The 230,686-nt window shown below is 55.4% G+C and carries 211 protein-coding genes, 1 tRNA gene and 1 pseudogene (2 of these 213 only partly in view); 128 read left to right on the top strand and 85 right to left on the bottom strand.

The genetic code is table 11. The features are described from left to right. On the bottom strand, positions 1–765 hold the 5' portion of the coding sequence (gene zupT, locus E5C26_RS21505; RefSeq protein WP_135318113.1) for a zinc transporter ZupT. It extends 3 nt beyond the left edge of the window; only the first 765 of its 768 coding nucleotides appear in the window; its start codon is at positions 763–765; its stop codon lies beyond the left edge, outside the window. Positions 766–972: 207 nt separating this feature from the next. Between zupT and ygiD the strand changes: the two genes are divergently transcribed. Further along, entirely contained in the window at positions 973–1,755 is a 783-nt protein-coding gene (gene ygiD / locus E5C26_RS21500) for a 4,5-DOPA dioxygenase extradiol (RefSeq protein ID WP_135318112.1), read from the top strand. 15 nt (positions 1,756–1,770) lie between these two features. Here ygiD and E5C26_RS21495 read toward each other — a convergent pair whose 3' ends face one another. Next, complete coding sequence (locus E5C26_RS21495) at positions 1,771–2,796, bottom strand: LacI family DNA-binding transcriptional regulator (RefSeq protein ID WP_135318111.1); 1,026 nt, start codon at positions 2,794–2,796, stop codon at positions 1,771–1,773. Positions 2,797–3,010: 214 nt separating this feature from the next. Here E5C26_RS21495 and E5C26_RS21490 point away from each other — a divergent pair, with 214 nt between their 5' ends. Genes E5C26_RS21490 through E5C26_RS21470 form a run of 5 tightly spaced genes read left to right on the top strand, consistent with a single transcriptional unit; the run spans position 3,011 to position 7,362 of the window. Continuing rightward, on the top strand, positions 3,011–4,780 hold the full coding sequence (locus tag E5C26_RS21490; protein WP_135318110.1) for a class I mannose-6-phosphate isomerase: 1,770 nt from the start codon (positions 3,011–3,013) through the stop codon (positions 4,778–4,780). Positions 4,781–4,785: 5 nt separating this feature from the next. Continuing rightward, positions 4,786–5,214, top strand: coding sequence for a PTS sugar transporter subunit IIA (locus tag E5C26_RS21485; RefSeq protein ID WP_135318109.1), 429 nt, complete (start codon positions 4,786–4,788; stop codon positions 5,212–5,214). Positions 5,215–5,223: 9 nt separating this feature from the next. Beyond that, entirely contained in the window at positions 5,224–5,718 is a 495-nt protein-coding gene (locus E5C26_RS21480; RefSeq protein WP_135318108.1) for a PTS system mannose/fructose/N-acetylgalactosamine-transporter subunit IIB, read from the top strand. A 22-nt stretch (positions 5,719–5,740) separates the two neighbouring features. Continuing rightward, positions 5,741–6,541 carry a PTS mannose/fructose/sorbose/N-acetylgalactosamine transporter subunit IIC gene (locus E5C26_RS21475; protein WP_085119282.1) on the top strand — a complete coding sequence of 267 codons (801 nt, stop codon included), beginning with the start codon at positions 5,741–5,743 and terminating at the stop codon, positions 6,539–6,541. Beyond that, positions 6,541–7,362 carry a PTS system mannose/fructose/sorbose family transporter subunit IID gene (locus E5C26_RS21470; RefSeq protein WP_012146977.1) on the top strand — a complete coding sequence of 274 codons (822 nt, stop codon included), beginning with the start codon at positions 6,541–6,543 and terminating at the stop codon, positions 7,360–7,362. The genes E5C26_RS21475 and E5C26_RS21470 overlap by 1 nt, the downstream gene beginning before the upstream one ends. A gap of 50 nt (positions 7,363–7,412) precedes the next feature. Here E5C26_RS21470 and E5C26_RS21465 read toward each other — a convergent pair whose 3' ends face one another. From E5C26_RS21465 to E5C26_RS21450, 4 genes are all read right to left on the bottom strand, one after another. Beyond that, the gene (locus E5C26_RS21465; protein WP_135318107.1) at positions 7,413–8,195 is read right to left on the bottom strand and encodes a glucose-6-phosphate isomerase family protein; all 783 of its coding nucleotides are present in this window, start codon (positions 8,193–8,195) and stop codon (positions 7,413–7,415) included. Beyond that, positions 8,188–8,751 carry a glucose-6-phosphate isomerase gene (locus tag E5C26_RS21460; RefSeq protein ID WP_135318106.1) on the bottom strand — a complete coding sequence of 188 codons (564 nt, stop codon included), beginning with the start codon at positions 8,749–8,751 and terminating at the stop codon, positions 8,188–8,190. Before E5C26_RS21460 ends, E5C26_RS21465 begins: the two co-directional genes overlap by 8 nt. 123 nt (positions 8,752–8,874) lie before the next feature. Continuing rightward, positions 8,875–10,035 (bottom strand): glutathionylspermidine synthase family protein, encoded by a 1,161-nt coding sequence (locus E5C26_RS21455; RefSeq protein WP_135318105.1) that lies wholly within the window; start codon positions 10,033–10,035, stop codon positions 8,875–8,877. Between the two features lie 3 nt (positions 10,036–10,038). Further along, positions 10,039–10,701, bottom strand: a complete 663-nt coding sequence (locus E5C26_RS21450; RefSeq protein WP_135318104.1) for a DUF1190 family protein — start codon at positions 10,699–10,701, stop codon at positions 10,039–10,041. Between the two features lie 352 nt (positions 10,702–11,053). On the opposite strand from E5C26_RS21450, the gene E5C26_RS21445 reads away from it, so the two are divergent. From E5C26_RS21445 to dhaM, 4 genes are read left to right on the top strand one after another with little or no spacing between them, the layout of a single operon-like run. Further along, positions 11,054–12,160, top strand: a complete 1,107-nt coding sequence (locus E5C26_RS21445; RefSeq protein WP_135318103.1) for a glycerol dehydrogenase — start codon at positions 11,054–11,056, stop codon at positions 12,158–12,160. A gap of 56 nt (positions 12,161–12,216) precedes the next feature. Further along, entirely contained in the window at positions 12,217–13,287 is a 1,071-nt protein-coding gene (dhaK, locus tag E5C26_RS21440; protein WP_135318102.1) for a dihydroxyacetone kinase subunit DhaK, read from the top strand. Positions 13,288–13,296: 9 nt separating this feature from the next. After that, positions 13,297–13,929 (top strand): dihydroxyacetone kinase subunit DhaL, encoded by a 633-nt coding sequence (gene dhaL / locus E5C26_RS21435; RefSeq protein ID WP_135318101.1) that lies wholly within the window; start codon positions 13,297–13,299, stop codon positions 13,927–13,929. Between the two features lie 11 nt (positions 13,930–13,940). After that, positions 13,941–15,374 (top strand): dihydroxyacetone kinase phosphoryl donor subunit DhaM, encoded by a 1,434-nt coding sequence (dhaM, locus tag E5C26_RS21430; protein WP_135318100.1) that lies wholly within the window; start codon positions 13,941–13,943, stop codon positions 15,372–15,374. Between the two features lie 10 nt (positions 15,375–15,384). On the opposite strand, the gene dhaR is transcribed toward dhaM, so the two are convergent. Both dhaR and tolC read right to left on the bottom strand, forming a co-directional pair. Further along, positions 15,385–17,331, bottom strand: coding sequence for a dihydroxyacetone kinase operon transcriptional regulator DhaR (gene dhaR, locus E5C26_RS21425; RefSeq protein ID WP_135318099.1), 1,947 nt, complete (start codon positions 17,329–17,331; stop codon positions 15,385–15,387). Between the two features lie 150 nt (positions 17,332–17,481). Beyond that, positions 17,482–18,972 carry an outer membrane channel protein TolC gene (tolC, locus tag E5C26_RS21420; RefSeq protein WP_135318098.1) on the bottom strand — a complete coding sequence of 497 codons (1,491 nt, stop codon included), beginning with the start codon at positions 18,970–18,972 and terminating at the stop codon, positions 17,482–17,484. A 286-nt stretch (positions 18,973–19,258) separates the two neighbouring features. Between tolC and nudF the strand changes: the two genes are divergently transcribed. The 6 genes from nudF (at position 19,259) to E5C26_RS21390 (ending at position 24,814) form a co-directional block, all read left to right on the top strand. Then, positions 19,259–19,891, top strand: coding sequence for an ADP-ribose diphosphatase (gene nudF, locus E5C26_RS21415; RefSeq protein ID WP_135318097.1), 633 nt, complete (start codon positions 19,259–19,261; stop codon positions 19,889–19,891). Beyond that, the gene (locus tag E5C26_RS21410) at positions 19,891–20,316 is read left to right on the top strand and encodes a DUF1249 family protein (RefSeq protein ID WP_012146965.1); all 426 of its coding nucleotides are present in this window, start codon (positions 19,891–19,893) and stop codon (positions 20,314–20,316) included. The genes nudF and E5C26_RS21410 overlap by 1 nt, the downstream gene beginning before the upstream one ends. 27 nt (positions 20,317–20,343) lie before the next feature. Then, positions 20,344–21,171, top strand: coding sequence for a 3',5'-cyclic-AMP phosphodiesterase (gene cpdA / locus E5C26_RS21405; protein WP_012146964.1), 828 nt, complete (start codon positions 20,344–20,346; stop codon positions 21,169–21,171). Next, entirely contained in the window at positions 21,171–21,755 is a 585-nt protein-coding gene (gene yqiA, locus E5C26_RS21400) for an esterase YqiA (RefSeq protein ID WP_135318096.1), read from the top strand. The genes cpdA and yqiA overlap by 1 nt, the downstream gene beginning before the upstream one ends. A gap of 170 nt (positions 21,756–21,925) precedes the next feature. Next, positions 21,926–23,821, top strand: coding sequence for a DNA topoisomerase IV subunit B (parE, locus tag E5C26_RS21395; protein ID WP_135318095.1), 1,896 nt, complete (start codon positions 21,926–21,928; stop codon positions 23,819–23,821). A gap of 96 nt (positions 23,822–23,917) precedes the next feature. After that, positions 23,918–24,814 carry a LysR substrate-binding domain-containing protein gene (locus tag E5C26_RS21390; RefSeq protein WP_135318094.1) on the top strand — a complete coding sequence of 299 codons (897 nt, stop codon included), beginning with the start codon at positions 23,918–23,920 and terminating at the stop codon, positions 24,812–24,814. A gap of 4 nt (positions 24,815–24,818) precedes the next feature. Here the strand turns inward: E5C26_RS21390 and E5C26_RS21385 are convergent, their stop codons facing one another. Continuing rightward, positions 24,819–25,127, bottom strand: coding sequence for a putative quinol monooxygenase (locus E5C26_RS21385; protein ID WP_135318093.1), 309 nt, complete (start codon positions 25,125–25,127; stop codon positions 24,819–24,821). A gap of 33 nt (positions 25,128–25,160) precedes the next feature. After that, the gene (locus E5C26_RS21380; RefSeq protein ID WP_135318092.1) at positions 25,161–25,742 is read right to left on the bottom strand and encodes an NAD(P)H-dependent oxidoreductase; all 582 of its coding nucleotides are present in this window, start codon (positions 25,740–25,742) and stop codon (positions 25,161–25,163) included. A 316-nt stretch (positions 25,743–26,058) separates the two neighbouring features. Between E5C26_RS21380 and parC the strand changes: the two genes are divergently transcribed. The 3 genes from parC (at position 26,059) to ftsP (ending at position 30,858) form a co-directional block, all read left to right on the top strand. Continuing rightward, positions 26,059–28,332: a DNA topoisomerase IV subunit A gene (parC, locus tag E5C26_RS21375; protein ID WP_135318091.1), complete on the top strand. Its 2,274-nt coding sequence runs from the start codon at positions 26,059–26,061 to the stop codon at positions 28,330–28,332. Between the two features lie 240 nt (positions 28,333–28,572). Continuing rightward, positions 28,573–29,310 (top strand): 1-acylglycerol-3-phosphate O-acyltransferase, encoded by a 738-nt coding sequence (locus tag E5C26_RS21370; protein ID WP_012146957.1) that lies wholly within the window; start codon positions 28,573–28,575, stop codon positions 29,308–29,310. Between the two features lie 132 nt (positions 29,311–29,442). After that, on the top strand, positions 29,443–30,858 hold the full coding sequence (gene ftsP, locus E5C26_RS21365) for a cell division protein FtsP (RefSeq protein ID WP_135318090.1): 1,416 nt from the start codon (positions 29,443–29,445) through the stop codon (positions 30,856–30,858). Here ftsP and E5C26_RS21360 read toward each other — a convergent pair. Further along, positions 30,855–31,793, bottom strand: a complete 939-nt coding sequence (locus tag E5C26_RS21360) for a LysR family transcriptional regulator (protein WP_135318299.1) — start codon at positions 31,791–31,793, stop codon at positions 30,855–30,857. The two genes, ftsP and E5C26_RS21360, sit on opposite strands and share 4 nt — an antisense overlap. Before the next feature lie 131 nt (positions 31,794–31,924). Here E5C26_RS21360 and xapA point away from each other — a divergent pair, with 131 nt between their 5' ends. The 15 genes from xapA to E5C26_RS21285 all read left to right on the top strand — a co-directional run bounded on the left by xapA (position 31,925) and on the right by E5C26_RS21285 (position 45,395). Further along, entirely contained in the window at positions 31,925–32,746 is an 822-nt protein-coding gene (gene xapA / locus E5C26_RS21355) for a xanthosine phosphorylase (RefSeq protein ID WP_135318089.1), read from the top strand. Positions 32,747–32,827: 81 nt separating this feature from the next. Beyond that, the gene (locus tag E5C26_RS21350; RefSeq protein WP_135318088.1) at positions 32,828–34,087 is read left to right on the top strand and encodes a nucleoside permease; all 1,260 of its coding nucleotides are present in this window, start codon (positions 32,828–32,830) and stop codon (positions 34,085–34,087) included. Positions 34,088–34,370: 283 nt separating this feature from the next. Further along, positions 34,371–34,847, top strand: a complete 477-nt coding sequence (locus E5C26_RS21345) for a winged helix-turn-helix domain-containing protein (RefSeq protein WP_135318087.1) — start codon at positions 34,371–34,373, stop codon at positions 34,845–34,847. 48 nt (positions 34,848–34,895) lie between these two features. Further along, the gene (locus E5C26_RS21340) at positions 34,896–35,420 is read left to right on the top strand and encodes a type II secretion system protein N (RefSeq protein WP_135318086.1); all 525 of its coding nucleotides are present in this window, start codon (positions 34,896–34,898) and stop codon (positions 35,418–35,420) included. Positions 35,421–35,506: 86 nt separating this feature from the next. Continuing rightward, the gene (gene gspD / locus E5C26_RS21335; protein ID WP_135318298.1) at positions 35,507–37,456 is read left to right on the top strand and encodes a type II secretion system secretin GspD; all 1,950 of its coding nucleotides are present in this window, start codon (positions 35,507–35,509) and stop codon (positions 37,454–37,456) included. Then, a complete protein-coding gene (gene gspE / locus E5C26_RS21330) occupies positions 37,453–38,937 on the top strand; it encodes a type II secretion system ATPase GspE (RefSeq protein ID WP_135318085.1) in 1,485 nt (494 codons plus the stop codon). The genes gspD and gspE overlap by 4 nt, the downstream gene beginning before the upstream one ends. Before the next feature lie 40 nt (positions 38,938–38,977). Then, entirely contained in the window at positions 38,978–40,138 is a 1,161-nt protein-coding gene (gene gspF / locus E5C26_RS21325; RefSeq protein WP_240776141.1) for a type II secretion system inner membrane protein GspF, read from the top strand. Between the two features lie 16 nt (positions 40,139–40,154). Further along, positions 40,155–40,589, top strand: coding sequence for a type II secretion system major pseudopilin GspG (gene gspG, locus E5C26_RS21320; protein ID WP_135318083.1), 435 nt, complete (start codon positions 40,155–40,157; stop codon positions 40,587–40,589). After that, on the top strand, positions 40,546–41,112 hold the full coding sequence (locus E5C26_RS21315; protein WP_312847936.1) for a prepilin-type N-terminal cleavage/methylation domain-containing protein: 567 nt from the start codon (positions 40,546–40,548) through the stop codon (positions 41,110–41,112). Before gspG ends, E5C26_RS21315 begins: the two co-directional genes overlap by 44 nt. Next, on the top strand, positions 41,093–41,473 hold the full coding sequence (gspI, locus tag E5C26_RS21310; protein ID WP_135318081.1) for a type II secretion system minor pseudopilin GspI: 381 nt from the start codon (positions 41,093–41,095) through the stop codon (positions 41,471–41,473). Before E5C26_RS21315 ends, gspI begins: the two co-directional genes overlap by 20 nt. Then, a complete protein-coding gene (gene gspJ / locus E5C26_RS21305) occupies positions 41,460–42,032 on the top strand; it encodes a type II secretion system minor pseudopilin GspJ (protein WP_135318080.1) in 573 nt (190 codons plus the stop codon). Before gspI ends, gspJ begins: the two co-directional genes overlap by 14 nt. Continuing rightward, positions 42,029–42,985 (top strand): type II secretion system minor pseudopilin GspK, encoded by a 957-nt coding sequence (gene gspK / locus E5C26_RS21300; RefSeq protein WP_135318079.1) that lies wholly within the window; start codon positions 42,029–42,031, stop codon positions 42,983–42,985. Before gspJ ends, gspK begins: the two co-directional genes overlap by 4 nt. Next, positions 42,982–44,082 (top strand): type II secretion system protein GspL, encoded by a 1,101-nt coding sequence (gspL, locus tag E5C26_RS21295; protein WP_135318078.1) that lies wholly within the window; start codon positions 42,982–42,984, stop codon positions 44,080–44,082. The genes gspK and gspL overlap by 4 nt, the downstream gene beginning before the upstream one ends. Next, entirely contained in the window at positions 44,079–44,528 is a 450-nt protein-coding gene (gene gspM / locus E5C26_RS21290) for a type II secretion system protein GspM (RefSeq protein ID WP_135318077.1), read from the top strand. The genes gspL and gspM overlap by 4 nt, the downstream gene beginning before the upstream one ends. Positions 44,529–44,543: 15 nt before the next feature. Continuing rightward, entirely contained in the window at positions 44,544–45,395 is an 852-nt protein-coding gene (locus E5C26_RS21285; protein WP_135318076.1) for a prepilin peptidase, read from the top strand. A 1-nt stretch (position 45,396) separates the two neighbouring features. On the opposite strand, the gene gspS is transcribed toward E5C26_RS21285, so the two are convergent. Further along, entirely contained in the window at positions 45,397–45,777 is a 381-nt protein-coding gene (gene gspS / locus E5C26_RS21280; RefSeq protein ID WP_167796689.1) for a type II secretion system pilot lipoprotein GspS, read from the bottom strand. Positions 45,778–46,035: 258 nt separating this feature from the next. On the opposite strand from gspS, the gene gbpA reads away from it, so the two are divergent. The 3 genes from gbpA (at position 46,036) to E5C26_RS21265 (ending at position 49,561) form a co-directional block, all read left to right on the top strand. Then, positions 46,036–47,451: an N-acetylglucosamine-binding protein GbpA gene (gene gbpA, locus E5C26_RS21275; protein ID WP_135318075.1), complete on the top strand. Its 1,416-nt coding sequence runs from the start codon at positions 46,036–46,038 to the stop codon at positions 47,449–47,451. A gap of 73 nt (positions 47,452–47,524) precedes the next feature. Continuing rightward, positions 47,525–48,049 carry a cytochrome b gene (locus E5C26_RS21270; RefSeq protein WP_240776135.1) on the top strand — a complete coding sequence of 175 codons (525 nt, stop codon included), beginning with the start codon at positions 47,525–47,527 and terminating at the stop codon, positions 48,047–48,049. 75 nt (positions 48,050–48,124) lie between these two features. Then, a complete protein-coding gene (locus E5C26_RS21265; RefSeq protein WP_135318073.1) occupies positions 48,125–49,561 on the top strand; it encodes a DUF1996 domain-containing protein in 1,437 nt (478 codons plus the stop codon). Positions 49,562–49,566: 5 nt separating this feature from the next. Here E5C26_RS21265 and E5C26_RS21260 read toward each other — a convergent pair whose 3' ends face one another. After that, positions 49,567–50,433, bottom strand: coding sequence for a helix-turn-helix domain-containing protein (locus tag E5C26_RS21260; protein ID WP_135318072.1), 867 nt, complete (start codon positions 50,431–50,433; stop codon positions 49,567–49,569). Positions 50,434–50,638: 205 nt separating this feature from the next. After that, positions 50,639–51,196: a tyrosine-type DNA invertase gene (locus E5C26_RS21255; RefSeq protein WP_135318071.1), complete on the bottom strand. Its 558-nt coding sequence runs from the start codon at positions 51,194–51,196 to the stop codon at positions 50,639–50,641. 553 nt (positions 51,197–51,749) lie between these two features. On the opposite strand from E5C26_RS21255, the gene E5C26_RS21250 reads away from it, so the two are divergent. After that, a complete protein-coding gene (locus E5C26_RS21250; RefSeq protein WP_135318070.1) occupies positions 51,750–53,915 on the top strand; it encodes a YgiQ family radical SAM protein in 2,166 nt (721 codons plus the stop codon). Positions 53,916–53,976: 61 nt separating this feature from the next. Here E5C26_RS21250 and E5C26_RS21245 read toward each other — a convergent pair whose 3' ends face one another. Together E5C26_RS21245 and E5C26_RS21240 are read right to left on the bottom strand one after the other, a co-directional pair. Further along, positions 53,977–54,582, bottom strand: a complete 606-nt coding sequence (locus E5C26_RS21245; protein WP_135318069.1) for a transglycosylase SLT domain-containing protein — start codon at positions 54,580–54,582, stop codon at positions 53,977–53,979. Positions 54,583–54,620: 38 nt separating this feature from the next. Continuing rightward, positions 54,621–55,823: an ROK family protein gene (locus E5C26_RS21240; RefSeq protein ID WP_135318068.1), complete on the bottom strand. Its 1,203-nt coding sequence runs from the start codon at positions 55,821–55,823 to the stop codon at positions 54,621–54,623. Between the two features lie 107 nt (positions 55,824–55,930). Here E5C26_RS21240 and E5C26_RS21235 point away from each other — a divergent pair, with 107 nt between their 5' ends. From E5C26_RS21235 to E5C26_RS21205, 7 genes and pseudogenes are all read left to right on the top strand, one after another. Beyond that, on the top strand, positions 55,931–59,221 hold the full coding sequence (locus tag E5C26_RS21235; protein ID WP_135318067.1) for a DUF5107 domain-containing protein: 3,291 nt from the start codon (positions 55,931–55,933) through the stop codon (positions 59,219–59,221). Positions 59,222–59,237: 16 nt separating this feature from the next. Further along, positions 59,238–60,653: pseudogene (locus E5C26_RS21230) on the top strand (sugar porter family MFS transporter); the annotation flags it as partial. 18 nt (positions 60,654–60,671) lie between these two features. Next, on the top strand, positions 60,672–61,559 hold the full coding sequence (locus E5C26_RS21225; RefSeq protein WP_135318066.1) for an aldose 1-epimerase: 888 nt from the start codon (positions 60,672–60,674) through the stop codon (positions 61,557–61,559). Between the two features lie 146 nt (positions 61,560–61,705). Beyond that, a complete protein-coding gene (locus tag E5C26_RS21220) occupies positions 61,706–62,017 on the top strand; it encodes a PTS sugar transporter subunit IIB (RefSeq protein WP_135318065.1) in 312 nt (103 codons plus the stop codon). Between the two features lie 85 nt (positions 62,018–62,102). Next, on the top strand, positions 62,103–63,422 hold the full coding sequence (locus tag E5C26_RS21215; RefSeq protein WP_135318064.1) for a PTS sugar transporter subunit IIC: 1,320 nt from the start codon (positions 62,103–62,105) through the stop codon (positions 63,420–63,422). Continuing rightward, on the top strand, positions 63,419–63,748 hold the full coding sequence (locus E5C26_RS21210) for a PTS lactose/cellobiose transporter subunit IIA (RefSeq protein WP_135318063.1): 330 nt from the start codon (positions 63,419–63,421) through the stop codon (positions 63,746–63,748). The genes E5C26_RS21215 and E5C26_RS21210 overlap by 4 nt, the downstream gene beginning before the upstream one ends. Next, on the top strand, positions 63,745–65,148 hold the full coding sequence (locus tag E5C26_RS21205) for a GH1 family beta-glucosidase (protein ID WP_135318062.1): 1,404 nt from the start codon (positions 63,745–63,747) through the stop codon (positions 65,146–65,148). Before E5C26_RS21210 ends, E5C26_RS21205 begins: the two co-directional genes overlap by 4 nt. Before the next feature lie 150 nt (positions 65,149–65,298). On the opposite strand, the gene dkgA is transcribed toward E5C26_RS21205, so the two are convergent. Then, positions 65,299–66,123, bottom strand: a complete 825-nt coding sequence (gene dkgA / locus E5C26_RS21200) for a 2,5-didehydrogluconate reductase DkgA (protein ID WP_135318061.1) — start codon at positions 66,121–66,123, stop codon at positions 65,299–65,301. A gap of 201 nt (positions 66,124–66,324) precedes the next feature. After that, entirely contained in the window at positions 66,325–67,488 is a 1,164-nt protein-coding gene (gene yqhD, locus E5C26_RS21195; protein WP_135318060.1) for an alcohol dehydrogenase, read from the bottom strand. A gap of 223 nt (positions 67,489–67,711) precedes the next feature. Between yqhD and E5C26_RS21190 the strand changes: the two genes are divergently transcribed. After that, positions 67,712–68,599, top strand: coding sequence for an AraC family transcriptional regulator (locus E5C26_RS21190; protein WP_409513917.1), 888 nt, complete (start codon positions 67,712–67,714; stop codon positions 68,597–68,599). Between the two features lie 21 nt (positions 68,600–68,620). Here E5C26_RS21190 and E5C26_RS21185 read toward each other — a convergent pair whose 3' ends face one another. After that, positions 68,621–69,649, bottom strand: coding sequence for a zinc-dependent alcohol dehydrogenase family protein (locus E5C26_RS21185; RefSeq protein WP_135318058.1), 1,029 nt, complete (start codon positions 69,647–69,649; stop codon positions 68,621–68,623). 108 nt (positions 69,650–69,757) lie between these two features. On the opposite strand from E5C26_RS21185, the gene E5C26_RS21180 reads away from it, so the two are divergent. Then, the gene (locus tag E5C26_RS21180) at positions 69,758–70,678 is read left to right on the top strand and encodes a LysR family transcriptional regulator (protein WP_135318057.1); all 921 of its coding nucleotides are present in this window, start codon (positions 69,758–69,760) and stop codon (positions 70,676–70,678) included. A 27-nt stretch (positions 70,679–70,705) separates the two neighbouring features. Here the strand turns inward: E5C26_RS21180 and E5C26_RS21175 are convergent, their stop codons facing one another. After that, entirely contained in the window at positions 70,706–71,368 is a 663-nt protein-coding gene (locus E5C26_RS21175) for a DedA family protein (RefSeq protein ID WP_135318056.1), read from the bottom strand. A 152-nt stretch (positions 71,369–71,520) separates the two neighbouring features. Continuing rightward, positions 71,521–72,717, bottom strand: a complete 1,197-nt coding sequence (gene metC, locus E5C26_RS21170) for a cystathionine beta-lyase (RefSeq protein WP_135318055.1) — start codon at positions 72,715–72,717, stop codon at positions 71,521–71,523. Positions 72,718–72,972: 255 nt separating this feature from the next. On the opposite strand from metC, the gene exbB reads away from it, so the two are divergent. The 4 genes from exbB (at position 72,973) to E5C26_RS21150 (ending at position 75,062) form a co-directional block, all read left to right on the top strand. Continuing rightward, on the top strand, positions 72,973–73,944 hold the full coding sequence (exbB, locus tag E5C26_RS21165) for a tol-pal system-associated acyl-CoA thioesterase (RefSeq protein WP_135318054.1): 972 nt from the start codon (positions 72,973–72,975) through the stop codon (positions 73,942–73,944). Positions 73,945–73,947: 3 nt separating this feature from the next. Further along, a complete protein-coding gene (gene exbD, locus E5C26_RS21160; RefSeq protein WP_135318053.1) occupies positions 73,948–74,370 on the top strand; it encodes a TonB system transport protein ExbD in 423 nt (140 codons plus the stop codon). A gap of 138 nt (positions 74,371–74,508) precedes the next feature. Then, on the top strand, positions 74,509–74,769 hold the full coding sequence (locus tag E5C26_RS21155) for a type II toxin-antitoxin system ParD family antitoxin (RefSeq protein WP_135318052.1): 261 nt from the start codon (positions 74,509–74,511) through the stop codon (positions 74,767–74,769). After that, positions 74,769–75,062 (top strand): type II toxin-antitoxin system RelE/ParE family toxin, encoded by a 294-nt coding sequence (locus E5C26_RS21150; protein WP_135318051.1) that lies wholly within the window; start codon positions 74,769–74,771, stop codon positions 75,060–75,062. Before E5C26_RS21155 ends, E5C26_RS21150 begins: the two co-directional genes overlap by 1 nt. A 47-nt stretch (positions 75,063–75,109) precedes the next feature. On the opposite strand, the gene E5C26_RS21145 is transcribed toward E5C26_RS21150, so the two are convergent. The 9 genes from E5C26_RS21145 to E5C26_RS21105 form a co-directional block, all read right to left on the bottom strand. After that, positions 75,110–75,928 carry a shikimate 5-dehydrogenase gene (locus E5C26_RS21145; protein WP_135318050.1) on the bottom strand — a complete coding sequence of 273 codons (819 nt, stop codon included), beginning with the start codon at positions 75,926–75,928 and terminating at the stop codon, positions 75,110–75,112. A gap of 31 nt (positions 75,929–75,959) precedes the next feature. After that, on the bottom strand, positions 75,960–77,003 hold the full coding sequence (locus tag E5C26_RS21140; protein WP_135318049.1) for a substrate-binding domain-containing protein: 1,044 nt from the start codon (positions 77,001–77,003) through the stop codon (positions 75,960–75,962). Positions 77,004–77,024: 21 nt separating this feature from the next. Then, positions 77,025–78,434 carry a glycoside hydrolase family 32 protein gene (locus E5C26_RS21135; protein WP_135318048.1) on the bottom strand — a complete coding sequence of 470 codons (1,410 nt, stop codon included), beginning with the start codon at positions 78,432–78,434 and terminating at the stop codon, positions 77,025–77,027. After that, positions 78,434–79,804, bottom strand: a complete 1,371-nt coding sequence (locus E5C26_RS21130; protein ID WP_135318047.1) for a sucrose-specific PTS transporter subunit IIBC — start codon at positions 79,802–79,804, stop codon at positions 78,434–78,436. The genes E5C26_RS21135 and E5C26_RS21130 overlap by 1 nt, the downstream gene beginning before the upstream one ends. Positions 79,805–79,869: 65 nt before the next feature. Further along, the gene (locus tag E5C26_RS21125) at positions 79,870–81,279 is read right to left on the bottom strand and encodes a carbohydrate porin (protein ID WP_135318046.1); all 1,410 of its coding nucleotides are present in this window, start codon (positions 81,277–81,279) and stop codon (positions 79,870–79,872) included. Positions 81,280–81,490: 211 nt separating this feature from the next. Then, positions 81,491–82,420, bottom strand: a complete 930-nt coding sequence (locus tag E5C26_RS21120; RefSeq protein WP_135318045.1) for an aminoimidazole riboside kinase — start codon at positions 82,418–82,420, stop codon at positions 81,491–81,493. A gap of 177 nt (positions 82,421–82,597) precedes the next feature. Then, complete coding sequence (abgT, locus tag E5C26_RS21115; protein WP_135318044.1) at positions 82,598–84,124, bottom strand: p-aminobenzoyl-glutamate transporter; 1,527 nt, start codon at positions 84,122–84,124, stop codon at positions 82,598–82,600. 104 nt (positions 84,125–84,228) lie between these two features. After that, positions 84,229–85,680, bottom strand: coding sequence for a M20 family metallopeptidase (locus E5C26_RS21110; protein ID WP_135318043.1), 1,452 nt, complete (start codon positions 85,678–85,680; stop codon positions 84,229–84,231). Continuing rightward, positions 85,677–86,993 carry a M20 family metallo-hydrolase gene (locus tag E5C26_RS21105; protein ID WP_135318042.1) on the bottom strand — a complete coding sequence of 439 codons (1,317 nt, stop codon included), beginning with the start codon at positions 86,991–86,993 and terminating at the stop codon, positions 85,677–85,679. Before E5C26_RS21105 ends, E5C26_RS21110 begins: the two co-directional genes overlap by 4 nt. A 271-nt stretch (positions 86,994–87,264) precedes the next feature. Here E5C26_RS21105 and E5C26_RS21100 point away from each other — a divergent pair, with 271 nt between their 5' ends. Next, positions 87,265–88,161: a LysR family transcriptional regulator gene (locus E5C26_RS21100; protein ID WP_012146898.1), complete on the top strand. Its 897-nt coding sequence runs from the start codon at positions 87,265–87,267 to the stop codon at positions 88,159–88,161. 51 nt (positions 88,162–88,212) lie between these two features. On the opposite strand, the gene E5C26_RS21095 is transcribed toward E5C26_RS21100, so the two are convergent. The 8 genes from E5C26_RS21095 to E5C26_RS24920 all read right to left on the bottom strand — a co-directional run bounded on the left by E5C26_RS21095 (position 88,213) and on the right by E5C26_RS24920 (position 96,648). Then, entirely contained in the window at positions 88,213–90,360 is a 2,148-nt protein-coding gene (locus E5C26_RS21095; RefSeq protein ID WP_135318041.1) for a phosphocholine-specific phospholipase C, read from the bottom strand. A 121-nt stretch (positions 90,361–90,481) separates the two neighbouring features. Then, complete coding sequence (queF, locus tag E5C26_RS21090) at positions 90,482–91,324, bottom strand: NADPH-dependent 7-cyano-7-deazaguanine reductase QueF (RefSeq protein ID WP_135318040.1); 843 nt, start codon at positions 91,322–91,324, stop codon at positions 90,482–90,484. Next, complete coding sequence (locus tag E5C26_RS21085; protein WP_135318039.1) at positions 91,302–92,198, bottom strand: queuosine precursor transporter; 897 nt, start codon at positions 92,196–92,198, stop codon at positions 91,302–91,304. The genes queF and E5C26_RS21085 overlap by 23 nt, the downstream gene beginning before the upstream one ends. Continuing rightward, the gene (locus E5C26_RS21080; protein ID WP_135318038.1) at positions 92,199–92,813 is read right to left on the bottom strand and encodes a helix-turn-helix domain-containing protein; all 615 of its coding nucleotides are present in this window, start codon (positions 92,811–92,813) and stop codon (positions 92,199–92,201) included. A gap of 547 nt (positions 92,814–93,360) precedes the next feature. After that, positions 93,361–94,656 carry a cytosine permease gene (locus tag E5C26_RS21075; protein WP_135318037.1) on the bottom strand — a complete coding sequence of 432 codons (1,296 nt, stop codon included), beginning with the start codon at positions 94,654–94,656 and terminating at the stop codon, positions 93,361–93,363. Positions 94,657–94,675: 19 nt separating this feature from the next. Next, positions 94,676–95,365 carry a helix-turn-helix transcriptional regulator gene (locus E5C26_RS21070; RefSeq protein ID WP_135318036.1) on the bottom strand — a complete coding sequence of 230 codons (690 nt, stop codon included), beginning with the start codon at positions 95,363–95,365 and terminating at the stop codon, positions 94,676–94,678. A gap of 25 nt (positions 95,366–95,390) precedes the next feature. Next, positions 95,391–95,801, bottom strand: coding sequence for a GNAT family N-acetyltransferase (locus E5C26_RS21065; protein WP_135318035.1), 411 nt, complete (start codon positions 95,799–95,801; stop codon positions 95,391–95,393). Between the two features lie 712 nt (positions 95,802–96,513). Beyond that, entirely contained in the window at positions 96,514–96,648 is a 135-nt protein-coding gene (locus E5C26_RS24920) for a hypothetical protein (RefSeq protein ID WP_260516248.1), read from the bottom strand. Positions 96,649–96,756: 108 nt separating this feature from the next. On the opposite strand from E5C26_RS24920, the gene E5C26_RS21060 reads away from it, so the two are divergent. From E5C26_RS21060 to E5C26_RS21035, 6 genes are read left to right on the top strand one after another with little or no spacing between them, the layout of a single operon-like run. Further along, on the top strand, positions 96,757–99,291 hold the full coding sequence (locus tag E5C26_RS21060) for a DUF2169 family type VI secretion system accessory protein (protein WP_135318034.1): 2,535 nt from the start codon (positions 96,757–96,759) through the stop codon (positions 99,289–99,291). Beyond that, complete coding sequence (locus E5C26_RS21055; RefSeq protein ID WP_135318033.1) at positions 99,288–100,358, top strand: pentapeptide repeat-containing protein; 1,071 nt, start codon at positions 99,288–99,290, stop codon at positions 100,356–100,358. The genes E5C26_RS21060 and E5C26_RS21055 overlap by 4 nt, the downstream gene beginning before the upstream one ends. Before the next feature lie 9 nt (positions 100,359–100,367). Continuing rightward, positions 100,368–100,973, top strand: a complete 606-nt coding sequence (locus tag E5C26_RS21050; RefSeq protein ID WP_135318032.1) for a DUF3540 domain-containing protein — start codon at positions 100,368–100,370, stop codon at positions 100,971–100,973. Between the two features lie 10 nt (positions 100,974–100,983). Further along, positions 100,984–101,376, top strand: a complete 393-nt coding sequence (locus tag E5C26_RS21045) for a DUF4150 domain-containing protein (protein ID WP_012146887.1) — start codon at positions 100,984–100,986, stop codon at positions 101,374–101,376. Between the two features lie 46 nt (positions 101,377–101,422). Then, positions 101,423–103,732 carry a type VI secretion system Vgr family protein gene (locus tag E5C26_RS21040; RefSeq protein ID WP_135318031.1) on the top strand — a complete coding sequence of 770 codons (2,310 nt, stop codon included), beginning with the start codon at positions 101,423–101,425 and terminating at the stop codon, positions 103,730–103,732. 11 nt (positions 103,733–103,743) lie between these two features. Next, positions 103,744–104,073, top strand: a complete 330-nt coding sequence (locus E5C26_RS21035) for a hypothetical protein (protein ID WP_135318030.1) — start codon at positions 103,744–103,746, stop codon at positions 104,071–104,073. Between the two features lie 59 nt (positions 104,074–104,132). Here E5C26_RS21035 and E5C26_RS21030 read toward each other — a convergent pair whose 3' ends face one another. The 4 genes from E5C26_RS21030 to E5C26_RS21015 form a co-directional block, all read right to left on the bottom strand. Further along, on the bottom strand, positions 104,133–105,041 hold the full coding sequence (locus E5C26_RS21030; protein WP_135318029.1) for an alpha/beta hydrolase: 909 nt from the start codon (positions 105,039–105,041) through the stop codon (positions 104,133–104,135). A 143-nt stretch (positions 105,042–105,184) separates the two neighbouring features. Continuing rightward, a complete protein-coding gene (locus tag E5C26_RS21025; RefSeq protein WP_135318028.1) occupies positions 105,185–105,685 on the bottom strand; it encodes a fimbrial protein in 501 nt (166 codons plus the stop codon). Between the two features lie 13 nt (positions 105,686–105,698). Beyond that, positions 105,699–106,670 carry a fimbrial protein gene (locus E5C26_RS21020; protein ID WP_240776133.1) on the bottom strand — a complete coding sequence of 324 codons (972 nt, stop codon included), beginning with the start codon at positions 106,668–106,670 and terminating at the stop codon, positions 105,699–105,701. A 127-nt stretch (positions 106,671–106,797) separates the two neighbouring features. Continuing rightward, positions 106,798–107,091, bottom strand: coding sequence for a hypothetical protein (locus E5C26_RS21015; protein WP_135318027.1), 294 nt, complete (start codon positions 107,089–107,091; stop codon positions 106,798–106,800). A 661-nt stretch (positions 107,092–107,752) separates the two neighbouring features. Between E5C26_RS21015 and E5C26_RS21010 the strand changes: the two genes are divergently transcribed. The 12 genes from E5C26_RS21010 to E5C26_RS20955 all read left to right on the top strand — a co-directional run bounded on the left by E5C26_RS21010 (position 107,753) and on the right by E5C26_RS20955 (position 119,370). Next, entirely contained in the window at positions 107,753–108,274 is a 522-nt protein-coding gene (locus E5C26_RS21010; protein ID WP_135318026.1) for a fimbrial protein, read from the top strand. A 78-nt stretch (positions 108,275–108,352) separates the two neighbouring features. Beyond that, entirely contained in the window at positions 108,353–108,898 is a 546-nt protein-coding gene (locus tag E5C26_RS21005) for a fimbrial protein (RefSeq protein ID WP_135318025.1), read from the top strand. A gap of 46 nt (positions 108,899–108,944) precedes the next feature. Then, positions 108,945–111,521, top strand: coding sequence for an outer membrane usher protein (locus E5C26_RS21000; RefSeq protein ID WP_135318024.1), 2,577 nt, complete (start codon positions 108,945–108,947; stop codon positions 111,519–111,521). A gap of 98 nt (positions 111,522–111,619) precedes the next feature. After that, positions 111,620–112,375 (top strand): fimbria/pilus periplasmic chaperone, encoded by a 756-nt coding sequence (locus E5C26_RS20995; protein ID WP_409513915.1) that lies wholly within the window; start codon positions 111,620–111,622, stop codon positions 112,373–112,375. An 87-nt stretch (positions 112,376–112,462) separates the two neighbouring features. Further along, positions 112,463–113,101, top strand: a complete 639-nt coding sequence (locus E5C26_RS20990; RefSeq protein WP_135318022.1) for a fimbrial protein — start codon at positions 112,463–112,465, stop codon at positions 113,099–113,101. Between the two features lie 59 nt (positions 113,102–113,160). Beyond that, a complete protein-coding gene (locus tag E5C26_RS20985) occupies positions 113,161–113,715 on the top strand; it encodes a fimbrial protein (protein ID WP_135318021.1) in 555 nt (184 codons plus the stop codon). 42 nt (positions 113,716–113,757) lie between these two features. Beyond that, entirely contained in the window at positions 113,758–115,485 is a 1,728-nt protein-coding gene (locus E5C26_RS20980) for a PglL family O-oligosaccharyltransferase (protein ID WP_312847935.1), read from the top strand. A 58-nt stretch (positions 115,486–115,543) separates the two neighbouring features. Beyond that, positions 115,544–115,966 (top strand): hypothetical protein, encoded by a 423-nt coding sequence (locus E5C26_RS20975; RefSeq protein ID WP_135318020.1) that lies wholly within the window; start codon positions 115,544–115,546, stop codon positions 115,964–115,966. Next, positions 115,966–117,276 (top strand): FKBP-type peptidyl-prolyl cis-trans isomerase N-terminal domain-containing protein, encoded by a 1,311-nt coding sequence (locus E5C26_RS20970; RefSeq protein WP_135318293.1) that lies wholly within the window; start codon positions 115,966–115,968, stop codon positions 117,274–117,276. Before E5C26_RS20975 ends, E5C26_RS20970 begins: the two co-directional genes overlap by 1 nt. A gap of 47 nt (positions 117,277–117,323) precedes the next feature. Then, complete coding sequence (locus E5C26_RS20965; protein ID WP_135318019.1) at positions 117,324–117,920, top strand: response regulator transcription factor; 597 nt, start codon at positions 117,324–117,326, stop codon at positions 117,918–117,920. A 490-nt stretch (positions 117,921–118,410) separates the two neighbouring features. Continuing rightward, the gene (locus tag E5C26_RS20960; protein WP_135318018.1) at positions 118,411–119,058 is read left to right on the top strand and encodes a MarC family NAAT transporter; all 648 of its coding nucleotides are present in this window, start codon (positions 118,411–118,413) and stop codon (positions 119,056–119,058) included. Positions 119,059–119,109: 51 nt separating this feature from the next. Next, positions 119,110–119,370 (top strand): hypothetical protein, encoded by a 261-nt coding sequence (locus E5C26_RS20955; RefSeq protein WP_135318017.1) that lies wholly within the window; start codon positions 119,110–119,112, stop codon positions 119,368–119,370. A gap of 120 nt (positions 119,371–119,490) precedes the next feature. Here the strand turns inward: E5C26_RS20955 and E5C26_RS20950 are convergent, their stop codons facing one another. From E5C26_RS20950 to E5C26_RS20940, 3 genes are all read right to left on the bottom strand, one after another. After that, the gene (locus E5C26_RS20950; protein ID WP_135318016.1) at positions 119,491–120,111 is read right to left on the bottom strand and encodes a helix-turn-helix domain-containing protein; all 621 of its coding nucleotides are present in this window, start codon (positions 120,109–120,111) and stop codon (positions 119,491–119,493) included. Positions 120,112–120,361: 250 nt separating this feature from the next. Then, positions 120,362–121,642, bottom strand: coding sequence for a GGDEF domain-containing protein (locus E5C26_RS20945; RefSeq protein ID WP_135318015.1), 1,281 nt, complete (start codon positions 121,640–121,642; stop codon positions 120,362–120,364). Between the two features lie 338 nt (positions 121,643–121,980). After that, positions 121,981–122,056: transfer RNA gene (locus E5C26_RS20940), tRNA-Phe, on the bottom strand. Between the two features lie 704 nt (positions 122,057–122,760). Between E5C26_RS20940 and speF the strand changes: the two genes are divergently transcribed. Further along, positions 122,761–124,923, top strand: a complete 2,163-nt coding sequence (gene speF / locus E5C26_RS20935) for an ornithine decarboxylase SpeF (RefSeq protein ID WP_135318014.1) — start codon at positions 122,761–122,763, stop codon at positions 124,921–124,923. 103 nt (positions 124,924–125,026) lie between these two features. Next, positions 125,027–126,139 (top strand): GGDEF domain-containing protein, encoded by a 1,113-nt coding sequence (locus E5C26_RS20930; RefSeq protein ID WP_135318013.1) that lies wholly within the window; start codon positions 125,027–125,029, stop codon positions 126,137–126,139. A gap of 48 nt (positions 126,140–126,187) precedes the next feature. On the opposite strand, the gene mltC is transcribed toward E5C26_RS20930, so the two are convergent. Genes mltC through mutY form a run of 3 tightly spaced genes read right to left on the bottom strand, consistent with a single transcriptional unit; the run spans position 126,188 to position 128,689 of the window. Further along, positions 126,188–127,264 carry a membrane-bound lytic murein transglycosylase MltC gene (gene mltC / locus E5C26_RS20925; RefSeq protein ID WP_135318012.1) on the bottom strand — a complete coding sequence of 359 codons (1,077 nt, stop codon included), beginning with the start codon at positions 127,262–127,264 and terminating at the stop codon, positions 126,188–126,190. A gap of 55 nt (positions 127,265–127,319) precedes the next feature. Beyond that, positions 127,320–127,592 carry an oxidative damage protection protein gene (locus tag E5C26_RS20920; protein ID WP_061807913.1) on the bottom strand — a complete coding sequence of 91 codons (273 nt, stop codon included), beginning with the start codon at positions 127,590–127,592 and terminating at the stop codon, positions 127,320–127,322. After that, on the bottom strand, positions 127,589–128,689 hold the full coding sequence (mutY, locus tag E5C26_RS20915) for an A/G-specific adenine glycosylase (RefSeq protein WP_409513914.1): 1,101 nt from the start codon (positions 128,687–128,689) through the stop codon (positions 127,589–127,591). The genes E5C26_RS20920 and mutY overlap by 4 nt, the downstream gene beginning before the upstream one ends. Positions 128,690–128,866: 177 nt before the next feature. Here mutY and trmB point away from each other — a divergent pair, with 177 nt between their 5' ends. The 6 genes from trmB to E5C26_RS20885 all read left to right on the top strand — a co-directional run bounded on the left by trmB (position 128,867) and on the right by E5C26_RS20885 (position 132,237). Then, positions 128,867–129,586, top strand: a complete 720-nt coding sequence (gene trmB, locus E5C26_RS20910) for a tRNA (guanosine(46)-N7)-methyltransferase TrmB (protein WP_012146744.1) — start codon at positions 128,867–128,869, stop codon at positions 129,584–129,586. Next, positions 129,586–129,912 carry a YggL family protein gene (locus E5C26_RS20905; RefSeq protein WP_135318011.1) on the top strand — a complete coding sequence of 109 codons (327 nt, stop codon included), beginning with the start codon at positions 129,586–129,588 and terminating at the stop codon, positions 129,910–129,912. The genes trmB and E5C26_RS20905 overlap by 1 nt, the downstream gene beginning before the upstream one ends. Before the next feature lie 83 nt (positions 129,913–129,995). Next, the gene (gene glsB, locus E5C26_RS20900) at positions 129,996–130,919 is read left to right on the top strand and encodes a glutaminase B (protein ID WP_135318010.1); all 924 of its coding nucleotides are present in this window, start codon (positions 129,996–129,998) and stop codon (positions 130,917–130,919) included. Positions 130,920–130,949: 30 nt separating this feature from the next. Continuing rightward, on the top strand, positions 130,950–131,666 hold the full coding sequence (locus E5C26_RS20895) for a DUF2884 domain-containing protein (protein WP_135318009.1): 717 nt from the start codon (positions 130,950–130,952) through the stop codon (positions 131,664–131,666). A gap of 96 nt (positions 131,667–131,762) precedes the next feature. After that, positions 131,763–132,005: a DUF4160 domain-containing protein gene (locus E5C26_RS20890; protein ID WP_135318008.1), complete on the top strand. Its 243-nt coding sequence runs from the start codon at positions 131,763–131,765 to the stop codon at positions 132,003–132,005. Continuing rightward, a complete protein-coding gene (locus E5C26_RS20885) occupies positions 131,989–132,237 on the top strand; it encodes a DUF2442 domain-containing protein (protein WP_135318007.1) in 249 nt (82 codons plus the stop codon). The genes E5C26_RS20890 and E5C26_RS20885 overlap by 17 nt, the downstream gene beginning before the upstream one ends. A 50-nt stretch (positions 132,238–132,287) precedes the next feature. Here the strand turns inward: E5C26_RS20885 and hemW are convergent, their stop codons facing one another. Genes hemW through E5C26_RS20855 form a run of 6 tightly spaced genes read right to left on the bottom strand, consistent with a single transcriptional unit; the run spans position 132,288 to position 136,453 of the window. Then, positions 132,288–133,427 carry a radical SAM family heme chaperone HemW gene (hemW, locus tag E5C26_RS20880; protein WP_135318006.1) on the bottom strand — a complete coding sequence of 380 codons (1,140 nt, stop codon included), beginning with the start codon at positions 133,425–133,427 and terminating at the stop codon, positions 132,288–132,290. Then, entirely contained in the window at positions 133,420–134,013 is a 594-nt protein-coding gene (locus E5C26_RS20875; RefSeq protein ID WP_135318005.1) for an XTP/dITP diphosphatase, read from the bottom strand. Before E5C26_RS20875 ends, hemW begins: the two co-directional genes overlap by 8 nt. A gap of 17 nt (positions 134,014–134,030) precedes the next feature. After that, entirely contained in the window at positions 134,031–134,321 is a 291-nt protein-coding gene (gene yggU, locus E5C26_RS20870; protein WP_135318004.1) for a DUF167 family protein YggU, read from the bottom strand. After that, positions 134,318–134,872, bottom strand: coding sequence for a YggT family protein (locus E5C26_RS20865; RefSeq protein ID WP_135318003.1), 555 nt, complete (start codon positions 134,870–134,872; stop codon positions 134,318–134,320). The genes yggU and E5C26_RS20865 overlap by 4 nt, the downstream gene beginning before the upstream one ends. A 31-nt stretch (positions 134,873–134,903) precedes the next feature. Then, positions 134,904–135,725 (bottom strand): pyrroline-5-carboxylate reductase, encoded by an 822-nt coding sequence (gene proC / locus E5C26_RS20860; protein WP_135318002.1) that lies wholly within the window; start codon positions 135,723–135,725, stop codon positions 134,904–134,906. Between the two features lie 20 nt (positions 135,726–135,745). Beyond that, the gene (locus E5C26_RS20855; RefSeq protein ID WP_135318001.1) at positions 135,746–136,453 is read right to left on the bottom strand and encodes a YggS family pyridoxal phosphate-dependent enzyme; all 708 of its coding nucleotides are present in this window, start codon (positions 136,451–136,453) and stop codon (positions 135,746–135,748) included. Between the two features lie 20 nt (positions 136,454–136,473). Here E5C26_RS20855 and E5C26_RS20850 point away from each other — a divergent pair, with 20 nt between their 5' ends. From E5C26_RS20850 to E5C26_RS20830, 5 genes are all read left to right on the top strand, one after another. Next, on the top strand, positions 136,474–137,466 hold the full coding sequence (locus tag E5C26_RS20850) for a type IV pilus twitching motility protein PilT (RefSeq protein ID WP_135318000.1): 993 nt from the start codon (positions 136,474–136,476) through the stop codon (positions 137,464–137,466). Between the two features lie 152 nt (positions 137,467–137,618). Continuing rightward, entirely contained in the window at positions 137,619–138,251 is a 633-nt protein-coding gene (locus E5C26_RS20845; RefSeq protein WP_167796688.1) for a response regulator transcription factor, read from the top strand. After that, a complete protein-coding gene (locus E5C26_RS20840) occupies positions 138,241–141,819 on the top strand; it encodes an ATP-binding protein (protein WP_167796687.1) in 3,579 nt (1,192 codons plus the stop codon). Before E5C26_RS20845 ends, E5C26_RS20840 begins: the two co-directional genes overlap by 11 nt. A gap of 125 nt (positions 141,820–141,944) precedes the next feature. Next, complete coding sequence (locus E5C26_RS20835; protein ID WP_135317997.1) at positions 141,945–142,388, top strand: DUF1090 domain-containing protein; 444 nt, start codon at positions 141,945–141,947, stop codon at positions 142,386–142,388. A 72-nt stretch (positions 142,389–142,460) separates the two neighbouring features. Further along, positions 142,461–144,644, top strand: coding sequence for a fimbria/pilus outer membrane usher protein (locus E5C26_RS20830; RefSeq protein WP_135317996.1), 2,184 nt, complete (start codon positions 142,461–142,463; stop codon positions 144,642–144,644). On the opposite strand, the gene ruvX is transcribed toward E5C26_RS20830, so the two are convergent. From ruvX to E5C26_RS20800, 6 genes are all read right to left on the bottom strand, one after another. Continuing rightward, positions 144,607–145,029, bottom strand: a complete 423-nt coding sequence (gene ruvX, locus E5C26_RS20825; protein WP_135317995.1) for a Holliday junction resolvase RuvX — start codon at positions 145,027–145,029, stop codon at positions 144,607–144,609. The two genes, E5C26_RS20830 and ruvX, sit on opposite strands and share 38 nt — an antisense overlap. After that, a complete protein-coding gene (locus E5C26_RS20820; protein WP_135317994.1) occupies positions 145,029–145,592 on the bottom strand; it encodes a YqgE/AlgH family protein in 564 nt (187 codons plus the stop codon). The genes ruvX and E5C26_RS20820 overlap by 1 nt, the downstream gene beginning before the upstream one ends. A gap of 261 nt (positions 145,593–145,853) precedes the next feature. Then, positions 145,854–146,804: a glutathione synthase gene (gene gshB / locus E5C26_RS20815; RefSeq protein ID WP_112347374.1), complete on the bottom strand. Its 951-nt coding sequence runs from the start codon at positions 146,802–146,804 to the stop codon at positions 145,854–145,856. 10 nt (positions 146,805–146,814) lie between these two features. Continuing rightward, positions 146,815–147,546 (bottom strand): 16S rRNA (uracil(1498)-N(3))-methyltransferase, encoded by a 732-nt coding sequence (gene rsmE / locus E5C26_RS20810; protein WP_135317993.1) that lies wholly within the window; start codon positions 147,544–147,546, stop codon positions 146,815–146,817. A 62-nt stretch (positions 147,547–147,608) separates the two neighbouring features. Beyond that, a complete protein-coding gene (gene endA / locus E5C26_RS20805; RefSeq protein ID WP_135317992.1) occupies positions 147,609–148,304 on the bottom strand; it encodes a deoxyribonuclease I in 696 nt (231 codons plus the stop codon). Positions 148,305–148,405: 101 nt separating this feature from the next. Then, positions 148,406–148,918 (bottom strand): SprT family zinc-dependent metalloprotease, encoded by a 513-nt coding sequence (locus tag E5C26_RS20800; protein ID WP_135317991.1) that lies wholly within the window; start codon positions 148,916–148,918, stop codon positions 148,406–148,408. Between the two features lie 369 nt (positions 148,919–149,287). On the opposite strand from E5C26_RS20800, the gene fumA reads away from it, so the two are divergent. Both fumA and E5C26_RS20790 read left to right on the top strand, forming a co-directional pair. Next, complete coding sequence (gene fumA, locus E5C26_RS20795; RefSeq protein WP_135317990.1) at positions 149,288–150,934, top strand: class I fumarate hydratase FumA; 1,647 nt, start codon at positions 149,288–149,290, stop codon at positions 150,932–150,934. A 166-nt stretch (positions 150,935–151,100) separates the two neighbouring features. Continuing rightward, positions 151,101–151,967: a helix-turn-helix domain-containing protein gene (locus E5C26_RS20790; RefSeq protein ID WP_135317989.1), complete on the top strand. Its 867-nt coding sequence runs from the start codon at positions 151,101–151,103 to the stop codon at positions 151,965–151,967. Here E5C26_RS20790 and E5C26_RS20785 read toward each other — a convergent pair. Both E5C26_RS20785 and E5C26_RS20780 read right to left on the bottom strand, forming a co-directional pair. Continuing rightward, complete coding sequence (locus E5C26_RS20785; protein ID WP_135317988.1) at positions 151,891–152,943, bottom strand: XdhC family protein; 1,053 nt, start codon at positions 152,941–152,943, stop codon at positions 151,891–151,893. The two genes, E5C26_RS20790 and E5C26_RS20785, sit on opposite strands and share 77 nt — an antisense overlap. Positions 152,944–152,950: 7 nt before the next feature. Further along, positions 152,951–153,535, bottom strand: a complete 585-nt coding sequence (locus tag E5C26_RS20780; RefSeq protein ID WP_135317987.1) for a nucleotidyltransferase family protein — start codon at positions 153,533–153,535, stop codon at positions 152,951–152,953. 204 nt (positions 153,536–153,739) lie between these two features. On the opposite strand from E5C26_RS20780, the gene E5C26_RS20775 reads away from it, so the two are divergent. The 3 genes from E5C26_RS20775 to E5C26_RS20765 are packed head-to-tail and all read left to right on the top strand — an operon-like array spanning position 153,740 to position 158,312. Continuing rightward, positions 153,740–156,529, top strand: a complete 2,790-nt coding sequence (locus E5C26_RS20775) for a xanthine dehydrogenase family protein molybdopterin-binding subunit (protein WP_135317986.1) — start codon at positions 153,740–153,742, stop codon at positions 156,527–156,529. Further along, the gene (locus tag E5C26_RS20770) at positions 156,526–157,080 is read left to right on the top strand and encodes a (2Fe-2S)-binding protein (protein ID WP_085118899.1); all 555 of its coding nucleotides are present in this window, start codon (positions 156,526–156,528) and stop codon (positions 157,078–157,080) included. Before E5C26_RS20775 ends, E5C26_RS20770 begins: the two co-directional genes overlap by 4 nt. Continuing rightward, positions 157,077–158,312, top strand: a complete 1,236-nt coding sequence (locus E5C26_RS20765) for a c-type cytochrome (protein WP_135317985.1) — start codon at positions 157,077–157,079, stop codon at positions 158,310–158,312. The genes E5C26_RS20770 and E5C26_RS20765 overlap by 4 nt, the downstream gene beginning before the upstream one ends. A gap of 49 nt (positions 158,313–158,361) precedes the next feature. Here the strand turns inward: E5C26_RS20765 and E5C26_RS20760 are convergent, their stop codons facing one another. From E5C26_RS20760 to E5C26_RS20750, 3 genes are all read right to left on the bottom strand, one after another. After that, the gene (locus tag E5C26_RS20760) at positions 158,362–159,312 is read right to left on the bottom strand and encodes a glycoside hydrolase family 43 protein (RefSeq protein ID WP_135317984.1); all 951 of its coding nucleotides are present in this window, start codon (positions 159,310–159,312) and stop codon (positions 158,362–158,364) included. Between the two features lie 10 nt (positions 159,313–159,322). Beyond that, the gene (locus tag E5C26_RS20755) at positions 159,323–160,723 is read right to left on the bottom strand and encodes a glycoside-pentoside-hexuronide (GPH):cation symporter (protein ID WP_135317983.1); all 1,401 of its coding nucleotides are present in this window, start codon (positions 160,721–160,723) and stop codon (positions 159,323–159,325) included. 198 nt (positions 160,724–160,921) lie between these two features. Next, positions 160,922–162,304: an amino acid permease gene (locus tag E5C26_RS20750; RefSeq protein WP_135317982.1), complete on the bottom strand. Its 1,383-nt coding sequence runs from the start codon at positions 162,302–162,304 to the stop codon at positions 160,922–160,924. Between the two features lie 633 nt (positions 162,305–162,937). Here E5C26_RS20750 and pdhR point away from each other — a divergent pair. From pdhR to yacL, 6 genes are all read left to right on the top strand, one after another. Next, a complete protein-coding gene (gene pdhR, locus E5C26_RS20745) occupies positions 162,938–163,702 on the top strand; it encodes a pyruvate dehydrogenase complex transcriptional repressor PdhR (RefSeq protein ID WP_012146714.1) in 765 nt (254 codons plus the stop codon). Positions 163,703–163,872: 170 nt separating this feature from the next. Further along, a complete protein-coding gene (gene aceE / locus E5C26_RS20735) occupies positions 163,873–166,536 on the top strand; it encodes a pyruvate dehydrogenase (acetyl-transferring), homodimeric type (protein WP_135317981.1) in 2,664 nt (887 codons plus the stop codon). A gap of 13 nt (positions 166,537–166,549) precedes the next feature. Next, entirely contained in the window at positions 166,550–168,433 is a 1,884-nt protein-coding gene (aceF, locus tag E5C26_RS20730; protein WP_135317980.1) for a pyruvate dehydrogenase complex dihydrolipoyllysine-residue acetyltransferase, read from the top strand. A gap of 233 nt (positions 168,434–168,666) precedes the next feature. Continuing rightward, positions 168,667–170,091 carry a dihydrolipoyl dehydrogenase gene (gene lpdA / locus E5C26_RS20725; RefSeq protein ID WP_012146711.1) on the top strand — a complete coding sequence of 475 codons (1,425 nt, stop codon included), beginning with the start codon at positions 168,667–168,669 and terminating at the stop codon, positions 170,089–170,091. A 1,028-nt stretch (positions 170,092–171,119) separates the two neighbouring features. Next, the gene (gene acnB, locus E5C26_RS20720) at positions 171,120–173,717 is read left to right on the top strand and encodes a bifunctional aconitate hydratase 2/2-methylisocitrate dehydratase (protein ID WP_135317979.1); all 2,598 of its coding nucleotides are present in this window, start codon (positions 171,120–171,122) and stop codon (positions 173,715–173,717) included. Between the two features lie 139 nt (positions 173,718–173,856). Then, positions 173,857–174,219 (top strand): protein YacL, encoded by a 363-nt coding sequence (yacL, locus tag E5C26_RS20715; protein WP_037416800.1) that lies wholly within the window; start codon positions 173,857–173,859, stop codon positions 174,217–174,219. A 43-nt stretch (positions 174,220–174,262) separates the two neighbouring features. Here yacL and E5C26_RS20710 read toward each other — a convergent pair whose 3' ends face one another. From E5C26_RS20710 to E5C26_RS20680, 7 genes are all read right to left on the bottom strand, one after another. Continuing rightward, positions 174,263–175,498, bottom strand: a complete 1,236-nt coding sequence (locus E5C26_RS20710) for a phosphopentomutase (protein WP_135317978.1) — start codon at positions 175,496–175,498, stop codon at positions 174,263–174,265. Further along, a complete protein-coding gene (locus E5C26_RS20705) occupies positions 175,491–176,657 on the bottom strand; it encodes a YhfX family PLP-dependent enzyme (protein ID WP_135317977.1) in 1,167 nt (388 codons plus the stop codon). The genes E5C26_RS20710 and E5C26_RS20705 overlap by 8 nt, the downstream gene beginning before the upstream one ends. 60 nt (positions 176,658–176,717) lie before the next feature. Next, entirely contained in the window at positions 176,718–177,086 is a 369-nt protein-coding gene (locus E5C26_RS20700; protein ID WP_135317976.1) for a PRD domain-containing protein, read from the bottom strand. Between the two features lie 15 nt (positions 177,087–177,101). Next, entirely contained in the window at positions 177,102–178,001 is a 900-nt protein-coding gene (yhfZ, locus tag E5C26_RS20695) for a GntR family transcriptional regulator YhfZ (RefSeq protein ID WP_135317975.1), read from the bottom strand. Between the two features lie 187 nt (positions 178,002–178,188). After that, positions 178,189–178,983, bottom strand: a complete 795-nt coding sequence (gene speD / locus E5C26_RS20690) for an adenosylmethionine decarboxylase (protein ID WP_012146704.1) — start codon at positions 178,981–178,983, stop codon at positions 178,189–178,191. A 27-nt stretch (positions 178,984–179,010) separates the two neighbouring features. Then, complete coding sequence (speE, locus tag E5C26_RS20685) at positions 179,011–179,874, bottom strand: polyamine aminopropyltransferase (RefSeq protein WP_135317974.1); 864 nt, start codon at positions 179,872–179,874, stop codon at positions 179,011–179,013. Positions 179,875–179,983: 109 nt separating this feature from the next. After that, a complete protein-coding gene (locus E5C26_RS20680; RefSeq protein ID WP_099065294.1) occupies positions 179,984–180,331 on the bottom strand; it encodes a YacC family pilotin-like protein in 348 nt (115 codons plus the stop codon). A gap of 220 nt (positions 180,332–180,551) precedes the next feature. On the opposite strand from E5C26_RS20680, the gene cueO reads away from it, so the two are divergent. The 4 genes from cueO to hpt all read left to right on the top strand — a co-directional run bounded on the left by cueO (position 180,552) and on the right by hpt (position 183,406). After that, on the top strand, positions 180,552–182,171 hold the full coding sequence (cueO, locus tag E5C26_RS20675; protein ID WP_135317973.1) for a multicopper oxidase CueO: 1,620 nt from the start codon (positions 180,552–180,554) through the stop codon (positions 182,169–182,171). A gap of 106 nt (positions 182,172–182,277) precedes the next feature. Continuing rightward, positions 182,278–182,469, top strand: coding sequence for a type II toxin-antitoxin system RelB family antitoxin (relB, locus tag E5C26_RS20670; RefSeq protein ID WP_135317972.1), 192 nt, complete (start codon positions 182,278–182,280; stop codon positions 182,467–182,469). Further along, positions 182,469–182,756: a type II toxin-antitoxin system RelE/ParE family toxin gene (locus E5C26_RS20665; RefSeq protein ID WP_135317971.1), complete on the top strand. Its 288-nt coding sequence runs from the start codon at positions 182,469–182,471 to the stop codon at positions 182,754–182,756. Before relB ends, E5C26_RS20665 begins: the two co-directional genes overlap by 1 nt. Before the next feature lie 113 nt (positions 182,757–182,869). Further along, on the top strand, positions 182,870–183,406 hold the full coding sequence (gene hpt / locus E5C26_RS20660; protein ID WP_012146700.1) for a hypoxanthine phosphoribosyltransferase: 537 nt from the start codon (positions 182,870–182,872) through the stop codon (positions 183,404–183,406). 37 nt (positions 183,407–183,443) lie between these two features. Here the strand turns inward: hpt and can are convergent, their stop codons facing one another. Next, entirely contained in the window at positions 183,444–184,100 is a 657-nt protein-coding gene (gene can / locus E5C26_RS20655; RefSeq protein ID WP_061807929.1) for a carbonate dehydratase, read from the bottom strand. Between the two features lie 236 nt (positions 184,101–184,336). Between can and E5C26_RS20650 the strand changes: the two genes are divergently transcribed. The 3 genes from E5C26_RS20650 (at position 184,337) to E5C26_RS20640 (ending at position 187,530) form a co-directional block, all read left to right on the top strand. Continuing rightward, positions 184,337–185,260: an ABC transporter ATP-binding protein gene (locus tag E5C26_RS20650; protein ID WP_012146698.1), complete on the top strand. Its 924-nt coding sequence runs from the start codon at positions 184,337–184,339 to the stop codon at positions 185,258–185,260. Next, positions 185,257–186,027 carry an ABC transporter permease gene (locus E5C26_RS20645; RefSeq protein WP_012146697.1) on the top strand — a complete coding sequence of 257 codons (771 nt, stop codon included), beginning with the start codon at positions 185,257–185,259 and terminating at the stop codon, positions 186,025–186,027. Before E5C26_RS20650 ends, E5C26_RS20645 begins: the two co-directional genes overlap by 4 nt. A 222-nt stretch (positions 186,028–186,249) precedes the next feature. After that, positions 186,250–187,530 (top strand): polysaccharide deacetylase family protein, encoded by a 1,281-nt coding sequence (locus tag E5C26_RS20640; protein WP_135317970.1) that lies wholly within the window; start codon positions 186,250–186,252, stop codon positions 187,528–187,530. Between the two features lie 38 nt (positions 187,531–187,568). Here E5C26_RS20640 and panD read toward each other — a convergent pair whose 3' ends face one another. From panD to panB, 3 genes are all read right to left on the bottom strand, one after another. Next, the gene (gene panD, locus E5C26_RS20635; protein WP_012146695.1) at positions 187,569–187,949 is read right to left on the bottom strand and encodes an aspartate 1-decarboxylase; all 381 of its coding nucleotides are present in this window, start codon (positions 187,947–187,949) and stop codon (positions 187,569–187,571) included. Between the two features lie 223 nt (positions 187,950–188,172). After that, positions 188,173–189,027, bottom strand: coding sequence for a pantoate--beta-alanine ligase (gene panC / locus E5C26_RS20630; RefSeq protein ID WP_135317969.1), 855 nt, complete (start codon positions 189,025–189,027; stop codon positions 188,173–188,175). 24 nt (positions 189,028–189,051) lie between these two features. After that, on the bottom strand, positions 189,052–189,846 hold the full coding sequence (gene panB, locus E5C26_RS20625; RefSeq protein ID WP_135317968.1) for a 3-methyl-2-oxobutanoate hydroxymethyltransferase: 795 nt from the start codon (positions 189,844–189,846) through the stop codon (positions 189,052–189,054). 169 nt (positions 189,847–190,015) lie between these two features. On the opposite strand from panB, the gene qseB reads away from it, so the two are divergent. Together qseB and qseC are read left to right on the top strand one after the other, a co-directional pair. Further along, positions 190,016–190,678 carry a quorum sensing response regulator transcription factor QseB gene (gene qseB / locus E5C26_RS20620; protein WP_135317967.1) on the top strand — a complete coding sequence of 221 codons (663 nt, stop codon included), beginning with the start codon at positions 190,016–190,018 and terminating at the stop codon, positions 190,676–190,678. Continuing rightward, positions 190,675–192,033, top strand: coding sequence for a quorum sensing histidine kinase QseC (gene qseC / locus E5C26_RS20615; protein WP_135317966.1), 1,359 nt, complete (start codon positions 190,675–190,677; stop codon positions 192,031–192,033). Before qseB ends, qseC begins: the two co-directional genes overlap by 4 nt. A gap of 25 nt (positions 192,034–192,058) precedes the next feature. Here the strand turns inward: qseC and folK are convergent, their stop codons facing one another. The 6 genes from folK to thpR form a co-directional block, all read right to left on the bottom strand. Continuing rightward, a complete protein-coding gene (gene folK, locus E5C26_RS20610) occupies positions 192,059–192,559 on the bottom strand; it encodes a 2-amino-4-hydroxy-6-hydroxymethyldihydropteridine diphosphokinase (protein ID WP_135317965.1) in 501 nt (166 codons plus the stop codon). Next, a complete protein-coding gene (gene pcnB / locus E5C26_RS20605; protein ID WP_135317964.1) occupies positions 192,559–194,109 on the bottom strand; it encodes a polynucleotide adenylyltransferase PcnB in 1,551 nt (516 codons plus the stop codon). The genes folK and pcnB overlap by 1 nt, the downstream gene beginning before the upstream one ends. 61 nt (positions 194,110–194,170) lie before the next feature. Then, entirely contained in the window at positions 194,171–195,082 is a 912-nt protein-coding gene (gene gluQRS / locus E5C26_RS20600) for a tRNA glutamyl-Q(34) synthetase GluQRS (protein WP_135317963.1), read from the bottom strand. A 71-nt stretch (positions 195,083–195,153) separates the two neighbouring features. Then, positions 195,154–195,609 carry an RNA polymerase-binding protein DksA gene (gene dksA / locus E5C26_RS20595; protein WP_012146687.1) on the bottom strand — a complete coding sequence of 152 codons (456 nt, stop codon included), beginning with the start codon at positions 195,607–195,609 and terminating at the stop codon, positions 195,154–195,156. A 183-nt stretch (positions 195,610–195,792) separates the two neighbouring features. Further along, the gene (gene sfsA / locus E5C26_RS20585; RefSeq protein ID WP_135317962.1) at positions 195,793–196,500 is read right to left on the bottom strand and encodes a DNA/RNA nuclease SfsA; all 708 of its coding nucleotides are present in this window, start codon (positions 196,498–196,500) and stop codon (positions 195,793–195,795) included. Further along, positions 196,497–197,039 (bottom strand): RNA 2',3'-cyclic phosphodiesterase, encoded by a 543-nt coding sequence (thpR, locus tag E5C26_RS20580; protein WP_135317961.1) that lies wholly within the window; start codon positions 197,037–197,039, stop codon positions 196,497–196,499. The genes sfsA and thpR overlap by 4 nt, the downstream gene beginning before the upstream one ends. Before the next feature lie 79 nt (positions 197,040–197,118). Between thpR and hrpB the strand changes: the two genes are divergently transcribed. Then, on the top strand, positions 197,119–199,557 hold the full coding sequence (gene hrpB, locus E5C26_RS20575; RefSeq protein WP_206194299.1) for an ATP-dependent helicase HrpB: 2,439 nt from the start codon (positions 197,119–197,121) through the stop codon (positions 199,555–199,557). 52 nt (positions 199,558–199,609) lie between these two features. On the opposite strand, the gene E5C26_RS20570 is transcribed toward hrpB, so the two are convergent. Beyond that, positions 199,610–200,740, bottom strand: coding sequence for an RNA-guided endonuclease InsQ/TnpB family protein (locus tag E5C26_RS20570; RefSeq protein WP_135317960.1), 1,131 nt, complete (start codon positions 200,738–200,740; stop codon positions 199,610–199,612). A 204-nt stretch (positions 200,741–200,944) separates the two neighbouring features. Here E5C26_RS20570 and mrcB point away from each other — a divergent pair, with 204 nt between their 5' ends. From mrcB to E5C26_RS20530, 8 genes are all read left to right on the top strand, one after another. After that, positions 200,945–203,464 (top strand): bifunctional glycosyl transferase/transpeptidase, encoded by a 2,520-nt coding sequence (gene mrcB, locus E5C26_RS20565; protein ID WP_135317959.1) that lies wholly within the window; start codon positions 200,945–200,947, stop codon positions 203,462–203,464. A 254-nt stretch (positions 203,465–203,718) separates the two neighbouring features. Beyond that, a complete protein-coding gene (gene fhuA / locus E5C26_RS20560) occupies positions 203,719–205,908 on the top strand; it encodes a ferrichrome porin FhuA (protein ID WP_135317958.1) in 2,190 nt (729 codons plus the stop codon). Then, positions 205,854–206,753 (top strand): Fe3+-hydroxamate ABC transporter ATP-binding protein FhuC, encoded by a 900-nt coding sequence (fhuC, locus tag E5C26_RS20555; RefSeq protein WP_441347649.1) that lies wholly within the window; start codon positions 205,854–205,856, stop codon positions 206,751–206,753. Before fhuA ends, fhuC begins: the two co-directional genes overlap by 55 nt. Beyond that, positions 206,753–207,661, top strand: coding sequence for a Fe(3+)-hydroxamate ABC transporter substrate-binding protein FhuD (fhuD, locus tag E5C26_RS20550; RefSeq protein ID WP_135317956.1), 909 nt, complete (start codon positions 206,753–206,755; stop codon positions 207,659–207,661). Before fhuC ends, fhuD begins: the two co-directional genes overlap by 1 nt. Next, positions 207,658–209,646: a Fe(3+)-hydroxamate ABC transporter permease FhuB gene (fhuB, locus tag E5C26_RS20545; protein ID WP_135317955.1), complete on the top strand. Its 1,989-nt coding sequence runs from the start codon at positions 207,658–207,660 to the stop codon at positions 209,644–209,646. The genes fhuD and fhuB overlap by 4 nt, the downstream gene beginning before the upstream one ends. 279 nt (positions 209,647–209,925) lie before the next feature. Beyond that, positions 209,926–210,258: a type II toxin-antitoxin system RelE/ParE family toxin gene (locus tag E5C26_RS20540; RefSeq protein ID WP_135317954.1), complete on the top strand. Its 333-nt coding sequence runs from the start codon at positions 209,926–209,928 to the stop codon at positions 210,256–210,258. 1 nt (position 210,259) lies between these two features. Next, positions 210,260–210,544: a NadS family protein gene (nadS, locus tag E5C26_RS20535; protein WP_135317953.1), complete on the top strand. Its 285-nt coding sequence runs from the start codon at positions 210,260–210,262 to the stop codon at positions 210,542–210,544. A 307-nt stretch (positions 210,545–210,851) separates the two neighbouring features. Beyond that, positions 210,852–211,004 carry a Hok/Gef family protein gene (locus tag E5C26_RS20530; RefSeq protein ID WP_041418706.1) on the top strand — a complete coding sequence of 51 codons (153 nt, stop codon included), beginning with the start codon at positions 210,852–210,854 and terminating at the stop codon, positions 211,002–211,004. Positions 211,005–211,129: 125 nt separating this feature from the next. Here E5C26_RS20530 and metK read toward each other — a convergent pair whose 3' ends face one another. Further along, positions 211,130–212,284, bottom strand: a complete 1,155-nt coding sequence (gene metK / locus E5C26_RS20525; protein WP_135317952.1) for a methionine adenosyltransferase — start codon at positions 212,282–212,284, stop codon at positions 211,130–211,132. 895 nt (positions 212,285–213,179) lie between these two features. On the opposite strand from metK, the gene speA reads away from it, so the two are divergent. From speA to rluF, 6 genes are all read left to right on the top strand, one after another. Beyond that, complete coding sequence (speA, locus tag E5C26_RS20510; protein ID WP_135317949.1) at positions 213,180–215,156, top strand: biosynthetic arginine decarboxylase; 1,977 nt, start codon at positions 213,180–213,182, stop codon at positions 215,154–215,156. Between the two features lie 188 nt (positions 215,157–215,344). Continuing rightward, positions 215,345–215,842 carry a peptide-methionine (R)-S-oxide reductase MsrB gene (gene msrB / locus E5C26_RS20505; RefSeq protein ID WP_135317948.1) on the top strand — a complete coding sequence of 166 codons (498 nt, stop codon included), beginning with the start codon at positions 215,345–215,347 and terminating at the stop codon, positions 215,840–215,842. Between the two features lie 13 nt (positions 215,843–215,855). Then, positions 215,856–217,595 (top strand): cytochrome c biogenesis protein DipZ, encoded by a 1,740-nt coding sequence (locus tag E5C26_RS20500; RefSeq protein ID WP_135317947.1) that lies wholly within the window; start codon positions 215,856–215,858, stop codon positions 217,593–217,595. A 16-nt stretch (positions 217,596–217,611) separates the two neighbouring features. Continuing rightward, positions 217,612–218,337, top strand: a complete 726-nt coding sequence (gene msrA, locus E5C26_RS20495) for a peptide-methionine (S)-S-oxide reductase MsrA (RefSeq protein ID WP_135318290.1) — start codon at positions 217,612–217,614, stop codon at positions 218,335–218,337. A 640-nt stretch (positions 218,338–218,977) separates the two neighbouring features. Beyond that, positions 218,978–219,898 carry an agmatinase gene (gene speB / locus E5C26_RS20485; protein ID WP_135317945.1) on the top strand — a complete coding sequence of 307 codons (921 nt, stop codon included), beginning with the start codon at positions 218,978–218,980 and terminating at the stop codon, positions 219,896–219,898. A 53-nt stretch (positions 219,899–219,951) separates the two neighbouring features. After that, positions 219,952–220,812, top strand: coding sequence for a 23S rRNA pseudouridine(2604) synthase RluF (gene rluF / locus E5C26_RS20480; protein ID WP_135317944.1), 861 nt, complete (start codon positions 219,952–219,954; stop codon positions 220,810–220,812). A gap of 51 nt (positions 220,813–220,863) precedes the next feature. Here the strand turns inward: rluF and E5C26_RS20475 are convergent, their stop codons facing one another. After that, positions 220,864–222,111: an MFS transporter gene (locus E5C26_RS20475; protein ID WP_135317943.1), complete on the bottom strand. Its 1,248-nt coding sequence runs from the start codon at positions 222,109–222,111 to the stop codon at positions 220,864–220,866. Positions 222,112–222,505: 394 nt separating this feature from the next. Between E5C26_RS20475 and E5C26_RS20470 the strand changes: the two genes are divergently transcribed. From E5C26_RS20470 to E5C26_RS20425, 10 genes are all read left to right on the top strand, one after another. Then, positions 222,506–222,823 (top strand): non-heme iron oxygenase ferredoxin subunit, encoded by a 318-nt coding sequence (locus tag E5C26_RS20470; protein WP_012146671.1) that lies wholly within the window; start codon positions 222,506–222,508, stop codon positions 222,821–222,823. 2 nt (positions 222,824–222,825) lie between these two features. Further along, positions 222,826–223,134 carry a recombinase-like helix-turn-helix domain-containing protein gene (locus tag E5C26_RS20465; protein WP_135317942.1) on the top strand — a complete coding sequence of 103 codons (309 nt, stop codon included), beginning with the start codon at positions 222,826–222,828 and terminating at the stop codon, positions 223,132–223,134. Positions 223,135–223,154: 20 nt separating this feature from the next. Further along, positions 223,155–224,198, top strand: coding sequence for an aromatic ring-hydroxylating oxygenase subunit alpha (locus E5C26_RS20460; protein ID WP_135317941.1), 1,044 nt, complete (start codon positions 223,155–223,157; stop codon positions 224,196–224,198). Beyond that, the gene (locus E5C26_RS20455) at positions 224,195–224,950 is read left to right on the top strand and encodes an SDR family oxidoreductase (protein WP_135317940.1); all 756 of its coding nucleotides are present in this window, start codon (positions 224,195–224,197) and stop codon (positions 224,948–224,950) included. The genes E5C26_RS20460 and E5C26_RS20455 overlap by 4 nt, the downstream gene beginning before the upstream one ends. Positions 224,951–224,978: 28 nt before the next feature. Continuing rightward, entirely contained in the window at positions 224,979–225,773 is a 795-nt protein-coding gene (locus E5C26_RS20450; RefSeq protein WP_135317939.1) for an IclR family transcriptional regulator, read from the top strand. A 161-nt stretch (positions 225,774–225,934) separates the two neighbouring features. Beyond that, complete coding sequence (locus E5C26_RS20445; RefSeq protein WP_135317938.1) at positions 225,935–226,876, top strand: VOC family protein; 942 nt, start codon at positions 225,935–225,937, stop codon at positions 226,874–226,876. Next, positions 226,873–228,084 (top strand): NAD(P)/FAD-dependent oxidoreductase, encoded by a 1,212-nt coding sequence (locus E5C26_RS20440; protein WP_135317937.1) that lies wholly within the window; start codon positions 226,873–226,875, stop codon positions 228,082–228,084. The genes E5C26_RS20445 and E5C26_RS20440 overlap by 4 nt, the downstream gene beginning before the upstream one ends. A 24-nt stretch (positions 228,085–228,108) precedes the next feature. Further along, the gene (locus tag E5C26_RS20435) at positions 228,109–229,371 is read left to right on the top strand and encodes an MFS transporter (RefSeq protein ID WP_135317936.1); all 1,263 of its coding nucleotides are present in this window, start codon (positions 228,109–228,111) and stop codon (positions 229,369–229,371) included. A gap of 30 nt (positions 229,372–229,401) precedes the next feature. Then, a complete protein-coding gene (locus E5C26_RS20430) occupies positions 229,402–229,926 on the top strand; it encodes a cupin domain-containing protein (protein WP_085119009.1) in 525 nt (174 codons plus the stop codon). After that, a protein-coding gene (locus E5C26_RS20425; RefSeq protein ID WP_135317935.1) for an alpha/beta fold hydrolase crosses the window boundary here: on the top strand, positions 229,926–230,686 show its 5' portion. The gene runs 58 nt beyond the window's last position; the window shows 761 of its 819 coding nt (coding positions 1–761); it begins with the start codon at positions 229,926–229,928; its stop codon lies off the right edge, out of view. Before E5C26_RS20430 ends, E5C26_RS20425 begins: the two co-directional genes overlap by 1 nt.

Here is a 230,686-nt window from a genome sequence, read left to right as displayed (position 1 = left end):
ACCGATGCCGCCGCTCTGTAACAGCGTCAGGCTGAATCCCATCACCGCCATTCCGCATAATACGCCGTAGCTCGGGTTATTATTCGGATCAATCTCTTTCGCCAACGGCATCAGCTCATCGACTGACAGCGCCACCATAATGCCGGCGACGGCCGCCATAATAGACGCCATTACCACCGGCGATATCATCGGGCCAAGCAGCAGAAATGCCAGCACGCCGCCGAGAATTTCTGCCATGCCGGAAATACCCGACCACAACAGCGCCTTGGTCTTTGAGCCGGTCGCGGCATATACCGGCCCGGCGACCGCCAGGCCCTCAGGGATATTGTGGATGGCGACGGCCAGCGCGATACCCATTCCCAGCTCCAGATCGGCGCTGGCGGTCACGAAGGTGGCGATGCCCTCCGGGAAGTTGTGCAGGCTGATGCCCAGCGTCAACAGCACGGCAGTGCGTTTCAGGTTGTGCGGCTTGAGTGGTTTTTGCAGTAAATCCTGTGGATGCTGATGTGGCAGCATCCGGTCCAGCGCAAAATAACCCAGCAGGCCGAGCATGAACATGCCATAGCCCAACATCGGCGACATACCGACGGTGTGCAGCGCCGCGGGCAGCATTTCCATCAGCGATATCAACAGCATAATCCCGGCGGCAAAGCCGAGAGCAAACGCCAGCATTCGGTTGGAGGGCTTCTGGCCGATAATGCCGAACAGGGCACCGACAAAGGTAGCGCCACCGGCCAGCAGGGTCAGGAGTAGCGGTACGGACATGGTTATCTCCTGTAGGCTGAAATTATTGTTTATTTTCTGATACTAACAGAGTAAAGGCATAAATCGAGTGGATTTGGCTGATTGCTTCCATTGTTTTAACCATTCAAATTTATTGAAGATCATCATCATGGTTATCCGGCTGTTTTACCCCGGTAAACGGCGTAGTCTGGTCCACAGAATGTATTGCGACCAACCCAAGGAACCTGTATGAACACCTCTCGTATGCCAGCACTTTTCCTCGGTCACGGTAGCCCGATGAACGCGCTGGAAGAAAACCGCTACACCCGTGCATGGCGTACGTTGGGCGAAACCTTGCCACGTCCAAAGGGCATCGTTGCCGTATCCGCTCACTGGTATACCCGTGGCACCGCCGTTACTGCGATGGAAAATCCGAAAACCATCCATGACTTTGGTGGTTTTCCACAGGCGCTGTTTGATACCCAGTATCCGGCTCCCGGCTCTCCTGAATTGGCTGCGCAGGTCCAGCAGGTGTTGGAGCCAGTTCGCGTCAAGGCCGACGTCAGCGAATGGGGTTTGGATCACGGCACCTGGGGCGTGTTGATCAAGATGTATCCTGAGGCGGACATTCCGGTCGTGCAGCTCAGCATCGACGGTACTCAGCCTGCGGAATACCATTATGAACTGGGCCGCAAGCTGGCGGAGCTACGCGAGCAGGGAATTATGATCGTAGCCAGCGGTAACGTGGTGCATAACCTGCGGATGGTGAAATGGCAGGGGGACGCCACGCCTTATCCATGGGCCACGGCGTTTGATAAGTTCGTGCGGGATAACCTGAATTATCAGGGTGATAACCATCCTTTGGTGAACTTTATGCAGCATGAAGGCGCGGCGCTGTCGAACCCGACGGCGGAGCACTACCTGCCGCTGCTGTACGTACTCGGCGGTTGGGACGGTAAGGAAGCGATAACCGTGCCGGTAGATGGCATTGAGATGAGCTCATTGAGCATGTTGTCGGTACAAGTCGGTTAAGTCCTTCGCGCCGGTTCAGGCCGGCGCGGATTTATTGGCAAAACCGCAGGACTCGCGGATCACCAAAGAAGGCGGCAGGATGATGCGTTTGGGTGGTTCATCATTGCCCTGAATACGGCTGTACAACAGTTCCCCGGCTTTACGGCCAATCTCGCGCGAGGCCACCGACACGGTGGTCAAACCTGGCTGCACCAGCGAGGCTTCGGTAATATCATCAAAACCAATTAGCGCAAAATCACGGCCAATCTGGCGGTCGAGTTTGCGTAATGTCTGCATCACCCCCAGCGCGACAATGTCCTGATAGCATAAGGCCGCAGTGATTTCCGGATGGGCTTTTAGCAGTTGTTCCGCTGCCTTGGCACCGGAGCTCTGGCTGGCTTCACTGTCCACAATCCATTCCCCGTTGACCATAATCCCGTGTTCCAGCAGCTTGCTGGTGTAGCCGCCCAGCCGTTGTGCGCGGGTAGCCGAACTGATGGATCCTCCGATAAAGGCGATATGGCGATGCCCCAAATCCAGCAGATGCTGGGTCGCTAACTGGGTACCCAGGAAGTTGTCAGTGCCGACAAAGTCAAAGTGCGCATCGGTCACCGGCCTGACCACCATAATGGCCGGGATCTTGCGGCGCTTGAGCGTTTCAAAAAACAGCGGGGGCGTTTGCCGGGCGGCGCACAGCACCATACCGCTGGTATTGTTTTGCAGCAGGGAGTCGACAAATTTTTGCTGCCTGTCGGCGGACTCTTCGCTGTTGGCCAGAAACAGCATCAACTGGTGGCGCTCCATTTCCTGGCTCAGCCCGGCGGTCATCTCCGCATAAAACGGGTTGGTGATGTCGTGCAGCAGCAGGCCGACCTGATTGCTGCTGCGATTGCGCAGGTTGGCAGCAGTCTGATTGTAGACATAGCCCAGCTGATCAATGGCGCTCAGCACCCGCTTGCGGGTGGCGTCCGATATGCGGCCACGATTGCGCAATACCATCGATACGGTTGCGGTGGAGACTTTTGCGTGCGCGGCGACGTCCGCCAAGGTTATTGTGCTCATTTCATCTCCTGTCGGTACCCACTGTCACATCAAGGTATAACGATTAACCTTATTCCGTAAAATCCCGCCAATAAATCGTGATTCGCGTCACGAAAGTTCGGCTTTTTATGGGGTTATTATCGATTGTATGAGGTTAATCTCGTTAATCAGCCTGTTTAACACAAGGTTAATCGATTAATCTTTTTCTATGTATCCAGCTCATAGGCAGAAGAATATGACAGACCAACAGCATAAATCAACCAGCTATGACAAGTCTCCCGAAGTAGCGGTGCAGGGGTTTGACCACGCCGCCTGGCAAGGGTGGAAGGCCGTGACCGAGGCGGTCAGCCATCAGATTACCGCCCTCGGGTTGCGCAAAACCCTGTTGGTCGTGGATTGCTACCATGGGGTGAATCTGGCAGAGCTAATCGAGAATTTTATTCATCCTCTGCAGCCGGTCAGTAGCGTCAATGCCGAATCGGCCAAATACGATGAGCCACACATTCGCGCGATGATTGAGCGCAATTTAACGGATGACCGTGTGTTTGGCGTGCTGTCGTGCCATGAAATGCCCGAGTTTTTTGATGCTGCGCGCGTCCAGCAGTTGCGCGATCAAATTGCGCGCGTCGACAGTGGGCTGGTGGTGGTTTATGGGCCGGGTGCGGCGCTGATCGCCGAAGCCGATGTATTGGTGTATGCCGACATGGCCCGCTGGGAAATTCAGCAGCGTTTCCGCCGCGGTGAACTGGGTAACTGGGGGGCGAATAATGTGGATGAAGATGTGCTGCGTCGCTACAAGCGAGCCTTCTTCGTGGAATGGCGAGTCTTCGACCGTCATAAAACCCCGTTGCTACAGCGTGCCGATTTTGTGTTGGACACCAATCAGGCCGGCCAACCCAAGCTTGTGACCGGTGCGGCTTTCCATGCCGGGTTGCAGCAGGCGACCCAACGCCCATTCCGCGTGGTGCCGTTTTTCGACCCCGGCGTTTGGGGGGGCCAGTGGATGAAACAACAGTTCGATCTCGACCCGACGGCAGCCAACTATGCATGGTGTTTTGACTGCGTGCCCGAGGAAAACAGCCTGCTAATGCGTTTTGGTGACGTCCGGGTCGAGATCCCCTCACAGGATTTGGTGCTGTTATATCCTCGCCCCTTGCTGGGTGAGCAGGTGCATGCTCGCTTCGGGGCGGAATTCCCCATCCGTTTTGACCTGCTCGATACCGTCGGCGGGCAAAATCTCAGCTTCCAGGTGCATCCGCTGACGGAATACATCCAACAGCATTTCGGTATGCATTACACCCAGGACGAAAGCTATTACATCCTGGCGGCGAAGCCAGGCTCAGAAGTGTATCTGGGGGTGAAGAACGGTACGGAACCGAAAGCGATGATGGCTGACCTGGCCGCGGCCCAAAGGGGCGAAAAAGCCTTCGATGATCAACGTTTCGTGAATCGTTTTCCAGCGCGTAAACACGACCATTTCCTGATCCCCGCAGGGACGGTGCATTGCTCTGGTGCGGGTGCCATGGTGCTGGAAATCAGCGCTACGCCCTATATTTTCACCTTCAAACTGTGGGACTGGGGCCGCCTGGGATTAGATGGCCAGCCACGCCCGGTGCATCTGCAGCATGGCGAACAGGTAATCAACTGGCAGTGCGACACCACCTGGGCGAAGGAGCACCTGGTCAACCGCATTGAACCGGTTGCCGAAGGGGCGGGCTGGCAGGAAGAACGAACCGGTTTGCACGAGCGTGAATTTATCGAAACCCGTCGCCACTGGTTTAGTGAACCGGTGCTGCACCATACCGAAGGCCGGGTGAACGTGTTGAATCTGGTCGAAGGGGAAGAGGCGGTGGTGGAAAGCCCTGAAGGACATTTTGCGCCCTTCGTGGTGCATTACGCTGAAACCTTCATCGTACCGGCCGCAGTGGGGCCGTATCGCATCAGCCCCCATGGTCGCAGCCTGGGCAAAACCCTGGGCACCATCAAAGCCTGGGTAAGGGGATAAGCCGTATGTTGAAAGTGATAGTGACTTCCCATGGCCCGCTGGCTGAGGCGCTGATGAGCAGCGCGCGTATGGTTTACGGTGAATTGCCGGGGACCAGCCATGTGGGCCTGAGTGAAGGTACCGGTATCGAAGCCTTCAAACAGGATTTTGCCGACGAATTGCAGCGGGTGAGCGCCGAGGCCGACGGGGTGCTGGTGCTGTGCGACATGCTGTGCGGCACGCCTTACAACGTGGCCTGTCGCCACGCTTTTGATCCCCAAACGCCGGTGCCGATGGCCGTGGTGACCGGCGTGAATTTCCCGATGCTGTTGATGAGTGCCGAATTGCTGGAAGAAAAGGACGTTCACCAGGCGGCACAAGAGCTGGTAGCGCTGGCGGGTGAGGCGATTGCTGTTGCCCGTCCGGCGGTAACGGCGCAATTGGACGATTTCTGAGGAGAGAAGATGGCCATTTCATTTGTACGTATCGACGACCGGGTTATTCACGGTCAACTGGTGACCCGCTGGGCGAAGGAATTGCCCTGCGACGGTATTGTGGCGATCGATGATGAGGTGGCGGCAGACCCGTTACTGTCATCGGTGATGAAAGGGGCGGTACAGGACACGAAAGTGTGGCTGTTTACCGTGCAGCAGGCGATAGAAAAGCTGCCGAAGGTGATCGCCAGCGACAAACAGTACTTTGTGATTGGCAAGTCGCCGGTCACGTTGCGCAGGTTGATAGAGGCAGGGATCGATCTGAGTAATCGTAACAAGAAAATTAACGTCGGGCCGATGTCGGCCCGCAGGGACACGGTGACCATTGGGCCTAATCAATCGGTAAACACATTAGAGGCAGAGGCTTTCGACTTTCTGACCGAACATGGGCATGCCATCGAATTCCGTTTAGTCCCGGATGCCAGCCATTTCAGTTGGCTGGATGCCAAAAAGAAACTCAAATAAGCCTGAACGGCAGGAGTGAACTATGTGGTTTGAAGCGACGCTTATCGGGATACTTTGCTATCTCGGTGCGCTGAGCAGCCCCTGGCTGCTGGGGCTGACCGGAGGCTGGTATATTCTCAGCCGCCCGTTGGTCTCCGGCATGCTGGTGGGGGCTATTCTCGGTGATGTACAGACCGGCATTATCATCGGTGTTGCGGTTCAGGCGGTGTATATCGCCATGGTCACACCGGGCGGATCGATGCCGGCCGATCTCAATTTTGTGGCGTTCCCGGCGATTGCGCTGGGCATTCTTTCCGGTAAAGGAACCGAGGTGGCGGTGGCGCTGGCGGCGACTATCGGCATCATGGGCACCGTGCTGTTCAACGCCATGATGGTGCTCAATTCTTACTGGAATCACCGTGCGGATCTGGCGGTAGAGCGCGGTGATGAGCGAGGGATTTACCTCAATAGCGCCATCTGGCCGCAGGTCACCAACTTCCTGCTGCGTTTTATACCGACGTTCATCGCGGTCTTTTTCGGGGCGCGCTATATCAACGCCTTTATGGACAGCCTGCCGGCACTGGTATTGACCACCATGAACGTGGTGGGCGGCATTCTGCCCGCGGTCGGCATCGCCATTCTTCTTAAACAGATTATTAAAAGCTACAGCATGCTGATTTACTTCCTGGTGGGGTTCATCTGCATTGTTTTCCTCAAGCTGAATATGGTGGCGCTGGTGATTGTCGGCGCGCTGCTGGCACTGATTCACTACAACTATAAGCCAGAGCCGCAGGTGGCCGCCGCACAGGCCGCGCCTCAGGCTGATGATGAGGATGAATTCTGATGGATACGCCAACACCTAAATTGAATAAGCAAGACCTGCGTCGTTGCTGGCGCAGCTGGATGATGTACAACCTGTCATCGATGAGCTTTGAGCGCCTGGAGTCGTACGGTTTTTGCCTGAGCATGATGCCGGCGCTGAAAAAACTGTATCAGGACAAACAGCAGCGTATTGAAGCCATTCGCCGCCACACCTCGTTCTATAACACCGAGCCGCAGTTGGGCGCGATTGTTAACGGCATGGTGATTGGGCTGGAAGAAAAACGCGCCAACGGCGAGCCGATCGACGGGGAAACCATCAACACGCTCAAGGTGGGGTTGATGGGGCCGGTGGCCGGCATTGGTGACTCGATGGTGCCGGGCATGCTGATCCCGATTTTGTTGAGTATCGGCATGGCGCTGGCAGCCGGTGGCAGTGTGATTGGCCCGCTGTTTTATATCATCGCGTTTAGCCTGATCGTCATTCCGGGGTCTTACTGGCTGTTTATGAAAGGCTACCATATGGGCTCCGGCTCGGTGGAGATGCTGGTCAGCAGCAAGTCCTCACGACTGCGGGAGGCACTTTCCCTGCTGGGGGTGTTCGTCATGGGCGGCGTCGCCGCAAGTTACGTCAAACTGGGGACCGGCCTGGAGTTTGTTACCAAAGACGGGGTGAATATTCACCTGCAGCAAATGCTGGACGGTATTTTCCCTAACCTGATGCCGTTGATTGTGGTGCTGGCGACCTGGTACCTGATGGCCAAGCGCGGGCTTTCACCGGTGAAAGCGATGCTGGGGCTGCTGGTGTTGGCAGCGGCAGGGGTAGCCTGCGGTTTGTTTTCTTAAGCTATCAATGAGTTACATGTAGGGGGCGAATATATTCGCCCCATTCTTTTTTACGGCTCAAATCGTTGCCATTTGTCCGCTACGCTGCCTGGTTTGGAAATGAACTGGAAACGCGCCGGACAGTCTTCAAACTGCGAATATAAGGGAGCGTCGCTCAAACCGAATTCGTGGTATTGGCGTGGCCCGATGGCGTGCAGTCTGCTGGACTGGTAGCATGGATTTTGCTGCCAGATAATATTGTTGCCCTGTAATAGCGGGTACCAGGCCAGCCCTTTGTACTCACGGACGGCATCATATTCGAAGCCATATTCACGATCGCACCAGGCGGCGAAGGTCAGCGGCTGGTTGGGATCGGCGGAAATTGTGGCGTGCGCCCATCCTGGTGGTACCAATACCTTTTCACCTGGGCCTGCATGCACGGCAAAGCAGCGCCCCGGCTCACGTTCCACCCGTTCTTGCATGTAAATAATGGCCTTGCCTTGCCAGATCTCGTACAGCTCTGGCGGTGACCAGCCGCTGTGTACGCTGATGCGGTGCACATGACCCTGGCTGCGTACTGGCTCCTGACCCAACTGGCCTTTGGCATAGGTGACAATGCCGAACAGCAACATGCGCTTTTTCAATTCAGCCAAATGCCGCTGTTTGGCGACGTCCATGACGATGGCATAGACCTGTTCTGGCCCGTTGCAGTCGGGATCGCGCAGGGAGCGGCGGATCTGTTCCAACGTCCGAATCTCCGGCAAGGGGCCAATCACTTCTTCGCCATAGGCAAACCCCATCGGATGGTCGCTAATGGAAACATCCAGGCCAAATTTAAGCATTGAATCACTCATATTGCGCCTCCGCTTTCCAACCGTTGCCATCGGCAAACACCCGCAGTTTGAAACCCTGTGGCTGGAGTGCGTCGTAGTTGTGTCCCGCCACGGTTGGCCAGACCGCCAATGCGGACAGCACTTCAGTACCGGTGTTGATCAGGCGATGAGCGGTAAAGGAAGGGATATGGTGAACGCTGCCGGGGGAGACCTGTTCCAGCCTGCAAGCCCCGTCCCGGTGTTGCAGCAGCAGTAAACCCTGGCCACGTAAGCCAAAATAGAATTCCGCCTGTTCGGGGCGCTGATGAAAATGCCCACGGGTCATAAAGAACTCGTTGCCTACCCGGCCAGGCAGCAGGTGAGTGGTGCCCACAAACAGCTCACCTTCCTGTTGTTCGGAAGGCAGCATTTCTACCTGATACACGGCAAGTTCTGCCGGCATCGCCCGCCATGCGGCAGGATCGGCAAAGATCCCCGCCAGACTGCCCAGGGGGGTAGATTTTCGTTGAATATCAGCTGCGGTAAAGCATCCGTCGGCCAGGTTGACCTGCGGTGGAATAAGGGAAGTCAGTTTCATATCTGGTTGCTCCGCCCGAGGAGAACAGACGCTTCGAGTATAAAAGGTTAATCGATTAATCACCAGCAGGAAAGCATAAAAAAAGCGCGATATTATCGCGCTTGATATCAACCAATTTGCTTGTTAGCCAAGGATGATGTGCGGGTAGAAACGCGACAGATCCTGGGTGATCAGCTCACGATCTTCACGCAGACCGATGCCGCAGGGTTGATCGTCAACCAGCCAACTGCCGATCAGCGTATAGCTGCCTTCGAACTGTGGCAGCGGGTGGAACTGTTGCACGATCATGCCTTCTTCGCCGTAAGGGCCGTCGACGCTGGCAACTTCCTGACCATTCTGCACGATCTGGATATTGGCACCTTCGCGTGAGAACAGCGGCTTGGTGACGTAGTGATCGAGCTGTGGATGATCGTCTTCTGCAAAGTACGATGCCAGCAGATTAGGGTGATCCGGGAACATTTCCCACAGCATCGGCAGCAGGGCCTTGTTGGAGATAATGCTTTTCCACGCCGGCTCCAGCCAGCGCACGCCGGCATCTTCCAGCTTGGTGGAAAACATCTCGCGCAGCATGAATTCCCACGGGTAAAGCTTGAACAGGTTACCGATGACCTGATTTTGCAGGTCGGTAAACTGGCCTTTCTCACCCAGACCAATCTCTTCCATAAACAGGAATTCGGTCGGGACTCCGGCTTCCAGCGCGCAGTCCTGCAGATATTGCACGGTACCGCGATCTTCCTCGCTGTCCTGGCAACAGGCCAGGTGCAGCAGACCGAAACCGTGGTGTGCTTTCAGGGCAGCGAAACGCTCGATCAGTTTTTCCTGCAGACTGTTGTACTGATCGGACTCCGGGCTGAGCTTGCCGGCGTTGATCTGGTCTTCCAGCCACAACCATTGGAAAAAGGCCGCTTCGTACAGCGAGGTCGGGGTATCGGCGTTGTTCTCCAGCAGCTTGGGCGGATTGATACCGTCGTAGGCCAGATCAAGACGTGAATACAGCGACGGCTGGTTGGTACGCCATGAGCTGCGAACGAACTCCCAGGTGTGTTTCGGGATGCGGAACTTGGTCATCAGCGCATCGCTGGCGACCACTTTCTCCACCACCTGCAGGCACATCTGGTGCAATTCGGCGGTGGCGTTTTCAATTTCTTCAATCTGCGCCAGCGTGAATTGGTAAAAGGCGTCCTCACACCAGTAGGGTTCGCCATACATGGTGTGGAAGCGGAAGCCGAATTCGGTGGCCTTTTCGCGCCAGTCCGGGCGCTCGGTGATCGCAACGCGTTTCATGCATTAACCGCCCATGCTGCGTGAGCTGGAGGTCGCGCTGCTGCGCTGCATGCTGGTCTGCTTGGCGACGGATTCGCCAAAGCCACCACGGGTGACGGTATTGGTCACTGCCGGTTTCGGTGCCATGGCGGTTTTTGGCACCGTCATGGTACGGCCGCCGGCGGTGGCCGGGCCGTAGCTCTTGCCGGAGGCATCAACGAATTTGCCGTTGGCCGGGCTGGCGGCGTTTTTAGAGGTGAACAGCGGCTGCTGAGCAAAGCCGGAACCGCCCATCATACGGCCCATCATGTAGCCTGCCATCAACGGCATCCACATGCTGCCACTGCTCTGTGACTCGGCTGCCATGCCGGCCTGTGCCGGGGCGGGTGCCTGAGTACACTGCGCTTCACCGAACTCGGCGACACAGTCTTCGCGAGTGGCGTATTTCGGCGCGGTTTTTGCGGCTTCTTTCAGGGCGTTGTTATAGGCGGTGGTGCACTGCTCGCTCATCGAAGGGTTAGTGCGCGAACAGTCGTCGGCATTTTGATACATAGAGACCGTTTCATCGCTCTTCTCGCAGCCGGCCAGCATAAAGACTGCGCTGATCGCCAAGGCTACGGGCGCAACGCGGTAGTCGCGCCAGGATTTGCGGAACGTCTCTCGGTTGATGTTTTTTGTCCGTTTCATCGTTATTCATCCCATCAGTCGGGCTGTATTCGCCCATTCCCAGTAATGGCGGTAAGGATAGGGGAAAGATGGTTAAAATTAAAGCTGAAATGCCTACGGAATCCACTCTTTACGCAGTTATACGTTGGGCTGTGCGCCAGCTCGCTTTACCGGCTAAAAAAACCTCGGCAGAGTTTCATTATGGAACATCATGGGTAAAGTAATGTTCCATAATGAAACGAAAATACCGGAGGTCGCAAAGCCTTCGGCAAGCCCTATAGTCAGTCCATAACAACGCGACGGCACAAGACCGACGCACTATCACCTGATATCTGAACGTTACCATCGCCAATTTCCCTACAAGGATCCGGTTATGTTGAGAATCATCCAGTCTCCAGGCAAGTACATCCAGGGCGCCAACGCATTGGCCGCCGTGGGCGAATACGCGAAAGCCCTTGCCGACCATTATTTCGTGATCGCCGACGACTTCGTGATGAAGCTGACGGGCGATACCCTGATGGGCAGCCTGCACCAGCATGGGGTGAAGCATCACGCCTGTGTGTTCAACGGCGAATGCTGCCATAAGGAAATCGACCGACTGGGCCAGGAACTGAAAGCCCATGGCTGTCGCGGCGTGATTGGTGTCGGTGGCGGTAAAACGCTGGACACCGCCAAGGCAATCGCCCATTACCAGCATCTGCCGGTGGTGCTGATCCCGACCATTGCTTCCACCGATGCGCCCACCAGTGCGCTGTCGGTGATCTACACCGAACAGGGCGAATTTGACGAATATCTGATCCATACCAGTAATCCGGACATGGTGATAATGGATAGCGCGATTATCGCCAAGGCACCGGTGCGGTTGCTGGTGGCAGGCATGGGCGACGCGCTTTCAACCTATTTTGAAGCGCAGGCCTGTTTCGATGCCCAGGCGACCAGCATGGCGGGCGGCAAATCCACGCTGGCGGCATTGAGCCTGGCGCGGTTGTGCTATGAGACGCTGCTGGCGGAGGGCGTTAAGGCCAAGCTGGCGGTTGAGGCCGGTGTGGTGACGGAAGCGGTCGAGCGCATTATCGAAGCCAATACCTATTTGAGCGGCATCGGTTTCGAAAGCAGTGGCCTGGCGGCCGCGCACGCTATCCACAACGGCTTTACCGTGCTGGAAGAGTGCCATCACCTGTACCACGGCGAAAAAGTGGCGTTTGGCACGCTGTCACAGTTGGTGCTGCAAAACAGCAGCATGGCGCAGATCGAAACGGTGCTGGAGTTCTGCCAGCGTCTCGGCCTGCCGATCACGCTGGCGCAAATGGGCGTTAGCGGCGACCCGGCAGAGAAAATCATGGCGGTGGCCGAAGCCAGCTGCGCAGCAGGCGAAACCATCCACAATATGCCGTTTGAAGTCACGCCTGCCAGCGTACAGGCGGCCATTCTGACGGCAGACCGGCTGGGCAGCGCCTGGCTGCAACAACACGCAAGCTGATACCGCAGGGGCGCAGTTTACAGGCTGCGCCCCGTTGGCCAATCGAGGAAATAACCGTGAAAAAACTGATCAATAAAGTTGAGTCGGTACTGGAAGAGCAACTGCTGGGGTTGGCAGAGGCACATCCTGAGCTGTTGGTGCATCAGGAGCCGGTGTTCGTCACCCGCGCTGACGCGCCGGTGGCGGGCAAGGTGGCGATCCTGTCCGGCGGCGGCAGCGGCCACGAGCCGATGCACTGCGGTTTTGTCGGCGAAGGCATGCTCGACGGTGCCTGCCCGGGGGAAATTTTTACCTCGCCAACGCCGGATAAAATGTACGAGTGCGGCCAGGCGATCGACGGCGGTGCCGGGGTGTTGTTACTAATTAAAAACTACACCGGCGACGTACTGAACTTTGAAACTGCCACTGAACTGCTGCACGACAGCGGTATCCAGGTGGCGACGGTGCTGGTGGATGATGACGTGGCGGTTAAAGACAGCCTGTTCACTGCCGGGCGACGCGGGGTGGCCAATACCGTGCTGATGGAAAAACTGCTCGGCGCGGCCGCGGCGCGCGGCGACAGCCTCGATAGCATTGTGACGCTGGGCCACAGCATCAATAACCACGGGCATTCGATCGGCATCGCGCTGGGGGCCTGTACCGTACCGGCTGCCGGTAAACCGTCATTCGTGCTGGCGGAAAACGAGATGGAATTCGGCGTCGGTATTCACGGCGAACCGGGCATTGCGCGTCGCCCATTCACCACCCTGAATGCGGCGGTGGACGACATGTTCCATACCCTGATCGATCACGGTCATTACCAGCGCACCATCCGCGTCTGGGATCGTCAACAGGGCGAATGGCGCGATGAAGTACAGACCAAGCAACCGCTGACACGCGGTGATCGGGTGATCGCTCTGGTCAATAACCTGGGCGCGACACCGCTGTCCGAACTGTATGGCGTTTATCACCGGTTGGCGGAGCGTTGTGCCGAAGCGGGCATGATTGTTGAGCGCAGCCTGGTGGGGTCCTATTGCACATCGCTGGATATGCAAGGGGTCTCAATCACGCTGCTGAAGGTGGATGACGAACTGTTGTCCTTGTGGGATGCGCCGGTGAAAACGCCTGCGCTACGTTGGGGTTGCTGAGGAGGAGTCATGGCGTTAACCAAACAACAAGTGGTCGACTGGCTGATGAGTTGCGGCGAGGTGTTTGCCCAGCAGCGTGATTTTCTAACCCAGTTGGATACCGAGATCGGTGATTCCGACCACGGGCTGAACATGAACCGCGGCTTCAACAAAGTGGTGGAAAAGCTGCCTTCGGTGGCGGACAAAGACATCGGCTTTATCCTCAAGAACACCGGCATGACGTTGCTGTCCAGCGTGGGAGGAGCCAGTGGTCCGCTGTTTGGCACCTTCTTCATCCGCGCGGCGCAGTCGACCAATGCCAAGCAGAGCCTGGATCTGGCGGAGCTGCATCAAATGATGCAGGAAGGCGTCGAAGGGGTGGTGATGCGTGGCAAGGCGGAGCCGGGTGATAAAACCATGTGTGACGTCTGGTGGCCGGTGGTGGAAAGCCTGGGCCAATCGGCTCAACAACAGCTAAGCGTGGCGGAGGCCTTGCAGCGCGCCAGTGAACGGGCGGAGCAGGCGGTTGAAAGCACCATCACCATGCAGGCACGCAAAGGGCGAGCCAGTTACCTGGGTGAACGTAGCATTGGTCATCAGGATCCGGGTGCCACCTCGGTGATGCTGATGATGAAAACGCTGGCAGCGGTCGCCGGCCAATAGCAGGAGGCGAGATGATCAATATCGTTGTAGTTTCACACAGCGCGCTGTTGGCGCGCGGGGTTGAAGAGCTGGCGTTGCAGATGATGCGTGGTGATGGCTGCAAACTGGTGCTGGCGGCGGGGGTCGATGATGCGGAGCACCCGATAGGCACCGATGCGGTCAAAGTGATGGACGCGATTGAGTCAGTGGCTGACGGGGCGGGCGTTGTGGTGCTGATGGATTTGGGCAGTGCGCTGCTGAGTGCCGAAACCGCGATCGACCTGCTGGATCCGTCGGTGGCCGCCAAAGTTCGGCTGTGTTCGGCGCCACTGGTCGAAGGGACGCTGGCTGCGGTGGTGGCTGCCAATGCCGGAGCCGGGCTGGAACAGGTACTGGCCGAGGCGCAGGGTGCGTTGCAGGCCAAACAGGCGCAGTTGGGGGAAGCCGCCGCGCCGGTTGCTCAACGCGTTGAATTACCGCTGGCTCAGGGGAAAAGCGTCAGTTGGACGGTACAGAACCCGCATGGGCTGCACGCCCGCCCGGCGGCGCGGCTGGCGGAAGCGCTGGCCCCCTTTGATGCCGAACTGGTGCTGGAAAAGCAGGGCCAGTGCGCCAATCCGCGTAGTCTTAATCAGCTGGCGCTTTTGCAGGTGCGCCACGGCGACACCATTCTGCTGATTGCCAGCGGGCCGCAGGCCGAACAGGCACTGGCGGCGTTTAGCGCGCTGGCAGAGCAGCACTTTGGCGAAACGGTGTCTGAGCAAAGCCTGCCCTCGCTGCACGGTATTCCGGTGGCCGAAAGCGTGACCAGTGGCCCGGTGTGGCAGGCGCTCAGCTTCTGGCCGACAGTGGTTGAACACCCGATTACTGCCGATGACGTACTGAATGAACAACAGCGGCTACGGCAGGCGTTGCAGCACACGTTGAGCGATCTTAACCGGTTGGCCGAACGCACCGGTTCATTGATCGGCAAACCCCAGGCGGCGATTTTCGGCGCGCACAGCATGTTGCTGGACGACCCGGATTTGCAGCAGGCGGCCTATACCCGTATCGCCCGCCAACTATGTAGTGCCGAGCAGGCCTGGCGGCAGGAGATGGAAGCGATTGCCGGGGAATATCGTGAACTGGACGACGAGTATATGCGGGCGCGGGAGTTGGACGTGCGCGACATGCTGCGGCGCACCCTGAGTCATCTGCAACAGCAGCCGTTACCGGTGATTACGCTAACCGCGCCATCCATTCTGGTGATGGATGAACTGATGCCGTCTGACGTGGTGATGCTCGATCGTCGTCTGGTGCTCGGCATCTGCTTAAGCGGTGGCAACGCGCTGTCGCACAGCGCGATTTTGGCCAAGGCGATGGGTATGCCGATGGTCGTGGGCATGAACGATTGCATGAGCAAAACCCGCAACGGCCAGAAAGCGATGCTGGATGCGGCACGCGGTGTGTTGCAACTCAGCCACTGACGGCGTGGCCTCAGGCGCGCAGCTTAAACTGGCGGATATCTATCTGATACTGTTTGATCTTTCGCCACAGCGTGGTGCGACCAATGTCCAGCAGCTGCGCCATTTCGTTCAATTGTCCGCGGCTGACCTTGGCCGCGTGAATGATTGCCTGACGTTCCATCTCCGCGAGTGTTAATAGCGGCATGCCCGGTTGCGGTTCACTCTCCAGCAGTGGCTGGTGGCTGAGCAGGTGCTCGGGCAAATCCGCCAACTGCAGATGGTGGCCGTGGCACATCATCGCGGTACGCTCCACCACCCCTTTCAGTTCCAGATCGTTGCCGGGCCACAGGTAAAGTCCGAGCTGGACCATCACCTCGTCATCCACCCGAAAACGGCACTGGAAATGCTGCTCCAGCGTGCGCAAGTGGTGCTTCACCAGCAGCGGAATATCACTCAGCCGTTGGCGCAGAGCCGGGATTTGGATCTCGAATGCCTGCAGACTGTAGAACAGCTGGCGGCGAAAGCGATTCTGCTGCACCAGCAGCGGCAGATCGGCGGCGCTGCTGGCGATCACCCGCACATCGACCGGGATCACCCGATTGGAATTGAGCCGCATCACTACGCCGGTTTTCAGCACCTGCAGCAGCGCAGACTGCATCTCCGCCGGTAAATACTCGATTTGTTCCAGGTACAGCGTGCCGCCATTGGCCAGTTCAAACTTGCTGAGCTGGCCTGCTTCTTCCTCGTTGGCATCGCTGCCCAGCAGTTCCCGCAGCCCCTGGGCTTCCGGTAATAACTGGCAGTTGAGGGCGATGTAAGGCCCGGTGGCGCGCTCACTGGCGTTGTGGATCGCCTGGCTGAGGAGTTCCTTGCCGACGCCTTCTTCGCCGCACAGCAGGATCGGGTGCTGGCCTTTCGCCGCTTGTTGGCCATAGCGAATCAACCGCCGCATCTCCAGCGAGGCGGAAGGCATCTGTTCAAAACTGTGGCTGACGCGTCCCAGTTGGCTGCTGACATACTGATGTAGTCGTTCGAGCGGATGCAGCAGGGCGATAAAGCTGCAGCGCTCACCGTCGAGGATCGGCTTGAGGGTTAACAGTGTCGCAATAAACTGCCGCTGGCTTTCGAAGGTCACTTCAACGTGTTGCAACGGCTGCCGCTGGGTGATGGCTCGGTTGAGCAGGGCGGGCAGCGTCAGCAACTGGCTCAGGGGCTTGCCCTGACTTTGTTGTTCATCGAGCTTGAGCAAGGCGGCGGCGCGCTGATTGATGTACTGCAGATAGCCGCGATGGTCCCAGGCCATGACGCCGTCATCCACCCCGTCGAGCAGGCCGTAAAGCTGATTCAGATGGCGGTTGGATTCTGCCAGCAGGCTGTCGGCGTTGAGTGAATTGCCGATCTCGCGTGCCAGTGCCAGCGTCAGTGACAGATCGCCGGCGGCACAGTCGGCAAGCAGGCAGCCCAATGCAATCGAGCCGCGTTGACGGCCACTGTTGTCATAGACCGGCGTGGCGCAGAATGACCAGTCGTGCAGTGCCTCGCGCACATGTTCGCTGCCGCGGACCTGCATTGGGTGGCCCTCCGCCACCGCCAGCGACGGTGCATTGGTGCCGATGTCCCCCTCGGCCCAATAAGCGCCGGGCATAAACCCCAGTTGTTGCAGTTCTTCGCGCGTTGAGGTGTCGCCACATAGCCACAGCATGCAGCCACTTTCATCGAGGATCATCAGCAGGCAGCGCCGCTGTTCCATATATTCACAAGCGTCTTCCAGCGCCGCCTGGCCGAGCGTCAACAGATCGTTCTTACGCTGGCAGATGGAGTTAAAGGTCGCACCGAGTGCGCAGTGGGGCTTTTTCCACACCGCGGGCTGCATCAGACTGCGGCAGCGTAGCCAGGAAGCATAGATTGCCGGTGCGGGGCGCTGTGCGGGCGGCAGGTCGCCTTCGATCAAACGTTGCCAGCTTGAGGTGTTTTCCATTGGATCCCGTCCAGACGAGATAAACGATAACCCTGATGATACCACCGCAGGGTGGGGAAACGGCTGTGAGGCGGTGGGCAGAACCGATGAGCAGGCAAAAAAAACGGGGTGCGGCAGAAGCCGGACCCCGTATTCAGCGCAGTACGGCAATCAATTACGGAATGGGTTACCGCTGTTGCGTACAGGTTTGGTGGTGGTCGCTGGCGCCGAGGCGCGGGTGGCAACCGGTGCTGCAGTTTGCGGCGCAGGTGCGTTACCGTTATAACCTTCGGCGTAAGCGTCCTGTGCGGTGGTCTGCGGTGCTACCACGTCTTGCGAAGTGGAAATCGGTTTACCCAATGCGCCGTTCAACGTCATCAGGTCGTTCTCGTTCAGGGTACCGAGCGCCGACTTGATGTTCAGTTGGTTGATCAGGTAGGTATAACGCGCGCTGGAAAGCTGTTGCTTGGCGTTATACAGCGTACTGGTGGCATCCAGCACGTCGACGATGGTACGGGTACCAACCTGGTAACCGGCCTCGGTCGCATCCAATGAGCTCTGAGCAGACACTACCGCTTGTTGGTAAGCGTTGATGCTGCTGATCGAGGCGTTCACGTTATTGAACGAAGAACGCACGGTCTGCACTACGCTGCGGTGGGCGCTTTCCAGTTGCTCACTGGCGCCGACGAAGTTGTACTGCGCCTGCTGCACCTGCGAGTTGGTCTGGCCGCCGCTGTACAGTGGCATATTGAAGCTCAGGCCCACTTTGTTCTGGCCAATATCAGCGTCGTTGTTAACGTTGCGAGAGCCGCTGTAGTTGGTATTGCTCACCGCGGTGGAAGCGCTGAAATCAACGGTAGGCATATAACCGGTCTGTGCGGAACGGATCTGCTCACGGGCCAGATCCTGGCTCAGACGAGCGGACAACAGGCTGAGGTTACGGCTCTCGGCTTCTTTCAGCAGGTTATTGACCGCATCCGGGCGTTTGGTGTTGAAACGGTCGGTATTCAACGAGGCCAGTTCCGGATAGAAGGTACCGGTCACCTGGCGCAGTTTTTCCAGCGCGTTATCCAGGTTGTTACGGGCGGTGACTTCGGCCGCCAGCACGGTATCGTAGGACGAACGGGCGTTCTGCACGTCGGTGATCGCTACCAGGCCCACGTTAAAGCGTTGGGTGGTCTGGTCCAGGGTGCGGTAAACCGCTTGCTTGTTCGCCTGGGTATAAGACAGCGTATCGATGGCGCTCAGCACGTTAAAATAGGCGGTAGCGGTGTCGAGGATCAACTGCTGCGATGAGGTCTGGAACGTCACGTCGGAAATACCGGCGGTTTTTTCCTGCAGCGTCAGCGCACGCCATTTGGACATGTCGAAGATAGTCTGCGTCAACGCCAGTGAGCCACTGGTGGCATCGCTGTTGGCATCTTTGCTGTCACGGTAGCCATTGGTGTAAGTATAGCCGGCGCTCAAACCCAACTGCGGCAGCAGCGGACTGCGTGCTTCGTTGATTTTTTCGAATGCGGCGTCACGGTCAGCGGCGGTTTTGCGCAGATCCGGGTTACTTTCCCTGGCCTGTTTGTAGACCTGCAGCAGGTTCTCTGCCTGGCTCATTGCACTGAAGCCGCCCAGGCTCAGTCCGATAAGAAGGGGGAGCAGTTTCTTCATTTGCATTCCTTGTTGTGCAGCAATATTGCTATGTTGTTAGCGCTGACGATAGACGAAATAGTTGCCGATTCTAACAGAGTCTGTTGTACGCCTCAGGTGGCTGAATGTGCCATCTTGCGTAACTTTTACCTTTCAGGCCGCCTGTTTACCTTAGTTCAACTGGCCGCGTACGTCACACCTGATATCATGGCTCACAATCTATCATAAAGCCGCGGAAGATTATCCCGCCGTTTCTGTCATCAAAACTGTTTATTTTATCGGCATACTCACGCTGGAGAATTCATTTATGAGCCACTCGCAACCATCGCCCGTTACTCTCGATAAAAATGATGTAGAAATTATTGCACGTGAGACGCTTTATCGTGGTTTTTTTTCACTCAATTTATATCGTTTCCGCCACCGCTTGTTCAACGGTGACATGAGTCCCGAAATTAAACGCGAAATTTTCGAACGCGGGCACGCCGCGGTGTTACTTCCCTATGACCCGGTGCGTGACGAGGTGGTGCTGATTGAACAACTGCGGATCGCCGCGGTCGATACCAGTAACTCACCCTGGCTACTGGAAATGGTGGCGGGTATGATCGAAACCGGCGAGAGCGTTGAAGACGTCTGCCGCCGCGAAGCGCAAGAAGAAGCCGGCGTAGTGGTCGGACGTTGCAAGCCGGTGCTGAGCTACCTGGCCAGCCCCGGTGGGACCAGCGAGCGCTTGTCGATTATGGTGGGCGAAGTGGACGCCACGACGGCGGAAGGGATTCATGGACTGGAAGAAGAGCATGAAGATATCCGCGTTCATGTGGTCAGCCGCGAGCAGGCTTACCGCTGGGTTGAAGAGGGCGCGATTGATAACGCGGCATCAGTGATTGCATTGCAGTGGCTGGCGTTGCACCATGAATCGTTAAGAAAAGAGTGGGCCAATTAATGAAACAGCGCTATACCCCTGATTTCCCCGAAATGATGAGATTGTGCGAAACCAACTTCGCGCAATTGCGCCGCTTGTTGCCGCGCAATGACGAAGTGGGTGAAACGGTGACTTATCAGGTGAGCGGCGCCAGTTATCGTCTGACCATTATTGAATCCACCCGCTATACCTCGCTGGTGCAAATCGAACAGACCGCCCCGGCGGTCAGCTACTGGAGCCTGCCTGCCATGACGGTAAGGCTGTATCATGACGCGATGGTTGCGGAAGTGTGTTCAAGTCAGCAGATCTATCGCTTTAAAGCGCGTTATGATTATCCCAACAAAAAGTTGCATCAACGCGACGAAAAGCATCAAATTAACCAGTTTCTTGCTGATTGGTTGCGCTACTGTTTGGCGCATGGAGCAATGGCGGTTCCGGTTTGTTAAACAGACTGAGATAACAAAGGACACCATTTGGAAAGCCTGTTTAAACCGACCGTGGCAAGTGGGGCCAGGGTCAGGATCCTGCAAATAACAGATACCCACCTTTTTGCCGGCGAAAATGAGACTTTGCTTGGCATTAATACCTATCGCAGCTATCACGCGGTGTTGGACGCCATTTTGGCGCAGCAGCGTGATTTTGATCTGGTCGTCGCCACCGGTGATTTGGCACAGGATCACTCATTGGCTGCCTACCGGCACTTTGCCGAAGGTATTGCACGACTGCCGGCGCCTTGCGTTTGGCTGCCGGGCAACCATGATTTCCAGCCGGCGATGGTCGACGCCTTGGCCGACGCCGGAATTGCCCCGTCAAAACAGGTACTGGTGGGTGACCACTGGCAGGTGCTGTTGCTCGATAGCCAGGTCTTCGGCGTGCCCTACGGTGAGTTGAGCGACTATCAGCTCGAGTGGATGGAGCGCTGCCTGCAAGCCTATCCCGAGCGCTATACCTTAATGCTGCTGCACCATCATCCGCTGCCTTCCGGCTGCACCTGGCTCGATCAGCACAGTCTGCGCAACCCGCATATGCTGGGCGCGGTGCTGCTGCGTTACCCGAAAGTGAATACCCTGCTGTGCGGGCATATTCACCAGGAGCTGGATCTGGAGTGGCAGGGCCGGCGCCTGCTGGCATCGCCATCTACCTGCGTACAGTTCAAGCCGCACTGCACCAATTTCACCATCGACGAGGTTTCACCCGGCTGGCGCTATATTGATCTACTGCCGGACGGCCGCGTCGAAACGCAGGTTTTCCGGTTGGAAAACGACGATTTCCGCCCCGACATGGATTCGGAAGGGTACTGATGCCTTCGACACTGCTCTATCTGCACGGTTTTAACAGTTCGCCGTTCTCGGCCAAGGCAACGTCTTTCAAGGCGTGGCTGGCCGAACATCATCCGCATATCGAGGTATTAGTGCCGCAGCTGCCGGTTTTCCCGGCGGAGGCTGCCGAGATGATCGAGAACATGGTGATGGAGCGCGCCGGGCAGACGATAGGCCTGGTCGGTTCCTCACTGGGCGGTTACTACGCAACCTGGCTTTCGCAGTGTTTTTCACTGCCAGCGGTAGTGGTTAACCCCGCTGTGAAGCCGTTTGAGCTGCTGATTGACTACCTCGGCAAAAACGAGAACCCCTACACCGGCCAGCAATATGTGTTAGAGTCTCGACACGTTTACGACCTGAAAACGATGCAGGTCGATCCCTTGGAGTCACCGGATTTAATCTGGTTGCTGCAACAAACGGGCGATGAAATTCTCGATTATGGGCAAGCGGTGGCGTATTACACCGCATGTCGACAGACGGTGGAGTCGGGTGGAAATCACGCCTTCGTCGGTTTCGAGCATTACTTCCCCCAGATTGTGGATTTTTTAGGGCTAAACGCTGTCTGAATTAGCGATTTATACCCTATGGCTTTCAAGTCGCAGCTAGGCGCCCAGTTCGCTTATCCCCAGGCGCTTACTCTGGTAAGTTACTGGGGGAAGCGAATGCAGGTAACAACGCTGCGGCTTGAAAGACGACGGGTATAGGCACCTTCCTACTAACCACGAAAAACTCAACGATGACTCAATCCAGCTATAACGCTGATGCCATTGAAGTACTCAGCGGTCTAGAACCAGTGCGCCGTCGTCCCGGCATGTATACCGACACGACGCGCCCCAATCACCTCGGCCAAGAGGTGATAGATAACAGCGTCGATGAAGCGTTGGCCGGTCATGCCAAGCGCATCGACGTGATTTTGCACGCCGATCAGTCACTGGAAGTGATCGATGACGGCCGTGGCATGCCGGTGGATATCCACCCTGAAGAAGGCGTACCAGCGGTTGAGTTGATCATGTGTCGTCTGCACGCGGGCGGTAAATTCTCCAATAAAAACTACCAGTTTTCCGGCGGCCTGCACGGCGTGGGGATTTCGGTGGTTAACGCCCTGTCGACCCGGGTGGAAGTCAACGTCAAGCGCGACGGTAACGTCTACAGCATTGCCTTTGAAAACGGCGACAAGGTGCAGGATCTGGCGATAACCGGCAGTTGCGGCAAACGCAATACCGGTACCAGCATCCACTTCTGGCCTGACGAGAAGTTCTTCGACAGCCCGCGTTTCTCGGTTTCGCGTCTCAGCCACCTGCTGAAAGCCAAAGCGGTGCTGTGCCCTGGGGTAGAAATCTACTTCATCGACAAGCTGAACAATACCGAGCAACGCTGGTGCTATCAGGACGGCCTGACCGATTATCTGATGGAAGCGGTTAACGGCCTGATTACCTTGCCGGAAGCGGCATTTGTCGGCAACTTCGCCGGTGACACCGAGGCGGTGGACTGGGCACTGCTGTGGCTGCCGGAAGGCGGTGAACTGCTGACCGAAAGCTACGTGAACCTGATCCCGACCATGCAGGGCGGCACCCACGTCAACGGCCTGCGTCAGGGGTTGCTGGATGCGATGCGCGAGTTCTGCGAATTCCGCAATATTCTGCCACGCGGTGTGAAGCTTTCCGCTGAGGATATCTGGGACCGTTGCGCCTACGTGCTGTCGGTGAAGATGCAGGATCCGCAGTTCGCCGGGCAGACCAAAGAGCGTTTGTCGTCGCGTCAGTGTGCAGCCTTCGTCTCCGGCGTGGTGAAAGATGCCTTCAGCCTGTGGCTGAACCAGAACGTACAGGCGGCGGAACAGTTGGCCGAACTGGCCATTTCCAGCGCCCAGCGGCGTCTGCGTGCCGCCAAAAAAGTGGTGCGCAAGAAACTGACCAGCGGTCCGGCACTGCCGGGCAAACTGGCCGACTGTACCTCGCAGGATCTGAACATGACCGAGTTGTTCCTGGTGGAAGGGGACTCGGCGGGCGGTTCAGCCAAGCAGGCACGCGATCGTGAATATCAGGCGATCATGCCGCTGAAAGGTAAAATCCTTAATACCTGGGAAGTCTCTTCGGACGAAGTGCTGGCCTCGCAGGAAGTACACGACATCTCGGTGGCGATTGGTATTGATCCGGACAGCGAAGATCTCAGCCAACTGCGCTACGGTAAAATCTGCATCCTGGCGGATGCGGACTCAGATGGCCTGCACATTGCCACGCTGCTGTGCGCGCTGTTTGTGCGCCACTTCCGTTCGCTGGTGAAGGGGGGGCACGTGTATGTAGCGATGCCGCCGCTGTACCGTATCGACCTCGGCAAAGAGGTGTTTTATGCGTTGGATGAAGAAGAAAAGGCCGGCGTACTGGAACAGTTGAAGCGCAAAAAGGGCAAGCCTAACGTTCAGCGCTTTAAAGGGCTGGGCGAGATGAACCCGCCACAGCTGCGTGAAACTACTCTGGATCCGAATACCCGTCGTCTGGTGCAGTTGACGGTGAGCGACGAGGACGTGGATCAGACACTGGCGATGATGGACATGTTGCTGGCCAAGAAACGTTCTGAAGATCGCCGCAACTGGCTGCAGGACAAAGGCGATATGGCCGAGCTGTCTGCCTGACAGACCAGGCGACAGACCGACAGGCCCGGCTTCCCCGCCGGGCCTTCTTCCCGCAGGGGTACCGCGTGCGGCACCCGACCACTCTGGGCGGAATGCATGAAAATCACCCTCGAAGAATTACTGGCGTTTACCACCGTTGTTGACAGCGGTTCCATTACTGCCGCCGCCGAACAGCTCGGCCAGACCACTTCCGGCATCAGTCGTGCCCTCAGCCGGTTGGAAAAAAAACTCGATACCACCCTGATGCGCCGCACCACGCGACGGCTGGAATTGACCGAAGAAGGCCAAAGTTTTCTCGGCCATGCACGCGAGATTATCAACTCGGTGGAGAACGCTGAAGAGCAGATGGCACTGCGCAGGCTGATCCCGGCCGGCAGGCTGCGGGTCAATGCCGCCGCGCCCTTTATGGAGCACGTGATCGTGCCGCTGGTGGCCGGTTTTCGTCAAAGCTACCCGCAAATTGAGCTGGAACTCAATACCGACAACCTGATCATCGATCTGCTGGAAAAACGCACCGATATTGCCATTCGCATCGGCGCGCTACGGGATTCGACTATTCATGCGCGCCTGCTGGGCGCCAGCCGCTTACGTATTCTCGCCAGCCCGGATTACCTTGCACGTCACGGTACACCGGCCAGCGTCGAAGCGCTGCGAGATCACAGCCTGCTGGGTTTCACCCAACCAGAGTCACTCAATCTGTGGCCGTTGCGTTATCAGCAGGCACAGCACTTTGCTATCACACCGACGATATCGGCATCCAGTGGCGAAACCTTGCGGCAGTTGGCGTTGCGGGGGGAAGGGATTGTGCAGTTGGCTGATTTTATGACCCGTGACGATCGGCGTAGCGGGCGGCTGGTGGCGCTGCTGGAGCAGGAGACGTTGGACGTGCGCCAGCCGATTAATGCGGTGTATTACCGCAATACTCAGCTGGCGGCGCGTATTACCTGTTTTCTGGACTACGTCAGCGCGCATATTGATGCGCAGACGCTGTAGGGGGCTACAGCGCGTTACCCAGTACGTGAATGGTCACGCCCAGTACGCTGTCCTTGATGGTGTCACGATGCCGATGCATGTGAGCGATATCCAGATGTTTTTCCAGGTGCGCCTGGCTGGCCCATTTTTCCAGCATAAACACCGAGTCCGGTGACAGCTTCTGCCAGGGGGCCTGGGTGTGGCTGTCGACCATTGGCGTATATTCGCTACAGCCGTCTTCTGCCAGCACCAGCGGGATCAGTTTCTCAATCGCCTTCAGGACCGTTTCACGGTGACCCGGTTTGGTTTTGATTTCTGCTATTACGGTGATCATCACTACCTCATAGATTGACGTGCATTATGCAAGTTAAGCAAAAATTTCGGCCAGATGCTCGCGATAACGTGCGATGTCGCTGTCGATATTCGGTTGTTTAATCACGTCATTACAGATAAAGGTCGGTAGTGCTGTCATGCCCAGGAATTCATTGGCCTTGTGGAAGTGCAGATACACGCCGTCAACGCCGACGCCGTGGAAGAATTGGTCCGGGTCGGTGAAGGCTTCCAGCGGGGCGTTCCAGGTCAGGCTCAGCATGTACTTTTTGCCCTGGATCAGGCCGCCAGAACCGTATTTTTTGCCGGCGTCGGAGCGGGTGCGGCCATCGCTGGCATACAGGCTGCCATGCCCGGCGGTGAACACTTCGTCGATGTATTTTTTCAGGATCCACGGCTCGCCCATCCACCAGCCCGGCATCTGATAGATCACCACATCGGCCCACAGATATTTCTGCACTTCGGCTTCGATGTCGTAACCGTCGTCAACCACGGTGACCTGTACCTGGTGCTGAACATCACGCAGATAGGTTTCCGCCACGTCACTCATGGTTTGGTTGAGTTCGCCGTTAGAGTGACCGAACTGTTTTTTAGCATTGATAATCAGGATATTGCTCATCTTTCGCGGCTCCTGTCAGAGTTAAAATTTATGATGTCTTCTGCGTCAGGGGGCGGAAAACATTTCGCTGACAGGGAGTGTAATGCTTAGCAATGTAAGTAAAAATGGGATCCAGCGCACAACAGTGTTGACTGTGAGTCAACAAAAGCGCCAGGGGATAGCGGAGTTTTGCATAAAATCGGCCGATGAACCCGCGACACCGGACGATTGCTGCGCCATCTGTGACAGCCACCCCGCTGATGAGTTACTATCGCGGACAGAATCAACCCTTTGTCGTCCAGGGATTGCCAAGCCACGGTCTGAGGATAATTGAGTAATGAGTGATCTGACTCATGACGGTGTAGAGCGTTTACCGCTGCACACATTCACTGAAAACGCCTATCTGAACTATTCCATGTACGTCATCATGGATCGGGCGTTGCCGTACATTGGTGACGGTTTGAAGCCGGTTCAACGCCGCATCATCTACGCCATGTCTGAGCTGGGGCTGAACAACAGCGCCAAATTCAAAAAATCTGCCCGTACCGTGGGTGACGTGCTGGGTAAATACCATCCGCACGGCGACAGCGCCTGTTATGAAGCCATGGTGCTGATGGCACAGCCATTCTCATATCGCTATCCGCTGGTAGACGGCCAGGGGAACTGGGGGGCGCCGGATGACCCGAAATCCTTTGCCGCCATGCGTTATACCGAATCCCGCCTGTCCAAATACGCGGAAGTGTTGCTGGCCGAATTGGGCCAGGGCACCGTTGACTGGGTGCCGAACTTTGACGGCACCATGCAGGAGCCGAAGATGTTGCCGGCCCGCCTGCCCAACATCCTGCTTAACGGCACCACCGGCATCGCGGTGGGTATGGCGACCGATATTCCGCCGCACAACGTGCGTGAAGTGGCCGCCGCTGCGGTGGCGTTGATCGACAAACCAGGCGCTTCGCTGGAAGAGTTGCTCGAGTTCGTACAGGGCCCGGATTACCCGACTGAAGCCGAGATCATTACCCCGCGTGAAGAAATCCGCAAAATTTATCAGAACGGCCGTGGCTCGGTACGCATGCGCGCCGTCTGGAATAAAGAAGACGGCAGCGCGGTGATCACCGCCTTGCCGCACCAGGTTTCCGGCGCCAAGGTGCTGGAGCAGATTGCCAGCCAGATGCGTGCCAAAAAGTTGCCGATGGTCGAGGATCTGCGTGATGAATCCGATCACGAGAACCCAACGCGGCTGGTGATTGTGCCACGCTCCAATCGTATCGATCTGGATCAGGTGATGAATCACCTGTTTGCGACTACCGATCTGGAACGCAGCTACCGCATCAACATGAACATGATTGGTCTGGACAACCGCCCGCAGGTGAAAGGGCTGGTGGAAATCCTCACCGAGTGGCTGGCATTCCGTCGCGATACGGTGCGTCGCCGCCTGAACTACCGTCTGGAAAAAGTCCTGAAACGCCTGCACATCCTGGAAGGTTTGCTGGTGGCGTTCCTCAATATCGATGAAGTGATCCACATCATCCGTAGCGAGGACGAACCCAAGCCGGTGCTGATGCAGCGCTTTGGCATTTCCGATACCCAGGCCGAAGCGATCCTCGAACTGAAACTGCGCCATTTGGCGAAGCTGGAAGAGTTCAAGATCCGCGGTGAGCAGGATGAGTTAGCCAAAGAGCGCGATCAACTGCAGGCGTTGCTGGCCTCCGAGCGCAAGCTGAACACCCTGATCAAAAAAGAGATCCAGGCTGATGCGCAGGCCTACGGCGACGATCGTCGTTCGCCGATTACCGAGCGTGCAGAAGCCAAGGCGATGAGCGAGCACGACTTTGTGCCGTCGGAGCCGGTGACCATCGTGCTGTCTGAAATGGGTTGGGTGCGCAGCGCCAAGGGCCACGATATCGATCCAAGTGGCCTGAGCTACAAGGCCGGTGACAGCTTCCGCAGTGCGGCACGCGGCAAGACCAACCAGCCGGTGGTGTTTATCGACTCGACCGGACGCAGCTACGCGCTGGATCCGCTGACGCTGCCTTCGGCGCGTGGGCAGGGCGAGCCGTTGACCGGCAAGCTGACGCCACCGCCGGGCGCGACCATTGAGCAGGTGCTGATGGCCGCGGACGACCAGAAGTTGCTGATGGCTTCTGACGCCGGTTATGGCTTCGTCTGTACCTTCAACGATCTGGTGGCGCGTAACCGTGCCGGTAAGGTGATGATTACTCTGCCGGATAACGCCAAAGCGCTGGCGCCGATGGAAATCCACGGTGACGATGACATGCTGCTGTCGATCACTGCCGCCGGGCGCATGTTGTTCTTCCCGGTAGCCGACCTGCCGCAGTTGTCGAAAGGCAAAGGCAACAAGATTGTCTCCATCCCGTCGGCACAGGCCGCATCCGGTGAAGACAAGCTGGCATGGTTGTTCGTGCTGCCGCCGCAAACCTCTGTGACCCTGCATGTGGGTAAACGCAAGCTGACGCTGCGTCCGGAAGATTTGCAGAAGTTCCGTGCGGAACGTGGCCGTAAAGGCACCTCACTGCCACGTGGCCTGCAGCGAATCGATCGCGTAGAGGTTGATGCCCCGGCACGTGCGCCTACCGGTGACAGCGAAGAATAAGCCTGAGAAGGCTGGATAACCCCACGGGCGCAGCATGCTGCGCCCGCTTTATTTCCCACCACCGGCAATTATTTTCAAATAGTTAACATTTCCCGGCATAAAATTATTGTGCGTTTCGTCGGCTGGCGGGAAAATAGCAAAAAAAGGCAGGGCAGGTTTTCGAACCCTGCAATCAAAGAATGAGTAAAGGGATCTGCGCAGCGTTTCAGGCTGCGTCGGCAGTGTGCTAATGAGGTTGTTATGTTATTAATTTTACGTGCCGTGCTCGCCACCCTGTATTGTCTTCTGGTGTGCATTTTCGGTTCTATTTACTGTTTGGTATTCCGTCCCCGCGATCCCCGCCATGTGGCGACGTTCGGTCATTTGTTTGGCCGCCTGTCCGGGTTATTTGGTCTGAAAGTGGAAGTCCGGGTGCCGGCCGATGCGGCCAAAAACGGCAACTGTATTTATATTGCCAACCACCAGAATAACTACGATATGGTGACGGCCGCCAAAGCGGTGCAGCCGCGCACCGTGACCGTGGGTAAAAAAAGCCTGCTGTGGGTCCCGTTCTTCGGCCCGCTGTATTGGGTGACAGGTAACTTGCTGATTGACCGGGATAATCGTGCCAAGGCGCACGGCACCATTGCCCAGGTGGCTGAACAGTTTAAAAAACGTGATATTTCGGTCTGGATGTTTCCTGAAGGCACCCGCAGCCGCGGGCGTGGGTTGATGCCATTTAAAACCGGCGCATTCCACGCGGCAATCGCTGCCGGGGTGCCGATTGTGCCGATCTGCGTTTCCACCACCAGCGGTAAAATTAATCTTAACCGTTGGGATAACGGTCATGCGATCGTAGAAGTGATGGAACCGATCGATATCAGTAATTACGGTAGAGAAAATGTGCGTGAGCTGGCAGCCCATTGCCATGAGCTGATGCTGGCGAAAATTGCCGAGCTGGACGCGGAAGTTGCCCAGCGCAATGCAGCCGGAAAATAATATTCCTACCGGCTTCAAAGAATGAACTTTTAAACGGCGTAAAACGTCGTTAACGCCTGGGCTCCTGCTAATCTGATTAACAGGAGCCCAGTCTTTGCACACGGTTTAGTCATTGCTTTTCATGGAGAAAATATGTCACTCAGTCGACGTCAGTTTATTCAGGCATCGGGCTTGGCGCTGTGCGCAGGAGCCGTGCCGCTGAGGGCTGAGGCGAGCGGAATGCAGACCCCATTACCTATTCCCCCGCTGCTGGAATCCCGCCGTGGCCAGCCGCTGTTTTTAACCTTGCAGCGCGCCCATTGGGCATTTATGGATAACCGCAAGACGTCGGTGTGGGGCATTAACGGCATGTACCTTGGGCCGACGGTGCGGGTTTACAACGGCGATGACGTCAAGCTGATCTACAGCAACCGCCTGCCGGAGCCAGTAGCGATGACCATCAGCGGTCTCCAGGTGCCGGGTACCCTGATGGGTGGCGCACCGCGCATGATGTCGCCTAACGTTGACTGGTCGCCGGTGCTGCCAATCCGCCAGAGTGCCGCTACCTGCTGGTATCACGCCAGCACGCCCAACCGCATGGCGCCGCATGTTTACAACGGCCTGGCCGGGCTGTGGCTGGTTGAGGATGAAGTCAGCAAGGCATTGCCGTTGCCCAACCACTATGGCGTCGATGATTTCCCGTTGATCATTCAGGACAAGCGACTGGATAACTTCGGCACACCGGAATATGACCCACCGTCGCAGGGCGGCTTTGTCGGCGACACGTTGTTGGTTAACGGTGTGCAAAACCCCTATGTTGAAGTCTCACGTGGTTGGGTGCGTCTGCGTCTGCTCAATGCCTCCAACTCACGCCGCTACATGCTGCAACTGAGTGACGGTCGGCCGTTAAATGTGATCGCCAGCGATCAGGGTTTCCTGCCGGCACCGGTAGCAGTGCAACAGCTTTCACTGGCACCGGGTGAGCGCCGTGAAGTGCTGATCGATATGTCGAAAGGCGATGAGGTGACCATCAGTGCCGGTGAAGCTGCGGGCATTATGGATCGTCTGCGTGGCCTGATAGAGCCTTCGAGCATCCTGGTTTCTACCCAGGTTCTGACGCTGAAACCGACCGGGTTGTTGCCGCTGGTGACCGATAACCTGCCGATGCGACTGCTGGCGGATGAATTGCTGGACGGCAGCGTCAGCCGCACCCGTGAATTCCGTCTGGGCGACAGCCAGGCCGGGATCAACGGGGCTATCTGGGACATGAACCGTATCGATGTGCAAACCCAGCAGGGCAGTTGGGAACGCTGGAATATCCATGCGGATACGCCGCAGGCATTCCATATTCAGGGTGTACGTTTCCTGGTTAAACGGGTCAACGGTGCGCAGCCGATGGCGGAAGATCGCGGCTGGAAGGACACGGTATGGGTCGACGGCGACGTCGAACTGCTGGTTTACTTCAACCAGTCCACTTCGGAACATTTCCCGTTCCTGTTCTACAGCCAGACGCTGGAGATGGCGGATCGCGGCAGTGCCGGCCAGTTTATGGTGCAGCCGGCGCTTTAAACCGGTTGTACGGGCTTCCCCTGGGAAGGCGAACGCAGCATCTCCAGGAATGCCTGCACCACCGGTGTTGCGCTATCGGCATGATAAATGGCATACAGATCCGCTGACGGCGCCTGCTGCAGCGGACAAAAACGCACGCCGGGCCAGGGGATACGACCGTAACTGTCCGGCAGCAGCGTAATACCATAGCCTTCGGCCACCAGTGCCATCAGCGTTTGTGGCTCGTTGACCTGATAGGCAATGTCCGGCTTGAAACCCTGCTGCAGACACAAATTATGCAGATACAGCCCCAAACTGGCCTCATGCGGCGGCAGCACAATGAATTTTTCATGCCGCAGCGCCGCCAGCGGCAGGCTTTCCGCCTGTGCCAGCGGATGCTCCTGCGGCAACACTACCGCAATATTCTCCCGTGCCAGCAGCTGACTCGCCAGCCCCGGCAATACCTGTTCCTTTGCCTCGCGCCAGACGCCAATATCGATATGACGCTTTTGCAGCGCAACAATCTGCTGGCTGGGTGTCAGTTCGTTTAACGCCCAGGTGACGTTGGTCGTTTGCCCGGCAAAGCGTTTCAGTGCCGGTATCAACCCGCCCCATACCGCTGTGCCGACCATACCGACCACCATATGTCCGGCTTCACCACGCCCCAACTGCTGCACCTGATTGAGCGCATGTCCGGCCTGATCGAGCAGCATTTCTACGTTATGAAACAGCGTGCGGCCCGCCAGCGTCAGAGCCATTGAGCGGGTGGTACGTTTGAACAGCTCGACGCCCAGTTGGCTCTCCAGCTCTTTAATATGCTTGCTGAGCGGTGGTTGCGAAATATTCAGCCGCAGCGCCGCCTGGGTGAAATTCATTTCCTCCGCCACCACGCGAAAATAGTGCAGCAGACGGAAATTAATCCGGCTAGGGTCCGGCAGTTGTTGGGGCTGCTTGATGCTGATGATCGCCTCCTGGGCTACCAATTTATAGGTAAATGGAATAAATCGGCCGCCAATAATGTATTGGTCGCCGCCGGACATCGCTCTCTACTATGGGGGTTACTTTTCCCCTCATAGAAGAGAATACAATGTTTAATCAAGAAGATGCTTTTTCCTGTGCCGAAGTGATCCGCACCCGTTTGCCGGGTTTCCAGCCGCGCGCCGCTTTGATATTGGGCTCCGGGCTGGGCGCGCTGGCGGAGGTGATGACCGACACCTTGACCATTGACTACGCCGAGCTGCCGGGCTTCCCGGTCAGTAGCGTGGTGGGCCATGCCGGGCAACTGGTTGCCGGCTGGCTGGAGGGCGTGCCGGTGCTGTGTATGAAAGGGCGTGGCCACTACTACGAAGGGCGTGGCATGCAGGTGATGACCACCGCCGTGCGCACCTTCAAACTGCTGGGCTGCGAATTCCTGCTGGCCACCAATGCTGCCGGCTCGCTGCGTCAGTCGGTGGCACCGGGCAGCCTGGTGGCACTTACCGATCACATCAATTTTATGCCCGAGTCGCCGTTGGTTGGCGATAACGACGAGCGTTTCGGCCCGCGTTTCTTCAGCCTGGCCAACGCCTATGACCGCGAACTGCGCGGCCAGTTGGCACAGGTGGCGCAAAGCGTGGGTATTCCGTTGGCCGAAGGGGTATTTGCTGCTTACACCGGGCCAAACTTCGAAACGCCGGCGGAAATTCGCATGATGCAAATCTTGGGCTGTGACGTGGTCGGTATGTCGATCGTGCCGGAAGTGCTCTCGGCACGTCATTGTGGGCTGAAGGTGTTGGTGGTGTCTGCGATGACCAACTACGCCGAAGGGCTGTCCGATACGCCGCTCTCTCATGAACAAACGCTGAGCTGTGCGGCGCTGGCGGCAGAGGACTTTATGCGCCTGATCCGCGAGTTCTTCAAAACGTTGTAATGCAGGAAAACCCCTCGCGGCAGGGGGCAGGGACCCTGCTGCGCGAATCATCGTTTTAATCAAAATAATAAGGTGATGGTGATGGCAATAAAAACGCGACTTAAGGTGATGGTCTTTCTGCAGTTCTTTATTTGGGGAGCCTGGCTGGTGACGCTGGGATCTTACATGATTAACACCCTGCATTTTTCCGGTTTGCAGGTGGGGATGGTGTACAGCGCCAAAGGTATCGCCGCGCTGATTATGCCGGGGCTGGCAGGCATTTTGGCCGATCGCTGGATCAAGGCCAATTATCTCTATGCGCTGTGCCATCTGTTCGGTGCAGGAGCGCTGTACTGTGCCGCCCAGGTTGAGCAACCTATGGTGATGTTCTGGGTGATGCTGTTCAACGCCATGGTGTATATGCCGACCATATCGCTCTCCAACGCCATATCGTATTTTTGCCTGGAAAAGCACGGTTACGATACGGTGAAAGATTTCCCACCGGTACGGGTGTACGGCACCGTCGGCTTTATCGTAGCGATGTGGCTGATTGGTTTTAGCAGAATTGAACTCAGCAATATGCAACTCTATCTGGCCTCCGGGGTGTCGCTATTATTGGCAGGTTATTCGTTGACGCTGCCGAATTGCCCGACCAGTAAAGTGGAGAAATCGAAAAGCTGGTTCAGCGTGCTGGGGCTGGACGCGCTGGTGCTATTTCGTCAGCGGCGTATGGCGCTGTTTTTCCTGTTTGCCATGTTGCTGGGTGCGGCACTGCAGATAACCAACACCTTCGGCAATCCGTTCCTGCATGATTTCGCCAATAATCCGCTGTATCAGGACAGCATAAGCGTCAGATACCCGGCGGTGCTGTTGTCGCTGTCACAAATCTCCGAGGTGTTCTTCATCCTCACCATCCCGTTCTTCCTGCGTCGATATGGCATCAAGCAGGTGATGTTGATCAGCATGGCGGCCTGGACCTTGCGTTTCCTGTTCCTGGCCTACGGCACGCCAGCCGGTTTCGGCTTTGTTTTGCTACTGCTTTCTATGATCGTCTACGGCTGCGCCTTTGATTTCTTTAATATCTCCGGGGCTATCTTCGTGGAGAAAGAGGCCGATCACCGCATTCGCGCCAGTGCACAAGGGCTATTTATGACTATGGTGAATGGTATTGGCGCTTATCTGGGGGCGATTGCCAGCGGCGAAGTGGTGGACTTCTTCACTCAAAATGGCGTCAAGGACTGGCAGAGCATCTGGCTGGTGTTCGCACTCTATACGCTGGTGCTGGGTGTGATTTTCGCGCTGACTTTCAACTATCAGCACCAACCGGAGGAAAATCCGGGGCCGGTGCAACGGGCGCATTAAAATATATGGGCGCACTGAGTGGCGCCCATTTTGTTGTTGGTTGATTAAAATTGCTATTCTTTATTATTATTGCCGCGAGTGGCATAAATATTAAATAATGACCAACAAATAAAAACATCGGTACAACAGAATGCCAATTATTATTTTTTAAAATTAATAACCAGGATAAATAATTTATTGTTGGTTAAGTTTTAAGAGGGTATTTCTTGACTGCTGTCGGGCGATGTGGTCTCTTATTGATAACGGGGAATAATGGATTATTGCTGAAGGGTATATTTTAATTATGGCACTCGCAGAGAAAAAGTTGTCTTTGGTTGAAAACGATTTCTTCGCCCTGAACAGTAAGAGTAGCATCCTAATTATTAAGTCTGAAAATAAGACCATTCATCTTACTGAACTACAACGACGCTTGTTTCGCATTTTGCTCAGCGGTGTTACCAAAAAGCAAGAAGTGATAGAGTCGGTATGGGAAAATAATCACGTCACTATCACTGACAACAACTATCACCAATTAATCTATCAGTGCAGAACCCTACTTTCCCGCCACGGTATTCCTCCTGAAGTTATCAAAACAATCCCACGGTATGGTGTCAGATTCAATTTTTCGCCACTGGAAGAAGTGCCCAGCCGGTACGGCAATAAGCTGTCATTTTTGCGTGGAAAGCTCTCCGCCATGCTCAGTAACAGGCAGCGACTGATTCGCAATATTTTGATTTTAATGATTATTAACTCGATATTCATCGTCAGTGCAATGGTGTAAATGAGATGGGCTTGTCTATCGAAAATTGCGATAAGTGAGAGGCGCAGCATGAGGTGTTTTTTGGTTTCTGCTGGTTTGGGCCGTATCGAGAAAATGAAATGGCCTAAGGCATTGGAATACCTATTATTTTCATTGGGCGTGTTCTCTGTTTTTGGCATTGCTTACAACGCCGTGTATAAAACAGAAAATTCTGAAGTCAATATTGAATTGTTATTAAGAAAACAGCCCAGTAAAAAGGCCAGTCAGGATGCCCATTCATTGTCAGGGCTGTTTTATCCAAAGGGGGACTCAGAGGTGTCTGCCGAACGGGGGCGTTTCCGTGTCCACGGAAAGTTAGCGGGTGATGATTTATTAATGGCGGCACCTGTTGCCAAATTAACGCTGAAAGTGGTGGGTTTGCTGTGCGATAAGGATAATCATGCCGGTATGGTGATTATTGAAGGCTCGGGAAGTCAGCAGAGTTATATCTCCGGTGAAGCCATCAATGACACTTACCCAATAATGAAAATATTTTCAGACCGGATCGTTATCAATGAAAACGGATTTTATGCGGCATTAATGCTCGAGAGTTGAATGTGATCATCGATGTTGCATTATTGGGCTCGCAATTGGAAAGACGTATGTACAACACCGACCTATCTCCAGACAAGTATTGGTTCATGCACCTAAAAATGACAATTCCCCTCATCTCAAAAATAGTCGGCTTTATGGCAGTGCTTATCATGGTACTGGGTATGACAGCCCCTGCTCAGGCAGAGGCTTTCTCCGCCAATTTTAAAGGCACGGATATTCATGAATTTATCAGCACCGCCAGCAAGGCGCTGGGGAAAACCATCATTATTGACGATGCGGTCAAAGGCAAAGTCACGGTTCGCAGCTATGAACTGCTGGATGCCGGGCAATATTACCAATTCTTCCTCAACGTGCTGGATGTCTACGGGTATGCGGTGATCAGCATGCCCAACAATGTATTGAAAGTGATCCCGGCTAAAGAGGGGAAAAGGGCGGCGTTGAGCTCGCTGAAAACCCCCGCTGAAGGTGATGAGCTGATTATGCGGATTGTTCCCCTGAACAATATCGCGGCCAAAGAGGTGGCACCGCTGATGCGCCAATTTAACGACAGTATCGGCATCGGCAACGTGGTCTTCCTGGAAAGCGGCAATGCATTGTTGATCACCGGCCGTGCTGACGTGGTCAATAGCCTGGTGGAACTGGCCCATGAAATGGATCGCACCGATCAGGCAACGGTGGCCTCTGTCGCCTTGCAACATGCCTCCGCTGCTGATGTCGCCAGTATCGTCACGACCCTGTTTCGTGATGAAAGCCGAACCAGGAAGGGCGCGCAGCCAGGGATGAAAGTGGTTGCCGATGAGCGAACCAACACCGTATTGATTGCCGGTGAGCCGACGATACAGGCGCGGGTCAAAGGGATCATCCAGCAGTTGGATCAGGAGAAAGCCAGCCAGGGCAACACCAAGGTGATCCGGCTGAAATATGCCAAAGCTCAGAGCCTGCTGGAGGTGCTGTCCGGCGTCAGCGCCAATCTGCAAGACGATAAAAAATCTGCTGGCAACGGCGCCAGCGTTTCCGTTATGAAGAACATGGTGATCAAGGCGGATGAACTGACCAATGCGCTGATCATCAACGCGACGCCGGACGTGATGAGCAACCTGGAAAAAGTCATTGAGCAGCTCGATATTCGTCGGGCGCAGGTGCTGGTTGAGGCGGTGATTGTCGAAATGCAAAACGCAGATGGCCTGAATCTGGGCATCCAATGGGCTAACCGTTACGGTGGCGGCACGCAGTTCGGTAATGCTCAGGCGCAGATCGCTCCCGGCTTTAAAGGGGGAATGACGGAGGTGTTTAAAAACGCCAACGGTCTGGTGACGGGTTTTTACAGCGGCAACTGGGCCGGTTTGCTTACCGCCATCAGCAATCAGAGTCAGAACAACATTCTCGCCACGCCCAGCATCATGACGTTGGACAACGAAGATGCCGAGTTTAGCGTCGGTCAGGATGTGCCTATTCTGACCGGCTCGCAAACCACCAACAGTGACAACGTGTTTAATACGGTATCGCGCAAAACCGTCGGCATCAAACTCAAGGTCAAGCCGCAAATCAACAAAGGGCAGTCGGTACTGCTGCAGATCGAGCAGGAAGTTTCCAGCGTGGCGGAAAACAGCTCGGTGGACAAGGATAACCTGGGCGCCACTTTTAATATCCGTACCGTCAATAACACGGTGCTGGTGGAAAGTGGCGAGACCGTAGTGGTCGGCGGGCTGTTGGACAAATCGCAATCCGACAGCAAAAGTGCGGTGCCGTTTTTGGAACGCATTCCCCTGCTTGGCGCGTTGTTCAGGTCAACTTCTCATAAAGAAAGTAAACGCAATCTGATCTTGTTTATTCGGCCGACGGTGATCCGGTCTACCGAGGAATATGAACAGGAGAGCCTGCGCAAGGCGGCCCGTTTCCGATCGCTTAATGCCCAGTCGTTGCCGCTGAAAGCCCATGCGGACGCACAGCTTGAGATGGTGGGTTCTGCTGAAAATGGTGCTTTTAAGCAGGTCCAACAGCAAATCGATGCCTTTTATCGCCAGGGGGCCCAATGACAGAGATTGGCCTGTCTTACGCCTGGGCGCGTCAGCATCACGCGGTGCTCACCCGGGAAGTAAGCGGGCCGACCCTGTGGTGCCGACAGGATGTCAGCCTGGCCACCCTGGCTGAGCTTGCCCGCCTGCTGGCGGAAGACATTCCGTTGTGCCTGCTGGACGAAAGTGCCTTTGAACAGAAATTGCTGGAGCATTACCAACAGGGCAACAGCAATGCGCAAAAGACCATGGACGATTTAGGCAAAGAGCTGGATTTCTACAGCCTGGCGCAGGCCCTGCCGGCTACCCAGGATCTGCTGGATGAGCAGGACGATGCGCCGATTATCCGTTTACTCAATGCCATGCTCAGTGAGGCGATTAAAGAGCGGGCCTCGGATATCCATATCGAGACCTATGACAGCGAACTGGTGATCCGCTTTCGTATTGATGGCGTGCTAAAGACCATTCTGACCCCTCAGCATCAGCTGGCATCCTTACTGACCTCCCGAATCAAGGTGATGTCCAAACTGGACATTGCAGAGAAACGCATTCCGCAGGACGGCCGCATTACTTTGAAAATCGGTGGCCGCGCCGTCGATGTGCGGGTTTCCGTTTTACCTACCAATCATGGGGAACGGGTGGTGATGCGCTTGCTGGACAAAAGCAGCGTCAGTCTGGATCTCGGCAAGATGGCGATCCGTTCGGTTGAGCTGGCGGCGCTGACGCGCCTGGTTCATCAGCCCCACGGGGTGATCCTGGTGACCGGCCCGACCGGCTCGGGCAAAAGCACCACGCTGTATGCGTTACTGATGCAGATTAACGACGGTAATCGCAACATCATGACCATAGAGGATCCGGTGGAGTTTGAGTTAAAGGGCGTCTCGCAAACTCAGGTTAACACTCGGGTCGACATGACATTCGCCAGAGGGTTACGCGCCTTACTGCGTCAGGATCCGGATGTGGTGTTGTTGGGGGAAATACGTGATACCGAAACCGCACATATCGCGGTACAGGCTTCGCTGACCGGGCACCTGGTGTTATCAACTTTGCATACCAACACCGCCATCGGCGCCATCACCCGCCTGCGCGACATGGGGATCGAACCCTTCCTGCTGGCCAGTTCGCTGACCGGCATTCTGGCCCAGCGGCTGGTGCGAAAACTGTGCCCGCATTGCCGTCAGGCCTATGTGCTTTCTGCCGAACAAGCGCTCTCCGTACAGTTATCCCCCGAGGTTGAACAGGTCGCATGGCGTCCGGTCGGCTGTGAAAAATGCAATGGTTTGGGCTACCGCGGACGGATGGGGATCCACGAACTGTTGCTGGTCGATGATGCTATCCGCAAAGCCATCCATTTGAACAGCAGTGAGCAGGAAATAGAACAATTGTGCGGCCATGCGCGACGGACCCTGCGGCAAGATGGCGTAAGCAAACTGCTGACGGGAGACACCAGTATTGAAGAGGTGCTGCGGGTCACCGGTGGGGACCATTGCGGTGAAGTTTAACTATCAGGCATACGACGCCTCTGGCAAAAGCGTCAAAGGGATGCTGGAGAGCGACTCTCTGCGCAGTGCCCGGCAGCGGTTGCGTGAGCAGAACCTGACGCCATCGCAGATTAGCCCACAGAAGAAAAGCGTGGTGGCCTCTCTGCTGACGGCCCGACAGCGTCCGCGTTTAAGCAGCAGCGAACTGGCCCTGGTGACCCGGCAGCTGGCTACCCTGATCGCGGCATCCTTACCGCTGGAAGAAGCATTGTTGACCGTGGCGCACCAGTCAGAAAAAAAGGCCGTTATCCAGCTCATCACCCGCCTGCGCAGCCACGTGCTTGAAGGGCTGTCGCTGTCTCAGGCGTTGATGCAATTTCCCTCGGTCTTTGATCGTCTGTTTTGCGCCATGGTGGCGGCCGGAGAGAGCAGCGGCCAATTGCCGCTGATCTTCACCGAGTTGGCGGACTACGTTGAACAGCGCCAAAAAATCAAAAATAAAATGACCCAGGCCATGACCTACCCGGTGATTTTGACGCTGGTGGCTATTGCGGTGATCAGCCTGCTGTTGGTGGCGGTGGTGCCGAAGGTGATTGAGCAGTTTGTGCATATGAAACAAACGCTGCCGTTAACCACCCAGATCCTGCTGATTTGCAGTGACGGGATAAGCCGCTGGGGGCCTTTTGCTCTGGCGATAATGGGCGCGGCGATGGCCGTTTTCCGTTGGCAGTTGAGAAAAGCGAGATTTCGCCTGGCATGGCACCGTTATTTATTGCGCATGCCGGTATTGGGCCCCTTGTTTTTGAACCTGGATACCGCCCGCTATGCACACACCCTCAGCATCCTTACGCTCAGCGCCGTACCGCTGTTGGACAGCATGAACATCAGTGCCGCCGTGCTCAATAACGATGAGGCGCGCAGCCGGCTGCTGGCGGCGATGACGCAGGTACAGGAGGGCGGCTCTTTGCAGCAGGCACTGACAGAAACCGCCCTTTTTTCGCCGATGATGCGCCACATGATCGCCGCTGGTGAGCGCAGTAGTGAGCTGGGCAGCATGCTGAAACGGGCCGCCGATATGCAGCAGGATGCCCTCAATCAGCGGATCGCGCTGGTGCTAAGCCTGTTTGAACCTGCGCTGGTGATCAGTATGGCTGGCATGGTGCTGTTCATTATTTTGGCGATCCTGCAACCGATCCTACAGCTCAATAACATGATGGGTTAACTCAATGGAGAACACTATGCGAACCCCAACGCTAATACGCAACACCCGGCAATCCGGCTTTACCCTGATGGAAATCATGGTGGTCATTGTGATCCTTGGGCTGCTGGCCAGCTTTATTATCCCCAATCTGATGGGCAACAAAGACAAGGCCGATCGGCAAAAAGCCGCCAGCGACATTGTCGCCCTGGAGAACGGGCTGGACATGTATCGGCTCGACAATGGTCGCTACCCGACCAGCGAGCAGGGATTAGCGGCGTTGATTGCCAAACCGGTCACGCCACCTCTGCCGCGCAATTATCCGGAGGATGGCTATCTGCGCCGCCTGCCGCAGGATCCCTGGGGCAGCGATTACCGCCTGTTGAACCCAGGGATACACAACAAGATAGATATTTCGTCAGCCGGGCCGGATGGCCAATGGGATAACCAGGACGACATCACCAATGGTTCCTAGCCACAGGCGGCGTGCGCGTGGATTTACCCTGATGGAGATTATGTTGGTACTGGTACTGATTGGCCTGGCCGGGGCGGTGATCGTCCCTCAGGGGCGGTCGGAACGGGCGGCGTTTGCCAATGCCATGACAACGCTGACGCTGGCATTGAACGCAGCCCAGCAGCGTGCAGAACAAACCGGTTTTCCCATAGGTATTGCCGTCGCGGAACAGGGCTGGCAGCGGATGCTTTACCCTTTGACAGAACAATTCGACGCTGTCGAAAGTTGGCGAGTCGACGGTGAATATCCCCTGATGTTACCTGACACCTTTAGCCTGGCATTAACCCTGGAGGGGCAGGAAATCGCGCTACCCTCAGCCATTACCCCCGACGCTACCCCGCAGATTTGGTTTTATCCTGGTGGGGAAATGTCGCTATTTACCCTGAAATTACGACAAAAGCACTGTGAGCAGGCGATAGCGTCGAACGGGTTTATGAGCTTTAACCTGTCAGAGGAAAACTGCGATGAGCCGCAAACGCCATAACGGCATGACGTTACTGGAGGTGCTGGTGGCCATGATGATTTTAGCCGTCGGGTGCATGGCGGTGATCCGCACCACCGGGCAACAGGTGCGCAACCTCGGCAAACTGGAGGACAAGATGGTGGCCGGCTGGGTGGCGGATAACCAACTGGCTCGGCTCTATCTGGGGGATGTTGTCTTGTCCCCACTCTGGCAGCAGGGCAACAGCATGATGGCCAATCGGCAATGGTTCTGGCGCTGCCGCAGTCGGCAGACCACCGACAGCCAGCTCCAGGCCATTGAGATCGAAGTGGATAGCGAGCCTGAGTTCAGCTACCCGATTTTGCGTCTGCGTACCTGGAGGATTAACCATGCCGGGTCCTGATCAAAAGGGGTTCACCTTAATTGAAATGATGTTGGCGATCGTGATTTTTTCCCTGATGTCATTAATGGCGTCACAGCTGCTGAGCAGCATCGTGAAGAACAATGCCCTGGTCCAAACACAGGCCAACGCCCTGACTCGGTTACAGCAGGCATTTAGCCTGATGGAGCGGGATATTCGCCAGACTATCTTGCTGCCGGCCGAGCCATCGCCCAGGACGGGGGGAAACGCTCCGAGGCTGGCGTTATTGCGCAGCAACTGGCTCAATCCAGGGGGCTTATTACCGCGCTCCTCGCTGGAGCGGGTAACTTATCGCCTTCATGATGGCCAATTGCAACGACTGAGCTATCCCACTCCTGATGCGCCAGAGAGCAAAGCAAGAGTCATCACGTTAATTCCGGGGGTAGAAAATTTTCACCTGCGCAAGCGGCTGGCCGGTCGCTGGCAGGATGGCGGGGTCGTCGGCAGCGACTTGCCTCAGGCTATTGAGGTCACCGTGACCTTGTCTGACCGCGGGACATTACAGCGTATTTTCTTGCTGACGGGCGGAAAAGCATCATGAAACAGTCACGAGGCATGGCGCTGTTGATCGTGCTGTTATTACTGGCGTTGATGGCTATCTTGTCGATGGGTATCCAACAGTATTGGCAACTGACCTTTTCCCGAACCTTGCATGCGCAAACCGCTTTTCAGGTCAAATGGGATCTGTTGGCCGGGGAACAGTTTGCCAGGCAACTGTTGTCGGACAGTTTGCATGATGAGACGTCGGTCAACCTGGGGCAGCGCTGGGCCACCTCAGGGGAGATACGGACTGAAGACCGGACCATCGCTTATAACATCAGGGATGCTCAGTCATGTTTCAATATCAATGCGTTACGCTACCGTTATTTGCCGGATAAACAAAAAACGCCTCCGAAAGACCAGGCGCCAACCCAGGCGACCCATACCCCAACCGCGAATAATATTGTCCGTCAGGTATTCGATGCCCTGTTAGCCAATCTGGCCTTCACCGATGAAGAAACCGAACGTATCGGTCAAGCACTGGAACAGCATCTGCTGCCGCTTAATTCGTTATTCAGTGACGTTTCTGAACTGCGTGCATTTCCTTTTATTGACCGTCAACAGTATCTGCGTTTGCGGCCGTGGCTATGTGCATTGCCTGAGGGAAAACCGGCGATCAATATCAATACGCTCAGCGAGGCTGACTTACCGCTGCTGCGAGCCCTGTTTTTAAACCAGACCAGCGACGCCAGGCTAAAGCAACTGCTGCATGCCCGCCCGGCTGGCGGATGGCAGGCACTGGACGGTGAACTCTGGACGACAGCTTTGGCAGGATTGCGTCTGGCCGCACCCGGCGGGGAGAAACTGCTGGTGACGGAGAGTCGCTATTTTAACCTTCGGTTGGCCACTCAGGGGGCAGACGCCGGTTATTACCTGCATAGCAAATTGCATTATGAAAAGGGCAAGGTGACGGTAACGGGCCGGCAAACCGGACAGGGAGGGAAGGGTCAATGACGGGTTCAAAACCTTTGCTGGTGCTGGCATTGGGTGACGCCGAAATGCCTACTTTATGGTGCCTGGGGGATGCCGCCGAGCCGCAATGGCGGCAGGCGGGGGTGTTGTTATCGCCAACCGGGTTACCAATTGATGCCTCACAATGCCGGGTGTTGGTTTGCGTACCGGGTCAGTCGGTGACGTTGCAGGAGGTATTATTCACTGGCCCCAGCCGAGCAGCGACACCTTTAGCGCTGGCGTATCAGTGTGAAGATAAGGTGTTGGAAGAAGTCGAGCAGTTGCACTGGGTGATATTGGGTCGCCAGGAAGAAAAATATGCCTTGGCCGGTTATCGCCATGCGGATATGCAGCGCTGGCTGTCACAGTTGGCTGATTGGGGCATAACGCCAGACCGGTTTTTGCCGGATACGCTTTGCGGCCCGATCGACGAGAGTCATTTTTACCGTTGGCAGGGGCGTTTATTGTGCAGAACCTCGCCATGGTCAGGCTACTCGTTACCGTCACACTGGCCGCTGCCAACGGCAGATGCCACCGTGCGGGATGCCGTTCCCCTGTCGCCCTGCGATGTCCTGTGGAACCGGGCCAGAGGGGAGGCGAATACTTCGGTTTCGCTGCTGCAGGGCAAATATAAGGCGTTACCTCGCTGGCAACGTAATCCGTTTTGGCGCCATTGGCCCGCGGTGGCCGGTGTGACATTAATGCTGGGTGCTTTGGCTGCCGGTGGGCTGCAATACCGCTATCAGACCGGGCAGACCATTCAACTGCGCGACGCTTTGTATCAACGGCTTTTTGTCGGCCAACCCATAGCACCCGATCCCTTGGAAAAGAGCGCGGTTTATATCCGGGCGCTGCAAGAGGAAAAATCCCCGCGCCATTTCTTCGACCTTGCCGCACAGGCGCAACAGGCCCTAACGGGGATCCCAGAGCATCGGGTGATTGGTTTGGCTTTCGAAGCCGATAAGTCAGTCCTGACCCTCAGGCTACAGGGCGCAGCATTGCAGCCTTTTACCAAAATCAACGATCAGGGGAATAGGCTGGAGTTGCGCGTGGATCCGGGAAACCGGCAGGGCACACTGACGCTGAGGGAAAACCTATGAGCGACCAAGCGGCCGTGGGCCAAAAGAGAGGACAGTTGCTCTGGTGTTGCCTGGCTGTCGGGCTCTGTCTTTTGGTGTTTTATATTCAGCAAAAAAACCAGTGGCAACAGGCGGCCAGTGAGCTGGCTCAGCTACAGCGCAATGCCCAGCGCATTAACACGCTGCGGCGCCATCACCCTCCAGGCCCTCCACAGGGCTCATCGCTACAGGCCTTGCTAAAGAGCAGCGCTGAAAAACATGGCGTACTCCTGGGCACGCTGCACGGCAACCAACAGACTCTGGAAGTCGCGCTTCCTCCGCAACCGTTAAAGCCCTTGCTGTTATGGCTGGGGAGTTTGCAGCAGGAATATGGTGTGGGGGTTGATGCGGTCGATCTCAGTCTGCCGGGGGATGACGATGTCGCCACAGTGAAAAAACTACGCCTTCATGTCCCCTCAATTCGTTAATTAATAGGAAACAGTATGTCGTTTTACTCGGATGTTTTTCTTTGGCCACTGTTCGCTGGGTTAATAGGGCTTTGCATTGGCAGTTTGCTTAATGTGGTGATCTACCGTTTGCCATTGATGATGCAGCAGGAAGAAAAAGCGCTGGTGGTGGAGTATTTATCCCGCCAATCCCCAGCCAAGCCTCTGGTTGCAGAGACGTCGCCAGCGAGGTTTAACCTGTTTCTGCCGCGTTCGCACTGCCCTGACTGTAAGCATGCTCTCGCCTGGCACGACAATATTCCCCTGCTCAGTTGGTTGCTGTTGGCCGGACGCTGTCGTTATTGTCGGCAGACAGTGGGGTGGGTGTACCCCATGATTGAGTTGGTGATGGCGCTAACCGCCACCTTATTGGCCTGCTATCTGTCGCCAGGGCCTGATTGGGTGATGATGATGGTCTTTGGTGCATTGCTGTTGCCGTTGGCCGTGATTGATTTTCGCCATCAAATCTTGCCGGATATCCTGACCTTGACCCTGCTGTGGTGCGGCCTGTTTTGGCATTGGCTGGCGCAGCCTGATTTTCTGGCTGATGCGGTGCTGGGGGCGATTATTGGCTACCTGCTGTTGTGGTTGCTGTATTGGGGCATGTGGTTTATGACCCAAAGGGAAGGGCTGGGATACGGTGACTTCAAGCTACTGGCGGCGCTCGGTGCCTGGCTGGGATGGCAAAAACTGCCTGAGATCTTGCTGATCGCCTCCACGGCAACGCTGCTGGTTACTTTACTCTGTGCGAAAAAAAGAGCGGATGGCTGGAGCCAGCCCCAACCTTTCGGTCCGGGGCTGTGTGCTGCCGGGGTGATTTGCCTGATGCTACCGTTGGTAAACCTGTAATTTATTGCTGGCGAGAAGCCTCAATAAAAGCGGCCAAAGATTGGTTAAAGTAGCTGCATTTCTGGGCTATCGGGGCGGTGTCCTGATTCAGTCGGTTAATGATATTCCGGGCATCCGCAGGCAGTGCGTCAGCCATTGCCGTACTAACCGGCCAATGCTTCTTTTTAGCCTCTGATATTGCCGTTTGGGTTAAAACCGAAATAGCAGGAATATCGCTACGCTGGCAATTTTCTTTTAGATATTCACTTCCCGCGATCAATGCCGCCAGCTGTTGTTGATGCTGAGTGTCTAACATCGGGTTAGCGTTATTATCAGCCGAGGTTGAACAACCTGCCAATAGTAAGTTGCATAAGAATAAAGATGGAAATATTAATTTTCTCAAAACCTGCGCGCTCCGTGAATTTTCAGCATGTATGTTTTTCCTTCAGTATATTTGTGGAGGAAGCACATAATTTCCGTGGTAACTATTATGGGGCTTCAGAGAGTTTATGTCACTTATATCCTCTTATATTCAGGGTTTTTAAGAGGTTGATGGTGAAAAAATACCTAATATATCAGCAGAGTAACTAAATGGGGTTATCGGCGCTAGGCACTAGCGCTGTTTAACCATGTTAAATCGAGATGTAACTCTGGTGATAAAATGAAATTGAAAAGAATTGCGCTGGCGGTAGCCACATTAACACTTTCTTGCGGTGCTTTGGCGCATGGCTATGTGGAATCGCCACAAAGTCGCGCTTATAAATGTAATTTACAGCTAAATACCGACTGTGGTCCGGTGCAGTATGAGCCACAGAGCATTGAGAAAAACTCGGGTTTCCCGACTGGCGCTTTACCGCTCGACGGTGAACTGGCCAGCGCCAGCATTCCTAATTATTCGCCACTTGATAAGCAAAGCATGAATATGTGGGCCAAGAACCCAATCAAGGCAGGAATGAATAAATTTACCTGGTTCCATACTGCTATGCATAGAACCAATAACTGGCGCTATTACATCACCAAACAGAATTGGGATGCGAATAAGCCACTGACGCGTGAGGCGTTTGAATCCACCCCTTTCTGCCAGGAAGAGGGGCATGGGCAAATACCGGCCCAACGTCAGGTGACCGAGTGTAACGTGCCGGAGCGCACCGGTTATCAGGTCATTTACGGCGTTTGGGAAATTGCCGATACTTCTAACAGCTTCTATCAGGTGATTGACGTCGACTTTGGTGAAGGCGAAGCCGTGACTTCAGAGTGGAGCAAACAACTTTCGGGTCAGGTGGCCGGTAAGTCGTTGAAGGAAGGCGATAAGGTTATTGCTCGCTTCTTTGACGACCAGGGTGAAGTGACTTCCCTGCGCACCGAAATGACCATCAGCAATCAGGAGCAAACCGACAAGAACCGCTGGTCACATGATCTGGCGGTGCTGATCAACACCAAACACAGCGATGTGCGGGTCGGCGTCAAGGATAATCAGGGCCAGGTCAATCCGGTCTATGGCAACAACAGTGCGTTCGTCAAGGATGACAGCCGCCTGAGCAGCGTTGTCATCTCCTATGAAGAGCAGACTCCGGCCTTTGAAGAGGAAGTGGAAGTCTCCGGCGTTCAGGTGGATAAAATCCAGGATGGGCACGCCAACGTGAGCTTCAAGCTTAACGTTAAGGGTGCGATCAGGTTTGAAGCCAAGGTGATCGATCATCAGGGCAACGATAAAGGTTACCTGAAGCAAGACATCGCGGACGACAGCCTGACAATGACGATACCGCTGAGCGAGGTGACCGCCGGCCACCATATGCTGAAATACTTCGCGACCAATAAAGAAGGCCGGTTGGTTAAACAGGATGTGATTAACCTGCAAATCGAAGATGCTGCTTCCGGCAACTATCAATATATCTTCCCCGAAGGTCTCGATAGCTACACGGCAGGAACAGTGGTGCTACAGCCTAAAAATGGCAAAACCTATCAGTGCAAACCTTTCCCTTACAGCGGTTACTGCAAACAATGGACCAGCAGTAAAGCGCAATTCGAACCGGGTGTGGGTGAACACTGGGAACAAGCCTGGATATTAAAAAACTAACAGCAACACTATTTTGCTTTGTCGGCCTGCCCCAGGCCGACTTTTTTCTTCAATAATAAGGATATTAATGAATATGAAAAGTAATGCACCACGTTCTCGCTACGATCGTTTTTCTCGAATATTGCATTGGGTCCTGGCCGTCGGGATTATTTATGCCTCGCTGGTGGGTTATGGGTTGCATTTCATTTCTGACCCCAAGGTTTTCACCTTCTTCTCAGAGCTTAATATGTCATTGGCGACGGTTATGACGCTGTTGATGATTGTGCGTTTTATCTGGCGCTTCTTTCGGCCGGCAGTACCTTATGGTGAACATATTCAGGGCAATAAAAAAGGCCTGGTGATTTTACTTCACGAAGTGTTTTACCTGATTATTTTCGTGGTGTTAATCAGCGGCTTTTTGATGCTGAAGGATGGCTATACGCTGTTTGGCGTGCTCCCGGTTCCGCAACCGTTACATAACCTCGAAGTGAACCTGTTTTTTTTCACCGTTCATCGCTACAGCTGTATGGCGTTGGGACTGATGTTGTTAATGCATGTCGCTGCGGTGATTAAACATCAGTTTTTTGATAAGAGAAATATTCTGTCAAGAATGGTCTGAATTTCGGTTGGTCGTCATTTTTCCGGTCTGGTGAGGATTATAACTAATATCGCCCGCGGCCGAGAAGGAGAAAATATGTATAGAAATATCCCTGGCGCTCTTTTCCCTTTGATTTTATTTCTACCTGGCTTGTCGCTTGCCGCCCTTTTGGTACCCGAATTCACGCCGACAGAGGTGATTGACGGTGGCGATGTCGGCATTTTTAACGTGGTCTGTGATTACTCCCATACGCTGGCGGATGATGCCATTGTTATGCCGGGATTACCGGGGTTATCCATGGTCCACGACTTTTTTGGTAATCGCGGGTCGGATGCGATGAGTACGGCAACTTCATTGCAGGCAGCGCCGATGACCACCTGCACCTCGCCCTATGACGCCTCTTCATATTGGGCGCCACAGCTTAAACGCGCCGATGGCAGCATCGTAATGCCCAGTTATATCAAGGTTTATTACCGTAACGAGGGGCCGGAACAGCAGGCCGCAGTGCCGGTTCCCATGGGGCTGCAGCTCCTGGCCGGTAATCACCACCGCCCGGCAGGCAAGTATGATCCGAATGTCTGGTTCTACTGCCGCACCTCACTTGAAGGTGGCGAGCATTCAAACGCGCCGCCGGAGAGCTGCCCGCAAATAGCTGATTTTGATGAAGGTGCCGAATTTAATATTTCGCTGACTTTCCCCGACTGCTGGGATGGAAAAAACCTGACGACTTCCCCGCAAAAACGCAATGCGGCATACAGCGACGGGGAAACAGGGCTGTGTCCTGCAGCCTATCCGGTAAAGATCCCTCGCTTGAATATGCGTATCCATTATGCGCTGGGCGATAATGGCAACCTGAAAGGTGCCTTGTTGTCGATGAACCCGATCCTGCAGGCCGATGGCAGTCTGCAATCCACCTGGGGCGATCTGTATAGCGCGCATGCGGACTTCTTTGCCGCCTGGGGTGAACGAGCCACCCGTTACAGCGTAGAAGAGTGTCTCAATCGCAATGTTGCCTGTGACAAAGATATTCCGGGGGATTTCGAGCGCAGCAGTGCCGATGCCTGGGTTTCGGTGGCCGATGGGCGGACTCATGGTGATGAGCCGGTCATTAAGGTTGAGGGCAAACAGAGCATTGGGTTGCTGACGTTTAACCTGCCGGAACGTCTCGACAGCCTAAGCGTGACCAAGGCCGACCTGCGTCTTTATGGCCGCCAGGTCAGCGGCGAAACCGGACAGGTCCGGTTATACGCGTTGCCGCAGGGTGACTGGGACGAGCATACGGGCCCACATGCGCTCAGCAGTTGCCCGGCCACTTCATATCTGGATAGCGCCCAGATGTGGCGGGACACGGTACAGAAAACCTTTGATGTCACCGCCGCCATTATGCAGGCAACACAGGCCGGTCGGCATGAGATCAGTTTTTGCCTGAGCGGCACAGAAGCGGCGGACGCCGAATTCAGCAGCAAGGAAGGGCCGCGTGGGCCGGTGCTGCGGTTTTATTTTGCCCCCGTCAATCACCCACAGCAGCACTGACCTTGTCACGTCGCCAGGGACCGCAGGGAAGAAGGCGTCTGACCGAACTGGCGACGAAACTGGGTGCTGAATTGTGCCGGTGCACTGAAACCGCATTGGGCGGAGATATCCGTCAGGGACAACGGGCTATTGATCACCAGTTGATATGCGCGTTCCAAACGGCGGAGCAACACATACTGATAGGGTGGCAGGCCAAAATACTGTTTAAACACTCGGGAAAAATGGAAGGTGCTCAGCTCCGTGAGTTGGGCCAAAGCCTGAAGTGTGATGGTTTCGCCCAGGTTATCTTCGATATAACAGGCCAGTCGATCCCGTTGCATCTTGGTCAGTGGTTCACGGGAAAGCGCAGGAGAGGATAAAACACGCTGATATTGTGAGGTTTCTGTCAGTAATGCCAGCATCAGGGAGGTGGCATGCAACTCATCGCTGCTGGTTTTCAGGCTGGCGCAAAGTTGTCTGATTAATGGGCTGCGGATATTGGCGAGCGGCTCAATGCTTAACTCGGTTTTATCGCCAGGGCTTGAGGTAATCAGCTCGGGGGAAATAGAAACGGCAGTATATTTAAGCGTGCCATCTATGTACGTCACCGCATCAAAGTCACAGCCGTAGGGGATCATGTCCGCAACCTGGCCTATCGCCCGTTTGCAGGGAATGCGTCTTTGGTCAAACCAAATGTCACCCTCAATGGTGTGGCCCCCTTCAGGCGTGAGAAAACTGTCGTAAACAATCAGCGTATGACTGGGGCGAACCAACTGAGCCTGATGGGGGCCACTAACCGAAACGTTATCAACCTGACCGTATTCCCAGTGAGTAGAATCAATAGTCAATTCGGTTTCGTGACGGTAACTAATTCCATTATTATCTTTGTTCATTATATTAGTAATTCCAATCATCTTAAGAGTTGATAACTCAAGGATCCATAATCTTGGATTAAATAATCTGTCCCGCTTTGCATCATTTTTATTTTTTATGTCTTTATATTGATGACCAGGCAAGTCAGTGAAAATTAATTTTAGGTGTATAAATTAATTCCTCAGAATATTATTGGCTATCGGCGTGCTGTTGCCTGCTGCAAGATCAAAACTCAATGGCCTGAAAGCGCATCGCATTACTGGCTGTATAGAGTACGGTGTGATGAATGTTTCGATGCCCCAGATAGTCCTGAATCAAACGCGTATCAATCCCCTGATTCGCCAGACAATAACCGCAGGCATGGCGTAACATATGCGGATGGGTAGGGACGGAGATATTGGCGTTTTTACCGTAGTCACGGATCAGCCGATAAATTTGCTGACGAGAAATACGCCCGCCTTTTCGTGAAAGGAAAAGCCAGGGCAGATCAGCATCACGCCAACTTTTTCTAATTTCCAGCCAGATGCTTAGCATGGCGATCTCATCATCATGCAAAGGGTGTTGTACGGAAAGACCATTCTTCAGACGGGTAATGTAAATCCTTTTGGCGTCCAGTTCAATATTATCCAAGGTCATGCCACTCAGTTCGCTGGCACGCAGGCCGTGGATAAAACACATGCTGATCATGCATCTGTCACGCCAGGCGTTCAGACCCTTATGAATATTTTCTATCATGCTTTTTATTTCTGATTCATCCAGGTATTTTCTAATCTTCGATTTCACATTTACCTCCGTTGTATATATGTGCGGTGAAAATTAAAGCACTATTTATTCCCCAAGATTTTCCATAACAATCAATGTGTTTAGGATAAGTCTTACCACTCATGGTTGCATAATTAGGATATTGTCTTCTACTTGATTATTGCTCAGGTATTTAAATAATTGCTTCATTAACGAACGGGTTTTATATGTTCATAAAAAACAATAAGATATAATTTTTATTTTTTGTTATAAAATCTGTTGTGCAAGAATTATCTTAATCATTTTATGTTGTTTTTATGTTTTAAAATAATTTTAATCATTAATTTAATTAACAGTTGGCGAGGCTTTTGTTTAGGTTGCCATGTTATTTATCACACTTAATCATTTTGTACCCATGGGTAAACCGTTGGGCATCGCATCACGTCTCAGGTTCGGGCTCCCTGACTCGCGAGCTTGTGATTGGTGGGCGGTGCTCCTGCGGATGCGACTAATGGGTGAAATAACCATGCTCTTTTTGCCACTAGTGCGTATAATCGCCGCCCGGCGATTAATTAACCTGTGAAAGAGCACCAGAATGAGCACGACCAGCCTGATCCAACCCGACCGTGAATTGTTTTCCTATAAGCCTTATTGGGCCGAATGTTATGGCACCGCGCCGTTTTTACCGATGTCGCGCGAAGAGATGGATCAACTGGGCTGGGATAGCTGCGATGTGATCATTATCAGTGGTGACGCCTATGTCGATCACCCCAGTTTTGGTATGGCCATCATCGGTCGTATGCTGGAAGCGCAGGGCTTCCGCGTCGGCATCATTGCGCAGCCGGACTGGAGCAATAAAGAAGATTTCATGCGTTTGGGCAAGCCGAACCTGTTCTTCGGCATCACCGCCGGTAACATGGACTCGATGATCAACCGCTATACCGCCGACCGCAAGCTGCGCCACGATGATGCCTATACTGCCGGCAACGTGGGCGGCAAACGCCCGGATCGTGCAACCTTGGTATATAGCCAACGTTGCAAAGAAGCCTATAAAGACGTGCCGATCGTACTGGGCGGCATCGAAGCCAGCCTGCGTCGCATCGCTCACTATGATTACTGGTCGGATACCGTACGCCGTTCGGTGCTGGTGGACTCCAAAGCCGATATGCTGATCTACGGTAACGGCGAACGCCCGCTGGTGGAAGTGGCGCACCGTCTGGCTGCTGGCGAAAAAATCAGTGAGATCCACGATATTCGCAATACGGCGGTAATGCGCAAAGGTGCTTTGCCGGGTTGGACTGGCGTAGATTCTACCCGTCTGGATAAGCCAGGCCGCATTGAACCCATTCCTAACCCTTACGGCGACGATCTGCCTTGCGCCGACGGTGGCAAGGTGGAACCTGAGGCCAAACCGGTCACCGTTCGCGCGGCCAAACCGAAGCCGTGGGAAAAAACCTACGTGTTGTTGCCGTCCTTTGAGAAGGTGAAGGCCGACAAGGTCCTGTATGCGCACACCTCGCGTATTCTGCACCATGAAACCAACCCGGGCTGTGCCCGTGCGCTGATGCAGTCACATGGTGACCGTTATGTGTGGATCAACCCACCGGCCATCCCGTTGACTACGCCGGAAATGGACAGCGTGTTTGCCCTGCCGTATCAGCGTATTCCGCACCCGTCCTACGGCAAGGAAACCATTCCGGCCTATGACATGATCCGCTTCTCGGTCAACATCATGCGTGGCTGCTACGGCGGTTGTTCATTCTGTTCGATCACCGAGCATGAAGGGCGCATTATCCAGAGCCGTTCGGAAGACTCCATTATTCGTGAAATCGAAGAGATCCGTGACAAGGTGCCGGGCTTTACCGGGGTGATCTCCGATCTGGGCGGCCCAACGGCCAACATGTATATGCTGCGTTGCACCAATCCACGCGCAGAACAGACCTGCCGCCGCGCCTCGTGCGTGTATCCGGAAATCTGTACCTACATGGACACCAACCACGAGCCGACCATCAAGCTGTACCGCCGTGCGCGTTCACTGGAGGGCATCAAGAAAATCCTGATCGCCTCGGGCGTACGTTACGATCTGGCGGTAGAAGATCCGCGCTATATCAAAGAGCTGGCTACTCACCACGTGGGCGGTTATTTGAAGATTGCTCCGGAACACACCGAGGAAGGCCCGCTGTCGAAAATGATGAAGCCGGGCATGGGCAGCTACGATCGCTTTAAACAGCTGTTTGACCATTACTCCAAGCTGGCGGGCAAAGAGCAGTACCTGATCCCGTATTTCATCTCTTCACATCCGGGCACCCGCGATGAAGATATGGTGAATCTGGCGTTGTGGTTGAAGAAAAACCGTTTCCGTCTCGACCAGGTGCAGAACTTCTATCCGTCACCGATGGCTAACTCCACCACCATGTATTACAGCGGTAAAAACCCGCTGAGCCGGGTCGGTTACAAGAGTGAAGATGTGGTGATCCCGAAGGGCGATCGTCAGCGTCGTCTGCACAAGGCGCTGCTGCGTTATCACGATCCGGCCAACTGGGCGATGATCCGTACCGCGCTGGAAGAGATGGGCATGAAACACCTGATCGGCAGCCGTCGCGAGTGTCTGGTACCGGCGCCCAGCATTGACGAGCAGCGTGAAGCCAAGCGCTTGCAGCGCCATACCCGTCCGGCGCTGACCAAGCATACTGACATCACCCGTCAGCGTACGCCGACCAATAAGCCGCCGCGCAAGCCAATCCGCAACGGCAAGCCGTAACGGTTAAGTCAGTGTTTAAACAAAAAGGAGAACCCTAGGGTTCTCCTTTTTTGCGTTTAAATCACAATTGATCGTAGGCGGCTTCCACTTTCATCAAGTGGCGTGGTGCCTGCGGGGCGGGATGATATTTGCGTATATGCCAGTTAAAGGCTTCCGGCGACAGATTATTAATCATCGAGATAGCCTGCTGGCGGTTGCTGGAGAAGGTCCGCAACAGCGCGCCGGTGCCGTTGACGTAGGCGATGATGGTGGCGTAGCGCATATTGACCGGGTTGTTGATCCCTTTAAGCTGCTGTTTTTGCAGCACGGCAATGTAGGCGGCACCGAGATCGATATTGGTATCAGGATCCAGCAGATCGTCTTCGTCCGGGCAGCCGCGTTTACCTTTGTAGCGATAGGCGTCACAACCTGCGGTATCGGCTTTCAACTGCATTAACCCTATGGCATTGGACCGGCTGATGGCTGCCGGGTTAAAGCCGGACTCCACCTTAATCATCGCGGCGATCAGCTTTTGATCGACATCGTATTTATCCGCAGCATCTTCAATGGCATCATCAAAAGCGTGAGCATCATAGCTGGTACGCGGTTTTTTGCTGGAACAGCCGGCCAGGATCAGCATCAGGCAGACAATGCCGGCGCGCGACCAGAGTCGTAGAGTGGGGTTCATGGTGCTCCATGTTGTTTTTGCTGGGATAAAGTCGGGCATCATAGCATCTCGGTCAGTGCCTGTTCGACATACAGATAACCAATCCCCGTAACTTGTTGCGCGCGCGTCAGTTGGCCAAAGCCAATATGTGTGGCCTGAGCCTGGATCTGGTCGTGCCGGTCGAAGGGGTTAAAACCGGTCTGGTTGATGATGCTGTCCAGCCAGGCCTGCCCAAACCCGCAACTGCGGCCATAAAGGTAAATCCGGTTGATATTTAGGATGTTAAGGAAATTATACAGGCTCAGGCCAATCGCCTGGGCGGCGCGTTGCACCAGCACTTGCAACGCAGCGTCGCCCTGATGATAACGGGCAATCAATTCGGCGGTGGTGGGGGTTTTAATCCTTTCGCCTTCCTGCTGTGCCCAGGGCGTGACCTTGAGCTGAATGCGGGCCTTTTTCTTCAGCGCCGACAGCGAAGCGATGGTTTCCAGGCAGCCGTAACGGCCACAGGAGCAAAGGCCGCCATCGGGATCGACAATGGTATGGCCAATCTGGCCGCTGCCAAACAGGCTGCCCCGGTAAATCTGCTGATTAATCACAAATGACGAACCTATGCCGTAATCGACATTAATCACGCAAAAGTCCTGCAAATTGGCGTTATTTTGCCACTTTTCCGCCAGCCCCAGCATCACGCAGTCGTTATCGAGCAAAACCTCGGTCTTCAGGCGCTCTTCCAGCAGGTATTTTATCTCTATCGGCCCTTCCCACGGGGCCTGCGGCATACGTTGGGATACCCCGGTCAGCGGGTTGACCTGGCCGTGGATCGACAAGGCTATTTTCAGTGGCATGCCCTGCTGGCGGCTGTGCAGATGATAAATTTGCACCATTTCCTGCAGCATCGCCTGCGGCGTGGTGGCGACGATCGGCTGCGGGGTGAAGGGGCTGCAAGGCGTCATCAGGCCATCCACCACGATACTTTCGATCAGATAAGGGGAGACATTCAGGCACAGAATACGTTGCCCGGCGGCGGCGATGCGGTAACTGCCGCCACCCAGACCACGGCTGTGCAGGTTGTGCGGGTCGTGTTCTACCCGTTGCTCTTCTTGCAGTTCGTCGAGAATTTTACCGACCGCAGGAATAGACAGCTGCGAAAGCCGCGCCAGCGTCGACTTACTGGCGACTTTCTCCCGGTACAGCAGCGCGCACAGCACCCGTTTATTAAAATTGCGCACCCGCTGGTTATTCAAACCTTGCAATGCCATTCATTAAACTCCGTTTACTGTATTGCGTGATGGTAGCGCATAAAGCCACCAATCCTGTCATCTAGACTGCCTGAAACGCAATGTTCAGTATTTTTAGAGAGGAAAGCATGCACGGGACAGTCAAGGTTTGGCAAGAACAGGTTGAATTACCCACCTACGGCACCGGCGAACAGGACTCGCACCCGATGTTCCTGGAAAATCGCGTCTATCAGGGCTCTTCCGGCGCGGTTTACCCCTACGGCGTGATTGATACCCTCAGCGGCGAGAAATCCCTGCGCCGCTATCAGGCGGTCTATCTGGAAAACGACTACCTGCGCGTGATGCTGTTGCCGGAGCTGGGTGGGCGTATCCACCGGGCTTACGACAAAGTGCAACAGCGCGATTTTGTCTACCATAACGAGGTGGTCAAGCCGGCACTGGTGGGGCTGCTGGGGCCGTGGATCTCCGGGGGCATCGAGTTTAACTGGCCGCAGCACCACCGTCCGACCACCTACATGCCGGTGGACTGTCAGATTCAACAGCATGATAACGGTGCGCAGACCGTCTGGCTGGGGGAAGTGGAACCGATGCGCGGCTTGCAGGTGATGGCCGGTTTCACTCTGTATCCCGACCGCGCGCTGATCGAAATCAGTGCCAGGATCTTTAACCCCAACCCGACGCCGCGTCATTTCCTCTGGTGGGCCAACCCGGCGGTGAAGGGCGGCGACGATCACCAAAGCGTGTTCCCGCCGGATGTGACCGCCGTTTTTGACCACGGCAAGCGCGATGTGTCCTCGTTCCCTATCGCTACCGGCACCTACTACAAGGTGGATTACTCGGCCGGGGTAGATATTTCACGCTACAAGAATATCCCGGTGCCGACGTCTTATATGGCGCATAAGTCCGACTATGACTTCGTCGGCGCCTACAGCCACGATGAACAAGGCGGTTTGCTGCATATCGCCGATCACCATGTATCACCCGGCAAGAAGCAATGGAGCTGGGGCCACGGCGAGTTTGGTCAGGCCTGGGATCGCAATCTGACCGACAGCAATGGCCCGTACATTGAGCTGATGACCGGGGTCTACACCGATAACCAGCCGGATTTCACCTGGCTCGATGCCTATGAAGAAAAATGCTTCGTGCAGAATTTCCTGCCTTACAACACCCTGGGCATGGTGCAGAACGCCAACACCCAGGCGGCGCTAAAGTTGGAAAGCGACGGACGGCAGCTGGTGTGGGGGCTGTATGCGGTCGCACCACTGGCACAACATCGGCTGGTAGTTCGCAGCGATAGCGACCAACAGTTGCTGCTCGACCGACGTATCGATCTCAATCCCGGCGCGGCCTTGTTGGAAACCATGACCGGTGATTTCCCAGGTCGCCTGACGATTGAATTGCTGGACTCGCAGGGGCATTGCGTACTCAGCTATCGTCAGCATCAGGCCGATCCGGCAGCAGAATTGCCGCAGCCCGCCAAAGCACCGCCGGTGGCCGGGCAAATCGGCAGTGCCGATGAGGCCTGGTTTATCGGCCAGCATCTGGAGCAATACAACCACGCCAGCCGTTCGGCATTCGATTATTACCAGCGCGGTCTGACGCTGGATCCGCTGGATTACCGCTGCAATCTGGCCCTGGCGACGCTGGAATATAACCGCGCCAATTTTGAACGTGCCATTGCCTATGCTGACGACGCGTTAGCACGCGCCCATCATCTTAACCATAACCCACAGTGCGGCTTGGCCAGCCTGATCCGCGGCTGTGCACATGAACAATTGGGTGACGACAGCGCGGCTTATGAAGATTTCTACCGTGCGATCTGGAGCGGTAACGGTAAACCGGGTGGTTTTTACGGCCTGGCTCGGGTGGCGGCGCGGCGCGGGGATCATTCGCAGGCGCTGGCGTTTTGCGAAAGCAGCCTGAGCGTTAATGCCAGCCATTATCCGTTGATCGCTCTAAAGGCACTGCTGCTGCAACGCCTGGGGCAGGGAGAACAGAGCCTGGCCTATATCGACCGGGAACTGGCTGCCCGCCCGTTGCATTACAGCCTGTATTACCTGCGTTATGCGCAAACCCGCGAAGCGGCTGATTTACAGCGGCTGCGTACGGTGACCGGTTGCCGTGGCATCAATGCGCTGACCATCGCCGGTCAACTCAGTGAATGGGGGGCCAAACCGCAGGCGACTGAACTGCTGACGCTGCTGGACAGCCAGGAAAGCCTGCCGCTTTATCTACTGACCAGCTTGCGCAAAGGCGAGGCTAGCGATAGCGAATACCAGCAGTTGCTGGCGCAGGCGCGTGACAGCTTTAGCCGACAGGTGCGCTTCCCCAATACCCTGAACGAAGTACAGATGCTGAGCCAATTGCCGGAGTGCGATTTTGCGCAGTACCTGTTGGGGTGTTTTCATTACAGCAAACGCAACTACTTGCAGGCGGTGGCACTGTGGCAGCGCTGCGTCGAACGGCAACCGGGGTTTGCCGATGCCTGGCGCAATCTGGGGATCTACAGCTTCAACAAGCTCCAGCAGCATGATGTTGCGCTGGAATATCTGCAACGGGCATTCAGGCTACAGCCCGACGATGCCCGGTTATTGTTCGAGCTGGATCAACTGAATAAGCATCTGCGAGTGGCTCCTGAACAGCGGCTGGCCTTGTTGGAGCAACACCTGCCGGTGGTGGCCAGGCGTGACGATCTCACTGCCGAACTGCTGAGCCTGTACAACCAGTGCGGCCGGTTGCGTGAGGCGCAACAGGCTCTGCAACAGCGGCAGTTCCACCCGTGGGAAGGCGGTGAAGGCAAGGTCACTGGCCAATACCTGATCAACCTGCAGCGGTTGGCATTTCAGGCTCTACAGCAGGGTGAGCCGCAGCAGGCGCAGGCCTGGCTGCAGTCAGCCTTGCACTACCCGCCCAATCTGGGAGAAGGCCGGTTGGCCGGGCAAAGCGACAACGATCTCTACTACTGGCTCGGCATCTGTGCCGCCCGGCAAGGTGACTCTGACGCCGCCGCCAGTTACTGGCAGCAGGCCTGCGCCGGGCACGGTGACCTGACGCAAAGCCGTTACTACAACGACCAACCGGTGGACTATCTGTTCTATCGCGGCATGGCCCTCAAACAACTGGGGCAGTCAGCCCAGGCCGAACAGCTGTTCAGGCAAATGCAGCTGTGGGTGCAGCAGCAGTCCGGTCAGGTGCCCGGTGCCGATTTCTTCGCGGTTTCGCTGCCGGACCTGATGGCGTTGGACAACGACCTGCAGCAGGCGCACCAACAGCATTGCCTGCTGGTGGCGGCGCTGGCCCAACTGGGGTTAGGGCAGTTAACGGCGGCGCAGCAGACGTTGAAAGCGTTGCTGGCTTGCAATCCTGCGCATGACAAAGCGCGTCTATTCAGTGTACTGGCCGACGCGTTAGCGAGCTGATGCCAGAAGGAGAACGGATGTGACGAACAATAATAAACTGAACATGCCCTATGTCTGGACTATCTGTCTGGTTGCCGCCTGCGGTGGCCTGTTGTTTGGCTATGACTGGGTGGTGATCGGCGGTGCCAAGCCGTTCTACGAGGCTTATTTCGGCATTACCGATCCCGCGCAGTCTGGCTGGGCGATGAGCTCAGCGCTGGTGGGCTGCATTTTTGGTGCCCTGATCTCGGGCTTGTTGTCGGATCGTTTTGGCCGAAAATTGCCGTTGGCGATCGCCGCGCTAACCTTCGTGATCTCCGCCTGGGGCACCGCCATGGCCACCAGTTTTGACGCCTTTATTGTGTACCGCATTGTCGGCGGTGTCGGTATTGGCCTGGCCTCGGCACTGTCGCCGATGTATATCGCCGAAGTCAGCCCGGCAGCCCAGCGCGGCCGCTTCGTGGCGGTGAACCAATTGACCATTGTGATTGGGGTGCTGGCGGCGCAGTTGATCAATTTGTTGATCGCCGATCCGGTGGTGGCCAATGCCAGCCAGGCCGATCTGCTGGCCAGCTGGAATGGGCAAATTGGCTGGCGTTATATGTTCGGCGCCGAACTGGTACCGGCGCTGGCTTTCCTGCTGTTGATGCTGGTGGTGCCGGAGTCCCCGCGCTGGCTGGCGAAAGCCGGGCGTCATGAAAAGGCGCAGTGGGTATTGCGGCGCATTGGCAACGAACAATATGCACAGCAAACGCTGGCGGAGATCCGTCAGACTCTGGGCAAGGACAGTGGCAAGGTGCCATTCCGCGCGTTATTGCGCAGCGACGTACGGCCAGTGCTGGTGATTGGCATTGTGCTGGCGGTCTTCCAGCAGTGGTGCGGTATCAACGTGATCTTCAACTATGCGCAGGAGATCTTCGCTTCGGCAGGGTTTGATATCAACGATACCTTGAAGTCAATTGTCGCCACCGGATTGATCAATTTGATCTTCACCTTGCTGGCCCTGCCGCTGGTGGATCGCATTGGTCGTCGCCGTTTGATGTTGATCGGTGCCTGTGGATTAACGGCGATCTACCTGCTGATGGCGGCGGCTTACGCCTATGGTTTGTTGGGGTTGCCGGTATTGCTGTTGGTGTTGGTCGCCATCGCTATCTATGCCGTCACGCTCGCACCGGTCACCTGGGTACTGCTGTCTGAAATCTTCCCCAACCGTATTCGCGGCGCGGCAATGGCCGCAGGCACCTTTGCCCTGTGGGTCGCCTGTTTTGTACTGACCTACAGTTTCCCGCTGCTGAATGCGGCACTGGGCGCGGCGGGCAGTTTCCTGCTGTATGGCGGTATTTGTCTGGCCGGTGCGCTGTTCATTTATGCCCGCGTACCGGAAACTAAAGGCATCACGCTGGAAGCGCTGGAAGAGCAACTGGTGCCGGCCATCAGCCGCGAGAATGCATAATTTGCACCTGGGAGTGATATGAGCTTGTTCTGCCTGGATAACGGCAATCTGTCGCTGGTGGTTTCATCATTGGGCGGCAGCGTGCTTAAACTGGCCGCACATAGCGCAGGGCGGGAGATCCCGCTGCTGCGGCCCGCACCGCTGAGTGCAACCACCCCGGCGGGGCAAGCGGGCTGCTTTCCGCTGGTTCCCTTTGGTAACCGGGTCAGCCAAAATCGGTTCAGTTTCGAGGGGCGAGACTACGTGCTCAACGCCAATACGGCTGGAGATCGGCATTACCTTCATGGTGATGGTTGGCTGCAGCAATGGCAGTGCATTGAGCAGCGCAGCGATTTCCTCCGTTTGCGTTATCAGCACCAGCAAGGGCCTTATCAGTACCGGGTCGATCAGTGTTTTACCCTGGAGCGGCAGCAGCTTAGGTTGGAACTGACCGTGGAGCATCGCGGCGAAAACCCGATGCCCTACGGATTGGGCTGGCACCCTTTTTTCCCCTTAACGCCGCATACCCGGCTGCAGGCAGCGGCGGATGCCTATTGGCTGGAGGCAGACGAGTGGTTGCCGGGCGAACAGGTACCGCTCAGTGAGGAAATGGACTTTAACTCCTTAGCCGCGATCCCTCGCCGCTGGCTGAATAACGGGTTTGGCGGCTGGAACGGCGAGGCAAAGATCCAGTGGCCGGAGCAGGGGATCGGGCTGAAAATGAACACCGAACCTGCCTGCCCGGTGTACTTTATGTTTATCTCGGATCCGGCCTTCAGCCCGGGTTACCAGTTCGAGTTCTTCTGCCTGGAGCCGATGACGCATGCGGCCAATGGCCATAACATGCCGGGGCTGGGTGGGCTGCGCCGCTTGGTCAAGGGGGAGCGTTTCAGTCAGGCCTTGCTGCTCGGTTATTCAGCACTTTAAGTCCGAAAATTAAAATTCGGATCTTCTTCACAGAACCCGCTCAAACCCAGCAACCGGTTACTGAAACCGGTTGCTGTTTTTTCGTTTTTGAAACCATACTCATTTCTCAACGGGATCCTTTGCACCTATTGGCTTATGGAGTACGGATGAAAAAAATATTTCTATGCTGCGCCGCCGGTATGTCCACCAGCATGGTGGTGAGTAAAATGAAAAAGTCCGCCGAACAGCAGGGTATTGAGGTGGATATTATTGCCGTGGGCATTGATGAGTTTGAAACCACTCTGGCGAATTACCAATGCTGCCTGCTCGGGCCACAGATTAAATATAAGTTGGCCGATTTTAAAAAGATTGCCGACAGGGAAAATAAACCGATCGCGGTTATCAACAGCATAGATTACGGCATGATGCGCGGCGATAAAATTCTCGCCGAAGCCTTAACGATGCTCGCGCAACACTAATCCCACCTGGGCGCCTGCTGCAGCCTGTTGCCGCCGGCTTTCTCGCCCTGTGACCATTGACTCAGAAAGTCCCGAGGGTTGAACCATGAGTATCAGCCAAGCCGCATTCAATTTCATTGAAAACCGCATCAGTCCCATTGCCGGAAGATTATCAACTCAACGCCATATTATGGCGATCCGCGACGGTTTTATTTCCGCGATGCCGTTTATGATCGTCGGCTCATTTTTACTGGTATTTGCCTACCCGCCTTTTTCAGCCGACAGCAGTTGGGGAATAGCGCAATGGTGGCTGGGTGCGGCGGAAAAACACCAGGTCGCTATTCTTACCCCGTTTAATATGACCATGGGGATTATGTCGATTTATATTACTGCCGCCATCGCTTATAACCTGGCGCAGAGTTATAAGCTCGATCCCTTTATGGCGGCCATGCTGGCGCTAATGTCATTTTTACTGGTCGCTGCACCGCAGACCGAAAAGATGCTGCCGACCGCTGCGTTGGGGGGCGTGGGGATCTTCACCGCCATTTTGGTGGCGATCTACACCACCGAACTGATCCGTTTTCTCAAGCTGCACAATATCGGTATCTCATTACCGGAACAGGTGCCGGCCAAGATCAAACAGTCGTTCGATCTGCTGATCCCGATCCTGGCGGTGGTGATCACGTTGTATCCTCTCAGCCTGCTGGTGCAGCACCAGTTTAATTTACTGCTGCCACAGGCAATTATGGCGCTGTTCCAGCCGCTGATTTCCGCCGCCGACTCGCTGCCGGCGATCCTGCTGGCGGTGTTGATCGGCCATTTATTGTGGTTCGCCGGCATTCACGGCGCGGTGATCGTCTCCGGTATGCTGCAGGCATTCTGGCTGACCAATTTGGGCATCAATCAGGATGCCTTGGCCGCCAGTCAGCCAATGCCGCATATCTTTATGGAAGCTTTCTGGACCTTCTTTATCGTCATCGGCGGATCCGGTGCGACCTTTGGACTGGTGTTGCTTTACCTGCGCAGCCGTTCGGCGCATCTGCGTTCGATCGGCAAGCTGAGCCTGGTGCCGAGCTGCTTTAACATTAACGAACCGGTGATCTTCGGTACGCCGATCGTCATGAATCCCACCTTTTTCATCCCGTTTATCACCGCGCCGATCGTCAATTCGATCATTGCCTATGCGGCCGTGAAGCTGGATCTGATCGGCCGGGTGATCTCGGTAGTGCCCTGGACCGCCCCGGCACCGATTGGCGCCGCCTGGGCCACCGGTTGGGATTTCCGTGCCGCACTGCTGGTGCTGCTGCTGGCGGCGGTATCGGCGCTGATTTACTACCCGTTCTTCAAGGTCTATGAGCAGCAGTTGCTGGATCAGGAAGTGAGTGAAGCCGAGCAGATTGAACCAACACAGGGAGTCACCGAATGATGGATATGGAAACGGCAGTCATGGAGTTGATCATCAACGCCGGTGAGGCGCGCAGTTGCGCCATGCAGGCTTTGTACGCGGCGCGGAAATATCAGTGGGATCAGGTCGATATTTTGCTGGCGGAGTCGCAACTGGCGGTAAAGCGTGCGCATGCCACCCAGACGGAACTGATTGGTTTCGACGAGGGGGAAGGCAAGCTGCCGGTCAATCTGATCATGGTGCACGCGCAGGACCACATTATGAACGCCATGCTGGCGCGCGATCTGGTGGAGGAACTGGTGAGAATTTACCGATTACTGGAGCAGAACGGGGTGCAAAACCAATGAGCGTATTTCCGAAGGATTTCCTGTGGGGGGCGGCGACCGCGTCTTATCAGGTTGAGGGCGGCTTTGATGCCGACGGCAAGGGCCTGTCCAACTGGGACTTGTTCTCCCACCTGCCCGGTACCACTTATCAGGGCACCAACGGCGATGTCGCGGTCGATCACTACCACCGTTTCCGCGAAGACGTGGCGCTGATGGCGGAATTGGGGATGCAGACCTACCGATTTTCGATCTCCTGGCCACGGTTGCTGCCGCAGGGGCGGGGCGAGGTGAATGAGGCCGGGATCCAATTTTACAGCGACTTGATCGACGAGTTGCTCAGGCACAACATTAAACCGATGATCACCCTGTATCACTGGGATCTGCCGCAGGCGCTGCAAGACGAGTTTGGTGGTTGGGAGTCGCGTGAGATTGTCGATGCTTTCGATGAATATGCCCGTCTGTGTTATCAGCGTTTTGGTGACCGCGTCGAGCTGTGGTCCACCTTCAACGAAACCATCGTGTTTATCGGCATGGGCTATATCACCGGGGCGCATCCGCCCAAACTGACCGATCCGAAGAAGGGCATTCAGGCCTGCCACCATGTGTTTCTGGCCAATGCCCGCGCGGTAAAAAGTTTCCGTGAAATGAAGATCAACGGTCAGATCGGCTTCGTCAATGTGCTGCAACCTAACGATCCGATCAGCGACTCGCCAGAAGATCGCCGCGCCTGCGAGATAACCGAGGGGATCTTCACCCATTGGCTGTACGATCCGGTGCTGAAGGGCGAATACCCGGCAGAGCTGTTGGCGATGGCGCAGCAGGCCTTTGGCGTACCGCATTTTGCGCCGGGGGATGAGGTGTTGCTGAAGGACAATATCGTCGATTTTATCGGCCTGAATTACTACAAGCGCGAAATGGTGGCACATAACGACGACGTTGAGGGCTACGCGATCAACACCAGTGGCCAGAAGGGCAGCGGGCGTGAACTGGGCTTTAAGGGGTTGTTCAAGCTGGTGCGTAACCCGAATGGTGTTTACACCGACTGGGACTGGGAGGTTTATCCGCAGGGATTGACCGATGCCATTGGCCGCATCGTCAAACGCTACGGCAACATTCCGATCTACATTACCGAGAACGGACTGGGAGCCAAGGATCCGATCGTTGAGGGGGAAGTGCGCGATCAACCGCGCATTGACTATCTGCGCGATCATATTCAGGCGATCGGTGCCGCGATCGAGCAGGGTGCCGATGTGCGCGGTTACTATCCCTGGTCGTTTATCGACTTGCTTTCCTGGCTCAACGGCTATCAAAAGCAGTACGGCTTTGTGTATGTCGATCACGACAACAATCTGGCACGCAAGAAGAAGCAGAGCTTTGGCTGGTATCAGCGGGTGATCGCCACCAATGGCGAGCAACTGTAGCGGGGAAAAAGCAGCCCTCTCTTGAAAGAGAAGGCTGGTAAGAGCTAAACCTGTAGGGGTCGAACATGTTCGACCCGCTTTAACCCATTGATGATGCTATCGGGCGCGGCATGCAGCGCCCCTACCCTTAAACAACAGGGCTGGGTAGCATTACAGTGAGTCGGGATCTGGCCCCAGACGGTTGCCGATATCCAGTTGGGCGATATCGCTCAGTTCGTCTTTATCCAGTTTGAAATCAAACACCTCAAAGTTCTCACGAATGCGGGATGGCGTGACCGATTTCGGGATCACGATCAGACCGCTGTCCAGATGCCAGCGCACCACGATTTGCGCCGGGGTTTTCTCGTATTTTTCCGCCAGATGTTTGATCAACGGTTGGTCGAATACCCCCTCACCGCCCTGTGCCAGCGGGCTCCAGGATTCGGTAGCGATGTGATGCGTCGCGTTCCAGGCACGCAACTGGCGCTGCTGCAGCAGTGGGTGTAGCTCAATCTGGTTAATCACCGGGGCGACATTGGTTTCATCCAGCAGACGCTGCAGATGCGGGGTATGGAAGTTGCAGACCCCGATACTCTTGGCCAGACCCTGCTCGCGCAGCTTGATCAGCCCACGCCAGGCATCCACATATTGATCCTGCTGCGGTTTCGGCCAGTGGATCAGATACAGATCGACGTAGTCCAGCTTGAGTTTTTCCAGGCTGGTTTCCAGGGCGGCCTGTGGATCACCCTGATCGTCGTTCCACAGTTTGGTGGTGATAAACAGCTCATCGCGCGGTAACGAGGCGGATTGCAGCGCAGCGCCGACCCCTTCCTCATTCTTGTAAATTGCGGCGGTATCGATGGAGCGATACCCCACCTCCAGCGCTTTAATCACCGCGTTGGTGGTCTCTGGAATACTCGCCTGCCAAACGCCGAGACCCAACTGCGGCATCAGATTACCATCGTGGAGTTTGATGATGGGTTGTTGCGTTGTCATGCGCATCTCCTGGTTAACGGATTGCCCGGTACTGCATGCACCGGGAACAGCTATCAATAAATTCTAGTTGGCAAATCGGGGTGGTGCTGAGTTCGCTAAGCAAATTTCGGTGATATCGGAATAGTGCTGGTTACTGCGCCCGGCGATCGCACGGGCGCAGGCGAGGGAAACTAAAGCCTGACAGAAAATGATTACTTGCGATTAACGTGCCGCTTCATAAATGCGTTGGCTGACTTCCAGGGTGATGTCCTGATGCTCACCCAGTGCGGTCATGCCGTGCTGATGCAGCTTATCCAGCAGTGCCGGGATCGAGCTGCCGTCGAGCTGGTAATCGGCCATGCGGGTTGGCACGCCCATTTGTTCGAAGAAGGCGCGAGTGGCGGCAATGGCACCGTCAATACGGCTGTCTTCGCTGCCCTCACGCAGACCCCAGACGCGGTCGGCGTACTGCAGCAGTTTTTCGCGTTTCTGTGCTTTTTTCTCGTTTAGCAATGCCGGCAGGACGATGGCCAGCGTCTGGGCATGATCCAAACCGTGCATGGCGGTTAACTCGTGGCCCAGCATATGGGTTGCCCAGTCTTGCGGCACACCGGCACCGATCAGACCGTTCAATGCCATGGTGGCGCTCCACATCACGTTGGCGCGCACGGCATAGTTCTCCGGTTCGGCCAGCGCACGCGGACCATCTTCCAGCAGCGTCAACAGCAGGCCTTCGGCAAAACGGTCCTGTACTTTCGCATCGACCGGGTAGGTCAGATATTGCTCAATGGTATGCACAAAGGCATCGACTACGCCGTTGGCGATCTGGCGCGGCGGCAGCGAATAGGTCACCACCGGATCCAGTACCGCAAACAGTGGCTGTACGTATGGCGAGAAGAAATGCTGTTTGTCGCCGCTGCTTTTACGGGTGATCACCGCGCCGCTGTTGGATTCAGAACCGGTTGCCGGCAGTGTCAGTACGCAACCCATAGGCACTGCGCCTTTGATTTCGCTGCCGACGGTTTTCAGGATATGCCATGGGTCGCTATCCGCCTGATAATGGGCCGCTGCGGCGATGAATTTAGTGCCATCAACCACCGAACCCCCACCGACGGCCAGCAGGAAATCGATGTTCTCTGCACGCACGACCTCGACCGCTTTCATCAGCGTTTCGTAGGTTGGGTTCGGCTCAATACCGGAGAATTCTTGCACGTTGCGACCGGCCAGAGAGGAATAAACCTGATCCAGCACGCCGTTGTTTTTCACGCTGCCGCCACCGTAGGTGATCAGAATACGTGCGTCGGCTGGGATCTGCTGCGCCAGACCGGCGATTTGGTCTTGACCGAACAGGATTTTGGTTGGGGTATGAAGAATAAAGTTTTGCATGGCTGATTTCTCTTCTGCATTAGGCAAGCGCCAGACGGCGCAAAATATCTGGGGTGTATTGTCAGTAACTTACCCCCTCGGCACAATGCTCATTCCTGCCCGAGTCTTGCCTATTCCTACAAAGCGTTGTAGAAAAGCAGAGTTTTAAACTATTATTTATGCCGAATTGTTCTTAGTGTAAGAGGGTGTTTCCGTGAGTGAAATCGATGAACTGCGCGGCCGTATGGCGCGCCAGGCAGCCTGCTTTGCCGAGAGTAACGGTTATACCCCTTCACCGGTGCCACTGGTGAAAATCCTCTATGTGGATCGCCATTGCCCTCGTCAGCCGGTGATGTACGAACCTGGGGTGGTGATCATTTTCCAGGGCCACAAAGTGGGTTACTGCGGCAACCGGGTGTTTCAGTACGATCCGCGTAACTACCTGTTGATGACGGTACCGCTGCCGTTCGAATGCGAAACCTTTGCCAGCCCGGAACTGCCGCTGGTGGGGTTGGCGGTGAATATCGACAGCCAGATGCTGCAGGATCTGTTGATCGACATCGGCGATGATGACTACCTGATGAAACCGCGCAGAGAAAGCAGCGGAGTTAATCTGGCGGAGCTGTCGGAAGAGCTGTTGTGCGCCACCGAACGCCTGCTGGACGTGATGGCCAAGCCGCTCGATGCACGGGTATTGGGGCCGCAGATTGTGCGCGAAATTCTGTACCACGTGTTGCGTGGCAGCTGCGGGACGTCGTTGCAGGAACTGGTCAATCGCCATACCCACTTCAGCCAAATCGCCAAAGCGCTGCGACGCATCGAGAACCAATATGCCGACAGCCTCAACGTCGAGCAGTTGGCGGGGGAGGTGAATATGAGTATTTCGGCGTTTCACCATAACTTTAAGGCGGTGACCAATACCTCGCCGCTGCAGTATGTGAAGTCCTATCGGCTGCACAAGGCGCGCCTGCTGATGGTTCACGACGGTCTGAAGGCCAGCACCGCGGCGATCCGCGTCGGCTATGAGAGCGCTTCGCAGTTCAGTCGTGAATTCAAACGTTTCTTTGGTGTGACGCCAAGCGACGAAGTGGCCCGACTGCGCGATAACCCGCCTTTAATGATGGAAGGCTAATCCCGCAGCCGGGACGGCAATTCAGCGCGTCAGTACAATTTTGCCGAACGCCCCGCGATCGAGATGATCGAGTGCCTGCTGCAGTTGGTCAAAGCGATAGCGTTGATCAATCACCGGTTGCAAGCGATTGGCATCCACCGCCCGTACCAGATCTTCCAGTGCGCGGCGGTGGCCGACACCAATCCCCTGGATCACCGGCGATTTCAGCAGCAGCGGTCCGGCAGGGGCCGAGACCTCAAAGCCCTCCAGCGCGCCGATCACCGAGATCCGTCCCTGCACAGCGACGGCGCGAACCGAATTGCCGAGGTTTGGGCCGCCAACGGTGTCGATCACGTGGTCAATACCGCGGTCCTCTGTCAACCGATACACCGCCTCCACCCAGTTCTCCTTCAGGCGGTTGATGCCATGGTCGGCACCCAACGTTTTGGTACGCGCCAATTTTTCGTCACTGCTGGAGGTGACGTAAACTTCTGCCCCCTGTAGCTTGGCGATTTGCAGCGCGAACAGTGCCACACCGCCGGTGCCCTGTACCAATACCGATTGACCGGCGTGCAGGTTTCCCTGTTCCACCAGCGCGAACCAGGCGGTCAGCCCGGCGCAGGGTAGGGTACTGGCCTGCGCGTCGTCCAGCGAGGTGGGGGCGGCCACCAGCCAGTCCTCATGCAGCACCACATATTCCGCCAACATGCCCTGATAAAAACCGCCCAGCGTACGGTAAGGTGGGATGCGCGCATTACCATAGGGCTTCTGTTTGCCATCTATCCAACCGGGGCTGAAGGTGGAAATTACCCGCTCGCCCGGTTGGAAACGGCTGACATCGGCGCCAATTGCGTCGACTTCACCGGCCATGTCGGAGGCTGGAATAAACGACGGTGGCAACTCCAGCCCCATGCCGGTTTCGATCATCAACTTATCGCGGTAATTAAGTGATACCGCATTCACTTTCACCCTAATCTCATGTGGCCCCGGTTGCGGAATGGCGCTTTCGCTCAGTTTCAGGTGCTGACGTCCGAGGGCGTCCATGGTCCAGCGTTGCATGGTTTTGGTCATGATTGACTCCAAAGTCAGTGGTAAACAGACCTGTGGATATTATCGTTGATTGAGGTTCGCCAGTGGCGATAAAATTTCCTCTGATTGTTTCTCTAAGGGCTACAAAACATGACCGACCGATTGAACGGTATTTCGGTGTTTGTCACCGCCGTGGAGGCGGGCAGCTTCGCGCTGGCGGCCAGTCGGCTGCACCTTTCACGTTCGGCGGTGGGGAAAACCATCGCCCGTCTGGAGCAGCGATTGGCTGTGCGCCTGTTTCACCGAACCACCCGCAGTTTGAGTCTGACCGATGACGGCGCTCTGTTTTATGAACGTTGCTTACGGGCGCTGGAGGAGATCCGCACCGCAGAAACTCTGCTGGAGTCGGGCAAACAGCAGGTCAGTGGCAGGCTGAGGGTGTCGATGCCGGTGCTGTTCGGCCGCATGTGCATTGCGCCGCTGTTAACCGGCCTGGCGCGTGAGCACCCCGGGCTGGAGCTGGAGCTGTCATTTAACGATCGCATCGTGGATTTGATTGAGGACGGTTTTGATCTGGCTGTCCGTAACGGGGCATTGCCCAGCAGCAGCGGACTGGTGGCGCGGAGCATTGGCGATCACCGTATGACGTTGTGCGCGGCGCCGGAATACCTGCAGCAGCATGGCGAGCCGAAAAGCCTTGAACAGCTGACTCAACATGATGCGGTGACCTACATGCGCGCCGGTGTGGTGCGTAACTGGCTGATCCCGGATAACGGCGGCAAAGTGCAGGAAGTGATGCCAAACAAGCGTCTGCAGATGGATGACCTGCAGGCGATGGCGGACGCCACGGTGGCCGGGTTTGGCATCTCCTGGCTGCCCTGTTGGCTGGTGCGGGAATCGTTGTTGAAAGGGGAATTGGTCAGGCTGATGCGCGATCGACCAGGCATGTCATTTGAGGCTCACGCGGTGTGGCCGCAAACGCCACATTTGCCGTTGAAGGTACGGTTGGCGGTGGATACGCTGGTGAGCAAGTTGCCCCCGAGCCTGGCGCTGGTTGAGAAAGCCTTGTAGGGGCGGCTATTGCCGCCCGCAAGCCGATCAGGAAGAGGCAGCGCGCTTTTTACGCCAGATAACCAGCATGGCACCCAGCAGCCCCACCAGCAGCAGTAGCAGCGGCAGGATCATCAGCCCGGTCATTACCTGACTTTCGTAGCGTTTCACCAGTGGGATCTGGCTGAAAGCATAACCAAGACCGACCACCGCGCCAACCCAAATCACGGCACTCAGCCAGTTAAATATCTGAAAACGCGTGCTGTTCAGGCCTGAGATACCGGCCATGGTCGGCAGCAAGGTACGAACAAAACCCAGAAAACGGCCGATCACCAAAGCCATCAAGCCATGACGGTTAAACAGATTATGCGCACGTTGATGATATTGGGCAGGCAGTTGCAGCAGCCAGCCTTTGACCAGACTGGTGTGACCCAGCCAGCGCCCCTGCAGGTAGCTCAGCCAACAGCCGAGGCTGGCGGCAAGCGTTAAAATGATCAGCGTTGGCACAAAGGCCATCACGCCTTTGGCGATCAGGGCACCGGATAACAGCAGCAGGCTGTCGCCGGGCAAGAAGGAGGCTGGCAGTAGTCCGTTCTCTAAAAACAGGGTGGTGAAAAGTACCGCATAAACCACCCAAATTACGCTTGGATCAGCAAGGGCAATAAAGTCCTGCTGCCAAAGCGCATGAACAATCTCTCGTAATACATCCATTATATATCCTGTTGCATGCCGGTTGCGCCTGGAGTTACGACCCCAGGATGCGGTGTTGACCGTATCTGACAGTTACCCGGCTAGTGTAACGCTAATAGCTTAAGCACACATTAAACAAGGCGAATAAAGTTGCCATTGCAACAGGTGGCGTGTCAGTGCGCGTTGGCGATACGCTCGAATCCGGCGGCGAGGTCGTCAATCAGGTCCTGCACGTTCTCCAGACCGATATGCAGGCGCACCAGGGTGCCGGAGAAGTCGATGCCGCCGGCCGGCCGAATGGCTTCCAGCTCCTCCGGTTGGTTGGCCAGGATCAGCGACTCATAGCCGCCCCAGGAATAGGCCATGCTGAAGTGGTTGAAGTTGTCCAGATACTCGGCCAATTGCACGTCGTTCAGACGCTGTTTCAGCACGAAAGAAAACAGACCGTTGCAGCCGCTGAAATCACGGCGGTAAAATTCGTGGCCCTTGCAACTGGGCAGCTCCGGGTGATTGACCACCGCCACCTCCGGCCGTTTGGCCAGCCAATTGGCGACTTCGATGCTGCCTTGCTGATGCTGCTTCAGGCGTACGCCCAGGGTGCGCAGGCCACGGCTGGCCATATAGGCGGTATCGGCGTCCACCATCTGGCCCATCAGATAAGAGTATTCGCGTAGTTGATCCCAACAGCGCTGGTTTGCCACGGCTGTACCGAGCATGTAATCGGAGTGGCCGATAATGTATTTGGTGCCGGCCTGAATCGAAATATCGATGTCGAAGTCCAGCGCCTTGAACAGCACACCGGCCGCCCAGGTATTGTCGATCATGATCACCACTTCCGGTGCCACGGCGCGGATGGCTTGCACCATGGCCGGGATATCCTGAACTTCCATGGTGATCGAGCCGGGTGACTCAAGAAACACCACACGGGTATTGGGCTGAATAAGCCCGGCGATATCGGCACCGATCAGTGGGTCGAAATAGGTGGTTGTCACGTTCATGCGGCTCAGGATATGGCTACAAAAATCCTGCGTGGGTTCATACACCGAGCCGGTCATCAGCAGGTGATCACCGGCGCTGACAAAGGACAAAATGGCATTGGAGACCGCAGCCGCGCCGCAAGGGTAAAGCACGCAACCTGCGCCGCCTTCCAGCTCAACCATCGCATCCTGTAACGCGAAGTGGGTCAGGGTACCGCGCCGCCCATAAAACAGTTCGCCATGGGCCCGCTTGGCGGTGGCGTGTTTTTTGGCGGCCACGGAATCAAAGACCAGTGAAGAAGCGCGCTGGGTGACGGGATTGACAGAGCCCTGGGTATAGCGCTTGCTGCGTCCTGCGCCGATCAGGGTGGTTTCGATGTTTTTTGACGTCATAGGAGCGGGCTCACCTTTGGCTTGGTCTTCACGGGACATTTGCGATAGCCCTTAAGTTAGCATGACGCATGATAGCCATCCAGACGTTTTAACCGCTAAATGTAAAAGCAAGGCCGATTTACCCGTTCGGGAGGCGTTATTTTGCCGACTATTTGGTAAATAATAATGAGAACTACTATCAATCCCTGATTGGTTTGATATGATCGCACGCTGAATTATTCCTCAATTTTGATCGGTAACGGGTGGAGGCACAGCGTGAAAACGGCTGGCAAGCATTTAAATCAAGGATCGTTCGGTCAGGGCCGGGCGCAATGGGGCCAGGCATTTGGCCGTGGTCTGTTAGCTTCAATGGTATTGGTGGTGGGTCTGGCCGGTAGCGCTCAGGCTGCACCGGCGACTAATCCGGCCGTTACCCAGAGCGTTGCTCCGGCCTCAGCCCCTGCCGCAGCCACACCGGAAAGTATTACCCCGCTGAATCCACAGCCGACCATCCAGCCGCCGGAAACTCGCGGTATGGACCTGTCCGTCTGGGGCATGTATCAGCATGCGGATATCGTGGTGAAAATCGTGATGATCGGCCTGGTGCTGGCGTCTATCGTCACCTGGACCATCCTGTTCTCCAAGGGCAGCGAACTGTTCCGCGCCAAGCGCCGTCTGCGCCGCGAACAACTGGCGCTGGCCAATGTCCGTTCACTGGATGAAGCCTCCGAACTGGCACAGAATTTCTCGGACGAGAGCATCAGTTCCGTATTGCTCAGCGATGCGCAGAACGAGCTGGAGCTGTCGGCAGAGTCTAACGACAACAACGGCATCAAGGAACGTACCGGTTTCCGTCTGGAGCGTCGCGTTGCGGGCTACAGTCGTAACATGGGCCGTGGCAATGGGTTCCTGGCGACCATCGGTGCCATTTCGCCGTTTGTCGGTCTGTTCGGCACCGTCTGGGGCATCATGAACAGCTTTATCGGTATCGCGCACTCGCAAACCACCAACCTGGCCGTGGTTGCCCCCGGCATCGCAGAAGCGTTGTTGGCAACCGCATTGGGGCTGGTCGCCGCAATTCCTGCGGTGGTGATTTATAACATCTTTGCCCGTGTGATCAGCGGCCATCGCGCTCAGGTTGGCGACGTGGCTGCGCAGGTGCTGCTGCTGCTGGGTCGCGATTTGGATCTGGCCGCCACGGCACAAGCCAAACGTTCACAGCATTCACAGCAACTGCGGGTGGGGTGAGTTATGGCGATGCGCTTAAATGAAGATCTGGACGACAGCGGCGAACTGCATGAAATCAACGTGACGCCGTTTATCGACGTCATGCTGGTGCTGTTGATCATCTTTATGGTGGCCGCGCCGCTGGCAACGGTAGATATCCGTGTCGATCTCCCGGCTTCCTCAGCCAAACCGCAGCCGCGCCCGGAAAAACCGGTGTTCCTGTCAGTGAAAGCGGATAAGCAGCTCTACGTTGGTGAACAGGCGGTCAGTGCCGATCAACTGACGTCGGTGCTGGATCAGCGAACTCAGGCGAACAAAGAGACCACCATCTTCTTCCAGGCGGACAAGACCGTGGACTACGAGACGCTGATGAGCGTGATGGATACGCTGCGTAAAGCCGGTTACCTGAAGGTGGGGCTGGTGGGGATGGAAGGTGCCGCCAAGTAGCGGGCTGACATCCTCAAGGTTAAGCAGGGCGCTCAGGCGCCCTTTTTTATTGCCTTAATTTTGTACAATTACTTGACGTGCCCCCGGCAAATGAAAATACTAATAGATAGTAACTAACACTACTTTCTGGAGTCGGCTATGCCAACCAGCATTGCTTTAAGCCCTCATTTTGAGAAGTTTGTTCATGAGCAAATTGACAGCGGGCGTTACGGCAACGTCAGCGAAGTAATACGGGCGGGTCTGCGTCTGCTCGAAGAACATGAGCAGGCGATGAAAATCGAACAACTGCGAGTGGCTATTGCACAGGGAATAGAAAGTGGTGAGGGAGTCCCGGCGGAGGAAGTTTTTGAACGTATGCGGGCTAAATACCAACGGATGGTAGATAACGGAAGTGACTAATGGGGCTAACAATATCGCCGGCAGCGGTAAGTGATATTGAAAATATTGGCGACTATATTGCGCAAGATAACCCGAACCGTGCTGTGAGTTTTATTTCTGAGCTATACAACCAATGCCAGCGTATTGGTGAGTCGCCGGAAGCCTATCAAAAGCATCCTGAACTTGGCCGAGGTGTCAGGATCAGCCCCTATGGTAAATATCTTATTGTTTTCACAGCGATACAACGCAATGTCAGGATCGAACGTGTATTCCACGGTGCGAGAAATATTTTGCGTTTGCTGGCCTATCGTTAGGGCGTTAAGGGCTGGCTCATCTGCTCAGCCCCCAACGTCCAGCCTATTCAGCCGCGAGCATGGGCCGCCGCGCGGGCGATCTGCTCATCGGTAGGACGCACGCCGGTATAAAGTACAAACTGTTCCAGCGCTTGCAGCGCAATCACTTCTGCACCGGTAATCACCCGTTTGCCATGCTCACGCGCGTTGCGGATCAGCGGGGTTTCCGCCGGCAGTGCCACCACGTCGAACACGATTTTCGCCGCCGCAATAGTCGCGGGTGCAAAGGCCAACTGCTCGGCTTCTGTTCCCCCCGCCATACCGATGGGCGTCACGTTAATCACCATATCTACGCTTAAGTCACCGACTTCTGCCTGCCACTGATAGCCGTAGGCCTTTGCCAGCGCCTGACCGGCCTGCGGGTTACGGGCGATGATATGGCCATTTTTGAAACCGGCATCACGCAGCGCGGCGGTGACCGCTTTCGCCATACCGCCGCTGCCGCGCAGGGCGAAGGAGGTTTCCGCTGGGATCTGATGCTGCGCCAGCAGTTTGGCGATGGCGATATAATCGGTGTTGTAAGCCCGCAAGAAACCTTGGTCATTGACGATAGTATTGACCGATTCAATCGCGGTGGCGGAAGCATCCAACTCGTCGAGGAAAGGAATGCAGCTTTCTTTGAACGGCATCGATACCGCACAGCCGCGAATGCCCAGCGCACGCACGCCGCCCACCGCCGCCTGAATATCCTGGGTGGTGAAGGCCTTGTAGATAAAGTTGAGATCCAGTTCCTGATACAGATAGTTGTGGAAACGGGTGCCAAAGTTACCTGGGCGACCGGCCAGCGACATACAGAGTTGGGTATCTTTATTAATCTCACGACTCATGAGGAGCTCCTTAACCGGGAAAAAGAACAGCCTAAGGCTGGCCGAGCAATGCCTTCGAACCGGCGTGACGCCAGTGGATGCTGCCCGGCAGGTATAGCGCGTTTTGCTCTAGTGGTCGCTCGTCAATCAGTGCGCTAACCATGTCGAAACTGTGTTGAGCCAGGGCGCGGCAGTCCTGTGCCACGGTATCGATTTTCAACGTCAGGCCATCGAACAGGTAGTGATCGTCAAAGCTGCACAGATGCAAGTCGCTTTCCATCAACTGGTGCTGATTCAGATAACGCAGTACCCCTTCCAGCAGGCCGCAGGCGGCGGTAAACAGCGCCTTGGGCGGGCGGCCAAGTTGCGCGCAGAGTTGGGCGAACATCTCGTAGCCGGAGCTGGGGTGATAATTACCGTTGATGATCCATTCCGGTTTACACACCACCCCGGCCCGTTCCAGACCGAGTTGGAAACCGGCCAGCCGATCGCGCGTGGGTGAAATGCGGGGTTGGCCGCCAAGGAAATAGAATTCGTCCGGATGCTGGCGCGCGACGTTTTCCACCAGCGTGGCGGTCGAGGTTAGCGAGTCGGTGATCACCAGCGGCAGGTCGGAACCGATGATCAGCCGGTCCATCTGTACCACCGGCAGACCGGCGTTAATCTTTTGGTATTCCGCATCGTTAAGCTGGCTGGAGGCGACAATCAGGCCGTCGACCTGGCGCTGAACCAGGCTGTTTACCGCCATCATTTCCTGCGCCGGGTTCTCATCGGTACAGGCGATCAGCAACTGCAAACCGGCCTCGCGGCACAGGGTTTCCAGTTCGCGTGAAATCACCGCAAAACCGTAGTTGGTCATTTCCGGCACCACCAACCCCAGGGTATGGCTGCGGGAGGACCGCAGCGAACGGGCGTGGAAGCTGGGCTGGTAGTGGTGCTCGCCAGCCAGCGCCAGGATACGATCGCGGGTGTCGTCGGACACCCGATACTCCTTGCTGCGGCCGTTAAGCACCAGGCTGGCGGTCGATTTCGACACGCCGGCCAGTGCGGCAATATCACTGATGGTAATGCGTTTATTTTTTTTCACTGACGGCATCTGAATTCATCGAAGAATGCGTCATTCTAGCATGCATGGCGTCAGCGACCAGTGCTCGAGCGCCAGGTGCGCTTCACCGCTCAGCTGCAATTGTGGTTGCGGACCGGGGAAGTAGCGTGCGCTCATCACCGCCTCGCCGTGGTTGATAAAAATCTCCACGCTGGAGCGGTCAAACAGGATCTGCAGTTGGCTCAGGTTGCCGCGCCAGTAGCGATGTTCCGGCTGCCCGTGACGCAGATTATTACGCGTCAGTCGCAGCAGGGTGCCGTCCCACAGCAGCGTCATCGCCCCGCCAAAGTCGGCGCTGAATGCCCCTTCTGGCGTTAGCAGCAGTTCCGTGCTGTCAATCGGCCAGCCAGGGGCGTTGTCGGCAATGCCTTGCCATTGCTGGCCCTCATCACGCAATTGTTGCAGTTCGCGTGCCGGTTGTTGGTAAAGCTTGCCGTGATGCAACGACAGTTCGCGCGGGCAGGTCATGATGTGGATCCAGCCGTACTGCCGCGTCGGGTGATATTCCTCGTCCTGTTCCGGCACGCCCATCCACCCGACCAGCAACCGGCGGCCGTCTTCGGCCTGGGTGGTTTGCGGCGCATAGAATTCGAACCCGAGATCCAGCTCGTGGAAGGCACCATGATCAAAAGTGGCCTGCCGATAATCCAGTTTGCCGGTCAGGTAGCCCGCCTGATAAACGTTAAGATAACGTTCGGCCTGCGCCGTCAGCCCCTGTGGGCAGCAGATCAGCACCTCGGTATCGTCCAGCGTGAACAGGTCCGGGCATTCCCACATATAGCCGAAGTCACCGATGCCGTTCAGCCGTGAACCGGCAATTTCACCCAGCAGCTGCCAACTGCGCAGATCGGCGGAGCGCAGCAGCAGCACTTTGCCGCAGTCTTGCAGGTCACGAGCGCCGAGCACCATGTACCAGTCTTCCTGATGACGCCAAACCTTGGGATCGCGCACATGGCCGCTATAGCCCGGCGGCAACGGCAACACCGGGCCGAGTTTGTCATAGCCGCCTTGCGCATTTTCTTGCGCCAGACACTGGTAGGCGGTGCGAGAGCCGTCGGGATATTTGACGTTGCCGGTATAGACCAGCGTGATGTTGCCGTCGGCCACCACCGCCGATCCGGAGTAGCAGCCGTGGCTGTCGTAACAGGCTCCCGGCACCAGTGCCACCGGCTGATGTTGCCAGTTGACCAGATCCGTCGATTGCCAGTGGCCCCAACATTTGTTGCGGTGATCACAGCCCAGCGGGTTCCACTGATAGAACAGGTGGAAGACGCCGTTATGCTGAATAAAGCCATTGGGATCGTTGAGCAGCCCAACGCTGGGTGCCAGGTGCCACGCCGGCCGGTGCGGATCGCGCAGCGCCTGCGGCATGCCGCTCATTAACGCCTGAACGGCCTGCTTCATTAAATTCAGTTCTTCCATTATTCACTGTCCGTTTTGTATTTCAGCAGCAGCGAGAGAATAAAGGCGCTGCCGAAGGCGATCACCAGGCCAATGATATAGCTGACCAGCGAACTGGCCTGCACAATCGCCATCCCCGGAATTGCCGTCAGCCCGACCGCGTTCATGCCAACGTGATTGGCCACCACCCAGGCCCCGCCCAGCGCACCGCCTGCCAGCGCCGCCAGGAAGGGTTTCACAAAGCGCAGGTTAATGCCGAACAGCGCCGCCTCGGTAATGCCGAGCATGGCGGAAAAGGCCGAAGGCACCGCGATGGCTTTGATCCTGGCGTCGCGGGTTTTGAAATAGACCGCCAGACAGGCTCCGCCCTGAGCGATATTGGCCATCGACCAGATCGGCAGCAAGAAGTTAACGCCGATGTTTGGGTTGCCGAGCAGCCCGGCTTCGACGGCATGGAAGCTGTGGTGAATGCCAGTGATGACGATGGCTGAATACAAGCCGCCGAACAGCAAGCCGGCAAACCAACCGGCGTGTGCAATCAGCGTGCTGAGCACCAGGGAGATGCCATCACCCAGCGCGCGGCCGGCCGGGCCGATAAACAGCATGGCAACGAAGCCGGAGATCACCACCGTCAGGAACGGCGTCAGGATCAGATCCAGCGAGTTGGGGATCACTCTGCGCAGCTGTTTTTCCAGCATGCTCATAAACCACACCGTCAGCAGCACCGGGAACACCGTGCCCTGATAGCCGATCATGCCAATCTGCAACCCGAAGAAATCCATGGTGTGAAAACCGCTGGCGACGCCCCAGGCGTTGGTCAGCGCCGGGTGGGTCAGAATGCCACCGAGCGTCGCGCCCAGATAGGGGTTACCACCAAATTCCCGCGCGGCGGTGAAGCCGATCAGGATCGGTAAAATAATGAATGCCGCCGAACTGAACATATCCAGCATCACAAATACGGCGCTGTTGGCATCGGCCCAGCCGTAGGTTTTCACCATGCCGAGCAGGCCCATCAACAGGCCGGAGGCGACAATCGCCGGGATGATCGGCACAAAGATGTTCGACAGCAGGCGAGCGATACGTTGTAGCGGGTTGAGCTTTTTAGCCGCGATGTCGGCGGCTTCAGACTTGCTCGATTCGCTGACGCCGGCCGCCTTGATGAATTCTGCATGTACCTTGTTGACCAGCCCGGTACCGAAAATCACCTGGATCTGTCCGGCGTTGCTAAAGCAGCCTTTCACCCCGTCCAGCTTGCCGATCGCCGCTTTGTCCATCTTACTGTCGTCGACCAGCACCAGGCGCAAGCGTGTCGCGCAATGGGCGGCGCTGGCGATATTCTCTTTGCCGCCAAGTAACGGCAATAGTGCGTTAGCGGTTGCGGTAATGTCCATGTTCACTCCCTTAAAAAATAAAAATGCCGCCGCGGTGTTTCGCGGCGGAAATCAGCTCATCAGCTTCAGAAGAAGTACTTGAACCGGGCACGCACGCCATAGCGCTGATCGTTGCTGGCGTTGGCAATTTTGTTATCTGCATTGGCTTCCAGCATCGAGACGTAGGCCCCGAGATACAGGTTAAAGTTCTTCATATTCATGATGTTTGGTATTTGGTACGAGGTATGAATGGTATGAATGTCATATTTGCCCGGCTCGCTGAGCGGGTTGCTGATGTCGGCGCTCATACCGGCGGTATTGAACTCTTTGATGTTGTTGTGGGCATAGATATAACCCACTTCAAAGCGACGCCACAGGACGTTGATGCCGGCGGTCAGGTCCTGCTCGCCGGAGGCGTCCAGGTAGGCGGTGCTCAGGTTGGCGACCACGCCGTTGTCCGGGTTGGCGGCGGTGTTGTTCCAACTGAGGGTCATGCCATAGCCGTTACGTTTGGACTGGTCGACGAATTGCCCCTGACTGTCGTGATAGCCATAGGCATTGTTGACCACGTTGCTTTCCATCGCCACTGCCGCGCTGAGCTGGTCTTTTTTCCAGGCGATCACCGGCCGCAGATAGGCGACATTTTTCTTATTATCCAGGCTGTTGCCGTGATAGGCCTGATCCTGGAACAGAGAGGTGCCGTCCTCCACCAGCGTATTGAGTTCGAAGTAGAAGTCACCGGCGTACTTGCTCAGCATCAGGTTGCCGCCGCTGCTGCTACGGCCACGACCTTCTTTCATCATGTAGATATAGCCAAAACCGTCGGCATACAGATCGTTGGCGGTATTGCCGGAATACTGGATAAAGGTGTCCTGATTGAGCGGGAACATGTCGTAGGCTTCAAAACGGCCAATCTTGGTCTGCCAGTTCTTTTCGTTACCGAAGAAGAAGGCGGCATCGTCGAGGTTCATTTTACCGGTCATGTCGGCCAGCGGCTGCACGCTGAAACCGGAGAAGTTGCCGTCCGGGTTGCGTCGGTAGCCGTCTACACCGACCAGAATACGGCCGTTGATATCCCAGCGTTCTTTGTTGCCCGGCTTCCAGTCCTTGTTGTCGCTGCTTTTCAGCGAGGTGAGCTGGCCGCTGCGGCTGGCACCGTCCAGGTTGAATTCGACGTCGCCGTACAGTTTCAGGTCGGTTAGACCGGTGAGTTGAAGCTTGGAGGCCGGTGCGGCGTGGGTTTCCAGCGTCGCGGTGCGCTGAACAACCTGTTGGGTTTGCTGCTCGGTGTTGGCGGTGCGTAGTTCCAGCTGTTGTGCCTTGCGTTCCGCCGCCGTAGCACGCGTTTCAGCCTGCGTCGCACGTTGTTCGGCCTGCTGCAGCCGTTGTTCCAGCGCATTCAGACGGGCTTCGATACTGGTATTGGCACCCGTTGCTGCCGCAGAGGTAGAGATGAGAAGCCCTGTAGTGACTGCCAGATAGCCTAGTTTTTTCATGATTTTCTATCATCCGGGAAGGTTGTTATTATTTTTTGCTAAATTGCTAAACCGGTTTTTCATCGAGAAAGATAGAGAGTTGAACGACGGCTGGCAATCAAGTTTGCTAACCCGATTCAGCTATTGTGATCGAGTCCGCAAATTACGTACCGGAGATGAAAGAGGGATACCCAATGCCGGGTGGCATTGGGCCAGACTCACCGCTATCAGGTTAGCGACGCAGGAAGTCCTGCAATTCGTCGGCATGCGGCAGGGCGGTCATAGCACCTTTGGCGGTGGTGGCCAGCGCCCCGCAGGCCTGGGCCTGGGCGATCACTGCCGGCCATTGCTCTTTCTGTGGTAACGCGCCCAGGTGTGCCAGCGCGGCCAGCAGACCGGCGACAAAGGCGTCACCCGCACCGGTGGTATCGACCGGGGTGATTGAAGGGGCGCGGAAGTGGCGGATCTGTTTGCCGTCATGTACGCAGACGCCGTCGCCGCCCAGCGTTACCAACAACAAACGCAGTGGGTAGTGCTGCATCATCCAGTCGATACCGCTCTCCAACTCACCGATATTGCTGATAAAACTCAGTTCTTCCAGCGAGATTTTCACCACGTCCGCCAGCAATAACGCCTTTTGCAAGCAGGGGCGCAGCGCTTCCGGCTGGCGCCAAACGTCTTCACGAATGTTTGGGTCAAAGCTGACCCAGCCGCCGGCCGCCCTGATGTTCTCCATCGCGGTGAAGGTGGTGCTGCGGCTGGGTTCCTGCGACAGGGCAATAGAGCAGACGTGCAGCCATTCATCTGCTTTGAAATCAGGCAGATCCTCGGGTTGCAGGAACAGATCGGCGCTCGGGCTGACCATAAAGGTGAAGGAGCGTTCACCCATCAGATCAAGATCCACCACCACGGTAGAGGTGTGGTGGTCTGGGTCCTGTGACATATGGCCGATGTCGACCTGTTCTTCGCTCAATACCTGCTGCAGGAAAGCGCCGAAACTATCCTGACCCACCCGGCCGATAAAGGCACTGTTGCCGCCCAGGCGGGCGATACCGACCGCCACATTGGCCGGAGCGCCACCGGGGCATTTAAGGTAACTGTTTGAATTTTCAGGCACCAGGTCGACGACTGCGTCACCCAGCACCCATACGCGATTAACCATGTTCGATCCCCGTGTTCATCGGTGTCTGATGGCGAGCTAAAATAGAAGAACCGGTTTAGCAAAGCAATAAATTAATGTGTTGTACAGCGAAAGGGGGAGGGGAGAGGGTAGAGACAGAGAGTAAAAATGCAGGAGGAAATGCCCGCCCTGGTGTTGTTCAGGGCGGGGTCAGCAGGGTTACCCCATCTTCGGATAGACCCCTGGGCCAATCGGCAGGCCGAGCGCGTACCAGGCCAGCAGCAGCAAAATCCACACGGCAAAGAACACCAGCGGATACGGCAGGATCAGCACGTAATAGGTGCCTAGCTGGGCGTCTTTGCGGTAGCGCTGCAGGAAGCCGAGGAACAACGGCAGGAAGGGCGACATCGGTGCCAGCGGCAACACCGAGGAGTCGGCGATGCGGAAAATCATCTGGGCGAACGCCGGATGAAAGCCCAGCAGCATAAACATCGGCACAAAGATCGGCGCCAGAATCGACCAGATGGCAGAGCCGCTGGCGATAAACATACACAGGAAGGCCGAGAGGAACATCAGCCCGAGAAACGCCGGTGCGCCGCTCATGCCGGCGGCCTCCAGCATATCGGTCAGGCCGATGGCCATAAACTTGCCCATGTTGCTCCAGTTAAAGAACGCCACGAACTGCGACAGCGGGAACACCATCACGATAAAGCCGGCCATGCTTTTCATCGGCTCTATCAGGTGGTTGGGAATATCGTCCGGCCGCTTGATCTGTTTGGTGACCACGCCATAGGTAATGCCGACGGTGAAAAAGAACAGGATGATGATTGGCACAATGCCTTTAATAAACGGTGATGGGATCACCGAGCCGGTTTTCGGATCGCGCAGCGGGGCCGCTTCCGGCACCACCAGGGCGGCGATAATCGCGATAAACACCAGCGCAGCGATACCGCTCATCATCAGCCCACGATTCTGTAGCGGGGTCAGTGCCTCAATTTTGTCCTCGGCGCTGCCCTGCCATTTGGGCAGGCGCGGTTCGATAAATTTATCGGTCAACAGCGCCCCGGCGAAGGTCAGCACCACCACCGAGGTGGCCATAAAGTACCAGTTGTCGATCACGCTGACGTGAACGGCGGCGTCCACCGCCTTGGTGGCCTCGGTGCTGATGCCGGAGAGCAGTACGTCAGTAGTCACGATCAACAGGTTGGCGGTAAAACCGGAGGCGACCCCGGCAATAGCGGCCAGCAGCCCGGCTATCGGATTACGGCCCACCGCCAGAAACATCAGCGCGCCGAGCGGCGGCATCACCACCAGTGCGGCGTCGGAAGATATATGGCTGAAAAAGGCGATAAACAGCACCAGATAGCTGGCATAGCGGGCGCTAACGCGCGAGGCCATCTTGTACATCAAGGCCTGTAGCAGCCCGACCTTTTCGGCCAGCCCGGCACCGATCACCAGCGCCAAAATCGCCCCCAGCGGGGCAAAGCTGCTGAAGTTATGAATGATATTCGGGAAGATCCACTGCATGCCCGCCACGCTCATCAGGTTATTCACCTTGATCAGCTCGCCGGTGGCCGGGTTTTTCACCGCCATATCGAGCCAGGAGAACAGCGCGGTGGCCAGCATTAAAACCACGATTAAATAGACGAACAGTAAAAATGGATTGGGGATTTTATTCCCGATGCGTTCTACCCAGTAAAAAACGCGACCGGGGCTTTTATTGGCTGAAGTTGTGACCTCACTCATTGTGCTACCCTCTGTGTTTGTCCTGTTGTGTTTATTTTTTATTATTTGATTTAATTATAATTATTATTACCGGCCCGATTTTTCGGGCCTTTGCAGCTTAGTCGTTATTTTAACGGTGAAGGTTTGACGCCCTTGGGGATCGGGCAGTGGTACGGCTGTTCGGCGCGCTGGCGCTCGAACTCGCGGCGGCAGTCTGCCAGCAGGGCACTGTCGCTCAGCAGTTCAACGGCGGTGGCCGCCATTACCTTACCGGCCAGGCACATGCCCTTGTGGGCGATGGAAGTGCGCCCCTGAGCCACCAGTTGCCAGGTGTGCAACGGAGTCCCGAGCGCAAAACAGGGGCTGAAGCACTGGGCGGTGGGCGCGATCCAACTGACATCGCCGACGTCGGTAGAGCCGTACAGCAACTCTTCCGATGCCACATAGGGGGCGACCTGGTCCATCAACACCCTGTCGCCCAAATTCTCAACCCACTCGCGGCCAGCCGCACCGCCGGTGCGGGCGATATTCAACCTGGCATTACGCAGATCGTCTTTGTTGAGCGTTTGGCGGATTTCGCCGGCGAATTTGCGTTCCGCTTCGCTGTATTCCGGCAGGCCGAAGTCGCAGACATAGCGATACATCACCTGTTCCATGCTGCGATTTGGCACGTAGTTGGAACAGGCCTTGTCGAAACGTACCGTCATCTGGGTATCAGTCATCAGTGCCGCACCCTTGGCGATGTTAATCACCCGTTGGTAAATATCCTGCGCCTGATCGAGCTGCGGCGCGCGGATCAGGTACAGCACCTCGGCATCGGCTTGCACCACATTGGGTGAACTGCCGCCGGTATTGGTGACGGCATAGTGCAGCCGCGCTTCCTGCACGATGTGCTCGCGCAGGAAATTGGCACCGGTGTTCATCAGCGTTACCGCATCCAGCGCGCTGCGGCCAAGGTGTGGTGAGTTGGCGGCGTGAGCGGCGATGCCCTTGAACTGAAACGCCGCCTGAATGTTGGCCAAAGTGCTGGTATTGAACATGCCGCTGAAGCCTTCCGGGTGCCAGGTGAGGGCGGCATCAACGTCATCGAACAGGCCTTCACGCACCATAAAGGTTTTGCCGGAGCCGCCTTCTTCGCCAGGGCAGCCGTAGAAACGCACGGTGCCGGTCAGGTGCTGCTGTTGCATCCAGGCCTTCACCGCGAATGCTCCCGCCAGCGCGGCGGTACCCAGTAGATTGTGGCCGCAGCCGTGGCCGTTGCCGTTTTCCACCAGCGGCTGCGGGGTGGCACAGCCGGCCTGTTGGCTCAGTCCGGCGAGCGCGTCGTACTCGCCCAGCAGCGCGATCACCGGCTGGCCGCTGCCGTAGCTGGCGATAAACGCGGTTTCAATGCCGCCAACGCCGCGTTCGAGCCGAAAGCCTTCCTGCTCCAGCGCATCGGCCAGCAGATTGGCGGAATAGGTTTCGGTAAAGCGCGTTTCCGGGTGATCCCAGATGCTGTCGCTCAGTGCGCTGAACTGCGGCTGGTGTTGGTCAATGTACTGATTGATAAAGGCTAACAGTTGCGGCTGACTCATGCTTTGCTCCCAAAGGTCGGCAGGTTGAGTGCCAGCGACGCCAACGTTTTCACCGCCACCGCCATCACCTGTTCGTTAAAATCAAACTTCTCGTTGTGGTGCCCGGCGCTCAGCTCGGTACCGAAAATCACGTAAGAGGCCTGTCCGCCGTGGGATTTCACCCGCTCCATCATATAAGTGGCATCTTCTGAACCGGCGGCTTGCTCACGGCGATCGACCACCGAAGTCAGTTCGTCTATCTCCTGCGCCTGGCGGTGAATGTAGTCCACCCACGGCTGGGTTGGTTTACTGCTCTGCGCTGCCCCCATCAGGGCAATGTCGTATTCCACGCCGTGCATTTTGGCTGCGCCTTCGATCACGTTCAGGGCTTGCTGGTAAACAAATTCGTTGATGGCGTTGGTGGCCCCGCGGGTTTCCACCTTCATAAACGCCCGATCGGCAATCACGTTGCGGCCGGTTCCGCCCTGCAGCACGCCGACGTTGATGCGTGAGCTGCCGTCGCTGTGACGTGGGATGGCGTACAACCCCAATGTGGCCTGCGCCGCCGCCAGCAGGGCGTTACGACCGTCTTCCGGTTTGGCACCGGCGTGAGAGGCTACGCCGCGGTAGGTGACGTCCAGCTTGCTGGTGGCCATAAAGCTGTCGCTGCCGCACACCAGTTCCCCGGCCGGTACGCCGGTACCGATGTGTACGGCGGTGAAGAAATCAACGTCGTCCACCACGCCGGCTTCCACCATGGATTTTGCGCCACGGGTGCCTTCTTCTGCCGGTTGGAAAATCAGTTTGATGGTGCCGCTCAACTGCGCTTCCAGGCTCTTGAACACCCGTGCCAGCCCCAGCCCAATGGTGGTGTGGCCGTCATGACCGCATGCATGCATCATGCCGCTGTTGCAGGAGGCGAAGCCTTCACGGAACGGCAGGTGATCCGGCTGCAGCTTTTCGTTGAGATCGAGTGCATCCATGTCAACGCGATAGGCGATCACCGGGCCGGGGCGGCCGGTGTCCAGCGTGGCGACAATACCGGCGAAGCCGCCGGAAAAGTGCGGTAACCACTTCTCCAGTGCCCCCTGCTCGCGGGCGCGCTGCTCCTGTTGCTGCAGAGCTTCGGCCGAAGGCAATCCCATGCGGGCATCGGCATTAATGACTTCGCGCCCCAACTGCAGGCGGTAGCCCAGCCGATCCAATTCTTCCGCCACCAGCGTGGCGGTGCGGAACTCAAACCAGCCGGATTCGGCATAGCGGTGAAAATCGCGGCGCCAGGCCTGCAGTTGCGGAGATAAATCGGACACCAACATCGAAAGCGGATTATTCATTGGGAGATCTCATTGGTTATCGCGCCCAGGCAAACGCCGGGCAGCAGTGGTGCGCTGAACTGAAGTCAGACGGTGGAACTGTTTAATGAAAAAGACGTATTTAGTGACTAACTGCCGTGAAATGCGCTTATTGGCGCAGAAAATGCGTTTAATTAAGCGAAATAAGAATTTGGTTATTTATTATGTTTTTTTCGAATGTACACAATGGAATCAGGCTAAATAAGATGCCAATATCTTGCTATTGATAAACAACGGTTATCACCCTTCGCCTATGCCCGCCTCAATAAAATTGCACCAATTACGTGCGTTTGTAGAAGTCAGCCGTCAGGGCAGCATCCGTGCCGCCAGCCGGACTTCACAGCTTTCGCAGCCTGCGCTGACCAAGTCGATTCAGGAGCTGGAGACGGTGCTGGGGGCCAAGCTGTTTATCCGCCGTAGCCAGGGCGTGGTGCTGACCGACTGCGGCGATAACTTTTTCCAGCATGCCAGCCTGATCCTCGAAGAGCTGCGGGTGGCGCAGGAGGATATCCAGCAAAGGCTGGGGCTGGCGGGCGGCTCAGTGAATATCGGCGTTGGCGGCAGCATTGCGCGCACCGTGATGCCGCAGGTGATCAATCAGTTCCACCGTGAATACCCGAAGGTCAAAGTGCGGATTGTCGAAGGGCAACTGGTGTCTATGATCCCGGAACTGCGCCAGGGTGAGCTGGATTTCACCGTCAATACTTATTACCCCAGCAGTCTGGACAATGAATTGCAGTACGAACGGTTGATGGAGAAAGAGTACAAGGTGGTGGTGCGCAAGGGGCACCCGATGGAGGGGGCGACGTCACTCAGGCAACTGCAGCACTGCGACTGGACCATGCCGACGCCCAAGGGCAGCTACTACCGGCTGTTGCACGACTTGTTCGGGGATTTGGGAATGGCGCCGTCTATCAGCGTCACCTGCGAGACTTTCATGGCCTGCACCAGCCTGGTGGCGCAGAGCGATTTTGTCAGCATTCTGTCGGTGGATGTGATTTCCGACCCGATATTGGGTAAACATCTGGTGCCGCTGGCGCTGGAGGAGAGCCTGCCAAAGGCGACGTTTTATCTGATCCAGCGTAAAGACACCACGCTGACGCCGATGGGCGCACACCTGGCGCGTTTGTTCCGCTTGTACTGCCGGTAAAAGGATGCCCCTCACAGGGCATTCCCCCTTTGAACAGCCTGCGCGGCTATCTCAGACTTTACCCATCAACGGATCGCTGACGCTGTGGTTGCCGTTCTCCAGCCGACCTGCCAGTCGGCGTTGCCAGCCATCAGCCCCCTCTAACGAAAGATCGTACCAGCCACCGTTGGCCTGGGTAGCAAAGGCCTGCTGATGGCGGCCACCCGCCGGCAGTTCAATCTGCCAGGGGCCTTGTTGCGTATAAGGACAGCGGGCGATGGTCACCGTTGTCGCCTGGCTACCCGCGTTGGTTAGCGTTAGCGATAAATGGTCGCTGTGCGGGGTGAGTTGCACTTCCGGCTGCGGCTGCACAACGCTGCCACCCAGCTCACGATGGAAACCGTTGGGGCCGAGCAACCACAGGTGGTAACGATCCGCCGTTAGCCAGTGATCGCTGACCGCTTTACCAGCCTCGACGGTATAGCGCCGTGGGATCTGCTCAAGACTCAGCAGGTCATACACATGAAAGACCGCTCCCTGTTCGCCAGTGTTGTACAGGTTGAGCGTCAGCATTTTTTGCTCGGGGTTGCTGCTGGCCTCAACGTGCAGCTGGTAAGGCAGTGCACGCGATGGGCGCGCCAGTCGCGACTGATGCGGTAACTGTTGCTTGTCTACCGGCGGCAAGGGCACCTGCGGTAACTGTTCCTGTCGCTGGCGCAGGTTATCGGCGGCGTGGCGGCTGGTGGTGGGCAGACGGGGCAAGGTTTCCTCATTAGGGTCGACGAAGTTGAAGGCCGAAGTGAGGTCACCGCAGACCGCCCGTCGCCAGGCACTGATGTTCGGTTCATGCACCTGAAAGCGTTTTTCCAAAAATTGCAGTACCGAGGTGTGGTCGAATACCTGCGAATTGACCCAACCGCCACGGCTCCAGGGTGAGAGTACCAACATCGGTACCCGCGGCCCAGGGCCGTAAATGCGGCCATCCGGTGGCGGTTGCTCCTGAGAACCGGGTGGGGCCAGGTGCTGGAAGATTTCGCTGTCGAACGGCACCGTCGATTTACCGGCGAAACTGCCGTCTTCGCGCAGTGACGGGGCCGATGGCGAAGGCATATGGTCGAAGAAGCCATCGTTTTCGTCGTAATTGACCAGCAGCACGGTCTTGCTCCACACCTCTGGGTTATCCGTCAGCGCATTGAGAATTTCCTGGGTAAACCAGCCGCCCTGCACCGGGCTGGAAGGCCCGGGGTGTTCCGAGTAGGCCGCCGGGGCGATGATCCAGCTCACCTGTGGCAACTTGCCCTGTTGTACGTCGTTGCGAAAGCCGGTCAGCATCGCATCCAGGTCGTTGCCGTCGGCTGCCGGCAGCGTATTGCCATTGCCCTTGTACAGCGGGGCTTCAGCGTTCAGCTCATCGCGATAGGGGACAAAGGCGGTGAAGTCTTTTGGCGGCTGTGCCGGGTTACCGACCTTGACGCTGGCGGCGCGGTACTGGCGGAATCCCGCCAGCGGGTTATCGGTGAAGTTATCAGGTAAAAACTGATAGACCTTCCAACTGACGCCGCTGGCTTCCAGCCGCTCCGGGTAGGTCTGCCACTGGTAGCCGACTTCCGCCGGGCCGGGGCTGTCCCACTCGTTGACCACCACCGCGACCTCGGCCGCCGTCGGGCCATTGGTGCCGGTCCAGTGGAACAGGCGGTTGGTGTTGGTCCCGGCGTGGATCGAACAATGATAAGCGTCGCACAGGGTGAAGGTTTCGGCCAGCGCAAACTGGAACGGCAGTTCGTGCCGACGGTAATAGCCCATCGAGGTGGGGGTTTTGTAAGTCGGCCAGGCGCTCATGCGGCCGTTATCCCAGGCGGATTGTTCATCGACCCACGAATGCGGCGTGCCGCTAACCCGTTGGGCATTGCCGCGCTTGCTGTCGAGATGATAGGGCAGCACCAACCGATTTTCCCCTTGCTGCTGCCAGACGTGACGGCCACCTGGCAAAGGGATGGTTATGCGATCGCTAAAGCCGCGCACGCCGGGCAAGGTACCGAAGTAATGGTCGAAAGAGCGGTTTTCCTGCATCAGGATCACCACGTGTTCGACATCGTTAAGGGTGCCGGTGCGGTTATTGGCGGGGATGGCCAGCGCTTTGCGGATCGAGGCGGGTAACAGTGAAAAAGCCGATCCGATGGCGGCAGCCCGCAGTATTTCTCTGCGCGAAAAATCAGGCATGCGTCGTTAATCTCCCTGAGGGGTGTTTTGAAGATAGTGGTTAACGACGGTAATGGCGAAAAATAACAAACAGATGACGGGGAAAATAATGCCCCCGGGGGGGGCATGACAAGACGAACGGTTATTGCCTGATCAAACGGCCCAGGGTCGGCACCGTTTCGAAATCGCTGCGGAACGGGTTGATGTCCAGACCGCCGCGGCGCGTATAGCGGGCGAACACGCTGAGTTTCTCCGGTTGGCAGCTTTGCTTGATGTCGTTGAAAATACGCTCGACACACTGCTCGTGGAACTCGTTATGCTGGCGGAAGGAGATCAGATAGCGCAGCAGGCGCTCGCGATCTATTTTACGGCCTTGATAGTGGATAACCACGCTGCCCCAGTCCGGCTGATTGGTCACCAGACAGTTGGATTTCAGCAGGTTGGAAGACAGCGTCTCCGTCACCTGTTCCGCCTGTTCGCTGGTGGCACCAATCAGATATTCCGGTTTGAAATCAAAGTCATCGACGGCGATATCCAGGTCGTCGATATTAATGCCCGGCAGGGCGTCGATCTGTGCTGAATAACCGTCTAACCCCGGATACAGCTTCACCCCAACCTGCCCATTGGCGGCCTGCGACAGATCTTTTTGCATCGCGGCGCTGACCTGTTCCACGCTGTCGAAGCGCGTCTGGTTAAAGCTGTTGAGATACAGCTTGAAGGACTTGGACTCGATCAGGTTGGTGGACGAATGGGGCAGGGTAAATTCACCAATGCCCACCACCGGCTTGCCTTTGGCGTTAAGCCAGGAAAGTTCGAAGGCGGTCCACAGGTCAAAGCCGTGGAACGGCAGCTGCTGTTCATCCACGCCGATCAAATCGCGACCGCGCGCGCGCGGCAGGGCTTCGAGCAATTCGGGAGCATATTGGTCCGGGTAATCGGAGTTGGCGCCAAGATGGGTGATTTTATCTTGTTTTTTGATATGCATATTCATTGCTCCTTGCAAGATCGGTATTGATATAACGGTTAAACAGGCTCCGGGCGGCGTATATCGGCCCGACACCCACCAGGGCGTAGACCACTTTAATCAGGAACTGCGACAGGATCATGATTTTGATGATGTCCCAGCTCAAAACGTTGTAGAACGCCAGGGTACAGAACACCACGCTGTCGATGGCCGAGGCCACCACGGTACTGGTGATCACCCGCACAAACAGATAGCGAGAGTTGGTCAGCTCTTTGATTTTGCACAATAGGTAGGAGTTGACGTTCTCGGAGATTAAATAGGCGGCAGATGAGGCCACCAGCACCGCCATGATGCTGTGGACGATGCCGTCATAAGTCTTGCTGAACTCCCACTGTGGAATGCTCGGTACCAGTGTGGTTGCCCAAACGCCCAGCACAAAAATCAGGTTGGCCATAAACGAGATGATAATGGTGCGCCTGGCCAGCCGCAGCCCATAAAATTCGTTCAGAATATCCACCAGGATAAAGGTCAGGGGATAAATAAATATCGCCGGGGGAGTGATGATGTTCAACGCTGCAATTTCAATCGGCTTGACGCCGCACAGGGTTGAGAAGATATAAATCACGCTGAGCGCCACGGTAATGATCAGATAGGCGTACCAGGATCTTTCATGGCGATCGCTGAGCTCATAGGCGGTTTGCTGCTGGTTGTTGCCGTAGATTTTGCGATACAGCGCCTGTAGCTCATGTCGGCTCAAATCTTCCGATATGTCGCTGTCGGCCAGCTCATTGAGCCCCATGGTAATGGTTTTGCCGGTGGCTAATACCATGACATTGGCAGCCAAAGTACCATGCCGGGTAAAGCCCAATAGCTTGAACTTTTGATTCGGTTCCATTTATAGCCTTTCTCCAATGATATAACCCAGGAATTGCACGGTATCCTGATGATTTTTCTCCATGCTATTTTCTTCTTTGTCATTAACCACAAAGAAGCCGTATTTTCCCGAGTGATACAATAAAGGCGAATCGCAAACTAATACCGGCGGGCGTTTTATAATAATGACCTCGCCTGGAATAAATGAACCTTTTATTTCGGTCTCTATTCGCATTGCTACCATATTTGACTCATCGCCGAAGAAATAAGTCAAAGGGAACTCTGTGACCAGTTGGCCGATCTTCTTGTCGGCAGTTGCTAAAAAACGCGACTGCGGAATAACAGGAATGGCGGAAGGGTTTTTATTGCCTTCGGTGGACAGGGTTTCATTGAGCAGCTCCAGTTTTTCCAGATCATAGTCTTCGATTTCTTCGCAGGAAACGCCAAAGAAATCTGAAATCCGGTTAACCGTGGCTTGCTGCACGTTGTTGACTCGTCCATCGAGGATTTTGTAGATAGTGGTGCGTGTCAGGCCAGTACGGTTAGAGAAGGATGCCTTGGTTTCGCCGCGGGTGCGCATCAGATATTCAATGTTCTTAATGATGTTGCTTTTGCGCTGGGCGTTAGTGGTCTTCATAAGCATTCCTTACAATATTCTGGCCGGCTTTACTATATCGCACGCGCTGATATTGTCCAGAACTGACACCGGAAACGGGGCGGTAACCGGCTGATTAATCTTTGAAAACGTATGTTCAATTGCCTGGTATTACACCCAATGATGCTTCCACCCGATTGAGCGTAAAGTGGAATAAAGGTAATTGAATACAAATCAATCGCTTAGATGGTCAACCCTTAAAAGTGAACACAAAAGTGGGTTTTGTGTCTACTTTTGTGTTGACCACGGTGGTTTTTGTGAGCTACTGTTCACCCATACTGAAGTGTTTCGTGACGGTCAAAACGGTTAATAAACGATTGTCTAACAACTTCTATAATAAAAAGCTCAGGGAGGGAGGCGTTTCCATTCTCTGGGTATTAAAGGATGTTTTAGCTACCGACACCAGGGAATTCCAATTAGGTCTCAGTTTTAAAACCACCGCTTTCAGTTCGTCAGATCCCCAGTTTATTGTTTTGCCACTCCCCAGTTGCTGGAGAGTGGCAATAACGTTTTGCCGCTAGCGGTCAGCTCAGCTTTGCGCTGGGGCCGGTTTCTGCGAACGATTCAGCGCCAACTTGAATACCCAATACAACAGGCTGGCGGCCAGCAATGAGTTGATGGTCGGCACGCCCCATTCGGTCACTAACCCGACGATGCTGCCGGCAATGCTGGCGACGATCGCTGCCCAGCCAATGGTCGGCGTCTGGTCGGGCAGTTTGCCTTCCCGGCGGCTGTCATCGAGAATTTTACGGTGGGTACGCAGCACGTAGTAATCCACCAGCATCACGCCGATAATCGGCGGGAACACCACACCCAGTACCGTCAGGAAGTCGACGAACCGATCCAGTATCCCCAATACCGAAAGTGTGGTACCCAACACGCCAATCACCAGCGTGGTGGCGGTGTATTTCAGTCTTTTACCGGTCATGCCTTCAACCGCGTTGACGATGCCCAGTGAAGAGGAATACAGGTTAAGGTCATTGACCCTTAAGGTGGAGAACACCACCACCAGCAGGCCTGCCCCCCCGGCGACCTGTGACATGATGGTCACGACGTCTGCCGTGCCGAGCGTTTTGGCGATCAGCAGTGCCAGACCGTTAACCACGAACTCCCCGGCGACAATGGTGAGAATTGTTACGCCAAACACGTGCTTGCCGTTTTTGGAATAACGCGTCAGATCGGGTGTCATCAGGCTGGCGACAATGGCGCCACCGACCACGATGGTGATACCGGCACTGATCGACAGCGGCTCACCTGGCGGCATTAATTTAATAATCTCCGGCAGATTATGGCCGGTGAGGGTGATGTAAGAAATATAGGCTACCAGCATAATAAACATCGGTACCGCAATTCGGGCGGCGATACGCAATGCCTTGAAGCCAAAGGCCACCAGTATGGTCAGCAGGGTGCCGGACAGGCCGGCCGCCAGGCCAAAGCCCAGCTTATTGCCCAGCGCGAAATCCAGCGACTTGGCGAAGATGGCGTTCTGTATGCCAAACCAGCCCAGCAGGCTGACGGCCACCACCACGCCGATCAGCACCGAACCCAGTCGACCAAAGCCGCACCAGCGGGCCAGCAGGCTGCCGGAGATCCCTTCGCGCATCCCCGCCAGCCCCAGGCCGTAGGTCACTACGCCAAAGATCAGGCTACCGACGAAAATGGCGGTAAAGGCATCGAACAGCGTCATTGAGTGGCCCAATACGGCGCCCAGCATAAACTGATCCAGCGCGGTCAGCATGCCCATATGCACAATGGCCACGCTTAAAAACGAGACTCTTTTATCCTGAGGTACCCGGGTTAACGGATAGTCTTCAATTTTGATCACGGTGTGGTATTCCTTGCTATTAAATAAACTGAATGCCTTTAGCTATCAGGCGATCGGGAATGTAATTGTCCAGATGCGCATATTTGCAAAATTCTTCAAACTGCTGCTGTGTATGGACGTCAGATTTTTGATAGATGTTATATATTCTGTTTTCTATGGTTTTATTGCTGATGTTGTATATTTTGGCGATCTCTTTCACCGACAGCCGTTGCAGCATTAAAAATATCACGTCAAGTTCGGCCCGGGTGAAAATAGTGCTATTGGTTTCTGTGGTCAGAACGCTGGGCTTTTGTTGATTGATAAATTTCAGCGGAGATAGGGTGTTGAGCGGTTTGGCGTTCCACATCACCCCAACCACTTCTTTTTTATCGTTGTAGATCGGCAGTTTTTCGCTGATAAACGGGGTCAGACTGTCTTTTCCGTACCAATAATGCGTTTCTATCACCGCCACCCGTTCCCGCGAGACCTCTGTCATTTTGTCGTGTTCGACAAAATCGGCCGCGCATTCGGCCCAGTCGGCGGGAAACTCGTCGTCCAGCTTACCGGCCACATCAAAATCAAGCGGCGTGTTGGTATAGAGGTAGGCGGCATGGTTCATGTAAATATGACGGGATGCCAGATCCTTAATGCCCCATGGTTCACTTAAGTGCTCCATCATGGCAATCAGACCTTTCAAATAGAATTCATTATTTTTATCGGGCGAATCCATTCTGACCTCACCGGTGACAACCGGATTAAATCTCTTTTGCCAGGTAGTGGCGCGTATGCTTTTTGGCATAGCCGCCCAGGTTGCCGTACAGCTGATAGCCCAGTTTTTCGTAAAAGCCGCGGGCCTGGAAGTCGAAGGTATCGACATAGGCCATGTGGCAGCCGCGCTTCCTGGCTTCTTCTTCTGCCTGGAGCATCAGTTGGCGACCATAGCCGCTTTTACGATGCTGGTCGCTGACCCAAAGATATTGCACTTCAAGCCCGCCCCACCAGGTTCTGGCCACCAGTCCGGCAACGATTTTGCCTTGGTCATCGGTCACGGTCAGGAACAAGGGGTGGATATCAACGTGTTCGGTTTTTTCATTATGAGCCCAAAGGCTGTCGATAACGAACTCTTCATCTTGCGGATTTGGCTGGTCGGTAATATTGATTTTCATGGATGTGATATAATTCCCTGTGATAATAATGTCTTTTGGCAATCAATTAGGGCCTTGCCAACGGGTTTAACTATCACTTTTCGTAATGTATTACAAGGGTGTTTTTCACCCGTTCCCGTCAGGGGGCCAAGGGTTTATATTAACTGTGACGAGGCTAGAAAATAGCGTAATACGCGGTAATAAATAGCGGTTAGCCTTGCTCAGTCAATCTATTCCTATTGTGCCTCACCAGGGCCTCATCCAGGAAATACATTAGCTATTCAGGCTCCACCGGTAGAGCAAGTCAACTTGCCAAAGGGGAGCCGCTATCTTCAGCCTTCTGGTCAATCCGTGTGAAAATCTGCCGTCGGTCGTCGACGGAAAAAGAGCAGGCCTTGCCGGCGACTTGTCAGAGGGTGAGCAGAAGGGGGATGCTATTTTATTGTTTTAATGCGGGGAGAACATCAGCGGTTTAATGCCGTTTGTCGTATTTAAAATAACCAGTATGGCTTTATCGATTAGGGCCTAAACGATGTATGATCCCATTCTTTGATTTTCCGCCACGCCTTCCAGTTTAAAACTCATCCCAATAACCATGTCGCACTATATTATTGTTTGGAATATAACGGATTGACGCTTATTAGTAATAGAAGCTACTTTTGATTAATGCAAAAAAATAGCAGAAAAACCTCATTAATTAAGAATAATCTTAATTTCAAGGGTTGCCGTGCCATCACCAGCGCCCTGGGCCGAAAGTCAGAAAGCGCCAGCCCTGCTGGCGCTTGGCCTGGGAGGGGAGAGGTTCATCCACCCTGAATGACTTACTGTAATAAATATCTTTTATTATCTGCTCCAGGGGAATAATCATTCCTGGCTCCATCTTGCACTCATTCGGGTAATGCGATAGAAAACTAGGCAGATGTATTATCCCTCTTTTTAACCGCGTTCATTAACTGGCTGCCTAAAGGCGCATTATATGAAGATTATTAAGCCGCTGCGTCTGAGCGTATTAAATCGACCTTTTCGCCAGCAGGGTAAAAATTATCTGGGCGTCTCAGTGATGGCACTGCTGGATATGGGCGCAACGCCCCAGCTGCGTCCTGAGGTGGAATTATGGCAACTGGCGGCGGAAGAACTGCAAACCAGCGGCGGCGTCATTGATGTGGCCATCCCGAAAGTCCGGGCCGAATTTCTGGCGACGGGGAATGCCTATACCCATCATCAGAAGGAAAAAAACAGCTGCGCAGTACGTATTGACGTGGGGAACCTCAGCAAGAGCCTGTTGGCTTTTGGCGATCGTTTCTGGTCTGGTTCGCAGCCGACCCCGCCACGCAATTTTGAATCGATGCGCCTCGACTGGAGCCGTGCTTTTGGCGGCGCAGGATACGAAGAGAATCCTCATGGTATTGGCGCCGTCGAAGAGCAACACAACGGCGTGGCTTATCGTCGTCTGCCGAATATCGAACTGCCGCATCAGCGTATGACCTCACAGCGACAGCAACCCGAGCCGGTAAGTTTTGGGCCGTTGGACATGAGCTGGCCGCGTCGTTTTAAGCGCATGGGCAAAGCCTATGATGCCAACTGGCTGCAGAATGACTTTCCTGGTCTGGCCCGCGATGCCGACTGGCGTGTATTCAATGCCGCCAGTCCGGATCAGTGGTGGCCGGAGCAGGATGAGCTGCCGCCCGAAGCCGAGTGGCGCATCTGGAATATGCATCCGCAGAAACCGCTACAGTCGGGCAAACTGCCGCCATGGCGGGCGCGCTGTTTTATCAATCGTCAGCGTGGGGACGAAACGCTGTTTGAAGAGATTGCGCTGCGTGCCACCACGCTCTGGTTCTTCCCGCATCGGGAACAGATGATGCTGATCTGGCAGGGCAGTTGCCGCATTAACGAGGATGATGCGGCAGATGTGCTGCATCTCATGCCGGCGCTGGAGAAAAAGGGTGCGACCCGTTCGGCCAACCACTATCGCAAGGTGCTGGCCCAGCGGCTGGATAAAGGGAAAGGGGCACTGTTTGCCTTCCGTGAAAAAGATTTGTTGCCGGAAGAGCTGATCGGTCCCTGGATTGACAGCGAAATGCAGCAAACAGACAGCCCGATGCAAAACAATATGCAAAACCGGGTAAGTCAAATACGCGAACAGCACCGCGCCAGGCTTGAGGCTGAAGGGCGGGATGTTAACGAGTTACTGGCGGAGACTGCGCTGCCAGAGATGCCGAAGCTGGATGAACTGCCGGCGTTTGTTGAACGACTGGAGCGCCAGGCTGAGGAGATGAAAGCGCAGGCCGAGGCGCGTCAGGCTGAGGTGGAAGCCCGTCAGGGCGCCAAACAAGATAATCGGCCTCGTGGCCCGGAATCCATGCACCGTATGCAGGAAATGCTGCATCAACATGCGGACAGCATGACGGCGAAGAAACTGGCGCAGAGCCGTGAATCGCTGCACCAGATGTATCTGATGGCAGTCCAGCATCAACCGCCGGCGAAACGCATGACGGGGGATATCGCCCGGATCATTCGCCAGCGCGCTTCGAACACCATGGTGTGCGGAGGGGATTTTAGCGAGCTAGATTTCACCGGCGCGGACCTCTCCGGCATGGATTTTCGCGGCGCTAATTTCCGTAAGGCGTTGCTGGAAAGCGCCGATCTCAGCGGTTGTCAGCTGGACGGCGCTGATTTTAGCGAGGCGATGCTGGCGCGGGCCGATTTGTGCAACAGTTCGCTGCGTGAATGTAATCTGACCAAAGCCAGTCTGGCGTTGGCTCAGTGTCGGCAGACCGATTTTAGCGGTGCCAACCTGACGGAAACCCAACTGGAAGACGCCCTGTTTGACGGCTGTGACTTCAGCCATGCCAGGCTAAAAACGCTGTTGCTGCGCCAGGTCGGTATTAGCCACTGCCGTTTCCACCGTGCCGAGCTGGAGGAATGCATCGTTATGAATTTAACGCTGCCGCAGCTCGATTTCAGCGAGGCCAGGCTACACAAGACCGTATTCCAACAGTGCGAGTTGCAGGCGGCGGTCTTCAACGGTGCGTGGCTGGAGAGCTGTAACTGGGTGGAGAGCAAACTGCCGTACGCCCAGTTTAAAGCGGCCAGCCTGCTGACTTGCGCGGCCGTCATGAAGAGTGACTTAAGCTGTGCGGACTTTAGCGAAGCAACGTTGAAAGAAAGCAATCTGCGGCAGGCTTTACTCACGCAGGCGAACTTTACGTTGGCAAAGGTAGAGAACAGCGATCTCAGTGAGGCGGACTGCCAGAGGGCGAACTTCACCCGTGCCAACCTGGTCGGGAGCCTGTTGATCCGCACTGATTTCCGCCAGGTCAATTTCACCGGAGCCAACCTGATGGGCGCGCTGATGCAGAAAACTCAGTTGGGCGGCGCGGACTTTACCGGTGCCAATCTGTTCCGCGCTGACCTGTCACAATCCTTTATTAACAGGGAGACGCGGCTGGATAACGCCTATACCAGCCGGGTGAAAACGCTGCCGAAGCGCGATGAGGAACTGAAATGACGACGCTGAGCGCGGTCGAGCTACAGCAGAAAATAAAAAATGGCGAGCTGATTAACGCCTGCAACCTCGATGGCCTCGAGCTGCAAGGGTGCGACCTGTCCGGCGGAATTTTTCAGGAGGTCTCGCTACAGGGGGCGAACCTGCAGGCGGCCAATTTGCATGAAACGGTGTTTAATGAGTGTCTGTTGAATGGGGTGACGCTGAGCGGCGCGCACATGCAGCAGAGCGTGTTTAACGATTGTGAAATGACGGCCATCAGCGTCTGCGACACGCTATTGGCGCAGTGCATCTTTAATCATTGTGAGCTGGGCAACAGCGATTTCTCCCGCAGCAGGTTCGACGCTTGCCAGTTTATGCGCAGCCCGCTTTCCGGCAGCACCTTCAGCCACTCCACGCTGGAACGTACCACCTTCTTCGAGAGCTCGCTGGACGAGGCACTGCTGGGGCAGTGCCAGTGCCTGCTGACGACCTTTTTCAATATCGATCTGCGTACGACCCGTTTGGGCCACAGTCAATTCGACCGGGCCGTCTTCTTCAACTGCGATCAGCGTGGAAAAAGTTATGCCCAGCAGCGCTTTAGCGGCTGTCAGTTTACCGATAATCAGCTCGACGCGGTGGACTTCAACGGGGCGCAACTGACGCAGTGCAATTTCAAAGGCGCTTCGCTGAGAAAAGCCCAACTCCGTAAGGTGAACGCCAGTCAGGCGCTGTTTATGAGTGCGGATCTTAGCGGGGCCAACTGCCAGGGCAGTGTGTTTGATCAGGCATTGTTTATCGGCGCCAGGTTACAACAGGCCGATTTTAGCCACAGCCGCTTGTTCCAGAGCATTTTGCAGCAGGTGAAGGCTGAAGGCAGCAACTTTGCCCTGTGCGACCTGACCTACAGCGACTTTACCCATGCGGATTTGCGCCGCGCCGATTTTCGCAGTGCCACATTTTCCCGCACCCGGTTCCACCGGGCGCAGCAGGAGGGGGCCCATTTTTCCGATCGTCGGGGCATCCTTGAATATGACGAAGAGTTATTGGCTGCCGAGGCCTGGAGCCTTCAGCATCAGAGCCGCCGTTAAGGAGAGAAGATGAACAATATCAATCACAAACTGCTACAAGCGGCAGCACCGCCACTGCAGAGTGCGGGGGTGGTGACCCACTGCTTTTCCAACGGTAGCCTGAGCGTGGAGAGTGAGGGGCGCGGCTGGCACTGCCGGCGTGCCGCCAGCTGCGTTATTACTCCTCAGACCGGGGATCTGGTGCTTATCACCAGCGTGGATAATCAGGTGTGGCTGTTGGCGGTGCTGGAGCGCGCCAATCCGGAAATGGCCGAACTGAGCGTACCGGGCGATCTGCATATCCGCAGCAGCGGCGAAATCAGCCTCAGCAGTGAAGCGCTGCGCATCAACGCCAGCCAGGGCGACTGCCATATCAGCGAAATGCAGTACAGCGGCGATAAGTTTTCCGCCTGGGTAAGCCTTTCGCGCATGGTGGGCAAGCACACGGAGTCAATCTGGCAAACCATCACCCAGGTGAGCCATAACCTGCTGCGTACTACGCGCCAGACGGAGCAGGTCCGTGCCGGCCAACTGGATATGCAGGCCGAAGATTATGCGCGTCTGCATGCGCAAAATACCGTTATTACTTCGAAGGCAATCACCAAAGTGGATGCCGAACAGATCCATATGGGCTGAGGAGGCCGCGATGTTTGCCAACTGTCAACTGATGGGCACCGATTTGGCTTTTCCCGATGTCTGCATGACGCCGATGCCGACACCAACGCCGATACCCTATCCGGATATTGCGCTTGGGCCAACGGCCGTCCCCAACGCGCTGAATATTCTGTTTATGGGCATGCCTGCCCATAACATGGCCACGGTGACTCCGCTGACCAACGGGGATAATCCCGGTGTCGCCACCGGTGTGGCGTCAGGCACCGTGATGGGGCCATCGCGTCATCTCACCGGTTCCTTTACCGTGCTACTCAAAGGCACGCCGGCGACGCGCCTGACCAGCGTCAGCCTGCAGAATTCAACCAATGCCGTGGGGATACGTGCGGTACCCAGCCAATTCAAAGTACTGATGCTGGCGCCATGAGTGGCAGAGCGGCATAACGCAGTCTCAGTTATAGGGGTAAGAAGCTATGTTTGACCGTATCACGGCAACAACGCCTGCGGGTGAGGGAACGCTGAAGTTCTGGAAACTTGGCGGAGAGGAAGTGGTTTCACGTTCATTTGAATTGAGCGTGACGATGCTCAGCACCAACGCCCGCCTGGATCGCAGGGCCATGCTTGGCCAGCCGATTACCCTGACTATCCCTACTCAGGGGCTGCTCGCTGCGCCACGCTATCTCAACGGAAAAATCACCAGGGTTAACGTACACAGTGCGGATATTAATGGTGAGCGTTACGTGGTTTACACGCTGACCATGGAGTCGGACCTGTGGCCGCTGAAGCGGGACCGCAACCAGCGTATTTTCCAGAATCAGCGGGTGCCGGACATCATCAAAACGGTGCTCGACGAATATGGCGTGCAGATGGAGAACCAGCTCACCGGCAACTACCGCAATTGGGAATATTGCGTGCAGTACCAGGAAAGCAGCTACGACTTTATTTCGCGCCTGATGGAGCTGGAAGGCATTTATTTCTTTTTCCGCCACGAGTCGGGTAAACACACCATGGTGCTGTACGACGCGCCTCAGCAGCACCAGCCGTTTAGCGGTTATGAGGCGATTCCCTACCACGCTACGCCTTCCGGTGGCAGCACCAGCGAAGAGGGGATCGGCCAGTGGGCGATATCCGAGCGGGTGACACCGGGGATCTACAGCATCGACGACTACGATTTCCGCAAGCCCAACGCATGGCTGTTCCAGGCGCGACAAAACCCAACCTCACCCTCACCGGGCCAGATTGACTACTACGACTGGCCGGGGCATTTCGTGGAGCACAGCCACGGCGAAACTTATGCCCGGGTGCGTCAGGAGGAGTGGCAGGCGGAACATCAGCGCATTGACGCCACGGCTACCGCGCTGGGCATTGTACCAGGCTGTACCTTTGCCCTGCTCAACCCGCCGTTTGCCAGTGACGGCGGAGAGTATCTGGTACTGAGCGCGCGTTACGATTTTGAAGAGAACAGCTATGCCAGCGGGGGAGAAGAGGCGGTGCATCGCACCGATTTTGTGGTGATCCCGGTGAGCACGCCGTTCCGCTCAGCGCAGCGTACCCCGTGGCCGCGTACCCATGGCCCGCAAACGGCGCGGGTGGTGGGGCCGCAGGGGGAGTCGATCTGGACCGATAAGTACGGCCGGGTGAAGGTGAAGTTCCACTGGGATCGTCTGGCGAAAGGGGATGAAAGCAGTTCCTGCTGGGTACGAGTGTCCAGCGCCTGGGCAGGCCAGGGCTTCGGTGGCGTACAGATCCCGCGTGTGGGGGATGAAGTGGTGATTGATTTTATCAATGGCGATCCGGACCGCCCGATGGTCACCGGCCGGGTATATAACGAAGCCTGCATGCCACCGTGGACGTTGCCCGCCGGTGCGACCATGATGGGCTTTATGACGCGATCCAAAGACGGCCACAGTGATAATTCCAGCCACCTGTTCTTCGAAGATAAGGCGGGCTCGGAGATGGTGCAGCTGCATGCCGAAAAAGATATGAATATTTCGGTGGAGAACGATAAAACGGTGACCGTGGACGGCAATCGCACCACCACCATCCAAAAAGACCAGAAGGATGAGGTGTTCGGCAACGCTATTTTCCAATTCCACGGTACGCGCACTACCACGGTCGACAAACCGGAAACCAAAACCTTTAAAGACGGCGAAAAGGTCACTATCACCAATGGCCGGACGTCGGATATTACCAGCGGCGGGGAAACGCTAACCATCAAGGGAAAGCGGAGTATCGATACGGACGGTACAGAAAATCAACATGTTACCGGCAAGGTGACCCGCACCTATGATGACGGCATGGACTCCTTCCTCACCGGGGACCGCTATGACAAAGTCACGGGGAAACGCCATAATATCGTCACCCAGGACGTGACTGACGAAATTATGGGGGGGCGAGTACAAACCATCACCAAGGATGCCAAGACGGATATCCTGGGCAGTTGGACCCAGACGGTGCAAGGCGGAGTATCCATCACTTCACCGAAAATGATCACCATCGACAGTGCGGAGAAAGTGAGCATCAAGACGCCGCATGCTTTTGAATACAAAGATCATAAAGAGTCTGCTTCCCTGTTTTCCTTTGATTTCACGGCGGTGAAAGTGGTTACCGAAGGCTCTTCTTTCAGCGTCACCGGGGCCACTAAGGTTGGGATGACCAACATGAAATTTGATAAGACGCTGTTTGATCTTGCGACCGCCGAGGGACGAGCATCCTTTGCTGGTGCGATGGCGCAGTATGGCCAAATGATGGCCTCGGTTTACGGTATGACAATGTTTATGTGAGGGATGCGTCAATGAAGTTTGCGATTGTTATTTCCGTTATTATTATCGCGGGCAGTATCGCCTATATCGCCTATCTGTTTAACCGCGACCACAAAATCCAGTCGCAGGGGCGAAATATTCAGGCTCGGGTCGAAGAGGTCCATTACATCAGTTCAAATGATAACGGGACCACCAACATAAAATACCGCCTTTCATGGCATGAAGGTGATGTGACCAAACAGGTAGAAGGCAAGGAGACCATTCCCGCCTTTTACTCTTCGAAGGTCCAGCAAGGCTGTGAGGTTGAGATCAAGTATCTGGACGATGACCATATTCTGTTTGTTTTCGACAAAAGCAGATAACAGTTTACTGGCGTAAACGGCCATTTGAGATCATCGCCAGATTAACGGCATGGCGTTATTCAGTTGCCTGCAGCTACCGCATCCAATGCCGGCGCGATGGCCGCACTGAACATGGCGCCGTGATCCAGACCTGGCCATTCCCGGAAATTGACCGCAAGTCCGTTTAGCGTCGTCAGGTGTTCTGCCAGCCGCCGAGCCGCGTCTGCAGGGAGTGGGTTTTGCTTTATACCGGGGGGCGCTTTGCGCATGTTATCCGCACCGCCAGTCCACAGCCACAGATGGGCGGACATGGCGGGATGCCGTTCAATAACCCGCTGTGCTTGCTGCAGGATAAAGCCCTTTCCCCACCACAGTGAAGGTTCTACGGCGACGTAATGTTGGAATGCGGTTGGCTGGGTTAACAGCGAATGCAGCACGAACAGGCCGCCGTAAGAGTGCCCCCACAGCGTTTGCCGTTGAGGGTTAATGGCCACCTTTGCCGCCACTGCCGGTTTAATCTGGCTTTCGATCAGTTGCAAAAAGGCATCCGCACCGCCATTGGCCCGCATCCCACCGGTTTGCAGGGGTGCCGGTGTGTAGTCGTAGCTACGGCCATTGGCATCGATACGCAAATCATTGTCATAACTGAGCAGTACCAATACCGGTGGCTGTTTTTGCGCCGCAAGCCGGGCCAATAAATTGGCGTTCAACTCCATCAGCACCGCATTACCATCCAACATATAGACTACCGGATAGCCGGCCGCTGGCGGGGCAATGCGCGGTTGCGCTATGCGGATACGGTAATGGCGTTGGCCATCGGCTGAATTGAACCGTAAATCACTGAATTGATAATCAGGTGATGGGCTATCGGCGACGGTCACGCCAATTTTACGCTCCAGATCGGGCCTGGCCTGCGCCAGCATGGGGGAGCCAACGCCGACAATCAGCGTGAAAACCAAGGTAAGACAGCGAAGATAATAAGATGGCATGCTGAGCCTATTCACCTGAAAAACGTCGATATTAACATCTCATCGGCAAATGGGTGATAGGGCTCAGAGGTGAGTTTTCGCGCTTGGGGGCAGGGGGCACTCGTTGAATGCCACCCTGTATCTATTTCCCCGTTGCCAAAAGCTTAAAAATAGTCGACCAGCATTGTGGCACCACTGGTAAAGTCGCCGTCCTTCAAGGCCAGTGCGGAACTTTTAACCGGTACGGCGTCCAGGGTTGGCGGCTTGGTGTAATCAATACTCAAGGGGGTATTGATATTGAATGCCTTACCGTCCGCCAGCAACTTTATGCCCAATCCGCTAATGTTGCTGTTTAAGACATTGGCATCAAAAGCCGCCCCACTGCCCATGATTTTCATCTTTAGCTGTCTGGTGTTGTCCAAAAACTCGCATTTAATGCTGTAGTCCACTCGTTGCATATAGCGAGTGCCGTCAATTCTATTTACTCCGACCTTACCGAAGTCGACATCAATAGTCCGCCCCTCGTTGATCACACAGGGAGGGGGGGCTACCACTGTCGCCGTGATGTTTACCTGGGTACCCTGATCTACGGCCGACGCAGTGAAGCTGAGCATCGACAAGATAAAAATAAGGCGGTGAGGGTGCCTTTTTTTCATGGTGATCATATCTGCCTCTGCCTCAAGGTGCGCTGAAAATAAGCGTGGCTGAACCTGATAATGGCCCGGTGGCAATGCTGGTATAAGGGACATTGTTTTTTACCGGAACAAAGGTGATGGTGTCGCTCCCCATGCCATTAACGATGCGGGTTCTAAAGCTGTTGTTGGGTTTAACCACCGCATTTTTATAAACCATGGCAACACCGACGTTTGGGTTGCTGGTTTTAATAAAATCGCTAGAGAATCCGGTGGCATCGCTGACCATGCGAATCAGAATATCCTGGGTGGCACTTTGGTCATCACATTGATAACTCAGAGCCTTGTCCTGTTTTATTTGTGCGTCGCTGACGTTTTGCGTCAGGTAATCCTGCCTGATTTGGTCAAAAGCGACGTTAATTTGTTGCCCATTGTTGATGGTGCAACTGGTCGTCACAAAGTAGGCGTCGTTGTCGGCAATCAGGCGCCAGCGATAAGGGCCACATTGTGGACAGCCTGATTGGTCGTTCGTCTGACGAAAGTTGATTTGACCGATGACGTCGCCTTTATTGACCTTGATATCTGGCGTAGGGAAACGGTTCAAGACGATAAATACCCTGATAGCGACACTGCTGGTCTGCAGGCCAGTCAAATTTAATACGCTGATATTAGAAGAAACCGGGGAATTATAATCTACCCCATTAATCGTCATCCCGCTGCCAATGGCCCCAAAAATGGCGGTATTCATTGTCAGTGCCGGCGCATCGGTTTTTAAGTAATCCCACCAGCTGGCAACGTCGTTTTTACAGGTTACCTGACTCACGTTAACAATTTCATTTTTCCCGTAGGACAGCTGCGGGCCGATTCGCACCCTGACATCAACCGGTGTGTTGGAGCCGCCCGGAGGGATTATTCCGCCATCTGAGGTTCTGCAGGTAAATGCATTGGCATTGCCAACCAGTAAAAAGAAGGAGGCGGCCAAACAACAACGCAATAATAAAACGGATGTCTTTCTCACTATAATATTCCAATAATCTGTGGCTAACGATTTTGCTGAGCTCTTGGTGTTATCCAGATGAAAACAGGCCGCCCGGTACGGGAGGTTTAATTTTTTTCATTTTGATAAACATAAGGTTAGCGGCTATTTAAATCGTGACGCCCTGGCTGGAGAAAATGGCTGCCGGGTACCATCTAAGGGAGTTTTTTATCGAACCGGAGGAGACCACAACTTCACCTTTTGCGACCATTTCCAGCAGCAGGTTTCTGGCCCGATAAACCCCTACATCGATGATGTCTGCCAGTTGCCTGGTTGACAGCCATTCATGCTGAGGCGGCACCCCTGTGAAAGGGCTGGGTTGAGGGGACTGCGTTAATAAAGCTTGTAGCAGAGCTTGCTGCAGCTGCCGGACTTCCTTTTGTTTCGGGGATAACGCTTCCATAGCACTTCCTCTGTATTCCTATTGCTGTTTTTACCGGAAAAATAAACTCTTTCTTTTCGTAGAACCTGCTTTAATTCCTATAGAAAGCAAATGCCTATCTATTTTTTGAGGCTGGGAAATAGATTGCTTGCTATCCATTTGTCGCCAGTAGGTGTAACGGGGTGATGTCATACTTAAGCCCCATAATTTGGTTTATTATATTCATAAAATGTCGGTTTGCGATCTCATTGGTTGGCAGATTATAAAAAACAGGATTTTATTCCAAGAAAGAATATTTTACGATCTATGAGGCTAAAAATAACAATAAATTAACCTGATACAGGGAATAAATGGCGAATATTAAAGGCGCTCAAGAAAATCCTTTTTTTAATGGGAGGCTTTTGCAAGAATATTAATCGCCAACCAAGAGAGGGAGTTAAAGGTTTTGCGGTTTTAATATTCAATGTGTTTGCTTATTTGTTATATGTTAATTCATTGGTTTTTTTAAACCTCATCGCCTGGCTAGAATCGGTGATTATATTGCTGTTCGCCCCTGAGTACGGTGGCTTAATTACTCTCAAGATGCTAAGGAATTAGAGCGTTGAATTTGCGCGTGTTCGGCACGCGGATGCTCTGTTCTTTATTGGGATATGCATTTTTTCTTATAAGGAATATAGGTTCTATGAAACTTAACAAAATCATGATGGCTGCAGTGATTGCATTTGGCGCAACTTCTTTTGCACACGCAGCCGATCAGGGACACGGTAAAGTTACTTTCACAGGTTCAATCATTGATGCGCCATGCTCGATTGCCCCTGAGTCCATTGACCAGACAGTAGACCTGGGTCAGGTTTCCAACGTGGCACTGAATGGCGGCGGCAAATCTAATCCTCGTCCATTCGAAATCAAGCTGGAACAGTGCGATATCACTACTCTGAAAACGGTTAAAACCACTTTCAGCGGTGTAGCTTCATCAACCAACAAAGATCTGTTGGGTATCGCGGGTACGGCCAGCGGCGCGGGTGTAGCCATTTCTTATGGTGGTCAGCCTATCAAGTTGGGTGAAGCGACAACGGCTCAGACTCTGAACGCCGGCAACAACACCCTGCACTTTGCTGCTTATCTCCAGGGTGAAGGGGCTTCTGCCGCTGTCGTCCCAGGTGATTTTACTTCTGTAGCCGATTTCACCCTGGCTTATCAGTAAGTAACCCCGCAGGTTTAATAGACCAGGCATGTGAGTTATCGCATGCCTGGTTGATCCCCCTGTCAAAGGAATGTCGCGATGTTTTCACAAGGGAATCAGGTCGGTGTAATACTTTTGATATTACTCTCGGGGTTGGCCGCCGGGCCCAGTTATGCCTCCCAAACCCTACAGGGATGGGGCAAGGTCAATATGCACGGCGCTATTATTGATACCGCCTGCGCCATTGCGGCTGGCAGTCGGGACCAAACCATAGATATGGAAACTATTCCTTTAGGACAAATCATCCGTGACGGTCAGGGGATGACTAAACCTTTCAGTATCGAATTGGTTAACTGCATCCTGGAACGACCGGGGAATAAATCCGACTGGAATTTTTTTCAGGTTACTTTTGACGGTTCTGCAGAAGGAACACTGTTTGGTGTACAAGGCGATGCCCGCGGTGTTGCACTGAAAATTAATGACAGTAACGGGAATGTTGTTATTCCTGGTGAGCCATTGCCGATGGAAGAAATAATTCCTGGAAATAGAATGCTCAATTACTCCATGACGCTGATGGCCAATCATCAGCCGTTGAAAGCGGGAGCTTATTTTTCCACAGTGCGTTTTAAACTGGATTATTTTTGAATTATCTCGTGCTGACGGTTAATTCGTTTTTGAAGGGACTTTTATTATGCTTTCACCGGCAGGGAAGTTATTTCGTCTTCAGGTCCTGGGGCTCTGTGTCGCACTTTCGCTGGGCAACCCAGTTGCGTTGGTTTACGCCGCCGCCGAAATCCAGTTCAACACGGATGTATTAGACATTAACGATCGCAAGAATATCGATCTGAGCCAGTTTACGCGTAGCGGCTACATTATGCCGGGCGTCTATACCATGGTGGTACACGTCAATAAAAACGATCTGCCGGAGCAGGCGGTGACCTTTTTAGCCCCACCTGAGGATCCTAAAGGCAGCGAAGCCTGCCTGTCGCCGACATTGGTCAAGCAATTAGGGTTCAAAGAAAAACTGCAAAACTCCCTGAGCTGGACACATGACGGCCAGTGCCTTGATCTGCAGCGTCTGGCAGGAATGGAAGCGCGTGGCGATCTGAGCACTTCATCCCTGTATCTCAATATTCCTCAGGCCTACCTCGAATACAGCTCAGAAAGCTGGGACCCCCCATCACGGTGGGACGAAGGTATTCCGGGCTTGCTGTTCGATTACAACGTTAACGCCCAAACGCAAAAAAATCTGAAAGGGGGCGGCAGCAGCTACAACCTGAGCGGGAATGGCACCAGTGGCGCCAATCTGGGGGCCTGGCGCCTGCGTGCTGACTGGCAAGCCAATCTCAACCACCAGACGGGTTCTAATGAGCCGACCGATAAACAGTTCGATTGGAGCCGCTATTACGCCTACCGGGCTATCCCTGCACTGCGCTCCCGATTGACGATGGGCGAAGATTATTTGAATTCCGATATCTTCGACAGCCTGCGTTTCTCCGGTGCCAGCTTGCGCTCGGATGACAGCATGCTGCCGCCTAACCTGCGCGGCTATGCGCCTGAAGTGAGCGGCGTGGCAAAAACCAACGCCAAGGTGGTGGTGAGTCAGCAGGGGCGGGTGCTTTATGAAACCCAGGTTGCTGCCGGGCCATTCCGCATTCAGGACATCAACGATGCGGTGTCTGGTGAACTGGATGTGCGTGTTGAAGAGCAGGATGGCAGCGTGCAGGAGTTCAAGATGAACACCGCCAGCATTCCTTACCTGACACGTCCAGGCACCGTTCGCTACAAGCTGGCCGCGGGCAAACCGTCCGAATGGGGCCACCACCTGCGCGGGCCATTGTTTGGTACCGGGGAGTTTTCATGGGGCATCAGCAATGGCTGGTCACTGTATGGCGGGGCCATCAGCGGCGGGGACTACAACGCACTGTCGGTGGGGCTGGGGCGTGATCTGTTGGCGCTGGGTGCATTGTCGTTCGATGCCACGCAGTCTCGCGCAAAATTGCCGGAAGACGGCGTACTGACCGGCGGTTCCTACCGTTTGAGTTATTCGAAAAACTTTGACGACTATGACAGCCAGGTCACCTTCGCGGGTTATCGCTTCTCCCAGGAAGATTTTATGAGCATGGGGGAATATCTCGATTCGCGTTATGAAGACGGACGCAGCGGCAAGAGCAAGGAGATGTACACCATCACCTTCAACAAACAGTTCCGTGAACTGGGGTTGAGCACCTACCTCAACTACAGCCACCAAACCTATTGGGACCGCGCTGCCAACGATCGCTACAACCTGATGGTATCGCGTTATTTCGATATCGGCACTTTCAAGAATGTCAGCGCGTCGCTGTCTGCTTATCGCAACCGCTACAACGAACGTAACGACGACGGGATGTACCTGTCCTTGTCGATCCCCTGGGGCAACACGGGGACGCTTAGCTACAACATGACGGTCAATCGTGATGATAACGCGCACCGCGTGGGTTACTACGACCGGATTGATGAACACAACAACTATCAGATCACTGCGGGTGCCGCTCGCAGCGGAGCGACAACCAGTGGCTATTACAGCCATGAGGGCGATATGGCCCAGATTAACGCCAACGCCAGCTACCAGTCCGGCCGTTACAGCGCCATTGGGTTGGGGGCACAAGGTGGGGTGACGTTGGCACAGGAAGGCGTGGTGCTGCACCGGATCAATACGCCGGGCGGAACCCGATTAATGCTGGATACCGACGGCGTTGCCGATGTGCCGGTACGGGGTTACGGCAGCACGGTGCTGACCAACCGATATGGCAAGGCGGTGGTGACTGATGTGAACAGCTATTACCGCAACAAGGCCAGCATCGATCTCAACCGCCTTGGGGATAACGTTGAAGCGACCCGATCGGTGGTGCAAGCGACCTTGACTGAAGGTGCCATTGGTTATCGCAAGTTTGATGTGATTTCCGGTGAGAAAGCGATGGCCATCATCAAACTGGCCGATGGCAGTGAACCGCCATTTGGCGCGACGGTGATGAACCGACGCAAACAGGACACGGGGATCGTCAATGATGGCGGCAGTGTCTACCTGTCGGGCATTAATCCGGGGGAAGTGATGACGGTGCATTGGAACAGCGGCCCGCAATGCGAGATCCAGCTACCGGCGTTGCTGCCTGATGAGGTGCTGATGAACACGCTGTTGTTGCCTTGTCACCCTTTGGGAACCAGTAAACCGGTTTTGCCTTCGTCACCTGAAGGTATTAAGGCTGCGCAGGTTACGCCTGTTACCTGACCACATTCAGGGTGAGGCCCGCCTCACCGTTTTAACCGCCGGTCAGCCAGTTGCACTGGGGCTGGCTGATAATTGCGAAGAAAATGATGAATCAGACTATGACCAAACAAAAAATCTCACTTTTGAGCACGTTCGCCACCGTTGCCGTTCTGTCCGCCGGTACGGCTGCCATGCCCGCTGATGCGGCCATTGCCCTGGATCGCACCCGTGTGATCTTTGACGGTGACCTGAAGACCATGAGTCTCAACATCAGCAACCAGAACAAGCAATTGCCTTATCTGGCGCAGGGTTGGATTGAGGATGAGCAGGGGAACAAGATCCAAAGTCCGTTCACCGTGCTGCCACCGGTACAGCGGCTGGAACCCGGTAAACCGAGCCAGGTGAAAATTCAGGCTCTGCCTGCCGCGCGTCAGCTGCCGCAGGACCGGGAAACGCTTTATTACTTCAACCTGCGTGAAATACCGCCGCGTAGCGATAAGCCAAACACCCTGCAGATAGCGTTACAGACACGCATCAAGATGTTTTATCGGCCGGGCTCAATAGCACCGCAAAAAAATGCGGCTCCCTGGCAGGAAAAACTGACATTGACCCGACAGGGCGACAAGTACGCGGTGAATAACCCGACGCCTTATTACGTCACGATTGTTGAGGCCAATGCTCGTAAGGAAGGAAAGGGGATCGCCGCTTTTGAGCCCATGATGGTGGCACCGAAAGCCAGTGCCTCTTTGAACCTGACTACCGCGGCGCTCGGGGAGAGCCCGGTGCTGACTTACATCAACGATTACGGTGGCCGGCCGCAACTGACGTTCCGCTGCACCGGCAGTACCTGTCAGGTTGTGCCTGCCAAAAAATAACCGGAAAAACGCGGTGACTACGGCAAGCAAGGAAGAAACGGTTTCAAAGACAGCGGAGTGAAATAAACCATGCAAGGAAAGAGCCCAGTGTTGTCAGGAAAGGCCTATGACCGCTACCAACGCCGCACTATTGGCCTGACGGTCCTCGCCGCGCTGATGATCCCGCTGACTGCGGGAATGATTTTAATGCTGATACCCCAGGCGGGTGCAGTGGATAACTGGGACGTGGAGGGGGCCAATGGCACTTTGCATGTCTACGGATCGCTGACCGAGAGCGCCTGCAGCCTGGAGATGGCTACCGCTCGGCAGGAGGTGTGGCTGGGCGAAAGTGGGACGGCGCAGTTTCAGCATCCTGGCGATCGCGGCACGCCGGTGGCGTTTGAACTGAGATTGAAAGATTGCCTGCGGGCACCGGCGAGCAACCGGGATGCCTGGACCGGCGCTTTAGCCTGGAGCAGCAGTCAGCCTGCGGTGTCATTAGCCTTTATGGCGCCCGCCGACAGTAACTTACCGGGCCTGATCAAGGTATCGGGCGTAACGGGATTGGGGTTGCAGTTGGCGGATGCAACCGGGTTGCCGGTACGGCTCGGAGCCCGTAACAAGCCCGTCCTGCTGACGCCGGGACAAAACACCCTGACGTACACAGTGACGCCAGTGCGCACCCCGGCAACGCTGGGGGCTGGGGCCTATCGCGCGGTGATCGATTTTCGCCTGTATTACGACTAAACGTTTGAAAACTGTGTGGCTAAAGGGCAAGCGCAACACCGATAAAAGGGAGTGTCATCATGGGCGTGAAAGAAAGGTACTGGCGCAGGGCCGTCAGGCTCGGCGTTGCAGGGGCGATGTTGGCAGGGGTTATCGGTCAACCGGCGGCTGCAGAGGAAAATATGCGTTTTCACGGCACCCTGGTGGCGGAGCCCTGCGTGATCCCGCCGGGTGAAGAGGAAATACAGCTCGATTTCGGCACCATTGTCGACAAATACCTGTATCTGAATACCCGCACCCATAGCCAGCCTTTTGCCCTGCATCTGGCCGAGTGCGATCTCAGCCTGGGTAATACGGTTTCGATCACCTTTAGCGGCACGGAAAACACCAAGCTGCCCGGCCTGTTGGCGCTGGACGGTGGCAGTAGTGCATCGGGTGTGGGGATCGGACTGGAAACCCAGGACGGCAAAGCCTTGCCGCTCAACAGCGCCAGCGAAAAATTCCGGCTGTCGGCGGGGAGCAACATGATCAACCTGCAGGCCTATGTAAAGGGAGAGCCTGAGGCGATCCAAAACAAGTCAATCGGGCGCGGGACATTCAGTGCGGTAACGACGTTTACCCTGGAATACGAGTAGCGATACCTGCGGGTTTTTATTTGCTTTTAGGGTGCGGTTGACGTGTTGCGAAGAAATAAAGGATTAGTCGCCTGTTTCATCGGCTTGCCGATAGTGTCGTGGTGTTACTTCCCCAATATGGGCGGTGTTGGGTTGAGCCTGCCGTTTAATCCGCTGGTTTATGCCGTCATGGCCGTGATGGTGTTGTTGATTTGGTGCGGCAAGCCACATCGTCGCGGCATTGTTTTCACGCCGACGTCCCGTTATTTAACGCTGGGCGTGGTTCTGTTATCTCTGCCGCTGGCCTATGGCCCCGACACGGGGTTTTCCTCCGCAGCATGGCGTGTTGCAGGTTTGCTGGCTGGCTGGACTTTTTACTGTAGTGGGCTGCAGGTAAGGATACCTTCACGGTTACGCAACCTCTTGCTGGGGGGGCTACTGGCAATTGCCGCCGGTCAGGCTGTGATCGCGGTCTTACAGCTGTTTTTGCCGGCCTGGAACTGGGTGCCGCTGCGAGGGGCCAGGGTTTACGGCATCTTTCAGCAACCCAACGTGTTAGGCAGTTTTATCGCCACCGGGCTGGCCTTGGTGCTGATGCAGTGGTTATTGCCGGGCTATGTGCTGAATGCGTCCCGTTGGGAACGGGTACGCCGAGCCGCTCTTTCACTGCTGCTGGTGGCATTCTCTGCCGTACTGGTCTGGGTACAGTCTCGCGCAGCCTGGTTGGGAACCTTGCTGACCGTACTGGGTTTTTGGGTGTGTTTCCGCCATCACTTTGCCCACAGATTACTGACAGCCACTTTGCTGATGGTGCTGGGGGCGGTTTTGGGCGGCGTTGTCATGCTGTGGCCGGAGAGTGCAGGCGGCGTGCGTTATATCTCCCACGAGATGTCGAACCAGGCGCGTCTGGCGATGCTGCAGGACACGCTGAAGATGATCGCTGCACATCCGCTCTCCGGCTGGGGATACGGCAGTTTTGAATACGCTTTCCAGCATTTCCGCATCGAACAGGTGCCGCCCACGCAGGTGCTGGAAATTGCGCGCCATCCACACAATGAGATCCTGTACTGGTGGGTGGAAGGTGGACTGGTTGCGCTGATGGGCATGGGGTTGCTGCTCCTGGGGGGAGGGCGGCTGTTCTTACAGGCGATCGGGCATGATCGCCGTGCTTTTGCGGCCGGGGTCGGTAACGCCGGTGAGCCCACCGCGCTATGCCTGGCTCTGCTGCCAATGTTGGTACATACCCAGCTGGAATACCCTTTCTATCTGTCGGCCATGCACTGGATGGCTTTTTTGGTGTTGCTGGCGATGGCAGACCGTCTTTCTTGCCGGAAAGTGGGCGTCGTTATTCTTCCGGTAAGGGGAAGATTACCACTGCGCTGTGGCATTGGTGGGCTGTGCGTGGCGGCGGTTGTGATGATGGTGGCGATTTTCCGCGGGGGCCTTTCGCTGACGCAGGTAGAGCGTAATGGGCTGCGCGATATCCAGAGCCTGGACTCGATGTCGCCGCTTGCGCGATGGGGGCTGCAGGACAGGGTCGATTTTGATTTACAGACGCGTCGCTTACTGGCCTACAACACCCGGCGAGACGACAGTGAACTTTCGCGCTATGCCCTATGGGCTCGCCATTACCTGACGAGGCGAGTTGACGCCAATGTGTACGCCAGTTTGATTGCCATATTGCGTTATCAGCAGCAAACGGCAGAGGCCGAAAAATATGGTTTTGACGCTGGGTTGTTGTTTCCCGCCGACCCGCGTTTTCGCCGGTCAGCGGCAACAACGGGCGAGTAGTCACGGCTGGCTATGGCCGTGCTGGACAGGAATACATCTAAAAAAGGAAGCCGGAAAGATGATGGTGAAGCATATAAATCTTAGTGTCCGAGTGGGGATCTTGTGTCTGCTGGTGATGGGGGCCACGGCGTGCCAAAACCCGAAGTCGACTAAACCTTTAGCCGCTGGAAAAGCCAGTGCCACCAGGGAGATATCGGAGGAAACCTTACGCAAACAGCGTGAGGCTGAGCGGCTACAGCAGTGCCAGGAGCAACTGGGCGCATTGCGTAATATCAATGCCAAACAGTTTCAACAGTATAAGCAGGCTTTCGACAGTTTGATGAGCGGGGCTTCGCAGTACGCCGGGGTGCGAACCAAAGTTAATGGCGATACCCAGGAGACCGTGGATGCGCTGTATCGCTATAAAGTTAATTTCCTGTGCGCCGGAGTGAATCAGGCGGTACTGACGGGCCTGGCGGAACGCGGGGAGCTGGTTAAATGATGCGGGTGTCTCGGCTGGCTTTTTTGGGGTTTATGGCACTGATGGTCGTGGGTAAGGCACAGGCAGAGGAGGGCGTGCCTGCTCTGCTGCAGTTTGCCGAACAATACCAGCGTCAGAATGTTAAGCCGGAGACGCCAGCGAGCGAGAAAGCGCGCAACGACCAGAAAGCGGCTGCGCCGAAAAAGAAAGATAACAGTCCCCGCCAGACAGCAAAGCAGGCAGAACCCCCGAAAACCGGGGCTTCGACGGCCTTTACGCTCCGCCGGTCGCTGGTGGAAAGTGAGCAACAACTGACCCGCCAACAGGCAGAACTGGATGCGTTGCGCCAGGAAATTACCGCGTTGCGTGCCGAGAAACCGCCCGTTAATGCTTCACCGGTGCCACCCGACATGTCGCTGTTGCAGCAGTCGTTGGCGGGGCTGAGTCAGGCCTGGCGTGGTTCGCCGGATGCGCAACGAACGGCTTCTTTACTGCAGCAAGCCCAACAGGATACGCAGCAGGCCAGAGAGGCGCAGGCACTGGCCGAGAGCCAATTAACCAGCCTGACGGCGAAATTGTCCGCGACAGAACAAGCGAATCAGGAGTATGGGCAGAAGCTGGCAGGGCAGCAGCAACTGCTGGTGCAAGCGCAGAGCGAGGCGACGGAATTACGCAAACGCCAGCAGTGGGAAGTCACGGCTGAACAGTTAAAGGATGAAAAGACTCGGTTGTCCTATGCGGCAGGCAGTGCGCTGGGGCGGGATATTGAGGGGTTAATGGCTGAACGCCAGAGCTGGGGCGTGCCGGTAGACCGCAACAGCCTGCTGGCTGGCGTATTGGATGCGGTTGCCGGTCATTTATTGTTACCCCCGGCTGAGCTGACCAGACTGATGGAAAAGGCAGATAGTGCCGCTGGTGCCGCACGAGAAAAACGGGTCAAAGCGCAGGTGCAACAAGATCAGGATTATCTTGCCCGTTTCAGTAAACAAAAGGGCGTAAAACAATCGGCGATGGGCTTCTGGTACCGGGTGGATTACGCCGGTGATCACGAGTTGGCCAAGGATGCGGTGATTGATGTGGTGGTTAAGGAAAGACTGACCGATGGCACCGTCATCCAGGATATGGAACTCAGCGGAAAAGTCCTTTCGCAACAGCTCGCCGCGTATCCGCCTTTATTCCGGGAAGCGATTGGTCATCTTCGCAATCACGGTTCATTGACCATGGTTGTGCCTCCGGAATTTGCCTATGGCGAGGCGGGCTATCCGCCAAAAGTACCGCCGAATGCCACCATGGTTTACGAATTGCGTATCGACAATAGCCAGATCCCCTGATGGCGAATACAGCAGTGGTTAGGATTAATAAAGGCAGGAGAGCCAACATGAGTTCCATAATGACAATCGCCTTATCTGATAAGAACACTTTTTTCATCAAGGGATTACAGGATGTTTTAGTACAGCACTTTAATTCGTGCGGTATGTTGGTGCGTATCGTGGATATTGATCAGGCCAGTGAGGCAGATTTGGTTTTTCGCTATTTCTCCCCCGGAAATTTGAGCTGTTTTTGTCAATATGAGCTGCCGTCAACGGGGCGGAAACCCCTGTATTTCACACTGCGTCAGCCGGATAAGCGGCGCTTTGGGGCAGCGGGTACCAAATGCGTGCTTGAGTCTGGGGTTATCCATCACGATATGCCTGTTTCATCGATATTACAGGTGGTTATCGCCGGGCTGGAGCGGCAGCGGTTGTGGCCATTGGACAGCCGTAGCCATAAACGCTCCTGTGCCTGTCAAAGGATCCTGACGCTGCGAGAACAAGAAATCATGCGATGCATGAAGTGGGAATTGGGCGTTACGCAAATTGCCCATATGCTGGAGATCAGTGTGAAAACGGTCAGTAACCACAAGATGAGCGTAATGCGGAAAATGGGTTTTCGCCGCAATGCGGAGCTTTATGGCTGGCTGCGCCGCAGCACGTGAACTCAGGTCTACCCATGAAGTGCAGGCGTATACGGAAGTGGGGAAAATCTGGAATAGCGGCGGTGATACCAGCATTGATGCCAACGTTGCGGCTTCTTTTTTCTGTTCCCGGGGCATTGGGGGACGCAACTTCTCTTTTGCTCGCGAGCGCTGAATTCTTTTGGATAAAAGATATATTCCTTAAAAGGTGGATGAAATTATTATATTCCCCCATGGAAGATAATAATATTCATGATGTTTTTTTCTGGGTTATAAATGCGATTGTTTATTTTCGATCTATGTTATTTGTCAGGAAAGGAACGATGCTCTTGGCTTTATGTTCTTAGTCAAGGTATTTGCAGTGTCTAATATTAGACACCGTACGGAGAGGTCTTGATTACGTTCAGGTTTCATAAACCTATATCACTAAGGTGCCTATTAGTGGACATTATGTTTATCTCAGAGAAACGCTATGCTTGGAAATTGAATTTTTTGTTGAGAACCGTAATGTATGCTGGATTTGTTTAAAGCCATAGGTCTTGGGTTAATGCTCATACTGCCTTTGGCAAACCCATTAACCACTGTCGCTCTGTTCTTGGGGTTGTCTGGAAACATGAGCCCTGCTGAACGACACCGCCAGGCAATGATGACTTCGTTTTATGTCTTTGCGATTATGCTGGTAACCTATTATGCCGGACAATTCGTAATGGACACCTTTGGGATCTCTATTCCCGGATTGCGTATCGCTGGCGGATTAATCGTAGCATTTATTGGCTTCCGTATGCTGTTCCCGCCACCTAAGAGCATGGAGTCCAGCAGTATTGTCGAGCAGGAACCCGCGAATAATATCGCTTTTGTGCCATTAGCGATGCCGAGCACGGCGGGGCCGGGCACTATTGCTATGATCATTTCGTCGGCGTCGACAGTTAAGCACGGCATAAATTTCCCCGACTGGGTGCTTTGGATCGCTCCTTCAGCGATTTTTATTATCGTCGCATTGATACTGTGGGGTTGCCTGCGCAGTTCAGGAACCATTATGCGGATTGTTGGATCTGGCGGTATAGAGGCCATTTCACGCCTGATGGGGTTCTTGTTGGTATGTATGGGCGTTCAATTTCTCATTAATGGCATTTTGGAGATTATTATTTCCCGAGCGTGAACATGCTATTTGTAACGCTGTGTTAATTATTTTTCTAAAGGAGTCATTCTAATGAATAAAACCTACTTTCTATTGCTATCAAGCTTGTTTTTCACAACCTCTTCGTTTGCTGACCAGACTAAATGGTATCAACGACCTCAGGAAGCCAGGGATATCCGACAAGATTCTCGGGCTGACGCTCGTGTAGAGAAAAAAGAGTGTTATCGCGACAATGATAAAAGTAATCGTGATTGCCGCCGGGATAAAAAAGATACGAAGCGTGATGGACGCAGGGACTCCAGAGATGCGCTCATCGGGAACTATTCACGTTAAGATTATTGTCATTCCCCCACGGATTGAAATACAGCCCTGTTTGTAAAGTATCTGGCCTTAGGGCCAGGTGATACAATAATTATTATTTACATTTGACACAAAGTACAAATTAGTTAAGCATTAAAAGGACTTTGGTACCTTATCAGATAAAAATGTCAGAACCCCATTTTCTATCGTAATGTACTCTCCTTTCCTTAGTTCGGAAAGTACCGCCATCACTCCGCTTCTGGATAAGCCGGAACGACGAACAATGTAGTTTGTGGTCATTATCCCTTTTCTTTTCTCATCAGTGAATGAATAGATTTCTTTTAGATAGTGCATTACGACAGCGTATCGATCTTTATTCACCAAACTGATGTCTCTGTGGATGAGATAAGAGGTGATATGGGATGCAACTTCCAACAAATCCAGCCAAAGATCATGTCTTTTCACTGACGAAATGAAGTCATTGTAATTTACATATCCTAAAACAGTGTTTTTGACCGGCTTGATATAGTAATAAAAATTTTCTACCTCATTGACCATCACCCCCATGACATAAGGCGCTGACACCTCAGAAATGAGTAAATCATCCTCTGTACGATAACATTCCACACTGCCCTTTAAGAGAAATATCACGCGAGGATGACCATTTAGGCTGATAGGTACCGTTTCACCTGCTGTAATATCTAATGGTTTAATATCATCACTAATACATTCTGTTATTATATTCATGTTTATTGCAGGTTTTAAACGCTTCACTTTCTTTCTCCGAAAATTGCCTGATATCAAAACATTAGCAGGAAAGCTTTAAATTACAAATAGTTCCACTTAAATTACTGTATTTAAAATCATAGTATCCAGACCTTCTGGGGGTACCTATGCAAACTTACCCTTGCTGTGCCCATGTCAATTCTGTCTCCTCCTCCGAGTACCACGAGATTACGCCATAATTGGATTTTTCCATTTATCCAGGACTGTAAGGAATACGAAGACTTTTTTAGACGCATACTCATTCATTGTGGCATTGCTCTTTGCACAGGTACATGCGCGCGTCAGCTACCGCCTGTAGCAGGGTTTGGGTGGTGCCGTCCTGAGGATAAATTGCGAAGCCAAAACTGGCCTTCACCTGATAGGTGATGCCGTTGGCCAGTAGAATCGGGACCTCAAGTACCTCTTCAAGCTTACGACTGATTTTTTTTGCATCGGGTGTGTTGTTCACACTTTCCAGGATCAGAGTGAACTCATCCCCGCCGGTTCGCGCAAGCGTATCCGTACTGCGTAGTACTGCGAGAAAACGGGTACTGACGGTTTTGAGCACGGTATCGCCGGCTTCATGGCCCAGAGTATCGTTAATTTTTTTGAAGCCATTGAGATCAATCACCATTAACCCGAACTCTGACCGGTTTCGGGTTGCCCGCGCGACGGCTTGTCCAAAGTGATCGGTATACAGGCGACGGTTAGCTAACCCAGTAAGTTCGTCATGATTGGCAAGTTGGATGGCGTCAGTTACCTGTTCTTCCAGCAGTACCAGAATAAAACTGGCGGCAGCGAGAAATTTTGGCAAGTTCCAGACATCCGGGTCAATCTTACCGCTGATATCCGGGGCCAAATTGTTGAACAACTCGTAAACTGGGAAAACCAGCCCCCACAGTATGAAGCTAAATGAAGTGGCAATGATCCCTATGGTTAAGGTTGGCGAGTGGCGAAGGAAGAAAAATGCCACGGCTAGATAGGTCCAGCACATCAGCCACTGGCTAGCGATCACCAGGCCGTAGAAGTGTAGGGCGGTGGCCTGAAGTGTGTACACTATCAGGGTCAGAATGATGGAAAGGGCGGCATGCCAGCTTCTTGTTTTATTATCGTTCAGGGCAATCCGGACGGTGCATATCGCGCCCAACAGTATGAGCAGGTAGAAAAGCGACAGTTGTTGCTCGCTGGGTTGCGACTCCGAATAAGCTTGGCTTGCGACCATGAAGAGAACGTTTATTGTGGCAGGTAAGCTCATGTGACGCAGCAAATCTGACGACAAAATGCTCGCCGGTCCGTGCAAGTAAGCCGCGAGGATAAACATTTGTCCGGCGAGGAACAGCGTGCCGCGAGCCATTTCTGTGAAAGGGAAAATGGGCGGGAAAAGCATGAAAATACTGGCATGGATCAGGATTAGCAGCCAGCCGTAAAGCCAGTATTTCATCCGCGGCTCCTGTTTTTGCTGTCTGATCAGAGCCAGAGAAAGGCAAAACAGGATCCCGTAGGCGACAAATTCAGGAAGCTGGTAGAAGTTAATATTCATGGAGAAGGATTCCTGAAATGACTTTTTCTCTCAATTAACTGATTTTAAGTGCCTCTGATCGCTTATACGGGCCACCCTTTTAAAGGTATACAATAAAATTGTGTTGTTGCAAGTTGAGCATCTGTCTGGAGAGTCGCGGCTGAAATGGGGTTACGGAAGTGTCCTGATTTTATGCATCACTACACTAGCCGTAATATAGAATAAATCATGTAGGTGTATGAATTAGTTATTAATAAATGATGCGAGGTGAGGCCTTTGGCCGAATAATCGAACTTGTTCGATGAAGAGTCCTGTCCCTGAAATGCAAAAACCCAGCCATAGGCTGGGTTCTTTAAATATGGTGCCCGGACTCGGAATCGAACCAAGGACACGGGGATTTTCAATCCCCTGCTCTACCGACTGAGCTATCCGGGCAACGGGGCGCATTTAACCCTATTGGCCGGAAATCGTCAATCGCTTTCTGTCACAAAGCCGATCGGTTGCTCTATTTTCATGCAATGGCTGATGGGGCAGGCGAGAGTCAGTCCTGTGATTTGGTAATAGATATGCAAAAAAATCGTCTATTTATACCGTTTTGATTTTTCTGTGTTTTATTTTTATTCGTTAATTAACAATGTGTTATTCGTTATTTTCTTGTAATCAAATCAGCATAATTGTCACTTGAACCTCATAAAAAAACATGCAATCATTGCGCAAATTTTGGCACTTTACGTCTCCTAACGGCGTTCCCGCCCATTTAAGTCAGAGGGTTGCAGGCATGGCTGGTTTTGTTACTCAAGCGTCACTGCGCACCAGACATCAAATGATGCCGTCACTCAACCGTTACCCTTCCCGAACGCAATCCGTCAAAAACGCCCAGCCTGCCATGCGGTAAGGCTATCTGATGCTCGCTGTTAGGCATTATTAAAAATAGAGCTGCGGCTCTGCTTTTACTGATGTCTATTGGACGCTGCCGATACCAGTCCCCGATAGTTACCTGATAATCTTAAGAGAGTCAGCCGGTCACGCTTGTGCTTTATGTGCGAGCGCCGGACATCAATTTGCCGGGATAACCTGTGTTATCTCATCACCGTGCCCCCTGGCACACCCTCATCCTTAACCGTTTGAGAGTTAGCACAATGAAAGAATTGAAAATAGCCACCAGCGCCAGTTTGGTTGCCACCATTGAAACACTGCGCCAGGTCGTCCGCATCGAGCAAACGGACTACACCGATGTGGCCGCGTTGGTGGTGTCAGTTGATGACGTTAACGCAGGTCACCTGGCGCAGCTCAAAGCGACCGGGTTCGAGATCCCGACCTTTGTGGCGGTGGCGGGGGACGAGCATCTCTCTCCGGCGTACCTGCCATTGATCAGCGGAGTTTTTGCGCTGGAAGGCGCCAGTAAGGCGTTCTATATGGCACAGCTCGAAGCTGCCGCCGATGCCTACGAGCAGGCGCTGTTGCCGCCGTTTTTCAAGACGCTGAAAACCTATGTGGAAATGGAAAACTCAACCTTTGCCTGCCCGGGCCATCAGGGCGGCGAGTTTTTCCGTAAACATCCGGCCGGCCGGAAGTTTTTTGAGTTCTACGGCGAAACGCTTTTTCGTTCTGACATGTGCAATGCCGACGTTAAGCTAGGCGATTTGTTGATCCACGAAGGCTCGGCCAAGGATGCGCAAAAGCATGCGGCACGGGTATTCAACGCCGATAAAACCTATTTCGTGCTTAATGGCACCTCTGCCGCCAATAAGGTCGTGACCAATGCTTTGCTGACCCGCGGTGATTTGGTGTTGTTCGATCGTAACAACCATAAATCCAACCACCACGGTGCGTTGATCCAGGCCGGGGCAACGCCGGTCTATCTGGAAACCGCCCGCAACCCGTTTGGTTTTATCGGCGGCATAGATTCGCGCTGCTTTGATGAGCGTTACCTGCGCGAGCAAATCCGCGAAGTGGCACCGGAAAAGGCGAATGCGGCACGTCCGTTCCGTCTGGCGATTATTCAGCTCGGTACCTACGACGGCACCATTTATAATGCCCGTCAGGTGATCGACACCATCGGCCACCTGTGTGACTACATTCTGTTTGACTCTGCCTGGGTGGGCTACGAAGGCTTTATCCCGATGCTGAAAGAGTGCTCGCCGCTGTTGCTGGAGCTTGATGAACTGGATCCGGGTATCTTTGTCACCCAGTCGGTACACAAGCAGCAGGCCGGTTTCTCGCAGACCTCGCAGATCCACAAGAAAGACGACCATATCAAGGGCCAGAAGCGTCACTGCAACCACAAGCACCTCAACAATGCTTTCATGCTGCACGCCTCTACTAGCCCGTTTTACCCGCTGTTCGCCGCGCTGGACGTTAACGCCAAGATGCATGCCGGGGCCGCCGGTCGCCGTATGTGGCTGGACTGCGTCAAGCTGGGGATCGAGACGCGCAAGCAACTGCTGGAACGCTGCTCGCAGCTCAGGCCGTTTATTCCGCCGCAGGTGGCGGGTAAAAACTGGCAGGATTACGACACCGATCTGATCGCCAACGACGCGCGTTTCTTCAACTTTGTACCGGATGAGAAATGGCACGGTTTTGAAGGTTACGCGCAGGATCAGTATCTGGTCGATCCGTGCAAACTGCTGCTGACGACCCCGGGTATTGATGCGGCTACCGGCCAGTACACCGAGTTTGGCGTGCCGGCGACTATTTTGGCCAACTTCCTGCGTGAGAACGGCATAGTGCCGGAGAAATGCGATCTTAACTCAATATTGTTCCTGCTGACCCCGGCAGAAAACCCGGCCAAGATGGAACAGTTGGTGGAGATGCTGGTGCAGTTCGAGCGTTACGTGGAAGAGGACGCGCCACTGAGCGTGGTGCTACCGACGGTATATCGCAAGAATGAGCAGCGCTATCGCGGCTATACCCTTCGCCAGTTGTGCCAGGAAATGCACGACCTGTACGTCAGCTTTGACGTTAAGCAGTTGCAAAAAGAGATGTTCCGCCAGCGTCATTTCCCGCAGGTGATGATGAACCCGCAGGATGCCAACGTGGAATTTATCCGCGACAACGTCGAACTGGTGCCGATCGGCCAGGCAGAAGGGCGCATTGCGGCGGAAGGCGCACTGCCATACCCACCGGGCGTGCTGTGCGTGGTACCGGGGGAAGTGTGGGGTGGGGCGGTGCAGCGCTACTTCCTGGCGCTGGAGGACGGCATCAACCGGCTGCCGGGCTTCTCACCGGAGCTGCAGGGCGTGTATATCGAGAAAAAGGATCACGGCTGGAAACGTATTTTCGGTTATATGATCAAGCAATAGTCTTGCGCGGCCCGCAGGGGCCGTTTTTAAATCACTCTGGCCCGGGATGACAAAGCCGGGAGCTGGCGCTACCTTTAGCTAAAGCGTCCAGTAGCGGAATAAGATGATGAAAGAAGAGGGTTATCTCGATTGGGTAGGCAGAGAGAAAAAACGCTCCACCTTGAGGAATTTTAACTGGTTCCTATTGGTTAATGTGCTGTTGGCACTCTATCTGCTGCTTCAGCGTGCGCGGATGTATGATGAATACTCTTTGATGCCTCTGTTACAGGGTGCGCCGGCTATCTGCGGTGTGGTGTTGGTATCAATTGTGGTTTTTGTTGCGTTGCGTCAGTTGGCCGCCAGAGGTGAACAGGCGGTCTGGCGTGGGGCGGTGGTGGGTATTTTTTTGTTGACCCTGTCCTGGTGCGGCGTTTTTCACCATCTGATTATCGACAACAGCATTAATCTGCTTTACCCGTTATCGATCGGCCTGCTGTTTTCCTCCCTGATCGCTTTCTATTTGTCCCCACGGCTGTTTTTCCTGTTCAGCATTCCGGTACTGCTGGTGGCGATTGCCGAAAATATGTTTATTCATAACGCTTTTTCGCTGGTGAACCTGATCTCCTATGCGCTGATGCTGTTTCTGATTTACTCGGCGCGGAGTCGGCTGGAGCAATGGTTTCGCCTGGCTATCGAACGTGAACAGGAAAATAAACTGTTGATTGAGCGGCTGAGCAAGCTGGCACACCGCGATCCGCTGACCGGTATCGCCAACCGACGCTATTTCGACAACTACTTTGACGCGGTGTTGCTGCGGGAGTCGACCCTGCAGGCCCCGTTTTCCCTGATCCTGCTGGACGTCGATTTTTTCAAAAAATACAACGACCACTATGGCCATCAACAGGGAGATGAATGCCTGATCCGCCTGGCTGCCTGTCTGGAGAGCGCGACCCGACGTTCGCAGGATCTGGTGGCCCGTTATGGCGGTGAGGAGTTTATTATCCTGTTGCCAAAATCCGGCGCCGGCGAGGCGGTGCAGGTGGCGAAGAGGATAGAAGGGTTGCTTGCCGGCTTGGCGATGCCGCATGCGGCTTCTGAGGTGGCGCAATGGGTGACGGTCAGCCAGGGGGTAGCGCAATGGCAATTGGGACAAAGCCGTGAACAACTGCTGGCAGCAGCCGATCAGGCTCTGTACCGTGCCAAGGAGCTTGGCCGTAATGGCTACAGTATCGCTTAGGGATGCTGGTGGTCAGGGCGACGGGAGAGACCGCCCTGACCGGGGTGATTAACGGCGTCGATAACTCTTCTGCGCGTTGTTCACCTTCACCAGATAGCGGCGCGATTCACCGGCTGGATGCTTGGTGGTCAGCGTCTGGTAGACGTCGCCCGGTTGCATGCCGTTGATGATATCGACCGCGCGGGTTCTGTCGCTGGAGAACACTCTCAGCACGCTGCCCGCTCCGCCGTTATAGGCGGTGATCACCGCATAGCGACGTGAGGTTGGGTTCTGGATCCCGCCCAAATAGTTGTTCTGCAAAATGGCCAGATAAGCGGTGCCGGTGTCGATGTTGTTCTCCGGATCGAACAGGTAGCTGCGGCTTGGTTTGCCCCATTTCCCACGCATCTGGAATACGTCCTTACCGGCGGTATGTTGTACCACCTGCATCAGGCCCAACGCATCTGAACCGCTCACCGCATAGGGGTTAAAGCTCGATTCGGTCTGCATAATCGCCAGGATCAGCGACTCTTCCACCCCGTACTTCTCCGACGCCTTGCGGACCATCGGCAGGTATTTATGCGCACGCTTATCCAGGTGGTTCGGTACCAGTTGAATGGTGACGGAGTAAATCACGTGCAGGCCGGAGGTGCGTTTTTGCAGTTTGCTCTGCACCAGATAGTCGGCGAAGTGCGCCGCACGCCATTCCCAACGGATCGGCGCGCCTTTGTTATCCAGCACCTGGCCGTACAGGAACGGCTCTTTACTGATCTGGATATCGTTGGCGTCGGAATACAGATCGATAGAACCCGGATCGTCACCCATCAGCAAGGTGCTGATAATCGCCTGACGCAGGTGGGCGGCAGGATCGGTGGTGGCGATGGTTTCAATGGTGATGGCACCGGAATCAAAGTTGATGTGGCTACGGGTTTGATATTGATCGGTGTATTTAACGTAATCTTTTGGCCCGGCGATCAGAACTTCGTTCAGACCCCAGATATTCTCGATGTTGTGGGCGAATTGGCCCATCAGGATCTCAAAGCCGTTGGTGTCTTTGACCAGGGCTTCGTTGACTTCAGTATTTTTTTTGCCGGAACAGGAAATCAGCAAAGGCGCTATCACTAGCAAAGCTAAAATTTTCTTCATCTTAAAGCCGTATACGGGAAGTATTGAAGAGGGCCAGCGCCTGGCCCCAACAGCGTTATTCGCTCGGTGGCGTATAGCCTTCGATATGCACGTCGTGCCCTTCGAACAGGAATTTGATCATTTCCGCTTCCAGCAGCTTGCGGTCGTCCACGTTCATCATGTTCAGTTTTTTCTCGTTGATCAGCATGGTCTGTTTTTTCATCCATTCTGCCCAGGCTTCCTTCGAGATCTCGTTATAGATGCGTTTGCCAACGTCGCCTGGATAAAGTTGGAAATCCTGCCCTTCGGCATCGCGCTGCAGGAAGGTACAAAAAATGGTTCTGCTCATGCTAATTCCTCATCAATGGCGCTATCGCCAAATAAACCCTGCTGGCGTGGTGACTGTTTTGCCAACTGTTGTAACAGACGGTCAACTGGTGCTGCCAGCCCGACCGATGGCGGCTGCGCCAAGTTATACCAGAGACCGGCACCCTCATCCATGCTGGCGCTGGTGTCGTTCATTTCCAACCATATCGGCACGATATCGAGATGGAAATGACTGAAAGTATGACGAAATGCAGTCAACTGCTGCTGGCGGTTGTTTTTCAGACCGCGTTGTTGCAGCCAGAGTTCCATCTCTTCGCGTTCGCCGAACTGCGGGAAACAAAACAGGCCGCCCCACAAGCCGACGGCCGGGCGCTGTTCCAGCCAGGCTCGCTCGCCCTGTTGCAGCAATAAGAAGTAGGCGGTTTTTTCCGGCAGCGTTTGCTTGGGTTTTTTACCGGGGTATTTTGCCCAACTGTGGTTGGCGTAGGCGATGCAGCCGAGGTTGAGTGGGCACAGCTCGCATTTGGGTTTGGAACGGGTGCAAACCATCGCCCCCAGATCCATCATCGCCTGATTAAACTGAGAAACGCCCTGTGCCGGGGTGACGTCTTCACTGATCTGCCACAACCGGTTTTCGACTTCTTTTTTGCCCGGCCAACCTTCGACCGCATAGCAGCGAGCCAGTACGCGTTTCACGTTGCCGTCGAGGATCGGGTAATGCTGGCCGAGTGCCAACGACAACACCGCACCGGCGGTTGAACGGCCAATACCGGGCAGGGCGTGGATTTCTTCAAAGGTTGTCGGGAACTCGCCGCCGTGCTGTGCGACAATGGTCTGCGCGGCTTTGTGCAGGTTGCGAGCACGGGCATAGTAGCCCAGGCCGGTCCACAGGTGCAGCACTTCGTCCAGCGGCGCTTGCGCCAGTGCGCGCACGTTGGGAAAACGTGCCATAAAGCGCTCAAAATAAGGGATCACGGTGGCAACCTGTGTTTGTTGCAACATGACCTCTGAGAGCCATACTTTATAGGCGGTCTTATCAAGCTGCCACGGCAGGGTTTTACGGCCGTAACGCTGGTACCAGTCAAGCACCACCTGTGCGAACTGTTGCGCTTGCATCATAAGCAGATTCGATATCCGGCAGAAAATGAAGCGCGATTGCAGCATAGAGTCATGGTGCTGTAAACCGGAACTTTCCGACGTCGCACGGCAGGTACACAAGATGAACACTTGCTAAACCAATGTATCTTTGCATAATGCGCGTTTCCCTAATTGGCAGCCAAACAGACAGAAAGCACTATGATTAATGACGTCATCTCCCCAGAATTTGATGAGAACGGCCGCGCGATGCGCCGTATCCGCAGTTTTGTCCGCCGCCAGGGGCGGTTGACCAAAGGTCAGCAGCACGCGCTGGACAACTATTGGCCGGTGATGGGCGTGGAGTATCAGGCTGAACCTGTCGATATCACCGCACTGTTTGGGCGCGATGCGCCGACCGTGCTGGAGATCGGTTTTGGCATGGGCGCCTCGCTGGTGACCATGGCGGGCCATAACCCGCAGCAGAATTTCTTGGGGATTGAAGTACACTCGCCGGGCGTGGGCGCTTGCCTGGCCGACGCTACCGAAGCGGAACTGAGCAACCTGCGCGTGATGTGTCACGACGCGGTTGAGGTGCTGGAGAATATGATCCCGGACGGTTCGCTGGACATGGTGCAGCTGTTCTTCCCCGATCCGTGGCATAAAGCGCGCCACAACAAACGTCGCATCGTACAGACGCCGTTTGTTGAACTGGTGCGGCGCAAATTGAAAGTCGGCGGCGTATTCCATATGGCCACCGATTGGCAGCCTTACGCAGAACATATGTTAGAGGTTATGAACGGGATCTCAGGCTATCGTAATCTTTCCAGCGATAATGATTACGTGCCGCGTCCGGATTCACGCCCACTGACAAAATTTGAATTACGCGGCCAGCGTCTGGGACATGGCGTTTGGGATTTGATGTTTGAGAGGAAAGAATAATGGCTAAGAACCGCAGTCGTCGTTTACGTAAAAAGTTACACATTGAAGAGTTTCAGGAGCTGGGTTTCTCCGTAGCATGGCGTTTTGCCGAAGGCACCTCGGTTGAAGATATCGACGGCACGCTGGACGCTTTCATCGACGAAGTGATCGAGCCGAACGGCATGGCGTTTGACGGTAGCGGCTACCTGCAGTGGGAAGGTTTGATCTGCCTGCAGACTATCGGCCATTGTACTGACGAACAGCGTGAACTGGTCAAAAAATGGCTGGAAGCGCGCAAGCTGAGCGATGTTAAGGTTAGCGATCTGTTCGATATCTGGTGGGACTGATTTTCCCCGCCTGATTTTGCGCTGTATTCATTGATTTTAAGGTGCCTTAACGGCACCTTTGTTTTGTCCGGAGTGTGACCGCGGTGGTAACTACATTGGATAACGCGTTGCTGGAAGAGATCCTGCAACAGGTGCGCCCGCTGATTGGCCAGGGCAAGGTGGCGGACTATATACCGGCGCTGGCGGAAGTGGCGCCCGATCGTCTGGCGATCGCCGTTTGCACCGTTGACGGCGAAATGTTCCAGGCCGGTAACGCTACCGAACGCTTCTCTATTCAGTCGATCTCCAAGGTGCTGAGCCTGACGCTGGCACTGGCGCGCTATCAGGAGCACGAGATCTGGCAACGGGTCGGCAAAGAGCCTTCCGGTCTGCCGTTCAACTCGCTATTGCAGTTGGAGATGGAGCAGGGTAAGCCGCGCAACCCGTTTATCAACCCCGGTGCGCTGGTGGTGTGCGACATGCTGCAAACGCGGCTCAGTGCCCCCAAACAGCGGATGCTGGAAGTGGTGCGCCAACTGGCCGGTGAAGAAGACCTGGCCTATGATTCGCGGGTCGCCCGCTCCGAGTTTGAACACTCCGATCGCAATGCGGCGATCGCCTATCTGATGAAGTCGTTCGGTAACTTTGAAAACGACGTGCTCACCGTGCTGCAAACCTATTTCCACTACTGTGCGTTGCGGATGAGCTGTCTGGAGCTGGCGCGCAGCTTTGTTTACCTGGCCAATCACGGTCGTGACCTTAACGGACGTGAAGTGATCAGCCCACTGCAGGCGCGTCAGATTAATGCGCTGATGATGACCAGCGGCATGTACGATGGCGCGGGGGAATTTGCCTATCGCGTGGGCATGCCGGGCAAGTCCGGCGTCGGCGGCGGCATTGTCGCCATCGTCCCCGATGAGCTGTCGATTGCCGTCTGGTCGCCGGAGCTGGATGCCTCCGGTAACTCACTGGCGGGAACTGCGGCGCTGGAACTGTTGTCTCAACGGATTAGCCGTTCGATTTTTTAATCCCACCACGGAAGGGAGTCAGGAGAAAATATGTTAAAGAAAACCGGGTTAGCCTTACTGCTGTTGACTGCTTCACAGGCACATGCCGAGTATCAGTGCAGCGTTAAACCCCAGGACGACGTGATTATCAGCCCGCAGAACGTGCAGGTGACAGGAGCTAGCGGCAACCTGCAAATTTCAGCGGATGGCGATGTGACCCGCAACGGTCAGGCCCTGAGCCTGAATGACAGCCAGCGACAGAAGGCCTTCAGCTACCAGAGCGCATTGCGTAAGGAACTGCCGTGGATCGACAAGGGCGCACAGCAGCACCTGGAAAAAGCGCGCGTGGCACTGGACAAGGTGATCGTCAAGGAGTTGGGCAGCGACAGCAACGTGCGCAACCGCCTGACCACGCTCAATGACCAACTTAAACAGCAGATGAACCGCATCATCGAACACCGCAGCGACGGCCTGACCTTCCACCACAAGGCGATTGACCAGGTTGAGCAGGATGGCCGTAATCTGGTGCAGCAGAGCATGGGTGGCGTGTTGCAGGACAGCCTGAACGAGATGGGCGTCAAGCAGGCGGCCAACAGCGGCGGCAATCCGTTGCAGGCGATCATGGGTAATCTGGGTGGCTTGCAAAAAGCGATTCAGAACGAATGGAACAACCAGGAGCAGGACTTCCAGAACTTCGGCCACGACGTGTGCAACCGCGTTACCGGTCTGGAAACCCAGCGTAAAGACCTGCTTAATGCTTTGAAGTAACAAGTAATGATGGCTGGCAGCGTGTTTTTTGACCTTTTAACCGCTATCTGACAGACTGGCTAAACTATAATCAATGGCCAAAAGGATTTTGCATTGATGCCAGTGATATTTCGTTATAAAGGCTATAAATTCTTTTTTTATTCGAATGAAGGAGAGCCGTTAGAACCGGCTCATATTCATGTCAGAGATGCGGTGGCAGAAGCCAAATTCTGGCTAACGCCCGAGGTGAAGTTAGCCCGTAATGATGGCTTTAATATCAGAGTGTTAAAAGAGTTAACCGGAACCGTTGAAGTTCATAAGAGGTTATTTTTGGAGGCCTGGAATGAGTATTTCAGCTAAAAACGTTAGCTTTGATGAGTCTACGATGTGGGTTGAGTTGAGCGATGCCAGAATTATTGGTGTGCCACTCGCATGGTTCCCCCGGTTGCTCAAAGCGACGGACGAAGAACGTGCCCGTTATGAGCTGAGTGCCCGTGGTATCCATTGGGAGGCGCTGGATGAAGATATTTCCGTTGAAGGTCTGCTAAAGGGGCGGGGTGATATCACTCATTGCCCTCACCATGCCGCCTGACGTTCCTGATTGTTGTTTTAAAAAAAGCGCTGATAATTCAGCGCTTTTTGCTATTCATCCGCCAGGAACAGCTCCAGCAGCGAGTTAAGGAACAGTTTACCTTTCTCGGTGATTTGCCAATATTCCGGTGTTTCTTCCAGGTAGCCTTTCGCCAGTGCTTCGTCCAGCTGTGCACGGATAGTGCTTTCATCCAACCCGGTGTAGCTGACGAACTCGGCGCGCGGCGCGGCTTCCAGCAGGCGGAAGCGGTTCATAAAGAACTCGAACGGCCGATCTGCTGTCGTCACCTCATGCTGCTTGTCCATATACTTGCCCTGCATAAAACCGCGTGGATGCTTGGTTTTTGCGGTGCGCAGAATACGGCCGTCGCTGAAGGTCAGTTTGCCGTGTGCGCCACAACCAATCCCCAGATAGTCGCCAAAGCGCCAGTAGTTGAGGTTGTGCTGGCACTGATAGCCCGGCTTGGCATAGGCCGAGGTTTCATACTGCTGATAACCGGCGGCGCTCAGCAACTCATGACCGCGCTCGAAAATATCCCACAGCGCGTCGTCGTCCGGCAATACCGGCGGGCGTGAGCTGAACAGGGTATTGGGTTCGATGGTCAGCTGATACCACGACAGGTGTGGCGGGTTCAGGGCAATCGCCTGGCGTAAATCGTCCAGCGCTTCTTCCAGCGATTGGTCCGGCAGACCGTGCATCAGATCAAGGTTGAAACTGCGCAGGCCGAGACCGGTGGCCAGGTGCGCTGCGCGTTTGGCCTCTTCCGGGCCGTGTATACGCCCCAGACGGGTTAACTTCTCGGCGCTGAAGCTCTGCACCCCGATAGAAATGCGGTTCACACCGGCACGCTGGTAGCCGCTGAAGCGATCGGCCTCCACGGTGCCGGGGTTGGCCTCCATGGTGATCTCGGCGCCATCAACGACGTGGATGCGTGCCCGCACGCCGTCCAGCAGCGATTGCATTGCTTCGGCACTCAGCAGGCTGGGGGTGCCGCCGCCGATAAAAATGGTACTGATTTCACGGCCGGCGACCAGCGGCAGGTCAGCATCCAGATCCGCCAGCAGGTGATCAACATACTCCTGATGCGGGACTTCGCCCTTTAACGCATGCGAGTTGAAGTCGCAGTACGGGCATTTCTGCACGCACCATGGGATATGAATATACAAACTCAGCGGAGGCAGCTTAAGCATTGCGCATGGCTTCCAGCATCAGTTTCAGCGCCTTGCCACGGTGCGATATCGCGCGCTTCTCGTCGCGGCTCAGTTCGGCGGCGGTACGGCCCAGTTCCGGGACGTAGAAGACAGGATCGTAGCCGAAACCGCCTTCACCTGCCGCGCTGTCGGTGATTTCACCGGCCCAGCTGCCGTGGAACACCAGCGGCGTTGGGTCTTCGGCATGGCGCAGATACACCAGCACGCAGTGAAATTGAGCGCCACGACTGCCTTGCGGTACGTCTTTCAGTGCCACCAGCAGTTTGTCGAGGTTTTGCCGGTCAGAGGCGTCAACGCCCGCGTAACGCGCAGAATAGATGCCAGGTGCTCCGCCCAGTGCGTCCACCGCCAGGCCAGAGTCGTCAGCGATCGCCGGCAGGCCGGTGATTTGTGCCGCATGGCGGGCTTTGAGGATGGCGTTTTCGATAAACGTCAGGCCGGTTTCCTCGGCGGACTCTACGCCCAGCTCGGTTTGCGCGACCACATTCAGCCCGAAATCGGCCAGCAGGTCGGCGAGTTCGCGCACTTTGCCCGAATTACCGGTGGCAAGAACGACTTTTTGCATGATGACTACCTTGAAATTTATTCGATTAGCGCCGCGACCACGGCGGGGATCTGTTGCGGATTAACGATGCGTAACTGTTTATGCCGCCCCAGTTCGCCTTTCTCTATGGTGACGTTGCCTTTTGCCACTTTGAACTGTTTGGCGAGAAACTTGATCAGATGAGCGTTGGCCTGGCCGTCTACCGGTGGGGCGGTAATGGCGACTTTAAGTTCGTCGCCATGCAAACCGACAATCTGGTCGCGGCTGGCTTTCGGCTGAATATATAGCCTGATCGCCAGCCCGTCCAGTACCGGGGTTACTGCACTCACAGCAGGAACCAGATCTCACCGAACAGATCCATGCCCAGGTAGTTGATCAGATACAGGATCAGGATCACCACCATCGCCGAAAAATCAATGCCGCCCATGGCCGGCAGAATACGGCGGATAGGAGACATCAAGGGTTCGGTCAGTTGGTACATCAACTGGTCGATTGGGCTGCGGCCCTGGCTTATCCAACTCATCAGCGCGCGGATAATCATTACCCAGAAGATCAGGTAACCGGCCGACTTCACCAGTGAGATCAGGCCAAACAGCAGATTATACGGGCTGAGTGACATTGCGCCGCCCTGGATCAGCAGCAGCAGCGGGTACTTGATGGTCATCAGCAGGAACGCCAGCAGCAGCGATGCGCTGTCGATCGGCCCCATGGATGGAATAATGCGGCGCAGCGGGCCGATCACCGGTTGAGTGATCTTCACGACAAACTGTGCGAATGGGTTGTAAAAGTCAGCGCGCGTCCACTGCATCCAGATACGCAGCAGCAGTACCATGACGTACAGGTCAATAACGGTTTTGACCAAAAAAGTCAGCGTTAGCATGTAGTAGCCCTTCTCCTTAACTCTCGATTATTTAAAATGATTTTTCCATTTCCTGCGCGCGGGATACTGCCGCCTGCATGGCTTTGGCCACGGTTGCCGGCAGTTGTTGCTCGTTGAAAACGCGCAGTGCTTCGGCGGTGGTGCCGCCTTTGGAGGTGACCTGCTCACGCAAGGTCGACAATGGCGTATCCGGGTTGGCCTCCACCAGCGCAGCAGCGCCAGAAGCGGCCTGCTGCACCAGATTACGGGCGGTCTGGCTGTCGAAGCCCATACGTTCGGCTTCTTGTTGCATGGCTTCCATAAACAGGAAGAAATAGGCCGGTGCGCTGCCTGCAGCGGCGATCACGCTATTAATGCCACTTTCGTCATCTACCCAGCACACCTTGCCGACTGATGCCATCAAGTCGCTGGTGTAGTCGCGGTCCTGCTGGCTGACCTGCTGCGGTGCATACAGGCCGCTCATGCCTTTGCCCACCAGCGATGGGGTATTGGGCATGATGCGCACGATGTTCAGCTTGTCACCCAGCAGTTGATAAAAACGGCTGACCTGGATACCGGCAGCGATCGACAGTACCAGTTTGGTGCTGAAATCGACTCCTTCACGCAACGGCTGGCAGACGTCGGCCATCATCTGCGGCTTGACGGCCAGCACCACCACATCGGCCGCCTGGGCACAGGCCAGGTTGTCGCTGCTGCTGATGATGCCGTAGTCCGCCGCCAGCGCATCACGGTTTTTGGCCGAAGGTGCACAGACGCTGATGGATTTGGCCGGATAACCGCCCGCCACCAGGCCGGCGATGATAGCGCGCGCCATGTTGCCGGCGCCAATAAAGGTGATCTTACGGTGCTGCATTAGAATCCCTCATCAAGATATTAGGCCTGTGAATAATCACGGGCGCCGAAAATGGCAGTGCCAATGCGCACCAGGGTGCTGCCTGCGGCAATCGCCGCCGTCATGTCATCGGTCATGCCCATCGACAGCGTGTCCACCTGCGGGTACTGCTGTTGCAGACCCAGAAAAGCGTCGCGCATCTGGCCGAATACCGCCAGCTGGCTCTGATAATCCTCCTGCGGGGCTGGAATAGCCATCAGCCCACGCAGTCTGAGGTTGGGCAGGGCGGCAACCGCCTCCGCCAGCGCCGGTAACTCAGCCAGTACAATGCCAGACTTACTCTGCTCATCGCTGATATTTATTTGGATCAGCACGTTAAGTGGCGGCATATTCGCCGGGCGCTGGTCACTCAGGCGCAGGGCGATACGCAACCGATCGACGGTGTGGCACCAGGCGAAGTTCTCCGCCACCAGTCGGCTCTTGTTTGATTGCAACGGGCCGATAAAGTGCCAATCCAGCGTAGCGCCTTCCGGCAGTGCGGCGAAATGCTGAACCTTATCCACCCCTTCCTGAACGTAGTTCTCGCCGAAGGCGCGCTGGCCAGCCGCGATGGCTTCTGCGATCGCAGCCACAGGTTTGGTTTTGCTTACGGCAAGCAGAGTAACTTCTTCTGGAGTGCGCGCACAGCCTTGAGCGGCCGAGGCAATGCGGTTTCTGACATCCTGCAGATTCTGTTGGATAGTGCTCATTATTGACCCAGGAGATTGATATGGATATCGACGAATTCGTGGCCCTTAGTGTAAAGCATAATGCTTCCGATCTGCACCTTTGTACCGGACATCGGCCGATGTTGCGCATTGATGGTGAACTGCAGCCGCTGGAAGGGGCGGAAATATTGACCGAAGCGCGAATGCGGTTGCTGTGCAACAGCGTGCTGCTGCCGTTACAGCGGCAACAGTTACAACAGCAAGGGCAGTTGGATCTGGCGCTTTCGCTGCCGGGCACTATCCGGTTGCGCGCCAATTTCTTTTTGCAAAACCTGGGCGTTTCCGTGGCCTTGCGGCTAATTGCGAGCCAGTGCCCGACCCTGGCAGCATTGGCAACGCCAGACATTATCCCCGCGTTGGTGCGACGTGAGGACGGCCTGATCCTGGTGACCGGCGCGACCGGCAGCGGTAAATCCACCACGTTGGCGGCGATGATTGATGATATCAATCAGCACCAGCGGCGGCATATCCTCACGTTGGAAGATCCCATTGAGTTTATCCACCTCAGTCGGCAATGTTTAATCCAACAGCGGGAATTAGGGCGCGATAGCCACAGCTTTGACGATGCATTGCGTGCCGCACTGCGTGAAGATCCGGATGTGATCTTGCTGGGGGAGTTACGCGATACCACCACCATCCGTCTGGCACTGACCGCTGCGGAAACCGGCCACCTGGTGCTGGCTACGCTGCATACCCGCAGTGCGTCGCAGGCGGTGGATAGGTTGGTGGATGTTTTCCCGGCAGAAGAAAAGCCCTATGTGCGTGCCCAACTGGCCGGGAGTCTGCAGGCGGTGATTGCACAGAAGCTGTTGAGCCGGCCCGGCGGCGGCAGGGTGGCCATTTTTGAGGTGTTGACGGCAACGGCGGCGGTCAGCAGCATGATCCGCGAGGGCAAAACCCATCAGCTGGCCAACGTACTGCAAACCGGCGGCCAGTCGGGAATGCAGACCTTTGAACAGGGTCTGCAGCAGCGGGTTGCGCAGGGAATACTATAATGCCACAATCGCTTAAATAGCCGCGTCTGATAGCAGAATTCATTGGTTATTCAGTAACAACCCATTAAAAATATTAATTTATGTACTTCATTAAATCTTTAATGAAGTGTTTTTCGTGTTACGAGCGCTGTTTATTGGATAAGGATATCCTTATGCACACCTGGCTGATTATTGACGATCACCCGGCAATTTGTTTTGCCGTGAAGGCCATTCTCGCCCCCTTAGGAAATAACTCAATTATAACTGCTACCAATGGAATGGTAGCATTGGCAAAAATAAAAGAGCTACAGCCCCAGCTAGTGATCCTCGATATTATGCTGAATAAAATGGATGGCTTGCAAATACTGCAACATATTCGCCAAATGAATAGTTCGATTAAGGTGATCGTCTACAGCAGCCTGCCAGCGGAAATCTATGCCGAGCGTGTCTGGCGTGCCGGTGCCTGCGGCTTTTTCAGCAAAGAGCAGGATCTCAGTCAACTGGCGCTACTGTGCCAGGTGGTATTGCAAGGTTATCATTGTTTTCCGCAGGGGACATTTACCTCACTGATGAATGCACCAGCGCAAGATGAAGACCTGATGGGGCGCCTTTCCGATCGTGAACTGACCGTGCTGCGTTATTTGAGTGAGGGATTAAGCAATAAGGAGATTGCTGACCGCCTGCTGTTAAGTAATAAAACCATTAGTACTTATAAGGCACGTCTTATGGATAAGTTGAAGGTGCAAAATGCCGAAGGTCTGGCGGATTTTCTTCACAATAAAAATAGTCTCGGCAATGATGAATAAGTTATTTTTAATATTGCTGTTGTTTTGCAGCAGCGTTGCCGCCGACGTGACTCAGGGTTTTCGGGAAATAAACCTGGATAGTCGTAGTCAGGTCCAATTGCCGGAACCGGGATTAAAGGGTGGCGACTGGCAATGGCTACGTCAAAAACGCATGCTGATCTTCGGCACATCGGCACCCAATTATCCGCCCTATGACATCACCATCGGGCTGCATGACTATGGCGGCATCAATGCCGATTATCTGGGCATTATCAGCTACAACCTTAATATTCAGGTTCGTGTCCGCTACTACGAAAGTTATCAGTTGCTGATGCAGGCCCTGGCCAAAGGTGAAGTGGATCTTATCGCCAATGCCAGCGACGAAGATAAGCAAAAATATGGTCTGTTGCTCACCCATCCTTATATCAATGCCAGTCCGGCGCTGGTGGAGCGAACGGACAGTCTGCTGCACGGTACCCCGATCCGGCGGGTGGGGATTGAAAATCTGTACCGTAATCGTAAAGCATTGACCGGGCGCTTTCTCGCCGACAGCATCCAGGTCTACGACTCTTCGCGCCGCGCGCTGGAGGCCCTTTCTTTTAATAATCTTGATGCATTTATCGGTGACGCCATTTCCGCCCGCTATCTGATCAATCAGGCAAACCTGAACAATCTGCGTTTACAACTGTTGCCGCAGGATGACGCCGGTGGCTTCTCCTTTGGCGTCGGGAAAAATGATATTCGCCTGCAAAGGATACTGAACAAGGTGCTGGAGACCCTTCCTGACAGTGTGGTGGTGGCTATTCAGAGCCGCTGGAGCGGTGGGGTGCCGATGGTCTCGGCGGGTAAACATCTGTTATTTACCTCACTGGAACGCAAGTGGATTGAGGATAACCCCAGGGTGCGGGTGGTCGTTAACGACGACTTTGCACCCCTGAATTTCTTCGATGAGCAGGGGTATTTTCATGGGTTAACGGCCGATGTGCTTGAAGCCATCGCTGTCCGCACCGGATTGAAATTTGACGTCATTCGGGCCACCTCGTTGCAGCAGTCGCTGGAAGAAGTGAAGAACGGCAAAGCCGATGTGGTCGCCGGTGTGACCCTGGATGCGGTGTGGCCCAACGGGCTGCTGACCACCCGCTCTTATCTGTTTAATTCCTGGGTGCTGGTGGGCCATGAGGCACAAAAAGCCGATTTGCAGCCACAGCGTATAGCGCTGGTGCGTGGCCACCCACTCGATGCTTTCTTGCGCCAGCATTTCCCGCAGAGCCGCATTATCCCGGTAGCGACGCCCTACGATGGGATCAAAGCGTTGACCAACGACCATGCCGATGTATTGGTGCTACCGATGATCAGTGCAGATTTTCTGCTTTCCCATGGTTCGCAACCCGGGTTGCAGATTTTGCGCGGGTTGGATTCAGAACCGGCACGTTTTGTTATGGGTGTTTCCGGCAGTGAATACCCACTGGCCACCATTCTCGATAAGGCATTACTGAATATTCCGCCGGAGGATATTCATGCCATGACCCGCAACTGGTACAACAATGCTTATCTAATGAACGGCGAGAGTGCCGAAGGGGTTTTACTACCGCAATATTATCGCCCGTTATTGCTGGTGTTGGTCATCCTATTGCTGTTTATGCTGGTGATATTGGTTTTTTATCGTCGGCGACATCGGCATCGTTTGGTGGTATTACGCAATGAGATGACTTTGCATCAGCAAAAGTTACTGGATGCCGTGCCGCTGCCGATTTATCTGACCGATTTAAAAGAAAAAATCACCTCGGCCAATGTTCGTTTTTATCAGGCGCTGGGGTTGGTTCCACCGGCGGCGGTAGGCAATAGCCTGGAAAGTTTTCAACTTAGCCTATCGGGCGCTGAAGATATTGCCCTGAACTCAAATGAGCAGGATCCCCATGCATTACTGGTCACCCGGCAACTGAGCTTTGGTGAACAGCCTCATATTTTGCAGCAGTGGAGCACGTTGCTAATGGCGGAAGAGGGGCACTGTGTCAGTAAAGTAGGCGGCTGGTTTGATGTGACCGAGCGCGAGCAACTGATTGTGCAATTGCAGCAGGCCAAAGAGCTGGCGGACAGCGCCAACCGCGCGAAAACCACTTTTCTGGCTACCATGAGCCATGAGATCCGTACCCCGCTCAATGCCATTATTGGCATGCTGGAACTGGTGTTACGCCAGCAACAGCGCGGAGAAGAAACGGATATCGAGTTACTGAGCATCGCGCACAGTTCGGCACATTCACTGTTGGCGCTGATTGGCGACATTCTGGATATCTCGCGCATTGAGTCTGAACGTTTAGTGTTGCACCCGGAGCGGGCCGATCTGCGGCAGTTGATTGAATCGATTGCCATTTTGTTTGACGGTGTCGCCCGCCAGAAAGGATTGAGTTTTAAATTGGATATTGATACCGAGATAGCCGGGGATATTTTGATCGACCCGGTACGGTTCAAGCAGGTGATCTCAAACCTGGTCAGCAATGCGATTAAATTCACCGAACGGGGGACTGTCACTCTCAGTGCGTTGGTGGATGCCATTAGTGATGAGCGTCTTGAACTGCGCATCAGAATTATCGACACCGGTAAAGGCATTGAGAAAACCACCCAGTCACTGCTGTTCCAGCCGTTTTCTCAGGAGCAAAACATGGCCGGCAGCAGTGGCGCCGGGCTGGGGCTTTATATTTGCCGCACTTTGGTCACCATGATGAGAGGCACTATTACGCTGGTCAGCGAGCCGGAAATTGGCACTGAGGTGACCGTTTCTCTGTCAATCCCGCGCCTGATGGCAGTAGAACCTCGGCCAATGGTGGCATCGGCACCTGCCGTTGAACGGCCTGGCTTACGGATATTGGTGGTGGAAGATCACCGTGCGGGGCGATTGTTACTGACGCAGCAATTACGCTTCCTTGGCCATCATCCGATCCCGGTTGAGGACGGTGTGCAGGCCCTGAAAGCGCTGGAACGGCAACAGGTCGATTTAGTGATCACCGATTGCCATATGCCGAATATGGACGGTTATGATTTCACCCGCCGATTGCGGTTGAATGAGCGTGAGCGGGGACTATCGGCAGTGAGTATCTGGGGGCTGACGGCAGATGCGCAGGGCAGCGCCCGGGAAGCCTGCCTGCAAGCTGGAATGGATGACTGTCTGTTCAAACCGGTGAGCCTGCAGGCCCTCACCGAAAAACTTCGCCCTCTGTCAGCAACACCCAGCCATTCAGGCAAGGAACTCTGGATTTTTGATCCCGCAACCTTACCCGCAGAGCTACGCGCGGCGGGAGTCTTCGCTGAATTTGCCGAAACGCTAATCGAAAGCCTAAAAGAAGATGGCGAGTTACTAGCTGCGCAACGGGACAACCTGTCGGTAGATAACGGCCAGATAGCTGAGGTCGCGCATAAATTACTGGGGGCAGCCCGTTTAGTGAATGCCGATCGGCTGGCTGAGGCTTGCCGGTGGCTGTTGACGAGTGCGACGGATGAGCATTTGGAGGTCGTGGTGCAGGCGGCGGACGAACTGGTCGTGGCGCTGCAACAAAGTCTGCTGTCGACCTGGGTATGGACTACAAACGAATAGTCCTTTCCTACAGTGGAATGAAGCCGTTTTACGCTATTACCGTCACCAGCAGAAATCTATTATCTGTCCGACAAGAAGGAAGGGGATATCGCCCGACTTATTTACCGTTGAAAAGGGACATGATAATGAAAAAGATGACTAAATTTATCGCACTGCCACTGGTTCTGGCGTTGGGCGTGGGCTTTGCTTCCGTGGCTTCTGCAGCAGGTAACGACTGCAACGCCAAGCGTGGGGCGATTGAAAACCAGATCAGAGAAGCGCAGAAATACGGCAACAGCAACAAAGTGGCCGGTCTGCAAAAAGCCTTGAACGAGCTGCAAGCCCATTGCACCGACAGTGGCCTGGCAGCCAAAGGGCAGCAAAAAATCGACAAGCTGGAGCGTAAGCTGACTCAGAAACAAAACGATGTCAGCAAGGTGCAGGCTGATTTAGGCGAAGCGCAGGCACGTGGCGACGCGAAAAAAGTGGCCAAGTACGAGAAAAAACTGCAGGAAAAACAGTCTGACGTCAACGAAATCACCGCTGACCTGCGTCAGGCTCGTGCCGAGCTGGCCGCTCTGCAAGGCTAAGCTTTTTTGCTCAAGAATAAAGGCGCGTAGAGCGCCTTTTTTATTGGGTTAAAAAGCCGGTGTTAACCCTCCATGCTTTTCTATTTGCGCACATCCTTGCTGCTGACGGCGTTAGTGGCGCCCGCCTGTCTGGCCGAGTCCAATAAAATCTACGTTATTGTCAATAATGCTTACCACGGCCGCATCGGGTTTGATCAGACCTCCAGTGGGGAGGTTTGCATTACCGCCCCCTTGCTCAGGGAATGGGGGATGCGTTATACCGATGTCGCCGCCATGTATTTCTCTGCCGACGGCTGCGTGATGCAGGCGGCATTGGCACAGCGAAATATAAAACGGTTTTATGATCCGGATGCGCAGTTACTGACGCTGGTGATCCCGGAGTATCTCATCACCAATAAAGAAAATGGTGTGGTCACCAGCCGTTGGGATGATGGCATCAATGCCGCGTTCGTCGATTATCGTCTCAATTACAGTCACTACCAGGGTGAAAAATACCGCAATACCGATCGTCGCCGTCGGATGAATGCGGATATAAACAGTGGCCTGAACCTGGGTGCCTGGCGTTTGCGTTATGAGCCGGTTTATCAGGAAGAAACCTGGGGCAAACCCGCCTGGTATACCGACCGGGCGTTTGCCTTTCGCGATATTAAAGCCTGGCGCTCCCAGTTGACCCTGGGCGATAACAACACCCCTTCGACGCTGTTCAACAGTGTGAAATATCGCGGTATCAGCCTGGTATCGGATGACAGGATGTTACCAGATGGCCTGCGCGCTTTTTCACCCTGGGTACGCGGTTACGCACGCAGTAACGCGCAGGTGAAGATCCGCCAGAACGGCGTGGTGATTTATCAGACCTTTGTTTCGCCCGGCACCTTTATTCTGAAGGACGTTTATCCGCCGGCCCCTGACGGTGATATTGAAGTGATCATCAAGGAAAGCGACGGTACCGAAACCGAACGGCGGATCCCCTATTCAGCGATGCCCAACCTGGTGCACCGTTATCATTGGAAGTACGACGCCACCGTCGGTAAATATCAGCCCTACCACGGCAGTGAACAAGCTCAGCCGGTATTTGGTGAAATGTCCCTTAGCAGCGGTTTGGCTTACAAAATGACACTGTATGGCGGCTTTCTGACCTCCGACCTCTATCGAAGTGCGGCAGTGGGGGTGGGCAAAAGTCTGGATGAGTGGGGAGCCTTGTCGATGGATTACAGCCTTTCATCGGCGGTTGAACCACGGCGACAAAAGCCGGACAGCGGAGGCATGGCCCGCCTGCGTTATGCCAAGGCGGTGCCTCAATGGGAGTCCTCTTTTAGCCTGTTGGCGCAGTATTATCCGCCCAGGCAAAGTTATCGCACTTTTAATGAAGCGATAGTCCAGCAGAAAACCTACTCATGGGATTGGGATGACGGTGTTTTTACCGGTGATTTTGATGCTGAAAAAAAATACCGTCTAGAGGCGAGCTATAACCAGTTTATTACAGATTCTGACAGTGCCTATCTAACGTTGGTTAAGGAGACGATGCGCGGGCAGGAGAAAGGCGAGACCAGTCTTGAGTTGGGGGTGAGCAGCAGTTGGGGAGAGTTGGACGTGAACCTGCGTGCTGAATATAACCAGCGTTCCTACGGCAAAGATCAGGCCCTGCTCGCCCTGTCGTTCTCGATCCCGATGAGTGCGATATTGTTGCCACGTGTCAGGCTTAACTACGATCATACCCTGGTGAAGAATGGCGAAGATAGCCGCCGTCTGGGCATCAGTGGCACTGCGCTGAAGGATTACAGCCTCAACTATGCCGCCAGCACTACCCAGAGCCAGAAAAAGAGCAGCAGCCAGGATCTCAGTGCCGGTTACCAATATAACGCCGGTCAATTGCGGGTGGGGTATTCGCGCGGCCCTGGCTATCAGCAGCAGGATGCCGCACTTTCCGGCAGTATGATTGCGTCCAGCCAGGGCGTAACGCTGGGGCAATCGCTGGGTGAAACCATAGCGCTGGTCAGCGTGCCGGGTTCCCCGGGTATTGGGGTGGATAACCAATACGGCGTGACTACCGACTGGCGCGGCTATGCGATTGTGGGGTCATTGACCTCGTATCGGGTCAACCGGTTGTCGCTCGATACTTACGGGCTGCAAGAGGGCTGGAGCTTACCGGAGGACGAGGATGAAGTGGTACCGACGGCGGGGGCCATCATGCTCAGCCGGTTTGCACCGGCTGAAAAAATTAGCCCAGTTGGCGCTCAAACCAGCTTTCCAGAATAACCACCGCCGAGGCGGAGTCCACGCTGCCCTTGTCCAGCGCGCGGAACCCGCCGCGGTCGAACAGATTGGCGCGAGCTTCGACGGTACTCAGGCGTTCATCATGCAGCGCTATCTGCATGCCAAAACGGCCATGCAGGCGGTTAGCGAACTTGCGGGCCTGCTCGGTCACCAGCTGTTCGGTGCCGTCCATGTTCAGCGGCAGGCCGACCACCACCAGATCCGGCTGCCACTCTTTGAGCAGTTTTTCAATCTTTTGCCAGTCCGGCTTGCCGTCCTGCGCTTTGAAGGCGGCCAGTGCTCGGGCGCTACCGGTCAGCTCCTGCCCAATGGCGGCACCTATGCTTTTGGTGCCGAAGTCGAAGGCGATAATGGTGCGGTTGGTCATCAGGCGTGTCCTGCATGGTTGGCAATGCTGCAGATATCGATGCCCAGGCGGTTGGCGGCCGCACGCCAGCGGTTGGCGATCGGCGTATGGAACAGAATGTCGGTGTCGGCTTCAATGGTCAGCCAGGCGTTTTCCAACACTTCCTGCTCTAACTGGCCTTTTTCCCAACCGGCATAGCCGAGTGCGACCAGCACGTCATCCGGCTGCTCCGGGGTACCCAGCGTTTCCAGCACGTCTTTCGAAGTGGTGATCATGGTATCCGGCGAGATCTGAATGCTGGATCCGAAGCCTTTACGCGGCGTATGCAGAATAAAGCCGCGATCGTCAGCCAAGGGGCCGCCAGCAAATACCGGTTTATCCAGGCTGAACGCCGGATCGCGCGTTTGCGGCACGATCTTCAGTTTACTCAGCACCGTTTCCACCGTGAACTGCTCCACCGGTTTATTGATCACCAGGCCCATGGCGCCGTCTTCATTGTGCTCGCAGACATAAATCACCGAGCGTTTGAAGCGAGGATCCTGAAGTGATGGCATAGCGATAAGAAAATGGTGCTGTAAATTCATGGTGTTATTTCAGATGATTAGTGGGTGAGAAGTTAAACAGCCGCCAGTATGCGGCCATCCCCGTCGCCTTTCAAGTTGCAGCGTTGTTAGCTGCGCTCGCTCATCCCCAGTTACTTACTTAAGTAAGCGCCTGGGGATGAGCGAGCTTGCCGCCTAGCTGCAAACTTGAAATTCATAGGGGTAAACCCCGTCGCCTTTCAAGCCGATGGCGTCAGTAAGGGAGGTCAGGATAGCGGGCGACAACGCCGCCCGCACTGCGGATTACTTCGCTGCCAGACGCTTTTCTATCGCATCCATCAGCATACCGGTGATAGACACCGGGAAGGCCGCTTCGATTTCGCGTGCGCAGGTTGGGCTGGTGACGTTGATTTCGGTCAGTCGATCGCCAATCACGTCCAGGCCCACGAAAATCAGCCCTTTCTCTTTCAGCGTCGGCGCTACCGCACGCGCAATTTTCCAGTCGCTTTCGCTCAGCGGACGCGCTTCTCCCCGGCCACCGGCCGCCAGGTTACCACGGGTTTCGCCCTGCGCCGGAATACGCGCCAGGCAGTAAGGCACCGGTTCACCGTCTACCACCAGAATGCGTTTATCGCCTTCCTTGATCGCCGGAATGAAGTTCTGCGCCATGCAGAAACGACTGCCGTGTTCGGTCAGAGTTTCGATAATCACCGACAGGTTAGGATCATCCTGCTTAACGCGGAAAATCGACGCACCGCCCATGCCGTCCAGCGGCTTGAGGATGATGTCGCCATGCTGCTGGTGGAATTTACGGATATGCGCCGCACTGCGGCTGACCAGGGTATCCGGCGTCAGTTCCGGGAACCAGGCGGTGAACAGCTTTTCGTTGCAGTCACGCAGGCTCTGCGGCTTGTTGACCACCAGCGTGCCCTTGACCTCTGCGCGTTCGAGAATGTAGGTCGCGTAGATGTATTCGGTATCGAACGGGGGATCTTTACGCATCAGGATCACGTCCAGATCCTGCAGCGCCAGATCCTGCTCGCTGCCAAAGCTGAACCAGCTCTCTTTATCTTCCTTCACGCTCAGCAGGCGAGTGCGGGCGCGGCCGTCACCGGCGTGCAGATAGAGATCGTCCATCTCCATATAGTGCAGTTCCCAGCCACGGCGCTGCGCTTCGAGCAGCATGGCGAAGCTGGTGTCTTTCTTGATATTGATGGAGGCGATAGGATCCATCACGATGCCGAGCTTAATCATCTTTTCTCCTTTAACCCAGGTCGCCGAAACGTACCTGCAAAGCGGTAATTGCGGTGAGCGCTGTGGTTTCTGTACGCAGAACGCGTGGCCCCAGCAGGATATCAGTAAATCCGTGGCCTGTGGTCATTGCAATTTCGCCGGCGGATAAGCCGCCTTCCGGCCCAATCAGCAACCGGACATGCTCCACCGGCAGCGGCAGGGTATTGATACTGTGGCTGGCGCGCGGGTGCAGGTTAAGCTTGAGGCTGTCATCCTGCTCGGCACACCAGGCTTCCAGTTGCATCGCCTCGCGGATTTCCGGGATGCGGTTGCGGCCGCACTGTTCACAGGCGGCGATGGCAATTTTCTGCCACTGCTGAATTTTTTTCGCCAGGCGTTCGCCGTCCAGTTTCACGCCGCAGCGCTCGGAAAACAGCGGGGTAATGACGTTAACCCCCAGCTCGATGGATTTCTGAATGGTGAACTCCATCTTCTCACCGCGAGAAATCACCTGGCCCAGATGCAGATTGAGCGGTGATTCACGGTCTTCCAACTGGCCGGCGCTGAGCTGCACCTGCACATTTTTCTTGTCGACCCGGGTGATCTCGGCGTCAAACACCTGATTGCTGCCGTCGAATAACTGCAGCGCCTGGCCGGCGTTCATGCGCAGTACACGCCCGATATGGTTGGCGGCGTCTTCGCTTAAGAAGATTTCCGCGTTGTCGATCAACGGCTGCGGGTGATAAATACGGGGTATGCGCATATGAATATTCGATCCTGACTTAAGGGTGTAGGCGGCTTGAAAGGCGACGGGTATATAGTAGGTTAGCCCTTTCGTTGCTGGCAAGCCTGCTGAATATAGGGGTTATGGTTGCCCTGAATATTGGCGATGCGTGCCTCGCGCAGGCATTCCCATTGGTTGACCGGATACTGGCGGTTCCATACCTCGAAAAGCTGGGTCTGCTGACGGGAAAGCCGCAGTTGGTAACGGTCGCGCATATAGAAGTAGGTACGGGCGATCGCGCCACGGGCGCGGGCAGGCGGTTCGGCCTGCTTATTTTTGAAGTCCACTTTCATCGGGCACTGGCCGTACTGGCCTTCGCCACCTTTCCATTGGCTGTACATAAAGTTATTACGATCGCCATTCACTTCACCTATCGCCGGCTGCAGGTTGTGCAGGTCGGTTTCGATTTGGCGGTAGCCGGCGTCTTTATTGCAGTTTTTGCGCCCGCCCTGTTGCCAGCACTGCAATTGGTGGCCGAACTGCCAGGCCGGTACCACGTGTTCCCATTCGATACGCTGCGCGCGTTGGGCGTTTTTACGGGCCTGATAACCGCAACTGTTCAGATCGGGAATCCCTTTTTTACCCTGCCAGTCGATCTGGCAGCCGCAGTAGAAGGAACCAGGCGCGTCCTGATTGATTTTGGCCGCAGCCGCCTTGGCCTGAGAAAAGTTATTGATGCCGTGTGCCTGTGCGGCACCGGCAGTGAGAACCACCATAAATAAAATTTTGCGAAGCATATTCCAAAACAGCTCAAAATTGGAAAAGCACGCAGGGTAGCGGAAGTTTGCAGCCGTAGCAAACGGCGATATTTGCTTGTTTTAACGTATAAATCGTTTCGTTAAATGGGTTCGCCGGCGAAAAACTTCAGCTTGTCGCCACACTGACGGCAGCGATATTCGCTTTCTCCGCGCATCACCCGATTGTGGCGGCGCACGGTGAGCTGGTGCAGTTGGCAACGGCAGCGATAAGGGTAGGTTTTGCTCTGCACCGAAGCAATCTCAAACTGATGGGTACGGCTGGCCGGTACCTGCAATACGCTTTCCATCATCCAGCGCCATTCGTTGCCGTGGGGGGGCACGCGACCAAACTGGCGGAATACCAGCAGGTGCGCCAGTTCATGCGGCACGACTTCATCGATAAACGGCTGTTGGTTTTCCATCAGCAGCACCGGATTAAGCCGGATTTCCCAGGCTTGCAGCCAGGCGGTGCCCGCGCTGGTACCGCGTTGCTGGTAAACGACTTTGGGCTCGGGGAACTCGACGGAAAAGTGCTGACGGGCCAGTTGCAGTTTCTCTCGCAGACAGCGCATCACCGCCTGTTGCAGCGCAATGGGGATTCTTACTTTGTTCATTGCGGCTAGCTTAAGCAATGGCGAACCGGCTGGCAATAAGACGCAAAACTAATTTGCTGACCGCCTTCAGACAGGTTTTTCACCGCATTGATAACCCGATCGACGCTGATGGATTGTAATCATTGTGTTAACTGCGGGATAATAAACCGTATATGCCGAGTCCCTGTCTGTAGGGGACGAATAGATTCGTCCCGATTAATGCAGGTGAAGCCTACAACACCCTTACAAATCAGAGGGAATTATGCGATTTAGCGCAATAACCGGCTGATTAAAAATACGTAAGGTGTGGGGAGTTTTTTGACGCGGCCTGCCCCGAGCTGGCTGAGTAAGTGTGAATTTAACGCAGCTGATGTTGCAAGTGAGAGATTAATGTCGAATAAACCGTTCCATTATCAAGATCCGTTCCCGCTGAAAAAAGACGATACCGAATACTATCTGTTGAGCCGTGACCACGTTTCCGTGAGTGAGTTTGAAGGCCAGGAAGTGCTGAAAGTAGCTCCCGAAGCGTTAACCCTCCTTGCCCAGCACGCGTTCCATGACGCCTCATTTATGTTGCGCCCTGCGCATCAGCAGCAGGTGGCTGATATCCTTAAGGATCCGGACGCCAGCGAAAACGACAAGTACGTTGCGCTGCAATTTCTGCGTAACTCAGAAATCGCCGCCAAGGGTATTTTACCGACCTGCCAGGACACCGGCACCGCCATCATCGTCGGCAAAAAAGGCCAGCGCGTCTGGACCGGCGGCGGTGATGAAGCCGCATTGTCTCGCGGGGTGTACAACACCTTTATCGAAGACAACCTGCGCTATTCGCAAAACGCCGCGCTGGATATGTACAATGAGGTCAACACCGGCAGCAACCTGCCGGCGCAGATCGATCTCTACAGCGTGGACGGTGAAGAATACAAATTCCTGTGCATCGCCAAGGGCGGCGGTTCTGCCAACAAAACCTATCTTTACCAGGAAACCAAGGCGCTGCTGTCCCCAGGCAAGCTGAAGGATTATCTGGTCGAGAAAATGCGTACGCTGGGCACCGCAGCCTGCCCGCCTTACCACGTGGCATTCGTGATTGGCGGCACCTCGGCCGAAGCGACGCTGAAAACCGTCAAGCTGGCCTCAACCAAGTACTACGATGGCCTGCCGACTGAAGGGAACGAACACGGTCAGGCATTCCGTGACGTAGCGCTGGAAGAAGAGTTACTGAAAGAAGCGCAGAATCTGGGGTTGGGTGCGCAGTTTGGCGGCAAATACTTTGCCCACGACATCCGCGTGGTGCGTCTGCCGCGCCATGGCGCTTCCTGCCCGGTAGGCATGGGGGTTTCCTGCTCCGCTGACCGTAACATCAAGGGCAAGATTAACCGTGACGGCATCTGGCTGGAGAAGCTGGAGCACAATCCGGGCAAGTTCATTCCGCAAGAACTGCGTCAGGCCGGGGAGGGCGAAGCCGTCAAGATTGACCTCAACCGCCCAATGAGCGAGATCCTCAAGCAACTGTCGCAATATCCGGTATCCACCCGCCTGTCGCTGAGCGGTACCATCATCGTGGGGCGCGACATCGCCCACGCCAAGCTGAAAGAGCGCCTGGACAACGGTGAAGGTCTGCCGCAGTACGTCAAGGATCACCCGATTTACTACGCTGGCCCGGCCAAAACGCCGGACGGTTACGCCTCCGGTTCACTGGGGCCAACCACCGCCGGGCGCATGGACTCTTACGTTGATCTGTTGCAGGCCAATGGTGGCAGCATGATCATGCTGGCCAAAGGCAACCGCAGCCAGCAAGTGACCGACGCCTGCCACAAACACGGTGGCTTCTACCTCGGTAGCATCGGCGGCCCGGCTGCGGTGCTGGCGCAACAGAGCATCAAGAGCCTGACCTGCGTGGAATACCCGGAACTGGGAATGGAAGCTATCTGGAAAATCGAAGTGGAAGATTTCCCGGCGTTCATACTGGTGGACGATAAAGGCAATGACTTCTTCCAGAAGATCCAGGCCGGCCAGTGTTCTCGCTGCGTAAAATAACTCCGGAACACTTGTCGCCCGGCAGCGGGCGGCAAGTTTCAGGCTTGATTTGACCCTGTGTAAAGTCCTGTAGCTCGCTGGACGCCGCGTTTTAACCTGTATACCCTACTTGCGCAGCAACCACCCACACGTAAAGGCATATTGGCACAGAAGGCTCGGCAACTACATGGAAACGCAGGAAAATCATATCAGGGAATTACTGGTCTGGATTGAAGACAACCTGACCAACCCGCTATCATTGGATATCGTTTCTGCCAAATCAGGCTACTCGAAATGGTATCTGCAGCGAATGTTCAAAACGCAGACCGGCCAGTCTCTGGCTTCCTACATTCGCGCCCGCCGTTTGTATCTCGCGGCTTTTGCCTTGCGCTTCACGCAAAAGACCATTCTTGATATTTCTATTGAATATCAGTTTGATAACCAACAAACCTTTTCCCGTTGTTTCAAGAAACACTTCGCCGAATCCCCCAGCGTTTACCGCCATGCCCGCAAGCAGGATTTCAGCCATCTGGTTCGTTCGTTGTCGGCCAACCATTCCGGTGACATTCAGGTTGAGCGCATCAAGGTGGCCACAGGGCAGTATGCGATCAAGGGGAAAAGTTACGCTTACCACCTCGACATTGCCGATCTGGATAAGTCGCACCTGCCCATCCGCAGCAAAATCAGAGAACGCTTTTATGAGTCGCTTGGCTGTCGGCCGGCGTTGACCTATGCATTGACCCAGTTTATCCCCGATGGGGAGCAGGTCAGGGTGGAATATGCGCTTGGCGTGGCGCAGGACTGCCCGGTCAGTGATGATGCCGGCCTTGAGCCATGGCCGGAAATTCACGGTGATTTTTGCCGTTTTTGTTATTCAGGCAAGCCGGTAGCCTTGCACGAGCATGTGGCGCAGATTTATACCCAGGCATTACCGGAATTGGGCCTGGCCCGCAGGGTTGGGCCAGACCTGACGATGTTCAACTATTCGCTGAACGAGCGGGAGGAGTTGCATCTTGAGCTCCAGCATCTGGTGCCAGTGACTCCGCTTGATTGACTGCCCCGATGGCGGTAGTGCGGTTTTTTTGCTGCACGATATCCGCCATTACCGCCAGCGCGATTTCTGCCGGGGTTTTACTGCCGAGTGGCAACCCTATCGGGGCATGAATGCGCTCCAGTTCCAGCGGGCTGAATTCGGCAATTTGCTGTAAGCGCTGGCGACGACGCGCGCTGTTGCGCAATGATCCCATGGCACCGATATAAAACGCCGGGGTGTGGATTGCCTCCATCAGCGTCAAATCATCCATGCGTGGATCGTGGGTCAGCGCCACAATCGCGGTATTGGCGTGACAGCCGCCGTCTTCAATAAACTTGGCCGGAAATTGGCGCAGCAGCGTTACGTTGGCTCTAAGCTGCGGCGCGAAATTATCCAGCACCTCCTGCCGGTTCTCGCACACCAACACTTCAAACCCCAGGGAACTGGCGAAATCGGCACAGTACAGCGCCACGCTTGATAGCCCGGCGATCAGCAAACGCGGTGCCGCGGCGATATGCAAGGTGACCTGCGGGCCACGGCGTTCCACCTGGGTGGCGCTGGCGAAGTCGGTTAATGTCAGGCTGGTACAGGCATCGGGCAAGGTCAGGCGCTTGACCAGCGCGTGGTGCCCGTTGAGTGCGCCGGCAATGTTTGTCAGATAGGCAATACTCTCGTCGCCAGCGGGCAGGGATTCAATCAGCACTTCCAGCACGCCGCCACAGGGCAGTGCCACGTTCGGCTCCAGGCCGCCCTCACCGTAACGGATCACCTGGCTGGCCGCCTGATATTCCCCAGCCGCCACGCGCCGCAGAAAATCTTCTTCCACGCAGCCACCCGACAGCGAACCGCAATAATGCCCGTCCTGGGTAGCCACCAGCATCGCCCCCGGCGATCGCGGTGAAGAGCCGTAGGTGCTCAGTACGGTGCACAGCCACACCGGTTGTTGCTTCAGCCAGCTTATCGCCTGGTTGACCACGGTGATATCGAGATGTTGCATAGTTGATTTACTCGCTGGTCGGTAGCTGTGATGGAAGATCAATATCCTGCACGACCCAGGGTTGTTCAAGGGAAAGCAGATACACCGACTGCCCTTTGAGCAGTTCACGTGCGCCATTATCACCGCGCAATTGGCCCAATTGTTTGCGCAAAATGGCGGAAAACCCGACCGGGTGGCCTGGCTGCTGCTGGTAACTGGGGCGAACGATGGCATGTTGTTCCAGAGCGCTAGCCACCTGTTGGAAAACCGTCGGTGTGACGAAAGGCATATCCGCTAAATGGATCAACCAGCCTTGCCAGTGCGGGGTGGCGTTAACGCCGGCGGCGATGGAATCCCCGAGGCCCTCGCTTGCCAGCAGTGTGACCGGCACCTGATAGCTAGCGCAGACCTGTTGTACCTGAAGATTGTCCGGGCGGGTGACCACCCACACCGGCAGGCCCGAAGCCAACGCCTGACGCAGCGTCTGTTCAAACAGCGAGCGTTGCCGACCGGTAGCGTCCGCAAACCCGACATTCAATTTATTGCCTGCCCCACCGGCCTGCGAGAAGCGTTCCCCACGTCCGGCGGCGGCGATCACTATGCCTGTTGCCATTTTACCTGCCCGAATTTGCGCAACTTTTTATGACCTTACTAAAAATATGTGTTTTTAAGATGTATTTTTGTTGAAAACAGCATGTTAATCATCACATAATTTTGGTTATAAGCATATGCTTATGACGTTTACGGCAAGGTCGTCAGCGTTTGCGCAACAACACCGCTGAATACAAAAATACAATAAAGAAGTAAGGGACTTTTTATGAGTAATTTTAACCCGTCGCGGCGTCGCTTTATCAAAAGCGCCGTGATAGCAGGGGTATCCGTCTACCTCGCGCCACTGTACAGCCGTGCCTACGCCGCACTGTTTGAGCAAAAAATCCTCCAGTCTCCGAACTGGGATGCCCATGAAAAACGCATACGTTTTCGCATCGATGGCCGCGCCAAGGTGATGGGGCAAAAGGTGTTCGCCCGCGACATTCGCGCAGTCGATATGCCGCACTGGCCGCAACAGCAGGCGCACGCCTTTATTTTACGTGTCACCAAGGCTGACCGGCTGTTTGCGGGCATCGATCTCTCGTTGCTGGGGGATGACCTGCAGCCTGACCGGCTGGTGACGGCTGAGGATTTGGCGCGTGACGGCCTGGCCTTCCCAGCGTTCTACGGCGACGACATGCTGCTGCCGATCGGTAAAACTCCGGCCTATCTGGGCCAGGCGGTGGCAATTCTGATTTATCACGACTTCGCCCGTTTCCGCTTTGCCAAAGACAAGCTGAAATTCCGTGAAGAAACGCTCAAGTACGGGGCGGAGACCGGCCCGCTGGAACGAGATCCCTGGGGCACCTTCCGCTATGTGCGGGTGGGTGGCGATAAGCCGTTCGACGACGATCGCTTCTCCAGCCTGAAAGACACGCCGATTTTCCCGGTTTCGATGAAGAAACACCTGCCGGTCTGGCCGGAAGGCCGCGAGGGCGGCAAGCTGGATCAGGAAGGGATGTATTATGCCGGCATGATTGCCAATGAGCTGCAAACGCCGCCGGAAGACTGGCTGGTGATGTCGCGCCGTTATACCACGCAGTCCGTCGATACCTCGGCGCTGGAGCCGGATAACGCCAACGGCTGGTTTGATGCCACGACGCAGACTCTGCATTTGGTGGTGCCGACCCAGTCACCACAGGAAGTGGCCGACGAAATGCCGCGCATGTTGGCCAAACACAATCCGCCGGTGAAACAGCTGATTCTGCATCCGTGCTACACCGTGGGTTATGGCTCGAAAGATCACTATAACTTCCCGTACTACGGCGCAGTGGCGGCGATGTACGGCGACGGGCACCCGGTACGGTTGGCCAATGACCGTTTCGAACAGTTCCAGACGGCGCTGAAGCGCCACGCTTTCGACATGAATTACCGCATTGCGGTCAACCGCCAAACCGGCGTGTTGCAGTCATTCCACGGCGAAATGACGGCAGACGGCGGTGGCCGCAGCAACTTCACACCGTCGGTGGTGATGGTGGCGGCGACGGCGGCACAGTCGATTTACTACTTCCCGAAAAGCGACTTGTCGTCGGTGGGGCTGGCTTCGCGCGCCATTGATGCCGGATCGGCGCGTGGCTACGGCACGCTGCAAAGCATGGCCGCTACCGAGATGATGGTGGATGAACTGGCTGCCGAGCTGAAGATCGACCCGATCGAGTTCCGTTTGCGCAACGTTCTGAAATCCGGCATGAAAAATACCCAGGGCGCTATTCCGGCCGGGGCCATTCGTGCCGATGAAGTGTTGGAAAAGGCGGCCAAGCACGAGATGTGGCTGCAACGTGCCCAGCGCAAGGCGGAGTTTGAGAGCCAGCACCCGGGCAAACGTTATGGTGTCGGCTTTGGCTGCGTGCAAAAAGACTTCGGCACCGGGGCCGAGACCTCGTTCGCCCGCGTCGAGCTGGGGGAAGATGGGCGCATCATGCTGCACCACAGCGGCGCAGAAATGGGAACCGGCATGTCGACCTCACAATCGGTGCTGTGCGCACAGTGGCTGGGCAAACCGGCAGATGAGGCGCACTTCTCGGTGACCGACTGGTCGGTACTGCCGATGGTCACCAGCGGCGATCCTTATATCATGTCGCAGGCCGAACAGGACCAGTTGCAGGCCAACCCGGCCTGGACGCCAAGCTATTGCTCACCGTCCAGCGCCAGCAACTCGGCGTTTTACTTCTCCCACAGCACGCGCGAAGCGGCGCGGCTGATATTCGATCACGGCCTGTGGCCGGCGGCGATGGCCATTTGGCAATCCGGCCCCGGTGGCGGCCAGGCTGCGCCATTAGTGGTGCGCAGAGAAGACGCCCGTTGGGTAGAAGGCGGTCTGACCGCGGCCGGCATGGAAGTGCTGAGCCTGGAGCGCCTGGCGAAACAAGCCTACCAGATGGGCGGTATCACCGGTGCAGCGGTACACGTGTTTAACCGCTGGCAGTGGGCGGAAGCGGATTTTACCCTGAGCGGCAAAAGCGAGCGTCTGCCGATTGACGGCCTGGCGGTACGCACTGCCAATGGTGAGTTTAAAACCTTGCCGCGCAGCCAGGCCTACTATCCACCGACCCAACGCAATAACGCGGCGGTCACCTATTACAGCGCCGTCGGGACCCTGGCGGAAGTGGCGGTGGATATCGCTACCGGTCAGGTGGAACTGCTGAACCACCATTCCATCATGGAGTGCGGCAACCTGATTGTGCCGGAACTGGTTTCCGGCCAATTGCAGGGTGGCCTGGCTATGGGGATTGGCCATGCGCTGCACGAATATTTACCGCTGTACGAAGACGGGCCCGGTAACGGTACCTGGAACTTTAACCGTTACCACCTGCCGCGCGCCAGCGATGTGGCGGTCTGGAAACAGACTGATGACATCCTGCCCGCGCTGTCGGAAACCGATCCACCCAAAGGCATGGCCGAAGTGGTGATGATCCCGGTAGTTGCGGCACTGGTTAACGCTATCGCCGATGCTACCGGCCACCGTTTCCGTGATTTGCCCGTTCGTGCAGAAAATATTCGTGAGGTATTACAATGAGCATTAAAACCCAGCCGATTTCCCTGACCATCAATGACAAGCAGTACGGCCCGATCGAAGTGCCGGAAGGGCTGATGATGATCGACTTCCTGCACGAGTATCTCGACCTGACCGGCTCGCGCCTTGGCTGCGGGCAGGGGATCTGCCACGCCTGCGTGGCGATTGTCGATCACCCGAGCGGCACCAGTGAGGAAGTGCGCACCTGTATCACCGGCGCGCATTTCTTCAGCGGCAAGAAAGTGCGTACCGTCGAAGGGCACGCCAAGGTGGATGAGCAGGGCGAAGTGGTCGAGCTTTCACCTATCCAGCAGGCTTTCCTGGAGCATTACAGCTTCCAGTGTGGCTACTGCACGCCGGGCTTTGTTAACGCGGCCACCATTTTTGTGGAAAAACTCAAACGCGAACCGATCGCCCGCGATCAACTGGAAAGTGCTATCGAACAGGCGCTGGACAGCCATATCTGCCGCTGCACCGGTTACGTGCGTTACTACGAAGCGGTTCGTGACGTGGTGTTGAAAACCCCAGGGCTGGTGAAGGAGACGGCGCAATGAAAAAACGTCTCGCATTGCTGATCCTGCTGGTGGTGATTATCATCATCGCCGTGCTGTGGTGGCGTGAAAATCGCCAATACGACGGCCCGGTACAGAAGGTGACCGCCAGCACCGAACAGGTTGCCCGTGGCCGCTATCTGGCTCAGGCCGCCGACTGCGCCGCCTGCCATACCGCCAGTGGTGGCGCGCCAATGGCCGGTGGTTATCCGCTGGATACGCCGTTCGGCACTATCTATGGCAGTAACCTGACGCCTTCGGCCGACCAGGGTATTGGTCGCTGGACCAAAGACGACTTCTTCCTGGCGCTGACCCAGGGCGTGGCTCCGGGGGGCCGTCATCTGTATCCGGCCATGCCTTATACCTCATATAAAGGGATGTCTCGCCAGGATGCCGATGATATCTATGCCTATTTGATGACCCGTCCGGCGGTGGATGTTGCCATTCCGGAAAACGCCATGCCGTTCCCGTTTAACCAGCGCATGGCGCTGATTGGCTGGAATCTGTTGTTCCGTAGTCAGGATCCGCTACCGGCCAGTTCGCAGGGGGATTCCGCACTGTGGCAACGCGGCCGTTATCTGGCGGATACGCTGGGCCACTGTGGGGAGTGCCACACGCCGCGCGGTATGCTGGGGCAAATGAATCTGGCCAAACCTATGCAGGGCGGTGACCTTGGGCGCTTTATGGCACCGGACATCACTCCGCACGGGTTGGCACAGCGTGGCTGGACGCCGGAGGATCTGAACCGCTTCCTCTCGACCGGTTTGGCGCCGCAGGGCTCCGCCTTCAGCGAGATGCACATGGTGGTGGATCTCAGCACCCGTCATCTGACACCGGAAGACCACCAGGCGCTGGCGACCTATCTGATGGGGGAACAGCCACCGGCGGCTGTGCCGGTTAAAATCGGTGAGGGCAGTGATGCCGGGCGCATCAGCTATCAGGATCAGTGCTCCGGTTGCCATGCGCGTGAAGGCCAGGGTAAGCCGCACGTAGCGGTAGCGATGCGTGATAACGCCACGCTGCGCCAACCGGACGCTAAAAACCTGATTGTCTCGGTGCTGGACGGTTTACCGGCACAGCAATTCCCTAACGGCGAAAGCATGCAGAGCATGCCGGCCTTTGGTGACCGACTCGATGATGCGCAGGTAGCAGAACTGGTGAACTATCTGCGTGTGACCTGGGGCGGGTTACCGGCGGATGTGACGGCCGAGCAAGTGAAAGCGCTGCGTAAGTAGGTTCTATAGTTGATATGAGGCTCGGCGCGATGCCGAGCCTTTTTAAGGGTTAACGATTATCTGCCGGGGGCTCACCCAATACCGGCATTCCTTCTTCATCCCATTCCAGCGGTTTAATCCGTGTATGACGATTTGGGTCATAGAGCGGATCCCCTTCGATCTCCGTGTAATTTCGCGCATGGTAAACCAACAGATCTTGCCCCTGTTCATCAAGGGTAAAGCTGTTGTGTCCGGGGCCAAACTGGCGGTTTTTTACACTGGTGCGAAATACAGGTTGGTCGAGCTTATGCCATTGGGTGGCATCGGTGATGTCGCTGTCGATATCGGCCCACAGCAGGCCGAGGCAATAATTCTCGTCGGTCGCGCTGGCGGAGTAGCTGATGAATATCCTTCGGCCATGGGTGATCACCGCCGGCCCTTCATTGACCGCGAACCCGACAGTTTCCCAAGGGAGTTCCGGTCGGCTGAGCATGACCGGCCGGCCCTTCAGCGTCCAGGGATCTTGCATCTCGGCCAGGTACAGGTTGGAGTTGCCGTCGATCGCCGGATCCTTCTGCGCCCAGAGATAATAATGTTTGCCACGATGTTCAAAGTGGGTGGCATCGAGGGAGAAACTGTCGATATGGGTGTAAATTCGACCTTTCTCCACCCAGTCTCCGGTCAGTGGATTGGCCGCGCTGCATTCCAGAGCAAACATTCGGTGCTGGAACAGGCCATCGGCAATCGCCGGGCTATGGGCAGCCGCGAAATAGATGTACCACTTGCCGTTAATAAAATGCAGTTCCGGCGCCCAGATTAAATGGCTCATTGGCCCCTGCTGTGGTTTTCGCCACACCACCGTTGGGCTGGCTTGCGACAATTCGCTGAGGCTGCGGGCGCGCCGAAGTTCTAACCGGTCATATTCCGGCACCGAAGCGGTGAAGTAGTAATAGCCATCGCTGTGGCGCAGAACAAACGGATCGGCCCGCTGTTCAATCAAGGGATTAGGGTAGTCGCGCATCGCGGGCTCCTTACGGGGTTCGGGTTTTTAGTTGTTGTTCAGAGTAGTCGGCCAGTTCGCGGTAATTAGTGCGTCGCTTTTCCAGATCGATTTGGATCTGACGCATCAGTTGGCGATCAACCTTCAGCAGGCGTACCACGCCGGCAGTGATCAGGTATCCGATGCCGGGGATCACGGTGAACAGCAGCACGATGCTGTTAAGCGCCCCGGTACTTTGGCTGACGGCATCCGCCTGATAGCCGGACAACGACATCAGGAAGCCCACCATGGCACCGGCCACTGCCAGCCCGACTTTAAGGAAGAACAGATTGCCGGAAAAACTGATGCCGGTGATGCGCTTGCCGGTTTTCCATTCGCCGTAATCGTCCACGTCGGCCATTAGTGACCAGTGCAGTGGCGAAGGGATCTGATGCAGGATATTCAGTAAGAAATAGGCCGCGACAATCAGCGAAGTGAGCTGCGGGTTGAGGAAATAAAAGCCGCACGAAAACGCCGCCAGCAAAATATTGGTCCAGAAGAACACTTTCAGTTTGCAGAAGCGATCGGTCAGCGGCTTGGCCAGTGCGCTGCCAATCATCATGCCGATGACGCCCAACGCGATAAACAGGCTGGCGAAGGAGGCGGATTTTTGCATGACGTAGGTGACGTAATACATGGTGGCGGCCATGCGGATAAAACCGGGGCAGACGTTGCAGAAGGTCAGCAGCAGAATGCGCACCCACTGATCGTTTTTCCACACGTCTCTGAGATCGGATTTAAGGGCGTCATGGGTTGGCACTGCCGGACGTATGCGTTCTTTGACCGTGGCAAAGCAGAACAGAAACATGAACAGGGCGACCAGAGCCAGTACTCCCATTGCCATCTGATAACCACGCGCCTTGTTTGCGCCACCAAACCATTCGGCCATTGGCAAAAGTGTCAGAGACAAGATCAGGGTCGCGATGCCGACCAGGATAAAACGGTAGGACTGGCAGGAAACCCGTTCGTGCGGATCGGCGGTAATCACGCCGCCCAGCGAGCAGTAGGGAATATTGATTGCCGTGTAGGTCAGCGACATCAGGAAGTAAGTGGCGAAGGCATAGACCACTTTGCTGTTGTAGCTCCATTCTGGCGTCGTAAACATCAACACGCTGAATACTACATACGGCAGGGAGATCCACAGCAACCAGGGGCGAAAGCGGCCCCAACGGCTTTGGGTGCGATCGGCTATCGCGCCCATAATCGGATCGGTAACGGCATCCAGCACGCGGACCGACAGCAACAGCACGCCGACCAATGCGGGAGTCAGACCGTAGATATCGGTATAGAAATAGTTGAGAAACAGCATAATCGCGCCGCCGATCATGTTGCAGCCGGCATCTCCCATGCCGTAGCCAATCTTTTCTTTTATTGATAGGGCGTTGCTCTTCATGGACATTTTCTCCGTACCGGCAGGATCTGACTGAGTGGCAACGATTATTGTCCCGGTTGGCGGCGAGTTATCAGAAGTGAATGGTTGTAGAGATGGACAAATCAACCGTAGCGGGGAAACTGTGAGCCAGCTTGCAAAATAGAAGGGAAATAAAAAGGCCCACAGTTTGGACTGCGGGCCTGGTTGCTTTTGGGGTAATTACCCGCGACCGGCTGCGCTCACTGCGCGCTGGCTACGCTGCTTGATGGCATAGCCGATGCCTAAAATGGCAACCCATACCGGGATCAGCAACACCGAGATTTGAATGCCCGGCGTCAGGTACATGATCACCAGAATCGCGGCCATAAACACCAAACACAGATAGTTGCTGAACGGATACCAGAAGGCTTTGAACTTCGGCTCCACGCCTTCGCGGTTCTTGGCTGCGCGGAACTTCAGGTGGGCCAGGCTGATCATCGCCCAGTTGATCACCAGTGCCGATACCACCAACGCCATCAGCAGTTCGAAGGCACGGCCAGGGATCAGATAGTTAATCAGTACGCAGAATGCCGTGGCAGTAGCGGAGACGGCGATCGCTATCACCGGTACGCCGCGACCGTCGACTTTCAGCAGGCTTTTCGGCCCGTTGCCCTGTTTTGCCAGGCCGTACAGCATGCGGCTGTTGCAGTAGACACAGCTGTTGTATACCGACAGCGCGGCGGTCAGCACCACCACGTTCAGCACCGTGGCAACCAGGTTGCTGTTCAGTGCGTGGAAGATCAGGACGAACGGGCTACCGCCTTCAACCACTTTGCCCCACGGGTACAGCGACAACAGAATGGTCAGTGAACCGATATAGAACAGCAGAATACGGTAGATCACCTGGTTGGTGGCTTTGGGAATGCTTTTCTGCGGGTTGTCGGCTTCTGCTGCGGTGATACCCACCAACTCCAGCCCACCGAACGAGAACATGATCACCGCCATCGCCATCACCAGCCCCATGATGCCGTTCGGGAAGAACCCGCCCTGCGCCCACAGATTGGTGACAGTGGCTTCCGGGCCACCCATGCCGCTGAACAGCAGGTAGGCGCCGAATACGATCATGCCGATAATCGCCACCACCTTGATGATGGCGAACCAGAACTCCATCTCGCCATACACCTTTACGTTCGCCAGGTTGATGGCGTTAATCGCCAGGAAGAACACGGCGGCCGACACCCAGGTCGGGATTTCCGGCCACCAGTACTGTACGTAAATACCCACGGCGGTCAGTTCCGCCATGGCAACCAGAACATACAGCACCCAGTAGTTCCAGCCGGAAGCAAAGCCGGCGAAGTTGCCCCAGTATTTATAGGCGAAGTGGCTAAAGGAGCCGGCCACTGGCTCTTCAACCACCATTTCACCCAGTTGGCGCATGATCAAAAATGCGATAAAGCCGCCAATGGCATAACCGAGAATGACCGAAGGGCCGGCCATCTTTATTGTTTGCGCAATGCCGAGAAATAGCCCGGTACCAATAGCGCCCCCGAGTGCAATAAGCTGAATATGGCGGTTTTTTAGCCCGCGTTTCAGCTGGTCGCCATCATGCTGTTGACCATCCATCAATGAAACCCTCTGTCGTTGCAGAATTACTCACATGCTGTAAAGCAGTGGTTACGATGTGTGTTTTGTTTTATTTACGGCGTTATATCTATTAATTCCACGGAGCCGCTACCGTTTGGCAAAGAATAATGTTATGCGCGCCAGTTTGCACCTGCTTTATGTGGTGAGTGATTAAGATTTCAGCAGTTTAGGAAACAAAATGCGGGTTGTGTGACGGCAGGGGGGATTCAATGCATGAAATAAGCATTAACTCACATAATGCGCAAAAATAATTTAGCCGTAGAGGGTTGTCGAAGGCTAAATATTAACCGATTAAACGCACCTTTTGCGCTGCAAATAGGTATTCGTTAAAGCTTAATAAACATGCAATAAAATTCTACTTTGGATGCTTCAGTCTGCCTGACGAGAGGTTTCGCAAAAGTTAAATCAAAAACCTACCTCGTAAATGGTATTACCAAGCGTGCGTTAGCGGTTTGCAGCAGGTCTGGTATTGAGGTGTTAAAATGTGCGGGTAACCTGATTTCGATCAAGGCCCATATGGACAGGAGGTGAATACTTTGTTACTTTACCGTCACGTTTTTGAAATTGGTATTACCAATTGACTCCGCGCCATTCGCAGAGAAGAAATCACCCATGGCCTACAGCAAAATCCGCCAACCCAAGTTGTCAGACGTTATCGAGCAGCAGCTCGAACACCTGATCCTCGAGGGAACACTGCGCCCAGGCGAAAAACTGCCCCCGGAGCGTGAACTGGCGAAACAATTTGATGTTTCCCGTCCTTCTCTGAGAGAGGCCATCCAGCGCCTGGAAGCCAAAGGGCTGCTCCTGCGCCGTCAGGGCGGTGGCACCTTTGTACAAACTAATCTGTGGCAGAGCTTTAGCGATCCGCTGGCTGAACTGCTGGCCGACCATCCTGAATCACAATTCGATCTGTTGGAAACCCGTCATGCCCTCGAAGGCATTGCTGCCTATTACGCAGCGTTGCGCGGTACCGACGAAGATTTGGCACGCATTCGCGATTGCCACATGCTGATTCAGCAGGCCCAGGACAGCGGCGATCTCGACGCCGAAGCGGACGCGGTCATGCAATACCAAATCGCCGTGACCGAAGCTGCCCACAACGTTGTGTTACTGCACCTGCTGCGCTGTATGGGGCCGATGCTGGAACAGAACGTACGCCAGAACTTTGAATTGCTCTACTCGCGCCGTGAGATGTTGGCAAAAGTGAGCAGCCACCGCGCCGGAATTTTTGAGGCGATTGTGGCACGCGAGCCAGAAAAAGCTCGTGAAGCCTCGCACCGCCATTTGGCGTTTATCGAGGAAATCTTGCTGGATCTCAGTCGGGAGCATACTCGACGCGAGAGATCGCTGCGGCGTCTCCAGCAACGCAAGGATTAAGAGCGGTTCTCTTCAGGGCACACCAGCCTGCGGGGTTTACGTTCGAAGTGCTTAATTAAGCATTTAAGTAAGCGGCAACTAAACTGATGGGCCTGTCTTCGTGTGTTTTGCCTCAGAACACAGGAAGACAGGCTCCAAAACAAACCATTAGACAGATAAGGAATACCACCATGTCAGAACGTTTAAACAATGACGTGGATCCGATCGAAACCCGCGACTGGCTGCAGGCGATCGAATCGGTCATCCGTGAAGAGGGTGTTGAGCGAGCTCAGTTTCTGATTGATCAGATTCTGGGTGAAGCCCGTAAAGGCGGTGTTAGCGTTGCAGCCGGTGCTGCGGCTCACAACTACGTCAACACCATCGCGGTGGAAGACGAACCTGCTTACCCTGGTAATCTGGATCTTGAGCGTCGTATCCGCAGTGCTATCCGCTGGAACGCGGTGATGACTGTTCTTCGTGCTTCCAAAAAAGATCTGGATCTGGGCGGCCACATGGCTTCCTTCCAATCTTCTGCGACCTTCTATGAAGTCTGCTTCAACCACTTCTTCCGTGCACGCACCGAACAAGATGGCGGCGATCTGGTTTACTTCCAGGGCCACATCTCTCCGGGCGTTTACGCACGTGCCTTCCTTGAAGGCCGCTTGACCGAAGACCAAATGAATAACTTCCGTCAGGAAGTTCACGGCAAAGGCCTGTCCTCTTACCCGCATCCTAAACTGATGCCGGAATTCTGGCAGTTCCCGACCGTTTCCATGGGCCTGGGCCCAATCAGCGCCATCTATCAGGCGAAGTTCCTGAAATATCTGGAACACCGTGGCCTGAAGAACACCTCTGCTCAAACCGTTTATGCCTTCCTGGGCGACGGCGAGATGGACGAGCCGGAATCCAAGGGCGCGATCACCATCGCTACCCGTGAGAAGCTGGACAACCTGGTGTTCGTCATCAACTGTAACCTGCAGCGTCTGGACGGCCCGGTCACCGGTAACGGCAAGATCATCAATGAGCTGGAAGGCATCTTCGCTGGCGCAGGCTGGCAGGTACTGAAAGTGATTTGGGGTGGTCGTTGGGACGAACTGCTGCGTAAAGACACCAGCGGCAAGCTGATCCAACTGATGAACGAAACCCTGGACGGCGACTACCAGACCTTCAAATCCAAAGACGGCGCTTACGTACGTGAGCACTTCTTCGGCCGCTTCCCGGAAACGGCTGCGCTGGTCAAAGATATGACCGACGAAGAGATCTGGGCGCTGAACCGTGGTGGTCACGATCCGAAGAAAGTCTTTGCTGCACTGAAAAAAGCGCAGGACACCCAAGGCAAACCAACCGTTATCCTGGCCCATACCATCAAAGGTTACGGCATGGGTGAAACCGCGGAAGGTAAAAACATTGCTCACCAGGTGAAGAAAATGAACATGGAAGGGGTTCACCACTTCCGCGATCGTTTCAACGTGCCGGTTGCCGATGCTGACATCGAAAAACTGCCGTACGTCACCTTCGAGAAAGATTCCGAAGAGTACAAATACCTGCATGAACGCCGTCAGGCACTGGCAGGCTATGTGCCTACCCGTATGCCGAAGTTCACCGAGAAGCTGGAAATGCCGGCTCTGGCAGACTTCAGCTCCTTGCTGGAAGAGCAGAACAAAGAAATTTCTACCACCATCGCCTTTGTGCGTGCCCTGAACGTGATGCTGAAGAACAAGTCGATCAAAGATCGTCTGGTTCCAATCATTGCCGACGAAGCTCGTACCTTCGGGATGGAAGGTCTGTTCCGTCAGATCGGTATCTACAGCCCGAACGGCCAGCAGTACACTCCGCAGGACCGTGAGCAGGTTGCTTACTACAAAGAAGACGAGAAAGGCCAGATCCTGCAGGAAGGTATCAACGAACTGGGTGCAGCCTCTTCATGGTTGGCCGCAGCGACTTCCTACAGCACCAACAATCTGCCAATGATCCCGTTCTACATCTACTATTCGATGTTCGGTTTCCAGCGTATCGGTGACCTGTGCTGGGCAGCGGGCGACCAACAGGCGCGCGGCTTCCTGGTAGGCGGTACTTCCGGCCGTACCACCCTGAACGGTGAAGGTCTGCAGCACGAAGACGGCCACAGCCACATTCAGTCCCTGACTATTCCTAACTGTATCTCTTACGATCCAGCTTACGCGTACGAAGTGGCAGTGATCATGCACGACGGTCTGGTTCGCATGTACGGTGACGCGCAAGAAAACGTCTACTACTACATCACCACGCTGAACGAAAACTACCACATGCCGGCTATGCCGCAGGGTGCAGAAGAAGGTATCCGTAAAGGTATCTACAAGCTGGACACTCTGGCAGGCAGCAAAGGCAAGGTTCAGTTGCTGGGTTCAGGTTCTATCCTGCGTCACGTACGTGATGCGGCGAAGATCCTGGCTGACGATTACGGCGTGGGTTCTGACATCTACAGCGTGACTTCCTTCACTGAACTGGCGCGTGATGGCCAGGATTGTGAGCGTTGGAACATGCTGCACCCAACCGAAACTCCGCGCGTACCTTACATCGCTCAGGTGATGAACGAAGCGCCGGCGGTTGCGTCTACCGACTACATGAAGCTGTTCGCAGAACAGGTTCGTACTTACGTTCCAGCCAGCGACTATCGCGTTCTGGGTACTGACGGCTTCGGTCGTTCAGACAGCCGCGAAAACCTGCGCCACCACTTTGAAGTTGATGCTTCTTACGTTGTGGTTGCTGCACTGGGTGAACTGGCTAAACGCGGTGAAATCGAAGCTTCTGTGGTAGCTGATGCGATTAAGAAATTCGACATCAACCCAGAAAAAGTTAACCCGCGTCTGGCATAAGAGGTACTGAAGAATGTCTATCGAAATTAAAGTACCGGACATCGGTGCAGACGAAGTGGAAATCACCGAAATTCTGGTGAAAGTGGGCGATAAAGTTGAAGCAGAACAATCGCTGATCACCGTTGAAGGTGATAAAGCTTCCATGGAAGTCCCATCCCCGCAGGCGGGTGTGGTTAAAGAAATCAAGGTTTCCGTCGGTGATAAAACCGAAACCGGCAAACTGCTGATGATCTTTGAAGCAGAAGGGGCGGCTCAGGCCGCACCAGCTGCCAAGGCTGAAGAAAAACCGGCCGCAGCACCTGCTGCTGCACCGGCTGCCGCTGCTGCCAAAGACGTTGCGGTACCGGACATCGGTGCTGATGAAGTTGAAGTGACCGAGATCCTGGTGAAAGTGGGCGACAAGGTGGAAGCCGAGCAGTCCCTGATCACCGTTGAAGGCGACAAGGCTTCAATGGAAGTGCCGGCACCGTTCGCGGGTACCGTGAAAGAGATCAAAATTGCCACCGGCGACAAAGTCACCACCGGTTCTATGATCATGGTGTTCGAAGTGGCTGGCGCCGCTTCTGCTGCTGCTCCGGCTGCGGCACAAGCACCGGCTGCCCCAGCGGCACCGGCGGCTTCTGCGGCCAAAGACGTTGCAGTACCGGACATCGGCGGCGACGAAGTAGAAGTCACAGAAGTGATGGTCAAAGTGGGCGACAAAGTTGCCGCTGAGCAGTCACTGATCACCGTTGAAGGTGACAAGGCTTCTATGGAAGTGCCGGCACCGTTCGCAGGTACCGTGAAAGAAATCAAAATCAGCGCCGGCGATAAAGTAAAAACCGGTTCCCTGATCATGGTCTTCGAAGTAGAAGGCGCTGCGCCTGCTGCCGCTCCTGCCCAAAAAGCAGAAGCTGCACCGGCTCCGGCTGCAAGTTCTGCACCGGCCCAACAGGCTGCACCGGCTGCCAAAGGCGAGTTCGCTGAGAACGACGCTTATGTGCACGCTACCCCGGTCATCCGCCGTCTGGCGCGTGAATTCGGCGTAAACCTGGCGAAAGTGAAAGGCACCGGTCGTAAAGGCCGCATCCTGCGCGAAGACGTTCAGACTTACGTGAAAGACGCGGTCAAACGTGCAGAAGCGGCTCCTGCTGCTGCCGCCGGTGGCGGTCTGCCAGGCATGCTGCCTTGGCCGAAAGTGGACTTCAGCAAGTTCGGTGAGATCGAAGAAGTTGAACTGGGTCGTATCCAGAAAATCTCTGGTGCCAACCTGAGCCGTAACTGGGTGATGATCCCGCACGTGACTCACTTCGACAAAACCGATATCACCGATCTGGAAGCTTTCCGCAAGCAACAGAACGAAGAAGCGGCCAAGCGTAAGCTGGACGTGAAGTTCACCCCGGTGGTGTTCATCATGAAAGCCGTTGCTGCTGCTCTGGAGCAGATGCCACGCTTCAACAGCTCTCTGTCCGAAGATGGCCAGAAGCTGACGCTGAAAAAATACATCAACGTGGGTGTGGCGGTTGATACGCCAAACGGTCTGGTGGTTCCGGTGTTCAAGGATGTGAACAAGAAGAGCATCACCGAACTGTCCCGCGAACTGATGGCTATCTCCAAAAAAGCGCGTGACGGCAAGCTGACCGCAGGCGAAATGCAGGGTGGGTGTTTCACCATCTCTAGCCTGGGCGGTATCGGGACGACTCACTTCGCACCGATTGTGAATGCACCGGAAGTGGCCATTCTGGGCGTCTCCAAGTCTGCTATGGAGCCGGTCTGGAACGGTAAAGAGTTCGTGCCGCGTCTGATGATGCCAATGTCGCTCTCCTTCGACCACCGTGTGATTGACGGTGCAGATGGTGCGCGCTTTATTACCATCATCAACAACATGCTGGCAGACATCCGCCGTATGGTGATGTAATGAAAAAAGGGCGCAGCATGCTGCGCCCTTATCGCTTCAGTAGCAGTTTTGTCGGTTTTTGCACGACTCGACAAAATTGTTGAGACACGGGTCACTCGAACACGCTTTGCAGATTATTAACAATTCTGTAAACTGCTGGCGGTGTAAGCGTCCCGGTGGATGAAGGGCGTTATGAGATCGATTAGCTATAAAAATGACGTCTGACCCGCCGGACAATCAATTAAGAGGTCATGATGAGTACTGAAATTAAAACTCAGGTCGTGGTACTTGGGGCGGGCCCGGCAGGTTACTCTGCAGCCTTTCGTTGCGCTGACTTAGGTCTTGAAACCGTTCTGGTTGAACGTTATTCCACTCTGGGCGGGGTTTGCCTGAACGTGGGATGTATTCCTTCCAAAGCCCTGTTGCACGTTGCCAAAGTGATCGAAGAAGCCAAAGCGCTGGCCGAACACGGCATCGTTTTCGGCGAGCCGAAAACTGACATCGACAAAGTGCGCGTCTGGAAAGAAAAAGTCATCAATCAGCTGACCGGCGGTCTGGCTGGTATGGCTAAAGGCCGTAAAGTGAAAGTGGTTAACGGCCTGGGCAAGTTCACCGGCGCTAACACCCTGGTTGTTGAAGGCGAAAATGGCCCAACCACCATCAACTTCGACAATGCCATCATTGCCGCAGGTTCCCGTCCGATCCAACTGCCATTCATTCCTCATGAAGACCCACGCGTGTGGGACTCTACCGATGCACTGGAACTGAAAACTGTCCCAGAGCGTCTGCTGGTTATGGGCGGCGGCATCATCGGCCTGGAAATGGGCACCGTATACCATGCGTTGGGTTCACAGATTGACGTGGTCGAAATGTTTGACCAGGTGATCCCGGCGGCTGACAAAGACGTGGTGAAAGTCTTCACCAAACGCATCAGCAAGCAATTCAACCTGATGCTGGAAACCAAAGTGACCGCGGTAGAAGCCAAAGAAGACGGCATCTACGTCACTATGGAAGGCAAAAAAGCGCCTGCAGAACCACAGCGTTACGACGCGGTGCTGGTGGCTATCGGCCGTGTGCCGAACGGCAAACTGCTGGAAGCGGGTAAAGCCGGTGTTGAAGTTGACGAACGCGGCTTCATCAACGTCGACAAACAACTGCGCACCAACGTGCCGCACATCTTCGCTATCGGCGACATCGTCGGTCAACCGATGCTGGCGCACAAAGGCGTGCATGAAGGCCACGTTGCCGCTGAAGTTATCGCCGGCATGAAGCACTACTTCGACCCGAAAGTGATCCCATCGATCGCGTACACTGAGCCGGAAGTTGCGTGGGTGGGTCTGACCGAGAAAGAAGCGAAAGAGAAAGGCATCAGCTACGAAACTTCCACCTTCCCGTGGGCAGCTTCTGGCCGTGCTATCGCTTCCGATTGTGCAGACGGCATGACCAAACTGATCTTCGACAAAGAAACACACCGTATCATTGGTGGCGCGATTGTCGGCACCAACGGCGGCGAGCTGCTGGGTGAGATCGGTCTGGCTATCGAGATGGGTTGCGACGCCGAAGACATCGCGCTGACTATCCATGCTCACCCAACCCTGCACGAATCTGTAGGTTTGGCGGCTGAGATCTACGAAGGCAGCATCACCGACTTGCCTAACCCGAAAGCCAAGAAGAAGTAATTCTGCTGGTTTGAACGGTTGATAAGCGGCTCCTGAAAAGGGGCCGTTTTTTTGTGGGCGGGATGCAGTAAAAGGCCGCTCAGTGAGCGGCCAGTAGCTTACTTGTTCTGGAATATCACATTCAGCGTCAGGATGTTGCCGTTAACCGACCAACCCCCTTTGTGCACGCCAAACGCCGATCCCAGTACAATGAGCAGGATAAACATAGAACTCCCTTTCATTGCGCGATCCCTGTGGAACCACGACCACCGCGACTTCACCGGAAAAATCTCGGCGGAACAAGCGCTCGGTAGCGCCTGTATCGCAGTAGTTGCAGCACTGTTCTCAAGCCCGATGACCGGCTGCTAAACCGGCAGAACAGACCCATCGAGAGAGTACCTAAAAATAGCAGTGATAACATTGTTTAGTTGATTTTTTGAACGATGTTGCGCACAATGCTTTGGCTCGGTAGCGCTTGTATCGTTCTTTAACGATGTAAGAAACCCGTGAGGTGCCTGCTAACACCGAACGGAACAAGAGAACCGCCTTTACGGCGGTTTTTTTGTGTCTTCTGCTCCCAACTTTTGATCTTCAAAACCAATAACCATTGTAAATATATGGCTATTGTGTTGTGCTCATCAGGCTAAATCGTATTGCTTACCACGCCCCGGCTGACCTGTGCCGCAGCCGATTACACTGTACTCAACGATTCAGCAAAGATTTAATGTTGCTTTTATGTGAACGAATTAACAACCAATTCAAATCCTGATATGCTGGCTGAGCGGAACCGGGCACTGTAACTTACAGTCCAGGACATCGACAGCAGTGCCCCGTCAGGATCAATGGCATCAACACCGTGCGCTAAACCCGGTTTGAAGAGTTACCCTATGGCTTTCAAGTTGCAGTTAGGCGCCCAGCTCGTTCATCCCCAGGCGCTTACTCAGGTAAGTAACTGGGGTGGACGAGCGCAGGTAACAACACTGCGGCTTGAAAGACGACGGGTATAAACGCCAGGCACAATAAATGACAATGAGAGCGAGGAGAATGTCGTGCTAGAAGAATACCGTAAGCACGTAGCCGAGCGTGCTGCAGAGGGCATCGTCCCTAAGCCGTTAGACGCCACCCAAATGGCAGCGCTGGTTGAATCATTAAAGAATCCGCCAAAAGGCGAAGAAGAATTCCTGTTAGACCTGCTGATTAACCGTGTCCCCCCAGGCGTCGACGAAGCCGCCTATGTTAAAGCAGGTTTCCTGGCGGCCATCGCCAAAGGCGAAGCAACATCTCCCCTGATTACCCCTGAAAAAGCCATTGAACTGTTGGGCACCATGCAGGGCGGCTATAACATTCATCCGCTGATTGACGCGTTGGATAACGAAAAATTGGCTGCGATTGCCGCCAAAGCGCTGTCTCATACGCTGCTGATGTTTGATAACTTCTACGACGTGGAAGAGAAAGCCAAGGCGGGTAACCCACACGCCAAACAGATTATGCAGTCCTGGGCCGATGCCGAGTGGTATCTGTCACGTCCGCAGTTGGCGGAAAAAATCACCGTTACCGTATTCAAAGTCACCGGCGAAACCAATACCGATGATCTGTCACCGGCACCGGATGCCTGGTCGCGCCCGGATATTCCGTTGCACGCCCTGGCGATGCTGAAAAACGAACGTGAAGGCATAGTGCCGGATCAACCGGGCAGTGTTGGCCCGATCAAGCAAATCGAACTGCTGAACAAAAAAGGCTTCCCACTGGCCTACGTCGGTGACGTAGTCGGTACCGGTTCATCCCGTAAGTCCGCCACCAACTCGGTGCTGTGGTTTATGGGCGACGACATCCCGTATGTGCCTAACAAGCGCGGTGGTGGTGTGGTACTGGGCGGTAAAATCGCGCCTATCTTCTTCAACACCATGGAAGATGCCGGCGCATTGCCGATTGAAGTGGACGTGAACGACCTGAACATGGGCGATGTGATCGACGTTTACCCATACAAAGGCGAAGTGCGTAACCATGAAACCGGTGAGCTGATTGCCAACTTCGAACTGAAAACCGATGTGCTGCTCGACGAAGTGCGCGCCGGTGGCCGTATCCCGTTGATCATCGGCCGTGGCCTGACCACCAAGGCGCGTGAAGCGCTGGGCCTGCCGCACAGCGACGTGTTCCGCATTGCCAAAGAAGTGGCGGCCAGCAGCAAAGGCTTCTCGCTGGCGCAGAAAATGGTTGGCCGCGCCTGTGGCGTTGCCGGCGTGCGTCCGGGGGAATACTGCGAGCCGAAGATGACTTCCGTGGGATCTCAGGACACCACCGGCCCGATGACCCGTGACGAGCTGAAAGACTTGGCTTGCCTGGGCTTCTCCGCCGATCTGGTGATGCAGTCGTTCTGTCACACAGCCGCGTACCCGAAACCGGTTGATGTGACCACTCACCATACGCTGCCGGACTTTATCATGAACCGTGGTGGCGTCTCGCTGCGTCCGGGCGATGGCGTTATTCACTCCTGGCTAAACCGTATGCTGCTGCCGGATACCGTGGGTACCGGTGGTGACTCCCACACCCGTTTCCCAATCGGCATTTCCTTCCCGGCGGGTTCAGGCCTGGTCGCCTTTGCTGCCGCCACCGGTGTGATGCCGCTGGATATGCCTGAGTCGGTGCTGGTGCGCTTCAAAGGTAAAATGCAGCCGGGTATCACCTTGCGCGACCTGGTGCATGCCATCCCTTACTACGCTATTCAGCAGGGTTTGCTGACGGTTGAGAAGAAGGGTAAGAAGAACATCTTCTCCGGCCGTATTCTGGAAATCGAAGGTTTGCCGGAGCTGAAAGTTGAGCAGGCATTCGAACTGACCGATGCCTCTGCCGAGCGTTCTGCTGCCGGTTGTACCATCAAACTGGATAAGGCCCCGATCGAAGAGTACCTGAACTCCAACATCGTGTTGCTGAAGTGGATGATCTCCGAAGGTTACGGTGACCGCCGTACGCTGGAGCGTCGCATCCAGGGCATGCAGAAATGGTTGGCGGATCCACAACTGCTGGAAGGCGATGCGGATGCAGAATACGCTGCGGTGATCGAGATCGATCTGGCAGAGATCACTCAGCCAATCTTGTGTGCACCAAACGATCCGGATGACGCACGTCTGCTGTCTGATGTTGCCAACAGCAAGATCGACGAAGTATTCATCGGCTCTTGCATGACCAACATCGGCCACTTCCGTGCCGCCGGTAAGCTGCTGGATCAGCACAAGGGCCAGTTGCCGACCCGTCTGTGGGTTGCTCCGCCAACCAAGATGGATGCAGCTCAGTTGACCGAAGAAGGCTACTACAGCGTATTCGGCAAGAGCGGGGCACGCATCGAGATCCCGGGCTGTTCACTGTGCATGGGTAACCAGGCGCGTGTGGCCGACGGTGCGACGGTAGTTTCCACCTCTACCCGTAACTTCCCGAACCGTTTGGGGACTGGCGCTAACGTCTATCTGGCGTCTGCAGAATTGGCGGCGGTGGCTTCATTGCTGGGCCGTTTGCCAACGCCGGACGAGTACCAGACGTATATGGCACAGGTTGATAAGTCTGCGGCGGATACCTACCGCTATCTGAACTTTGATCAACTGGGTCAGTACACTGAAAAAGCCGACGGCGTGATCTTCCAAACCGCTGTTTAAGTCGCTATATTGCGCAACTGTTTAACGGGAGGCCTTGGCCTCCCGTTTTATTTTTCTCAGTTGCCAACTTTGCGAGCGCTCACTGAGTTAGTCATGAATTAATGTTTACACTAAGAGAAAGGGCTCAGGAGGGCGTGCTATGGATTACGAATTTCTGCGTGACGTGACCGGGCAGGTGATCGTCAGATTTTCGATGGGGCATGAGGTCATTGGCCACTGGATCAACGAAGAACTCAAAGGTGATTTTAACCTGCTGGATCGTATTGAAGCCGGTGCGGCAGAAGTGAAAGGCAGTGAGCGTCAATGGCAATTGGAAGGCCACGAATACACGCTGCTGATGGACGGCGAAGAAGTGATGATCCGTGCCAATCTGCTGGAGTTTGAAGGCGATGAGATGGAGGAGGGGATGAATTATTATGACGAAGAAAGCCTCTCATTCTGCGGCGTCGAAGATTTCCTGCAGGTGCTGAAGGCCTACCGTTCTTTTATGCTGAAATACTGATTGTGCCAGCAAGGGCAGTGAGACTGCCCCTGAACATTAGTTCCTAAGCGTTAAGCGCGGCCAGAAACGAGCGACCGTTGTACGGTGCTTTTGCGTTGAAAAACTCACAAACTGTCGCCCCCACGTCCGAAAGCGTGGTGCGAATCCCCAGTGAACAAGCCGCTTGCCCTGGGCGAAAAATCAACAGGGGAACCTGCTCGCGCGTGTGTTTACTGTGGCCAACGGTAGGATCGTTGCCGTGATCCGCCATGACGACCAGGCAATCGTTTTGATCCATTGCGGAGATAAGTTTTGCCAGTGAGGCGTCGACCAATTGCAGGCGCTCGGCGTAGCGCGCAACGTCCTGCGCATGCCCGGCAAGATCGGTTTCCTGAATATTGGTACAAATAAACGCTGGCCCAGGGCGCTGTAATTCGTCGAGGGTGATATCCAGAATGGTTTGCGAATCAACCAGCTGTTGGTAATTGCGGCCCTGCGGGTTTTCGACAATATCGGCTACCTTCCCCACCAGAACGGTTAAAATGCCTTGCTGGTGTAACTGCTGCGGCACCTGAACGCTGGCATCGACCCCATAGCCCAGATGAATCACCTGGAAGCCACGCAGATAAACCCCGGCTTTCGGGCTGTTGATGCCGATAAACCGGTTATCTTTGGCTTCCACCGCCGCCAGGATTTGTTCACTGCTTTCCAGCAGCCCGCCGTAGGCGATAACCCGACCGACTTCGACCTGGCTGCGTACCACCCGGCCAATTTTTTCAAGTTGTTCGAAGCTGATGGCCGAAAGGTTGCCACAGACATTAAACACCTGGCCTAAATCCGCTTCGAGGTTATCGCCGATGGCGACCGCATCGTTGACCCAAAGCAGATGCAATGCGCTGTTTGGGGCCGGGTAATGCTCGACCTTAAAGCCCTCGGCTTTTAGCGCCTGTTCAACCTTTTCAAGTACGCTGGAGAAGGGCATACGTACAGGAGGAAGCGGGAGAGTTCCCATGATCTCCTGATGTCCCATGAAGGTATCACCTCCCTCGTGCTGCAGCAGCGCGACGCCAAAAGCCGCTGTCTGGCTCTCGTGCATGGCGCTGACGTGAAGACAGGGTTCGGCGATATGCAGCGCATTGATCAAGCCGAGCTTTTCCAGCATCGGGAGTTGCAGATTGGGCAACCGTTGCAAAATATGGCCGCAGGTATTGGCGCCAATGTCCTGCGGACGCACTTCAGGGACATCAATCATGGCACCCACGCCAAAACTATCGATGACCAAAACCACAAACTTATCCATGATGGCTCCTTGTCAGATTGTTACCGAGACTATCAAATACCCCCAACAGTTGAGGGTTACCCGTTTGAATGCCGCTTATCAGCGCGACATCGCTGCGCGTGACAAAAATTTGAGTGCGAAAACACATAATGACCGGGCTGCTGACGGGCCAGCGTCCTGCCAACGGCAGTGTGTAATCGATACTGTCGCTATCTATTGGCAATACGCGGCAGCGCTGCCATTGGCCGTCGAGCACCAGCGCGTTTTGCAGGTGGCCGCGGCGATAGTAGCCGCCGCCATAGCAGAAACTGATGTTGTCCTGGCAATGCGAAATTTCAGAAAGATAGAGCATGGCTATTTTTTCCGGGCCGCTGCCGTACTGATTTGCGGGCTGCGTGCCCGTCAGAGCATGGCCGGGTTCGGTATGGGTCACACCGGCAGCGGCCAGTTTGGGCAGGGTTTCAATGCTGGTTGCCGAAGCGGCATTCATTTGCCGAACTTCAATACCCTGCTGTTCCAGCAGGTTTTTCGCCTTGGCTAACGTGGTGAGATTGGGGGTTGCTTCGGTAGTTTGCCGCTGTTCGTTGAACAGCATGCAGGGGAAGTGGGTAACTCCAATAATTTTAACACCCGCCATCTCGCTGATTTTATTAATCACGTCCGGCAGTTCTGCCAACAAGAAACCTGCCTCCTGGCCCGGATAGACCACGTCGCCGTTATCCTGAACTTTCAGTAGCAGCGACTGCCGGCGATGTTGGCGTAGCGCTGCAGTGGAAATCTCCTGTGCCTTTTCAATGCTATAAACAGTGATGACTTCTGGGCGTTGGGCAATGGCTTCATCAATCATCTTCACGGGCGTTTGCACCAGATGACCAATGTGGGCTATTGGCAAACCCTGCTGCCAAAGTTGACGCGCTTCTTTAAAATCAACGGCGACAATGCCTTGATAGCCCCCTGCCAGTAGCAGCTTGCATAACAGCGGATTACGACCAAACTGTTTACTCATCAGGTACAGCGAAAGGCCCAGTTTTTCCGCGCACTCCTTCAACAACCGGGCATTTTCCAATACCCGATCGACATCAATGACGTAGCAATCCGGCTTGATAGCGCCGCTACGCCAAAAGTGAACAGCGGCATCAATCAGGGCAGGGTTTTGTTTTTCCAGTGCATTTAGAAACATAGGTCCCTCGATGTGTGCTATTAATTCATTTTTTTGAATATTTAAGTCAAGGCCAAAACTTCACACTGTGCTGCTGTCTGTCTGAGCGAGATACAGGCCAAAAACGTTAGCCAATAAGTAGCCGAGTTCAGAATCTGGAACCGCAAATGTGAATAAACTCAGCAGGTCGCTGTTGATTTCCCTGACGTTGGCAAAGACGTTTGATGCTTCGATCTCATCTAATAGCTCTGGATCGATAGCCGGGATGATTTCCCCACGCAGTGCGCGCGTCATGGCGTTTGCCATATGGGTAATCATCATTTCTCCCTGGGTATGGCGTATATTGAATTGCCAATGCTGCTCGAGCCGTTTAACGACCTCGAGCATGCCACTATAAACTTCAGTATCAATGACCTGAGCTTCGTGTAAGATTTGCAGACGAGTTTCCATTTTGCTGTTCCTGAGTTAGTAGCTAGGTTCCCTGGTCCCTTTTTTGACTTCCTGTTGATGCGCTAACAGCCGCTGCAGGTTAACCAGCGACTTGACCAGATGAGGGATCACCCGGTCATCATTACGTACCAGCAGGACGGCTTCGGAAGCTTTAATGCTCACGGGGTAATCATCGAGAGGTTCTTTGGCCAGATTCAGACTGTCGAGATCCTCGGTCACGTTCCACACGGTTGCATCTATTTCTCCCCGCTCAATCCGCGTCAGAGATTCGTTGTAAGGCAGATTAATGCGTTCAATCTCTTGCCCGGCAAAGACCATTTCCGTTAGCAGACGCTGATCGGGTGAGCGTGAGTCCAGGCCAATACGGCGGATGCTCTGTTTTTCACCTTTGCGATAAACCAACTGATGTCCATCAACGTAAGAACCGGCCCCCAACATCATTGCCGCGCTCACTTTGCCATCGCGCAAGTAGCTTTCAGCGGCAAGATGGGAGACGACCGCCATGTCATAAACGCCGTCGATCAGGCATTCAATGCGCACATCGGCACCACGCATATGGGCGTAATAAAGTGGATATCCCTCAAATTGAGCCTTAAGCGCGCTGGCCAATCCTTCATACAGTCGGGTGTAGGGCAGGGGCATGGCGCACACAATATTGCCGATATCCGCTTGTTCCAGCAGGGCCGGATAATTCATGTTGCTAAGCAGGGTGCCATTCCTGCCGCGACGCTCCAGCGTAACGCAAGAGGCGGTTTCCAGGGTCTTCAAGGCGTGCTGTACCACGCCGACCGAGAGATTTAACTCGCTGGACAGCTCATCAATAGTTTTCAGACGCGCACCCGGTGCCAGGCCGAACAGGTAGCGTGCCAGGCTGACTAACGCCAGACCTTCCTTCTTAATAAATGCTTTGCTCATCTTTTTTAATTTTCATTTTTGTGAAGATTTAAATCTTCTATCTTCCGAGCTCATCAGGCAATCGACAAAAAATGATAATGGGAGGGGGATCACATAATGCAGGGGGCAGACGAATAAGGCTTACAGGTTTGGGCGAAAACAGACTGGCAATTAAGCGTAGGGTGCGGCATGCCGCACCCGTTACTTATCACAGATGCGGAATATTGCGGCCGTAATAGATTTCCTGCATCTCTTTCCACAGCAGATCGGTAATCTCTTTACGCTCGGCGGCACTCAGCGCGTCCGGTTTGGCATTAAACAGGTAGTGCTTGAGATCGAAATCCTTCAGCAACATCTTGGTATGGAAGATGTTCTCCTGATAAACATTCACGTCCATCATGTGGTACAGTGCCTTCATATCGTCAGACATAAAGTTCTGGATCGAATTGATCTCATGATCGATGTAATGTTTCACGCCGTTCACATCGCGGGTAAAGCCGCGCACGCGGTAATCCATGGTAACGATGTCGGATTCCAACTGGTGGATCAGGTAATTCAACGCCTTAAGCGGTGAAATCACGCCGCAGGTCGACACTTCGATGTCGGCGCGGAAAGTACATAAACCGCCTTCCGGATGGCTCTCCGGATAGGTGTGAACGCAGATGTGGCTCTTGTCCAGGTGCGCAACCACTGTTTTTGACAGTGGGCCAGGATGTTCTGAGGTATCGACATCGTTCGGATCCACCGGTTCTTCACTGACCAGAATGGTCACGCTGGCACCCTGAGGTTCATAGTCCTGCCGGGCGATATTCAGAATATTGGCGCCAATGATCGAGCAGGTTTCGCTCAGGATCTCGGTCAGGCGATTGGCGTTGTATTGTTCGTCAATGTAGGCGATATAGCCAGCGCGGTCATCCGCGGTTTTGGCGTAACAAATATCGTAAATACAAAAACTCAGGCTCTTGGTCAGATTGTTGAAGCCGTGCAGTTTTAGCTTATGCAATTTGGTCCACCTCCTTTATCTTCTCGCTTAACGTGAAACGTTCAGTGCGTCGAGCAAATACTGCGGCAGAGCAAAGCTGCCCGCGTGAATTGCCGGGTTGTAATAACGACAGTTTAGGCCGCTTTGATGAAAGCGATGTTGCAGCGTTGGCAGATCAAGCTGGCGCAGTGCCGGATCCTGGCTCGCCCATGCGAAGGTCATGATGCCGCCGTAATAGGTCGGGATCGCCGCCTGATAGAAGCTGACGTCGTTGAAGTACTGGCTCAGCCTGGTGTGGCTGTTGACCGCTTCGTCTTGTTGCAGGAAGCACACGCCGTTCTGCGCAACAAAAATGCCGCCGTCGTTCAGGCAGCGGGCGCAGCCTTCGTAGAATGCTGAGGTGAACAGACTTTCGCCGGGGCCGATGGGATCGGTGCAGTCAGAGATAATCACATCGAACTTTTCATCGGTCTGATTAACAAAGTTGACGCCATCGTCGATCACCAGCTTGAAGCGTGGGTCATCGTAAGCACCGGCATTGTGGTTTGGCAGATATTGGCGGCAGAATTCGACCACGCCGGCATCGATCTCAACCATGGTTATCTGCTCTACGCCCTGATGGCGGCTGACTTCGCGCAGCATGGCGCCGTCGCCACCACCGATGATCAGCACCTTCTTCGCCTGGCCGTGGGCCAGCAGCGGTACGTGGGTCATCATTTCGTGATAAATGAATTCATCGCGCTCGGTGGTTTGCACCACGCCGTCGAGCGCCATCACGCGCCCCAGAACCGGGTTTTCAAAAATCACCAAATCCTGATGCTCGGTCTTCTCACGATACAGCACGTTCTCTACCGAGAAGTACTGGCCGAAGTTGGCATGCAGTGTTTCATACCAAATTTCTTTCTGGGTCATGTGCGGGAACTCCGTAATAACAGCCATGAAAAATTGGCGCAACATCATAGCTAACTCTGCCTGGTGATGCACGGCTGAATTTCAAACAGAGGTAGCGCAAGGCGGGGGATTAGTTGGCGTAAGCCAGCAGGCTAAGCGAGTCGCGTGCCAGGGATTTGCACTTGTTAGGGGTAGGGATGGCGATCCCGCTGAGATCGCGATAGCTGTCTTCACCCAGCGCCTTCATATTAAAACTATTATAGTTGCTCAGATCCCAACGGTTTTGCTGAGCGAAATAAACGATGGCGCGTTTGATTTGAGCATTGGGCAAGTCGTTATAACCACAGTCATTTTTCAAATAAATAAAGACTGCCGTCAGATCGGCCAGATCTTCCGCTTCAGACTCATTCAGCGCCAGACTGGCGTTGGAGAACCCCAGCATGGTGAGCAACAGCACCAGTAACGTTGTTTTTTTCATCATGAAAATAGACCTGTTTATTGTCCACAGACGTTATCACACTTGCCTGTAAAGGCACCAAATTTTATTACCTGCAGGTAACATAACCGGCAGCAAAGGCTTGACCTTCCGCTAAGGGGAAGGTTTAGGCTGGCGGGGATAAATTAATAACCATACTCTTTCAAGTTGCAGTGCAACTTGTGCCGCATTAAGTGCCGATCACTGAAAAAGGGAGTCAGCGATGTTACGCCGTGATTTTATCAAACTGACCGCTGCGCTGGGCGCGGCAAGTGCTTTACCCTTGTGGAGTCGGGGCGTGTGGGCCGCCGAGCTGCCGGCGTTGTCGATCCCGCCGTTACTGATGCCGGACGCACAAGGGAACCTTGCGCTGGCGCTGCAAACCGGTGAAATGAACTGGCTGCCGGGCAAGGCGACCCAAACCTGGGGTGTGAATGGGGCGCTGTTGGGGCCGGCGGTACGGCTGCAGCGCGGTAAACCGGTAACGGTGGATATCCGCAATGGCTTGCCGGAGGCCAGTACCGTCCATTGGCATGGTCTGGAAATCCCGGGTGACGTCGATGGTGGCCCGCAGGCACTGATTCAGCCAGGCACCACGCGCAGAGTGCAGTTCACGGTCGAACAGCCTGCTGCCACCTGCTGGTTCCATCCGCACACCCACGGCAAGACGGGTCACCAGGTGATGATGGGTTTGGCCGGTCTGGTGCTGTTGGAAGACGACGAGAGCAGCAAGCTGCCGTTGCCGAAAACCTGGGGACAGGATGATATCCCGGTGATCCTGCAGGACAAACGGCTGGGCAAAGATGCACAGATTGAATACCAACTGGATGTAATGAGTGCTGCGGTAGGCTGGTTTGGTGACCGCATGTTCACCAACGGCGCTCAATATCCACGGCATGTTGCACCGCGTGGTTGGTTACGCCTGCGTTTTCTCAACGGTTGCAATGCGCGTTCACTGAATCTGGCGACCAGCGATAACCGTCCGTTCTACGTGATCGCCAGTGACGGCGGTTTTCTGGCCGAACCGGTCAAGCTGACCGAACTGCCGGTGCTGATGGGCGAACGCTTTGAAGTGTTGGTGGATGCCTCCGACGGCAAACCTTTCGACATCGTCACGCTGCCGGTTAAACAGATGGGGATGACGCTGGCACCGTTCGACCAGCCGCTGCCGGTATTGCATATTCAGCCTTCGCTGGCGCAGGGCATTAAAACCATGCCGGACAGCCTGGTCAAACTGCCGGCATTACCGGCGGCGAATGGGCTGCAGGAGCGCTGGCTGCAACTGATGATGAACCCGCAGTTGGATAAGCTGGGTATGCAGGCGTTGATGGACCGCTACGGACATCAGGCCATGGCCGGTATGAGCATGGATCACGGCGGTGCGGGTAGCGGTGGTGATGACATGGCCGGCATGAAAGGCATGGATCATGGCAATATGAAGGGGATGGACCACGGCAACATGAAAGGGATGGATCAGGGTGCCAAGCCGTTCGACTTTAGCCATGCCAATATGATCAATGGCAAGGCCTTCGACATGACCAAGCCGATGTTTGAGGCCAAGCGCGGCAAATACGAAAAATGGACCATTTCGGGTGAGGGCGACATGATGCTGCATCCGTTCCATATTCACGGCACCCAGTTCCGCATCCTGTCGGAAAATGGCAAACCCCCGGCGGCTCACCGCAGCGGCTGGAAAGACACGGTACGTGTCGAAGGTTGGCGCAGTGAAGTGCTGGTGCGTTTTGATCACCTGGCTAACAGCGATCATGCGTATATGGCCCATTGTCACCTGTTGGAACATGAAGATACCGGCATGATGTTGGGCTTTACCGTAACCGATTGATCGACCCATGCCGGAAAAACTGGCGGCGCACTCGCGTCGCCAGCGCTTGGTTTGACCGTAGGAAATGACTATACTGTTTAAAATTTCAGCTAAGGAGGGAGGCGTAATGCCGACAAAATTGGACCCTATTGTCTCAGAGTTTGAAACTCAAGAGCAGGCTGACAGCTATGACCGTTGGTTTCGCAGCCAGGTTGAGGCAGCAATCAATAGTCGTGCGCCTTTGATTCCTCATGATGAAGTCATGGCTGGGGCCCGCAAGATTATCGAAGAAGCTAAAGCCAAAAGAAAATCAGCCTGATGTTGACCGTCAAATGGACTGACGAGGCCAAAACGGGGTTATATACCCTTATCGCTTTTATCGCGGAGCAGAATCCCGTTGCCGCTGAGTCGCTGATGCAGCGTATAGAAGAGTCGGTCATTCCAGTAACTGAACATCCTTATTTGTTCCGATCTGGCCGCGTGGCAGGAACTCGTGAAATAGTGGTACACCCAAATTACATCGTGATTTATCGCGTATTAGCGGAGCATATCGAGGTACTAAGTGTGCTTCATGCCCGTCAGGAATACCCTCGAGCTATATCCTAAACTTAGTCGGTACGCAGTTCCGGTAGAATAACCAGGTGGTGCACTCGCGTCGCCACCGGCTTCAGGCTATGCTAAACTCTGCGCCCTTCTTCCGGCAACTGACCTGAAAACCTATGAAGCACACTGTAGAAGTAATGATTTCCGAGCAGGAAGTTAAGACCCGTATCGCCGAACTTGGCCGCCAGATCACCGAAGATTACCGCGATAGCGGCAGTGATATGGTGCTGGTCGGTCTGCTGCGCGGCTCCTTTATGTTCATGGCCGATCTGTGTCGCACCATTGAAGTGCCGCATGAGGTCGACTTTATGACCGCCTCCAGCTACGGCAGCGGCATGTCCACCACCCGTGACGTGAAAATCCTCAAGGATTTGGATGAAGACATCCGTGGCAAAGACGTGCTGATCGTCGAAGACATCATCGACTCCGGCAATACGCTGAATAAAGTGCGTGAAATTCTGGCACTGCGCGGGCCGAAATCACTGGCGATTTGCACCCTGCTGGACAAGCCTGAACGTCGTGAAGTCGAAGTGCCGGTGGAGTACGTGGGCTTCCCGATCCCGGACGAGTTCGTGGTGGGTTACGGTATCGACTACGCTCAGCGTTATCGCCATTTGCCGTACGTCGGTAAAGTAGTGCTGCTGGACGAGTAAACTGCGGTGGGCGCGGTTTGCCGCGCCCCTGACAGGATTAAATACCCTTATCCTGCTGCAAGGTGGCCATTGCCTTGCGATAACCCATCTCCAGGCTCTCGCGGCTGGTGGCGGCCACTTCAAGATCGCGCAGGCGTCCGTCCTGAATGCCGTATACCCAACCGTGAATCATCACTTTCTGGCCACGTTTCCATGCTGACTGCATGATAGTTGAATGACCCAGGTTGTAGACCTGCTCAATCACGTTGATCTCACAGAGGACGTCGAGGCGTTGTTCCGGCTCCAGTTCACCCAACAGTGAGCTGTGCTTGTACCACAGGTCACGGATGTGCAGCAGCCAGTTGTTGATCAGCCCCAGTTCCGGATTCTCAACCGCGGCTTCTACGCCACCGCAGCCCAGGTGACCACAGATAATGATATGCTCAACTTCCAGTACGTCGACGGCGTACTGTACCACCGACAGGCAGTTTAAATCGGTGTGAATCACCAGGTTGGCCACGTTACGGTGAACAAAGAGTTCACCCGGCTCCAGCCCGGTCAGTCTTTCCGCGGGAACGCGGCTGTCTGAGCAACCTATCCATAAAAAGCGAGGCTTTTGCGCCTGGGCTAAACGTTCAAAAAAGTCCGGGTCTTCCTTGCTGATATTAGCTGACCAGGTATGGTTATTAGCGATAAGCTTTTCGATTTCTTTCATGGAAGTTATAGGCCTGTAACGGACAGATTGCGTTGGGGTAATATAGGACAAGCGTCACAATTTGGAAATCGGAACAATTACGCGAGAGGGTATTCAGCCACTTTTTACACAGTAAGGCGGGATGGAACCTGAATTTTCCGCACGGATTTGCCTCAGTGAAAACGCTGCTGATGATAACATCACCTTCATTACAAGACGCAGCAGCATACTCATCGTCACAAGGTACTTTTTAACTTATGAATTATGCACTGGAAATAGCGCAGCTAACCAAGACTTACGCCGGTGGCGTCAAGGCATTGCGCGGGATTGACCTGAACGTCGAGGCGGGGGATTTCTACGCTTTGCTGGGGCCTAACGGCGCCGGAAAATCCACGACCATCGGCATTATCAGCTCGCTGGTCAATAAGACGTCCGGCAGCGTGAGGGTGTTCGGCTACGACATCGATAAAGACATCGTCAACGCCAAACGCCAACTCGGGCTGGTGCCGCAGGAATTCAACTTTAACCCGTTCGAAACCGTGATGCAGATTGTGGTCAATCAGGCTGGCTACTATGGCGTGACCCGCCGTGAGGCACTGGTGCGGGCGGAAAAATACCTGACCCAGCTGGATCTGTGGGGCAAGCGCGACGAACGCGCCCGCATGTTATCTGGCGGGATGAAGCGCCGACTGATGATCGCTCGTGCATTGATGCATCAGCCAAAATTGCTGATCCTCGACGAACCGACCGCCGGGGTAGATATCGAGCTGCGCCGCTCGATGTGGGGCTTCCTGAAAGAGCTTAATGCTCAGGGCACCACTATCATTCTCACCACCCACTATCTGGAAGAGGCAGAAATGCTGTGCCGCAATATCGGCATTATCCAGAACGGTGAGCTGGTGGAAAACACCTCGATGAAAGGCCTGTTGGCCAAGCTGAAGTCTGAAACCTTCATCCTCGATCTGGCGGCGAAAAGCCCGTTGCCGAAGCTGGACGGTTACCGCCATCGCCTGACGGACACCTCAACGCTGGAAGTGGAAGTGATGCGTGAGCAGGGCCTGAATGGTCTGTTTGCCCAGCTTAGTGCGCAAGGTGTTCAGGTACTGAGCATGCGTAACAAGGCCAACCGGCTGGAAGAGCTGTTTGTCACCCTGGTTAACGGTAATGGAGAAAAAGCATGATGCGTTTGTATTGGGTGGCCTTGCAGAGCATCTGGGCCAAAGAGATCAACCGTTTTGCCCGTATCTGGATCCAGACGCTGGTGCCGCCGGTGATCACCATGACGCTGTATTTCATCATCTTCGGCAACCTGATTGGTTCACGTATCGGTGAAATGCACGGTTTTGATTACATGCAGTTTATCGTCCCCGGTCTGATTATGATGGCGGTGATCACCAACTCGTATGCCAATGTGGCATCATCGTTCTTCAGCGCCAAATTCCAGCGCAATATCGAAGAGTTGCTGGTGGCGCCGGTACCGACGCACGTGGTGATTGCCGGTTACGTCGGTGGTGGCGTAGCGCGCGGTATTTGCGTTGGCGTGCTGGTGACCGTGATTTCGCTGTTCTTCGTACCGTTGCAGGTGCATGCCTGGTGGGTGATTGTCGCCACGCTGCTGCTGACGGCGATTTTGTTCTCCCTGGCGGGGCTGATCAATGCGGTGTTTGCCACCACCTTTGACGACATCAGCCTGATCCCGACCTTCGTGCTGACGCCGCTGACCTATCTGGGCGGGGTGTTTTACTCGCTGACGCTGCTGCCGCCGTTCTGGCAGGCGGTGTCCAAACTGAACCCGATCGTCTACATGATCAGCGGATTCCGCTATGGCTTCCTGGGCATCAGCGACGTGCCGTTGACGCTGACCATGACGGTGCTGGTGGCGTTTATTGCGGTGTTCTACCTGCTGTCCTGGTACCTGATTGAGCGCGGCCGCGGTCTGCGTACCTGATTAACCAACGTCCCCGGATATCGCGTACGGGGACGCTTTTCTTGACCTGAAGCAAGCCGCCTGTAAATCAATAGCATTGCTCAAATAACCCCTTTCTCCCCGCTGTTCAAATCATGCTATGCTGGCGCTCCACATTTTCTCCATTTTGTTATATGCCCTATGCATTTCAAGTTGCGGCTAGAAAGGCGACGGGTATTACGCACTCGTAAGCAGAACATAACCATGCGGTCTACACACAAGATAGCGGCTGGGTTACTCGGCATTCTGTTGTCACTTGTCGCCCCGGCAAGCCTGGCAAATTTGCTGTCGGAAGACAGTGCCGTTAAATCCGAATATATGGAAGCACAACGCGACAGTGAGGTTTATTCGCTGATTGGCGAGCATGTCATTCCTGTCGGTGAAGTGAAGCAGGGGCAACTGATCCAGGTGTTCCCGGCGGATGCGGAATATTACGAGTTCAAATTCGGCCACGGTACCGGTTTTATTGATAAAGACGACGTGCGTGAACTTAAGAAATCACGCAAGGTGAAAGACGATCTGGGGGAACTGAATAAACCGCTAACCAACCAGAATCTGATCACTCAGAAGGCGATCAACGTCTATACCGATGCGGATAACACCAGCGACGTGTTTGGCATGCTGGAAGAAAACTTGCGCTACCCGATCATCGGCAAGCTGAAAGATCGGCTCAACAATACCTGGTATGAGATTAATATTGGCGATCGCCTGGGTTATGTCAGTGAGTTGGACTGCGAGATTGACAGCGGTATACCGATACTGACCTATCATCATCTGCTGAAAAACGAAGAGAACAAGCGCTTCCGCCATACCTCGACGACCACCTCTGACGTGGCGTTCAGTAACCAGATGACCTACCTGAAGCAGGCGGGCTACGACACCATTTCCCTGTATCAGTTGGAAGCCTACCTGAAAAACCAGATCAACCTGCCGGGCAGGGCGGTGGTGCTGACGTTTGATGACGGGCTGAAATCGGTCTATCGCTACGCTTACCCGGTATTGAAGAACTACGGTTTCCGCGCCACGGCGTTTATTATTTCTTCGCGCATCAAGCGCCACCCGCAGAAGTGGAACCCTGACTCGCTCCAGTTTATGAGTGTTTCCGAACTCAAGCAGATCCAGGATGTGTTTGACGTGCAATCGCATACCCATTTCCTGCACCGTACCGACGGTAATCGTCAACCGATCCTGCTGAGTCGCTCGTTGCACAATATTGAATTCGATTTTGAGCACTCACGCCGCGCGCTGTCACAGTTTAATCCGCATGTGCTGTACCTGTCCTATCCGTTCGGTGGTTACAACCTGCGGGCGATACAGGCCGCGAAGGACGCCGGTTTCCATATGGCGGTGACCACGGTGCAGGGCAAAGTGAAACCGGGGGATAACCCCTATACGCTGAAACGGCTGTATATTTTGCGCACCGACTCGATTCAGACCATGGCGGACAGAATCGCCAACAAGCCTGGAACGCTGGTGGTGCAATAGCAGGAAGGAACGGGCGCCGACAGCGCCCGTTTTTACTTTTACGCGACCTGAACCGGCACGGCTTTCGCCTTGCGCTGCAGGTGGTTGTCACCCTCGAAGTAGCCAACTTTCGGGCGGTGTTGGCGGGCATCGGCATCGCTCATCTGTACGTAGGAGCAGATGATCAGTTTATCGCCTACGCAGGCGCAGCGTGCTGCCGCACCATTGACCGAAATAATGCGCGAACCGCGTTCGGCGGCGATGGCATAGGTCGAGAAACGCTGACCGTTATCAACGTTATAAATATCGATAGCTTCATATTCCAGAATGCCTGCGGCCTCCAGAAAGTCCTGATCGATGGCGCAGGAGCCTTCATAGTGCAAGTCGGCCTGAGTCACTTTCACCCGATGCAGCTTGCCTTGCAGCATAGTACGTATCATAACTTTACCTAACTAAGTATCAGCCTTCACAGGCGATTGAGGTGGCATTTATACCCTTCGTCTTTCAAGCTGCAGCGTTGTTGGCTACTTACGCTCACCCCAGTCACTTACTTGAGTAAGCTCCTGGGGATTCCCGTACTTGCCGCCTAGCTGCAACTCGAAATCCATTAGGGTAGATTTTTTATTATTTTCCCGGTAACAACGGTACCAAATATGCAAAAACCTACAGAGTCAGGTCAACCTGCTGGTTGTCGATCAACCGTGCTTTGCCCAACCAGGCGGCCATTAACACCACGGCACGTTGGCTTTCAACGCCCAGTGGTTGCAGGCTGTCGGCGTCGCGGATAAACAACTCGTCCGGGGTGAAACCGGCGTTGCGCAGGTGCTCTGCGGTTTGCTCCAGCAGTTCGTCGACGTGGCGTTCACCGTTACTGAGCTGTTCAGCCAGCGCATTCATGATTTTGCTGAGCTGCGGCGCGATTTTCCGCTCTTCGGCGGTCAGATAACCGTTGCGCGAACTGAGCGCCAGGCCATCTTTGGCGCGTACGGTCGGTACGCCGATTATGTCGATGTCGTAACCCATATCCGCCACCATCTTGCGGATCAGCGCCAGTTGCTGGTAGTCCTTCTCGCCAAAACAGGCCAGATCCGGTTGCACCAGATTGAACAGCTTGCTGACAATGGTGGCGACGCCGCGGTAGTGGCCCGGACGGCTGGCGCCTTCCAGCATGGTGGAGATGCCTGGTACGTCGACATAGGTTTGCTGTTCCAGCCCCTGCGGATAGACATCGGCCGGGGCCGGTGCGAACACCAGTTCAACGCCGCGGCGGGTTAGTTTTTCGCTGTCTTCCTGAAGGGTGCGTGGGTAACTGGCCAGATCTTCAGGGCGTTCGAATTGCATCGGATTGACGAAAATACTGACGATCACGATATCGGCACGCGCGCGGGCTTCATCGATAAGCCGCATATGACCTTCGTGCAGGTTACCCATGGTAGGCACCAGCGCGATGCGTTTCCCATCCTGACGCCAGCGGCGGATCTGCTGACGCAACAGCGGCAGGGTTTCGATAATTACCATTCCATAACTCCTAACGCGGACACTTTAGTTGAAAGAGTGCTCTTCAGCGGGGTAAATGCCTTGCTCTACGTCCTGAATATATTGTTGCACCGCCGAGCGGATATCGCCGCTCTGTGCCAGGAAGTTTTTAGCGAATTTTGGCGTGTGGCCACCGGTAATGCCGAAGGCGTCGTGCATCACCAGGATTTGACCATCGGTGACGTTACCGGCACCAATGCCGATCACCGGAATGGTCAGGGCTTCGGTGACCTTGCGCGCCAGTTCGGTCGGTACGCACTCCAGCACCAGCAGTTGGATACCGGCCAGTTCCAGATTTTTTGCATCTTCCAACAGTTGCTTGGCAGCGAGTTCATCGCGGCCCTGCACCTTGTATCCACCGAATACGTTGACAGACTGCGGCGTCAGGCCGAGGTGGCCGCAGACCGGCACTGCGCGTTCGGTGAGTGTTTTCACCGTTTCACACAGCCAACTGCCGCCTTCCAGCTTCACCATATTGGCACCGGCTCGCATCAGCTCGGCGGCATTGGTGCAGGCCAACTGCGGGGTGGCATAGCTCATAAAGGGCAGGTCGGCCAACAGCAGGCAAGCCGGAGCACCCCGGCGCACGGCTCGGGTATGATAGGCAATGTCGGCGACGGTGACCGGTAACGTGGAGTCGTGGCCCTGCAGCGTCATGCCCAGTGAATCGCCCACCAGCAGCACTTTAACGCCTTGCTCTTCAAACAGTTTGGCAAAGCTGGCATCGTAGGCGGTGAGGGAAGCAAATTTGCGTTGTTCCTGCTTCCACTGGTGCAAATGGGTCACGGTGGTGGGTTTCATCACTACGTCTCCTGAATAGAGCCGCGCGGCGTACGCAGGGCCCTGGCTGCAAAAAAGTGCTGTCATTCTACTGTAACCCTAACGGGGTGGGTAGCGCAGATCATAATGCTTAAGCGGTTCTTAAGAACCTTGTGGTGTAATGGGCAGTAATGGCTAAAAAAGGACGCACATGCGAATTCTGCTGATAGAAGATGACAAGTTAATCGGTGACGGCATCAAGGCCGGGCTGACCAAACTCGGTTTTAATCTGGACTGGTTTACCGATGGACTGGTCGGCAAAAATGCGCTGGAAAGCGCGCCTTACGATGCGGTGATCCTCGACTTGAGCCTGCCGGGCCTCGATGGGCTGGATCTGTTGCGCCAGTGGCGGCAGGCCGGCCATGACGTACCGGTGCTGATCCTGACTGCGCGTGATGCCCTGGAGCAACGGGTCAGCGGCCTGCAAAGCGGTGCCGATGACTATCTGTGCAAACCTTTTGCCCTGACGGAGGTCGCGGCGCGCCTGCAGGCGTTAATCCGCCGTCGTCACGGCCAACTGATGCCGCAACTGGTGCATGGCAATGTGGTGTTCGATACCGCCACCCGTAGCGTGAGCTGCAACGGTGAGCCGGTCACGCTGACCCCGCGTGAATTGGCGGTGCTTGAGCTGTTTTTGCATAACAAGGGACGGGTATTGGCGCGGCCGCTAATCCAGGAAAAACTGTACAACTGGGACGACGAAGTCAGCAGCAACGCGGTGGAGGTGCATATCCATCATCTGCGGCGCAAGCTGGGTAATGGGTTTATCCGCACCATTCACGGCGTGGGTTATACGCTGGGGGACAACGCGTGAAACATCTTAGTCTGCGGTTGAGATTGATCCTGATTTTCAGCCTGCTGGCGTTATTAACCTGGTGTGCTGCCAGCCTGGTGGCGTGGAAGATGAGCCGCAACACCATCAACGAGGTCTTTGATACCCAGCAGATGCTGTTCGCCAAACGACTGGCAACCGCCAACCTGGGCGATCTGTTAGCAGACGAGAGCGTGCGCAGCCTGCCGAAAACCAAAAAACTGGTGCATCACGGCAAGCGTGGCGAGCAGGATGATGATGCGCTGGCGTTCGCCATCTTCGACCGCAACGGCAAGATGCTGCTCAACGACGGGGAGAACGGTGCGGATTTCCGTTTTGATGGCGACCGCGAAGGTTTCACCGACGGAGAACGCAAGGGCGATGACGACAGTTGGCGGCTGCTGTGGCTGACCAGCCCGGACGGTCGTTATCGCATCGTGGTGGGGCAGGAGTGGGATTATCGCCGGGATATGGCACTGGGCATGGTGACCGGGCAACTGGTGCCGTGGCTGGTGACGCTGCCGATGCTGATGCTGCTGATTGCGCTGATGGTCGGGCGGGAGCTGCGGCCATTGCGCAGCGTCGCCGCCGGGCTGCGTAAACGCGCACCGGACGATGCCACGCCACTGGATGCCGGCCAGGTACCGACCGAAGTCAGGCCATTGGTCGATGCGCTTAACGCGTTATTTACCCGCATGAATGTGCTGTTGGTACGTGAACGGCGTTTTACTTCTGACGCCGCCCATGAACTGCGCAGCCCGTTGGCGGCGCTGCGGGTGCAAACGGAAGTGGTACAACTGGCTGGTGATGACGAGCAGATGCGCGAGCATGCACTGGACAATCTGACGGTAGGTATTGATCGTGCCACCCGGTTGGTGGATCAATTGCTGACGCTGTCGCGGCTGGACTCCCTGTCAGATCTAGCCGATCTGGAAGCCGTCTGCTGGGACAAACTGGTGCCGATGACACTGGCGGAACAGGATCGCCATGCTCACGCAGCCGGTGTCGCGCTGCGTTATGAACAACAGGGCACACCGCCACCGATACAGGGGCAGGCATTGCTGCTGTCGCTGTTGGTGCGCAATCTGGTGGATAACGCGGTGCGTTACACCCCTGCGGGTGGTACGGTCACGGTGAGGCTGACAGAGCACCTGCTGACGGTCGAAGACAATGGCCCGGGAGTGACGACGGAACATTTGGCGCGGTTGGGGGAGCGTTTTTATCGTCCGCCGGGTCAGGAGCAAACGGGGAGCGGGCTGGGATTATCGATTGTGCAGCGTATCGCCGGTTTACACGGATTAGGTGTCAGCTTTACCAATCGGCCTGAAGGGGGCTTTGTTGCTCAGGTAGCGCTGTAGGGCGCTCTGTATATCCTGCGCCGACTCAGGCTTTATGCTTGGGCTTATGCCAGAGTTCCATGCCGTTTTGCGGTACGCGCTTCAGGCAGCTGGCCAGCGATTCGCCGTCCGGGAAGACTAACTCGGGGGCGATTTCCGCCAGCGGGTAGAGCATGAATTCACGCTCTTTCAGGCCGTAATGCGGTACCGTCAGGCGATCGGTATGAATCACCTGTTCGCCATACAGCATGATATCCAGATCCAGGGTGCGTGGGCCCCAGCGCTCATCTTTGCGCACGCGGCCCTGATTGCGTTCAATCGCCTGGGTGTGATCGAGTAACTGTTCGGCGGGCAGCAAGGTATCGAGTGCGACCACCGCATTGAGAAAGTCCGGCTGGTTCTGCGGCCCCAGCGGCTTGGTGCGGTAAAACGAAGAACAAACGATCAACCGGGTGCGCGGGAGATGCTCCAGCGCTTCCAGTGCGGCTTTCACCTGCTGTAGCGGGTGCGCCAGGTTGCTGCCCAGCGCGATATAAACGCGGATCATTATTCTCCTTCTTTACGCGGCGTCCGACGGCGAGGGCGACGCTGACGCGCACGGCGCGGTGCCGGATCGTCACCCAAAGTACTCAACATGGTTTTCTGTCGTGCCGGTGTGGCTTCCTGGAACTCGCCCCACCATTCGGTCAGACGCAGCATTTCCTGGTTTTCTTCTACTTCGGCACGCAGCGCCAGCAAATCGTAAGCGGCGCGGAATTTCGGATGTTCCATCAGCTTGTGTGCGCGCTTGCCCTGACGGCGAGACAGACGCAACTGCAACTGCCAGATATCGCGAACCAGCGTGGTGATGCGTTTCGGGATGGCCAGCGAACGACACTGCTCGTCCAATACATCATTCATTGCCAGCGCGAAGGCGTCGTAGTACGCCAGCCCACTTTCCTGCGCCAGTTTCTGCGCATGTTCCAGCAGCGGATACCAAAGCATAGCAGCAAACAGGAACGCCGGATTGACGCGCATGTCGTTTTGCAGACGGTAGTCGGTGTTCTTCAGCACCTGCGCCAGAATACGCTCCATTGGCGTGTCCTGACTTGGTGTGAAGTGACGTGCAATCTGTGGGAACAGCGGCTGGAACAGCTGGTATTCACAGAGTTTCAGATAGGTCGGATAACCGTAGCCTGCCTGCAGCAGCTTGAGTGATTCCTCAAACAGACGCGCCGGCGGGATCTCATGCAGCAAGGACGCCAGGCGCGGGATTGGCTCGGCGGTTTCATCGCTGATGGTCATGTCCAGCTTGGCGGCAAAGCGCACCGCGCGCAGCATACGCACCGGGTCTTCACGGTAGCGGGTTTCCGGATCACCAATCAGGCGGATCACGCCCTGTTTGAGATCGCGCAGGCCATCGACGTAATCACGCAGGGTGAAGTCCGCTACACCGTAATACAGGCTGTTGATGGTGAAGTCGCGACGCTGGGCATCTTCTTCGATCGAACCGAAGATGTTGTCGCGCAGCAGCATGCCGTTTTGGGCCTGCTGGGAAGAATTTTTGTCAGATTCCGGCGTTTGCTGCTCGTGGTGACCACGGAAGGTGGCAACCTCAATGATTTCCGGCCCGAACATCACGTGGGCCAGGCGGAAGCGGCGACCAACCAGACGGCAGTTGCGGAACAGCTTGCGCACTTGCTCCGGCGTCGCGTTGGTGGTGATGTCGAAATCTTTCGGTTTTTTGCCCAGCAACAGGTCACGTACGCCGCCACCGACCAGATAGGCTTCGAAGCCGGACTTGTTCAGGCGATACAGTACCTTCAGCGCATTCTCACTGATGTCTTTACGTGAGATTGAGTGCTGGTCGCGGGGGATCACGGTCATTGAGCCGTTTCCCTCTGCGGCAGGAAAAGGTGGGCGTTTACGCGGTGCCGGCCGGCGGGCAGGGCTTTCTCTGCCGCGATCGACGGAACGTCGCTGCGGCGCGGCCGGCTGTTCCGCCACCACGCTTTCTTCGCGGACTACGTTTTTATCGCTGACCGGCGCATCATCGCGCGGCTGCTTGTCATCGCGGATTAGCACCTTACGGCAGAAATTGGCTACTCGGGTAAAAATGGTACACCTCGATAGTGTCTGATAAAAATGGCGCTAACAAAAAATAGCGGCTAATCATAGCTCACCATGGCTCTTTTGAGAATGCCGATGTGTTTTCGCCCAGGGAAATAGCCTCCCGGTGCGGCACATCGTCCAGCTTCCAGTGAGCGACTGCCCAGCTCAATAATAACGACAGGTCAAGATCTTGCCAGCTTTCCGGCAGCGGTTGACGCAGAAATTTCAGCGCGGCCACCAGTGTCGGGCGTGGATCGCCGTCGGGGAGGGCGGGCGCATGGTTTTGCTTCGACAGTTTGCTGCCGTTCGCGCCCAGCGCCAGCGGCAGATGCACATAGGTGGGCACTGGCGCCTGCAACTGATGGTACAGCGCTATCTGGCGTACCGTGGGTTCGATCAGGTCGGCACCGCGCACGATTTCGGTAACGCCCTGAAAATGGTCATCCACCACCACTGCCAGATTATAGGCGAACAGCCCATCGCGACGGCGGATGATAAAGTCTTCCCGTGCCAGTGCCGGGTCGGCCTGCAACTCGCCCTGCAGACGGTCATGAAAGGCGTAAACCGGGGTGGACTGACGTAAGCGAATGGCGGCGCCCTGAGGGTCAAGATTCAAATGACGACAGTGGCCGTCATACAGACCGCCAAGCTGCTGGATACGGCTGCGGGTGCAGTTGCAGTAATAGCTCAGCCCCTGCTGATGCAGTTGATCCAGAGTAGCGCGGTAGGCTTCATGACGTTGGGATTGATAGATAACCTGGCCGTCCCAGAGGAGACCATAGTGTTCCAGAGCGGATAAGATACGATCGGCCGCACCGGCGACTTCGCGCGGGGGATCGATATCTTCAATGCGAACCAGCCACTGCCCGTGATGGGCACGAGCCTGGAGGTAGCTTCCCAGAGCGGCAATCAGCGAACCGAAATGCAGGCTTCCGGAAGGCGATGGGGCAAAGCGCCCCACATAGTGTCTTTCTTGCATATCAGAGGGGAAACATTCCCTTTTCTCTGTGCGGCGCACGCAGAACGCACGCCGCAGCGGTAACAACTGTATTAGCCTGCCATCTGCTTTTCGCGGATTTCGGCCAAAGTCTTGCAGTCGATGCACAAATCAGCAGTCGGACGCGCTTCAAGGCGACGAATGCCGATCTCCACGCCGCAGGATTCGCAGTAGCCGAAATCTTCGTCTTCTACTTTCTTCAGCGTTTTCTCGATCTTTTTAATCAGTTTGCGCTCGCGGTCGCGGTTACGCAGTTCAAGACTGAACTCTTCTTCCTGAGTGGCACGGTCGGCCGGATCAGGGAAGTTAGCTGCCTCTTCCTGCATATGAGATACAGTACGGTCCACTTCATCCCTGAGCTGGTTGCGCCATGCTTCAAGAATGCGCTTGAAATGCGACAACTGGGCGTCGTTCATGTACTCTTCGCCCGGCTTCTCTTGGTACGGCTCCACCCCAGCGATGGCGAGAATGCTCAAGGACGAGGTTTTACGGGTTTGCCCTTCTTGCATGTTGCTTCTCCTACATACATACGCACTATCGAATCCCCAATGCGGGGGAAAAACAGGCCGCTATAAATAACAGATGGGAAGTAGGTTGGCAATTATTCCTGTCACCTGCTTGACAATGGTGTGAAGGGAGGCGTATTTGGCGACGCGTTAACCGGTTGTCGAATTATTTGTGCCCGGCCAGCGCTAATCGATAAAAAACGGTAACTTATCGCAAAGATATATACCGTCAGGTGATAATTTAGCCCCATAACAAACCACTTCTACACCCAACTGCTGAACCTGTGCCAACAGTGTCGCATAACGCTCATCTATATGATGTGCCGGTGCGACCTGCTCAATACCGCTATGTAACACAGCAAAGAACAATACCGCCCGTTGCCCGCTTTCAACCACGCTTAGCAACTCACGTAAGTGCTTCTGTCCTCTGAGCGTTACCGCATCAGGGAAGTAACCACGTTGTTGTTGCAATAATGTGACTGACTTAACTTCAATATAGCAGTTAGCGCGATCTTCTGCCTGTAATAACAAATCGATACGGCTGTTCTCACCGCCATATTTTACTTCGCTGCTGATTTTACTGTAACCGGATAATTCATTGATTAGATTCTGTTCGATTGCCTCGCGTACCAGGGTGTTGGCACGCAGGGTGTTCACGCAGATCCAGTCCCCCTGTTGGGTATGTGTCAGCTCCCAGCTGTGGGCATATTTGCGCTTGGGGTTATCCGAGGTGGAATACCAGACGGTATCGCCGGGCGTGGCACAGCCGGTCATGGCACCGGTATTGGCGCAGTGCAGGGTGAAGGTTTCCCCTTCCGGGGTGACGACGTCCGCCAGAAAGCGTTTGTAACGTTTAATCAGCGTGGCGTGACGCAACGGTGGCGAAAAAATCATGGCGTTTCCTGACGGGCTAAAGACCATTGCTCAAGCATCTGATAACGCGTGCGGCCGTTTTCAAACACTGACTGGTACAGGGCAAATTCGTTAGCGCTGAAGTTCCAGCCCGGCGTAGCGGGCGGCACGGCGACCGGCTGCGTAGCACTGCGCAGCAGGGTGATATGCGGATGAAACGGCATCGGGCTTTGATAGCAGCCGCTGCGGGCCGCTTGCGACCGCAAAAGTTCTGCCAACTGTAACAGCCCACGTGGCGCACGGCGGGTGCCGAGCCAGACCACGCCGGGGCGCGGCCAGTGGCCGAGGTCATCGAGCACCATGCTGAAGCCGGGCTGGCTAATACGGGCGGCCAGTTTTTTCAACGCGGATTCTTTTTGCGCCGAGACGTCGCCAAGAAAGGCCAGCGTCAGATGCAAATTGGCTGCCGCGACCGGCCGGCCGACTTCCGGTGCGAAGGCTTCGGCGCGCCAGCGGATCACCTGTTGCTGCAGCGCATCAGGCAAGGTCAGGGCGAAAAACAGGCGGCGCGAGCTGGACATAGGTTCCCGGCAAGTAATGAAAGGCGGAGTCTAATGCTACAATGTGCGCCGTCCAATGTTAACCACTACGGAGAGTTCTGTGTCTTCACTGCCCGTCAGCGCGGTTCTTGATCAATTACTCACTGCGCTGCAATCCGCCCCGCAGGTCTTGCTGCATGCGCCGACTGGTGCCGGTAAATCCACCTGGCTGCCATTGCAGATCTTGGCCAAAGCCGGGTTGCCGGGGCGCATTATCATGCTCGAACCGCGGCGATTGGCGGCGAAAAACGTGGCTTACAGGTTGGCGCAGCAACTGGGAGAAGAGCCAGGCCAGACGGTGGGTTACCGCATGCGCGCCGAAAGCAAAAGCGGGCCCAATACCCGGTTAGAGGTGGTTACCGAAGGTATTCTTACCCGTATGCTGCAGCAGGACGCCGAACTGCAGGACGTCTCGCTGGTGATCCTCGACGAATTCCATGAGCGTAGCCTGCAGGCCGATCTGGCATTGGCGCTGCTGCTGGACGTTCAGCAGGGGCTGCGTGACGATCTAAAGCTGCTGATCATGTCGGCGACGCTGGATAACGCCCGCCTGTCGCAGTTGCTGCCGCAGGCCCCGGTGGTGGTGTCTGAAGGCCGCAGTTTCCCGGTTGAACGCCAGTATCAGCCGTTGGCCAGCCATCAGCGGCTGGAGGACGGCGTGGCCGCGGCGGTAAAACGCCTGCTGTCGGAACAGACAGGATCGCTGTTGCTGTTCCTGCCGGGCGTAGCGGAAATCAACCGGGTGCAGGAGCGCTTGAACGGTGAGGTGGCGGCCGATACCGATCTATGCCCGCTGTACGGTGCCTTGCCGTTGGCACAACAGCAAAAAGCGATTCAACCGGCCCCCGCCGGGCGACGCAAAGTGGTGCTGGCGACCAACATCGCCGAAACCAGCCTGACCATCGAAGGTATCCGGCTGGTGGTAGACAGCGGTCTGGAGCGAGTGGCGCGTTATGACGTGCGTAACGGCCTCACGCGGTTGGTCACACAGCGTATCAGCCAGGCGTCAATGATCCAGCGCGCCGGTCGTGCCGGGCGTCTGGAGCCGGGCATCTGCTGGCATCTGTTGGCCAAAGAGCAGGCAGAACGGGCGGTAGAGCACGCCGAGCCGGAAATCCTGCAAAGCGATCTGGCCGGTTTTTGGCTGGAGTTGCTGCAATGGGGGTGCCATGACGTCGGGCAACTGACCTGGCTCGACAGGCCGCCGGAGACGGCGCTGGCGGCAGCCCGCAGGCTGTTGCAGCGGTTGGGGGCCACTGATGACGGCGATAAGCTCACCTCGCGCGGTCGGCAGATGGCCAAACTGGGCTGTGAGCCACGGCTGGCGGCGATGCTGACCCACGGCGCGGATCTCGGAGCCGATGGGCTGGCAACGGCCGCCGCGCTGGCTGCGTTACTGGAAGAGCCACCGCGCAGTGGACAAATGGATATCGGCTATTGGCTGAGTCGCCCACAGCCGAACTGGCAACGCCGTGCCACCCAGCTAGCCCGACGTTTGCCGGTGAAGACCGGGCAGGTTGATGTCGAGTTGGCAGCGCGCCTGCTGGCTTTAGCCTTTACTGACCGCATTGCTCAACGGCGCGGTCAGGATGGCCGTTACCTGCTGGCCAACGGCATGGGCGCGGCGATGAATCAGGACGAGGCGTTATCGCGTGCGCCATGGCTGATCGCCCCCAGTCTGTTACAGGGGCATAACAGCCCTGATGCCCGTATCCTGCTGGCGCTGCCGGTGGAGATTGAGGCGCTGGCGGCACAGTTACCGGCGATGATTTCCCAGCAAACTGCGGTGGAGTGGGATGAAGAAAAAGGCACGCTGCGCGCCTGGAAACGCCAGCAGATTGGTCGCCTGACGCTGCGTGCGCAGCCGTTGGCCAAACCGGCTGCTGAAGAGCTGCAACTGGCGCTGCTCAATTGGGTGCGTGCCCAGGGGGTAGCGGTGCTCAACTGGGACACCGCCGCCGAACAGTTGCGCCTGCGCCTGCAGTGCGCACAGAACTGGCTGCCGGAGGCTGACTGGCCACCGGTCGACGATGAGTCGTTGCTGGCCTCACTGGAGCAGTGGCTGTTGCCGTCGCTGAGTGGTGTCCGTGACATGCGCGGGCTGAAACAGGTGAATATCGCCGAGGCGCTGGCGCGGTTACTGAATTGGCAGCAAAAGCAGCGACTGGATAATGCGTTACCCACTCATTACACTGTGCCGACCGGCAGCAGGTTGCCGATCCGCTATGATGCCGGCAAACCCCCGGCGCTGGCGGTGCGTTTACAGGAAGTGTTTGGCGAACAACGCAGTCCGATGCTGGCCGAAGGTCGCATCCCGGTGGTGCTTGAGTTACTCTCACCGGCGCACCGGCCGTTGCAAATCACCGGCGATCTGGCGGCGTTCTGGCAGGGCGCTTACCGGGAAGTGCAAAAAGAGATGAAAGGGCGTTACCCGAAGCACGTGTGGCCGGACGACCCGGCAAATACCGCCCCCACGCGGCGCACGAAAAAATATCAGTAATTGACTGCTCCCCGCTCTGAAGGACGGGGATTCCCACTTCAACGAGCCGAACCTAAGCCGCGTGATGCGATTCAGGATTTACAGGTTCTCCGTGGGCTAACACTGCCAGCCCGGCAGCTTTGATATTTCTGGCCGCGTTTATGTCACGATCATGGGCTACTCCGCACTCAGAGCACGTCCATTTACGAACATCAAGGGACATTTTTTTCATGGTGAAGCCGCAACAGCTACAGCGTTTGGATGAAGGAAAATACGGGTCGATAGCGACAACGCTACGGCCTGCCCATTCTCCTTTGTACTGCAGCTGGCGAACCAGTTCGCCCCAGCCAGCGTCGGCTATCGCCTTAGACAGCTTCGGGTTGCGGATCATGTTTTTCACCTTGAGGGATTCGACGCAAACAACTTGGTTTTCGTTGATCAGTTTGCGGGACAACTTGTGCAAGTTATCCATCCGGCAATCGGCGATTTTCGCGTGGAGTCGAGCGACCTTTAAACGGGCTTTGGTGCGGTTCTTTGAGCCTTTTTTCTTTCTGCTCAACCCGCGCTGTTGCAACGCCAATCGCTTCGCATATTTAGCCGTGTGGCGGGGATTGCCGGTTTTGAATCCGGTGTCGGTGACGAACACATCTTTTAAGCCAACATCAATGCCGACAGTGTTAGCCGTAACAGGCATTGATACAGGTTCAAACTCACACAGACAGGAAACGAAGTACCTGCCAGCGGCATCTCTGGAAAGGGTAACGGTTGACGGCGCAGAAGGTAATTCACGGCTCCAGCAAACGTCCAGCGGTGACGTGCTCTTTGCCATGTATAACTTGCCGTCACGGTATTTAAATGCGCTCGCAGTGAACTCAGCCGACTGCTTGTGCCGTTTGCTTTTGAAGACCGGATATGCGGCGCGTCCGGCAAAGAAGTTTGCAAAGGCTGTTTGTTGGTGGCGCAGAGACTGCTGGAGGGGAACGCAGGAAACCTCGCCCAGCCAAACGTATTCAGGCTCTTTTTTGAGCGCAGTAAGGCGAGCGTTGGCCTGCAGATAACCGATTTTTTCCTTTCGCTCGTCGTACGCATCGGTACGCCAGCGGAGGATGGAATTATAGACGAAACGCACACAGCCGAATGTCTGAGCTAAAAGCTCAGCCTGTTCTGCTGTTGGGTAAAACCGGTATTTATATGCCCGCTTCATGTACACACTTTAAAGGAGAATATGTGGGATGCAAAATACAGTTAGCCGGAAAACCGCCTCCTTTCTTCCCCGGCCTGAAGGTCGAGGTTTCCCGGAGGCATTCTGATGAATTCAGATGTTTCTTCTGTTCAGCGGCGTCACGCCACGACAGATTAAGCGACTTATAATGGCCGGCAGTGCCGCCAAGTCTGGAGATTAACAGCAATGGCTGGGGATGACCGCGAGCCCATTGGGCGCAAAGGGAAACAACCAAAACGCACCGCGTCGCGCAAGCCGCCGCGCCGTCGTCGAGATGACGATTACGATGATTACGAGGAAGACGAGTACCAGGATGAAGATGATGATGATGAAGACGAGGAAGAACGCATGCCGCGTAAGGTAAAAGCGACTCCGCCGCGTAAAAAACGCCGCTGGCTCGGCTTGCTGATCAAACTGATTCTGGTGGTTGCCGTGCTGTTGGCAATCTACGGCGTTTATCTGGATTCGCAGATCCGCAGCCGTATTGACGGCAAGGTCTGGCAGTTGCCGGCGGCGGTGTATGGCCGCATGGTCAACCTGGAACCGGGTATGCCGTACAGCAAAAAGGAAATGGTCGATTTGCTGGAGGGCATGCAATACCGCCAGGTGAGTCGCATGACCCGTCCGGGGGAATTTACCGTACAGGCCAACAGCATTGAGATGCTGCGTCGTCCGTTTGATTTCCCGGACGGTAAAGAGGGCCAGATCCACGCCCGCCTGGATTTCCAGAACAACCGCCTGGCGAAAATCGAGAACATGGAAAACCAGCGCAGTTTCGGGTTTTTCCGTCTCGATCCGCGTCTGATCACCATGTTGCAGTCACCGAACGGTGAACAACGTCTGTTCGTGCCACGTGCCGGTTTCCCGGATCTGCTGGTGGATACCTTGATCGCCACCGAAGACCGTCATTTCTATGAACATGACGGTATCAGCCCATACTCCATCGGCCGTGCGGTGCTGGCTAACCTGACCGCCGGACGTGCGGTGCAGGGCGGCAGTACTCTGACGCAGCAGCTGGTGAAAAACCTGTTCCTGACCAACGAGCGTTCGCTGTGGCGTAAGGCTAACGAAGCCTACATGGCGTTGTTGGTGGATTACCGTTACAGCAAGGATCGTATCCTTGAGCTGTATCTGAACGAGGTTTACCTCGGCCAGAGCGGCAACGATCAAATCCGCGGTTTCCCGCTGGCCAGCCTGTATTACTTCGGCCGCCCGGTGGATGAACTGAGTCTGGATCAGCAGGCGCTGCTGGTGGGCATGGTCAAAGGGGCGTCGCTGTATAATCCTTGGCGTAACCCGAAACTGGCGCTGGAACGCCGTAACCTGGTCCTGAAACTGTTGCAGAACCAGGGCGTTATCGATGCCGAACTGTATAACATGCTCAGCGCCAGGCCGTTGGGCGTGCAGCCGAAAGGTGGGGTGATCACACCGCAGCCGGCATTTATGCAGATGGTGCGTCAGGAACTGCAAGCCAAGCTGGGCGACAAGGTTAACGATCTGTCCGGGGTGAAAATCTTCACCACGCTGGATCCGGTTTCACAGGATGCGGCGGAAAAAGCGGTCGAAGACGGTATTCCGGCATTGAGGGCGGCTCGTCACGTTCAGGATCTGGAAGCGGCGATGGTGATTGTCGATCGTTTCAGCGGTGAAGTCCGCGCGATGGTCGGCGGTGCCAACCCGCAGTTCGCCGGGTTTAACCGTGCGATGCAGGCGCGTCGTTTGGTCGGTTCACTGGCCAAGCCACCTACTTACCTGACTGCGCTTTCCGAGCCGGATAAATACCGCCTCAACACCTGGCTAGCGGACCAGCCATTGACGCTGAAATTGTCGAACGGCAGCGTCTGGCAGCCAAACAACTATGACCGCAAATTCCGTGGGCAGGTGATGCTGGTGGACGGGTTGGCCTTCTCGCTCAACGTCCCGACGGTGAATCTGGGCATGGCGGTTGGGCTGGATCAAATCAGTGCCACACTGCAACGTCTGGGCATTCCGAAAGCGGAAATCAATCCGGTACCTTCCATGCTGCTCGGGGCCATTGGCCTGACGCCGATGGAAGTGGCACAGGAATACCAGACCATCGCCGGTGGCGGTAATCGTGCGACGTTGTCAGCGGTGCGCTCGGTAATAGCCGAAGACGGCTCAGTGCTGTACCAGAGCTTCCCGCAGGCGGAACGCGTGGTGCCGGCGCAGGCGGCTTACCTGACCTTGTACGCCATGCAACAGGGTGTCGCACGCGGGACTTCTCGCTCGTTGTCGGTGAAATTCCCCAACTACAATCTGGCGGCAAAAACCGGGACTACCAACGATCTGCGCGACAGCTGGTTTGCCGGTATCGACGGTAAAGAAGTGGCTATCGCCTGGGTAGGCCGTGATAACAACGGCCCGGCCAAACTGACCGGTGCCAACGGTGCGCTGACCTTGTATCGCCGCTATCTGGAAAACCAGACGCCGCTGCCGCTGATGCTGCAGCCGCCGGAAGGTATTAACCAGATGGGCATCGACTCAGGCGGTAACTTTGTCTGTGGCGGTGGCGGGCGTACCATTCCGGTGTGGACCGACAATCCGCAAGGGCTGTGTCAGGCAAGCCAGGCGGCTCAGCAACAGCAACAAGAGCAGCAGCAACAACAGCAGCAGCAACAGGCTGCGGGTGAGCAAAAAGATGCTGACGGTGTTGCCGGTTGGATCAAGGACATGTTTGGCAAGTAAGCGGCTAATCATGTAAAGCGCTTAGGCGAAAAGTTTTTCTTTGTTATTAAGCCCGTAACTTTCTGTTGCGGGCTTTTTTGTTTCTCTGCGTAATTTATTTCCATCCGGTTAATGGGGCTAAGCGGCTAATCACACACCAATTTACCGGCTGAATTCGACTTGCAGTTTAATTTGGCTTCTGCATAAAATGCGTCGCTTATAATAATTATTATCGTTTACATTCGTCATTAAATAATTTACCAGAGAAACCACTTATGCCGACCAAGCGTCTTCCATCTTCCGCGGCCAAGCAGGGCCGCACTCACGTCAGTGGGCTAGCGATAACTATCGCTGCCGCACTGGGTACGCTGGCAATGCCGGTATTTTCCGCCGACGGTAAGGAAGAAACGCTTACCGTAGTCGGCAGCAGCCAACCGCAGCAGGAAAGCGCCTGGGGGCCGGTCGGCACCTATGCGGCCAAGCACAGCGCTACCGGGACCAAGACCGATACGCCAATTGAAAAGACCCCGCAGTCGGTTTCCGTGGTAACACGTGAAGAGATGGATATGCGTCAGCCAGAGACGGTGAAAAGTGCGCTGGCTTATTCGCCGGGCGTGATGGTGGGCAACCGTGGTGCCTCTACCGCCTACGACGCTGTGAACATTCGCGGTTTTAGTTCGGTGGGTACCAATATGTACCTGGACGGCCTGAAACTGCAGGACGATAACTACTCCATTTACCAGATTGACCCTTACTTCCTGGAACGTGCTGAAGTGTTGCGTGGGCCTTCTTCGGTACTCTATGGCAAGAGCAACCCGGGCGGTGTCGTCGCTCTGGTCAGCAAACGTCCAACGACTGAAACCCTGCGTGAAGTTCAGTTTAAAATGGGTACCGACAACCTGTTCCAGACCGGCTTCGACTTTGGCGGTGCAGTGGATGATGACGGTGTTTATTCTTACCGTTTGACCGGCTTGGCGCGTGATGAAGATCAGCAGCAGGTGGGTGAAAAGAGCAAGCGCTATGCTATCGCGCCTTCTTTCAGTTGGCGGCCGGATGATCGTACTTCTCTGACTTTCCTCAGTAGTTTCCAGGATGATCCTGACCTGGGCTTCTATGGCTGGCTGCCGAAAGAGGGCACGGTGCAAAATGGTATCAACGGCAAGTTGCCAACCAGTTTCAACGACGGTGAACCGGGTTATAACAACATCTCGCGTAAGCAACAGATGGTGGGTTATGCCTTCGAGCATGGTTTTGACGATGTGTGGACGGTGCGCCAAAACCTGCGCTACTCAAAAATGGACCTTGATTACCGTTCCATTTATGGTCAGGGCATCAGCTCGACTAACCCGGCAGAACTGACGCGTGGTGTGATGAACTCGAAAGAGCATTTGTCGAGCTTTGCGGTAGATACCCAGGCTCAGGCAAAATTTGCCACCGGCCTGGTTGATCATACCTTGCTGATGGGGGTGGACTACATGCGCATGCGTAACGACGTCGTCTATCAGTACGGCACCGCTTCCCCGCTGAATGTCGTGGCACCCCAGTACGGCAACCAAAGTTACACCATTACTGGTGGTGCAAGTCAGGTCAATCGTCAGGAGCAAACCGGGCTTTACGTACAGGACCAGGCCGAGTGGAACAACTGGGTGCTGACCATGGGGGGGCGCTATGACTGGAGCGATACCAACAGCACCAACCGTTTGAACCAGAATTCGGTCTCCAGGCAAAAAGACAACGAGTTCACCGGTCGGGCCGGCTTGAATTATGTCTTTGAAAACGGCATTGCGCCTTATGTCAGCTACAGTGAATCCTTTGAGCCGACTTCAGGCACCGACTTCAGTGGTAACACCTTCGCCGCCTCCAAGGGCAAACAGTATGAAGCCGGTGTGAAGTTTGCGCCGAAAGATCGTCCTATTACTGCCAGCATGGCTATCTATCAGTTGACCAAAACCAACAACAAGGTGGCGGATCCAGATCCAGAACATAAATTCGCCAGTATCCAGGGCGGAGAGATCCGTTCCCGCGGGGTCGAGCTGGAAGCCAAAGCCGCGTTGTCGGCCAATATTAACCTGCTGGGTTCCTATACCTACACGGATGCCGAGTACTCCAAAGACACCACACAGCAGGGCAACACTCCTGCCGCGATCCCAAAACATATGGCCTCGGTGTGGGCGGATTACACCTTCCATGAAACCGCACTCAGCGGTTTGACACTGGGTTCCGGTGTTCGCTATGTCGGCTCCAGCTATGGCGATGAAGCCAATACCTTTAAAGTGAAAGACTACACCGTGGTTGATGTGGCAATAAAATACGATCTGGCGCGTTTCAATCTGCCGGGTTCCTCGATTGGCATCAACGTGAACAACCTGTTTGATAAAGAATACGTCTCTAGCTGCTTTACCACCTATGGCTGCTATTGGGGCGCAGAACGTCAGGTGGTCGCCACCGCAACCTTCCGTTTCTAACCGGATCACCGGGGCGGCGCTATGCCGCTCCGGACAAAGTAGGGCCTATGCAGGATAAACACCCCAATCACGACGCCACTTTTACGTTAGACAGCGCCAGCTTCGCCGTTCCCGGGCGAGTGCTGTTGCAGCCACTGTCGCTGACCTTTCCCGTGGGAAAAGTCTGTGGGCTGATCGGCCATAACGGCTCCGGCAAATCCACCTTGTTAAAGATCCTGGGTCGTCACCAGAACCCGTCTACCGGCAATGCGCGGCTTAATCAACAGCCACTGAGCCAATGGGACAGCAAAGCCTTTGCGCGACAGGTCGCCTATCTGCCTCAGCAACTGCCCGCCGCAGAAGGCATGACGGTACGCGAACTGGTAGCGATTGGCCGCTACCCCTGGCATGGCGCGTTGGGCCGTTTTGGCGCTAACGATCGTCAGCAGGTGGAAGAGGCGATTGCGCTGGTGGGTTTGAAGCCCTTCGCCAACCGACTGGTGGACAGCCTGTCCGGCGGGGAACGACAACGCGCCTGGCTGGCGATGATGGTGGCGCAAGACAGCCGTTGTCTGCTGTTGGACGAACCCACCTCGGCACTGGATATTGCTCATCAGGTTGAGGTGCTGGCACTGATCCAGCAACTGAGCCGGCAACGTGGCCTGACGGTGATTGCAGTGCTGCATGATATCAATATGGCGGCGCGCTACTGTGACCATCTGGTGGCGTTACGTGGCGGCGAGATGATCGCCCAGGGCAGCCCATTGGATCTGATGCAGGGCGAGGTGCTGGAACAAATTTACGGTATTCCTATGGGAACGCTGCCACATCCAAGCGGCGGTGCGCCGGTGAGTTTTGTCTACTGATGCCTGATTCCTCGGATTTCCACCATGATGCCGTTCGCCGTCGCCTGTTAACGGCTATGGCGCTATCACCTTTGCTGTTTTCTTTGCCGGGACAAGCCACTGCAACGTCGCCAGACCTAACGCGCATTGTGGCGCTGGAATGGCTACCGATTGAGCTATTGCTGGCATTGGGCGTCACGCCTTTGGCGGTCGCTGACATCCATAACTACAACTTGTGGGTGGAAGAGCCAAAGTTGCCTGCGTCGGTGATTGATGTCGGCCAGCGCACCGAACCTAACCTCGAACTGTTGCAGCAACTTCAGCCATCGCTGATGTTGCTGTCGAAGGGCTATGGCCCCACGCCGCAAAAGCTGGAGCCTATAGCTCCCTCAATGAGCTTTAGCTTCAACGACGGTAGCGGCAAGCCGCTGACGGTGGCCAAACAGTCACTGCAAGCCTTGGCGCAGCGGTTGGGGCTGGAGACTCGCGCGGTGCAGCATTTGGCCGAGTTTGACCGCTTTATTCAGGATGCGCGGCAGCGTCTGCATTCATACACAGCACAGCCATTGCTGATGTTTTCATTGATCGACACTCGCCATGCGCTGGTCATTGGTCAGAAAAGCCTGTTCCAGGAAGTGATGGATCAGCTTGGCATCGTCAATGCCTGGAAAGGGGAAACCAACTTCTGGGGCACGGCAGTGGTGGGGATTGAACGTCTGGCGATGGTGAAAAGTGCGCGGGCGATTTATCTCGACCACGGTAATCAGGAAATGTTGAAGAAAGTCAGTTCCACCCCGTTATGGCAGGCATTGCCGTTCGTGCGGCAGAATCAATTGCGCCAGGTACCGGCGGTGTGGTTCTACGGGGCGACGCTGTCGGCAATGCGCTTTTGTCATCTGCTGGAGCAGGCGCAGGAGAGTTATTCATGAGCGCGCGTATCCGTGCATTCCCGCTGACATTGGTACTGCTGTTGGCGTTGGCGGCTGGCGGCCTGACGCTCTACAATCTATTGCAACAACTGCCCTGGGCATTGTGGGGGCAGGCGCTGATGGCGCCGAACATCGACGACGTGCAGCAAATGCTGTTCCACTACAGCTTGTTGCCGCGGCTGTCGGTCTCCCTGCTGGCCGGTGCCGGGCTGGGATTGGTCGGCGTGTTGTTCCAGCAGGTATTGCGCAATCCACTGGCGGAACCGGCGACGCTCGGCGTGTCTGCCGGGGCGCAACTAGGGCTGACTGTCGCCACGTTGTGGATGTTGCCTGGCGGTGAGCTGACTCGCCAGTTGGCTGCTATGGTGGGGGCGGTAGTGGTCGGTGGGCTGGTGTTCGGTGTGGCCTGGGGCAAACGTATGTCGCCGGTGACGCTGATCCTGGCCGGGCTGGTGCTGGGGTTGTATTGCGGCGCGGTCAACAGCTTGCTGGCGTTGTTCAATTACGATCAACTGCAAGGGGTGTTCCTCTGGAGCACCGGGGCACTGAATCAACAAGACTGGAGCAACGTACAATTTATTCTGCCGCGCCTATTGGTGGCCGGGCTGCTGGCGGTGCTGCTGCTGCGCCCGTTGACGCTGCTGGGGCTGGATGATGGCGTGGCACGCAACCTGGGGTTGGGCCTGTCGATGGCGCGTTTCTGCGCGCTGGCGGTGGCGATTATCTTCAGCGCCATGTTGGTGAATGCCGTTGGCGTGATTGGTTTTATCGGTCTGTTTGCCCCGTTGATGGCGAAAATGTTGGGGGCTCGCCGGTTGGCGCACCGCATGCTGCTGGCTCCGCTGTTGGGAGCACTGCTGCTGTGGTTAACCGACCAGGTGATGATCTGGCTGACGCAGGTATGGCGCGAAGTCCCGACCGGTGCGGCTACCTCGTTGTTTGGTGCGCCGCTGCTGTTGTGGCTATTGCCGCGCCTGCGCAGTGCTTCTACGCCGCCGCCGATGAATCTGGGCGATAAGGTGCCGGCCGAACGAGGTCATCTGCTGGTGTGGGTGGCGCTGGCGGGGGCCGTGTTATTAGCGGGGCTGACTGTGGCTCTGGCGTTGGGGCAAAACGCGACCGGCTGGCACTGGAGCCAGGGGGCCGAGCTGGATTCATTGCTGCCGTGGCGCTGGCCTCGGGTGTTGTCGGCACTGGCTGCGGGCATGATGCTGGCGGTGGCCGGGACGTTAATCCAAAAATTGACCGGTAACCCGATGGCCAGCCCGGAAGTCCTGGGCATTAGCTCAGGGGCTGCTTTCGGTGTGGTGATGATGCTGCTGGTGGTACCGGGTGATGCCTTTGTCTGGTTGCTGCCGGCCGGGAGCCTGGGGGCCGCCGGGACCTTGCTGGTGATCATGGTGGCTGCCGGGCGGGGGGGGTTCTCGACCGAACGCATGCTGCTGGCTGGTATAGCACTCAGTACGGCGTTTACCACCACCATTTTCCTGCTGCTGGCCAGCGGCGATCCGCGTACCGGCGGGCTGTTGACCTGGATTTCCGGCTCCACCTATTCGGTGACGCCGGAACAGGCGGTGCGCACGGCGGTCATTGCGGTTGCGTTGATTGCGTTGGCGCCGCTGTGTCGTCGTTGGCTCAGCATCCTGCCGCTCGGCAGTGCCACCGCCCGTTCGGTGGGTATTGCTCTGACGCCGGTGCGACTGAGCATTCTGCTGCTGGCTGCCACGCTGACGGCCATGGCAACGCTGACCGTCGGGCCACTGAGCTTTATCGGCCTGATGGCGCCCCATATGGCACGGATGTTGGGTTTCCGCCGGGCGTTACCGCAGATGGTGATTGCCGCGCTGCTGGGGGGGCTGTTGATGGTGTTTGCCGACTGGTGCGGACGCATGGTGATGTTCCCGTACCAAATTCCCGCCGGGCTGCTGGCGACCTTTATCGGCGCGCCGTATTTCGTTTACCTGTTGCGCAAGCAAACTTCGTAACCGACGCTGCATCCTCGTTTTTGCCCTCAAAGGCCCAGCATTGCTGGGCCTTTATCTTTTTGTTTTTTCAATCTGTTGCAGCGCTTTGCGCAACGCTGTGCAGAAACGGAATTTAGCGCGGAAAGGGGCGCTGGATCCCGGAGGGCGATGAATATACTGCGGGTGGGAGCCCCTCTCTTGTTGAGAGGCAAGGAAAGAGGCATCCCTACACTCAAGTTACCTCGGTGTACATAGTACATCTTGTGGTGTACTGTGTACCTCAACATGGAGAGGGTACCAGTGAGTCATGCGCTAGTATTTATTGAGACCCCAATGTTTACCTGGCAGGTCAAGCAAATCGCCACTGATGATGAGCTAAAAGACCTCCAGAGAGAACTTATCGAATCGCCAGGTAAAGGCGAGCTGATACAAAAAACCGGTGGCCTGCGAAAAATCAGGATGGCAACAGGATCCCAGGGGAAAAGCGGCAGCGCCAGGGTGATTTACTTTCTGGCGACCGAAGAGGTTATTTATCTGGTGATGGCCTACCCGAAAAGTATTAAAGACAGCCTGACCGATACGGAAAAGTCAGAGCTGAAAAAATTGACGAGACTGCTGAAAGATGGGGTATGACATGAGCTTTTTTGACGATATGAAAACGTCTTTGGAAGAAGCTGTCGCCATTAAGAAAGGGGTTAAGGCCCCTGCCAATGTTACTCGTTATGCTATCGCAGATGTGAGGGCGATCCGGGCGCAGCTTAATGTTTCTCAGAGTGAAATGGCCAAGGCATTGGGTACCAGCGTCGATACCATTAAAAGTTGGGAAACCAAGAGACGTAATCCAACAGGTCTGGCGGCAAAGGTGTTGGCGGCCATCCAGGCTAACCCTGAATTCTTCCGCGAACTGGCCGCACATTAGATCTTTGTACGGTTTGTTACTTGCTTGCCGCTTTCACTTTGGCTGAGGTTATTGTGTTTTCAGTCTGTTGCAGCGCTTTGCGCAACGCTGCGCACAAACGGAATTTAGTGCGGAAAGGGGCGCCGAAGCCAAGGGATAGGTGAATATACTGCGTGCGGGTGCTCTGGATCTTTCGTCCTGAGCATACGCAAGGGATAGAAAGAGAAAAGCCCCGTGTCGATATACATCAACCCGAGGCCAACTCTAACGCCAGAGAACGTTAGGTTAGCTTCTTACCTGCCGAGAGGCAAGGAAAAGGAGGTCAAAAATGCAGCAAGGACGGATAGTTCCAAGGCTGATGATTATCTGCATGACGCTGATTGCGCTTATGTGGATCACCCGCGGTTCGCTATGCGAATTGCGCATCAAGCTGGGCGACACGGAAGTTGCAGCCATTCTGGCTTACGAATCCAAAGGGTAAGGCAACCCAACGGCGGGGGCGTTGCTCCCGCCGTTGGTTGTTTGTGCGTTGATCCATGAGCACCCATCTCATAAAAACAAAACGGCGAGCACCTGGCTCGCCGTTTTCACATTTGATACCTGGGCTTATTTCAGGCCGGCGGCATCGCGCAGCAGGGCTGCCTTGTCGGTTGCTTCCCAAGGGAAGTGCTCACGACCGAAGTGACCGTAGGCAGCGGTTTCGCGGTAGATCGGTTGCAGCAGATCCATCATCTGGATCAGGCCGTATGGACGCAGATCGAAGAACTCGCGCACCAGCAGAGTCAGCTGCTCGGTAGGGATCTTCTCGGTACCGAAGGTTTCCACCATGATGGAGGTCGGTTCTGCTACGCCGATAGCGTAGGAAACCTGGATCTCACAGCGGTCAGCCAGGCCGGCAGCAACGATGTTTTTTGCTACGTAGCGCGCCGCGTAGGCTGCGGAACGGTCAACCTTGGACGGATCCTTACCGGAGAATGCACCGCCGCCGTGACGAGCCATGCCGCCGTAGGTATCAACGATGATTTTACGTCCGGTCAGACCACAGTCGCCCATTGGGCCACCGATCACGAAACGGCCGGTTGGGTTGATGTGATATTTGGTGGCGGCGCTCAGCCATTCGGTAGGCAGCACTGGCTTGATGATCTCTTCCATCACCGCTTCTTGCAGGTCTTTCAGAGAAATATCTTCGGAATGTTGAGTGGACAGCACTACCGCGTCGATACCGACGATTTTACCCTCGTCGTACTGGAAGGTGACCTGGCTTTTTGCATCCGGACGCAACCACGGCAGAGTGCCGTTCTTGCGCACTTCGGCCTGGCGCTGTACCAGACGGTGTGCGTAGGTCACCGGTGCAGGCATCAGCACTTCGGTTTCGTTGGTGGCATAGCCAAACATCAGGCCCTGATCGCCGGCACCCTGTTCCAGCGGATCGGTACGGTCAACACCCTGATTGATATCCGGGGATTGCTTACCGATGGCGCTCAATACGGCACAAGAGTTGGCGTCAAAACCCATATCCGAGTGCACATAACCGATTTCGCGCACAGTTTTACGGGTGATCTCTTCGATATCGACCCAGGCGCTGGTGGTGATTTCACCGCCAACCAGCACCATACCGGTTTTCACGTAGGTTTCGCAGGCTACGCGTGCTTTAGGATCCTGTTCCAGGATGGCGTCGAGAACGGCATCGGAGATTTGGTCGGCAATTTTGTCAGGATGACCTTCGGAGACGGACTCGGATGTGAAAAGGTGTTTAGCCATTGTGTTCTTTACCTTGCATAAGACGGGTTAGAAATTACTGCACAGCGCTGGAGATCCGGCATCGAAGCGAAGGGTCTTCCGCTGACGGCGCGAGATATGTCCTGCAACGCCCCTCAGGCAAAGCCGTTAAGCAGTTTCTTCGTTAATCAGTATAGATGGATTAACATCTGGACGTCTATTTTAGGTCAGGCCTTGGCCGGATTGCCAGTATTTTTTTGCCATTTCGCTCTTTTGCACAAAGCCGGCGACGCCATTTTCATCGCTTGAAACAGTTTCCGGCAAATTTTCATTTTGCATTTTCCCCGTGTTATCGGTATAAACTGCGCGCGCGGCTCATTTGGTGCACAGTGTGGGGCAAGAAGTTGTAAACTTCTGTGAATCCCCATTGGGTAGCCCGATTGTCAGCCGCAGACGCTGACTGTTGGCGTCGCCGCTTCATAGAACGGTCACGTTCTTACACTATTAATAGAGGCTCGGTCGTTCATTGTGGGCGGCGTGCGTGGAGGTGGTTGGATTAATGATCCGTTGTCTACCGGTTGTTGGTTCTCAGCAACAGTGCCGTTCTGGCGCACATTCTTTTGCTATCTCCCGTCTAGTCTCTACACCACCTTTCAGGTGTGATAAACACCTGGGCGCTACTCAGGATCCTCGGGCCGGTTAACGGTCGTCTGAAGAACTGAACAAGGGTAGCCTGCAGCCTTCCTGTGGGATGTTTCTTGACCCGATTCACGAGGTTTGAACAGGGTGTCTTACAATTATATGAGTAATAAACCGATCGTTGACCGCGAACGGCAGTTTTATTCGCTGCCGCAAGGGCGGTTTGTTGGGTTGTTCTCGCGGGTTGTAGCTGCGATAGTGGCTGACTGTATCGTCAGTACGGGATGTGAGGCGAGTAATGTCTGATGATCTATTGATTCACCGTCCGTCAGCAACGGGCGAATCTATATCTTTGCGCTCCATGCAGGAGGTTGCTATGAATGACCGTGATGCCAGCAAGATGCTGCGCACTTATAACGTCGCCTACTGGGGCAACAATTATTATGACGTCAATGAACTGGGCCACATTAGCGTGTGCCCGGATCCGGACGTCCCGCAGGCACGTGTCGATCTGGCCGATTTGGTAAAACAACGCCAAAAAGATGGCCTGCGTTTGCCGGCGCTGTTCTGCTTCCCGCAGATCCTGCAGCATCGCCTGCGTTCGATCAATGCCGCGTTCAAACGCGCGCGTGAGTCGTTCGGCTATGAAGGCGGCTATTTCCTGGTTTACCCAATCAAAGTAAACCAACATCGTCGCGTGATTGAATCGCTGGTCAACTCCGGCGAACCGCTGGGGCTGGAAGCTGGCTCGAAAGCCGAGCTGATGGCCGTGCTGGCGCATGCCGGTATGACCCGTTCGGTGATCGTCTGTAACGGCTATAAAGATCGTGAATACATCCGTCTGGCGCTGATCGGCGAAAAACTGGGGCACAAGGTGTACCTGGTGATCGAGAAGATGTCCGAGATCAACATGGTGCTGGAAGAAGCCGAACGTCTGAACGTGGTTCCGCGTCTGGGTGTGCGTGCGCGTCTGGCGTCACAAGGTTCCGGTAAATGGCAGTCGAGCGGCGGCGAAAAGTCCAAGTTCGGTCTGGCAGCCATTCAGGTGCTGAAGCTGGTGGAGACCCTGCGCGAAGCGGGTCGTCTCGACAGCCTGCAACTGCTGCACTTCCACCTGGGTTCGCAACTGGCCAATATCCGCGATATCGCTACCGGCGTGCGTGAGTCTGCGCGTTTCTATGTTGAACTGCACAAGCTGGGCGTTAACATCCAGTGCTTCGACGTGGGCGGCGGTCTGGGCGTGGATTATGAAGGCACCCGTTCGCAGTCCGACTGCTCAGTGAACTATGGTCTGAACGAATACGCCAACAACGTGATTTGGGGTATCGGCGATGCCTGTAATGAACATGGTTTGCCGCACCCGACGGTGATCACCGAATCCGGCCGTGCGGTTACCGCACACCATACGGTGCTGGTGTCCAACGTGATCGGCGTTGAACGCAACGAATTCAATGAGCCATTACCGCCTGCAGAAGACGCGCCGCGCGCGTTGGAAAGCATGTGGGAAACCTGGCAGGAATTGAACGAGCCGGAAAACCGTCGCTCGCTGCGCGAATGGCTGCACGACAGCCAGATGGACCTGCATGACGTCCACACTCAGTACGCGCACGGCATGCTGGATTTGACCAAGCGCGCCTGGGCCGAGCAGCTGTACCTGAACATCTGCAACAAAATCCAGCAGCAGTTGGATCCAAGCAACCGCGCCCACCGTCCTATCATCGACGAACTGCAAGAGCGTATGGCGGACAAGTTCTACGTCAACTTCTCGCTGTTCCAGTCAATGCCGGACGCCTGGGGTATCGATCAGCTGTTCCCGGTACTGCCGCTGGAAGGGTTGGACAAGCCGCCGGAAGGCCGCGCGGTGCTGCTGGACATCACCTGTGACTCTGACGGCACCATCGATCACTACATCGACGGTGACGGCGTGGCAACCACCATGCCAATGCCGCCGTACGATCCGGAAAACCCGCCGGCGCTGGGCTTCTTTATGGTCGGTGCCTATCAGGAAATTCTGGGCAACATGCACAACCTGTTCGGTGATACCGCCTCGGTTGACGTGTTTGTCTTCCCTGACGGCACAGTAGAAACCGAACTGTCCGATGAAGGCGATACCGTTGCCGACATGCTGGAATACGTGCAGCTCGATCCTACCGCGCTGCTGGCCAAATTCCGCGATCAGGTGAAAGAAACCGATCTGGACAGCGAACTGCAGGCGCAGTTCCTGGAAGAGTTTGAGGCTGGTTTATACGGTTATACTTATTTAGAAGATGAGTAAGTAGCCGTGAAAGGCCGGACATCTCTCTGATGTCCGGCCTTTTTTAATGGTATTTCCCCGCAATCCCCTTCGATATTTCTTTCCCCCATATCAGTTATCACAAATTTGTTATCTCTCCGTGAGGATTCGGACAGGGATTTCTCTGTAGCTTGTCACTATCGGTTGGACCGGTTTGCGGGGTGACAATAATGATTAACAGACGACGGTTTATTCTGGCTGGCGGCGGCCTGTCCGCAGCGCTCGCGTTAGGGCTATTGCCGAGAAAGGCGGCCCGTGCGGCGGCTTCAGGGCAATTTGAAGTCAACTACACTGATCAACAGTGGCATCAGCGGCTGTCCGCCGCGCAATATCATATTTTGCGTGAAGAAGGCACCGAAATACCCTATAGCAGCCCACTGAACGACGAACATCGCGACGGGGTGTTTTCCTGCGCGGGGTGTGATTTACCGCTGTTTTCCTCTCATACCAAGTTTGACAGCCACACTGGCTGGCCAAGCTTTTACCAGCCGCTGGAACAGGCAGTCGAACAACGCCAGGACCGATCATTTGGCATGGTGCGGGATGAAGTCCACTGTCGGCGCTGCGGCGGACATTTGGGACACGTATTTGACGACGGCCCGCAGCCTACCGGATTGCGTTACTGCATGAATGGGGTAGCGCTGTTGTTTACGCCGCAAAAGGCATAATGGAGAGAGCGAAATGTTGATCCTGATACTGGCTTATCTTGGCGGCATTCTGACTATCGCCAGCCCTTGCATTCTGCCGGTGCTGCCGTTCATCTTTTCGCGCGCCGACCGTCCTTTCTTGCGCTCCGGTTTACCCTTGCTGTTGGGAATGGCGTTGACCTTTGCGCTGTTTGCCACGCTGGCGGCCGTAGGCGGCGGTTGGGTGGTGGCCGCCAATCAATATGGCCGTTGGCTGGCGCTGGTGCTGATGGCGGTATTTGGCATCACCTTGCTGTTCCCGTCGGTTGCCGAACGCGTGATGCATCCGCTGGTTTCGGCCGGCAATCGCCTGTCTGACAAGATTGCGGCAGACAAACAGCATCAGGTGGGGCCATCGCTACTTTTAGGCGTTGCCACCGGGTTGCTTTGGGCTCCTTGTGCCGGGCCGATCCTCGGTCTGGTGCTGACCGGTGCCGCGTTGCAGGAGGCGAATGTCGGATCAACATTGCTGTTGCTGGCCTATGCTGCCGGGGCGGCAACCTCGCTGGCATTGGCGCTGCTGATTGGCGGCAAGGTATTCAGTGCCATGAAACGTTCTTTGGGGGCCGGTGAATGGATCCGTCGCGGGCTGGGCGGCGCAATGCTGATTGGCGTGGTGGCGATTGCGCTCGGCCTGGACACCACGGTGCTGGCGCGCATTTCAGCCGCGTCTACCGGTGGCATTGAACAACGCTTGGTGCAGACGTTTACCCCTGCCGCCACGCCGGCAAAACTGCCGCTACAAACGGCGGTCGAGACGCAACCCATATTGGATGACCTGGGCAAGATGCCGGCCCTGTCAGGGGCCGTACGGTGGCTAAACTCCCCGCCGCTGACCACCGAGTCCCTGCGTGGCAAGGTGGTGCTGGTGGATTTCTGGACTTACTCCTGCATTAACTGCTTGCGTACTTTGCCTTATGTGAAGGCCTGGGCGGAGAAATATCGCGACCAGGGGCTGGTGGTGATTGGCGTGCATGCGCCGGAGTTTGCCTTCGAGAGAGACATTGGCAACGTCACCAAAGAGGCGAAAAAACTGGGTATCGACTACCCGATCGCTATCGATAACAACTACAGCATCTGGCGTGCGTTCAACAATCAATATTGGCCTGCCCATTACTTTGTTGATGCCAGCGGCCATATCCGTTATCAGCATTTTGGCGAAGGTGATTACGTGCAGTCTGAGCGGGTGATCCAGGAATTGCTGTGTCAGGCTGGCGCCAAAAATATCAGCACCGCTGTTAGTCAGGTTGCCGGACAGGGGGTTGAACAGGCGGCCGGTACTCAGGCTGACATTTCGCCGGAAACTTATTTGGGTTATGCGCGGGCGGAAAACTTTGCCTCCGGCGAGGCTACTCAAGACATGGTTGCCCGCTATGGCGTACCGGCAAATTTACCGCTCAATGATTGGGGCCTGGCAGGAAACTGGACCGTGGGTGGCGAAAACGTGACTCTGAATGCCCCTAACGGGCGCATTGTCTATCGCTTCCATGCCCGGGATTTGCATTTGGTGCTCGGCCCGGTAAGCGGGGGCAAGCCGGTGGCTTTCAAAGTGACCCTGGATGGCAAAGCGCCAGGCGAGATGCATGGTGCCGATATCGCACCTGACGGGCGCGGCGTGGTCACCGATCAGCGGCTTTACCAATTGATCCGACAAAACGACGGTGCGGGAGAACACACCTTCAGCATCGAATTCGAACAGGCAGGCGTCGCGGCCTATGCCTTCACTTTCGGCTAATTGAGTGGTGAATATGATGAAACGTTCAGACAAGCCCGGTACGTGGTTGCGATCTTCTGCCATCATTGGCGTGATGGCGTTGGCTGGCGCAGTGTTCTGGCAGGGGAACGCCTGGTCATTTGGCGGTGCGGAAACCGCGGTGGTGATCCCGGCATCTGCGGTTGATGAGCCGGCAGGAACCTCGCACAGTGAAACGGCTATTTTTGCCGGCGGCTGTTTCTGGGGTGTGCAGGGCGTCTTTCAGCATGTGAAGGGCGTCACCAACGCTGTCTCCGGTTATACCGGGGGCGCCGCGCAAACTGCCAATTATCAGCAGGTCAGCGGCGGCGATACCGGCCATGCGGAGTCGGTAAAAGTGACCTTTGACCCGACTCAGGTTTCTTACGGTGACTTGCTGCAGATCTTTTTCTCGGTAGCACATAATCCCACCGAGCTTAATCGACAAGGCCCGGACAGTGGCACGCAATATCGTTCGGCGATTTTCCCGCAGAGTGATTCACAACAACGCATTGCCAACGCTTATATCGCCCAATTACAGGCCAGCCACAGTTACGGCCAACCATTGGTGACCCGCGTCGAGAGCAATGGGCATTTTTATCCGGCAGAAAGTTACCATCAGAATTATCTAACCGCACATCCTGACTCCATGTACATCATGATTAACGACCAGCCGAAAATAAAACAGCTGGAGCATTTATTCCCAACTCGTTACAACCAGCAGCCCGTATTGGTGAAACAGTAGCGGTGAAATTATTTTTCGAAGCGTTGGTAAAGGTAATCCACCAAGATCATAGACGTTGGGACATAGGTGAGAATGATTTCTAAGGTAATATCATTCAGTGAATCAATTTGATAACACAGATAACCCAAGGGGAAAACTAACAGAAAGGTTATAGCTTGCAATGCAATATAAACCTTCTGGTGCTTGATAATTCGTTTATGGTGCCTTGGCATGATTGTTAACATTTTATTTGTTAGCCTGTTTTTTAGCTGAATATATAAGGTTAAATTGTTAGTGAAAGTGTTTTTTAGGTTTTTTTAATTTAATAAACACCAGTTTCTTAAATGAGGGAATAACAAACTTATATAATTTATATGCCAGGTTAAGGGACCAGAATCACAAAATTTAATCACGGCAAGCGGCAACGCTCACATAGCTGAAGGATGCAGGGTCTATACTGTGTGACGACGAGCTGCCGGGATGATGATGCGCGCTCTTGAAGCGCGAACGAAATGCGGCGATAATCTGCTGCATCAGCAGTACTGAAACAGATTTCGAATGGATCCCTTTCTCGTCGGGCTAACGACGCGGGAGGGATTTTTTTTTGCCAGCGCCTGTGTGATTTTTCAACAGGCGAAACGTTGAAATATGAGGGTTTACTATGAGTACCTTAGGCCACCAGCCCGATAATTCTTTAGTGTCCAACGCCTTTGGTTTCCTGCGCTTTCCGCTGAACTTTATGCCTTACGACAGCGATGCAGAGTGGGTCATCACCGGCATTCCATTTGATATGGCAACCTCCGGCCGTGCCGGTGGCCGTCATGGCCCTGCGGCGATCCGTCAGGTTTCTACCAACCTGGCCTGGGAAGGCAACCGCTGGCCGTGGAACTTTGACCTGCGCGATCGTCTGAACGTGGTCGACTGCGGCGACGTGGTGTTCAACTTTGGCGACGCTCAGAGCATGAGCGACAACCTGCAGGCGCACGCGGAAAAACTGCTGGCGGCCGGTAAACGTATGCTCTCATTCGGCGGTGACCACTTTGTTACCTTGCCGCTGCTGCGCGCGCACGCCAAACATTTCGGCAAAATGGCGCTGGTGCACTTCGATGCCCATACCGACACCTACGCTAACGGCAGCCAGTACGACCACGGCACCATGTTCTTCCATGCGCCGAACGAAGGCCTGATCGATCCAAAACATTCGGTGCAGATCGGCATTCGTACCGAATACGATCACGATAACGGCTTTACCGTATTGGACGCTGCGCAGGTTAACGATCGCAGCGCGGACGACCTGCTGGCTCAGATCAAACAGATCGTCGGCGATATGCCGGTATACCTGACCTTCGATATCGACTGTCTGGATCCGGCGTTCGCACCGGGCACCGGCACGCCGGTGATCGGCGGCCTGACCTCCGATCGCGCGCTGAAACTGGTACGCGGCATGCAGTCACTTAACATCGTGGGTATGGACGTAGTGGAAGTGGCTCCGGCCTACGATCAATCCGAGATCACCGCGCTGGCCGCGGCGACCCTGGGCCTGGAAATGCTGTATCTGCAGGCTGCCAAGAAGCAATCTTAAACAGTAACAGCTTAAACTCTGGCCTTTCAGAGGCCAGAGTCCATGGAGAAAGCATGCTGACCAAGCCTTCAACACGTCTCAACAAATATATAAGCGAGAGCGGTATCTGCTCGCGCCGCGATGCCGATCGTTACATCGAACAAGGCAATGTTTTTATCAATGGCAAGCGCGTGACGCTTGGCGATCAGGTGTTTCCAGGCGACGTCGTCAAGGTTAACGGTCAGCTGATTGAACCGCGCAACGAAGATAATCTGATCTTCATTGCGTTGAACAAGCCAGTCGGTATTGTCAGCACCACGGAAGAAGGCGAGAAAGACAATATTGTCGATTTCGTCAATCACAGTACCCGCATCTTCCCGATCGGGCGACTGGATAAAGATTCACAGGGCCTGATCTTCCTCACCAACCACGGCGATCTGGTAAACAAGATCCTGCGGGCGGGCAACGATCACGAGAAAGAGTATTTGGTCACGGTCAACAAACCGGTAACCGACGACTTCATTCGTGGCCTGGGGGCCGGCGTGCCGATGCTGGGTACGGTGACCAAAAAGTGCAAGGTGAAGAAAGAAGCGCCATTTGTGTTTCGCATCGTGCTGGTGCAGGGGCTTAACCGCCAGATCCGCCGCATGTGCGAGCATTTCGGCTATGAGGTGACCAAGCTGGAGCGTACTCGCATTATGAATGTGAGCATGGCCGGGTTGCCACCGGGTGAATGGCGTGACTTAACCGACGATGAACTGGTCGAGCTGTTTAAATCGATCGAGGGTTCTTCCTCGGAAGCCAAGCCGGCGAAGAAAGCCAAACCGGCGGTGAAAAAGCCCGTCAGTGCATCGAAAAGCGCCGAAAAGCCAGCCGGAGGTGCTCCTGCGCGTAAGCGCTTCGCTCAGCCTGGCCGTAAAAAGAAAGGGCGTTAAGCCGCAGTAACATGAATAGGCGGTCGGGGCGCATTATCTGCCCCGACCCTTTTACGCCCGCTTTGCCTCACGCGTCATCAGCATCCGGCTGAACAACACACCCCCTGCCAGCAATGTTACCCCCTGTGACACGATCAGCACCGCAAATCCCGCAGACACCTTGCCCTGGCTGGCCATCACCATGCCCATAATCATAGGTACCAACGCCGAGAACATATTGCCGATACCGTTAATCAGCCCATAGGCGCTGCCCACGGCCTGTGGCTGCGCATAATGCTGCAACAGCGTCGGGATCGCGGCTCCCTGAGCGCCCCAACAGGCATTGGCCGCCAGCAGGAAAAAGGCTATCCAGCCGAGCTGTTCGCTATGCATCACGCCATAGATGCACAGCGCCGTCGCCGCACCGCCAAAGGCGAAAATCAGCGGTGCCTGATAAGGGCGAATACGATCAAGCAGCACACCGCCGAGGTATTTTGAGCCGATACTGACAATAAACGGCAGCGAGGCCATCCAACCCATCTGTTTGATGGAAAAGCCTTTCTCATCGGTCAGGTAGGCCGGTAGCCAGGAGCTGGATCCCCACAGGTAGCTGAGGGTAGCGATCTCGATAAGCATGATCCAGCCGAGCATCGGGGTGCGCCAGGCGAGGGCAAAAGTATCCCAGACGCGTTGCAGGATCGGCCTTGGATCAACGGCGCGCGACGGCAACGCGGCGGGATGGATAAACAGCCGAACCAACGCCAGCCCCAGCAACAGGTTGATCAGTGCCAGCAGATAGAAAGAAACCGCCCAGCCGAAGTGCGCCATCAGGAAGCTCACCAGCGGAAAACCAATCACCAGCCCTAACGAGACGCCCAGAGTGCTGACCGCATTGGGCTTGCCGCGTTCATCGGCGGCGAAGTGATCGCCGATATACATGGTTTTCAGCGAGAACAGCGGCCCCTCACTGACACCCAACAATGCGCGCACCACAAATAACAGCAGTAGCGACCCCGCCAGCGGCGAGGCGGCGGTGAGCAACGCCCACAGCACAATGCTCAGCGTCAGCGCACGGCGATAACCCATCAGCGTTTCCAGGAACGGCGTCAGCAGCATGGCGGAAAGCCCATAGCCGAGTAAAAACACCGTCATCAACATACCCTGATGCGTGCGGTTATCCCCGAGCTGGAAGTGTTGCAGGAAGTCGGGGTTAACCAGCATCACGGCGATATTGACCCGATCGGCATAGGCGATGACGATCAAAAACAGCAGGGCCATGACCCCAAACCAGCGTTGACGTTGTTGCACAATGCGCTCCATCTGCGCTCCTTTGGCGGGTGGTTAACGAATTCAGGCAGCAGAGAACTAACCCGCTGATTTCACAGTGCTGAAAAGCAGGTTTGAGTCATCTAAATGTAAAATTATTGTTATTTAAAAGGGTGGCTTGTCAGTGAGAGAGAACTTTTACTCTTATTACGCCAGCCAGATCAACCTGTTTTTAGCCATGAATTTGTGATGAAAAGCACAATGTTCATCAGTTTTTCATATCGGTGCATTTTTTCGTGATCCTCTCCGCATTTGTCATGTTTAAACAACTTTCCATTAACAATTGCCGCGTTGCTCTCTTGACGAAAGTTTCACCAGACTTATAGTGAGCGTATTAAATAAGAAACTGAGTTTCATATATGAAACAATCAGATAGGGGACAGAAGCAATGAGCTGGAAGAAAGTGTGTGAAGTGTCTCAGGTGAAAGAGGATTTTCCTTTCTCCGCCAACGTGGAAGGGAAAGAAGTCGGGGTGTATCTGATCGACGGCAACTATTACGCGCTGGAAGACGTCTGCCCACATGCCTATGCCTTGCTCAGCCAGGGGTTTGTTGATGACGGTAAGGTCGAGTGTCCGTTGCACGAAGCATTGTTCGACGTGCGTACCGGCCAGTGCCTGCGTGAGCCAGGCGGCCGCGATCTGCAAACCTATGCCACCCGGGTGATCGACAATCAAATCCAAATCACCTTTATTGCGGAGGAGTAATCATGCAGCACATCACCGATTTCAATCCCTGGCTGCCGGACACCCAACAGGTGATCCCGGCGCGCGAAGGCGGCAACGGTCAAATTCACCAACCAGGCCAATTCCAAAACGTCATCTGGCAGAACCGTGCCCGGGTGCCGGACGGTTTTGAAACTGCGCTGGTGACGGCGTTGGAAGAGATCTTCGATCAGGGCGCGGAAGAGCTGGAGCAGATCGTCAGTGCGCTTAATCAGCGTCGCCTGTTCGATCGCAGCGGCCAGCCGTGGAATGAGACGGCGTTCCGCGAATTCCTTCACGTTAACGGTTTCTGATCCACACCCGGGAGAAGACAATGACAGTAAACACAACATCCTCCGCACAAGCCTTGCAGGACTATCTCGACCAGGGGCTACGCGGCATGTGGTATCCGGTGCTGGCCAGTTGGGAAATTGGCAATAACCCGGTCGGTATTACGCGTCTGGAGCAGCAGATCGTGGTGTGGCGTGACGGCGAAGGCGCGATCCACGCGCTGGAAGATCGTTGTCCGCATCGCGGAGCGCGGCTTTCCATGGGCTGGAACCTGGGCGATCGCATCGCCTGCTGGTATCACGGCGTTGAAGTGGGCGGTGACGGTACGGTTAAAGACGTGCCGGCGGTCGATCGTTGCCCGCTGGTGGGGCAAAAATGCCTGCGTTCTTATCCGGCCAAAGAGGCCTACGGTGCGGTGTTCCTCTATTTCGGCGTGACCGCAGATGAAGAACCGGCCGAACTGACTTTCCCACCGGAGCTGGCGGACGAAGCCGACTACAGCAACTTCCTGTGCACCGCCAGTTGGGACTGTAATTACCAGTACGCGTTGGAAAACGTAATGGATCCGATGCACGGCACCTACCTGCATTCCTCGTCGCACTCAATGGCGGAAGGGGATCGCAAGGCAGACATGGCGCTGGAGCCGACCGACAGCGGTTTCATCTTTAAAAAGAATGGCCAGATCGGCGTCAACTTTGACTGGGTAGAGTTCGGCAGCAGCGGGGCTTACTGGATGCGCCTGTCGATCCCGTACAAAAAACGCTTTGGGCCGGGCGGCCACTTCTGGATCATCGGCATGGTGGTTCCGGAAGACAAGGATCACTGCCGGGTGTTCTTCTGGCGGATCCGCAAGGTGAAAGACTGGCAGCGTGACATGTGGCGCTTTATGTACCGTAACCGCCTGGAATCCTTGCACTGGGACGTCCTGGAGCAGGATCGCATCGTGCTGGAAAACATGGCACCGAACGCGCGTGGCCGGGAATACCTGTATCAGCATGACGTCGGGTTATCTCGCCTGCGGCGTATGATGCAAAAAGAAGCGCAGAAACAGTTGGCGCGGCTCAGTGAATTGGAGGCGGCGCAGTGAACGGCCTGCTGACGGGGAAACGTATTGTGGTGACCGGCGCAGCACGCGGGCTGGGGCGTAGTTTTGCTGCCGCTATTGCCGCCGCCGGTGCCAAAGTGGTGATGTGCGATATTCTGGCGGATGAACTGGCAGACGGCGCCGCCAGCCTGCGCGAGCAGGGAGCACAGGTCGAAAGTCAAGTGATCGATCTGGCCGATCCGGCGTCGATCAGCGCCGCGTTTAACGCCATCGCCGAAGGCGGGGCCGTTGACGGGTTGGTGAACAATGCGGCGTTGGCCACCGGCGTCGGCGGCAAAACCATGATGGAATATGACATCGATCTGTGGGATCGGGTGATGCAGGTCAACGTGCGCGGCACCTGGCTGGTGAGTCAGGCGGCGGTACCGCTGCTGGCGCAAACCCCGCATGCCAAGATCGTTAACGTGGCTTCGGATACCGCGCTGTGGGGCGCACCGCGCTTAATGGCCTATGTGGCCAGCAAAGGGGCGATTATCTCGATGACCCGCTCGATGGCGCGTGAGTTGGGCCCGCAGGGTATCTGCGTTAATGCCATTGCTCCGGGCCTGACGCGGGTGGAAGCCACCGAATATGTGCCTGCCGAGCGTCATCAACTGTACGAGCAGGGCCGGGCCCTGGCCGGGGCGCAGCATCCTGACGACGTCAACGGTACGGTGCTTTACCTGCTGTCACCGCTGGCGAACTTCGTGACCGGTCAGCTGTTGCCGGTCAACGGTGGATTCGTCTTTAACTAATCAATACTCAATTAGCCAGGAGCAGCACATGGCAGACGACCAAGGGTGTAAATATCTGATCCCAGGACTGGATCGCGGATTGCAACTGTTGCTGGCGTTTGGCGAACAGCATAAGGAAATGACCTTTGCCCAATTGCATCGCCTGGTCGATATGCCAAAAGCTACCGCCTATCGCGTGGTGCAAACGCTGGAGCATCTGGGTTTTCTGGAACGCAACCCGCGCACCAACACTTTCTCGCTGGGCATCAAGGTGTTGCGCCTGGGCTTTGAATATATTGCCTCGCTGGATGTGGCGCAGGCCGGTCAGCCGGTAATAGAACAACTGCGCGATCGTAGCCAGTGCAGCAGTCATCTGGCGATCCGTGATGGACGCGATGTGATCTACATCGCCCGCGTCAGCGCCGCCGGTTCACAAATCAACCAGGTCAGCGTCGGCACCCGTCTGCCGGTGCACCAAACTTCGCTAGGCCGCATGTTGCTGACCAGCGCCACCCGTGAAGAGTTCGAACTGCTGTATCCGCAGGAGCAACTGCCGGGTAGCGGCCCGGGCACCCCGGCGGATCGCGAAACGCTGTGGCAAATGGTGCAGCAGGACAAGGCGCGCGGCTATGTGATCGGCGAGTCGTTTTTCCGCCACGGTATCTCTTCCATCGTCTACCCGATTTTCAATCGCGAGCAGCGGGTTGAGGCCGTGATCAGCATTATGGTGCCGTCCGATGAGATCCCAAAAGCGGATCGTGAGCGGTTACGCATGGAGGTGCGGGACGCCGCGGTGAAAATCTCCGGCTTCCTGGGCGCACCGCCGCAGGCTAACGTCGGTTAACTGATTTTCATAGGGGCGCCGCAAGCTGCGTCCGCATTAATCGGGACAAATAGACTCGTCCCCTATCAATGACTCAGGCAGGGATAAGACTCATGAAAATCATGGGTCGGGGATCAGTCATGCCTGAAAACTGCATTCAGCGAGCACGTGAGGCACATTTAATGAGCGTAATCGGAATCGAAAAACTGGAATTTGGCGTCGAAGATCTGCCAACTAGCGAAAAATTCATGCAGGACTTCAGCCTTCAGACGGCACAACAGCATTGGGGTGAAACCCAGCGCGAATTCACTACCCTGAGCGGGGCGCGGGTGGTGTTGCATCCGTTGCACAGCGAAGCATTACCTCCGGCGTTTGAGGGCGGTTCGACCCTGCGTCGCATGACCTGGGGGGTTGGCAGCCCGGCCGAGTTGGCGGCGTTGCAACCCTTGTTGGCGCAGATGCCGGGTTTCCGCCTGGTCGGGGAAGAACTGGAATGCCTTGATCCTAACGGCATGACGGTGCGCTTTAGCGTTAGCCAGCAACGGGAAGTTGATTTGCCGGTGTCGCCGATCAACCAGTGGGGTGACGTGCGTCGTATCGATCAGCCAAGCCCGGTGTATGCCCAGGCGCAGCCAATCAATATTGGCCACGTGGTGTTCTTCGTCGAGGATCTGGCCGCGACCGAGCGCTTCTACCGTGAAGTACTGGGGTTCCAGGTCTCGGACCGTTATATCGACCGCGCGGTATTCCTGCGTACCCAGGTGCGCGGCGGCCATCACAACCTGTTCCTGCTGAAATTGCCTAATCGTCCGCGCGGCCTGAATCACGTGGCCTTTACCGTACGCGACATCCACGAGGTGATCGGCGGCGGTATCGCCATGAACAAAGAGAACTGGAGCACCTTTATCGGCCCCGGTCGCCACCCGATCTCCTCGGCTTATTTCTGGTACGTCAACAGTCCGACCGGCGGGGCATTTGAGTACTACACCAACGACGATTACCTGACCGAAAACTGGCAGCCCCGCGAGCTGGAGCACTCACTGGTGTCGTTCACCGAGTGGGCCGTGGAAGGCGGTATTGACCACGACACCCGTCGCCAGCATAAAAAGCCGGAGGCGTTATGAGCCAGCCAGAATCGGCGGGCATCCTGATCATCGGCGGTGGCCAGGCCGGGGGTTGGGCAGCGAAAACGCTGCGTGACCGCGGCTACACCGGCAAGCTGACAGTGGTTAGCGACGAGCCCTATGACTTTTATGAACGTCCGCCACTTTCCAAGGCGGCGTTGCTGGATGGCAATGCGCCGCTCAGCCGACTATTCAGTGAGCAGGTGGTGACCGGGTTGAACATCGACTGGTGTCGCCCGCTGCGTGCTGAAGCCATTGATGCACAAAAACAAATTGTCACTCTCAGCGACGGCCGACAGCTGCAGTTTGATCAACTGCTGATCGCCACCGGTGGGCGACCGCGTCTGCCGGACGCCCGTTGGGCCAGTCATCCGCGCGTTATGACGTTACGCTCCTGGGACGATGCCGGCCGACTGCGCCAGGCGTTGCAGGGCTGCCGCAAGCTGGCCATCGTCGGTGGCGGTTGGATCGGCCTGGAAATTGCCGCTTCGGCACGGCGCCTCGGGGCTGAGGTGACGGTGTTTGAGCGCCAGCCTGCATTGTGCATGCGCAGCGTCGGCGCGGACGTTTCCCAGGCGTTGCTTGAACTGCATCAGCAACAGGGCGTAACGGTGCATTGCGGCTGCGGTGACATCCAACTGGAAGATCGTAACGGCAGCGCCTGGATCGGCAGCGACAGCAGCGATCCTCAGGAATTTGATCTGGTGGTGGTAGGGATCGGCGTGGAGTTGAATCTGGAACTGGCGCATAGCGCCGGGCTGAAGGTTGACGCCGGTATTGTGGTTGATGGCCAGGGGCGCACCAGCCACCCGGCGATCTTCGCCGCCGGCGACGTAGCGCGCCACCCGACGCTGGGTCTGTGCCTGCAATCCTGGGCCTATGCGCAGAATCAGGCGATCAGCACCGCCTGCGCGATGCTCGATGCCTTTGCCTCACCTTACGATGACGTGGCCTGGCTTTGGTCGGATCAATACGACGCCAATATCCAGATCCTCGGCATACCGACCGGCGGCGTACACCACGTGGTGCGACGCACGCCACAGTCACAGGTGTTCTTTACGCTCAATGCCGACCGGCAGCTGGTGCAGATGGTGGCGTTTAACGACGCACGCACCATCAAGCTGGGCAAGCGCTGGCTGGCCAGTGGGCGAGTGTTGGAACCGCAGCAGTTGGCGGACGCAGAGTTTTCTTTGATGGCGTTGAAATAACGCCCGTAACCTCGGGAGCGTTTCATGACTACGCAAGATATTGACGCCCGCGCTGGACGGGTGGGGGAAGCCGTTGCCGAAAATCCGCAGCAGCGGGTGCGCTGGTCGGTGCCAATTGCGCTGTTTGCCTGCGTGCTGTTGGCCTTTTTCGACAAGATCAGCATCGCGGCACTGTTTTCCGATAGCGAATTCCAGCAGGCGCTGGGCATCAGTTTTGACCCGGCGCGACTGGGCTTGCTGATGAGTGCATTTTTGTTCTCGTACGGCATTTCTTCGATGCTGCTCAGCGGCATTGGCGACCGGTTGAACCCGGTAAAAGTGTTGATCGGCATGATGGTGGTGTGGGGCGTATTGATGGTGCTGATGGGCCTGGCCCGTTCGTATCACACCATGATGACGCTGCGCATTTTACTCGGCATTGCCGAAGGCCCGCTGCTGCCGATGGCCTACGCCATTATTCGCCAGGCTTTCCCGCAGCGGCTGCAGGCACGTGCCACCATGCTGTGGCTGCTTGGCACCCCGTTGGGGGCGGCGCTCGGCTTTCCGGTCACGTTGTATATCCTCAACACCTTTGACTGGCAGGCCACCTTCTTCTTTATGGCGTTCCTGACGCTGCCGGTGATGCTGTTGGTGCTGTTCGGCATGCGTCATCTGAATGTGTCGCGTCCGGCCGCCGCGACCGTTTCACCCCCGGCGGTCGCCGAACGCAAACAGCATCGCCTTGAACTGCTGCGCAACCCGCATTTCTGGATGATTTGCCTGTTTAACATCGCCTTCCTGACCTACCTGTGGGGCATGAACGGCTGGCTGCCCAGCTACCTGATCAAGGGCAAAGGCATTCACCTGGAACACGCCGGTTATCTGTCATCGCTGCCGTTTATCGCCATGCTGCTCGGCGAAGTACTCGGGGCCTGGCTGTCGGACAAACTGGATCGCCGTGCGCTGGCCTGCTTTATCTCGCTGTGCGGCGCCGGGCTGGGCTTGGCCGTGGTGCTGCATATGCAGGGGACCTACAGCGTGATCGCCGCCATGGCCTTTAGCACCTTTATGTGGGGGGCCGGTGCGCCGAACATCTTTGCTCTGCTGGCGAAGGCCACCAGCAGCAAGGTTAGCGCCACCGCCGGCGGTATTTTTAACGGATTAGGCAATTTTGCCGGTGCATTGGCACCGGTGCTGATGGGGGCGCTGATCGCCGCCACCGGCAACATGGATAACGGCTTGCTGTTCCTGGTGGTGATGGCCTTTATCGGCTGCATCATTCTGCTGCCGTTGCTGAAGAAATATTGATATCCCATTGATTCACAGAGGAGTACCAACATGTCCCAGGTTGAGAAACAAGCTGCCGTCAAGCCGCAGGATCAGTCGATAGAGAATTGGGTGGAGTCACGTATCGCCCGCTTTGAAGGCCGTAAATATGACTGGAATGCGTTGAAGTTCCAGGCTGACTACGACCCGAAATACCGCCGTGCGCAGATGCGCTATATCGGCACCGGTGCCACCGGGGTGGTTAACGACACCAATACCATTCCGGCAGGCAATTTTACCTTCTCCACCATGGTGCTGCCGTCGAAATGCGAAGGCCCGTTGCACCTGCACGACGACGTGGAAGAAGTGTTCTTTATGCTCAAGGGCAGCATTACGCTGATGATCCAGGACGGCACCGAGTACTACGAAACCAAGCTGAAAGAGCGCGATCTGATCTCGGTGCCGGCCGGTGTTTACCGTGGGTTGTTCAACCACGGCGAGGAAGAGGCGTTGATGTGCGTGATGCTCGGCACCGCCAAACCGGAAACGCCGACCTACCCGGCAGATCACCCTTTATCCAAAGTGAAACGCAACTGATGAACGGCCTGGTGCAACGTCAGCAGGCGCGCTGCGGGGGTTACACCCTCAGTTGGCGCGAAGCGGGGCACGGCCGTCCGGTGGTGTTGCTGCATGGCATCAGCTCCGGTTCGGCCTCGTGGGTCAAGCAGTTTAACGATCCTGGCCTGGCCGACGGTCACCGCCTGCTGGCCTGGGATGCTCCGGGCTACGGTGGCAGCCTGCCGCTGACGGTGAACCAGCCGGACGCCACCGCTTACGCAGCCGCGCTGGCGGCGCTGGTGGCAGAGCTTGAGCTGGAGCAACCGCTGATTGTCGGCCATTCGCTCGGTGCGTTGATCGGCAGCGCCTATGCTGCCGATCATCCCGACGGCCTATGCGGACTGGTGCTGGCAGATCCGGCTCAGGGTTATGCCACGGCGCCGGAAGAAAAACGTCAGCAGGTTTACGGTCAGCGCAAACAGATGATTGAAAAGCTGGGGCCGCAGGGCTATGGCGAACAGCGGGCGGCGGCGTTACTGCGTGATGACGCGGATCCGCAAGATATCGCCTGGGTACGCAATGGCATGCAGCAGCTGGATCCTGAAGGCTTTCTCAGCGCCGCCTGGATGCTGGCCAACGACGATATCGGCCGCCATCTGGCGCGTTATCGTGGCCCGCTACAGGTGTGGTGTGGCGACGACGACCGGATCACACCGCCGGAAGCGGCGGCAATACTGGCGCAGCAGCAGGACGCGCCTCTGCGGCTGATCGAGGGCGCAGGGCATGCCAGCTATCTCGA

Origin of the sequence: Serratia proteamaculans, assembly GCF_004684015.1 — a bacterium.
GTDB classification, from domain to species: domain Bacteria; phylum Pseudomonadota; class Gammaproteobacteria; order Enterobacterales; family Enterobacteriaceae; genus Serratia; species Serratia proteamaculans_F.
The sequence above is the reverse complement of the archived record's forward strand: the minus strand, read 5'-3'. Positions and strand labels throughout refer to the sequence as shown.

What these genes read in the sequence shown, in the direction of transcription:
- fhuA (WP_135317958.1), top strand. Translation starts at nt 203,719, where the DNA reads ATGCCGACCAAGCGTCTTCCATCTTCCGCGGCCAAGCAGGGCCGCACT.
- E5C26_RS21245 (WP_135318069.1), bottom strand. Translation starts at nt 54,582, where the DNA reads ATGAACCCCACTCTACGACTCTGGTCGCGCGCCGGCATTGTCTGCCTG.
- E5C26_RS20775 (WP_135317986.1), top strand. Translation starts at nt 153,740, where the DNA reads ATGAGTAATTTTAACCCGTCGCGGCGTCGCTTTATCAAAAGCGCCGTG.
- E5C26_RS21475 (WP_085119282.1), top strand. Translation starts at nt 5,741, where the DNA reads ATGTGGTTTGAAGCGACGCTTATCGGGATACTTTGCTATCTCGGTGCG.
- E5C26_RS21110 (WP_135318043.1), bottom strand. Translation starts at nt 85,680, where the DNA reads ATGAGTCAGCCGCAACTGTTAGCCTTTATCAATCAGTACATTGACCAA.
- E5C26_RS21370 (WP_012146957.1), top strand. Translation starts at nt 28,573, where the DNA reads ATGTTATTAATTTTACGTGCCGTGCTCGCCACCCTGTATTGTCTTCTG.
- E5C26_RS20920 (WP_061807913.1), bottom strand. Translation starts at nt 127,592, where the DNA reads ATGAGCAGAACCATTTTTTGTACCTTCCTGCAGCGCGATGCCGAAGGG.
- E5C26_RS21155 (WP_135318052.1), top strand. Translation starts at nt 74,509, where the DNA reads ATGCCAACCAGCATTGCTTTAAGCCCTCATTTTGAGAAGTTTGTTCAT.
- E5C26_RS20800 (WP_135317991.1), bottom strand. Translation starts at nt 148,918, where the DNA reads ATGAACAAAGTAAGAATCCCCATTGCGCTGCAACAGGCGGTGATGCGC.
- gspJ (WP_135318080.1), top strand. Translation starts at nt 41,460, where the DNA reads ATGCCGGGTCCTGATCAAAAGGGGTTCACCTTAATTGAAATGATGTTG.
- gspI (WP_135318081.1), top strand. Translation starts at nt 41,093, where the DNA reads ATGAGCCGCAAACGCCATAACGGCATGACGTTACTGGAGGTGCTGGTG.
- E5C26_RS21380 (WP_135318092.1), bottom strand. Translation starts at nt 25,742, where the DNA reads ATGAGCAATATCCTGATTATCAATGCTAAAAAACAGTTCGGTCACTCT.
- speF (WP_135318014.1), top strand. Translation starts at nt 122,761, where the DNA reads ATGAAAGAATTGAAAATAGCCACCAGCGCCAGTTTGGTTGCCACCATT.
- parE (WP_135318095.1), top strand. Translation starts at nt 21,926, where the DNA reads ATGACTCAATCCAGCTATAACGCTGATGCCATTGAAGTACTCAGCGGT.
- E5C26_RS21270 (WP_240776135.1), top strand. Translation starts at nt 47,525, where the DNA reads ATGAAAAGTAATGCACCACGTTCTCGCTACGATCGTTTTTCTCGAATA.
- gspF (WP_240776141.1), top strand. Translation starts at nt 38,978, where the DNA reads ATGCTGGAGAGCGACTCTCTGCGCAGTGCCCGGCAGCGGTTGCGTGAG.
- E5C26_RS20700 (WP_135317976.1), bottom strand. Translation starts at nt 177,086, where the DNA reads ATGGAAACTCGTCTGCAAATCTTACACGAAGCTCAGGTCATTGATACT.
- E5C26_RS20750 (WP_135317982.1), bottom strand. Translation starts at nt 162,304, where the DNA reads ATGGATGGTCAACAGCATGATGGCGACCAGCTGAAACGCGGGCTAAAA.
- E5C26_RS21000 (WP_135318024.1), top strand. Translation starts at nt 108,945, where the DNA reads ATGCTTTCACCGGCAGGGAAGTTATTTCGTCTTCAGGTCCTGGGGCTC.
- E5C26_RS21035 (WP_135318030.1), top strand. Translation starts at nt 103,744, where the DNA reads ATGAAGTTTGCGATTGTTATTTCCGTTATTATTATCGCGGGCAGTATC.
- E5C26_RS20905 (WP_135318011.1), top strand. Translation starts at nt 129,586, where the DNA reads ATGGCTAAGAACCGCAGTCGTCGTTTACGTAAAAAGTTACACATTGAA.
- E5C26_RS21225 (WP_135318066.1), top strand. Translation starts at nt 60,672, where the DNA reads ATGAGCTTGTTCTGCCTGGATAACGGCAATCTGTCGCTGGTGGTTTCA.
- E5C26_RS21125 (WP_135318046.1), bottom strand. Translation starts at nt 81,279, where the DNA reads ATGAAAAAACTAGGCTATCTGGCAGTCACTACAGGGCTTCTCATCTCT.
- ftsP (WP_135318090.1), top strand. Translation starts at nt 29,443, where the DNA reads ATGTCACTCAGTCGACGTCAGTTTATTCAGGCATCGGGCTTGGCGCTG.
- E5C26_RS20955 (WP_135318017.1), top strand. Translation starts at nt 119,110, where the DNA reads ATGAATAAAACCTACTTTCTATTGCTATCAAGCTTGTTTTTCACAACC.
- E5C26_RS21080 (WP_135318038.1), bottom strand. Translation starts at nt 92,813, where the DNA reads ATGAAGACCACTAACGCCCAGCGCAAAAGCAACATCATTAAGAACATT.
- E5C26_RS21060 (WP_135318034.1), top strand. Translation starts at nt 96,757, where the DNA reads ATGAAGATTATTAAGCCGCTGCGTCTGAGCGTATTAAATCGACCTTTT.
- yqiA (WP_135318096.1), top strand. Translation starts at nt 21,171, where the DNA reads ATGCCTTCGACACTGCTCTATCTGCACGGTTTTAACAGTTCGCCGTTC.
- gspD (WP_135318298.1), top strand. Translation starts at nt 35,507, where the DNA reads ATGCACCTAAAAATGACAATTCCCCTCATCTCAAAAATAGTCGGCTTT.
- E5C26_RS21445 (WP_135318103.1), top strand. Translation starts at nt 11,054, where the DNA reads ATGTTGAGAATCATCCAGTCTCCAGGCAAGTACATCCAGGGCGCCAAC.
- E5C26_RS21055 (WP_135318033.1), top strand. Translation starts at nt 99,288, where the DNA reads ATGACGACGCTGAGCGCGGTCGAGCTACAGCAGAAAATAAAAAATGGC.
- endA (WP_135317992.1), bottom strand. Translation starts at nt 148,304, where the DNA reads ATGCTTCGCAAAATTTTATTTATGGTGGTTCTCACTGCCGGTGCCGCA.
- E5C26_RS20885 (WP_135318007.1), top strand. Translation starts at nt 131,989, where the DNA reads ATGAGTATTTCAGCTAAAAACGTTAGCTTTGATGAGTCTACGATGTGG.
- E5C26_RS21460 (WP_135318106.1), bottom strand. Translation starts at nt 8,751, where the DNA reads ATGAAACTGACTTCCCTTATTCCACCGCAGGTCAACCTGGCCGACGGA.
- tolC (WP_135318098.1), bottom strand. Translation starts at nt 18,972, where the DNA reads ATGAAGAAACTGCTCCCCCTTCTTATCGGACTGAGCCTGGGCGGCTTC.
- ygiD (WP_135318112.1), top strand. Translation starts at nt 973, where the DNA reads ATGAACACCTCTCGTATGCCAGCACTTTTCCTCGGTCACGGTAGCCCG.
- cueO (WP_135317973.1), top strand. Translation starts at nt 180,552, where the DNA reads ATGTTACGCCGTGATTTTATCAAACTGACCGCTGCGCTGGGCGCGGCA.
- mutY (WP_409513914.1), bottom strand. Translation starts at nt 128,689, where the DNA reads ATGATGCAAGCGCAACAGTTCGCACAGGTGGTGCTTGACTGGTACCAG.
- E5C26_RS21130 (WP_135318047.1), bottom strand. Translation starts at nt 79,804, where the DNA reads ATGGACATTACCGCAACCGCTAACGCACTATTGCCGTTACTTGGCGGC.
- abgT (WP_135318044.1), bottom strand. Translation starts at nt 84,124, where the DNA reads ATGAGTGAGGTCACAACTTCAGCCAATAAAAGCCCCGGTCGCGTTTTT.
- E5C26_RS21175 (WP_135318056.1), bottom strand. Translation starts at nt 71,368, where the DNA reads ATGGATGTATTACGAGAGATTGTTCATGCGCTTTGGCAGCAGGACTTT.
- E5C26_RS21485 (WP_135318109.1), top strand. Translation starts at nt 4,786, where the DNA reads ATGTTGAAAGTGATAGTGACTTCCCATGGCCCGCTGGCTGAGGCGCTG.
- fumA (WP_135317990.1), top strand. Translation starts at nt 149,288, where the DNA reads ATGTCGAATAAACCGTTCCATTATCAAGATCCGTTCCCGCTGAAAAAA.
- yhfZ (WP_135317975.1), bottom strand. Translation starts at nt 178,001, where the DNA reads ATGAGCAAAGCATTTATTAAGAAGGAAGGTCTGGCGTTAGTCAGCCTG.
- E5C26_RS21070 (WP_135318036.1), bottom strand. Translation starts at nt 95,365, where the DNA reads ATGGATTCGCCCGATAAAAATAATGAATTCTATTTGAAAGGTCTGATT.
- aceE (WP_135317981.1), top strand. Translation starts at nt 163,873, where the DNA reads ATGTCAGAACGTTTAAACAATGACGTGGATCCGATCGAAACCCGCGAC.
- fhuD (WP_135317956.1), top strand. Translation starts at nt 206,753, where the DNA reads ATGCCTGATTCCTCGGATTTCCACCATGATGCCGTTCGCCGTCGCCTG.
- E5C26_RS20430 (WP_085119009.1), top strand. Translation starts at nt 229,402, where the DNA reads ATGTCCCAGGTTGAGAAACAAGCTGCCGTCAAGCCGCAGGATCAGTCG.
- E5C26_RS21265 (WP_135318073.1), top strand. Translation starts at nt 48,125, where the DNA reads ATGTATAGAAATATCCCTGGCGCTCTTTTCCCTTTGATTTTATTTCTA.
- hpt (WP_012146700.1), top strand. Translation starts at nt 182,870, where the DNA reads ATGAAGCACACTGTAGAAGTAATGATTTCCGAGCAGGAAGTTAAGACC.
- E5C26_RS20470 (WP_012146671.1), top strand. Translation starts at nt 222,506, where the DNA reads ATGAGCTGGAAGAAAGTGTGTGAAGTGTCTCAGGTGAAAGAGGATTTT.
- E5C26_RS21455 (WP_135318105.1), bottom strand. Translation starts at nt 10,035, where the DNA reads ATGAAACGCGTTGCGATCACCGAGCGCCCGGACTGGCGCGAAAAGGCC.
- aceF (WP_135317980.1), top strand. Translation starts at nt 166,550, where the DNA reads ATGTCTATCGAAATTAAAGTACCGGACATCGGTGCAGACGAAGTGGAA.
- E5C26_RS21250 (WP_135318070.1), top strand. Translation starts at nt 51,750, where the DNA reads ATGAGCACGACCAGCCTGATCCAACCCGACCGTGAATTGTTTTCCTAT.
- E5C26_RS24920 (WP_260516248.1), bottom strand. Translation starts at nt 96,648, where the DNA reads ATGATTATTCCCCTGGAGCAGATAATAAAAGATATTTATTACAGTAAG.
- E5C26_RS20830 (WP_135317996.1), top strand. Translation starts at nt 142,461, where the DNA reads ATGCTTTTCTATTTGCGCACATCCTTGCTGCTGACGGCGTTAGTGGCG.
- E5C26_RS21100 (WP_012146898.1), top strand. Translation starts at nt 87,265, where the DNA reads ATGCCCGCCTCAATAAAATTGCACCAATTACGTGCGTTTGTAGAAGTC.
- folK (WP_135317965.1), bottom strand. Translation starts at nt 192,559, where the DNA reads ATGATCCGCGTTTATATCGCGCTGGGCAGCAACCTGGCGCACCCGCTA.
- E5C26_RS21490 (WP_135318110.1), top strand. Translation starts at nt 3,011, where the DNA reads ATGACAGACCAACAGCATAAATCAACCAGCTATGACAAGTCTCCCGAA.
- E5C26_RS20765 (WP_135317985.1), top strand. Translation starts at nt 157,077, where the DNA reads ATGAAAAAACGTCTCGCATTGCTGATCCTGCTGGTGGTGATTATCATC.
- dhaM (WP_135318100.1), top strand. Translation starts at nt 13,941, where the DNA reads ATGATCAATATCGTTGTAGTTTCACACAGCGCGCTGTTGGCGCGCGGG.
- E5C26_RS21040 (WP_135318031.1), top strand. Translation starts at nt 101,423, where the DNA reads ATGTTTGACCGTATCACGGCAACAACGCCTGCGGGTGAGGGAACGCTG.
- msrA (WP_135318290.1), top strand. Translation starts at nt 217,612, where the DNA reads ATGAAACGTTCAGACAAGCCCGGTACGTGGTTGCGATCTTCTGCCATC.
- E5C26_RS21030 (WP_135318029.1), bottom strand. Translation starts at nt 105,041, where the DNA reads ATGCCATCTTATTATCTTCGCTGTCTTACCTTGGTTTTCACGCTGATT.
- E5C26_RS20960 (WP_135318018.1), top strand. Translation starts at nt 118,411, where the DNA reads ATGCTGGATTTGTTTAAAGCCATAGGTCTTGGGTTAATGCTCATACTG.
- E5C26_RS21095 (WP_135318041.1), bottom strand. Translation starts at nt 90,360, where the DNA reads ATGCCTGATTTTTCGCGCAGAGAAATACTGCGGGCTGCCGCCATCGGA.
- E5C26_RS20650 (WP_012146698.1), top strand. Translation starts at nt 184,337, where the DNA reads ATGAATTATGCACTGGAAATAGCGCAGCTAACCAAGACTTACGCCGGT.
- speA (WP_135317949.1), top strand. Translation starts at nt 213,180, where the DNA reads ATGTCTGATGATCTATTGATTCACCGTCCGTCAGCAACGGGCGAATCT.
- speE (WP_135317974.1), bottom strand. Translation starts at nt 179,874, where the DNA reads ATGACCCAGAAAGAAATTTGGTATGAAACACTGCATGCCAACTTCGGC.
- dkgA (WP_135318061.1), bottom strand. Translation starts at nt 66,123, where the DNA reads ATGACAACGCAACAACCCATCATCAAACTCCACGATGGTAATCTGATG.
- gshB (WP_112347374.1), bottom strand. Translation starts at nt 146,804, where the DNA reads ATGATTAAGCTCGGCATCGTGATGGATCCTATCGCCTCCATCAATATC.
- proC (WP_135318002.1), bottom strand. Translation starts at nt 135,725, where the DNA reads ATGCAGCACCGTAAGATCACCTTTATTGGCGCCGGCAACATGGCGCGC.
- E5C26_RS21180 (WP_135318057.1), top strand. Translation starts at nt 69,758, where the DNA reads ATGACCGACCGATTGAACGGTATTTCGGTGTTTGTCACCGCCGTGGAG.
- E5C26_RS21315 (WP_312847936.1), top strand. Translation starts at nt 40,546, where the DNA reads ATGGCCAATGGGATAACCAGGACGACATCACCAATGGTTCCTAGCCAC.
- thpR (WP_135317961.1), bottom strand. Translation starts at nt 197,039, where the DNA reads ATGTCCAGCTCGCGCCGCCTGTTTTTCGCCCTGACCTTGCCTGATGCG.
- E5C26_RS21085 (WP_135318039.1), bottom strand. Translation starts at nt 92,198, where the DNA reads ATGGAACCGAATCAAAAGTTCAAGCTATTGGGCTTTACCCGGCATGGT.
- E5C26_RS20450 (WP_135317939.1), top strand. Translation starts at nt 224,979, where the DNA reads ATGGCAGACGACCAAGGGTGTAAATATCTGATCCCAGGACTGGATCGC.
- E5C26_RS20930 (WP_135318013.1), top strand. Translation starts at nt 125,027, where the DNA reads ATGATGAAAGAAGAGGGTTATCTCGATTGGGTAGGCAGAGAGAAAAAA.
- E5C26_RS20760 (WP_135317984.1), bottom strand. Translation starts at nt 159,312, where the DNA reads ATGCGCGACTACCCTAATCCCTTGATTGAACAGCGGGCCGATCCGTTT.
- E5C26_RS20665 (WP_135317971.1), top strand. Translation starts at nt 182,469, where the DNA reads ATGTTGACCGTCAAATGGACTGACGAGGCCAAAACGGGGTTATATACC.
- E5C26_RS20530 (WP_041418706.1), top strand. Translation starts at nt 210,852, where the DNA reads ATGCAGCAAGGACGGATAGTTCCAAGGCTGATGATTATCTGCATGACG.
- E5C26_RS21390 (WP_135318094.1), top strand. Translation starts at nt 23,918, where the DNA reads ATGAAAATCACCCTCGAAGAATTACTGGCGTTTACCACCGTTGTTGAC.
- queF (WP_135318040.1), bottom strand. Translation starts at nt 91,324, where the DNA reads ATGCATATCAAAAAACAAGATAAAATCACCCATCTTGGCGCCAACTCC.
- exbD (WP_135318053.1), top strand. Translation starts at nt 73,948, where the DNA reads ATGGCGATGCGCTTAAATGAAGATCTGGACGACAGCGGCGAACTGCAT.
- gspG (WP_135318083.1), top strand. Translation starts at nt 40,155, where the DNA reads ATGCGAACCCCAACGCTAATACGCAACACCCGGCAATCCGGCTTTACC.
- E5C26_RS21045 (WP_012146887.1), top strand. Translation starts at nt 100,984, where the DNA reads ATGTTTGCCAACTGTCAACTGATGGGCACCGATTTGGCTTTTCCCGAT.
- gspM (WP_135318077.1), top strand. Translation starts at nt 44,079, where the DNA reads ATGAGCGACCAAGCGGCCGTGGGCCAAAAGAGAGGACAGTTGCTCTGG.
- fhuB (WP_135317955.1), top strand. Translation starts at nt 207,658, where the DNA reads ATGAGCGCGCGTATCCGTGCATTCCCGCTGACATTGGTACTGCTGTTG.
- E5C26_RS21150 (WP_135318051.1), top strand. Translation starts at nt 74,769, where the DNA reads ATGGGGCTAACAATATCGCCGGCAGCGGTAAGTGATATTGAAAATATT.
- E5C26_RS21345 (WP_135318087.1), top strand. Translation starts at nt 34,371, where the DNA reads ATGGCACTCGCAGAGAAAAAGTTGTCTTTGGTTGAAAACGATTTCTTC.
- can (WP_061807929.1), bottom strand. Translation starts at nt 184,100, where the DNA reads ATGAAAGAAATCGAAAAGCTTATCGCTAATAACCATACCTGGTCAGCT.
- E5C26_RS21025 (WP_135318028.1), bottom strand. Translation starts at nt 105,685, where the DNA reads ATGATCACCATGAAAAAAAGGCACCCTCACCGCCTTATTTTTATCTTG.
- E5C26_RS20640 (WP_135317970.1), top strand. Translation starts at nt 186,250, where the DNA reads ATGCGGTCTACACACAAGATAGCGGCTGGGTTACTCGGCATTCTGTTG.
- E5C26_RS21205 (WP_135318062.1), top strand. Translation starts at nt 63,745, where the DNA reads ATGAGCGTATTTCCGAAGGATTTCCTGTGGGGGGCGGCGACCGCGTCT.
- E5C26_RS21260 (WP_135318072.1), bottom strand. Translation starts at nt 50,433, where the DNA reads ATGAACAAAGATAATAATGGAATTAGTTACCGTCACGAAACCGAATTG.
- yacL (WP_037416800.1), top strand. Translation starts at nt 173,857, where the DNA reads ATGGATTACGAATTTCTGCGTGACGTGACCGGGCAGGTGATCGTCAGA.
- E5C26_RS21190 (WP_409513917.1), top strand. Translation starts at nt 67,712, where the DNA reads ATGGCGCGCCAGGCAGCCTGCTTTGCCGAGAGTAACGGTTATACCCCT.
- E5C26_RS20875 (WP_135318005.1), bottom strand. Translation starts at nt 134,013, where the DNA reads ATGCAAAAAGTCGTTCTTGCCACCGGTAATTCGGGCAAAGTGCGCGAA.
- E5C26_RS20945 (WP_135318015.1), bottom strand. Translation starts at nt 121,642, where the DNA reads ATGAATATTAACTTCTACCAGCTTCCTGAATTTGTCGCCTACGGGATC.
- metC (WP_135318055.1), bottom strand. Translation starts at nt 72,717, where the DNA reads ATGACGTCAAAAAACATCGAAACCACCCTGATCGGCGCAGGACGCAGC.
- E5C26_RS21105 (WP_135318042.1), bottom strand. Translation starts at nt 86,993, where the DNA reads ATGAATAATCCGCTTTCGATGTTGGTGTCCGATTTATCTCCGCAACTG.
- E5C26_RS20500 (WP_135317947.1), top strand. Translation starts at nt 215,856, where the DNA reads ATGTTGATCCTGATACTGGCTTATCTTGGCGGCATTCTGACTATCGCC.
- E5C26_RS21135 (WP_135318048.1), bottom strand. Translation starts at nt 78,434, where the DNA reads ATGGAAGAACTGAATTTAATGAAGCAGGCCGTTCAGGCGTTAATGAGC.
- metK (WP_135317952.1), bottom strand. Translation starts at nt 212,284, where the DNA reads ATGGCTAAACACCTTTTCACATCCGAGTCCGTCTCCGAAGGTCATCCT.
- panD (WP_012146695.1), bottom strand. Translation starts at nt 187,949, where the DNA reads ATGATACGTACTATGCTGCAAGGCAAGCTGCATCGGGTGAAAGTGACT.
- E5C26_RS20840 (WP_167796687.1), top strand. Translation starts at nt 138,241, where the DNA reads ATGATGAATAAGTTATTTTTAATATTGCTGTTGTTTTGCAGCAGCGTT.
- E5C26_RS20995 (WP_409513915.1), top strand. Translation starts at nt 111,620, where the DNA reads ATGACCAAACAAAAAATCTCACTTTTGAGCACGTTCGCCACCGTTGCC.
- E5C26_RS21215 (WP_135318064.1), top strand. Translation starts at nt 62,103, where the DNA reads ATGAGTATCAGCCAAGCCGCATTCAATTTCATTGAAAACCGCATCAGT.
- ruvX (WP_135317995.1), bottom strand. Translation starts at nt 145,029, where the DNA reads ATGACCAACCGCACCATTATCGCCTTCGACTTCGGCACCAAAAGCATA.
- E5C26_RS20680 (WP_099065294.1), bottom strand. Translation starts at nt 180,331, where the DNA reads ATGAAAAAAACAACGTTACTGGTGCTGTTGCTCACCATGCTGGGGTTC.
- E5C26_RS20970 (WP_135318293.1), top strand. Translation starts at nt 115,966, where the DNA reads ATGCGGGTGTCTCGGCTGGCTTTTTTGGGGTTTATGGCACTGATGGTC.
- E5C26_RS20705 (WP_135317977.1), bottom strand. Translation starts at nt 176,657, where the DNA reads ATGTTTCTAAATGCACTGGAAAAACAAAACCCTGCCCTGATTGATGCC.
- E5C26_RS20440 (WP_135317937.1), top strand. Translation starts at nt 226,873, where the DNA reads ATGAGCCAGCCAGAATCGGCGGGCATCCTGATCATCGGCGGTGGCCAG.
- E5C26_RS21410 (WP_012146965.1), top strand. Translation starts at nt 19,891, where the DNA reads ATGAAACAGCGCTATACCCCTGATTTCCCCGAAATGATGAGATTGTGC.
- E5C26_RS20835 (WP_135317997.1), top strand. Translation starts at nt 141,945, where the DNA reads ATGAAAAAGATGACTAAATTTATCGCACTGCCACTGGTTCTGGCGTTG.
- E5C26_RS21285 (WP_135318076.1), top strand. Translation starts at nt 44,544, where the DNA reads ATGTCGTTTTACTCGGATGTTTTTCTTTGGCCACTGTTCGCTGGGTTA.
- qseB (WP_135317967.1), top strand. Translation starts at nt 190,016, where the DNA reads ATGCGAATTCTGCTGATAGAAGATGACAAGTTAATCGGTGACGGCATC.
- dhaL (WP_135318101.1), top strand. Translation starts at nt 13,297, where the DNA reads ATGGCGTTAACCAAACAACAAGTGGTCGACTGGCTGATGAGTTGCGGC.
- E5C26_RS20445 (WP_135317938.1), top strand. Translation starts at nt 225,935, where the DNA reads ATGAGCGTAATCGGAATCGAAAAACTGGAATTTGGCGTCGAAGATCTG.
- E5C26_RS21005 (WP_135318025.1), top strand. Translation starts at nt 108,353, where the DNA reads ATGTTTTCACAAGGGAATCAGGTCGGTGTAATACTTTTGATATTACTC.
- E5C26_RS20820 (WP_135317994.1), bottom strand. Translation starts at nt 145,592, where the DNA reads ATGAATTTACAGCACCATTTTCTTATCGCTATGCCATCACTTCAGGAT.
- gluQRS (WP_135317963.1), bottom strand. Translation starts at nt 195,082, where the DNA reads ATGCAAGAAAGACACTATGTGGGGCGCTTTGCCCCATCGCCTTCCGGA.
- xapA (WP_135318089.1), top strand. Translation starts at nt 31,925, where the DNA reads ATGTTTAATCAAGAAGATGCTTTTTCCTGTGCCGAAGTGATCCGCACC.
- E5C26_RS20845 (WP_167796688.1), top strand. Translation starts at nt 137,619, where the DNA reads ATGCACACCTGGCTGATTATTGACGATCACCCGGCAATTTGTTTTGCC.
- E5C26_RS20890 (WP_135318008.1), top strand. Translation starts at nt 131,763, where the DNA reads ATGCCAGTGATATTTCGTTATAAAGGCTATAAATTCTTTTTTTATTCG.
- pdhR (WP_012146714.1), top strand. Translation starts at nt 162,938, where the DNA reads ATGGCCTACAGCAAAATCCGCCAACCCAAGTTGTCAGACGTTATCGAG.
- gbpA (WP_135318075.1), top strand. Translation starts at nt 46,036, where the DNA reads ATGAAATTGAAAAGAATTGCGCTGGCGGTAGCCACATTAACACTTTCT.
- E5C26_RS21340 (WP_135318086.1), top strand. Translation starts at nt 34,896, where the DNA reads ATGAGGTGTTTTTTGGTTTCTGCTGGTTTGGGCCGTATCGAGAAAATG.
- nudF (WP_135318097.1), top strand. Translation starts at nt 19,259, where the DNA reads ATGAGCCACTCGCAACCATCGCCCGTTACTCTCGATAAAAATGATGTA.
- panC (WP_135317969.1), bottom strand. Translation starts at nt 189,027, where the DNA reads ATGGTAATTATCGAAACCCTGCCGCTGTTGCGTCAGCAGATCCGCCGC.
- E5C26_RS21220 (WP_135318065.1), top strand. Translation starts at nt 61,706, where the DNA reads ATGAAAAAAATATTTCTATGCTGCGCCGCCGGTATGTCCACCAGCATG.
- panB (WP_135317968.1), bottom strand. Translation starts at nt 189,846, where the DNA reads ATGAAACCCACCACCGTGACCCATTTGCACCAGTGGAAGCAGGAACAA.
- E5C26_RS20780 (WP_135317987.1), bottom strand. Translation starts at nt 153,535, where the DNA reads ATGGCAACAGGCATAGTGATCGCCGCCGCCGGACGTGGGGAACGCTTC.
- sfsA (WP_135317962.1), bottom strand. Translation starts at nt 196,500, where the DNA reads ATGATTTTTTCGCCACCGTTGCGTCACGCCACGCTGATTAAACGTTAC.
- speB (WP_135317945.1), top strand. Translation starts at nt 218,978, where the DNA reads ATGAGTACCTTAGGCCACCAGCCCGATAATTCTTTAGTGTCCAACGCC.
- E5C26_RS21185 (WP_135318058.1), bottom strand. Translation starts at nt 69,649, where the DNA reads ATGACCAAAACCATGCAACGCTGGACCATGGACGCCCTCGGACGTCAG.
- E5C26_RS21385 (WP_135318093.1), bottom strand. Translation starts at nt 25,127, where the DNA reads ATGATCACCGTAATAGCAGAAATCAAAACCAAACCGGGTCACCGTGAA.
- dhaR (WP_135318099.1), bottom strand. Translation starts at nt 17,331, where the DNA reads ATGGAAAACACCTCAAGCTGGCAACGTTTGATCGAAGGCGACCTGCCG.
- gspK (WP_135318079.1), top strand. Translation starts at nt 42,029, where the DNA reads ATGAAACAGTCACGAGGCATGGCGCTGTTGATCGTGCTGTTATTACTG.
- E5C26_RS20645 (WP_012146697.1), top strand. Translation starts at nt 185,257, where the DNA reads ATGATGCGTTTGTATTGGGTGGCCTTGCAGAGCATCTGGGCCAAAGAG.
- hemW (WP_135318006.1), bottom strand. Translation starts at nt 133,427, where the DNA reads ATGCTTAAGCTGCCTCCGCTGAGTTTGTATATTCATATCCCATGGTGC.
- trmB (WP_012146744.1), top strand. Translation starts at nt 128,867, where the DNA reads ATGATTAATGACGTCATCTCCCCAGAATTTGATGAGAACGGCCGCGCG.
- E5C26_RS21495 (WP_135318111.1), bottom strand. Translation starts at nt 2,796, where the DNA reads ATGAGCACAATAACCTTGGCGGACGTCGCCGCGCACGCAAAAGTCTCC.
- E5C26_RS20570 (WP_135317960.1), bottom strand. Translation starts at nt 200,740, where the DNA reads ATGAAGCGGGCATATAAATACCGGTTTTACCCAACAGCAGAACAGGCT.
- rluF (WP_135317944.1), top strand. Translation starts at nt 219,952, where the DNA reads ATGCTGACCAAGCCTTCAACACGTCTCAACAAATATATAAGCGAGAGC.
- E5C26_RS21015 (WP_135318027.1), bottom strand. Translation starts at nt 107,091, where the DNA reads ATGGAAGCGTTATCCCCGAAACAAAAGGAAGTCCGGCAGCTGCAGCAA.
- nadS (WP_135317953.1), top strand. Translation starts at nt 210,260, where the DNA reads ATGAGCTTTTTTGACGATATGAAAACGTCTTTGGAAGAAGCTGTCGCC.
- lpdA (WP_012146711.1), top strand. Translation starts at nt 168,667, where the DNA reads ATGAGTACTGAAATTAAAACTCAGGTCGTGGTACTTGGGGCGGGCCCG.
- E5C26_RS20785 (WP_135317988.1), bottom strand. Translation starts at nt 152,943, where the DNA reads ATGCAACATCTCGATATCACCGTGGTCAACCAGGCGATAAGCTGGCTG.
- msrB (WP_135317948.1), top strand. Translation starts at nt 215,345, where the DNA reads ATGATTAACAGACGACGGTTTATTCTGGCTGGCGGCGGCCTGTCCGCA.
- E5C26_RS20710 (WP_135317978.1), bottom strand. Translation starts at nt 175,498, where the DNA reads ATGGATAAGTTTGTGGTTTTGGTCATCGATAGTTTTGGCGTGGGTGCC.
- E5C26_RS20460 (WP_135317941.1), top strand. Translation starts at nt 223,155, where the DNA reads ATGACAGTAAACACAACATCCTCCGCACAAGCCTTGCAGGACTATCTC.
- E5C26_RS21010 (WP_135318026.1), top strand. Translation starts at nt 107,753, where the DNA reads ATGAAACTTAACAAAATCATGATGGCTGCAGTGATTGCATTTGGCGCA.
- E5C26_RS21210 (WP_135318063.1), top strand. Translation starts at nt 63,419, where the DNA reads ATGATGGATATGGAAACGGCAGTCATGGAGTTGATCATCAACGCCGGT.
- E5C26_RS20865 (WP_135318003.1), bottom strand. Translation starts at nt 134,872, where the DNA reads ATGCTAACGCTGACTTTTTTGGTCAAAACCGTTATTGACCTGTACGTC.
- E5C26_RS21120 (WP_135318045.1), bottom strand. Translation starts at nt 82,420, where the DNA reads ATGGTTAATCGCGTATGGGTGCTGGGTGACGCAGTCGTCGACCTGGTG.
- E5C26_RS21065 (WP_135318035.1), bottom strand. Translation starts at nt 95,801, where the DNA reads ATGAAAATCAATATTACCGACCAGCCAAATCCGCAAGATGAAGAGTTC.
- yqhD (WP_135318060.1), bottom strand. Translation starts at nt 67,488, where the DNA reads ATGCAAAACTTTATTCTTCATACCCCAACCAAAATCCTGTTCGGTCAA.
- rsmE (WP_135317993.1), bottom strand. Translation starts at nt 147,546, where the DNA reads ATGCGCATACCCCGTATTTATCACCCGCAGCCGTTGATCGACAACGCG.
- E5C26_RS20770 (WP_085118899.1), top strand. Translation starts at nt 156,526, where the DNA reads ATGAGCATTAAAACCCAGCCGATTTCCCTGACCATCAATGACAAGCAG.
- E5C26_RS20895 (WP_135318009.1), top strand. Translation starts at nt 130,950, where the DNA reads ATGTTAAAGAAAACCGGGTTAGCCTTACTGCTGTTGACTGCTTCACAG.
- E5C26_RS21240 (WP_135318068.1), bottom strand. Translation starts at nt 55,823, where the DNA reads ATGGCATTGCAAGGTTTGAATAACCAGCGGGTGCGCAATTTTAATAAA.
- mltC (WP_135318012.1), bottom strand. Translation starts at nt 127,264, where the DNA reads ATGAAGAAAATTTTAGCTTTGCTAGTGATAGCGCCTTTGCTGATTTCC.
- parC (WP_135318091.1), top strand. Translation starts at nt 26,059, where the DNA reads ATGAGTGATCTGACTCATGACGGTGTAGAGCGTTTACCGCTGCACACA.
- E5C26_RS21470 (WP_012146977.1), top strand. Translation starts at nt 6,541, where the DNA reads ATGGATACGCCAACACCTAAATTGAATAAGCAAGACCTGCGTCGTTGC.
- E5C26_RS20850 (WP_135318000.1), top strand. Translation starts at nt 136,474, where the DNA reads ATGGATATCGACGAATTCGTGGCCCTTAGTGTAAAGCATAATGCTTCC.
- E5C26_RS20465 (WP_135317942.1), top strand. Translation starts at nt 222,826, where the DNA reads ATGCAGCACATCACCGATTTCAATCCCTGGCTGCCGGACACCCAACAG.
- E5C26_RS21235 (WP_135318067.1), top strand. Translation starts at nt 55,931, where the DNA reads ATGCACGGGACAGTCAAGGTTTGGCAAGAACAGGTTGAATTACCCACC.
- dksA (WP_012146687.1), bottom strand. Translation starts at nt 195,609, where the DNA reads ATGCAAGAAGGGCAAACCCGTAAAACCTCGTCCTTGAGCATTCTCGCC.
- gspE (WP_135318085.1), top strand. Translation starts at nt 37,453, where the DNA reads ATGACAGAGATTGGCCTGTCTTACGCCTGGGCGCGTCAGCATCACGCG.
- E5C26_RS21140 (WP_135318049.1), bottom strand. Translation starts at nt 77,003, where the DNA reads ATGCCGTCAGTGAAAAAAAATAAACGCATTACCATCAGTGATATTGCC.
- E5C26_RS20790 (WP_135317989.1), top strand. Translation starts at nt 151,101, where the DNA reads ATGGAAACGCAGGAAAATCATATCAGGGAATTACTGGTCTGGATTGAA.
- E5C26_RS21450 (WP_135318104.1), bottom strand. Translation starts at nt 10,701, where the DNA reads ATGAAACGGACAAAAAACATCAACCGAGAGACGTTCCGCAAATCCTGG.
- E5C26_RS21350 (WP_135318088.1), top strand. Translation starts at nt 32,828, where the DNA reads ATGGCAATAAAAACGCGACTTAAGGTGATGGTCTTTCTGCAGTTCTTT.
- E5C26_RS20755 (WP_135317983.1), bottom strand. Translation starts at nt 160,723, where the DNA reads ATGAAGAGCAACGCCCTATCAATAAAAGAAAAGATTGGCTACGGCATG.
- E5C26_RS21465 (WP_135318107.1), bottom strand. Translation starts at nt 8,195, where the DNA reads ATGAGTGATTCAATGCTTAAATTTGGCCTGGATGTTTCCATTAGCGAC.
- E5C26_RS20435 (WP_135317936.1), top strand. Translation starts at nt 228,109, where the DNA reads ATGACTACGCAAGATATTGACGCCCGCGCTGGACGGGTGGGGGAAGCC.
- E5C26_RS21480 (WP_135318108.1), top strand. Translation starts at nt 5,224, where the DNA reads ATGGCCATTTCATTTGTACGTATCGACGACCGGGTTATTCACGGTCAA.
- E5C26_RS20975 (WP_135318020.1), top strand. Translation starts at nt 115,544, where the DNA reads ATGATGGTGAAGCATATAAATCTTAGTGTCCGAGTGGGGATCTTGTGT.
- E5C26_RS20965 (WP_135318019.1), top strand. Translation starts at nt 117,324, where the DNA reads ATGAGTTCCATAATGACAATCGCCTTATCTGATAAGAACACTTTTTTC.
- gspL (WP_135318078.1), top strand. Translation starts at nt 42,982, where the DNA reads ATGACGGGTTCAAAACCTTTGCTGGTGCTGGCATTGGGTGACGCCGAA.
- E5C26_RS21050 (WP_135318032.1), top strand. Translation starts at nt 100,368, where the DNA reads ATGAACAATATCAATCACAAACTGCTACAAGCGGCAGCACCGCCACTG.
- E5C26_RS20985 (WP_135318021.1), top strand. Translation starts at nt 113,161, where the DNA reads ATGGGCGTGAAAGAAAGGTACTGGCGCAGGGCCGTCAGGCTCGGCGTT.
- relB (WP_135317972.1), top strand. Translation starts at nt 182,278, where the DNA reads ATGCCGACAAAATTGGACCCTATTGTCTCAGAGTTTGAAACTCAAGAG.
- E5C26_RS20855 (WP_135318001.1), bottom strand. Translation starts at nt 136,453, where the DNA reads ATGAGCACTATCCAACAGAATCTGCAGGATGTCAGAAACCGCATTGCC.
- E5C26_RS20475 (WP_135317943.1), bottom strand. Translation starts at nt 222,111, where the DNA reads ATGGAGCGCATTGTGCAACAACGTCAACGCTGGTTTGGGGTCATGGCC.
- mrcB (WP_135317959.1), top strand. Translation starts at nt 200,945, where the DNA reads ATGGCTGGGGATGACCGCGAGCCCATTGGGCGCAAAGGGAAACAACCA.
- E5C26_RS21145 (WP_135318050.1), bottom strand. Translation starts at nt 75,928, where the DNA reads ATGAGTCGTGAGATTAATAAAGATACCCAACTCTGTATGTCGCTGGCC.